A 230,686-nucleotide genomic window follows, 5' to 3' on the forward strand; every position below is an offset into this window, starting at 1 on the left:
ATGATTCCTCCAATAATTTCAAAAGGCAATTTACGGCTTTTGGAAAATCTGGCACCCATAAATATACCAATTAATGACATAAAAAAGGTGGTAACTGCTATTATTGTAGATGCATTAATGGGGGCAGAATTGAGTAAGATGGCAAAACTTACTCCAATAGCAAGTGCATCAATGCTTGTTGCAATGGATAATCCTATGATTACGTTTAATTTTGAGGGACAGAAGTTTCGCTTAGCTTCGTGCTTGCTTCCTTCATAAATCATTTTAAGTCCCAGAAAAAACAGCAACCCAAAAGCAATCCAGTGATCCAGCGATTCAATATGTTCTTTAAAGCTTAAGCCGAGATAGTATCCAATCATGGTCATTCCGCCCTGGAATAGGCCCATAAAGAAAGCAGTGAGCAAAAAATCCCTGAGAATAACTTTACGATGAATTACGCCACAGGACACAGATACAGTAAAACTATCCATGGAAAGTCCCAACGCAATGATTATGAGTGTGACGAGGTTCATTTTTGCAATTAAAATGCAAAAATAAACCATAGTCCGTAATTTCAAAAAAATCAGGCCTTAATTGATTCGAAACCTTCACCAAAGACGCCCATTACTGATCCCTGACTGATGAATGCCGTCGGATCAATCTCTTTTACAATCCTGAATACTTCAAGGGCTTCGGGTTTGCGTACCACAACCATCACTATTTTACGTTCTTCTTTGGAATACCATCCGGTGCCTTCAATTAGCGTAACGCCGCGGTTCATATCGGTATTGATCCGGTCGGCTATCAATTCGTATTTTTTTGAAAAAATCATAAACTGAACGGACTGCTTAACACCGCTGATCACCAGGTCGATAGTGTACGATGCAATGGCCATTGCAGTCAGACCATAAACAATTGTTTCAATCTTTTTAAATACAAAGTAGGATGAACCGATAATGATAACATCACAAAACAGAATAACTTTACCAGGACTTGTGTGTCTGTATTTATTATAGATTGATGCGATGATGTCGGTTCCTCCGGTACTGCCACCTCCCGAGAATACCATTCCGGTTCCTACACCCGAAAGAATACCTCCAATTACACAGGCCATAAATGGTTCCTGCACTGCCGGTTCATGAATATAATGCTGAAACAATGCAAGAAAGCCGGTTAAGACGGCAACACCATAAATGGTTTTTAAACCGTAGCCCGGTCCCAGTATTTTAAAAGCCAGAATAAGTAATAATACATTAACCAAAAGGTATGTCAGAGCAACAGGAATTCCTGTGGAAAAATAAATAATTGTTCCAACACCAGCAATTCCACCACCGGTGATATCAGATGGAATAAGAAAAGCCGTCCATCCTATTGAGAATATAAAAAGACCAAAAGTGATGGATATATATGGCCATAATCTGGTTTGCATTAAACGACTCATAGCTTCAAAAAATTTTTTGCAAAAGTATAACTACGAATCAGAGAAAATACATGAGTTTAATCAGGTTTTTTACAGAATTTTCGGGATGATTACGGGTGTTAATTATCTGTATTTCAGTGCTGTAAAATCAGTGGTTCTATGAATAGTGTTTTTTTTGCTACAACTTTGCCCTCGTAGTAAGTGCTCAGGGTCCATTTCCCGATTTTGTCACTAACCGGTTCCCATATTGTATCACCAAGAAAAAACTCCCAGTCGTTGCCATTTACATAATGTTCTCCGGTAAATGGTGGCCTTGTTTTACCCTTGTCATCTTTAAAGGGCGGATGTTCAATTTTAAATTCAAGTCGAATGCCCTTACCCCGTTTTATTTTGAGCAGGTAACCGAATTCAATATCAATTTCTGCAGGAATACGATCAGTTATTTTGATAATCTTTGGTATGTCTTTCGAATCCCGGTCCCATTTAGAATAAATGCCGTATGTATATATTTCAAAAGAAGGCTTTTGCTTCGGCATGTCAGGAATCAGTTTTTGAGATCGATGCTGTACATTAGCGTCAATTCAAGTGTTTTGTTAAACTGGCTTCCTGGATTAATCCATGGGTTGGTACCAACGGCATCAGTGAGATCAGCAATTGGGAAAATATCGTTTGTAAATCTCAGGTTTACAGCAAACTTCTCGTTTATATGATAGCCAACACCAAGTAAAAAACAAAGTTCTCCGTAATAAAATTCATCCGATTGTATAGGATAGTTTTCTTCATTCAGCTTAACTCCGCCTTCAAGGAAACTGTAATGAAAAAGATAGCCCAGTCCAAATCCACCTTCAAGAAACCAGTTTGTCTGAAGGTTATACTGGAGCAAAACAGGAAGCTGTAGGTAATTGAGGCGGGTGGTTTCACTGATTATACCTTCTTCAGGAACAGGAAGCTTGGCCTTTCCTTTTTGTATGTATCGTAGTTCCCCATGTATGTCTATGTCGTCGGTTATGGGATAGGCTACCCAGCCACCAAATGTTATGCCTGCTTTATTATAGCCACCGAGAAAATCGCCGTCAATCTGACTGGCCAGCACACCACCGATTAAACCACCTTCGAACTTCTGAGCCTGGATTGATGTGGTAATGACAACGGAAAATATGGCAATGAGAATTAATTTATACATGTTGCATCAGTTTTTGTTTTAAAATGTCAATACCGGCGGCTGCCTTACTTTTAATAACCTCAGTTTTATAGAGCAATCCTGCCGGATCCGGATCCATTAAAAACAGCGGTATATCTTTGGGTGCATAATGGATAAGGCCTGCTGCCGGATACACATTCATTGAGGTGCCTATAACAACGAATATATCTGCTTTTTCACAAATGGGGATGGCATCTTCTATCGCAGGAACCGCTTCACCAAAAAACACAATGTGGGGGCGAAGTTGAAAACCCTTTTCACATGAATCGCCCATATGCGTCTCATAATTAGCCGGATTAAGATCGTATATCAAAGATTCATCACCGGTGGAACGCACTTTCATCAGCTCTCCGTGAAGATGAAGTACATCTTTTGATCCCGCCATTTCATGCAAATTATCTACATTCTGCGTTATTATATGAACATTGAAAAAACGTTGAAGATCAGCCAGACCATAATGGGCATTATTGGGTTTTGCGTCAAGCAGCTGCTTTCTTCGCATGTTATAAAAGTCCAGTACAAGTTCAGGATTGCGGTCCCAGCCCTGAGGACTGCAAACTTCCATTACATCGTATTGCTCCCAGAGTCCTCCCATATCCCGAAAGGTTCTTAATCCGCTTTCGGCACTTATACCTGCTCCTGTGAGAACAACGAGATTTTTCATTAGTCTTCAGTTCTGATATAATATTCTTTTTTTAACCAAAAAATTCCTGTACACTTTCTGTTATATATAACAACTGATCGTCCGAAAGTTCAGTATGCATCGGAAGGGAAATAACTTCTTTGCACAATTTTTCACTCACCGGAAATGCGCCTTCATTGTATCGGGGATCTATATAAGCCTTTTGCAGGTGTAGGGGAACCGGGTAGTAAACCATGGCAGGAATCCCTTTATCATTCAGAAAATCCTTTAATGCATCCCGTTTGCCGTTCTTAACACACAAGGTATACTGGTGAAATACATGGGTGGATACAGGTGAACGGTGTGGAGTCTGAAGCTCTTCGATTGCATTAAAGGCATTATCGTAATAGGTTGCAGCTGCATTTCGGCGTGATCCGAAATCATCAAGTTGTTTTAATTTCACATCCAGAATTGATGCCTGAATACCGTCCAGACGACTATTCACTCCAACCATGTCGTGATAATAACGAACCATCATGCCATGGTTTGAGATTGCTCTGATTTTAGCAGCTAACTCATCGTTGTTTGTAAACATTGCACCACCATCGCCATAACAACCCAGGTTTTTTGAAGGGAAAAAAGACGTGCAACCAATATCACCTAATGTACCTGACTGACATACTGAACCATCCTTTCCCAAATAATTTGATCCTATAGACTGACAAGCATCTTCAACAACATACAGATTGTTCAGTTTTGCCAGTTCCAGGATGGCATCCAGATCAGCATTCTGTCCAAACAGATGAACCGGTATGATTGCTCTTGTTTTTGGAGTAATAGCAGCTTTTACGGCCTCTGCAGAAATATTATAGGTGTCAGGTTCAACATCGACCAAAACGGGGGTTAGACCAAGCAATGCGATGATTTCTGCTGAAGCAATAAACGTAAATGTTGGTGCAATCACTTCATCACCGGGTTTGAGATCAAGAGCCATTAGAGCTATTTGCAAAGCATCCGTTCCGTTTCCGCAAGCTATCACATGTTTTACGCCTAAAAATCCGGCCAGATTATCTTCAAACTGTTTAACTGCCGGTCCTTTTACAAAAGCTGTGGAGTCGATAACGTTTTGAATAGCGGCATCAATTTCATCCTTCATGCGCAAATATTGTGACCTCAGGTCAACCATCTCAATTTTATTCATTTGTTTTTTTAATTTCTTACAACTTAATACTAATCACTTGCTAACTCATTTCTCCCTGTGTTCCCTGTATAATTTTGCCAGGGAATCTTTGGCCCTGTATAACTGACTTTTGACTGTTCCCATCGGCAGATTCAGTTTTTCAGCAATTTCTTCATACGATAGTTCATTATAATAACGCAAACGTATCAGCTCCTGCCAGAAGGGTTTCAGCTTTTCTATCAGTCTCTCCAGTTTTTTATACTCCTGCTGACGGATCATATTTTCTTCCGGTCCGGGCTGATCATCCTGTATCACAGATGTGGGTTCAAGGCCATTATCATCATTGTCTTCTATGGAGGTAATCAGTTTTTTTGATCTTCGCATAAAATCAATGGTGTGATTGGTTGCAATACTGAATAACCAGGTGCTGAAAGCATAGTCTTCGGAATACTGATCCAACGATTTAAAAACCTTTCCGAACACTTCTGCTGTAAGATCTTCTGCATCACTGTAGTTGTTCACCATTTTAAGCAAGGTAAAGTAAATGGCATCGTAATAGAAATCCATTAACGAAGAGAAGGCCGTACTATCTCCGTTCAGAGCTTTTTTTATGAGTTCCTGATCCCGTTTTTTCTGTTTGCTGTCCCTGTTTATTTCCATTTAATTCCTTTAGGATTGCGTAAATTCTTAAAACTCAGCCATGCATTGAATATGGGCATAACTATATCGAACATCCAGAAGGTGAAAATAAGGTGTGGCTGTTTAAGTTTTTTAGCTGTAAGGTTAATGATGAGGCCCTGAATAAGGAACCGAAAACCGAAAACCGACAGTATTAACCATGGATAGGGAATTAGGATCAATGCAAAAATCAAAGCGGTGTAAAAAAGAAAACGGGAGCCAATCTCCATTCCAAGGCGCCATTTATCACCGAACCGGTAATATCTGCCTGTGGTTAGATGTCGTCGTTTTTGTATGAACCAGTCTTTCCAGTTATTTTTTGCTTTAGTAAGAACATGCGACTCAGGTGAAATTTCAACGGCACAATTCGTTCTGGTTGCCACTTTGTTTATGAACAGGTCATCATCACCGGACATCAGCTGGATATAGGGTGAAAAACCTTTTTGCTGAAAGAAAAGAGACTTTCTGTAAGACAGATTTCTTCCTACGCCCATATAAGGCCGTTTGGCAAGGGCAGAACCGAGATACTGAATTCCTGTAAAAAGATTATCAAATCTTATCATCCTGTTTATGAATCCCCTGGCTTTCAAAACCGGACTGTATCCAATGACAACATCTATGCCGTCTCTGTAGTTTTGAACCATACGTTTTAACCAGTCTTTGCCTGCCGGTTTACAGTCTGCATCTGTAAACACAAGAATATCATTTTTTGCTGCCTTAATACCAAGAGACAGTGCCATCTTCTTGCCATGTTTAAAAACCGGATCAAAATGAATACGTGTGGTATACAGATTGGAATATTGTTTTTTAAGTTGCTCAAGGACATCCCATGTTTCATCTTCGGAACAGTCATCAACTACCACGACCTGAAAATCAGGATATTCCTGTTCTAATATCGAAGGTAAATACTCCGGAAGGTTAAACTGTTCATTTTTTGCACTTATGATTACAGAAACAGGAGGTAGGGCATTATTCGTTGTAGTGGAAGTGACTTTTGAAAACAGAATCCTGCTGTAATACCAAAAATAGTAGAATAACTGAACTAGAAGTGCGGCTGCAAGTACCAGGGCAATTATCTGGCTTATTACCGGAAGTTGAGTAAAACTCTCAATGATCATCAACGTAGATATTTGAACCAAAAATCATAAAAAATATTCAAACCTACAAATCATTTTATGGATTTGAATTAGCTTTACGTCTAAAATTGTTTTCAGATAAAAACTACCATTTTAATGGGAAAAGATAATCATATTACGGATATACTACACCTTCATTTTATTGTTGTAATTCTTGGATTTACCGGAATACTTGGAAAGCTGATTACACTTTCTGCCATTGAGATGGTTTGGTATCGCATGCTGTTTGCAACTGCAGGATTGTTTATCTGGTTAAAGTGGTCAGGTAAAATGATAGTGCCTCAACGCCGATTTCTTTTAAAATACCTTGCTACAGGTTTTATTGTAGCCCTTCACTGGGTCGCTTTTTTCGGATCCATAAAATCTTCTACGGTGAGTGTGGCTTTGGCTTGTTTTGCCTCCACAACTTTGTTTACCAGTCTGTTGGAACCGGTTTTTAACAAAGCTAAAATCAGTCTGTCTGAACTTTTACTTGGCATGGTGATCATTATAGCCATCATTATTATCTTTAAATTCGAATCCGGTTATAGTCTTGGGATAATTCTGGGATTAATATCAGCCATTACCGGAGCACTTTTCATGGTGCTTAACAAAGGGTATCAGGTGCACCATAAACCGGTAATTATAACCCTGTTTGAAATGGCTGGTGGGTTCATTGCACTCTCATTTTTTCTTCCCTTTTACAATCTTTATTCACCTGTTTCACTTGCATTAAATGTTTCAGATCTGGTATGGCTGCTCATACTGGCCCTGGTGTGTACCGCTTACGCATTCATGGCTTCTATTCATGTGATGCGATCTCTCAGCGCATTTCAGGTTGTGTTAACGATAAATCTTGAACCGGTATACGGGATTTTTCTCGCATATCTTGTGTTCAGGGAATCGGAATTGATGACCCCCGGATTTTACTTTGGAACAGCAATACTTATTGCTGCAGTATTCGCATATTCACTTCTTAAACGAAAGCCCCGAAGTGTTAATTTATGATCGAACAAAATCAGATAACTACTGTTTTACTTATGGTTTAAAAAAATTTTTTAACAGCAAAATCAAATTTAAATGACAGCACTGTTTTATAGCTTTACTGCAAAAAAAAGTTCACAAGTAGCAAAACACATTATCGAGGAATGGGGAAAAGGGCTTGAAGTTGTTGATGTGGATAAGGCCCGTGGCGAAGATCTTGCCAAATATGATGCACTGATACTGGGCGTTCCTACATGGTTCGATGGTGAATTACCCTCCTATTGGGACGAAATGGTTCCTGAAATTGAAAATGCTGATCTGAAAGGTAAAAAAGCAGCGATTTATGGATTGGGAGATCAGAAAGGTTACCCTGAAAATTATGTTGACGGAATAGGGCTGATGGCCGATATTCTTATGGAACAAGGTATTGAAATTGTAGGACATACCTCTGCTGAAGGGTATAAGTTTGAGCGGTCAGTATCGTACCGAAACGGAGAATTTATCGGGTTGGCACTGGATTTTGAAAACCAGGCCGGTTTGTCTGAAGAAAGGATTAAGAATTGGGTAAAACAGTTGAAAAAGGAATTCTAGTTAAACTAGTATAAACCTCGTCTTATTAACTTAATGTAAATTGAAAAATGGAAAAACTCAATGCTTATTCCGACAAGGCTATTGAAATGATCATGGCCTATGCGCCGCAGTTGCTGTTGGCAATTGTGGTTTTAATTATTGGTTTGTGGATCATTAAAGGATTTACAAAGCAACTAAAGCGTATACTGGAAAAAAGAAATGTGGATGAGTCACTGCGTCCGTTTCTTCTCTCACTGATCAGTGCAGTACTGAAAATTCTGCTTGTCATTTCTGTAATGCAGATGGTAGGTGTTGCAATGACATCCTTTGTTGCTATTCTGGCTGCTGCAGGACTGGCTATTGGTATGGCACTCTCAGGTACACTGCAGAATTTTGCCGGTGGTGTCATGATTTTAATTCTTAAGCCGTTTAAGGTTGGTGATTTTATTGAATCATCGGGTCATGGTGGTGTTGTAAAAGAAATACAGATCTTTCACACCATTCTTGAAACACCTGATGGCAGAACAATTATTTTACCGAATGCTCCTGTATCCAACGGTGCGCTGGTAAATAAGACAACCAAACCGGTTCGTCGTGTGGATCTTACATTTGGTATTGGCTATGATGATGATATTGACAAGGCCAGAAAAGTTATTCATGATTATGTTGAATCTGACAGCCGGGTGTTAAAAGATCCTGCTCATCAGATTCTTGTTTCAGAGCTAGCGGACAGCTCGGTGAATTTTGCTGTTCGTCTTTGGGTGAATACCGGAGATTACTGGGCTGTGATGTTTGATACGACAGAAAACATTAAGAAGGCCTTTGACAAAAACAAAATTTCAATTCCTTTTCCCCAGAGAGATGTACATTTATTAAAAAACTAGACAAAGTAATTTAAGTTGAAAAACGTCCTCCAGGGGACGTTTTTTTTATACCTGTTATTTAACTTATTCTGTTAATTTTCTATTTTTGATTCCGTTAAAATTTGAGATATGGAAGCTGAAAAGATCAAGGTGCTTATTAGTACCCTTATTAAATATGCTACAGATTACGGACTGAAACTCATTTATGCGGTAGTGGTCCTTATTATTGGCTGGTGGACGATAAAGTTTGTAATGAAAGCTGTAAAACGGGCTTTTGAACGGAGAAACCTTGATTTGTCGTTACGCGGTTTCCTGACAAGCCTGATCAGTATTACACTGAAAGTGATCCTGTTCATCACCGTGGCCGGCATGCTGGGAATAGAGATGACGTCATTTCTGGCTGTACTCGGAGCAGCAGGACTGGCCATCGGTATGGCACTGAAAGGAACACTATCAAATTTCGCCGGCGGAGTAATGATTCTGATGCTTAAACCATTTAAAGTTGGTGAATACATTACCGGTGGAGGATATTCCGGTACGGTTAGCAGCATTTCTATCTTTAATACCACACTGCTTACTTTCGACAATATTATGGTTACCATACCAAACGGTCAGCTTTCTGAAGCAGCAACCATGAATTATACCCGTATGGATACCCGTAGAATAGATATTGAATTCGGAATCAGCTATTCAGATGATATTGATAAGGCTAAAAAGGTCATCACAGATGTATTAAAAGCTGAAAAACGCATTTTAGATGATCCTGAATTAGTTGTGGCAGTCAGATCGCTCGGAGACAGCAGTGTTAACATCACAACACGATCGTGGGTACGTACAGTAGAGTACTGGCAGGTCTATTTCGATATTGTCGAAAATGTTAAAAAGGCATTGGATAACAACGGAATTACCATTCCGTTTCCTCAGAGGGATGTACATCTGTACAATAAAGGCTAAAACAGTGACTGCCCCGGCAAACAGGCAAACATTCCGTTATTCAACATCCGGGACAGTCACCGGGAATTTATTTTTCGTTTATCTTTAGTTTTCTTGACACTCCCATTACTGTAGTAAGGATAATGAACAGTCCAATGTTACCTGCCAGATATGCATAATCTTTAAGGGACAGCAGAATAAATATAAACAGATAGAACAGAACAAGAATCCCGTTCAGGATCAGAGCCACCCGGGGACTTTTAATAAAACCGCGGGTAAAATACCATACAGATGCAACAATTAAAAAAGCAGATAACAGGTAAGCTCCGTTAAACCCTATTTGTTCACTTAACGCTGTAAGCAGTGAGAAGAACAGGATAAGGGCAAATGCTACGATGATGTAATGAAACAACTGCACCTTATTGTGATAAAACAGTTCCGAAAATATCAGAACCAGAAAAGTCAGGACAATAAAGAGCAAACCATATTTTACGCTGCGTAGAGATTTCTGGTAGTGATCAGCCATCAGTAAGAATTCAACTCCAATTTTTTGTTGATTAACATCATATGCCTTTCCCTTCCAGACCTGCGGAAAAGTACGGTTGAGTTCAGTTACGTTCCAAGCCGCATTAAACCCGTCTTTAGTCACGTCTCTCTCGTAAGGAAGAAAGTCCCCGTTGAATGAAGGATCGGGCCATGAAGAGCGGATGGAGATTTCAGTATTCTTTCCGACCGGTAAAAATGATAGTTCCTCCGATCCGTTAAGTTTAAGATTCATACTGAACGTCAGGTTTTCAAACATTGTATCCAGTGGCATATTGAAGGTTATACCGGATTTAAATATTTCATGATCAGCAACACCCGGCCTGGGTTCCACTTTTTTATCATTTATTTTCAGTTCAAGACTTCCTTTTATTCCCCTGTTATCGCTGATACCAAAAGTAAAATAGGCATCTTTCCATCGGATAAAATAGCCTGGCCAGGCGGAGAGATCCGGTTGGCTGAACTTTCCGTGTATGTTCAGGTCAGAGGCATAAACCACACTTTTATAAATGCTCTTTTTTCGTAATTCCGGTACAACATTACCGTTAATCATTAATTCCTCCGGCATAATGTGCAGGATGCTGTTAACCATGATATTGCCATCCTTGGTTTGTTCATAGGTGTAGACCGGAACATTTAAAACCGGACCTGACACCGTCTGATTGCCCGACCACATCTGCATAATTTCTGTTTTAGCCTGATTTGAAAAGCTGATTCTGTCGCGGATAACATCTTTAACCATCTGTAACGGAATGAGTAACATAAGGGTTATAAAACCCAAAACAGCCATTTTAAAAGAGAATGACTGATACCATTTTGTTTTGTCGTTTTTATCTTCCATAATTTATAATATTTAAAGTACTTTGAAATACAAAGTATAAGTTTAAAAAAAATCAGCTGTTGAACAGTTTCTCCAATGCGGTAATATGCGCATTGAATGCATTTAAGCCATATTCGGTAATCGAGTAGGTGGTGTTGGGTTTTCTTCCGATAAATTTCTTTTTCATCTGTATCATTTCTTCTTTTTCAAGTGCTTTAAGGTGACTGGCAAGGTTACCATCGGTAACATCCAGCAATTCCTTTAACGTGTTGAAATCAACGGTTTCATTTACGGTAAGAACGGACATGATCCCTAATCTTACCCTGCTTTCAAATGCTTTATTTAAACCTTCAATTAAACTTCCCACTACTTATATTTTTTCCACATTACAAATCCGTAAATAATATGCAGAATACCAAAACCAAAAATGGCAAAAACAAAACTATAGCCAATAAAAAACAAGGAAATTATTCCGGTTAACAATTCTGATAACCCCAGGTATTTTATCTCCCCCAGGGTATATTTTGAGGCATTTAAAAGCGCCAGTCCGTAGAAAATAAGTACAGATGAAGACACAAACATGGTTTGGTTGTGATACAACATGGCAAGAATAAACATTCCTCCGGCAATCAGTGGAATAAAAAGGTTAATTAACATGCGTTTTGCTGTTCTGGTCCAGAATGGTTTGTTTTCTTTTCTGGCCTTTCTGTAAGAAAACAACCAGGCTGTAACCAAAGCGAGTATGAGAATAACCAGTGCATCAACCAGAAGATAGTAAAGCTCTGTTCTGTTTGTACCGAAGCGGAAATAATTAAAGGAGTAGTCCAGACCTCTTGCACCCTTATCCATGATAAAAAAGTAGGCAACAGCTGAACCAAGCAATGCATAAAATCCTGCAAAAATTCCAGATAATCCGCTTAAAGTGAGGAAACGCGATGATTCCTCCATCATCTTTCGTATAATCTGAATGTCGTCCTGTTTGTCTTTCATTACATAGTACTTTGAGATGCAAAGTTAATTTATTTTTTAAATTGAAACCACAATTAACAATTTTTAAGTAATCCGGAATATTTAAACAGTGTTGTCCGGCTTAAAAACAACAATTCATAAAGATTCTTCGCTTCATTTTACTACGCTCAGAAATACAGTCTTTTAGTTTTGTACAGGACTGGCGGATGCCTGTCATTCCTTGAGAAGCGAGGAATCTCTGAAGCTTAACCGGAAAAACGAGAGATTTAATCCTTAATAGCGAAGGCAGGAATATTACTTACGCAGTTAAAGACGTTATTTTGAAGCTGTAAAGATTTATTGGAGGCTTTAATCTTTCAAAAGATTTTTACTGTGTTTAAACCCTTTAAGAATGAGTTCATTTAATTCCTCTGTTGTGCTGAAATTATTTCGGTTTCCGCAGAGCCAAAGCTCTGAGAACGGATCGGGGTCAATGATATGGTTCAGTAGCTCCTGTGGTGAAGGCGTTTGATCCAGCGCAGCATAATCTTCGAAGGTATATGAAGTGAAAGCTGTATTGGGGCCGATTCCCATATTGTCAAGAAGGTATCCGTTTTTAAGTTGAGTGGGAAGGGCAGGTTTACCGTTAAAGGTTAAATCTCCCGGTGCAGGATAGGAGATAATCCGGTCTTTGGATCCGTTTAATAATACCGGAACATATGAACTGTAATCTGCTTTTGTTTTATAGATAATTAATGGGATCGGTACGTTCATGATTTGATTTGAAGATTTGTTTGTTTTGCACGATGCAGCAATAAAGGACAACAGAATGATGAAGGCAATACGGCTTGTTTTCATTGTTTTTCGAGATATATTACTTTCCTAAAACAAAAATGGCTGGCTTTTTGTGCATTTCAGGTAGTCTCTTTCTCCATTCTGAAATACGCTTTGTCTGAATATATTCCTCCGGTGCTGAGATATCAACTGCTATACATAGTCTTAAATTCGGCGAACACATTTTCAAAAGATCCTCTGCCAGTTTGATGTTCCGGTAAGGAGCCTCAATAAACACCTGAGACTGATTCTCCTGCATGATTCTGCGTTCCAGTTCTTTTAAGCGGTTCTGTTTATCATTTGGTCTGACCGGCAGATACCCCACAAATGAGAAGTTCTGGCCATTCATGCCTGCAGCCATTACAGCCATAAGGATGGAAGAGGGGCCAACCAACGGAATAACCCGAATGTTTTTTTCATGTGCCAGGGCGACAACATCAGCCCCCGGATCAGCCACACCGGGACAACCCGCATCAGACATCAGTCCAACATCTGTCCCGTTAAGGAGTGGTTTTAAGAGTTTTGAAGCATCCTCGGGCGTTGTGTGTTCGTTTAAGAGGTAAAATGTAAGTTCATCAATATCAATGGATTTGTCCACTGTTTTTAAAAACCGCCGGGCAGTTCGCAGGTCTTCCACAATAAAGTGCTTTAAGGTTTTAATCAGTGCAATATTCTTTGCCGGAAGTACATCTTCCGGAACTGTTTCGCCCATGAGTGTTGGAAGCAAATACAAGTGTGACGCCATCTTTTTTGAACCAAAAATAAAGAATTCATTGCGAATTTACGATTCCAGAGGGTCAGGATTTCTCAAAAGCTTCAAATTATGTATCTTCGGTCTGTCTTATGAAATCCTTCTTGCTAAAAATGGCTCCCATTTGGCGGTTAAAACCGATACGGCTTTTAACCACCCTCACTGGTCAGAAACTGGTGATGCCGTTTTATCATGCTGTGGAAGATAATCCCAGGCCACACCTGATGCATGCGTATAGTGTAAAATCCTCAAAAGAATTTGAAAGTGATCTGGATGCGCTTTTACGACACTTTGAACCTGTTGATACAGATACACTGATCCGTTTGACTGTAAATGGTGAAAAGCCTTCAAAACCCTCATTCTGGCTTTCATTTGACGATGGTCTCAGCAGTTTCTATGCCGTTGCAGCACCGGTTTTAAAACGCAAGGGCATACCTGCTGCCTGTTTTATAAACACTGCGTTTATTGATAACAAAGATTTATTTTACAGATATAAAGCAAGCCTGCTGACAGAATCAGCAGATCAGTTAGATAACCATACCGTAAAAAACATAGCAGAGAAATTAAAGGTTAAGTCAGACAGCAGCGAAATAAAAAACCGTATTCAGCGGATTCGGTATAAGGAAAAAAAACTGCTTGATGAAATCGCCGGAATGATGGGATTTAATTTTGCTGCATTTCTGAATAACGAACAGCCATATCTCACATTTGAGCAGATAAAATCGCTTATCGATGATGGATTTACAATTGGGGCACACAGTGTGGATCATCCCAGGTTTAGCGAAATATCCATGGATGAACAGCTGAAACAGACGGAATTGTCGGTAAGTGAACTGAAAACAAAATTTAATGTTGAACCGGTTTTATTTTCATTTCCTTTCACCGACGATGGAATTACAACCGGTTTTTTCAACCGGATCAAAGAAAATCCCGGGTCACCGGTTCTGACCTTTGGGACAGCCGGTATGAAATGGGATCAGATATCTTCCAACTTACAACGCATTCCTATGGAGTTCAATCATGCCTCAGCGTTGGATATTGTAAGAATGGAATATGTGTACTATGTTTTAAAATCGTTTGCTGGTAAGAACCTTCTTAAAAGGAACTAAACCTTATCCAGAACGCGTTTTAATATATCTCCTACATCTGTAGCAAAGGAATTTAGCTTAGGATTATCAATGGCCTGCATTGTGGCTACCGGATTTATGGCAGCAATCTCTGTCTTTTCATTGTCGAGACGTTGAACAATAAAGTTGCAGGGCAGCATTGTACCGAGCTTGTCATCTTCCTGAAGCGCTTCGTATGCAAACTTCGGATTACAGGCCCCCAAAATTTTATAAGGCCGAAAATAAACATCCAGTTTTTCATGGAATTTCTCCTGCACATCCATCTCGGTCACAATACCAAAACCTTCTGGCTTTAGTTCAGCTTTGAGTTTTTCAATTGTATCCTCAAATGAGTAATCAACGGTTTTTGAATAATAGTATTTCATAATTTTTTTGACTTTAACGTTTAACCAAATCAAATTACAATATGTTCAGGAAGTTAACAACTTGTCAGGTAAATTAACTAACACGAATAACATTTCAGATAAAATGTATCACTTAATATTGATTATTTTGTGATACTTCTGTGATGAACTGTTCCTAACTTTGTTCTGTTTTAGAATAAAAACAATGGATAAAGTACTTATAATTGAGGATGATAAGGATATTTCAGAACTCATCTCAATTCATGTAGGTGATATGAATTTTGAAGTGGACAAGGCCTATGATGGTAAGGATGGTCTTATGAAAGCCCTGAATAATGCCTATAAATGTATTTTGCTGGATATTCGGTTGCCGTTGATGGATGGCTTCGAAGTTTGCAAAAGAATCAGGCAGGAAAAAATCAACACCCCCGTTTTAATGCTGACATCCAAATCGGAAGAGATCGATAAGGTTCTTGGTCTTGAAATTGGTGCAGACGATTACATTACCAAACCTTTTAGCATCAGAGAACTTATTGCACGGATAAAAGCTGTACTGCGACGGATTGAGATGACGCAAAAGGTTTCGGAGGAAAATGACCTGGAGATTAAAAGTGGTAATTTGTATATCAATGAAGCCAAACGGATAGTGGAAATCAACAGTAAAAGGGTGGAGCTCAGTCCCAAGGAATTTGATTTATTACTGTTGCTGGCTTCCAATCCGGGTAAAACCTTTTCAAGGATGACCCTTTTAAACCAGGTTTGGGGCTATGAATTTGAAGGCTTTGAGCATACTGTTAATTCTCACATTAACCGGCTGCGAACTAAAATTGAAGCTAATCTGAACAAACCGGAATACATTTTAACAACCTGGGGCGTGGGCTATAAATTCAGAGAAGACTAATATGACTCAGACAAGAACACAAAATGAGATAAAGCAACCGGGCGTATTCAGCCGTTTATTCTGGCAGTTGTCAGCAATTTTTTTGATTGTGCTGGTATTTTTTGCTGCCATTGTACTTTATATTTCAGTGCAGTCAGCCCGAAGTTATTCAGAAGAGGTAAACCAGAAACTAAACCGGGAACTGGCAACTAATATGCTGGGAGTGATTCAGCCTCTTGTTGCAAAAGACAGTCTGAATAAAGAGGCACTTGGAGACATCATGCATTCCATGATGGTTGTTAATCCAAGTATTGAGGTATATATCTTAAACCCGGATGGAAAGATTCTTAGCTATGTTGCCCCCGATAAAGTTGTAAAACTGGATAATGTTTCCCTGGATCCGGTAAAAAAATTTCTGAAGGACAGTTCAAGGGGTATTATTCTGGGAGATGATCCAAGAAATCCCGGCGAATCCAAAATTTTTTCTGCAACACAGATCATCGAAAATAATGAACTGATCGGTTACATATACATTGTTCTTGCCAGTCAGGAATATGCTTCGGCGTCTCATACCGTAATCGGAAGCTATATCCTGGGGGTATCTATAAGATCGATGGTTGTTATATTGCTGATTGCTGCTGTTACAGGTTTGGTTGGTTTTTGGTTCCTTACAAAAAAACTAAAAAGTATAACCAAAGGCATCCAGGCTTTCAGAGCAGGAGAATATGATGCAAGGATTGATGTAAAAGATAACAGTGAATTGGATCGCATTGGATTGGTTTTCAATGAAATGGCTGATACCATAGAGAAGAATATTGAAGAACTCAAGGGCGTTGATAACCTCCGGAAAGAATTAATCAGCAATGTATCGCATGACTTACGCACTCCCGTGGCCTCCATTCAGGGCTATGCCGAAACCTTGATGCTGAAACAGGGAAAACTAAAACCGGAGGATGAAAGAAAATACCTTGAAACTATTGTGAAAAGCAGTGAAAGGTTAAAAAAACTGGTTTTTGAACTGTTTGAATTATCAAAGCTTGAAACCAATCAGATAAAGCCGGATTTTGAGCCTTTGGTAATCGGTGAACTGGTGTCTGATATTGCCGCAAAATTCCGGATCATTTCACAAAAGAAAGGGGTAAGTATAAATACAATCCTATCCGGCGATTTACCGTTGGTGGAAGCAGATATTTCCCTTCTTGAAAGAGCGCTTCAGAACCTGATTGATAATGCCATTAAGTTTTGTAAAGATGGTGATACGATTAATATAGAAGTTGATATGAAAAGTCAGGAGAAGGTACAGGTCCGAATTTCGGATTCGGGACAGGGGATAAAGCAGGAAGATATTCCACATATTTTTGACAGGTATTATAAAAGTCATGAACATGCGGACAGTACCGGTCTTGGCCTGGCAATTGTGAAAAAGATAATGGAACTGCATCATTCTGATATTAAAGTTGTAAGTCAGTACGGTAAAGGCACAAGCTTTTCATTTAATCTGCCGGTGGCTGAAATGGCGTAAGATACCGCTAATTCAGCCTGTCAGTTTTTTTAAAAACAGATAGCGCCTCAACATCAATTGTGGCAATTCGGGTCCGTTTACCTCTTCAGTTTAAAAACAGGAATCTACCGGGAGATGATATGCAATAATTTATTTCCTTTGTATATTATGCAAAAGACAATACGATTTTACCATATCATTTTAACCATATTATGCTTTTCAGGAATTCAGATTTCGGCTCAGAAACCTGAGTATGATCTGCAGTTTTATGGTTTTGGCGATAACCGTGAATATGACGGATATGAAAATGCCATATCACAAACCATGCTGGGCGAGCGCACCAGCTTTGCCCTGGGGACTACACTTGACGGGATTCACCGGTTCCGTGTTGGTATAGATCACCTCTTTGAATTTGGTAGCGGACTTGATGAACAACTCCCAAAACTAATTGCCTACTATCAGTATGACGATGATAAAAAAACATTTTATTTTGGAGCCTTCCCACGGATGAAGCATATTGATTTCCCTTTGGCATTAATTACCGATACGTTTAATTATTACCGTCCGAATATTGAAGGTTTTTATGCCGATTACCGCTGGAGTTGGGGGCATCAGGGGGGCTTTGTGGACTGGACAAGCCGGCAGACTGATGATCGCAGAGAAACATTTATGGCAGCTTTAAGTGGTGAAATAAGGAGTGGTTCTTTCTTTTTTCAGAACTACATCACGCTTTTTCACTATGCTGGGCGTGGAATAAAACGTGATAATGAGTTTGTTGAAGACAATTTAGCGCTGGCACTGTATGCCGGATCCGATCTTAACAAGGTACTGCCCTTGCAGGCGGGATATGTCAGGGCAGGTATTCTGGAATCAACATACAGAAACAGGGGACAAAGTGATGCTTTTCAGAATGCCTGGAGTTTTATAGCAGAAGTGTATGGTGAAATAAAGTATTTTGCCTTAAGAGTTAATTTTAAACAAGGTGACGGACTCCATATTACAAACGGAGACCGGTATTATGATCTTGAAAATTACCTGAGGACTGATATCATATGGAAATTTCTTCAAAACGATCATGTTGAAGGTCGCTTTAACCTGTCTTTTCATCTGCTCGATTTTTCTGTTCTGGATCAGTCACAACAACTTTCATTGGTTTACAGGTTTGGAAAATAGTTGATGTGCAACCTTTTTTTGTGCGCCTTACTCTATAGTACAAAATCAGAATAAATGAAACAAAGAATATTTATCATATTCGTTATGACCGTTTTAATTGCGGCCTGTACAGAAAGGGAACCTATTGGGAAATGGGATGATATAATAAAACTTTCAACTAAATCTTTGAATTTCAGTTCTAATGGTGATTCTGCTACTATAACCACTGAAGGTACTTGGTGGTGGATAACGGATGTAGCCGTGGATACGGCATGGTTTTATAATTTTGATGTGAATCAGGAATCTTTAACCGAATATGTTATTCAGGACAGTTGCTTTTATCTGGAAAGAAAGGACGCAAAGAATCTCTTTATCAGAATTGATCCAAATCCGACAGATTTAAGCCGAATAATAAGAATAGGACTGGAAGCAGGAGACTATTTTGATGGGATAACAATTACACAGAACGGAAAATAAAACTGAGAACCTATTTGGGTTCCCAGTAACAACGTTTAGGTGATACAATAGCATCATCTGTTTTAAGCTCTTTCATCGCTTTATCCACATCTTTTTTATCCAGACCTGCAGCATCTGCAATTTCTCCAGCTTTTAACGGTTTTCCGGCGGCCTTAAGCACTTCTAAAACTTTTTCTTTGCTCATAATCGTAATCTTAAATTTAAAAACGAAAGATAATTTATAATTCATTTTCTTCAAAATTTCACTTCACCGTTTTATTTAGGCTTTGTAATGTTAAAATCTTTATGTCAGGGGGTGTCTTCGTTTAACGAAGTTTAAAATCAACTTAAATCGGATAAAAAAAATTAATTTTAAGGGTATGTGCGGTTTTAATCTGTTATTCAGGGTGATTATGTAAAATGATAAACGTTTTTCGTTGCATCATGTCACGATTGAAAACATCCAAACAGCGTTACATTTTTCAGGACTCACTTCCCGAAATCATTTCTGTACACCATATATTAAACGTACTACGATTCAACCTTTGGTGTGAATACGGTATAAAAATTCTCCACTATGAAACATTTTGACATTGAAGCATTTAAGAAGATGACTGTTGATGAGGTATATGAAAACCTTGAAGCAAAAGAAAGCGGCCTCACAGATGATCAGGTAAAAGAACGTGCAAAAGAATTTGGCCCAAATGAGTTAAGCGAAAAGAAAGTAAATCCACTGTTAAAATTTCTGGGATATTTTTGGGGACCCATTCCCTGGATGATCGAGGTGGCCGCAATATTATCGGCTGTTATTCATCACTGGGAAGATTTCTGGATCATATTTGTTTTGTTGTTGCTGAACGCTGTAGTTGGGTTCTGGCAGGAGTTTAAAGCAGATGATGCCATCAGTCAGTTGAAGAAAAAACTGGCCCTTAAGGCACGCGTATTCAGAAACGGGAAGTGGGGAGAGGTGGCATCAGCGGAACTTGTGCCAGGTGATATGGTCAGACTCAGACTTGGTGATATTATACCTGCAGATGTAAAACTGGTAAAAGGAGATTATTTAACCATTGACGAATCTGCTTTAACCGGTGAATCATTACCGGTTGAAAAACACAGGAATGATGTGGCCTATTCCGGATCTATTATCCGCCAGGGAGAAATGGACGGTATAGTCGTGGCAACCGGTCAGAATACATATTTCGGGAAAACGGCAAAGCTTGTTGCTGAAGCTAAAACAATCAGTCACTTTCAGAAAGCAGTCATTAAAATCGGCCACTATCTTATTGTTCTGGCAGCCATTATGATTGCCATTATTTTTCTGTTGTCGCTTTACAGGCACGAGGACTTCCTGGATACACTGCAATTTGCGCTGGTTCTGACGATTGCAGCTATTCCGGTAGCTCTTCCTGCTGTTTTATCTGTAACAATGGCTGTTGGAGCTTCAGTTTTAGCTAAAAAGAAAGCTATTGTAAGTAAACTGGTTGCTATTGAGGAGATGGCAGGAATGGATGTCCTTTGTTCAGATAAAACCGGCACCATCACAAAAAACGAGTTGACACTGTCTGAAGTCAGACCCCTGGGAAAATATAAACCGGAGGATGTTTTGCTGTATGGATCACTGGCATCACGAGAGGAGGACAAGGATCCCATTGATACAGCCATTATCAACGATGCAATGGCTGATGATACCGTCAGAAAATTATTTGAAGGCTGCCATGTTATTGATTTTAAGCCTTTTGATCCCGTAATAAAACGGAGTGAAGCAAGTGTGTCTATTCCGGTTAAAGGAAATGTTTCAGTTGCAAAAGGAGCACCTCAGGTCATTCTTAACCTGTTATCAGAAAAATCGGCAAAAACTATATCTGGAGCAGTCAATGATCAAATCGATGAATTTGCTTCAAAAGGATTCAGGGCATTGGGCGTAGCTTTAAAGGAAGAGAAAAGTGACTGGGAATACGTAGGATTGATTCCGCTTTTTGACCCGCCAAGGGAAGATTCTGCTGATACCATTGCCATGGCAGAAAAAATGGGTGTTAGTGTAAAAATGATCACCGGAGATCATCTGGCTATTGCCAGGCAGACCGCCCGCAAGGTTAATCTTGGGGATCATATAAGCGAGGCGACGGAATTTTTGGATAAACCGGATAATGAGGCTATTGGAATCATCGAGAAATCAGATGGATTTGCACAGGTTTTCCCCGAACACAAATACCGGATTGTTGAGTTGTTGCAGCAGCAAAAACATATTGTAGGTATGACTGGTGATGGTGTAAATGATGCTCCGGCGCTTAAAAAGGCAGATGCAGGTTTGGCTGTAGCCGGGGCTACAGATGCTGCAAAATCAGCAGCAGATATTGTCATGACATCACCAGGCCTTTCTGTTTTAATTGATGCCATAAAGGAGAGCAGAAAGATCTTCCAGCGCATGAACAGTTATGCCATATACAGGATTGCAGAAACGATCAGGGTTTTGTTCTTTATCACACTGGCCATCATCGCCTTTAATTTTTATCCAATTACGGCCATAATGATCGTATTACTGGCACTGTTTAATGATGCTCCGATCATGGCTATCGCATACGATAATGTAAGGTACTCCAATGAACCCGAACGTTGGAACATGAGAGTCATTCTGAGTATGGCGACATTTTTGGGTATTATTGGTGTAATCAGCTCCTTCGGTATATTTTATATCGGACAACAGGTTCTCGATCTGACCAAGGATCAGATTCAGACATTTATTTTTCTGAAGCTGGCAATTGCCGGGCACCTGACGATTTTCCTGACCCGGACCAAAGGTCCGTTCTGGTCCATAAAACCGAGTGCAACGATGTTCTGGGCGGCAGTCATTACAAAAATACTCGCCACGTTTGTGGCTGTTTATGGCTGGTTCATTACACCAATATCATGGACACTGGCTCTTTATATCTGGGGTTATGCCATTGCAGCATTTTTAATTACAGACTTTTTGAAAGTAAGAATATACAAGGTACTGGATCATGAAGATATGATCTTTAAGAAATAGCTCAACCATAGAGTCTTGGTTAACATTTGGACAGGTCCCGGCTGACTCATTTTGCCGGGACTTTTTAATTGCCTTTAGCTGTTATTTTTTATAACTTTATCCTACCTTTCATTAATTTATTGAACCATGAAAAAGATTTTATTTGCCATTTGTTTTTTAGGATTAGTTCGTTCATCCGTATATCCACAGGATTATGATAGAATTATATATGTTTGGGATACAATTACATTTGAAAAGCCTTATGAATATTTGGAAGTTGATACATCATCGCAAAATATCTGGCAAATAGGCCAACCTCAGAAATCTATCTTTGAAAGTGCTTATAGTGGGAAAAATGTAATTGTAACTGATACAGTAAAATCTTATCCGGCAAATAACTACTCTTATTTTGACATAAAAATTGGAAGGTTTAATTATCCTGACTACTATCCATATGATTTATTTATTGAATTCAAACAAAAATATGATACAGATACCTTAAAAGATGGGGGGTATATAACAATATCTTATGACAATGGTAAAAGCTGGTTAAATGTTTTTAAGGATACTTCATATTTTTTTAATGAAACACCAAGGAGTCTTTATAATGGATATTATGAGTATATGACAACTAAATTAACAAATGAAGAGATTGGATTCAGTGGAAATTCTCAGAGTTGGCAAAACATAATTTTAGCATGGTATGTACTTCCAGCTGGATTAAAAACTATGAAGTTCGATGCAATGGATACATTAATCATTCGCTTTAATTTTATCAGTGATAGCGTGGATACTGGCAAAGAAGGATGGATGATTGATGATATTAAGTTGTATTCCGTGGATTTAGGTAATAATATTGAGTATAATGATCTGAAAGAAATAATAACAATCTATCCCAATCCATCTTCTGGCATTCTGAATATTCGTCTGAAGGCTGTATACAAAAAGATACAGGTTGATGTTTATGACCTGACAGGAAAAATGGTATTGAACGAAATTTTTAACGATAAATACGAAGTGGCGCTTTCCGTCAATAACTTATTACCGGGGACTTATATCATAAAAGTAAATCCAGACAATGAAATCTCAGCATTAAAATACATTGTGGTGCAATAATTGAACATGATTATGTTATTCAATTTGTTGTTTTAGTTAAATTTGATTGTTGATCCATATTGATTAACTTTCTGAAGTAATTTCTGAAGTATGAGAAGTATATTTCTTTTGGGCTGTTTTTTAGCTTATTCCCTTTTTTTTAATGCACAGTCAGTACCTGTTTTGAATGATGCAAACGGTTTTAGCGATAAAACTATAAAAATATCAGACGATGTAAGCCTTATTCGAATCTCGGATGATGCCTATATCCATGTTTCTTTTTCTAAGGTAGAGGGGTATGGCAGGGTAGGTGCCAATGGATTAGTATTAACCGATAAGGGCAAAGCTTTTCTTTTTGATTCTCCCTGGAACGATGCACAAACAGAAATTCTGCTGAATTACCTGAAAGATTCTTTGCATTTAAAAGTAGTCGGTTTTGTTCCTAATCACTGGCATGAAGACTGTATGGGTGGATTACAGTATATTCAGGATCAGCACATCCTGTCGTATGCCAATGAACAAACCAGGGAGATTTGCCATGAAAAAGGACTTCCAGTTCCTTTGTTTGGATTCAGGGATTCTTTGTTTTTAGAATTCGGGAGCAAAACAATAAAATGTTTTTACCTTGGTGCTGCTCATTCACTTGATAACATTGTGGTCTGGATTCCTTCGGAACAAATTTTATTCCCCGGATGTATTGTTAAAAGTCTAAATTCCCGAAACCTTGGCAATACAGCTGATGGTGACCTGAACGCATATCCTGAAACGATCAGAAAACTTCAGAAGCAGTTTTCCGAGGCAAAAATTGTTATTCCCGGACACGGACAATATGGTGGAATGGAATTGATTAAGCATACCCTGGAACTGGCAAACGAAAAGATGGAATGATGAAATTTTAAATCATTTCTGTAACTTTGGTATATGAAGAAAAAAACACGTTACATATCAAGATTAATAAAACAATCAGTGAATCATATTGACCCAAATGCCGAGGTGATTTTATATGGATCAAGGGCAAGGGGAGACGAGAGGCCTGATTCTGATTGGGATATTTTGGTATTAACAAATTATAATCCTGATGTTTTAGCAGAAAGAAAATTCAGAACAGTTCTTTATGAATTGGAATTAACTACCGGAGAATCTTTTTCACTTTTTGTGTATTCCAAAAGCGATTGGACGAATGTTCAAAATAAAACCCCATTTTTTATGAATGTAAGTCAGGAGGGAATTAATATATGACGGATGAAGAAAGAATCCAGTATGTTAAATACAGAATTTCATCTGCCTGGCAGACTTATGAAGCTGCTAACGTTTTAGCTGAGAAAGGTTTTTGGAATTCCGCTGTAAACAGGTTGTATTATTCTCTTTTTTATGCTGTTAATGCGTTACTTGTTTTACATGAAATTCAAACAAAGTCACATTCGTCTACTAAAAGCCAGTTTTCATTACATTTTGTAAAAACAGGGGTATTTGATAAAAAATATGGTTTGCTTTTGTCTGAACTTTTTGATTGGAGGCAGAAGGGGGATTATGAAAATATTTTTGATTATGATAATGAATCGGTTAAACCTTTGTTTGATCCGGTGAAAGAAATGATAGATTTAATTGAAGCGGAAATAGCCAAATCAATAAAGTGAATCATATTTCTTATAAAAATCTAAATGGCACTCCATCACGCAGCATTTTATATTTCCAATAACGATAATAAGGAGCAGTTGATAGATGATCTGTTTAAAGGACGCATCTTAAAACCCCTTTCAGAATTAAAAGGCGAGCTTTTCTCTGATATTACCCTGAAAAAAATAATTGCTGAGGAAATCAGACACGAACATTTCGGGATCATTCAAAGTCCTAAGAACAGTTTTCAGAAATACTCGGAAGGTGAAAAGAAGAAATTATTGTTGCAGTGGATTATCGATCAGGAGCCGGATTACATCATTGTAGATAATATTTTTGATCATCTGGATGTAGCTTCACAGGAAAGCATTGCAAAAAGGCTTATTGAGTTAAGCCAAAGAGTTGTAGTTATTCAGATCGCCAACCGGAAGGATGATATTTTGTCTTTTATTGGTAAAATATATGTTGATACTGATGGAACTTTTACAAAATACGACAGATCTGTTATTAATAACCCAGACAGTACCATGTATTTTGTGAATGCTGTTCCACAACCAATCCAGACTTATTCGGATTTCGATAATCCCTTGATAGAATTTAAAAACGTCAATGTATCATACGATGGACGCCCAATTGTTAAAGACATAAACTGGCGTATTAACCAGGGAGATTTCTGGCAACTCATGGGGCCTAATGGTTCCGGTAAAAGCACATTGTTATCATTGATTAATGGCCACAATTCCAAAGCATACGGACAGGATATTACCCTGTTTGGTTTGAAAAAGGGGAGTGGCGAAAGCATCTGGGAAATTCGCAAAAAAATCGGATACTTTTCGTCGGATATGGCTCAACAGTTTTCCCGAATGGATTCCGTAGAACACATGATAATTTCAGGTTTTCTGGATTCCATAGGATTATATGTTAAGCCAACAGATATTCAACGGGAAAGAGCTCAGGAATGGATGAACCTGCTAAGAATGGGGCATCTGAAAAAGAGGTATTTTCAGAAACTTTCATTTGGTCAGCAGCGTTTGGTTTTACTGGCCAGAGCCATGGTTAAACATCCGCCTTTACTTATTCTGGATGAACCAACCGTTGGACTGGATGATGAAAACGTTATGTTATTTAATCAACTGATTAATAAAATTGCAGAAGAGACTTCTACGACCATTTTGTTTGTATCACACCGCAAAGAAGCCGGACTGGTGCCAATACAGATTTATGAGTTGTTTCCGGGAGATGAAGGATCGATTGGCAGATCAAGAAAGTAATATCCGTTTCATTCGTTTTAATTACTGATAACCTTATGCAAATCCCATGCGTGAACATGAAGTATTCCTTTATTTGATGGCAGTAAAATATCATCTAGGGAAACGACCATTTTTTCATAATTGTCTGGTATTGCTTCTAATGCAGCGTATTCACGATATGTTGTTTGTTCATTTGCTAAAAGATAGGTACTTTGAATATATAATACTCTGTCACTTTTTTGAGCAACGAAATCAACCTCCTTATCTCGCATTGTTCCTGCATAAATTTCGTATCCTGCCCGTCGAAGTTCAAGGTAAATAAGGTTTTCCAGCATATAACCAGTACCATAGCCAAATCCTGAATATAAATAGTTTTTAAATGATAAATCGTTTATGTAATATTTGCAGTTTCCGGAAATTGTCTCTTTCCCTCTTATGTCATAACGAGATGTGCGATGTATAAGAAAAGTATCTTCAATAAAACTAATGTAATTGGAAATAGTATCGTACGTCGTTTTACGTCCGTTTGTTTTAAAATAGTTTACAATATTTGTTATTGAAATCATGTTTGAAGCATTATTTACCAGATAAACAAAAATATCTTCCAGTAATTTAGGATCTTTGATAGTGTGACGTTGTATAATGTCCCGAAGAAGGACTGTATCCTTAATAGCTGATACATAGTTTCGTTTTGTTTCATTATTAGGTAATACAAAAAGTTCAGGCAATGCTCCACTTTGCAAATATGCAATATAGCTTTGCTTGGTATTTTCTTTTTGAGTAATGCCTGTATATTCTATAAAACTAAAAGGGAGAATTTCAAAATTAACATATCTGCCTGAAAGAAGAGTGGCCAGCTCTCCTGAAAGCATTTTAGAATTAGAGCCACTTATAAATATTTCATAAGTGGCTGCAAAATCTTGTGAATAGGAATTGACAAAATGCTCCCAGCCATTTATATTTTGTATTTCATCTATAAATAACCATATTTTTCCTTCGGGTTTGAGTTTGTTTTTATAAAGGTTTAAAAGTTCTTCCAGATTTTCGTAATCTGTAATAAAGTCAAAATCCGTAAATTCTTTATTGATATAAAATATATTTATGGGATTTACATTATTCTCGATCAATTCGTGTGCTATTTGGCGTAATATGTAGCTTTTCCCTACGCGACGTTGACCAACTAATACTTTAACAAGTTTATTTCCTGTATAATCCAGTATTTTGTCAGTATAATTCGTACGATAAAATCCAAGTTGGGGAACATTTCCGTTCCAGAAATTATATTTCTCCAATGCTGCAAAATAATCTTCCATACTCGAAAATATTTATATAAAGTTATGAATAATCTTCCATACTCGAAAATTTTGCAGTATTGAGCAGGTGAAAAAGTTTCATTAACAAGCACAACTTCCTTCTAAATTCCAAACCTGAACTCTCTGTAAATATCCCAGAATTTTCCGTTGTGTTTTAAGAGAAATATACTTTCAACGTTGAATTCAGCATTAAATATTTGTTTTTCAAATTCGGGCCAGGCTTTGTAAAATTGCGTTGCTTCCAGATCCCTTGTTGCCAGCGTCATGTGAGGTGTAATCTTTTGTGTGACTTCTTTTTGATCAAAGCTGAGTTTTGTAATCAGTTGCTTTTTAAGTCCTGCATGAAGGAGCTGTAGTGGGGCAGGATTTTCCACATCAATATAGATGACCCGAGGTTTAAAGCAGCCAAAATTCTTAAGATGCAGTTTGAATGAAGACTGTTTTGTTGCAAAATTATTCAAAACTTCGTCCAATTCATGTTCAAAGTCTTCATTTCGTTTAAATGGCATTTGCAATGTAATATGAGCCGGGGATTTTAAGGCATGTTTTGCATTAAACCGTTGCTGAATCTCCAGTTTCATATTTTTTACTTTTTCCATAAGAATCTCATCCGGTATGACCGCAATAAAATAAAGGTTCATCAGAATTGTTTTGGGATGTTATATTCAATTTTTTTTATGTTAAAACGGGCATAACAGAAGTCTCCTTCTTCAAGGTTCCACGATACTTCACATGACATCGGTATCAACATACCATTCACTTTCTGATAGTTATTGTAAATCCCTGTCCAGTTATTTAACGTATCGTCTTTGAACCGTTTTGCCTGAAGCTTCGTGATTTCTCCTTTATTATTAATATGAACCCTGGCATCAACATCTATCCCTTCTGAGGAGAATATAATTTTACATTCGGAGTCATTTATTTTTTCCCATGACAGGTTTTTGGAGGGTAGCAATGCTGTTGGAAACCACGGAGCCTCTGCAAGCCAGCGCAGTAGTTCACCCTGATTTATTTTCTCATCTTTCTTATTAATTATTCGTATGGTTTGAAAAAGATGAATTTGAAGATTGCCCTGCTTATTAATAAAAAGGTCGGTGGCGCTCATAAAAGGAACCTTTCCCCGCCAGACAAAACCAGGTGGTTCTATGGTAAAGTATTCCTCACCTTTTATTTTTGACCATTTCTGGTTAGGATTGACCCTGAATTCACCATCATGAATTAACCGGGCTGAGCTGATGTAATTTTGATTTTCAGTCAGTACATGCTTAAAGTAGCGTTGTGCCGGGGCAGGCAGACGATCAAAAAGAACCGGATCAACCGGTTTTGGCTGAAATTTACCGGAAACTGAAAAAAGACGCTTTATATGCCGGCTGAATGAAGAAAATGGATTAAAATGCATAGCCCTGTTATTGAATCGTATAAAGTTAGTATTTAAGCATAGAGTTGCAAAACCTTAAAAAAACTAAAATGTACATCCAATCGTATGGAAATTCTATCTTTATACATCTTATGAATAAAAATTAATCACATGAAAAAACTTGTATTCCTATTTATTTTGTGTTCCGGTCTGATACTTAAAGCTCAAACCGGAGAAAAGAACTTTATTGATCAGAACTATATTGAAGTTACAGGCAAAGCTGAAATTGAAGTCATCCCTGACGAGATTTACCTTAAAATTCTGATCAGTGAAGCTGATAACAAGAGTAAAATTTCGCTTGAAGAGAAGGAGCGAAAAATGTATGACGCACTAAAAAATATCGGTATAGATGTGAAGTCTGATCTTGCGGTGAAAGATTTTGCCAGTAATTTTAATGCCCACTGGTTAAAAAAAGATGAAATCCAGTCCAGCAAGGAGTATCAGTTAATTGTACATGATACTAAAACGCTGAGCCTTGTGTTTATAGAACTGGAAAAACTGGATATTTCCAATATTACCATCGATCACGTGGATCATTCACTAAAGGCTGATTATCAAAAACAGGTTAAGGTTAATGCCATAAAAGCTGCACGGGATAAAGCAGACTATCTTGCTGAGGCTATTGATCAGGGCGCTGGCAAAGCTTTGTTTATCCAGGAACAGAATTTTACATACTACCGGCCAAACACCATGAGCAATAATATAATGGTACGTGGTGTTTCATCCATAAAAAAAGAGGAATTGCCGGAGATAGAATTTGAAAAGATTAAGTTTGAGAGTACCATGTTGGTACGGTTTGCAATTCAAAACCCAAAAAGGGAGGATTGAGTTGTGCATAACCTTAATAAAGGTTAAAAAATGTACTGTCAAACTGTAAACAAAAACTGGTGGTGAGTGTTTCTTTACTGTATTACAAACGTGGAGAAATTAACATCACATATTATTCCGGGATCAAAAAGCTTCACTGAAAACAGGAATGCTTTTGAGTTGCTCATGGATGAGTATCGTGGTCGTCTGGGCGCTATCTTACAACGTGATTCAGAAAAACCGGTTATTCGGCACCGGGAAAGGGGTAAACTGACGGCCAGGGAGCGCATAGATCATCTCATTGATCCGCATACCTCTTTTCTTGAGTTTTCAGCTTTAGCAGCCAACGGACAGTATAGTGATGGTTTCCCATCTGCAGGTATAATTACAGGTATCGGTCTGATCCGGAATATTGAAACCGTCATCATTGCAAATGATGCAACGGTTAAGGGCGGAACCTATGTGAAGGAAACAATTAAGAAGCATATCCGGGCACTGGAAGTTGCGCTTGCCAATCATTTGCCGGCTGTGTTTCTGGTGGATTCCGGTGGTGTCTTTCTGCCCGAGCAGATAAATGTTTTTCCTGATCGCGATCATTTCGGCCGCATTTTTTATTTGCAGTCACAACTTTCTTCAAAACAAATTCCACAGGTCGCCATTGTTATGGGATCCTGTACAGCAGGTGGAGCATATATTCCTGCCATGAGTGATGAATCGATTATCGTGCAGAACCAGGGGACGATTTTTCTGGGAGGGCCACCCTTGGTTAAAGCTGCAACCGGAGAAGATGTTACAGCAGAAGATCTGGGTGGTGGACATGTGCATACTTCAGTTTCCGGCGTGGCGGACCATCTGGCAGAAGATGATCTTGACGCTTTACGTATTTGCAGAGATATTTTTTCAACACTTACTCCACCGCAAAAGCATCAGGTCCGGATGGAAAAGGCCGTTCCACCGGTATATGATCCATATGAACTGTACGGCATCATACCGGCCCGACAAAGCAAACAGATGGAGATGTACGAGGTTATTGCCCGCGTTGTGGATGGAAGTGAGTTTCAGGAATTCAAAGCTAATTATGGTAAAACACTTATTACCGGTTTTGCCCGTATTCATGGTTATACTGTTGGAATAGTTGCTAATAATGGCATTCTTTTCCCTGAATCGGCACTCAAGGGAACACATTTTATTGAATTGTGTAATTACCGTAAGATACCATTATTATTTTTTCAGAATATTACTGGCTTTATGATTGGTAAAGATTACGAGCACAAAGGTATTGCCAAGGAAGGTGCTAAAATGGTTCATGCGGTAGCTACCAGTAATGTGCCGAAAATTACGGTGATTGTCGGTGGTTCTTACGGTGCCGGTAATTATGCTATGGCAGGACGGGCATATGATCCTGATTTCCTGTTTATGTGGCCCAATGCACGCATCGCAGTTATGGGAGGTACGCAGGCTGCCAATGTTCTGAGTACGGTAAAAATCCAGCAAATGCAGGCCACTGGAAATCCTGTCGACATAGATGAACTTGAAAAATTTAAAAAAGAAATAACGGATCGTTACGACGTTGAAAGTTCAGCTTATTTCAGTACTTCTCGCTTGTGGGATGATGGTATTATTGATCCTGCAGATACAAGAGATGTACTGGGAATGGCCATATCTGCAGCATTGTGCAAAAAGGTCGGCGATCCGCAACCCGGTGTATTCCGGTTTTAGAATTGTTTGTTGCTGCGAAACGTTGAGAATTGAACATCGTATCATGCAGTTGGTACCTGTAAGTCTGTGAATAGGGATAAATTTTCTGATTAATATGAGGACATATCAAACGATTGAAGTAGATAAAATTCTGGAAAACCAGGTGGCGCATATCCGGCTTAACAGGATCGATGTACACAATGCTATGAATCTCCAGATGATTACTGAATTGCTGGAATGCTTTTCATGGATTGAAGAGGATCAGAATTTCAGAGGTGTAATTCTATCAGGTAATGGTGGATCTTTTTGTGCCGGTGCTGATATCAACTGGATGAAGGAGTCCGGTTCACAGGATTATGAAACAAGCCTTGCTGACAGTCACCAACTGGCCAGCTTGTTTAATACAATCTATCGGTTCAGAATCCCTGTTATTGCAGTTGTGCATAATAATATTTACGGTGGTGGTATTGGTCTGATGGCCGCCTGTGATGTGGTATATGCTGAAATGGACAGCCAGTTCAGGTTTTCTGAAGTCAGACTGGGCATTACGCCGGCTACGATAATGCCGTATATTTTGAAAAAGATTCCTGTTTCGGTGGCAAAAGCTAAGGTTTATACTGCAGAACGGTTCAATGCATTTGAAGCGTTACGTATTGGTATTGTGGATGAAGTAAAGAAGAAAGGTGAAGGTATTGAGGCTGCAATTACCTTTATGCGTGAAGTTCTTAAAGGTTCACCGGTTGGCGTGAATGTTTCTAAGGAACTGATCAACGATCTTTCTGATGGAGTTCTTGACGATGCCATGATCAATAAAACCTGTGAAATTCTGGTATCAGCCAAGCAGACTGAAGATGCATATGAAGGGATGAAAGCATTTTTTGAAAAGCGCTCACCAAACTGGAAGGGACGCTGATGAACATAAAAAAGTTCCGATGAAAATATTTAACAGGATATTGATTGCAAACCGCGGTGAGATTGTTGCCCGTATTTTGAAAACGGCTCACCAGATGGGAACCGAAGTGGTTGTTCTGTATACCAGCGATGATACGGATCATACTTATATTAAAGCTGCAGATAAAGCTGTTTTACTGAAAGGCAATACACTGGCTGATACTTTCCTGAATAAAGAACGCATTATTGATATTGCCCTTGCAAACAGTGTGGATGCCATTCATCCCGGATATGGATTTCTGTCCGAAAATGCTGATTTTGCACAAATGTGTAAAGCCGTTGGCATAAAATGGATCGGGCCGTCTCCGAATGTAATCAGATTGATGGGGTACAAGCGTAGTGCACGCGAGTTTGCAGAAAAACTTGGTGTACCTGTTTTACACGCCCGTTATGGCTCAGCGGATGAACTCAGGAAATACAGGGACGTGTTGCAATATCCGGTTATGATCAAGGCACAGGCCGGAGGAGGTGGAAAAGGAATGCGGATTGTCCGCAATGCTGAAGATTTTGAAGATGCACTTCATATCACCGGCAGGGAGGCAGGAATGTTTTTTGGTGATGAATCACTATATATTGAAGAGTTTATCGAGGAAGCCCGTCATATTGAAGTGCAGGTTTTTGGTGATAATTTCGGCAATGTGATCCATATGCACGAACGGGAGTGTACGGTACAGCGCCGTCATCAGAAGATAATTGAAGAAGCTCCAGCAGCCGGAATAAGTGATGCCCTTAGGGGCAGTCTGCATCAGAATGCTGTTAAACTTGCAAAAGCAGCAAAATACCGCAATGCCGGTACTGTAGAATTTATTGTGGACAGGAATGAAAATTTTTATTTCCTGGAGATGAATACGCGAATTCAGGTTGAACATCCCGTTACGGAACTTGTTACTAATATAGATGTTGTTAAAGAACAACTATTAATAGCTGCGGGTAATGAGTTTGCGTTCACACAGGACGAAGTAATATGTAGAGGGCATGCTTTGGAATGCCGGTTGTATGCTGAAGATCCTGAAAACGGTTTTATGCCGCAAAACGGAACGCTTACTCTTAATGCAGCTCCAGAATTAAAATCCGTAAGGGTCGATGGCTCCTTTGAAAAAACGGCAGGAATGTCATCTGCGTATGATCCCCTGATTGCAAAGGTGATTACAGGTGGAAATGACCGGTTGGAAGCCATGAAGAATATGATTGGAGCCCTTGAGGATTATAAAATTCAAGGTGTGAAAACCAATAAAGGTTTTCTCACCAATCTTTTAAAATCACCTGTTTTAATCCAAAATAAAATTTATACTCAGTATTGTGATCTGTATGCAGACAGGCACACTGATTTTGTGGTGCTGCCTGATGAACGCTTTGTAATTGCATGGTTTTTTCTGAACTCAGGCATAACAGGCCGTAGTAGTTCTGTCTGGTCAAAACTGGGGAACTGGCGGCATCAGCAAGTGAACAATCTAACTGTTGCGGATAAAACCTATCATGTTTCAGGATATAAGATTAACGATGCTGACTGGCAGCTTACCGTAAATGCTAAGAATTACCGTTGCAGCCAACCCAGGTTTATGGAATATGAATTACAATTTGTTCTTTTGAATGAACCGGTCAAGGTTACATGGTCCCAAAAAACCGACCGCTCATTTTATATTGAAATCGATCATACTATACATCTGGTTCAGCCCAACATAGTGAAACGCAAATTAACAGAGTCAGATGCTCAGCTGAAAGCCAGAAATGTTGTTTCTCCCTTACCTGGCCGTGTTATGCGTGTTTATGTAACACCAGGTGAAAAGGTTGTGAAAGGGAAAGCAATGCTGGTAATTGAATCCATGAAGATAGAAAACAGGATTGTGGCCGATCACGATTCAACTGTTAAAAGTGTTCTTGTAACTGAAGGACAACAACTGAACGGAAATGATCTGGTAATTGAACTGGAGTAGGTCATACCATCCCCAACTTATTGTTTTCTTTTAGCAATTGAATGGATTTTTCGATGCGTTTATTTCTGGTGGCATCTGTTTTGGCTGCTGTGATCCATAGAATGTAATTATGTTTATAGCTTTTGGCAAGCTTATTAAAGTTGGTCCATGCGGGTTCATTTGTCTTAAAAATTTCTTCAATTTGATTTGGAAGTTTGTGTCCGTCTTCTCCGGATACTTCAGCATTGACCCGATTCCATTCCGGTTTTCCTGATAAAGGATTTAAGGGTAACGCCTTTAAGCCGGGTTCAGCCATCAGGTCAAGCTTCATTAATTTCTCAACCCGTTGTATATTGGATGGAGACCACCTTGACCCGGATTTGCGTGGAGTAAATTTTCTGGTGTAAATGTCCTCATTAATTTTATTTACCAGGCTGTCGATCCAGCCGAAACAAAGTGCTTCTTCCACTGCGTCATTATAATTAATACTTGATATGCCTGTGTGTTTTTTGTAAAAAACCATTCTGAAACCCGAACATTTATTGTGGTTAATTTTCAGCCAGTCCCTGAGTTCATTTCTTGTTTTGAACCGGAGGAATATATCAATCGTGTTTTTTAAATCCGGCTCAAGGTGTAAGTCGTTTAGTGCATCCAGTATCTGTTTGCTTAATATTGATTCTGCCATATAAACATTATCCGCCATTACTGGAGTATTGGGAAAATGCGATTCAAATTCCGTTAATTCATGCCTAAAAACTGTAATGTCATGCCAGCGACCAATTATTTTTCCCAGCGATGCAATGCTGTCGTGGTTAATTCCGGGAATGAAAACATGACTATCACTTAACCAGGACAGGGTATAATCAATATCTTTGATAAATCGCCGGATTTTATGTAGCCTGTGCATGCTGTCAGAATCTGCTGCCAGTATTTTAATCTGATCCGTTCTTTCTCGGATACCTCTTAAAAGAATAAGAGCAAGTGCATTAAAATCAGGCTCTTTTATAACTGTGGATATTTTTTGGCAGCATTCCTGAAGATCCTTGATGGAAAGTTTTTCAATTTCATTATGGAGTTCCTGTTCTGCCCGCATTATTTTAGACTGAAAAAAACGGTCAAGCTCTGCAGAGCTACCCGGGTTAAACTTTTTAATCAGTTTGAGATTTATGTTGTGTTCACGAAGAAATCCTGCTGTTTTAAAAAGCGGGATAAGCCTGTTGTATGTTCCATGACTGTCAATTTGAACAGTATTTTCAGTATTGAGAAGTTTTAGGGTTGATTTTATGGACTTAATGGAGAGGCGCAGTTTATGTATGTTTTTATTGTTTTGTTTTTCTTTTAACAATTCAAAATTTCTAAACAAAAGCTCTGTTTGATCATGAAAGAACAATACAAGGGAATTTAAAGCCATGATCCTACGGTTTTAATTATGCGATTAAATTTACAGGTTTTGTTTTTGTAAATCAATAATCTGGAATGAATTCACAGGACTAAAGTCCTTTGTTTTGATTACGGGTTTTACCCAATCATATAATATTTTAACCAGGAAACCGTGCTTCATACATTCAAAGTTTAACCAGATGGTTAATTTTTAACACTATTTATGTAGTAGTTTAAGAATTGTATTTTATATTTGCCATATGGTTTAACCAAATAGTTAAATTAAATGGTTAAAAAAGATCAGAATACGGAAAAGAAAATACTTGATGCCGCTAAAAAGGTATTTGAATGTAAAGGGATGTATGGTGCCCGTATGCAGGAGATAGCCAATGAAGCTGGTATAAACAAAGCGTTATTACATTATTACTTCAGATCGAAGGAAAAGCTTTTTGAAGCAGTTTTTGAGGATGCATTTCAATATTTCTTTCCTAATCTTGTTGAAATTTTTAACTCCGACAAGGGCATTCGTGAAAAATTAGAGTCTGTCATTGATCATTATTTCAATATTATTTCCAGGAATCCGTACCTGCCTATATTTTTAATTACCGAAGTCAACCGTGAACCGGAATGTATGAAAAGCAGGCTGCAGAAAATGGGTCTGGATATTGAACAGTTGCTTGTCATACTAAATGGGTTAAGGGATGATAAGGTTCTGCCTGATGTTGATCCGAGGCAGATTATCGTTAACCTCATTTCGCTAACCATCTTTCCTTACCTGGCAAGACCACTTTTAAAGCCTCTGTTATTTGAAAATAATGCTGACGAAATGAATGCATTTTTGTTAGACCGTAAAAAAATGATATTACAAATGTTACTAAAACAATAGTCATGTTCATAAAAAGGATTTATTTGATCTTTTTGTTTTTGCCCGTGGCCTTATTTGGTCAACAGGTGACATTGCAACAATGTTATCAGGATGGATATTACCATCATCCGTCGTACGATAACATGCGTGTTTTGCTCCGGATCGGTGAACTGGAAGAAGCCAACAGTGGTGTGGATAATCTGCCACAAGCCACACTTAAAGCAAATGTTTCCTGGCAGAGTGATGTCACCAGTGTGAATATTAATCTTCCTGGTTTCACCATGCCTAAGCTGGCACAGGACTGGTACAAGCTTTATATCGATGTGACCCAAACCATCTATGATGGTGGTCTGGCTAAAAGTAAAAAAGCTGTAGCAAATGCAAAGACCGAGGCAGATGTGCAACAGCAGGAAGTCAACCTCTACGCAGTAAAGGGAAATGTAAACCTTGCCTATTTTTCGGCGTTGAATTTACAAAACCAGAAGAAGATCCTGGATCTGAAGATGCAGGTGTTGCATGACCAGAGCAAGGTTGTGGAGTCAGCAGTTAATAACGGAGCAGTTAACAGCAATGAACTGAATAACCTGAAGGCCGAAATGGTTATGCTGAATCAGCAGATTATAGAACTGGAAAGCCTGCATAAAGCCTCATTGGATAATCTGTCGCTTATAACCGGAAAGTCATTCAATGAAAATACAGTATTGGTTTTGCCGGCTGATCCTTTGTATGACAGTGCCTCGGTACCGGTGAACCGTCCGGAGCTTAATTTAATAGAGGCGCAGAAGGAACAATTGGATAATCAGAGCGATCTGCTTCAAAATACGCGCAAACCAAGAATATACGGTTACGGACAGGCCGGGTATGGTCGTCCGGGATTAAATATGTTCAACGATAATTTTGATGATTGGTATATCATAGGCGTTGGCTTGCAGTGGAAGATTTACGACTGGAAAGAAACCAGTCGCAAAAAAGAACAGATTGAACTGCAAAAAGAAATGGCTGATAATCAGAAGGAAAGTTTCCTGTATCAGCTGGATTTACTGACCCGGTCTAAATGGAATGAAATTGAAAAGCTGAACCGGATTATTGCCACGGATGAAGAACTTGTCTCACTGAGAAAAGATGTGGCTGATAATTCGGCATCACAACTTAAAAACGGCGTAATAAAGTCAGCCGATTATATCCGCGATCTGAACAATTATGTTGTAGCAAAGCTAACCAACGAAAATCATCAAATTGCATTGTTGAAAGCCAAATATGAATACATAACATTAACCGGAACTGAAAAAGATAATAATAAAAGTGATGAAAAATAGAATACGCAATTTATTTATGCTGTCATGGATGATAGGATTTTCCATGATACTGGCATCATGTAACGGGGATGCTGACAGAGCTGATGCATACGGTAATTTTGAAGCTGTGGAAACCATCGTTTCATCTAAAAGCACCGGGGAAATAACTGCGATGTATCACGACGAGGGAGAAACCGTTAAGGCCGGAGATCTTTTGTTACAGGTGGATACAACAGACCTTGTGCTACAACGAAAACAACTTTTGGCACAGAAAAACTCCGTTCTGGCCAATCGTGCCCAGGTCAGGGCAAACATGTCTGTACTGGAGGAGAATATTTCAGGTGCAGAAACCGACAGGGAACGGATTGAGAACCTGTTTAAGGATGGGGCAGCTACACAAAAACAAAAAGATGATATTGAAAACAGAATGAATGTACTGTATAAACAACGCGGGGTTTACAAAGCAAATTTAATCTCTATTGATGAACAGGCTGCGGTTTTTGATGCACAGATTAACGTGCTGGATAAGAAGATCAGCGATTGTTCTGTAACCGCACCCGTATCCGGAACTATTCTGGAGCGTTATGTGGAAAAAGGTGAGCTGGCGTCAGCGGGGAAACCACTTTTTAAACTGGCTGATATCTCTGAAATCAACCTTCGTGTGTATGTTTCAGGGCAACAGATGGAAGCCGTAAAGCTGAACAAAAAGGTTAATGTAAAAATTGATGCAGCCGATGGTGGAATGAAAAACTTTGAAGGGACTGTAATCTGGATTTCATCGGATGCGGAGTTTACACCGAAAGTGGTACAAACCAAAAAGGAAAGGGTAAAACAGGTATATGCCACCAAAGTGCGGGTCAAAAACGATGGCTCCATAAAAATAGGTATGCCCGGAGAAATGTATTTTCAGTGAACAGTTAACAATGAATAATGAAAAATTATTCACTGTTCATTATTCATTTTTCATTGTAAAAATATGATTGAAGTTAAGCACATATCAAAATCGTACGGTGATACGGAAGCACTGAAGAATGTGTCGTTAAAGGTACAGACCGGTGAACTGTTTGGCCTTATCGGACCGGATGGTGCAGGAAAGACGACTCTGATGCGTATTTTAATGACTCTGTTGCTCCCGGATAAGGGAGATGCTGAGATGATGTTTCATAATGTTGTTGAAGACCATCATATCATAAGGAATATTGCCGGATATATGCCGGGTCGGTTCTCATTGTACCAGGATCTTACCGTAGAGGAAAACCTGTCGTTTTTTGCCACGGTTTTTGGAACAACAGTTGAGGAAAATTATGATTTGATTAAAGATATATACGTTCAGATTGAACCTTTTAAGACCAGGCGTGCAGGAAAATTATCAGGAGGAATGAAACAGAAACTGGCGCTTTCATGCGCTATGATCCACAAGCCGGAGGTGCTGATTCTGGATGAACCGACGACCGGTGTGGACGCGGTTTCAAGAAAAGAATTCTGGGATATGTTGAAACGACTTAAAAAATCTGGCATCACGATACTTGTTTCCACACCATATATGGATGAAGCCGAACAATGTGACAGGATAGCGCTTATAGACAACGGCATTATTTTGGGAACAGATACTCCGGCCGGACTTAAACAGAGCTTTAATGGCAGGTTATGGCAGTACAGTACACAAAAGTTATATCAGTCTCTTAAACTTATCCGTGAGATAGAGCAGGTTGAATCAGTCCACACATTTGGTCAGTTTCTGCATCTGACAACCGGAGTGCATATGAGTGAAGAAGATCTGACAGCAGCTTTGTCATCCAAAATTAATGATGGCTTTGAGTTAAAAGAGATGGAGCCCGGAATAGAGGATATATTCATGCAAAAAATGGCTGAACATGAATGATGAATATGTGATCGAGGTTAAAAACCTGGTTAAAAAGTTTGGATCATTTGTAGCCAACGATAATCTGACATTTACAGTGAAACAGGGGGAGGTGTTTGGTTTTCTTGGTGCCAATGGTGCAGGTAAAACCACCGCTATTCGTATTCTTTCGGGCCTGTCAAAACCCACATCCGGAGAGGTAATGGTAGCCGGGGTGGATGTAAGCCGTAAACCCGAAAAGGTAAAGCAGAATATTGGTTATATGAGTCAGAAGTTTTCTTTGTATGAAGATATGACTATTCGCGAAAATATACGGTTTTACGCCAGCATATACGGTATTCGGGTCAAAGAACGAAAACAACGGGAGGCGGAGCTGATAAAACGCTTGAACCTGGAGGAAGTGAAGGACCGGAAAATAGCCGACCTGCCATTGGGATGGAAGCAGAAACTCGCTTTTTCACTGGCTATCTTCCATAAACCCAGGGTGGTTTTTCTGGATGAGCCAACCGGAGGAGTTGATCCCGTTACAAGGAGGCAGTTCTGGGAAATGATTTATGAGTCGGCTTCGCGTGGCATAACTGTATTTGTTACTACACATTATATGGATGAAGCGGAGTACTGTGACCGGCTGTCTATAATGGTCGATGGGAAGATAGTGGCTCTGGATACACCACTGAATCTGATGAAGCAATATAGTGCGGCCAATATGGATGAAGTATTTTTAAAACTGGCCCGATTAAGAAAAAACAATGATGAGTAATAATGAACAATGAATAATGAATAATGAATAATGAACAATGAATAATGAACAATGGAGAATGAACAATGAAGAATGAACAATGAATGATGAATAATGAACAATGAATGATGAAGAATTTAGAATTACTGTTGTCCGGTTAAAGCTTCAAAGATTCCTCGTCATTCTGAGCGTAGTAAAATGAAGCGAAGAATCTGTATGTAATATTGATTTTTAGCCGGATAACAATGATTAACAATTAACAAAAAATAATTATTCACTATTCATTATTCATTACAAAAAATCTTAAGTCTTATGTCTTGGTTCTTATATCTTAAGTCTTAAATAGATGAAACGTTTTATAGGATTTGTAAAAAAGGAATTTCTGCATATTTTTCGTGATCCACGAACCATGATCATTCTGTTCGGGATTCCGGTGGTGCAATTGATTCTGTTTGGATTTGTTCTTACAACAGAAATTAAAGATGCGAAAATTGCCGTATTGGATCAGGCTCACGATGAAGTCAGTACGGCGATCACCAATAAAATAGCTTCAAGCGGATTTTTTGCTATTGCGGCAGAACCGGAAAATGACAGCGGTTTTGACGAGTTGTTCAGAAAAGGAATAGTAAAAGCTGTGATTGTATTTGAACCCGATTTTGGGAAAAAAATAGTGCATGACGGCAACGCAGAAATGCAAATCATCTCAGACGCTTCAGAGCCTAATACGGCGACCCTCATCACGAATTATATCACTGCAATTGTTAATGAGTACATGTCATCGGAACTGATGCAGGGAAAATCACTCCCGGGCATTAAATCTGAAGTCCGTATGTTCTACAACGAAGAACTGAGTAGCTCTTATATGTTTGTTCCTGGTATAATTGCTGTGATCCTGATGCTGATATCAGCTATGATGACCTCTGTGACCATAGCACGAGAGAAAGAACTGGGGACCATGGAAATTCTGCTGGCATCACCCCTAAAACCATCACAAATCATTCTGGGGAAAGTAACACCATATCTGATTTTGTCTATTCTGAATGCCGGCATGATATTGTTATTGGGTAACCTGATTTTTGGCGTCCCGATACGAGGTAGTGTACTGTTCATGATGCTGGAAGTTGTATTGTATATTCTTGTGGCGCTCAGCCTTGGAGTGTTAATCTCAACTATTGTGGATAAACAGCTGCTGGCCATGATGTTGTCTGCTTTCGCATTGATGTTGCCAACCATGTTATTATCAGGTTTTATTTTTCCAATAGAAAATATGCCGTTTTTCCTACAGCAGCTCAGTAAAATTTTCCCGCCCCGCTGGTTTATAGAAATTATAAGGGCAGTTATGCTAAAGGATGCAGGTTTGTTGATTGTATGGAAACAGACAGCCATTCTTTTGTTTATGATTGCTGTAATACTTGGGATCAGCGTAAAGAAATTTAAAACACGGTTAGAATAATGCGTACGGTCTTATATATTATTCAGAAGGAGTTTCTTCAGATATTGAGAAACAAATCCATGTTGCCTATCATTTTTATGCTTCCGGTGGTACAGATGATGATCCTTGTGTTTGCGGCAACATTCGAGATGAAGGAGATTAAGTTGCAGATAGTAGACAGGGATAATTCCACGTTATCCCGCGAACTGATTTCTGATTTTTCCGGATCCCCGTTTTTTAAAATTGTGGCGCTTGATCCGGATGTGGAGGACCCGGAAACCATGCTATTAAAAAACCAGGCAAATGCTGTATTAGTGATCCCGAATAATTTTGAAAAGGATTATTATAATTCGATGAACGGCGAGGTACAGTTGCTTGTGGATGCCATTAACGGCACGGCAGCGGAGCTGACATATGCTTACTCCGGAAATATACTGCAACGGTATAATACTAAGATAGCGGCTAAGGTTTTACAGGCTGATGTTCAGCGTACCATGCCCATAACAATCAAACCGCGTTTCTGGTACAATGAGGTCCTGGATTATAAATATTATATGGCACCTGGAATTCTGGTGGTTCTTGTCACCATTATCGGTATGTTTCTGGCCGGGGTTAACCTTGTGCGTGAAAGGGAAATCGGGACCATTGAGCAGATTAATGTCACACCAATAAAAAAATGGCAGTTTCTGGCAGGTAAACTTATACCGTTCTGGATTATCGGTCTCTTTGATCTACTGCTCGGTCTGTTTGTGGCCTGGGTGGCATTCAGAATCCCTATTCGCGGAAGCATACCGGTGTTGTTGCTTTTTGCCAGTGCCTATTTGTTGCTGATTCTATCCCTGGGACTACTGGTCTCAACCATAAGTAAAACACAGCAGCAGGTAGCCTTAATGGGTTTTTTCTTCCTTATTGTCTTCATTCTGATGAGCGGACTCTTTACTCCGGCAGAAAGCATGCCGCACTGGGCACAGGACATCAACTACCTTAATCCCTTGTTCTATTTTGTCAAGATTATGCGGCATGTGGTATTAAAGGGATCCGGCATTATGGATTTGTGGCAGGATCTGGTAATCCTTACCGGATATGGCATTGTAATGTTGTCTGTGGCAGTGAAAAGCTTTAAGAAAACAGCGTAGAATAGATATAAGACGCAAGACGCAAGATATAAGACTCAAAACACAATAAAATGAGGCAAAGTAACTATAGGTTATATTTATTTTTAACCGGATAGCAGTATTTAAAAATTTACCTGGTATCAAATGAAAACTTTAATTATTATCTTTAAGGTTTGAACTTTATTAGTTGTTGAATTGAATTAATTACCTTGTTATGAAAAAGATTTACTTGTTACTTACGCTGATTGTTGTATTTGCGATTCAGATTAATGCTAAAAATTTAAAAGGAAAGATTATTACAGGAAGTGATACATCCACTGTAATGTTTAAAATTCCAAAAGGATTCCTGTCCACTCAAATTAGTTACGAGAAACTACAGAAAAAAGTGAAGTATTTTGATGTTGATGGCACAAAAAAAATACTGAGACCTGAAAATGCTGAGGAATTTAGATTTATGTATAAAGGTAAAGAAATCAGGTTTTTATCAAGGAGAAATAACCTTTATTTGGGTGGTGCTTTCTCGATTCGTCCAAGATTATTTTTAAAGCTGGAAGTTGACGGTAAACTGAAACTGTTTAAATATTATGGATCCCAAAACAGTTCTGGATCATTTGGTGCTTCCTCAGGAGGTATGTACGGAGGTGTATCCATGAACACTGTTGATAATATCTTGCAAAAAGGTGATGGCGATTTGATGCAACCTAACTTTTACAGGTATAAAAAAGAATTGAAGGAGTTTTTAAATGATTGTCCTGAATTGTGTGAGAAAATTGATAATAAAGAACTTAAAAAAAGAGATTTAGAGGAAATTGTAAGATTTTACAATGAAAATTGCAAATAGGAAGTCTGATTATTCTATCATAGAATTCAAGGGCGTAATATGGGGTCTGTCTTAATCTCTTTTAACATGATAGTTGACATTAATTCATAGATCTTGTTGTAAGTAGTTTGTATAAAAATTGTCTTGTTAGTAAACGAAATTTATTCACACTGAAAGAAAGTTTAACAAAAATCTTGATTCTTGTGTCTTGTGTCTAATTCGTAAATCTTCTGATCACATTATCAATATAGGTTCTTGAAACCGGAATACGAATCAGAGGCTCTGTGTCCAGTTCCAGAAAAACACCTTCCTTTTCACGTTTTATAGTGTTAATCAGTTTCATATTAATCAGGTAGGAGCGGTGGCACCTGATGAAAATATCTGCCGGCAGTTCTGTTTCAAGTTTTTTTAATGTATTGCGCAGAAGGTAACTAGTTGGTTTGTTGTGTTCATTGTAATAGACTTTTACATAATTGTCAGCAGATTCAATGTAAAGTAAATCACTTTGTTTTACAGATAATCTGAGTGTTTCGCGTTCATCCATAAAAGAGATAAGGTTGCCCGGGTCCATATTAAAACTGCCACTTTCCAGTTGCTCCAGTTTATGTTTTTTATCGTGCCAGGAAAAATAGAGCCATAGTACAGAATAAGGGAGCAGAAGGACCAGGGCTGTATTTTGTATGGAAAGTTTCAACATATCCATAAAAAAACGGTCGTCATTCAGGATAAGGCTTTCAAACAAAGTGTAAAAAAGAGCCATACAGAAGACTTCAACTGCAACCCAGGCCAGGTAACTCCAAAGTTTTACCGGATGTCTTTTAGCATAGTGATACATGATAATCCGGCTTACGACCACAACCAGTACGCCGGTAAGAATAACAAGACTTGAATAGGCTAGAAGGCCCCATTTACCAATCTTAAACCAGTACTCCACGCCAAAAGGAGCATAAATATTGATAAATACCAGGGCAAATAGAGCGGTGAAAAGGATCAGCTTAACAATATTTTGTTTCAGGACTAAATAACGTGGTATGGGTTGATTTAAATCTGCCATGCTTGTAAATTGATATACAAAAATAGAGAATCCCTGCCGATTATCAATTTTTCTTTATTTTCAGCCTGAAAATTTCACCCCAATATTTCAATTTTCACCCCTGAATATGGCATTCTGCCCCTGCTTTAAGCCAGCTGTAACATTTACTTTCTGATGCCGGAAATCTTATTTTGCTTTGCACAAAAACCAGGAAGTGGACTACAACGAAATGCAACATATGATGCGTTCTGCCCGGATGAGCAATGCAGCGGCAAAGCCCTTCTCCGGATCTTCTCTTTCCATTACAGAACGCGACTTTATATCTGCCCGTCGGGAACTATTCAGTATCGACCAATCTGACAGTTTTTATAACATTTCTGACGGGCAGATCCCTGAAAATGATCATTTTACCTATCCGGTTTTTAAACATAGTGATCGATCCGGTGGTGTTATCGTATTACTGCATGGATTGAATGAACGCGACTGGGATAAGTATCTTTCCTGGGCTTTTGTCCTGGCAGAAAAAACAGGAAAGGATGTAATCCTGTTTCCGATCAGTTTTCATATGGGGCGATCGCCAAAAGAGTGGATCAACCCCAGAAGCCTCATGGAAAAGCTGGAATCCAGAAAGCAGAAGTTCAGTGATGTGAAAATGGCTTCTTTTGCAAACCTGGCATTAAGTGAACGTCTAACCACACATCCTGAGCGGTTTATGTTATCCGGATATCAGAGTGCCATGGACATCATGAAGCTGATAACCGATATAAAATCAGGCAATGATCCATTATTTCATCCTGAAACAAGTATCGATTTCTTTAGTTACAGTATTGGAGCTTTCCTGTCCCAGATTTTATTTCTGACCAATCCGAATGGTATATTCGATGCATCAAAACTGTTTATGTTTTGTGGTGGTTCTGTGTTTAACCGGATGGATGGCGTTTCAAAATATATTATGGACAGTGTGGCATTCGACCGGGTTATAAATTATTACGGAGAAGCCATAGATGAAAACAGAAGTGAAAATAAAACTGTCCGGCAGATTTTAAAGGATACGCAACTGGGTGAAAGCTTTTATAGTATGACCAGTCTGGACAGACTGAACCGGATAAAGAAAGATGTGTTTTCCAGGATAAAGGATCAGATTCAGGTGTTAGGATTGTTAAAGGACAAAGTTATTCCAGCAGATTCAATTAAAAGGACATTGAAGGGATGCAGAGTTTCGTTTCTGAATCCTGATTATCATTATTCGCATGAAAATCCTTTTCCGGTGGTGAATAATGAATTCTCCGGGAGAATAAATAAAACCTTTCATATAATAATGGATCAGGCAGCAGGATTCCTGTCATAAGAAGATTTGATGTCCGGGTATTATAGTATTTAAATCCGTTTAAACGTACCGCCTTGTTTTTTAGACACAAGATTCAAGAACCAATGTGTAAGACTTACTTTGAAATCAGACGTTAATTACTTATTATTTAGGTTGACCTATATCAGGAAAGTTCATTTATAATTCTTCAGTAATTACGGATGGCACTCACTTTGTTGATCTACCTGGAGTTATTAATCTTTGACCCTTATAATCAATTATTTTTAAATCGTGCGTAAGCCGCTGTGAAGGGTGAAGTCCCGACATAAAATGTCGGGATTGATGCGTCCAAAAGTATCAACTGGATGAATCCTAAGCTTGCGAAAGGAGAGGGTTACTGAGTTTATCGAAGTAGGGTGTTAAAAACCCTCATATGATCTTACAACCTTTCAAACTGATCCGGTTTAAATTAATCCCCCGTTTTCTGCATAAAATCAGGAAATCCGCTTCTTGTCCAGCGAATAGGTCTTGCACGCATGGCACGGTTCGGGTCAGATAGTTCATGTCCCTGTATTTCCTTATAATCACGTGCGTGGTAGATCATGACATCGGTCTTTCCGTCTTCGGCAACAGTAAAACAGTTATGTCCGGGACCGTAGCGTTTCAGATCCTCATTGGTAAAAAACACAGGTCCTGGTGACTTATGCCAATTGGATTCTACCAAAAGGTCATCATTTTCATCAATCCATAAAAGACCCATGCAGTAATTATCGTTGGTAGCACTGGCAGAATAGCTGACAAAAATTTTTCCGTTTCTTTTAATCACTGCTGGTCCTTCGTTTACATGGTATTTTACTCTTTCCCAGTCAAACTCCGGTTCGGTAATCACAACTTCAGGACCGGTCAGGGTTGTAGGATTTTTCATTTCTGAAATCAGTAAGCCGGTGTTGTCACCACGCCTCACACTTTGTGCCCATATCAGATAGTTTTTACCTTTATGCTCAAATGTTGTGGCATCCAGTGAAAATGATTCCCTTTCAGTTTTAATCCGGCCTTCTTCCTTCCATTCGCCTGTTGTTGGATCATCTGAAGCATTTGATAACACCCACATTCGTATGTTCCAGATGTTTTCAGCTTCGCCTGCAGCAAAGTAGATATACCATTTCCCATCGATCCGGTGCAGTTCGGGTGCCCAGATATGATGCCCCATTACTCCGGTTTCATGTTTGTGCCAAATCTCTTTTTCTTCGGCAGTTTTAAGTCCGTTTATGGTGCTTGCTTTACGAATGATGATCCGGTCATACTCCGGTACGGTGGCAGTCATAAAATAGGTGCCGTCGTCGGACTTAATGACCCATGGATCTGCCCTTTGTTCAGCAATAGGATTATCATATTTTACACCTTGTGAAAACGTGTGAATTGAAAACAGCACGAACAGGATCAGTGTGCCGGAATACTTAAGGTTATTCATAATTAATCTTTATCTGTTGTTAATATTGTGAGCCAAAATACAAAACTTAAGCCAAATATTATAACACAGAACAGTACTTTAAGCACTTTGAATGATGATCGGTTAAAGCGTGATATTAATTCACATATTTTAAGGCTTGATAAATTTGTTGTAAGTACAAGATATTTAGTTGTTTATGCGTATTTCTGGTGTTGGGTAGATGGTTGCAGTGCATTTCTTCTCTTAGCGCTGCACAACTGCTTTTCTTCACCAAAGTTTTTTACTATATTCGCACTCAATTTTTTTAGAACCGATAAAAGGAGTAGTTACTGACGTATGAGCAGGAAATTTGCTGAATATAAGGGACTTAATTTGTCAGAGGTTAACAGGGAAGTCCTGAAAGAGTGGGATGAAAAAGATATTTTTCATAAAAGTATGTCAACCCGGGAAGGCAGGCCTACCTTTGTTTTTTATGAAGGGCCGCCGTCTGCTAATGGTATGCCGGGCATTCACCACGTTATTTCACGGACCATTAAAGATATATTCTGTCGTTATAAAACACAGCAGGGATTTCTGGTAAAACGTAAGGCTGGTTGGGATACACACGGTCTTCCGGTGGAGTTGAGTGTGGAAAAAAGCCTTGGCATCACCAAAGAAGATATAGGTAAAACCATTACCGTTGAAGAATACAATAATACCTGTCGCAAAGAGGTGATGAAATACACCAACATGTGGGAGGATCTTACCCTTAAAATGGGGTATTGGGTCAATATGGATGATCCGTACATTACTTACGACAACCGTTACATTGAAACATTATGGTGGTTGCTGAAAGAGATGTATAAGAAAGGTCTGCTGTACAAGGGATATACCATTCAGCCCTATTCTCCGGCTGCCGGAACCGGTTTAAGCACACACGAGCTGAACCAGCCGGGATGTTACCGCGATGTGAAGGATACAACCTGTACAGCTCAGTTTAAGGTGACCCGGAATGAAGCATCCGACTTTCTCTTTAAAGATGTGGATGGCGATTTATTTTTCCTGGCATGGACGACTACACCCTGGACGCTTCCGTCGAATACAGCATTGGCTGTCGGACCCAAAATTGAATATGTTAAAGTAAAAACATATAATCCTTACAGCAGTGAACCGATTACGGTAATCCTGGCTAAAGATCTGGTAAAGGCTTATTTCTCACCGGAAGGTGCGGAACTTGATTTTAATGCGTACAAAGAAGGGGATAAGAAGATACCATATGTTATTCTGGATCATTACAAAGGAACAGAACTGACCGGCGTATCTTACGAACAACTTATTCCGTTTGTAAAGCCTGAAAAGGAAGCATTTAAAGTTATTCCGGGCGATTATGTAACCACCGAAGATGGTACAGGTATCGTACACATTGCGCCAACCTTTGGTGCGGATGACGACCGGGTGGCCAAACAGGCCGGTATTCCGCCCCTTATCCTGATAGACAAAGACGGTATGCGTCAGCCTATGGTGGATAAGACCGGTAAATTCTATAAACTGGAAGATCTGGATCCTGCGTTTGTGGATCAATATGTGGATAAAGCCTTCTATGGTGAATATGCCGGTCGGTTCGTGAAAAATGCATACGATGAATCCATTCCTGAAGATGCAGCATCGCTGGATGTGGATCTGGCTGTGATGCTGAAGCTGAATAATAAAGCTTTCAAGATTGAGAAACACGTGCATAATTATCCGCATTGCTGGCGAACCGATAAACCGGTATTGTATTATCCTCTGGATAGCTGGTTTATAAAAACAACGGCAGTTCGTGAGCGGATGATTGAACTGAATAAGACCATCAACTGGAAGCCGGAATCAACCGGGACAGGCCGTTTCGGAAAATGGCTTGAAAACCTGGTAGACTGGAACCTGTCACGTTCGCGTTACTGGGGAACTCCATTGCCGATCTGGCGGACGGAAGATGCTTCGGAAGAGCTGTGTATCGGCTCCGTGGAAGAATTGTACAATGAAATCGAAAAGTCTGTGAAGGCAGGTCTGATGCCGGCCAATCCATTCGCCGGTTTTGAAGTTGGCAATAACGCAAAAGACAATTACGAAAAAATAGATTTGCACCGGCACATTGTGGATGATATTGTACTGGTATCACCTGGCGGAAAGCCAATGCGTCGTGAGTCCGATCTTATCGATGTATGGTTCGATTCAGGTGCCATGCCTTATGCACAGCAGCACTATCCCTTTGAACACAAAGACGAATTCAGTCAGCTTTATCCGGCAGATTTTATTGCCGAAGGTGTGGATCAGACCCGCGGATGGTTTTTTACTCTGCATGCAATAGCTACCATGCTGTTCGATTCAGTGGCTTATAAAAATATCATATCCAATGGACTGGTACTTGACAAAAACGGCAATAAAATGTCGAAACGTCTGGGTAATGGTGTGGATCCGTTTGAAGTTCTCGAAGGACAGGGAGCCGATCCTTTGCGCTGGTATATGGTTACCAACGCACAGCCATGGGACAACCTGAAATTTGATTTAGACGGGGTGGAAGAGGTGAAGCGTAAGTTCTTCGGAACATTGTATAACACCTACTCATTCTTTTCTTTATATGCTAATGTTGATGGTTTTTCGCACCAGGAAGAACTGATTCCTGTAAACGAACGACCTGAAATTGACCGCTGGATCATTTCGCTTTTAAATTCATTGGTCAAAGAAGTTCGTGATCATTATGAAAATTATGAGCCAACCCGTGCCGGACGTGCTATTCAGGAGTTTGTGACTGAAAATCTGAGTAACTGGTATGTGCGTCTGAACCGTAAGCGGTATTGGGGCGGTGATTATGATACCGATAAAGTGGCAGCATATCAGACCCTATTTATGTGTCTGGATACAATAGCAAAAATCTCGGCACCAATAGCACCGTTCTTTATGGACCGCTTATTCCTGGATTTAAATAAGGTAACCGGAATTGACCGGTCGCAATCGGTTCATCTTACAATATTTCCTGATTATAATGAGGCATTGATTGACAAAGCACTGGAAGAACGTATGGCAATTGCACAGACTGTTTCGTCAATGGTTCTTGGTTTAAGGCGTAAAGTGAATATCAAAGTGCGTCAACCTTTGAACAAACTGATGCTTCCTGTATTAGACAGTTCATTTGTGGATCAGTTTGAAAAAATTAAGGATCTTGTACTTAATGAGGTGAATGTAAAGGAAGTTGAATATCTTCATGAAACTGCAGGAATACTGGTAAAAAAGATTAAACCGAATTTTAAAACACTTGGTCCGAAGTACGGAAAACAGATGAAGCAGATTTCTGCCGTTATTAATGCAATGAGCCAGGAAGACATTGCAGAGTTTGAAAAAAATGAGGGGAAACACATTGAAATTGACCGTCAGCCTGTTGAGCTATCCATGGATGATGTTGAAATCCTGAGTGAGGATATACCGGGATGGTTGGTTGCAACAGAAGGAAAATATACCGTTGCTCTTGACGTTACAGTTACAGATGAGCTGAAGCAGGAAGGTATAGCCAGGGAATTTGTGAACCGCATACAGAATATCCGGAAAGAATCCGGTCTTGAGGTGACAGATAAGATCAACCTTTTTATTGGAAGTCATATGGAAATAGATTCAGCGGTTATGGCTCATAAACAATATATTGCCTCCCAGACACTGGCTACCAGTATAGAATTGGTTCCTGTTGAAACCCTTGAAGATGCGCGGGAAGTAGAGATAGATAAAGGAGTGGAGACAGTGATTAAAATTGTGAAACAACTTTGATATTAACAAAATAAATTATACTTTGGTGAAAATTTAATCTTATGGCTGAAAAAACTAGATACTCGGACGAGGAACTTGCTGAATTTAAGCAAATTATCCTTGAAAAACTGGAGAAAGCTAAAAGAGATTATGATCTTTTAAAGGCCAACATTACTCACAGTGATGATAATGATACCCAGGATACTTCTCCAACGTTTAAAGTGCTGGAAGAAGGTGCTGCTGTTTTAAGTAAGGAAGAGTCAGGAAGACTTGCACAGCGCCAGTTGAAATTCATTCAGCATCTTGAAGGTGCATTGGTTAGAATAGAAAATAAAACATATGGAATTTGCCGTGTAACAGGCAAGCTCATACCGAAAGAAAGATTACGTGCTGTTCCGCATGCTACGCTGTCTATCGAAGCCAAACAGGGACAGTAAATACACAATGAAATAGTATTAATTGATTTTTGGAGGGTCATTATGACCCTTCATTTTTGTTAAAAAAGAAACAATGTCAAAAAAAGGGTGGATTTCACTTTCTCTTATTCTGCTTATCCTTATTTTCGATCAGATTATTAAAATCGTCGTTAAAACACAACCGCTGTCCTGGATTCATACTTTACCATTTATTGATTATACCGAAAATAACGGTATGGCTTTTGGAATTGAACTTCCGGGAAAAGGAGGGAAGTATTTTCTTACAATCTTCCGTTTAATTGCCAGTGTGGTGATTGCTGTTTTTCTGGTCAAAATGATAAGAAAAGATGTGAAAACCGGCGTTATTGTTGGTTTTTCCATGATTCTTGCCGGTGCACTGGGAAATATCATTGACAGTGTTTTTTACGGGGTTATTTTTGATTATGCCCCAATACTTCACGGCAGGGTTGTGGATATGTTTCACTTTAATCTGTTTCATTTCTTCTGGCCTAAATGGATTCCTTTTATCGGTGGTAAGTATTTTGAATTTTTTGCACCGATTTTCAATGTGGCGGACTCATCCATTACGATTGGAATTGGATATATGTTAATTTTTCAAAGGCGTTTCTTTAAGGAAAATAAACTTTAATGATCCGTGTATTTCTGCACATACTGCTGCTTTTAATTTTAATTCCGGGATGTAAAAGAAATACATATATCATTCCGCAGGACAAACTTGTGGAGCTTCTTGCCGATATACACTATGCCGAAGGTATTACCAATACCAGTTTAAGACAATTTGCTACCAGTGGTGAACGGAATAAAGCCATAGAGGTTGTTATAGAGGCCAGCGGTATAGAAAGGGCCAGGTTTGATTCAACCATGCACTACTATTCAAAGCATACCCGTCAGTATGAAATTCTTTACGACAAGGTGATACAGGAACTGATGATGCGGGAATCCATGGTTAAGGCAGGACAGTACAATAAAAGTTACCTGTATAAGACCATGAATGTTCTTAAAGAGTTTCCGGAAGATACGATATTAAGAGATTCCTTACTGAAAGAGTTCTGGTGGGGTGATCGCGAGATTACCGTTAGCGAGGTGACAAACTGGAAGGGTGACTATGATAGAGTATATGCCGACTCTGTGCCACACAAGGGGTTCTTGCTTAAAGCTGATATAAGATTATTCCAGAACGATTCTTCACTCAATCCCAGAACCGTTTTTCAGGTGGAATACCTCACCGATTCTGTAATGGGAGATTCCATATTATCGGATACCTGCTTCTTATATAAGGATTCAGTCGTCTCCTGTAATTTATACCTGAATTTATCAGATTCTCTGCCACCTCAAAAGCTAAACATCATGTTTTTGGATCAGGATTCGACAATTGTCCGTAAAAGCGCTATTATAAAGAATATCCGTCTGTACGAGTTAACAGATCCCGATGATCCTGCTAAACAGCTTCCTGATAAATTTTTACCCTAAAGGTTATGGATCTGGAACATCGCATCGTTTCACATATAATATTTACAGGAAAAGAACTTATTAAAAACGGTATAATCACTTACATGCCGGATAAAATCATCAGGGATGTAAAACAGACTGAGCTTAAGCATGCTGAAAGTGCAAGAACTCAGTTCTACAGCGGAATAATAGTGCCTGAAATATACAACAAGCCTTTTGATGCCGTTAAGCTGACGGATATTCTTCATCAGAATGTGGATCCAAACGAATTTGATGTGCTTGATGCATCCGGTTTAGGATATACCAAACTTTTACAGGTAGTACAACAACTTCAGGTAAATTATAATCTTTTTGGTAAGGACTTTCTTAACTTCTGGAACAAGATCTCTGTGAATGCTGCCCTGCGAAACAGTGAGGATTATGCCATTAATCCCGGAAACCGAATCAGAATTGTGAATCTTCGTGGTCTTGATCCTGAAACTTATGCTATATCTGCACATTCCAAAATTGTTCCGATAGAACGAAACCTGCTGCTGTAAAGCTCACTGTTTAAAGACTGCTTATTCCGCGGAGGAAGTTACCTGTTCGGATAATTTTCTCTTTATTCTTAAGTCTTGATTCTTACATCTTATGTCTTAAAAATAAAAATCGGTTGTCCGGATAATTATGGATATCCGCTACTATATACATGCTATCCGGACAACCGTCTGAATTACATTTGTTCCAATGTGTTTTTAATGACCGTAACTGCTTCGTCAATCTGATCTTTGGTTATTATCAGCGGTGGAGCAAAACGTATGATGTGCTCATGTGTTGGTTTGGCAATCAGTCCGTTTTCTTTCAGAGCCAGACAAACGTCCCAGGCTGTTTTACCGTTTGTTGGTTTGATTACGATAGCATTAAGCAAACCTTTTCCTCTTACCAGTTCAATCATCGGAGAATCAATCTTTTTCAGTTCTGCTCTGAAATATGCACCGAGTTTATCTGCATTTTCTGCCAGCTTTTCGTTCTGAATAACTTCGAGCGCGGCGATTGCAACTTTTGCAGCAACCGGGTTACCGCCATAGGTTGAACCATGTTCCCCGGGTTTGATGGTCAGCATGATGTCGTCATCAGCCAGTACACACGATACCGGATAAGTACCACCGGACAGTGCTTTGCCCAGGATAAGAATATCCGGCCTTACACCTTCATGATCGCAGGCAAGCATCTTGCCGGTACGGGCAAGACCTGTCTGAACTTCGTCGGCAATAAAGAGTACATTATTGGCTTTGCAAAGCTCGTAAGCGGTTTTAAGATAGCCTTCATCAGGAACATACACACCTGCTTCACCCTGAATAGGTTCAACCAGAAAGCCAGCTACATTAGGTTGTGATAATGCTTCTTTAAGTGCGTTAATATCATTGTATTTAACTACCTTGAATCCTGGTGTATAAGGTCCGAATCCTTTATAGGAATCAGGATCGGTAGACATGGAAATTATGGTGATCGTCCGGCCATGAAAATTACCTTCACAAACAACGATTACAGCTTCATTTTCCGGAATATTCTTTACATTGTACGCCCATTTCCTGCATAGCTTTAAGGCCGTTTCATCGGCTTCCGCTCCCGAATTCATAGGAAGTACCTTGTCATAACCAAACAGTTTTGTAACATATTCTTCAAACTCACCCAGTACATTATTATAAAATGCCCTGGAAGTTAAGGCCAGTTTTTTTGACTGTTCAATCAGTGCATTTACGATTTTAGGATGACAGTGGCCCTGGTTCACTGCGGAATAAGCAGACAGAAAATCAAAATACCGTTTGCCTTCCACATCCCAGACGTAGACGCCTTCGCCTCTCTCCAACACCACCGGTAGCGGGTGGTAGTTATGTGCGCCATAAGTATCTTCGCGATCGATATAAAACTTTGTATTCATAGTATCTTATTTTCCGGTCAAATTATCATTTTGTACACACAATCTGCATGACAATAATCATACTCTTCTCAGTGTGAAATATCCCTTTTTACATTTGCCCGGAGACGCTTAATGGAAGGGAAGAAAAGAACTTTGCATACTAGTTATACAATTTGTACCTTTGTAGTCTTTGAAAAACGTTTTGTGATATCGGACAGGCTGAGAGACAAAATACTGTGAAGATCATGCTGCTGCATTCGCTGGCAGGTGGATACCATGAATTTATTTTCTAGTGTAAATCTGGTTTGTAGATACAAATCTGCGATCCGGTATGCATTCCATTGACCCAATTTTCAACGGATCAATTCACTTTTAATTTAATATATACATTATGCAAAATTCTACTGGTAGAACTTATTTTTTAATTTTTTTAATTGTATTTACGGCGTTCAGTTCAGCAAGAGCGCAGGAAGAAAAAGAAAACTATGTCAAGTTTGGAGGAGCCTTGCGGTTTAACATTTTCAGTAAAAGCTGGGTGTCAAATCAGACACAACCAGAAGCAACTATTGATACCTGGAGATTAAACGTAAAGGCCAGAACAGCAGGCGTGGATCTGAATTTTGAATACCGCTTTTATCCAACCTTCGGAACCCATTTTCTTAAGCAGGGATGGCTGGGTTACGGTTTTTCTGATGATGTGTACATGCAGCTGGGTGTCACCCAGGTCCCGTTTGGTATTACAACCTATGCGTCTCACTCCTGGTGGTTTCAGGCACCATATTATGTAGGTCTTGAAGATGATTATGATATGGGTGTGAAATTTGATATTTCCGGTATTGAAAATCTGGATCTCACCGTTGGCTATTTTCGCCAGTCAGAACCGGAAGGGCCGGTTTATGGTGGTGATGTAACATTTGGTAACTCAGGAGCCGGAAGATATTCATATGATTTTGTGCCTTCCGAAGGATCATCAAACCGTGAACTGGATCAGTTTAACCTGAGGGCTGCATATCATCTTACCGATGGGCTTGAAATAGGCGTCTCAGGTCAGACAGGCGGTATATACAACAGTGTTTTGAATAAACGCAAAATGTCTACTGCATTTGCAGCTCATGTTGTAGCCAATGCAGGTGGTTTCAATTTTAAGGGCGAATACATTAACTATAACTATAACGCTTTTGCTGATGATGGTTCAGAGCTGGAAACAATTACCATGGGTGCATATGGCTTTCCGTATCAGGTGGCGACCAAAGCCAGTATGTATGTTGCAGGCCTGGCATATTCAATCCCGGTTGAATTTGGTCCAATAAGCAATATTCAGGCGTACGTGGATTATACCTTCGTGGATAAGGCAAATGAAAATTTTACTGATGCACATCACCTGATACCTGGTTTTCTGGTTACAGCCGGAAATATTTATACCTATGTGGATTTTGCCCTTGGAAAAAACCAACCATGGCTGACCTCAAACTTCGGAACCGGATTTGGTGAGGGCCAGACCTACAGCGACGACCCTGCATCAAAATACTATAGCAGTGATCCGGCGATACAGGGAACACCTGTACCAATGGATAAGCTTGATTGGGAACTTCGTTTCAACATTAATATTGGATATTATTTTTAATCTGTTAAAATGATAAAAGTAAAAATAGAAGATCTTTCACTGATTTTCGGTAAACGTAAAAAAGAAGCCTTGGCTTTGCTGAAAAAGGGCGCTTCGAAACCGGAAATCCTTGAAAAAACAGGCTGTACAATGGCCGTAAAAAATGCTAATCTTGAAATCAAGGAAGCAGAGGTATTTGTGATCATGGGCTTATCGGGGAGTGGTAAATCAACACTACTACGTTGCATAAACCGCCTTATTAATCCTACAGCAGGAAATATCTGGGTAAACGATGATAACATCACACGCTTTACAGATAAGGAACTGCTTGATATTCGCAGGAAGGAATTTGCCATGGTGTTTCAACATTTTGGTTTACTGCCGCATCGTACAGTGTTAAGTAATGTGGCTTTCGGACTTGAATTACAGGGAGTAGATAAGCAGGAACGCAATAACAAAGCTTTGGAGACGATTAAACTTGTTGGCCTTGAAGGTTATGAAGACATGAAGGTCAGTGAATTATCGGGTGGTATGCAACAGCGCGTAGGCCTTGCAAGAGGCCTTGCCAATGATCCGGAGGTTCTTTTAATGGATGAGGCGTTTTCTGCACTGGATCCCCTGATCAGAGCTCAGATGCAGGATGAGCTGCTTATTCTGCAGGAGAAAATGAAAAAGACCATCATTTTCATTACACACGACCTTGATGAAGCAATTAAACTGGGAGACCGGATTGCCATTATGAAGGATGGAGAAATTGTTCAGGTAGGTACATCTGAAGAGATTCTGACTGATCCGGCAAACGACTATGTGCGTGATTTCGTTGAAAATGTGGATCGCGGTAAAATTATCACGGCAGGATCTGTTATGTTCCGTAAACCAACGGTTGCCAGTCTACGCAGGGATGGTCCTGAGGTTGTTATTAAAAAGATGCGTGACAAAGGCCTGGAATCTATTCCGGTGGTCAGAACAAACAGAACATTTGTTGGTGTTGTGACCATAAAGGATGCACTCAAATGTAAAAAAGAGGGTTTAAAAACGATTGAATCGGTTGTGAATGCGGATGTGCCATCAGTATATGAGGATGCAACAGTAGAGGATATGCTGCCTCTGGTTACAGAGTCGGTCCACTCCATTCCTGTGGTGGATACAGAGAATCATCTGCTTGGTGTGGTGACCCACACTTCAATTCTGGTTGAAGTAACCGGTAAGGATAAAAAGGAAATAGAGGAAATCATTCAAAACGCAATTGACTTATGATTCATATAGGAGACTACATAGAAAAAGTAATTAACTGGATGACGGAAAACTTCTCGGGACTTTTTGACGGTATTAATTCCGGAATGTCCTCCATCATCAGCGGTATAGAGTCGTTTTGGTTATGGGTGCCTTTCTGGGTGACCATCATCCTGTTTGCAGGATATGCATTCTGGAAAGTGAATAAGGGAACAGGCGCTTTAACATTGCTGGGCTTTCTTCTTATTTACTATATGGGATTCTGGGATGAGACGATGGAGACATTCTCTCTGGTGCTGGCATCTGCCATTGTTGCATTGGTTATAGGGATTCCCCTGGGAATATGGAGTGCAAAAAGTAATACCGCAAACAGTATTATACGGCCGATTCTGGACTTTATGCAGACCATGCCGGCATTTGTATATCTAATACCCGCTGTATTGTTTTTTGGCCTGGGAACCGTACCCGGAGCATTTGCAACCATCATATTTGCAATGCCTCCGGTTGTAAGACTGACCTCGCTCGGTATAAAACAGGTTCCGGGTGACATCGTGGAAGCAACAAGGGCTTTTGGAGCCACATCGGGACAGCTGATGTTTAAGGTTCAGTTGCCATTGGCAATGCCAACCATACTGGCAGGTGTTAATCAAACGATAATGATGGCCCTGTCAATGGTTGTAATTGCCAGTATGATCGGAGCCAAAGGTCTTGGTGAGATTGTATTACAGGGAATCAGCCAGCTAAGAATAGGTCTTGGATTTGAAAGTGGTCTTGCCGTGGTGCTCCTGGCCATCATCCTGGATAGAATTACACAAAATTTTGGAAAACAGAAATAAATTGAAAATTATGAAAACGTTTAAGATTATCAGTGTTTTTGTAGCATCTTTGATGCTCTTTTCGTGCGGAAACAAGAAGAAGGATTCCGCCAGCGAATCAAAAGGAAAAGTTAAAATTGCCATGGTAAACTGGATTGAATGTATCGCAGATACCCACCTGGCAGAAGCTGTACTCGAGGAGAAAGGGTATGACGTTGAAGTGATAACAGCTGATGTAGCACCTGTGTTTGCCGCTGTTGCAAAAGGGGATGCTGACCTTTTTATGGAGGTTTGGCTGCCTTCAACCCATAAACCTTATATGGAGAAATTCGGTGATAAACTGGAAAAAGTCGGTACCATATATGAAGAAGGTAAAGTTGGATTGGTTGTGCCAACATATGTTACCATAAACTCGATTGACGAGTTAAATGCCAACAAAGGAAAATTCGACGGTAAAATTATCGGTATTAATCCCGGAGCTGGTATCATGAAAACAACGGAGAAAGCAATTAATGATTATAACCTTGATTTTGAACTTGTCGCTTCATCAGAAGCAGGTATGCTGGCATCATTGAAAAAGGCATACGATAAAAAGGAATGGATTGCCGTTACAGGTTGGAAACCTCACACAAAATTTGCTAAGTGGGATCTTAAATTTCTGGATGATCCTAAAGGTGTTTACGGACAGGCAGAGACCATTTCTATTTATGCAACAAAGGGATGGTCTGCGAAGCATCCTGAGTTGGCTACTTTTTTCAGTAACTTCAAAATGAACGATGCAAATCTGGGTACATTAATGGTTGCCATGGAAGAAAATCCAGGCAAAGAGGTAGAAGCTGCCAAAGCCTGGTATCACGACCACAAAGAACTAGTGGATGGTTGGTTCAAGGCTAATTAAGAGCATTTGATATTTTCCATATTAGGCATTTGCGGATATACCTGTTTTTTGAAATATATGTAGACAGCTGTGTATTGGTAAATGCCTTTTTATCTCTAAAAAACTGAGATATGGGGTGGAAAAAGTAAATTTTTATTTTTAATATTTGCACTTGTAAAATAACTTACAGGTAAATTGGTGTAATAATCACAAAAACAACATCTTAAATTTAAAAATGGGTAAAGTATTAATTATTGGTGCAGGTGGAGTAGGAACTGTAGTGGCTCACAAGGTTGCTCAGAATCCTGAAGTATTTACGGAGGTAATGCTCGCTTCACGAACCGTTTCTAAATGTGATGCTATTAACGAGGCATGCGGTGGTACATTTAAAACTGCTCAGGTGGACGCTGACAATGTAGGCGAACTGGTAAACCTGATGAATAATTTCAAGCCGGATCTGGTTATTAATGTGGCTTTGCCATACCAGGATCTTCCAATTATGGATGCATGTCTTGAAGCAGGTGTTAACTATCTTGATACAGCCAACTATGAACCCAAGGATGAAGCAAAATTTGAGTATTCATGGCAATGGGCATATCAGGATAAATTTAAGGAAAAAGGTCTGACAGCCATTCTGGGCTGCGGATTTGATCCGGGAGTTACCAGTATTTTTACAGCATATGCTGCCAAACATCATTTCGATACCATTGAATATCTGGATATTGTGGATTGCAATGCAGGTGATCATGGTAAGGCTTTTGCCACCAACTTTAATCCGGAAATCAATATTCGTGAAGTAACCCAGAAAGGAAAATTCTGGAAAGACGGAAAGTGGGTATTGACAGAGCCTCATGAAATTCACCAGCCGGTAAATTATCCCAATATCGGACCTAAGGAGTCTTATCTCATCTATCATGAAGAACTGGAATCGCTCGTAAAAAATTTTCCTACCATAAAACAGGCTAGGTTCTGGATGACTTTTGGACAGGAATATCTGACACATTTACGTGTAATTCAGAATATTGGCATGGCCGGTATTGAACCCATTAAATTTAAAGGGATAGATATTGTTCCTTTGGAGTTTTTAAAAGCGGTTCTTCCTGATCCGGGTGAACTGGGAGAAAACTATACCGGTGAAACATCTATTGGCTGTAGGATAAAAGGTTTGAAAGGTGGAAATGAAAAGACCTATTATGTATATAATAACTGTAGCCACCAGGCCGCTTACGAAGAAACCGGCGCACAGGGAGTAAGCTATACAACCGGCGTACCTGCCATGATAGGAGCTATGATGTTCCTGCAGGGTAAATGGAAAAAACCGGGCGTATTCAATGTTGAGGAATTTGATCCCGATCCGTTTATGGATCAACTTAATAAACAGGGATTGCCCTGGCATGAGTTGCACGATGTTGATTTAGAACTTTAAAATATAATTAATCAGTGGTGCCCTAAACACCACTGATTTTTTCTTATATCCTTTATTATGGCTGACTATTCTTCCATTCCTTCACCGTGTTTTGTACTTGAAGAAACCAGATTCAGGAAAAACCTGCAATTGATTGCGGACATTTCCAAAGCTGCAGATGTGGAGTTTATCCTGGCATTCAAGGCTTTTTCTATGTGGAGCGCTTTTCCAATTGTCAGGGAATATGTAAAAGGTGCTACAGCCAGTTCCGTGTTTGAAGCGCAGCTCTGCTTTGAGGAGATGAAATCATTGGCGCACACCTACTCACCGGTTTATTCCGAAAAGGATATGGATAAAATTCTTGAATACAGCAGTCACATCACATTTAATTCTGTGGAACAGGCTAAACGTTTTATGCCAAAGGTTAACTCTGCCGATCACAAAATATCCTGTGGACTGCGTGTAAACCCTGAATATTCTGAGGTGGAAACAGCGCTTTATAATCCCTGTTCTCCAGGTTCGCGGCTTGGTGTTACAGCAGATCAGTTAAAGAATGGTTTACCGGATGAAATAGAAGGCCTGCATTTTCATGCGCTTTGTGAATCCAATTCATTTGATCTTAAAAACACACTGAATGCGTTGGAGATGCGATTCGGTCATTTGTTTGGCCAAATCAAATGGATCAACATGGGAGGAGGACATCTGGTGTCTCATAAGGATTATGATACCAATCACCTGATAGAAACCCTGAAGGATTTTAACGCCCGTACAGGTTTGAAAGTTATTATGGAACCGGGCAGTGCTTTTGCCTGGGAAACCGGTTTTTTGAAAACCACAGTTGAGGATATCGTTGAAAACAAAGGTATCAAAACCGCCATTATTGATGCCTCTTTTACCTGCCATATGCCGGATTGCCTCGAAATGCCCTATAAACCCAAAATTCGCGGTGCGTATCATGAACCGGTAAAAGGCAAGCCAACTTACAGAATTGGAGGAAACAGCTGCCTTGCCGGCGATTTCATGGGCGACTGGTCATTTGATAAACCATTAACGATAGGGGATACCCTGATTTTTGAGGACATGATTCATTATACGATGGTTAAAACAACCATGTTTAACGGTGTACCACATCCATCCATTGGCATTATTCACAACAACGATAACTTTGAACTGATCCGGACGTTCAACTACCAGGATTTTAAATCCCGTTTATCATAGTTATACCTCAGTTTGCAAGGCGTTGTAAGATGCTTGCTGCCATTCGTGTGTAACGAGTGGTCAGTTAACTTATATTTTTAGAAGGCTGGTTATTTGACCCGCCCTGGTTGATTTCAAATCTGCAAGCTTTGGATTTACTGCTCTCCCTAAACACGCTCTTCGATCGTGCCCAGGGAGGGTGATCAGAAAAGCGATTTTCGTTGGGATGCACTTGAATCATATTTGCTGGTCTATACAGTCCCTCTTTGTCATGTAGTGAAGCGAAATGAGAGAGAGGGTTATCTTGAATTTGACGGTGAAATACTATAGACTGGGGTGAATCACAAATATATGCTGATGAGCCTTGTTGCAAAAGGAGGTGTTAAACAGGGTTGCTATATTCTTAACACATTGATAATCTGTTTTAGTCTGAATGATTTTTCGATGAACGTTTTGAAAAAACTTCATCCGATTTCAGATTATTGTACTCATCAAATACAAAACGTTTGGAAAACATTATACCTAAAAACAGGTTGATGGAGCAGCCGGTAAAAATAGCCAGCATAATCATGATTTGGTATTTTATCGCTACCGCAGGAGAGCTTCCTCCAAGAATCTGACCGGTCATCATACCTGGTAAAGATATTAATCCGATAACGGACATGGTCGCAACCAATGGATTCAAAGCCTGTTTAACAGCTTCAGCTACAAACGGACGAAGGGAGAGCTGAATATTACCTGTATTGGTTAGCAGGAACTGATATAAACCGGCTTTTTCTGAAAGTTCTTTAAAATAGGTTCGTAAACCAACAATATTGTGGCGTAAGGCGTTCCCAATCACCATGCCGGTTATAGGAATAAAATACTGGGCATCAAACACGTAATCCAGTTTAATTACAAAACCCAGGAAAAACGTATCAATAATTATGAGGGAGGTAAGTGCCGAAATGAATAAGGGGACAACAAATCGTTTCCAGTTCAGTGACGCCCTTTTTATGGTGGTGAAAACGCCAACAAATATCATAATAAACACCCATAGTGAATTTAACCAGGCGCTGTTTTTATCGAAAACCCATTCCAGATATACCGCCACAAGCGAAAGTTGTATAACCATTCTTAAAGCGGCAATCAGAGTGCTTTTTACCAGTTTGATCCGGTAATAGAGCAGAAATGCAATAGGGAGAATCAGGATCAGGAATCCGGCAAGTAAGCGAAATATATTGATGTCCATCGCTGATTTCATAAGGCATAGGTTTTATCTGCGGATTTGATCCATAAAGGATGATGCGAGGCTGAAACTACAGTTGTGTCCTTAAGTTTGTTGACTGTATCGATCAGCTGTTGTATAGATGTTTCATCTAATGCTGCCGTTGGTTCATCCATAAGGATAATCGGTTTGCCCAGTGCAAAACAAATGGCAATCACTACGCGTTGCTTTTGTCCGATGCTTATTTTGTTGAAATCTTTATCCAGCATTTCAGGTTCAAGACCAAGCTGATGCATAAAATCTAAAATACTGGTGCGCCGTTCCTCTTCTCCCATCATTTTAACCAGCTCAAACCCATTATCAACCGGCATATTTATATTTTGAGGTATCCATGTAATCAGGTTTCTGATTTGTTTGATATTGGATGCTTCCAGAGATATACCATTAATAATTATTGTACCTGAATCTGGGATAACATATCCCTGTAGAAGTTTCAACAGTGTTGACTTTCCTTTACCTGAAATACCACTGATGCACAAATGTTCGTTTTGCCCGGTTTGGAAGGATAGATCGTTTAAGACTGGTTTCCCGTCAAACTGTACATTTATGTTTTTGCATTCAATCATCCAAATATCTGTTTGGGTATAAAAGAATTAAATTTATTGGTAAGATACCTAAAAAATATATGAAGTTACAGCGGAACGGATGAAAAATGAATAGCTGACAATGAAAAATGAACAGTGAATTCGTAATTGAATCTTGTGTCCTGGTTCTTGTATCTTGATTCTCACTTACGAATGCTTCAGCGCTTCGGCACCACCGGTAATTTCGAGTATTTCGTTGGTGATGGAAGCCTGACGTGCCTTGTTGTAAGTTAATGTAAGATCACGTAGTAAGGTTTGTGCGTTATCGGTAGCCTGTTGCATGGCCTGCATTCTAGCCGCATGTTCTGAAGTAAACGAGTTCAGCAATACCATATAGGCATGCATTTGTAACGCTTTGGGTATAATATCGTAGAGGATGTTTTCTTTGTTGGGCTCGTAGATATAATCGTGGTTAAGTTTATCCCCGTTTATCTCTTCCGGTTCAACCGGTAAAAAGTTTTCAAAGGTTACATCCAGACGACCTGCAGTTACAAATTTGGTGTAAGCAAAAATAATCTGATCGTACTTGCCACTGAGAAAATCAGCCGTCATCGTCTCTGATAAAACTTTTAACGATTCAAATGACAGTTCTTCAAAAAGCTCATCGTGAGATGACACTGCTTTTATGCCTCTGGTTTTAAGTAATTTTGAACCTTGCTTTCCAATAGAAATAAAATCTGTATGGCTGCCTGCAAATTCTGTCCGGACGTGTTCAAGGCTTGCCTTTACCAATCCCGAGTTAAATGCACCGCATAAACCTCTGTTTGAGGTTATAACAACCATAAGTATATTATCTGACTTTGGTTCATGAACGAGATACGGGAATTTTGTTCTGGTTTCTTCATCGCTTAAAAGATGTGCCAGAATCTCTTCTAGTTTGTTTGCGTAGGGACGGGAGCTAAGCAAAACATTCTGTGCTTTTTTCAGTTTGGCGGCAGATACCATTTTCATGGCACTGGTCACCTGCATGGTTGTTTTAACCGTGTTTATCCTTCCCCGTATCTCCTTTAAACCAGCCATGAATTATTTTTTATAGCCCTGTGCAACTTCCTGTGCAACAGTTTCTATGGTTTTAACAATATCATTGTCCTTTTCTGAAGGCCATTCACCACCTGCAATACGGTCGAGAATGTCTTTATGTTCCCTTTCCATTGTATCCAGAAAATCGGCTTCAAGTGCTTTGATATCTTTTACCGGAACATCTTTAAGCAAGGCATTTACACCACAATAAATAATCGCTACCTGCTGCTCAATGCGGAGTGGGTGATACTGAAGCTGTTTCAGAATTTCAACGTTTTTGGCACCTTTATCCAGAATACGCATGGTTGCCGGGTCAAGGTCTGAACCGAATTTTGCAAAAGCTTCCAGCTCCCGGTACTGAGCCTGATCAATTTTCAGTGTACCGGCGATCTTCTTCATTGGTTTGATCTGTGCATTACCACCAACCCTTGACACTGAGATACCAACATTAATGGCAGGACGGATACCTGCATTGAAAAGGTCGGCCTCCAGGAAAATCTGACCATCCGTGATTGAAATCACGTTAGTCGGAATATAACCGGATACGTCGCCGGCCTGAGTTTCAATAATAGGAAGTGCTGTCAGTGATCCACCGCCTTTAACTAATGGCTTTAAGGCTTCAGGCAGGTCATTCATCTGCCTGGCAATGTCATCGGAATCAATGATTTTTGCGGCGCGCTCCAGAAGTCTGGAATGCAGATAAAACACGTCACCCGGATAGGCTTCACGTCCCGGTGGGCGACGGAGCAGGAGGGAGACTTCACGGTATGAAACCGCCTGTTTTGATAGATCATCATAGATAACCAGTGCACTCCGTCCGGTATCCCTGAAAAATTCGCCAATTGTTGCACCGGCAAAAGGTGCATAGTATTGTAGTGCAGCAGAATCTGATGCGGTTGCAGAAACAATAACGGTATAATCAAGTGCTCCGTTTTCTTCCAGTGTTTTGGCAATATTGGCTACAGTAGAACCTTTCTGTCCTACAGCTACATATATACAGTAAACCGGATTACCTTTCTGATAAAACTCTTTCTGGTTGATAATGGTATCGATGGCTACAGCTGTCTTACCGGTCTGACGGTCACCAATAATAAGCTCCCGCTGACCACGGCCTATAGGTGTCATAGCATCTACAGCTTTTATTCCTGTCTGCAAAGGTTCTATTACCGGTTGGCGAAAAATAACGCCCGGTGCTTTACGTTCCAGTGGAAGATTATAAAAAGGACCATCAAGGGCACCTTTACCGTCAATAGGTTCACCCAAAGGATTGACCACACGACCCAACATGGATTCTGTAACATTGATGGAGGCAATTTTACCTGTTCTTTTTACAGTGTCACCTTCCTTAACATGTTCGGCCGAACCAAGAAGTACAACACCTACATTGTCGGATTCAAGGTTCAGTACAATACCCATCATGGAGCCAAAATCAACGAGTTCATTTGCCCCGGCGTTGTTTAACCCGTAAATACGGGCAATTCCATCACCGACCTCTAATACGGTACCGACTTCTTCCAGATCCGATTCATTCGTGAATCCTTCCAGTTGCTTTTTTAGTAATTCAGATATTTCTGATGGTCTGATTTCTGCCATTTCTGCACAATTTTTATCAGCTGTTGATCAGCGACTTTTTAATTTTTGCTAATTTACCCCGAATACTGGCATCCAGCTGAAGATCATCCACACGGAGAATAAAACCTCCTATAAGTTCGGGGTTGATTTTCTCTTCGAATTCCAGTTTGGATCCCATGCTCTTTTCCAGTTTCTGATATAGTTTTTTCTTAAAGGCCGGATCTGTTTCAATTGCTGTAGTAACAGTAGCTTTATGAATTCCCTTGGCCAACCTTACCGATTCGATATAATGGTACACGATGTTCAGTAACATGCTTTCCCTTTCATAATCGAAGACAAGGTCGAGAAAACTAAGTGTTAAAGCGTTCAGTTTGCCTTTAAAGAGTGCATGAATAACGGTTTTTTTCTTGGAAGGGGTAAGGGTGGTATTTTTCAGAAACTTTTTAAAGTCTTCGGATTCCTGAATTACACGAAGCAGTTGCTTCATATCTTCCAGAACCTGGTCTTCCAGTTTTTTTTCGGCGGCCAGTTCCCTCAGGGCTTTACAATACCGTACTCTTACTCTGCTGTTATCCATGCTTAATTAAAATTAGCTTTATCCAGCATCTTGTTGATAATCTCTTCATGTTTCTTTGTGGTATCAATTTCTGATTCCAGAATTTTTGATGCCATATCAATAGAGATGACTGCAAGTTGCTGTTTCAGGCTTTCCACAGCCTTTTGTTTTTCAGCTTCAAAATCTTTTTTCGCTGATTCAACAATTTTTTCTGCTTCTTGTTTTGCTTTTACCTTAGCTTCTCTGATTATTTCTACCTGGGTTGCTTTGCCCTCATCGATGAGTCTGAGTTTTTCACTTTTTGCATCACGTACAATCATTTCCTTATCCTGTTCCAGCGATGCGAGTTCGATACGAGCCTGCTCTGCTGCCTTTAAACTGTCGTTTATATTGGCTTCACGCAGATGAACTGCTTTCAGAATAGGCTTCCATGCGAACTTCCCAAGAAGTGTCATCAACAGAAGGAATACAATGGTAGTCCAAAAAATTAACCCTATGCCAGGTGTTATCAGATCCATGGTTTATGAGTTCAATAGAGCTACAACTACAGCAAATAAGGCAACACCTTCGATCAGGGCCGCAGAAATAATCATCGCTGTCTGGATTTTACCACTGGCTTCCGGCTGGCGTGCAATACCTTCCATTGCGGAAGAACCAATTTTACCAATTCCATAACCGGCTCCTATCGCTGCCAGTCCGGCTCCAATTGCTGCTAAACTAATTCCGTCCATAATAAAAAATTTAAATTTTATACGTTATTTATATTAATGATGTTTTTGTACTGCCATTCCTATGAACAATGCGGATAGCATTGTAAAAATAAAGGCCTGTAAAAATGCAACCAGAATTTCCAGAAGGCTCATAAATAAGCCAAACGGAACAGATACCGATGCAAATCCTGCGGACCTGAAAATAAATATTATCGATATTAAACTTAAAATAATGATATGTCCTGCTGTGATATTCGCAAATAAACGAACCATCAGGGCAAAAGGCTTTGTAAATATACCTATAACTTCAACAATAATCAGGATCGGTAAAACAAATACCGGCACATCAGGTGTCGCAAATATATGTTTCCAGTAATCCTTCGAACCATTTATATTGGTGATGATTAACGTAAACAGTGCCAATGTCATGGTTACAGCAATGTTTCCCGTAACATTTGATGCTCCCGGGAAGATGGGGATTAATCCCAACAAATTGTTTATAAGGATAAAAAAGAAAACGGTTAACAGATAGACGATATATTTATCTGCATCCTTTTTACCCATATTGGGTAATACGATTTCATCGCGTACAAACAGAATGACAGGTTCCATAAATCCTGCAAGACCTCTGGGGGCAGTGTTTGGATTTTTCTTGTAAAACCGTGCTACAGAAATAAAAATCCATAACAGCAACAGGGAACTGATCAGTATGGCAGCCACATTTCTGGTGATAGAAAAATCGAGTGGCTTTTCATCCAGTTCTCCATGATCGGCACGCCCACCATGTAAAACATATATAGTTTCATGATGTAACACATATGTTCTGTCACCTTTAATTACTTCTTCTTCACCGTGATGAAATGCGGAGGACATAAAAATATCCAGATGGCCATTATAAAGAAGGATTACAGGTAAAGGTATTGCAACATCGTGTTCAACACCTTTCTTATCTTTGTAGGAAAGAATATGCCAGCTGTGAGCGTCTTTGATGTGATGCATGATCAGCTCATTGACATTAAATTCAACTTCCTCATCGCCAATAGAAAATTCTTCCTGATCAGAGGCATATATCACGCTTCCGAAAAGCAGTGAAAATAAGATGATAAAAGTGACTTTAAATCTGTTCAATGCTATAAAAGTTTCTAAAAATTGACTGAGCAAAAGTGCTAAAAAATTCAGTTAATAAAAAATTAAAAACATAAATTTTTCAGTAATGCAATTCTCCCTGATTATACCTGGTTTAATTACAGATTATACTTTTGTCATTTAAAACAACGATATTGTCATTTTGTTAAATTAATTATCTTTGAAATGCTAAAAATTTTAACAAAATGAGAAAAGGTCTACTTTGTTTTCTGTTTATTGCATTGTCAATGAGTTTTTTAACTCTGAATGCTCAGGATGAAAAAAAATCAGATTCCAGGGTGAAAACCGGATGGAATTTTGGCGCTCTTCCCGCAGTAACGTATAATACTGATCTTGGGTTTCAGTACGGCGGTCTGGTCAATTTCTTTAACTATGGTGATGGAACAACATATCCGGACTATCTGCATAATATTTACCTCGAAGTTTCCCGTTATACAAAGGGGAGTGGGATTTACAGATTGTCGTACGATTCTGAATACTTAATTCCGGGGATGAGGGTTACCTCCGATCTTGCCTATCTTCCTGATATGGCATTTAATTTCTTTGGGTTTAATGGCTATGAGGCCTTATATAATCAGTCGTGGATTGATGACCAGAGCCCGGATTATAAAACCAGGATGTTCTACAAAATGCAGAATAATACATTCCGGTTTAAAACAGATTTTCAGTTTCCGCTGGCCGGGGAAAAGTTACTGGGACTTGTTGGTTTTAACCTGCAACAATATACAATATCGACGGTGGATATAGACCGGCTGAACAGAGGGAAATCAACAAATTTACTTCCTGATACTGCTACCTTGTACGATCAGTATGTGAATTGGGGTATAATTGGAAGTAATGAGAAAAATGGTGGTTTTATTCCATTATTAAAGGCAGGACTGGTGTATGATACACGGGATAATGAACCGAATCCGATGCATGGAATCTGGACGGAAGCCTTCATCTTCGGAGCGCCAAAATTTTTGGGTGCTGAATCCGGTTTTGTCAAGTTTAATATCACCCACCGGCAATATTTTACGCTTATTGAACGTGATCTGTCACTGGCTTACCGCCTAAGTTACCAGGGAACACTCTCGGGTAAAGTTCCGTTTTACTACCAACCGCAGATAGAAACATCCAAAATGAAAGATCAGGTAGGTCTCGGAGGAAGTAAAACATTACGTGGCATACAGCGTGCCAGGGTTATTGGTGATGGATTTGTTTATGGTAACGTGGAATTGCGATGGAAGCCGGTCCATTTCAACTGGATCAACCAGAAGTTTTACATCGGACTGAATGCCTTTACCGATTTTGGTCAGGTAGTACAGAAAGTAGACGTGAAACGTAATTTTGATACATGGAGTATGCCATTGCCTCAGGGATACTTCGATTTTGGGGCTGAATCATTACACGTGAGTTACGGTCTTGGATTACGAATAGCAATGAACCAGAACTTTGTGATTGCTGTGGATTTTGGTAAGGCCGTAAACAAGCAGGATGGAAATACCGGCTTATATATTGGGCTTGATTACCTGTTTTAAAATATTGTAGCTAAGCACTTCGCTGATTAAATATAAAAACAGAAAAAAGGCTGCCATAGGGCAGCCTTTTTTAATCATTTAATTTCCGGTCTGGACTGAAACAATTTATGAAACAGTTTATCCGTGCCGGATTCAAAGTATGTGTTTTTATTTTCTGATGAGCTGATGATATGTTTTGAGTCTGCTGTATAGCCTTTAATTTCTATAGGATGAGTCAACCCATCGCCTTCGATGGTCATGCTGTAGGTTGGTTGTGTAACCACGGCATTATCATAGAAGTTGCGCGAATTTAAATGTTGAAGTGAATTGAGATAAGTTGCTACGGAGGCAGAATCTGCTTCCTGGCCGTTCATCAACCATAAATTCCCTTGTTTTTCAAGTGTGAATGAGCTATCCATCGGAGCTGTTACCGTTATTTTGTTCCACTCATTCATATTTCCCTTAATTACTACAGGATCGCGCATGAATTTAATATCACGGTCAAACAACATGGATAAATAACCGTCCACAGCATAAATTTCCCTGTTATTTCCTGATCTTACAAAGGAGGTCATTGTTCCCTGCTGTTGCCGGTATTGGTTCTGTCCCTGATTTTTCGGTTGGCTATAACTGAACTTACCGATATAGAGATCAGCCAGTTCCTTACCATTCGTGTCATTAATAATGATGCGGGTTGCCAGGGAATCTGATACTTTGTATTCATTCCATTTATCTTTGCTGTTTGCTACGATACGTTCGGCTTTAACCGTGCTGATCTGATTCAAAATAGCGTTTATGGCATCCGGTGCCACATTGTAGGTAATCCCTTCGCTTTCAAAATTCCATCGATCATCATTTTTTGTAAATGTGACCGGGACTTCCGGCTTATTTTTAGTGTATAAAACAAATGATCCGATATTGTCCTGATCAACAGCAACAATATTACTGTTAAATGAACTGTTTGTTTTGTCCTTACTGTCAAAAACTTCAACCGCTACAACAATTATAAGCAGGATCACAAAAATTCCAAGCAGTTGCTTCAGATTAAATTTACTAAACATAATCTTCCTCCATTCTTTTTATCCGGCGGATCCGGTTACGTTGAGATCTGAAAATACCATAAATCACAATAAGCAGAATCGGGAGCAGGAAGTTCAGCCACTTCAGCAACGACTTCGTGCTGTCTTCAACCTGGTCAAGTAATCTGGCAGTGATGCCTTTTGTGCGCAAATCAATCAGACCTGTATCATCGCTGAGCCAGTCCACCGAATTAACCAGCAGGTTTACATTATCAGCATTGATTTGTCTCTGACGCTGACCATCGCCATTAATCGGAAATTCTCCATCTGTGAAAACAACCATTTTGGAGGCTGTATTTCCCGCGAGTTTTCCAGAAAAAATACCTCCAACCGGTATATTGGACTCCGGAAAATCCTTCTCATTCCATTTTTTCTCAATATTAAAGTATACAGGAGTGGGAACGGCGTTACTCTTGTTTCCGGTCATAACGAGAGGAGTAAAGCTCACCGTCGAATCCCCATTATAATTCAGTGGACTTACAAACTGAAATATTACAGCTTCCAGACCGGATGTGATGGGATTATCCGCAAATTTATTTACGATGGGGAAATACGGAAATTTGATTTGTGAGCTGTAGGTCATAAAACCGTTGTTCTGCTGAACGGAAATATTACCGCAGGTAGCATCCGTAATCATTTCTGCAGGTACCTGAATCCCTTTGCCGGCCAGCCAGGTTTCAAGTCCTGTTGTTTTTGCTTTTCCCATAACAGATTGAAAATCGCCCTCCACACGGTCGAATGCTAAAAGGAGATGCCCCCCGTTTGCAAGATAGTTGTCAAGCATATCCAGCTGTGTTTGTTTGATGGAATCTTCCGGGCGAACCATGACCAGTGTTTTGTAAACGGATAGGTCCGTAGAGTCGGTCATATTAACCGGTTCAATTTTATATAAAACATCCAGTTGTTTTACTGCCTGACTCATAGAGGATATGGATGCTTCACCGTGTCCCTGTAAAAAACCAATAACCGGTTTATCTGTGGCTATAAGCTTTTTGATGGACGTTGAGAGTGAGTATTCCATTGCTGAGCCCGATTGAATAACAGGTATCACTTCTGTTTGATCCTGGTATGATACTACAGCTCCAAGGTAGGCTTTCTTTTGTACAGTCTGGTCTTTTTCTCGTTGCTGGATTAAAATCGGCTGAATGCCCTTCTGCATGGCTTCACGTTCCGTGGCATCATCTTTCCCGGGATTTTTAAATTCGTAGGCAATGTTCCCACCGGAGCGGTTTACATATTCAATCAGCATGTCTTTAAATTCCTTTCTAACCTTTCCAACTTCAGGAGGAAGGTCCTCGGAAAAATATGCAGTAATTGTAATCGGTTCCGGTATCTCCTTTAATATCGTTTTTGTGGCATCACTCAGGGTGTAGCGTTTATCGGCAGTCAGGTCCATTCGGACAAAGAACCGGCTTGCCAGGATGTTTATAAGGATGAGTACACCCAGTATGATCAGCAATGCGTATATCGTTTTACTTTTTTTATTCATGATGCTTCTCTTTTTAATTAGTGCTTCGTTTTGCCAGCATGGATTCAGCTGCTATCAGACCACCGAATATTATCGTAAGGAAATAAACGATATCCTTGGAGTCGATCACACCCCTTGTAATGGATTCATAATGGGTGTTTAAATCCAGATAGTTAAAAATTTCAGCTGTCATGCCGGATGTTGCACGGGTGAGAAAACCAAAAATTATATGAAACAGAATTCCAATAGCCAGTGCAATCAGTATGGCAACTATCTGATTGTTGGTAAGACTGCTTGCAAAGAGGCCGATACTGATATATGAAGCCGACATAAGCAGTAAGCCCAGATAACCGCTCCATACCTCTCCGTGATCAACCTGACCAAGGTTGGCTACAGTGATATAGTAGGGAATAGTGAGCACAAGTGTGATGGCAATGAGTAAAAAAGTAGATAAAAATTTACCAGCCACAACCTGCCAGTCACTGACTGCTTTGGTTAGCAATAACTCTATGGTACCGGTTTTTTGTTCTTCTGCCAGCAAACGCATGGTTAGCATTGGTATAAAAAAGAACAGTGACCAGTAGGCTATATTAAAAAATGCACCCAGACTTGCCTGATTTATAAAAAATACATCAGAACCGCTGATCCAGGTGAAAAAACCTGTAAAACCTAAAAAAAGTATGATCATAATATAGGCCATGAGTGAATCGAAAAACGATCTCAATTCCCTTTTGGCAATGATCCATATCTTGTTCATATCAAAAGTGTTTTTAATTTTTAATTCATGGTTACTTCACGGAAAACATCTTCAAGTTTAGTTTCAATTGGAGTCATTTCAGTAAGAATCCAACCATTTTCCACACATAAATTAAAAATGGCTTTTCTTGAAGACATGTCCGGTTTACTCTGAATTTCAAATGCATGTTCATCATTTGGATAATAATCGCATACCTGAACGGAAGGAAGTTCTTTCAGCGCTTTAAATACCTCGTTTTTCTTACCCTCATCTATGCAGACTTTAATCACTTCATTTCCCTGTGCCTGTTTACGCAGCGACTCAGCAGTTCCGTCCGCAACAATTTTACCGTTGTTGATGATCAGGATTCTGTCGCAGGTGGCTTCTACTTCAGCAAGAATATGAGAACTGAGAATGACAGTTTTTTCTTTCCCGATCTGTCTGATCAGTTCACGGATCTCCACAATCTGGTTCGGGTCGAGGCCTGTGGTTGGCTCATCAAGAATAAGAACATCCGGATCATGAATAAGCGCCTGTGCAAGTCCTACACGTTGACGGTATCCTTTGGAAAGTTCACCAATCTTTTTGTGTTTCTCATGACTCAGGCCACAAACCCGGATCATTTCCCTGACCCGGTCGTTGATACCCGGTTTTTCCACTCCCTGCAGTTCGGCAACAAATTTAAGATAGTCAATAACGCCCATTTCGAGGTAGAGTGGATTATTTTCAGGCAGATAGCCAATCCGTTTCTTTACTTCGTCTGCCTGGTCATTCACTGAATACCCTCCGACTTTAATCGTACCCTGGTTCGGCGTGAGATAACAGGTGATGGCTTTCATCGTTGTGGTTTTACCAGCACCGTTTGGACCAAGAAAACCAAGAACCTCACCTGTGTGAACCTTAAATGAGATGTTGTCAACTGCTTTTTGGCTACCATATACCTTGGTAACATTTTCAACAGTAATGTCCATAATATCTAAAGGTTGTTTAAACAAAATGCGACCGAAATTATTAAAAATTGAAACGTATAATTTTTGGTTTAACTAAAATTAACTACTTTAAGGCAATAAGCCGGTTTTTAAATAATTTTTAGGCCAGCAAGCCTTATTTTAGCAGTTATTTAGATTTATGAAATGCAGATTATGCCATGCAGAGAGTAATAAATACTATGTTCAGGGGGAACGTATTTTTTACCAGTGTGTTAGGTGCAGATCCATCCAGGTCCATCATCAAATGCTTCCATCTGCATCACAGGAAAAGGAAAGATACGGCCTGCACCAAAACTCTTCCTCAGATTCAGGCTATGTAAGTTTCTTACGTCCGTTAATTGATGTTGCTATGAAATACCATAGTAAAAATGATACAGGACTGGATTTTGGTTCAGGACCGGAACCTGTATTGACGGAGTTGCTGCAACATGAAGGCTACGCAGTCGAAGCTTACGATCCCATTTTTAAGAATGATTCTGTATTGCTTACTGAAGAATATGATTTTATTATTTGTTGTGAAGTAGCTGAGCATTTTCATGATCCGGCATCAGAGTTTTTCAAGCTGAGCAAAATGCTCAAAAGGGGTGGATCACTTTTCATTAAAACTCATCTGTTCACCGCAGATGTTGATTTTCCAGCGTGGTGGTATAAAAATGATATAACGCATGTATTTTTTTATACTTCAGAGGCATTGGAGTATATAAAACATACTTACAATTTCAGTGGACTTCAAATGGAAAGTAACGTTATACGGTTCATAAAATAAAGTGGCTGGCTAAAAAGAAATATTAGGTATAAACTTTCCTTACGAATTGTAGCCAGCTTTTTAATAACTACCTCTAAATCCCTTTGCGCCTTCGCCATAGCTTTGGCGAGACGCGGAAAAGGGACCAATGACCTTCCACTTTAGCGGAGTCCCGATAGCTTTAGAGGTAGGAGGGGTAAAATAAAGATTACTTTCAATTTATACGTTTCTAGTATTTTTATTTGTCTTTCTGAACAGACTGCTTAAACGTAAGGCATTCACCCTGAGGCGGGTGTTGGATATCGATTATTTTAATGGTTACAAGAATGTTCATGATGGCCATGTTCGTGGTGGTTATGGTGACTCTCGCATCCAATGCCGGAATCCATCAGGTAACCGGATGTATATGCTTTAATAACTTCATCGGGATTACCATGACATCCGCGAATAACTTCAATACCCGCAGCTGAAAGCTTATTTAAGGCACCATCTCCCATATTGCCGGCAAGCATTTTAGTTACACCCTGCTCTTTCAATAATTCAGTCAGGTTGGATTTACACCCACATCCCTGAGGTGAATCCATCATGGATTTTGCTTCTATTTTACCGTTATTTACAACGTAAACAGTAAAGAATTTACAGTGTCCAAAGTGATCATCCACTTTTTCACCTCTTGTAGGAATAGCTATTTTCATCTCTTTAAACGTTATAATTTTAATTTGTCAATGTTTATTTTATTTGTGTCTACAATAATTAACTGAATATATTGTTTCCGTGCTGCTTCCTGTACATGAACCCCAAAATCACCGGCTATCAGCTTTGATATGCCAAGTGCCTTCAGGTAGTTCACTGCATGTATTCCGGCATCTTCAATGGTCATTTGGTATGGATTTGAAATCAACTCCCGTGTTTTATTCTCACTGTCAATAACCATAAATTTTTTGCATCTTACAAAATGATCACAAACCTTGTTCTCGTCTTTATCTGAAACCGATATTGCTGTTTTCATTTTTACTCAATTGAAAGATTATACACATTGTCTGCATTACAAACCGGACATGATACTGTGGTCAAATTAACTGGCTGATTAAATCTTGATTTACAATCAATACATTCATACCAATGATCAGCAAAAATGGCCTGGCCTCCTTCAATCTTTAGTTGCCGGGCTTCAGTAAAGGCCGTTGCAATTTTTCTGCGCGCACTATCATAGATTCGTGTTAGAGTTGGGCGGGACACTTCCATTAATTCTGATGCATCAGACTGTGTCATCCCTTCATAGTCCAGCAAACGGATGCATTCATATTCTTCATGAAAAAGCTGCACAGGATCCTTTAGAATACCGTAATACCCAAAAGGATTCATTCCTTTTATTCTTGGGGGATTACTGATTTTACGCAACCGTTTTGGTCTGGACATCTAATTTTTTTTGCAAATATAATGAACATATGTTCATAAAACAATAAAATTACCAGTTTTTCTGAGGAATGATTCTTTTTAAAATAACTTGTAGATAACATAAAATTAATATATATTTGTTATTGATTTAATTTTACTTAACCTGAAGTGATATTAAAAAGATTTTATATTACCTTGATTGTGTGGTGCTTTTGCAGTTTGAACTTATTGCACGCACAACAATATCAAAACTCAGTTCGCTTTTCCGGCAATGGCTTTTTATCACCGGGTTCCTTTATGACACCATCCATTGCATGTACTGTTGAATTCTGGGCGTTCAGGGACTCATGGCAGGGTTCAACATCAGAAGTTTTACTTTCAAACTTTGAAAATGGAGGATGGCAGTTTTCGGTTAATCAGACAGCTGTATTTTTAAAAGTTTTTCTTGATAATGTAGAGCAGACCATATCATTTCCTGTTTCCGGTATGTCTGCTGGCTGGCATCATTTTGCCATGACCTTTGACGGAAATTATCTGCGCTTTTATGTTGACGGATATCAACGCGGTTATGTTTTTGATTTTAAATCTGGGATTTCAAATCCATCCCCCGGAACGTGGTTGACCATTGGAGCTGAAGCAGGGGTTAACAGCGCAGAAGGTCAGTGCTTTACAGGTGTTTTGGATGAAGTGCGAATATGGAGTAGGTCTTTGAGTTCATCTGAGCTTCGCGATTGGCTGCATCGCGAGATTACGAAAGAAGTTAATCCGTTGTATATCCAGAACCTGATTTTGTATTATACATTCAATCTTCCTGAAATTTACAGAGATGAATGCAGCATTATTGATTCGGTATCAGGTCAGGATCTTATATATCATCAAAACGAAGCTTCGGAATCAGGTACAGCACCCCTTCTTTTGCCGGATACTGAACAACAAAATCCACGTGCCTTGTGGAGTGCCTTTACACAAGGCACATATTCAGAGCCATCGGGTGGGCTTAATCTTGGCATAAGTGATTACAATGAAATTGATCTTTCTGAATTTGATTTGTTTGGGCACAATGGTAAAACCGGAATCATCAGTACAGGCACAAGTGACGGTGTAGATCTCCAGGCGCAAAGGGTATGGAAGATTGTTACAAATCATGATGATGAACAGCCATCTCTCCGGTTTCAGATTTTTGAAGCCGGTGCCGGCGCTCTTTACTATGATTGTATTCCGGTTAACAACTATAAACTGCTGTATAAAGCTGAAGCTACGGATACTTTTAGAATAATTGAGGTAGCTGATAACATGGAAGGAAACCTGGTATTTTTTAAAAATACGGATGTTAAAAGCGGATACTACAGCATTGGCAGGGATAATGACGTACCAACGGTCAGTTCCGTAGAGGAGGTCTTAAATATTACAACAACTACAGCACAATTCGGGGGCATTGTTGGCTGTGATGGGGGCGCTGAGGTGACAGCTTTTGGAGCATGCTGGAATAGAACCGGAAATGCTACCATAAGCGATAATTATACCATCGATGGAACAGGAACAGGGGAGTTCATTTCAAACCTTGACTCTCTGGAGCCGGGAATTGTTTATTACGTGAGATCGTATGCCACTAATTCTGAAGGAACAGCTTATGGTGATGAATTGGTTTTTCAGACTGATAAGATGTACCAGAGCATCATTTTTCCTGAAATACCCGTAAAAACCTATGGCGCTCCGGATTTTGATCCGTGTGCTTTTGCATCTTCAGGTTTGCCTGTGACCTATACTTCATCAAACAGCAATGTAGCTGACATTATTAGTGGAAAGCTGCATGTGAAAGGTGTCGGTTCTTCGACCATATGGGCATATCAACCCGGTAATGTAAATTACAGTCCGTCGTCATATAAAAAGATGACCCTTACAGTTGAAAAAGCACATCTCTGCGTAGAAGCACAGAATAAAGTCATACTCTACGGTGATTCAATACCCGAACTGACTTATGAAATCAGCGGTTTTGTATTGAATGAAGATACCGGGGTGCTGAATCTTCAACCCGTGATTACTACTGATGCTGAAAGATATTCAAATGCAGGATACTATACCATAAATGTAAGCGGAGGAGATGATGACCATTACACATTTGAATATATAAACGGTTCATTGAATATTGAAAAGGCACTCCTTACAGTTCATGTTTTGGATCAGCATATAACCTATGGTGACACTTTGCCGGAGCCGGATTATGATATATCCGGATTTGTAAATGGAGAAGATTCTACAGTCCTGTCTGAAATGCCTGAACTACGATGTGAAACAGCGGATTTGATTCCAGATGCCGGAACGTATGAAATTGATGCCTATGGCGGAATAGCCAATAATTATAACATAGAGCGCAGGAATGGTGTTTTAAGTGTTGAAAAATCAATCCTGATTGTTGAGGCGGAAAATCGAAGCATTACCTATGGAGATAGCATTCCTGAACTGAATTTTACAATAGCAGGCTATTTGGAGAAAGACAGTTTGTATGTTCCTGAAGTTTCCCCAAAAGCCAAAACGGAAGCTGTGCGATTCAGCAATGCAGGATTGTATCCAATATATGTTAGCGGTGGCGAATCAAAGAATTACCGGTTTGAATATTCCGGTGGAACATTGAAAATAGAAAAAGCAGAACTAATGATTTGTGCTCTGGATACAGTGTGCGCTTTTGGTGAGGCTATGCCAGAATTTTCTTACTATGTGGTTGGACAAATTGCGGCAGATCCAAATCCTGTTTTAATTCAACAACCTCTGTTGACAACTGATGCCATTCAATTTAGTCAGGTGGGAGAATATTATATATTTGTCTCAGAAGGAGAGGCGTTAAACTATAATCTGCAATATCGGAAAGGACAACTTACCATTATGAAGGCAATACCTGAAGTTTTAGAATTACCGGAAACATCTCCGTTAACTGAAGGTGAAGCTTTACTGCATGCAGAACTATGCGGTGGCGTTTCTTCTATTAAGGGAGGATATGAATTTATTGATCCTTCCTATATACCTGATAGTGCCGGTGAATTTGTGGATGTAATATTTATTCCTGATGATACTGTAAACTATGCGTTACTGAATCTGAAAGTGGGGATCATGATCTCGGAAACAACATCCGTAATTTTACCCAAAAATATGGTGCCGTCTATTTACCCCAATCCTGTAAAATCAACGTTTTATTTAAGCGGTATATCTTATGGTGAAAAGCTAAAAATTATGGATTTGAGTGGAACGCTGCGTCAGGAATTTTACTGGTCAGGAAACGCTATTAGTGTTAGTGGGTTTGAGCCGGGCGTGTACTTGGTATTGGCTGGAAATCAAATGATAAAATTTGTCAGGCAATAAGATTCATTTTACCGGCGTTATTAAATATGTCCTTAGTTAAATAGGGTATTTAGCCTGTGACATGACAAAAACACAGATAGGTTAAGATGGAAATTAAGGACAAAACAGAAAATATTTTCCTGCGAATAGTACGTGAAAACCAATATTCAGCTGTTTAAATATTTAGAGTTTAAATTATGTAAATTTGTTAAAAAAGCCTACTTTTATATTCAGAGTATTTACATTTTGTAATTATTCTTTTACTTGTAAATGATGTGTTATGAATTCTAAAGCCAAAACTATTAGATTTTTAGTTGTTTTACTTTTTTTTATATTCATAGGGCTGATATTCAGATTTGCCATCAGACCGTTTTTGTCTACCTGGGGATCTTCTGACGACATAACAGAAATGGCTTTACCTGGAGATTCAATCGTAAGTTCACCCTCTTATATAGCTACCCGTACAATAACAATTGACGCTAAGCCAAGGGAAATATATCCCTGGCTGGTACAGATGGGCAAAAAGAAAGCCGGTATGTACGGTTGGGACTGGTTTAATAACGGATTTAAGCAAAGTTCATACAATATTATTCCGGCTTACCAGAAACTGGAGAAAGGCGACACTATTCGGGTTCGAACCGGGTTAAGAATGGAAATTGCAGATTTTGAAAAGGATACATTTATTGTATGGAAAGGAATAAGCAGTTCTTCTGATGCATCAGTTACCTGGATGCTTTTACCTTCGGGCAAACGGGAGACAAAACTGGTGTGCAGAATGCGGATGAAATATAATTATGCAAATCCGCTTACCATCATTAACTGGGGATATGAAATTGTAGATATGCCGTTAAACCGGGCATCTTTAAAAGGAATTCTTAACCGGTCAGAAGCTTTGGGGCAAATCAATATGTCAACCGAAATTGCGCGGGCGGTCTTATTGCTTTTTCCATTGTTGGCAATGTTTATATTTCTTGCCAGAGTTTTTAGAAAAGAAAAATACTGGGAACCTCTTTATATGGTTGGAATAATGCTGGTTTTCTTTTTATTCCTGCTGTATGTTTCATTACCTTTATGGGTTCTGGTCATTGTTGCATTTATAGTGTTACTGACTCTTATAGGAACAGCAGCTGAGAGCGCTGCTCTTAAACAGCAACAGACCACAGAAAATCAGACAACGTAAAAGACAAAATAAAACAGGATAAAAGTGTGATTATAATAATCACACTTTTTTTTGCTCATTATTTCAGATACATTTGTAATTCTGTGGATATAAATGATATGCTTGAAAAAACCGTTACATTAAAAACCTTGCTTCTGATTAATCCTGTTGCGGGCATAAGCCGGAAGAAAAAAGTTCTTCATCAACTCAGGACAGCATGTAATAATACGGACTATATAATTACGAAATATCCCGGGCATATCAGGGAAATATTTGACGAAAAAAGAAATGAATATGATCTTTTTGTAGCAGTTGGAGGAGATGGTACCTTTAATGAACTCGTCAGTTCAGCTATTCACAGTGACAAACTTGTGGCTGTTTTACCATATGGTTCAGGAAACGGATTTGCTCGTGAGTTCGGTTTTGGTAAAAGTCTTAAAAAATTGCTGAGAACCATTGAAAAAGGCGAATACCTTGAAGTGGATTCGCTTGATGTGAACGGAAGAATATCGGTCAATGTGACCGGTACCGGCTTTGATTCCAAAATTGCTCATGTGTTTCATCGCATGAAAAAGAGAGGGTTCTGGAGCTATTTTTATTCTACTTTAAAAACTATTCTTTTTATTAAATCCATAGATGCAGAGATCATCACTAACAGAAAGAATTGCTCAGGAAGTTATTTACTGATATCTGCCGCAAACAATAAACAATATGGTAATAATGCAATAATCTCTCCCAAAGCCAGTCTGTTTGATGGTAAGTTTGAGTTGCTGTTATTTCGTCCTTTTCCTAAGATTTTATTTCCTTATTTTGCGATCCAGGTTTTCCTGGGATCTTTAAGGCAATCAAAATATGTTGAATACCTTCAGGGGCTTGAATATGCGGAAATCAAAACTGAATTTAATCAGTTTCATATCGATGGAGAGGCAGTAGAAATAGAAAGCCCCGTCCATATTGCGATTAAACCCAGATCGTTAAAAGTATTGAAAACAGACAAGTTCAGATGAATCAGAATTTGTGACTGATCAAATTATTCAAATCTTCTACAAAATCGTATTCCGCATGTTCACCCTCTGTAGATAGTACCAGTTGATTATTTACAAAGTAATTCAGGTGTAAGGTAGAATCTGCACTTTCAAACACGTACCTGTTTTCTGTTGCCGACGGTATTTTAATTTTTCCTTTGTTTCTGGGTATTAAGGTTATTTCAATACGGTGTTCGTCTTTTGTCAGTTCAAGTAAAAGAACTTTGCCCTGATGGTCGAATTTTGTAAACCTGGTTTTCGTATAAAACGAAATGTTCAGCAGCTTTCCCTTGTGATAGAAATAACCAATATTCCCAAGAATTTTAGTGAATCCGAGATTAATTGTTGATGCTGTAACGACAAAATAGGTATCGGGAATGGTAAATGTGTTGCATCCGATATAAAGCCAGCTTTCAGGGTAATATTTACCCCATGTTTTTTCGATAAAACCGGTTCCGTTATCAAAGTTAAAAGTTTGATTATTCATGGTAATGGAACCGTTTATTTTATGCTGCATGGATATAACAGCGTAATAAATATGCTGAAAAGGCAAATAACTGAAGTAGCCCATCAGGTTTCGCCTTAATCCTTTAGAAGGATATCTCATCAGTTCTCCGAAATCAATTCTGCCGGATCCTGTAAACCCTTTTTGATCCACACTAATGTCAATGCCTTTCTCAGAGAAATTATTCCCGCCAAAGCTGAAATCCATATCGTATTTAGATGCAGTGAGTTCTTTCAGATCATAATAAGCAACACATGTTTCTCCGGAAATACCGTTCATAAACTGAACATAGCAACGCTGATTTGAGCCGAGTTCCATAACCGGAATGATAACCATAACCGAGTTTCTATCCTCTGAAACCAGCTTAAATAACCAGTTTTCAAAATATCTGCGATGATTTTTGCAGAATTGAAAAATTTCAGGGTGATATACCTTGGGTAATATTCTTTTGGCTAATTTCATTAAATAGACAATGCTAAAATTCAGGTCCGGCTAATTTAAATATATTTTAAATATAAATTACTACAATTCTATAGCATTTTTATTTTTTTTCAAGAGCATCTACTTCTTTATTTCTGATTCTGAAATTAGGGAGAAAATCCGGAAGATCGCTGGCAATATATGCAATGATTTTTTCCCGCAGATATACCCTGAGGTCCCATGCTGAAGGTGAATCAGAAGCGCTGACAAGAATTCTGAGTTCCATGGTTTTTTCTGTAGCGTCTGTTACCTGGATAACATTGACATTTCCATCCCATTTGTCTGTTTCTTTAAGAAGTTCTGATATTTTATTCCTCAGCTTATCAACGGGAAATCCATAATCCACATATACAAATACAGTTCCAAGAATGTCAGCTTCTGTCCGGGTCCAGTTCTGAAACGGTTTTTCAATGAAATAATTGATGGGGACTATTAAACGCCTTTTATCCCAAATCCTGACAACCACATAGGTCATCGTTATTTCTTCAATCCAGCCCCATTCACCTTCTACTATCACAACATCGTCCAATCTTATGGGTTGTGTTATGGCGATCTGAAAACCTGCCAGTACCAGTGAAATGGATCGTTGTGCCGCGAAACCGACAATAATACCTGCAACACCGGCAGATGCAAGAAGGCTGTAGCCGAACTCCCGGATTTTTTCAATGCTCATAAGGGCAATTGAAACGGCAATTATAACGACAATAAAAATCAGCAGGTTTTCAAAATACCTGAATTGTGTATGTATTTTTCTTGCTTTCAGGTTATCTTTTGTAGATATGTCATACTTGGATAGCACAACAAATTTTATTCCCTTAACGCTGCTTATTACAAGCCAGCTTACAGATATAAGGGTCAAAAAGAACATTATCCTTGATTGATTAAAGGGAAGATCGATATCGTTCCAAAGGGGTTTTGTAAAATATATTCCAATTACAAAACCTAAAAATAATACAGGATCTTTTATGAGCCTGACAATATGTTCCCAATAATCATTTTTGGCTTTTTTTGCTATAACGGATAACCGATTTCTAACCAATAAAGAGACAATTAAACCTATTGCTGCACCGCCAATTGCTATATATAATATGTCTAAATCTGATATTTTCATAAAATCTGCTTTAAATGTAATGGGATTTACCGGCTGATTTTAAGATTAGTTATGAGTTCAATAGTTTTATCCTCTGATATTTGTTTGGTCTCCGATGTTGTTCGTCTCACCCAGCCACTATCTGCATCTGTTTCAAACGTATTATCTGATGATCCCATTAGGTTACAGGATACTTCGGTGTCAGATATTTTTAGTTGAGTTTTCTGATTTTCAATGTAATCAGCACTTTTAATCTTTAAAGTTTCTCCTGTTTCTGTTAGGATATAGTTGGTGGATATCGTCTGTTTTTTTGTGCCAAATTTTTTCGATTTTGTTTGCCAGCTTTCATCAATCCGGACCTTGATTTCAGGATATTCAGGAAACAGATAGTGGGTTATCTCTGAAAAACCCTGCCTGGAAAAAGTGCTTAACAGCGCACCTTTCATGGAATGGCTGATATCCATAGTCCCTATGAATTCTTCCAAACCTTTAATAATTTTTACAGCTCCTTTGGGAGAAATTTCGATTATAATATCCTGATTTATCATTCTTCTGAGCATTGCGGCATCAGCGGTATTGTCTGAGGAGTTGATTCTTGATACAGACTGTTCCCGGGAAAAGAACTCACACACTAAATCAGGAACACTGATATGCAGCAGGTAATCACCATTCTTTGTTTTGTCATAAACTTTTACGTTCAGATCAAATGTAAGGACGATCTTGTTTTTTTCACCAATACCCTGAAAAACATAGGTATTGTCATTTTTAATTTCCAGGTGATATAATACCTCTGTTCCCGGTTTAAATTTGTATTCCAGGTTATACTTCTTAGCAGACAGGGGGCCAGTCAGAAAAAGAAGAATAAACAGTATTATCGGTTTTACCAGGTTATTCATATAAAAAGAAACTGTCTTATATATACAAAGTTCGTTTTATTCCTGATACTTAACAAACGTTTGTAAAAATAAGACAGTTTCCTGTGTATTAAGGCTTGATTAATTCAAGAATTTTGGCTTCAAGTTCATCGCATAGTTCAGGATTATCAGCCAGAACCTGTTTAACTGCTTCACGTCCCTGTCCGAGTTTGGTTTCACCATAACTGAACCATGAACCGCTTTTCTTTATGATCTCTTTTTCAACGGCCAGATCCAGTACTTCACCGTTTTTGGAAATGCCACCACCATACATCATATCAAACTCTGCTTTCCGGAATGGAGGAGCGACTTTATTTTTAACTACTTTAACTCTGATGTGGTTACCTGAAACTTCCTCGCCATCTTTTATTTGTCCTATACGGCGAATATCCAGACGGACCGAAGCGTAAAATTTAAGGGCATTACCGCCGGTTGTTGTTTCCGGGTTCCCAAACATTACACCGATTTTCTCACGCAGCTGGTTGATGAAAACACACACCGTATTCGTTTTATTTATGCTGGCAGTTAGCTTTCTCAATGCCTGAGACATCAACCTGGCCTGAAGTCCCATTTTACTGTCACCCATATCGCCTTCAATTTCGGCTTTGGGCGTCAGTGCTGCAACGGAATCAATTACGATAATGTCGATTGCTGATGAACGAATCAACTGGTCTGCAATTTCGAGGGCCTGTTCACCATTGTCAGGTTGTGAAATCAACAGGTTCTCAATATCCACACCAAGCTTTTCTGCGTAAAACCGGTCAAATGCATGTTCTGCATCAATAAAAGCAGCTATTCCTCCTTTCTTTTGGGCTTCTGCAATGGCATGGATGGCCAGGGTTGTTTTACCTGAAGATTCAGGACCATAAATTTCCACAATTCTTCCTTTAGGGTATCCTCCAACACCCAGTGCAATGTCCAGGCTTAGGGAACCTGATGAAATGCTGGGCACATCCATAATGGCCTGTTCACCCATTTTCATAATCGTACCTTTTCCAAAATCTTTTTCAATTTTGGACATGGTAAGCTGCAATGCTTTTAGTTTTTCCTTATTTGGTTCTGTCATAAAATTATGAGTTTTAATATGCTGATTATCAATTCAGGGCCTGAATGAGCCGAATGGGTGCAAGTTACTATTTTTTTGGTTTTTAAGGAAAGAAATTAAAGGTGTGTAAAGGGTATTTATTAAAGAATTATCAACAAAAAAGGGGATTATGAAATCCCCAGTTCTGCATATATCTGTTCTGTATGTTCTTTCGTTTTTACTTTATCAAAGATTTTAACAATAGTCCCATTTTCATCAATTACATAGGTTTTCCTGAGAACTCCCATGTAGCTTTTGCCATACATTTTTTTCTCTCCCCATGCATTGTATGCCTGTAAAATCTCTTTATCGGTATCGGATATCAGCTGAAACTTAAGATCATACTTTGCAATAAAGTTAAGATGCGATTTTGTGCTGTCCGGACTTACACCGACAACTTCGAAACCTTTACCTGTTAAATCCGCAAGGTTATCGTTAAGATTACAGGCTTCAGCAGTACAACCGGATGTATTGTCCTTAGGGTAAAAATAGAGTATCAGCTTTTTCCCTTTATAATCTGCCAATGTTATTTCATTTCCATCCTGATTAATACCTTTGAATTCAGGAGCTTTCATTCCTTCTTTAAGTTCTGCCATCGTATTGTATTTTTTAGTTTATGTAAATTAAAAACATGATGAGATGAAAAAAGTTTAAAACATTTTGTGATAACCATGACAATAAGGAAGTGTCCCCTTGTGTTCATAGTAGTCCTGATGGTAACCTTCTGCTTCCCAGAATGTTGAGGCTGGTGTTAATTCAGTGGCCACGTTATGTCCTTTGTCTTTCAGCATTTTTATCAGCTTCTCTGCTACTTCTTTTTGTGTTTCATTGGTATAAAATATTTCGGATCGGTATTGTATGCCGATATCCGGTCCCTGACGGTTAACCTGTGTCGGATCATGGGTTTCAAAGAATAGCCTGCACAGTGTTTCAAAATTCGTTTTCTCCGGGTCAAATAAAACCTTAACTGCTTCAGCATGACCGGTGTTGCCGGTACATACCTGCTTATACGTCGGGTTTTCAACATGTCCACCTGTATATCCAACGGTGGTTGCGATTACACCATCAGCTTTCTGAAGGTAATATTCAACTCCCCAAAAACATCCGGCTGCAAAAATTGCGGTTTCCTGTTTCATATTATTTTTTATTATCTGGTATGAATTTTAACGATATTGAATTGACACAATGTCTGGTGTTCTTATCTGTAAATCCCTCACCTGTAAAAACATGACCTAAATGAGCTCCACAGTTGGCACATAAAATTTCAGTTCTTCTGCCATCACGGTCTGTCTGTCTTTTAACAGCTCCCTCAATTTCGTCATCAAAGCTGGGCCATCCGCAACCTGAGTCAAACTTTGCCGCTGACCGGTACAGAGGTGCATCACAACGTTTACAAACATAAGTGCCGGTTTCATAAAAGTCATAAAATTTTCCTGTAAAGGGTCTCTCTGTTCCTTTATGAAGAATAACGTATTCCTCATCCCTCGTAAGGTCGTTAAATGTATTTTCGTTTTTTATCATTTCACCGTATTAAAAAAGTTTACATAGTTACGAAAAAATCTTCAGGCTTCCATCTCACTTTTTCTTTCATTTGATGTTCATCTTCATCTGAACGAACTCCAAGAGCGCAGACCACAGCTGCGGTCAGATTCAGCTCCCCTAATCCAAGAATTTCATCATACTGGTCCGCTTTGAATCCTTCCATTGGACAGGCGTCAATGCCCAGAACTGCAGCTGAAGTTAAAACATTTCCCAATGCGATATAAGCCTGATTCGCTGTCCAGCAATCTAGTGTTCCCTGTCGTTTATTTTTGTCCAGTTTTCTGATAATATTGCGTCGTAATCTTTCAAAAGATTTCTCCGGTTCATTTCTGATTTCTGCATTCAACTGAATAAATTTCTCCACCTCGTTCTCACCAAGGTTGGTTTTTGTTGCAAATACCAGAATATGTGAAGCTTCTGTAACTTTTTCCTGATCGTATGAAGCCGCTTTTAACCTGGTCATGAGTTCCAAATCTTTGACTACGATCAGTTTATAAGGCTGGAAACCATAGGATGAGGCAGAAAGCCTTACCGCCTCAAGTAGCGTTCTGATCCTGGTTTCATCCGGGTTTTCGCCCGACATTTTCTTTACAGCATAACGCCAGTTCAGTTTTTCTATCAGATCCATAACAATGATTTATGTTTTTAAACCATGTTAAACAGCATTTTGTTGCCTGTCTTAACCCAATTTAAGAATGTGAAAACGGGTGTTGAACCCCAAAGATCATATTTGTGGTCTTTTAAATGATTTGAGTTTAAGACCGAATAAAGGCCTGAGCAAATTTACACGCCGGATGAGCAATTCATATGTCAACATGCAACCTGAAAATGTTAAAGCAATGATTAGCAGCAGTTTTATCCAGGTTGGAAAATGTAATGGCAGAATTAGTGAAGAGGCCATAAACAGAAAGAGCATATGAAGAATGTATACAGGATATGCAGCATCACTGAGATATCTGAGGATTTTGCCGGGGTGGTTCAGGTGCTTATATGCAAAACCAAAAACTGAAAAAATCCATAGATTGGATTCTATGCTCATCAGATATGAAGGAGATCTTAAATCATAATAATACCATCGAAGCAAATAAAACAAAAAAGCCAGGCCTAACAGTATCCATCGTATTTTCCTTGTTGTTTCCCAGAAAGCATTTCCTGTTTCAACCAAAATAAAGCCGAAGAAAAAGGCAAGAAACCCCAGAAAATATCCATGTAAGGTTTGTGCATATAATTCAAACAATTCAGGTTGGGCCAGGACAGCTTCCAATGCAAATGGGATCATAATAAGCCCCGGACCAAACGGGTTACCCAATATGCGTTTAACTCTGTTCATAAATCTTCCTTCACTCTTTTTTTTAATAAAGTAGAACAGAGGAGCAAGCAGAATGATATAGATAAAGATATTCAGTAAGAACCATAAATGGGACTGGCTAATGTTGTATGAAAGTTCCTGATTATAATACTGTTGCCAAACAAAAACATGCAGTGGTGTTATGAATACGATACCTGCCAAAAATGGGATTAAAATTCTGATTGTGCGTTCTTTCAGTAAAGCTTTCATATTTCGTTTCCTGATTGCAAAAGCCACACCCATTCCCGAAACAAAAAACAGTAACGGGATTCGCCAGATGTTTAACAGGGTCATCGGTGTCCAGACCGAGGTTAAAGATTCGGAACTTTGCATAAATCCAATCAGTACACCCCATGGCTGAAATACAATTGCGATGTGGTATATCAGTAACAAACCAATGGCTATCACACGCAACCAGTCAATATCGTATCTTCTCTCTGTCATAATTTATTCTGTTTACCGTAACATATCAGCTATTAATGGTCTGGTTTTTTGCAGGTAATTATAATCCAGCTTCAAGCCAAGAGGGCCTAGTTCTTTACCGATATAATCGTAGACTAGTTTAACATCTTCAAATGGTGCAGCAACAACTTCGAGTGCAGTTGAACCGGTATTGTTTTTTATCGTTTTATCTGCACCGTGATCCAAAAGGAGCTGCACAATTTCTGTCCTGCAGAAAAAAGCTGAAACATGTAATGGAGTTGATCCTTCATTGTTTTTCTGGTTCAAATCTGCACCGCCCTGAATAAGCAGTTTTGCAATTTCTTTTTTTCCGAATGTTGCTGCAATGGTTAGTGGTGTTGAACCGTACTGATCCTTTTCATTCAGATCAGATCCTGCGGCTATGTGCTGACGGGTGGCTCCAATATCTCCCATAAATGCAGCTGCATGTATGGTCGTAACCGGTGCAGATGGTCTGGAAGCTGTAGCATCTTTCTTAGTGGGGCTGTAATGGCACGATGCTAATAACAGGGATGCTGCAAGGAGCATCACGACATAGAAAATGTTTGTTGTTTTCATGATAGATTGTTTTAAAAATTCAGTTCAAAGATCCTGAAATCCCTGATGCAGGTATTAATACACATAAACCGAATAATATAAAATAGCGTGCAGAAATATAAATTATGACGCAAGCCTGTAAATAATGTTGCAACAACAAGTGATTCACCATAATCCGTACGCCTGAATCTTAATTTAAATTTGTATTTTGCAACATACTTCAGGCATAGAAATTATAACCCGCCAATGCAGGATTTTACAAACAACGAGTTCCTGAATGATTTAAGGAATATTATATCTGATAATATCCGTAACGAACAGTTCGGGGTAAGTGAGCTTGCTGAAAAGGTTGGCATGAGCAGGTCAAACCTGTTACGAAAAGTCACAAGGCAGGCAGGAATATCTGTCAGTCAGTTTATCAGGGAGGTAAGGCTTGAACATGCCATGGAACTACTTAGGAATTCTGATTCAAACGTGTCTGAAGTTGCCTGGCAGGTTGGTTTTAACAGTACGTCCTATTTTATTAAATGTTTCAGGGAAGCTTATGGTTATCCGCCGGGTGAAACTGCAAAACATATTCCGGTTCGTACTCCGGAAAAAAAAGCAGAACAGCATAACAAGAGAAACAGATATCTGTTGATAGCGCTTCCTGTTTTTCTTTTTACAATCCTTTTGCTGTCTGTTTTTGGGTTGTGGAACCCGGAGGGAAGTGAGCAGCATTCCGATAAATCCATTGCGGTTTTACCCTTTAAAAATGACAGCAACGATTCCACCAATCTCTATATCATTAATGGTTTAATGGAATCTATCCTTAATAATTTGCAGAAGATAGAAGATCTGCGAGTAATTAGCCGGACCTCTGTTGAAAAGTACAGAAACAGCGGTAAAACCATCCCTGAGATAGCAAAAGAACTGAATGTGAAATATTTTGTGGAAGGTAGCGGACAAAAGATTGGAAACCGGATCCTTCTCAATGTACAGTTAATTAATGCCACCCATGATACTCATCTCTGGGCCGAGCAATATGAGAAAAACACGTCTGACATTTTTAAATTGCAACAGGATGTTTCAAAGAATATTGCACAGACCATAAAAGCTATTATTACACCTGAAGAGGAAGAGCGCATTAATAAAGTTCCGACTTCAAACCTTGTTGCATATGACTATTTCCTTAAAGGTCTCGATTATTTTCATCAGGGGAACAGGAATGGATTGATTAAAGCGGTAGAACAGTTCAAAATTGCATTACAGCATGATCCTGAATTTGCAAGAGCTTATGCAGATATTGCCATCTCGTATTATTATATGGATCTTTTACAGGCCGAAAAGCAATTTACCGATTCCGTTAATTTTTATTCGGATAACGCTCTGCTTTATGATCCGGAACTTGCTCAAAGTCTGGTCGCTAAAGCGCTTTGTTATATTTCTTCGGGAGCATTTGTAAAAGCGGAGCCTTATCTTGAAAAAGCACTGGCGTACAATCCAAACTCTGCGTTTGTTATCAATTTTATGTCTGACTTTTACACAACATATATTCCCAATGCAGCCAAATATCTTGAGTATGCGTTAAAGGGAGTGCAACTTGATATTGCATCCAACGATTCAGCTACAGCAAGTTTTATTTATCTGCATTTAAGTAATGCTCTGATTCAGAATGGATTTATAAAGGAAGCTTTGTATTATATCAATACTTCACTACGTTATAATCCTGATAATCTATACTCACAGTATGTAAGAGCTTATATTCTGTTTGCAGAAAATAAAAACCTGGATCAAACGCTGAATTTATTGCTGGAAGTCTATCAGAAGGACACAACACGGATGGATGTGCTCCAGGAGGTAGGAAAGATATATTATTACAAAAAGGATTACGAAACTGCATTACAATATTACCAGTTGTTACTGGATGTTAGATCAATGTATAAAATGGATCTCTTCTGGTACGAAGATCCAAAAATTGCGAAGGTACTGGAGGAAACCGGGAATAAAGCTGAAGCTGATTCGCTGTTTGAAGCATATCATGCCCGTGTGCAGTCAGATCATTCCATATACCGCAATCTTATGGAAGCGTTGTATTATGCTTATCAGAATGATAATGAAAATGTATTCAAATATCTCAGATTATTTTCAGGTCAGGAGAATTACCACTACTGGATAGTGGAGTTTACAGAAATGGATCCACTCTTTGAGAAATTTGCGAGAAAGTCCGAATTTGAGCAGGTGATGGGTGAAATAAAAACCAAGTTCAGAAAAAAACATAAGGAACTGAAGAAAACTTTAATGGATAAAGGATTGATATAATTTTGCGGTCAATTCCCTTTCTTAATGGTAAATCTGAAAATTGTGCCTTTATTCTTTTTGCTCTCAAGCCAAATTCTACCACCAAGAAATTCCACATACGATTTTGAAATTGTCAGACCCAGACCGGTGCCTCCGTATTGTGAACTGGTCGTTGTATCTTCCTGCTGAAACCGTTCAAAAATTTTATCCATAGCTTCTTTTTTTATGCCTACACCACTGTCTTTAACGTAGAATTCAACAAGTTCATCTTTTATGGTGTATCCAAAACTAATTTCACCCTTACTCGTAAATTTCAGTGCATTGTTTAAGAGGTTGGTCAGGATTTGCCGAAGCTTCAGTTCGTCAGATTTTATGACAATATCTTTATTAATATTTTCATGTAAAAGTTTTAACAGAACACCGGAACCGATCAGTTTTGCCTGGTAGACTTCAAGAAGGTCTTCCATCATTTTATTAAGGTTAATGAAGGAATAATTTAGTGTTACCTGGTTGGTTTCAATAAAAGAAATAGAAAGAACATCATTAATTAAATCCAGAAGCTGAAGTGAACTGCTGTAAATAATATCGGTATATTCCCTTACAGTTTCCACAGGAGTATTCTTATCATTAATCAGTTCCGCAAAGCCACAGATGGCATTAATTGGTGTTCTGATTTCATGAGACATGTTTTGCAGGAAGGCTGTTTTAAGCTTATCGTTCTCTTCAGCTTTTTCCTTGGCTTTTATCAGCTCATCTTCGGTCCATAAACGTTGAACCAAAATTGCTGCCTGATTAATAATAGGTTCAAGAAGAGGTTTGTAAGGTGTGAGATCGCGATTCGAAAAAATAATCAGTCCGCCATAATGTATGTTTTTGGAAACAAAGCCCATTGTGTATACATCTTTGACTTTAAGCGTTTTTTCAATGATTTTGCAAATGGGCTTCGGTATCCTTCTGGCACCTAAAGCATATATACCTCCTTCCAGTTTTTCCAGATGACCACTTCTGAAAAGTTTAAGTTCTTCCGGTGTAATTGCTGAGATAGGAGTGATTATATTTAACGGATCAAAACCAATTGCCTTTATAAATTTATCAAATGACATCTCCATTCCTGCATAGGCTTCAATTTTGAATGTCTGACTTTCTTCATAGAGAATTGATGTAAATACGATACCAAATCCCAGTATTTCTCTTATCTTCTCAGGTATGATCCGGTAAATCTCATAACGATCCGTTGTTTGTAAAAGTTTTATTTGTAATTCTGATATTATTTCAGTTGTTCTGGCATTTACAATATAGTCTTCTCCCATATCATTGCAATTCTGATTACAAAAAACGTATGTATATACTTAACAGGTTCTTTATTGAATCTGGACATCAAATACAAGCCCATAACCAATGCTTATAACACTGATAAATGTAAGGTCCAATGTAATGATATTATTTAACAATACTGGCGATTGTCAGCGTAAACCAAAGTGTTAAGTTCATTTTAAAATGAATCTAAAATAGGCCTGTTGGTTTATCTGTTAGGAAATGAATAGTCAAAGTTTGGAGTCAAATGATTAACAATCAGATAACCAGCAGAATACCCGGTATTAGCCCAGGGACTAATACCGGGTATTGATGAGTATTATATTTCTATACATATAGTTTGTGCTTAGAGAAACAGTGAGAAGATATACGCCATCTTCCAGATAAAATTGCAACGTTTTTTGAATTTTTCCTGTCTGAACCAATTTACCGGAAGCTGTGTACACTGCATAATCTGCATTTTCAACGTCCGCCGCGTATTCCAATATAACCTTACCATTGGTCGGATTCGGAAATACAGTGATGGACTGTTGTTGTACCTGCCTGGTTGCCAGATGCAATCCACAATCCGGATATGCAGGATTGGAGTAAATCAACATATCATTCCGCGAGCAGCAGGTAAATTCAGTTGTACAGTTACCTGCAGTAGCTAATGGCATCCAGTAAGAAAGCGGGGCATAAGGATCACCAATTCCCTCTATCCAGATTCTGTTTTCAGAACCATTCATTCCGGTATATCCACTAAGGTAAAGAGTTTTCCGTACGGCGTCATCTGCATATTGTATATAGGTAACAGAATCAACATAAAGATAGGCATGGGTGATGGGAGCAACAATTACTGAGTCGCCCTGATTCAGTGTGAAATCGTAAATCAGGATTTTACCGTTTTCATCGTTGTAGTATACTCTGCCATTCTCCTCCTGGTAATAAATTTCATTGTTATCCGGCTCAGGACTGAACCGCATCGCATAGGGATTAACGGTCAGGTTTGATGCATCAATTATCGTGTTAAACAGCTGATAGATCGTATCCGGATAATTGGTACAGGTTGATACAAAAGTCCATTTTTTATTCATCTCCAAAAGGAAATTATATGGTGGTCGTTCACCACAATCCGGAAATTCCGGGTTTTGGTACAGAACATTATCCTGAAGTTTACAGCAGGCAAGCCTGGTATATGCACCATCGATAAAAAGACTTTTTTTACTTTCAAGTAATCCGCGTACATCTCCAATGCCTTCAATCCATTTGGTTGTAGGTGGAGGCAGTATTGATGTTGCTGATTCAGAAGGATATGGATTGGACAGGTCACTCAGAATCCAGAACCTTCTGCCGGTTATCTCATCTATCCCCTTTTCGTTAACCTCAAAAGGTATGCTATCGTAGCCAAGGTAGACTATTTCACCCTGTTTTGCGGTGAAATCGTACAACAGGCATTCATTACAACCATCAAAAGCCAGATCGGTGGAATCCAGAAGATAAACTTTACCGTTTTCTTCCCTGATATAATGCGGTATGGTATCATTAAAACCGGAATCCGATACAGATACCAGTGTCGTTGTAACTTTGACGTAGCTTATCCCGTTCCAGCAAAAGAAATGTCCTTCACCGGTTTTGATTGTATATTTTAGGGTGTTAAAATATGTGTGCTCAAGTCCCGGAATGAGTTTCATCACATTCCACGACTTTCCAATCTGAACCAGTGGTTTATAATCTTCGTCAAGAATTCGATAGTTTTTCCCGTTTAGATTTACTGTTTCTGTACCAATCACTTTCTGTCCGGCATTTATTCTGATTTCAAACCGGCACATGCAATCACATTGCGCTTCGGCAGTATCAGTTAACTCCATGAAAATGGTATCGTTAGGTTCAGCATTAATTTTAAGCGAAAAATTCGCACAACATTGTTCCGACCAATACAGGTCGAGTATAACTGAATCATTATGGGTATAAGCAATACCCTGGTTAGTATAATCAAAGGATGTTTCAATACATCCAGCTGTAAAGTCCGAATGTTCGGTAAGCTGAACCTGAGCGCATATAAGCGTCAGTTGAAAAAACAGAGCAGCGAGAAGAGAGTATACGTATTTCATGTTAAGAATTTTGGGGTTCTTTAAATTTTCACTTTGATAAAATATCAGCTTGAGAGGTCCATAATCAATAAAAGTATGAAGTTTAAACGTCAGTCGTTTATAATGATTCTATATTCATGAATTTGGTTGCAGGTATTATGTTAAAATTTTTTAATTTCTGATAGAATAACTATTTTAGTTCAGTTTTAATTGTCTGTTGAATGAAATATATATTACTCACTGTTTGTTTGTTGCTATCAATAGAATTGACTGCTTCAGAATCGAACGCCGTATTATTGAATTATTCCACAAAAGTGGAAGTGAAAGGGAGCAGGAAAAAAGTTACAAATCATATTAAAATAATGATTATGAACCGCTCCGGTGATGACTACAGCGTAATCGGCATACCCTATTCAGAAACCAACAGAGCTTCAATTAATTATGCATATCTGAAAGATAGCAATGGAAATGTTCTGAAAAAGTTTTCAAACAAGGATTTTTATGTGCAAAGCGATATTTCTGATTTTTCTTTTTTTGAGGATGACTATCTCAAATTGTGTCCGATAAAGCATAATAATTATCCATATATTATTGAATATGAGTATGAAACGGATAGTAAATCATATGTCTATCTGGAGTGGTGGTCGCCGGTAATGGACGATGAGGTTGCCACATTATCGGCCAGTCTGGATGTATATATCCCGGCGGATTTTCCCGTACATTATAAGGCTCAGCATGTTTCTGACTCACTATTTGAATCGGATGGAAAACAGAAACACTTAAGATGGGAAGCCAGTTATCTGCCGGTCAGTTATGAATACTTTACACCGCATCAGTTCAGTATTTTTCCGAGTGTTCGCATTGTGCCGGATGCCTTTCATTTTGTTGAAGATGGAAAAAGTACCAGTTGGGAAGCCTATGGAGAATGGCAGAGCAGTCTGCTTGATGGATTGAATAAACTCACTTATGAAGAACAGATGAAGATTAAGCGTTTGACAGATAAGTGCAGTAGTGATGAAGAAAAAATAAGAGTTTTATATGCTGATATGCAGAAGACAAAACGTTATGTGAACATCTCTCTGGCTACTGGCGGACTTTTACCAAACAGTGCCTCTTATGTTTGTGAAAACGGTTACGGCGATTGTAAAGCCCTGACCAACTATTTTAAAAGTGCATTGGAATTTGCCGGTATCAAATCCTTTTATACCAAGGTATATGCAGGAAGTAAAGTAAGGCCGGTAGACCTTAACTTTGTAGCCCAGCAGTTTAACCATATTATACTTTTTATTCCAATGCAGCACGATACCGTGTGGCTTGACTGTACCAGTAAGGGGCCCTACAATTATCTTGGTTCATTTACCCAAAACCGCTGGGCATTTGTTGTGGATGGTGAAAACAGCCGTTTTGTTAAAACACCTGCCTTAAAACCTGAAGATGTTCTTGAATCCAGAACCGGTACTGTTGATATATCTTCTACAACTGTTAAAGCAGATTTTACATCTAAATTAAAAGGAAGAATGTTTGAGATGTTTGATAATATGACAACGAATCTTACAGACAAGGATGTTGAAGAGTTGATTTTTGACAACCTTGCAGATGAGGGCTTTATGTTGGAGGACTATAAGCTTGAAAGTCCGGATAAAGAAAAAAAGGAAGTTGTTGTGAAGTATAAGAGTACTTCTAATAAGGCTGTCATTAAGAGCAATAATGAGTTATTGGTCAGACAGTTTAAAATATATGTTCCCGAAATGGAAACTCCGGATAAAAGAAAATATGACCTGCAGATTGATTATCCATACTATAAAATTGATTCAGTTTATTATACTATTCCAAATGGATACAGGCTAGGAATGGAGAATAAGGATTTTCAAATTAAGTCGCCTTTCGGAGAGTTCCTTTATCGTTTTATACCCTCAGGTGACCAGGTACTTGTTATCCGGAATTACAGGTTAAATGCAGGGAATTACCCTGTAGAAAACTATCCTGAATTTTATGCCTTTATGGATTCGATCCAACAGTTTGAAAAGAAGAATTTTTTGGTATTCACACTTAAATAATTATACAATGAAAAAGATTGTCCTGTTAATCGTTTTATCTTCCTGCCTGTTTGGACTTAACGCACAAAAGGTTTTACGTGATGGTGTCAGTATGTCTGAATTAAAAATGACAACATACGATAACGACCCGGATGCTGAGGCTGTAACAATTTTTGATCTTGGGGAGTCTGCGTTTATCCATGAAGACGGTCAGGGGTTTATCATTCGTTTCTCGCGGCAAACCAGAATTAAGATTCTTGATGATGCCGGCCTGGATTATGCAGAGGTGGAAATACTCATATATCGGACACGGGATATTTATGAAACAGTAGAACAGATAAAAGCTGCTTCATTCCGGTTGGATGGAGACCAGCTGGTTAAAACCGAACTGGATAAAAAGGATGTACAGATTGAAAAGGTTAACGAATACTATGTTAAGTACAAATTTGTTATTCCGGACGTCAGAAAAGGATCGGTCATAGAATATTCATATGATATTTATTCACCGCGTATATTTTATTTAAGAGACTGGGAATTTCAGTCTGAGATACCAACCATTTACAGTGAATATGTTACACGGATGATCCCTTTTTATGAATATGTGTATATTTTAAAAGGTGCATCTTCTTTTGATGTGTATGAAAATAAGGTATCTTCTTCAGAACGTTATTTTGCCGGTCTTAAGTTTAAGGATAATATTTTTCGGGTCGGAATGAAAAATGTCCCTGCATTCCGCGATGAATCATTTATTACATCCAAAAATGATTATATTCTATCACTTGATTTTCAGCTGGCCAAAATACATCAGCTACAGGGAGGAACGCAGGATATCATGACCACCTGGGAATCTATGGTAGAGGAGTATGAAAAAAGTCCGAATTTTGGTAAGTTCATTAAGAAATGTGAGAAATCAGCACCAAAAATTCTGGACATGGATAAGGTGCTGGCCATGCCAAATGAAGAAAAGTTTGAGTACATCGTTGATTACGTAAAATCAGGTTACAGCTGGGATGGTTTTACCAGTGACGGGGTTTCAAAATCAGTAAAGGATTTGACTAAGGAAAAAAGAGGAACCATCGCTGAAATAAACCTGTTCCTGACCGGATTGCTCAGGGCTGCCGGATTTGAGGCATATCCGGTTTTATTAAGCACAAGGGAGCATGGTAAAATACAACATAAATACCCGTTTGCAGATTTCTTTAACTATCAGATTGTTTATGTAAAAGATGGCGAACACTCGTACCTGACTGATGGAGCCGATTATCTCTGTGATGACAGGCGGATTCCTGAACGCTGTCTGAACGACAGAGGGTTAATTGTAAAACGTGGACCAGTTGAATGGATCAACCTGAATACAAAAATTGAGTCAGACTACCGCAGAAATATCACACTGAATGTTGAACCTGAAAAGGCAACGGCTGAGATAATGGTTATTGCATCAGAATATGAAGCACTGAATCTGAGAAGAATAATCGGAGGAAACGAAGATAAATTAAAATCGTATTATAAAGATTTACTGGGGGACGAAATTGATTCCGTTGTATTTATAAAAAATGCAAAGGACAGAAACAAGCCTTATCTTGCAGCTTTTAAAAGCGAAATAGAACTTACCCGGCTAAATGATAAACTTTATGTGGCGCCATTTCTATCGTTTGCAGGTTCTGATAATCCCTTTAAACAGAAAGAACGCAAACTGCCGATTGATATGGTGAAAATCAGTAAAAATGAGTTTCATACAACGATGAAAATTCCGGATGGCTATGTTGTCGATTTTAAACCTTTGAATAAAAAGGTGGATAATGATTTGTTTGAGCTTGAATACCGTATTGAGGAAGGTAATAATCAAAACGAACTTATCGTTTTACTGTCTTATAAGTTTAAGGATAAAGAGTATCCTGCACAGGATTATGAAAAGTTAAAGTCATATTATGAGCTTATTCTTGAGAAAGCGAATGAAAATATTGTTTTAAAGAAAGTATGAGTTGAAAAGCCGGTTAAACAAAGCTTAATAAGTCTAATATGCGTTATTAATTCAAAAATATTTTCAATTTTAAAAACATGAAGGCATTTTATATGTTATAGCTACGAGCAAAGCAAAGATTTCCTTTATTTAAATTCTAAGTAGATAGTTTTTGTTGGGTTTTTAACTAACATGTTTTTTTATGAGCACTAAGAGAATTAATTACGCCAATCATATTAAGTCGGATTTTATTGATGATTTACGTACACAGGTTAACGACTATTTTAAAAATAGAAATATATCAAAATATGGCAATACAGGCATTAAGATAAAATCAGCATTAATGCTTGTTTTGTACATTCTGCCTTTCGTTTTAATGATGGCAGGACTGATTACTTCAATACCTGTTATGTTAATCCTTTGGGGGGTAATGGGTGTAGGAATGGCAGGTCTCGGTATGGTTTTAATGCATGATGCCAATCACAGAACCTATTCCAGCAATCAGAGAATCAATGCGTTTTTAGGGAACTCTCTTTATCTGTTGGGTGGCTTCCCGGCTACCTGGAAATTCCAGCATAATACACTGCACCATGGATTTACAAATATTGACGGTTTTGATGAGGATATTCAGACTTCAGGATATCTTCGTTTTTCTCCCAATCAGCCGCATCATAAGTTTCACAGAGTTCAGCACTGGTATGCCTGGTTTTTTTATACACTTATGACGATTTCATGGATCACGATTAAAGATTTCAGGCAACTCTGGAACTGGCGGGATAATCAGCTTTTCATAAAAAGTAACAAACCGTATGCAAAACTTTACAGGGACCTTATTGTTTCAAAATTACTATACTATGGCGTTGTATTCGTACTCCCGGTGATTCTTATGCCTTTTGCATGGTATTGGGTTCTTTCAGGATTTGTGATCATGCATGTGGTAGCCGGTTTTTCATTGACCATCATTTTTCAGACCGCTCATGTAATGCCCACATCTACATTTCCTACACCTGATGTAGGAGGGAACATGGAAAACAGCTGGGCAATCCACCAGTTAATGACCACTACTGATTATGCACCGGACAGTAAGATATTTACATGGTTAATAGGTGGATTGAATTTTCAGGTGGTTCATCACCTTTTTCCTACTGTCAGCCATGTACACTATAAAAACCTGTCAGAAATTGTGAAACGAACAACCCGGAAATATCAGTTACCCTATCACGTTCAGTCCAGCTTTATTAAAGCCGTCTACAGTCATTTTCTTATGCTGAGACGCCTGGGTAAAAATATGTCTGCCTGAACCGGGTGTTATCTACACGATAAGCTGAGGTTCAACATCGTATTCTTCCGGAAACAGTTCGGGATGCTGATTGAGTGCACCCTGGTACATGGTTGCAAATGCACCACTAACCCACATTGAGGCAGGAAATACACCTACAATCAGCAGAATGAATCCAAAAATGACGATAAAAACAGACAGGAATCCCAGTCCAAAAATGCGCCATCCGAATCCTCTGGTCAGTTTCCAGCTGGTTTCAACAGCTTCTATGGCATCCATCTCTTTATCCATCACAAGGTAAGACACAAAAGCCAGACGGCAGGCAACAACAATGCCGGGTACTATTAACAATACAGTAGCCATTCCCACCAACATGGTTTTCAGAAGATTTGCCAATACAACGTTCCAGTACCTGTTGAAGGCTATTACGATATCTCTGATTTCAACTTCACCATCTCTTATAGCCTGAATATAGATATAATCGGAGCTATAGTGAAATAAAGGTCGCAATAGGAAAAAGTAAGCGGTTCCGACTATTACCCCAAAAAACTCAATGATAAATGGGATGTTCCAGTTTCCATGTTTTGCCGTTGCATTAAACGGCCCGTCAATTAGGGCAACTATGATGGCTACCAGAAACAAGGGAAGAAAATACTTCAGCATTTTTTCCCACCCTTTGGATAAACTAAAGGAAACAGACGGATAGTACGATTGATAATCTATAATTTCCATGATTTTTTTATTTCAAACGTAGGGTAATTAACTTTACGTTTTTAACGACCAAAGTAGTGTTTTGTAAAAAAACTACTTTAGTAGTGTACTCAATTGTAATATCTTACATACTTTTAGCTCACCAATGAATTACGGGCTATTGATTATATGGTTATTCTTTGTTTTCTGTGCTGCACTATCAGTTACAGGAGTACTTTTATTATTCCGGCTGAAACAAAAACATAAGGGAACCGACTTCAGGCAGATACATTATGCGATGGTTCTGTTATATACTTTCGGATTTTATGTGTTGTGGGGAAAGTTGTTCATCCGGATCATTCTACCGGAAACAAGCTATGCAAACAACAATGATATGATTCAAAATGTGAATCAGGCCCTGGGAATTCCATTTATGTTTGCCGGTTTTATCTTGCTTGTTTACTGGATATATCATAACTCGGAGATAAAAAGGCTTATAACTAAACTTTTATCAGGAACCATACTGGTTCTGGTTCTAACAGGTATTTATATTTACCTGTATAACTACAACTTCTTTAAAAATACGGTGCAGATAAATCAGATTCTCATCTCACTTTTTTCTTTGTGGGTGGCTTTTTCCGTTTTATTTTATTGTAAGTGCATTGATTTCAGAACGCGAATGATACTGGCTACAGGATTTGGTGTTGTGGCATTGGGTAACCTTGCTCTATTATTTTTTGAGCATGTTCTTTTATTCATCTCCGCATTAAACCTTGTATACTTTCTTGTGATGACCGGATTTACGGTTGCCGTATATTATGGCTTTGTCACAACGGCAGAACCAGAAGTTAATGAAAGTTCTGCAGACCGGATTTATAAAACCTATGGCATAACGCTGCGTGAAAGGGAAGTGATCAGCGAAATACAAAACGGTTTAACCAATCAGCAGATAGCCGATAAATTGTTTGTTACCCTTCAAACAGTAAAGGATCATAATTCAAGGATTTATCTGAAGCTTGGTGTTAAAAACCGGACGCAACTGGTCAAATTGTTTCATGACCAAAAGCGCTGATCCTTTTAACTGTTCAAACCATTCCGTGTTTTAGTTGTTGATAATGACCTGAAACTGTATTTTTGCATCCCGTGAAGAATTTCTGGAACGACATAACAAAACCGGTTTTTGCACTGGCCCCAATGGAAGACGTAACCGATACAGCTTTTCGCGAGCTGGTCATGCGCATTTCTGAACCGGGGAAACTAAACATACTTTTTACAGAATTTACATCTGTTGACGGAATGAACCATCCTGTTGGACGGGAGAGGGTAGCCGAACGACTGGTGGTCACTGAAAGTGAACGGCAGTGGTTGAAAAAAAGTGGCGTAAAACTCGTGGCACAGATTTGGGGCAAGGAACCGGAATTATTTAACCGGGTCACAAAATATATTACCGAGCATTATAACTTTGACGGGATTGATATCAATATGGGGTGTCCTGTAAAAAATGTGGTTAAGAATGGTGCCTGTTCAGCGCTTATTGATCAACCGACAAGAGCTCAGGAGATAGTTTTGGCTGCAAAAGAAGCCACCAATCTTCCGGTGAGCGTGAAAACAAGAACCGGAATCCGGCAGCATGAAACGGAGCGCTGGATCACGCAACTTTGCGAGGTGAATCCGGCAGCCATAACCTTGCATGGCCGCACACAAAAAATGATGTCGGAAAAACCGGCGGACTGGAACGAAGTGGCAAAAGGCGTGGAGGTTAGAAATCAGTTGGCGCCTGAAATTCCTTTCCTGGGAAACGGTGATGTCTGGAGTTACGAACAAGGCGTGGAATTCTGCAAAACATATGGCACTGATGGTATTATGATTGGCCGTGGTATTTTTCAGAATCCGTGGTTTTTCAATCCATCCAAAACTGATATTTCCAAAACTGAAAAACTGGAGGTCTTGCTTAAGCATGTTGACCTGTATGAAGCGGCCTGGCAGGAGAAACGTAACTTTAATATTCTGAAGCGTTTTTTTAAGATTTACGCCAACGGCTTTGAAAATGCTTCTGATTTGCGCGCACAACTGATGGTTTGCAATGAACCGGATGAAGTCAGAAAAATCATTATACCATTTTTGTAATAATTCGAATTATAACAGTGCATATTTTCAAAATAAACACTCTTGTAATACATCTTGTTAATTTAGATCTGTTCCATATAATTGTATGTACATAAATCCTTTATATATACATAATGCAGAAGAAAACTAACAGTTTTATGTGATATATAGTTTCACGGTTTTCCGTGATTTAGTTTTGAGTAATTTGGTTTAAATTTATATTCAATATTCCAAAATAAGCATTAAATCAATCTCTTATGAAATCCTCAAAGGTTTACTTTATTCTCTCGGTTCTCATGCTAATGTCTGTCAATGTTTTTCCTTTTAATTCTATGCCATATGATTCTATTGTTACTTCAAATAAACAATGGAATATATTAGAATACGGGTATGACGGAGAATTTTATAATAAGATGCATATAATGAAATTAGGGCAAGATACCCTTATTGACACGGTTAAGGGTAAAGTGGTATTACTGAGTGAAGATTCACTAGGAACATGGAAACTATTTGGTGTAATATGGGAAATTGACCAGGAAGTTTTTTATAAAGATACTCTTGGGAAGGGAGGTTCTATGTATAATTTTAACGTTGAAATTGGCGATACGGTATCAGAGTTGTCGTATTTATTTAAGTATGAGCAGCCCTCGATTGTAATTTCTGTTGATACAGTTATAATACAAGATATTCCCCGTAAAAGGATTGGAATAGAATATATTTTAGGTCATGAAATAAATGACATTCCTGATAAATATTGGATTGAGGGAATCGGAAGTTTGCATGGATTATTGTATTCATATTATGAAATGGAAGATCCTGGTTTCAGGTTGTTATGTGCCTATAAAAGTGATTTACAAATATATCAGGATACCGTTTATAATACCTGTTATTATCAGGATGATGAAACATCAATAAATGGAAATAGAATTAAAGAAATTAATTTATTTCCAAATCCAACAAACAGAATGATTTATATTGACGTTAATCAATTTGATTATTGTGAAGTTTACAACATGATGGGTGTTCGTTTACTAACAACAAAAGATAAAACCATTGATTTAAAGAATCTTGAGAGCGGGATATACTTTGTGAATATTAAGGATAAAAGCGGACAGCATACAATTAAAAAGGTGCTTCTGGAGAAATAATGAATATAACAAACCGCTAAATGGAATAAATCACTGAATTACCAATCAAATGTCACAAACTAAGTAGTCCCGGAGGGACTTAATATTGGTAAATATTATACCTGCTGTTATTTAAGTCCCTTTGGGGACGTGATAAATAAAGGCTTGTATTAATAATTATTTGTTTTCCTGTACAATACGGATAGCAAATATAAATTCCTTTGTTTTTGTAACATTTTCAGCTTGTGTTCGTAATAAATTATGAACACACTACGATGAAACTACTTACATTTGCCTTACTATTACTGTCAGCATTGACCTATGCTGCACATCCGGTTGATACGACTAAAAGAGTTGAGGCGCTTTTAATTGAAAAGCCTTTAAAAATTGATGCGGTTCTGGATGAGAATTGTTACAAACAAGCCGTGCCTGCAACAGATTTTCTTCAACTCATGCCGTTTAACGGCAAGCCTGCCATGCAACCATCAAAAGTCTGGTTCTTTTACGATCAGACTGCGGTTTACCTTGGAGCCATGTTATACGATTCAGCACCGGACAGTATTTACAATTACGTGACGGAACGCGATAACATTGGTATGTCGGATTATTTTGGTGTATATCTTGATCCGTATAACCAGGGACAACTGGCTTATGGATTTTTTATAAATCCAGCCGGTGTCCAAACAGATATTAAAGCCATTAAAAAAGAACATGACAATGAGGATGGAAGCTGGGATGCCGTATGGGAGAGTAAAACAAGGATTACGGATAAGGGATGGATTGTGGAAATGAAAATACCATATTCGGCTTTACGGTTTCCTGAACATAATACGGCCGACTGGGGGATGAACATGTTCAGGCGAATCCGGCGATTCGACTCCAATAACTCATGGAATTTTGTGGACAGAAATGTCAGTGGGTTTATCCATCAGCAGGGCAGGTTAGGTGGTATAAAAGATATTAAGCCTCCTGTGAGATTATCTTTTTCTCCGTATGCGGCAACCTATCTTGAATTTTCAGGATCAGAAAAACCGCATTTTTTGTACAAAGGTGGCCTTGATCTGAAATATGGCTTAAGTGAAAGCCATACGCTGGATATGATGGTCATTCCGGATTTCGGTCAGGTACAGTCTGATGATCAGGAACTGAATCTGTCCCCGTATGAGTTGTATTTTGATGAACGACGTCAGTTTTTTAACGAAGGAACCGAACTGTTTCAGCGGGCTGATATTTTTTATTCCCGCAGGATAGGAGCAGCTCCTGTTTTTGGTGATAAGGCAGGCGATGCATTAAAAGAAAATGAAGTTGTAAATTCTTTACCCACCGAAACACAACTGGTGAATGCCACGAAAATAACCGGACGTTCGCCCAAAGGTCTGGCAATAGGTGTTCTGAATGCCATGTCGTTGCCATCTGATGCTGAAATCCGGGATACGTTAACAGGAGATACAAGAAAAACCCGAGTTCAGCCTTTCACGAATTACAATGTACTGGTTTTGGATCAGTCGCTAAAAAACAATTCGTATGTCAGTTTTATCAATACCAATGTTTCCATGTGGGGAAATCCGTTTTATGCCAATGTCAGCGGCACACAGTTCCTGATCCGCGACAAAAGTAAAACCTATGCTGTTCAGGGATCAGCAGCGGTAAGCAACCGACTTGAAGATGGAAAAACTCAAACCGGTTTCAAGGCTAAGCTACAGCTTGAGAAAAACAGTGGAAAATGGCAGTATACCCTGTTGCAGAAGGTGATTGATGATACATTTAATCCCAATGATTTGGGCTATCTGCGGCGCAACAATGAAGTGCACACCGAGCTCATGCTACAACGTAACATTATTGAGCCATTCTGGATTTTTCGCGAAATGTTTACCCAAACCTGGTATTTTCATTCCAGAATTTATGACCCTTTTGTGGCCGCAGGAAATGAATGGGGCATTTACAATTCTGAGCAGTTTAAGAATTACTACTACATGGAATGGAATACCGGTTATAATTTTAAGCACAACGATTATTATGAACCCAGGGTTGATGGTCGCTATTTTACCGAAGCGGGACATACCTGGATCAACCTTTTTTTAAGAACAGATAACCGGAAAATATTTACCTTCTGGGGCCATATCGGTAGCAGCAGGTATGTAAAAAGTGATAAAAAAGAGATGGGGTATGATGCGGGTGTCAATATGAAAGCCGGTAAACGGCTGAACCTGGAATATGAGCTGGAGGAGAACAAGATATGGAACGACAGAGGATATGTTGGTCAAAGCGAAGATGAGAGCACTGTCTGGTTCGGGCGGCGGGATGTAGCTGAAATTACAAATACGCTGTCAGCTTCCTATGCGTTTAATAATGAACTGTCCATGCGTTTCAGAGCCCGGCATTACTGGTCATGTGCAAATTATCTCGATTACTATCTGCTCAATACCGACGGTTCTCTGTCCGCCGATCCATCCTATTCCGAAAACGAAGATGTTAATTTTAATGTCTTTAATATAGATATGTCGCTTCGCTGGGTATTTGCCCCCGGAAGTGAAATGTCTCTGGCATGGAAACTGAATTCGCTGGATGTATGTGATGATCTTATGAAAAACTATTTTTCAAATCTTGATCATACGCTGAGCCTTTCTCAAACCAACAGTATCTCACTGAAAGTGCTGTATTATATAGACTACAATACACTGGTTAAAAAGCACTACAACTGAGAATGCAGTGAAGCTTTTATTTCAGAAAGTTTGTTTACCAGTGGTAAAATTGGAGCAATGGCTGTTGTATCACGATAACCAAAGCGGATGTAATGTGATTTATTATCCATTAATATTTCAATCCATGTATCACAACCGTCTGCACAAACATTACAGGAATTAAGATCCAACAATTTAAATTCGTCATAGTTAAGAAGATTTATAAGCTCTTCAAAATCAGCAGAGTCAGTTGTGAAGGATTTAAAAATATCATTATTGTCACACGGATCCTTCCAGCCATAATTTATAATCTCGCTTGTTATAAGCAGGGAATCGGCTCCGGCACACCAGCCACAAAAGGTACCGGTTTTGATTACAATATCGTATTGATTCGGATCAATATAACAATATTCACCTTCAGATGATTTTTCGCATGCCATCAGACTTGCCAGGCAGAGGAGCAGCAAACCATAAATTTTCATAAAGTGTTTTAACGAATGAGGATCATATACCCTTAAACGTTGCATGGAATCTTACCTTATATATCGCTTCAACAAAATAAATACCGGGAAGTGGTCACTGTAGCCGTTCAGATATGCACCGCCTGCATGGGTACGCAGCGGATAACCTTTATACCGCCCTTCCTGTTGTCTCAGAAATTCTTCGTTGTATATGAAGGCTTTCTGAAATTCGAACGAGTTATCTTTGGGTTTATATAATCCCGGAGAGATGATGATCTGATCAAAAAGGTTCCACTGGTCTCTGTAGGCAAGTGAACCAAGGCCTTTATTGAATAATGTCAGCATAGGATTGTATAACTGGCCGTCTTCCAGTTTTTTATTGTCAGTTGTATTCAGGTATTTTTGAACGCTTTCGTTGATAGGATCATCATTCAGGTCACCCATTATGATGATTTTAGCTTCAGGATCATCCTGCATGATGCTGTCAGTAATGTGACGTGTTAAAACGGCAGCACTGTCCCTAAGCGGACGACTGGATAATTCACCACCATAACGTGAAGGCCAGTGGTTCACAATAATATTAATTTTTTCATCCAGCAAAAGACCACTGATCAGCAGTTGGTCACGCGTTCTGAAATTGGGTTTGCTCACCAGGTGGTAAGGATATGGATGGATGTTTGTTGGTATAAAATAACCTGAACGATAGAGTAGAGCAACGTCAATTCCTCGTCTGTCGGGCGAATTGAAATGAATAATTTTCCAGTTTTGTTCACTCAGAGGCTTTGTATTGATCAGATCCTCAAGCACCCGCCGGTTTTCAATTTCACTTACACCCATAATCACAGGATGTCCGTTTTTAACATTGTCACCTATCTTTGAGATGGCATAGGCCATATGCTGTAATTTGTTTTCGTATTTCTGTTGTGTCCACTTCATACCACCTTCAGGCAGAAATTCTTCATCGTTGATGGTGGTGTCATTTTCTGTATCAAACAGGTTTTCAAGGTTATAGAAACCAATGGACACACGTTCAATCTTTTTTTGGGCACTGGCTGACTGAACAGAAAAGAGAAGTCCTGATATCAGGACTGAAGCTAAAAACTTAAACATGACTTTTATTCGTTTTGTGTGCGATAAAAATAATTAATTTCGCATGGATTTTTAAAGAATCAAACAAACAATTTGAAAAAAGGTTGTTATTGTATAATTTCGTTCTCTTCTTTAAGAACACACATTTAATATAAACACAGGTATGAGGTTTTATTTTTTATTTCTTTCGTTACTCACACTGTCGGTATTATCAGCCCAAAACAGGGAAATCTCCGGAAAAGTGATTGACAACGAAAGCAGGCTCCCTATTGCTTATGCTATGATTACCATTGATGGTGTGGGAGATATTGTATCATCTGAGGATGGCACCTGGAAAATGAAAACGGATCAGACAGGACAGTTGATCATTTATGCAGAAGCCAGGGGATATACCAAAAATACATTGGTATTGCCGGCAGATGAGAATTTTTTGTTGATTGAACTCACCAAGGATGAGTTTGCTGATGTAACCAAGATCGATTTGTCGCAGGTCGTTGTAACCGATGACGAGGATGACCTGGATAACCAGCAGTCGGCAACAGGTATGCTGACATCTTCAAAGGATGTTTTTGATAAGGTCAGCTCTTATGAATTCGGAGTGATGCGTTTTAATGAACGCGGTCTGGACTCCAGGTATTATAATCTGTGGTTTAACGGCGCCCCCGTAAACGACATGGAAACCGGGCGAGCCACTTATGGTATATTCGGCGGTCTGAACGATGCTGTACGCAACCAGGAGGTTATTGGAGGTATGGCGAATTCTGATTTTGATTTCGGGCAGCTTGGTGGTTCCGGTTATATCTATACCTCACCTTTTTTGTACCGGACAGGACTTAAAACCACCCTTTCATCAGCCAACAGAAACTATCGTAACAGGGTGATGATGACGTATTCAACAGGCATGTTGAAAGGTAACTGGGCAGTCACAGCATCGCTGTCTAAACGGTGGGCTGAAGAAGGTTATGTCCCCGGAACATTTTATGATGCTTATGCAGGCTTCCTGAGTGTGGGAAAACGTTTTGGAACCAAACATGATTTAACGTTCACAGCCTTTGCCGCACCATCCCGCAGCGGACGTAATTCTGCCATTACAAAAGAAGCCGCTGAACTGACAGGCACAAACTATTATAATCCTTACTGGGGATATCAGAATGGTGAAAAAAGAAATTCCAGGGTGTCGTCTTATTTTGAACCGACAGGCATTCTGAACTACAAATGGCAGATCAGTGATAAAACAAAACTGACAACCGTATTGTCCTATTCGCGGGCAAAAAACGGTTATACCGCACTGAACTGGTTACGGGGTAAGGATCCCAGACCGGATTATTACCGTTATTTCCCAAGTTATTACAAGGATAACGAAATCAACTATAACATAGTACGCTCCTATTGGTTAACACAACCGGACGTTACAGGACAGGTCAACTGGCAAAACCTGTATGATATTAACAGAAGGCCTATGACCGTTACAGGTGTTGATGGTAATCCTGATGCGGAGTTTACAGGACTGGTTTCAAGTTATATTATTGAGAACAGGGTAACAGAAAAAAACAGCGCTTCGGCAAACATGATATTTAACCATGAATTGTCAGAACGTTTGAATCTGAATGCTGGTGCCAGTTACAGATATTATGATGGTCGTCACTACAATGTGGTGGAGGACCTGCTGGGTGGAGAATATTTTTACGATATAGACAAGTTTGCGGAACGTGATTTTCCTGATCCGCAAATTGCGTACAACGACCTGAATAATCCGGGACGTTTACTGAAGGAAGGTGATAAGTATTCACATGATTATGCTGCCAATGTAAGGACCTGGGAAACCTGGGCCGAACTGGCATTTAACACCGTGGATTTTGATGCTTTCCTCTCCGCAAAACTTTCCGGAACAGAATTCTGGCGAACAGGATACACCAAAAAAGGATTATTCCCTGATAATTCTTATGGTGAGAGTGAGCACTCCAGCTTTCTGAATTATGGTATTCATGGCGGATTGGATTATAAGATCAGTGGTCGTCATATATTGAGAGCCAATGCCATGTATATGACACAGGCCCCGTATGTAAGAAATGCTTTTGTTTCACCCAGAACCAGGAATCAGATTGTTGACGGCTTAAAAAGTGAAGTGGTTTATGGTGGTGAAGCATCGTATATCTTCCGCCTGCCCTCACTGACCGGACGTATTACAGGTTACTATAATAAATTTGAAGACAACACAGAGGTCGTATCCTTTTATCATGATGCGTATCAGAACCTGCTGAACTATATTTTAACCGGAATAGATACCCGTCATCGGGGAATGGAATTTGGCTTTGAGTATACCATCATGGATGGATTAAAGACCAGTGCTGTGGTGTCTTTGGGAGAGTATGTATATACCTCCAGACCAACCATTCAGGCCTATGTTGATAACCAGGCTGCGCTGGTGGAAGAGGAGTCCGGTGTAGTTTATGCCAAAGGATTTTATGTTCCCGGGACACCGCAGACCGCAGCTTCATGGGGTATGGATTACCGTGGATCCAAAAACTGGTGGGCAGGTTTCAATGTCAATTATCTGGCAGATCGTTACCTTGATTTTAATCCGGCCAGAAGAACAACAAATGCGGTTCAGGGGCTAAACCTTAATAATGCAGATGACTTTGCACTTTACCATAAGATTATTGATCAGGAGAGAATTAGCGATGCTTACTATACGAATGTATTTGTGGGTAAATCATGGTATCTGGGTAAATATTACCTGATTGCATCACTTAATATCTCAAATGTGTTTAATAATCAGGATATTGTGACCGGAGGTTATGAGCAGTACAGGTTTGACTATACAGGAAAAGATCCGAATAAATATCCGAATAAATACTATTATGCCTACGGGCGTAATTATTTTTTAAATGTCAGCCTGAGCTTTTAAGTAAGATATAAGACAAAAGATTTAAGACATAAGACAAAAGATTTAAGAAGCTGAAAATATAAGAACAATGAAAAACTATAAAACACAAATGAAACAGGTTATCTTCATGACATTGCTGGCTTTACTGTCATGGTCGTGTATTCACGAAAATTTTGATGAGCCACCGGTAGCAAAAGAATATGATTTTGAGGCCAATACAACTATTGCTGAATTAAAGGCAATGTATGATACCGATAAGGATACGAATCAGATTGAAACAGATGTCATCTTAAAGGCAACAGTTATTTCCAGCGACGAATCCGGAAATATATACAAAAAACTTATTCTGCAGGATTCAACCGGTGGAATAGAATTCCAGATAGATCAGTATGATCTTTATGTAGAATATCCGCTGGGTGCAGAGGTGCTTGTAAAGTGTAAAGGATTGTATATTGGTAATTATGCCGGTGTAATCCAGATGGGGAGTTCTGTTGAAACTTCCGGTAACTTTACAAATATTGTAAGAATGCCTCCCGTTATGCTTCCTGATGTATTTTACCTGACCGGTACATATTCCACGCCGGTTCCTGATACCTTAACCTTAAGTCAGTTATCTGATGAGAATGTCAATACTTTAATTGCATTGAAGGATATGCAGTTTATTGATGGTCAGGCAGGAAATGCAACATATGCAAATGCAGGTGATCCAACAACATCAAGAAATCGCAGCGTGGTTGAAAATAAAACCGGCAGTACTATTTTACTGCGAAACAGTGATTTTTCTTCTTTCGCCGGAGATACTTTACCTGAAGGAAGCGGCGTTCTGGTTGCTGTATATGGTGTATTTAATGCAGATCAGCAGTTATTCATCAGAGATACCAAAGATGTGCAGTTTGATCAGCCTCGCTATACCGGATCTACCGGTGGAGGTGAAGAACAGGGAACCGGAACAAAAGATGATCCGTATAATGTGCAGAAAGCCATCAACAATCAGGGTAGTACGGTTTGGGTAGAAGGTTATATCGTTGGGTGTATTAACGATATAAGCCTCAGCACTGCAACATTTACTTCTCCGTTCACTGCATCTACAAATATCTTACTTGCAGATGATCCGGAAGAAACTGATGTCAACAATTGTGTGCCGGTTCAGTTGCCTTTTGGTGATATTCGTACAGCACTGAATCTTGCCGATAATGCTGGAATTCATAAGAAACAAGTGATTGTTAAAGGTGAGTTGACAGCATACTTTGGGATACCTGGCATTAAAAATGTAAACGGTTACTGGATGGACGGTGCCGGTATTGATCCGGATTATGTACCCGCAGGACAAATCTACAGTCAGACATTTTCCGGTAATATAGACGCGTTTACGGCGTTTAATGTATCGGGTTCAGCAGAATGGAATTATGGTACATTTGACGGTGGTTGTGCTGTTGCTAATGCTTATCAGCAGGGAGCTAATGAGGATTGGCTTGTTTCGCCAGCCATTAATACAGCGGGTTATTCCACAGTAAGTATTCAGGTACGTCAGGCTATGAATTATATTAAAACGAATGGATGGGGCGATTGTCAGGTTTTAGTGTCGAATGATTACGATGGGACATCAAGTCCGGATCAGCAGGGAACATGGAATTTGATAGAATTCAATACAAAACCTGCAGGTAACGACTGGAATTTTGTGGATTCGGAGAATGTTGATATTACTTCGTATTCAGGTGGAAATATCTATGTAGCATTAAAATATTTGTCTACTGCTTCTGAAGCTGTGACCTGGGAAGTGAGCACAGTTTCCATAAATGGATCGAATTAACATGCGAAGAATCGTTTTACTGGGGGTATTGCTGGTAGGATTAAGTTGGATTCAGGCACAGATACCCGCCGGATATTATGATGGAACAGAAGGCCTGTACCGTGAGGCCTTACACAGTAAACTGCATCAGATAATTAAAGGAAACAAGGTTTTCACTTATGGTGATGCCCGCTATATTCTGGATGAAACAGACCGGGACCCGAATAAGAGCAGTAATATTATACTGGTTTACGGTGGTTACAGCGTAAGCAGTACCTGGGATTACGGTAAAACATGGAACCGTGAACACGTCTGGGCAAAGTCGCATGGCGATTTTGGTACAGATGATGGTCCCGGATCTGATTTGCATAATCTGAAACCAGCCGATGAGTCGGTTAATGCCGACCGTTCCAATAAGGATTTTGACGAAGGAGGATGGCAGGAGAGTGATTACTCCCCGCCTTCGGGTTATTCCTCGCCTTATAAAACAGGTTGCTATACAGATGATGATTCCTGGGAGCCCCGTGATGAAGTGAAAGGTGATATAGCCAGGATCATTCTGTATATGGATGTACGCTATGATGGCGGAGACGGTTTTCCTGATCTGCAGGTTGTGGATAAAGTGCCATCTATTACTTCTATTACGTTTTATCAGCCTTATCATGGCAAGCTTAGTACCCTGTTAAAATGGAATGAGCAGGACCCTCCGGACGATTTTGAACGCCACAGGAACGACGTGATTTACAGTTACCAGAATAACCGCAATCCGTTCATCGATCATCCTGAATTTGTAAACGCCATTTGGGGCAAAAATGCCGCAATTGATGCAAAAGACAAATCTTCTGACCGTGTATATTATTCCAAAGGAAATGTGGTTTGTGAAAACAACAGCATTGAATCCAAATCGTTACAGGTGTTCAATCCGGCAGGAAAACAGATATATAATTCCAGTGTTGCTGCAGGAAAAAAAGCTGATATACCAACGACCGGATTTCCCGCACTGGTTATCGTAAAACTGGGTGCTAAAGCAACGAAAGTAGTTATTGATTAAAATTATAAATTCAGGGTGCGACTTAATGTTGCACCCTTTTTATTATTTCAAACGGTAAACAATAACCCCTCGTAGCAAAGGAAGAGGAGGGAAATATCTGTTTTTAACGCACCGTCATCAGTCTCGATTCCGATCTGTCACCGGTTTGAATCCGGTAAAAATAAATGCCGGATTTCAACCCTTCATTTTTGAAAATGACTTTGTGGTCTCCTGCCGGATAAAACCCCTCTGTTAACGTTTTTATATTTTTGCCCGATAAATCAAGCACCTCAATTCTGACGTCATTTCCGGTTTCCAGCTGAAAAGGAATCGTTGTACTTTCCCTGAACGGATTTGGATAGTTCTGTTTCAGTGCTTCTGAGTTTACCTCTTCAATCGGTGTTGTAACATCATTTAAAGCTTCCTGTATGGCACTTTTGGTTTGGGTTATGGTGCTGCTGGCACCGGACGTTCCGATATATTTAAATTTGCCGTCAGCGCCGATAACAATAAGACGGTCATACGTGGTTTCCCAGCTTGTGGCCACAGTGCCGCCTTTCAGATACATGGTCATGTCCAGTGAAGTGGAATTTTTAAAATTCTGTACCTGAGATGTGCTCCCATTCCAGGTATCTATACCGATGGCGACAAAATCCGGATTGTCCTTAAATGTTTCAAGAATTTGTGATTTCACCTGGGGTGCCGCACCAATACAATACGGACAGGCATAACCAAACATAAATACAAAAACAACCTTCCCGTTGTAATCCGTTAACATGCCGTTACCACCGGTAAGCTTATCCAGTGTGAAGTTCGGCGCGGTTGATCCGATATCTTTTGCCGGTAGTGCTAAACTAACCCCAAAGATGACTGTAAAAAGTAAAGCGAAACGTTTCATAATGTATCCATTTAAATGTTATATTTTTAATATCCATCTTAATTCAATGCCTTTAAAATCCAGTACTTCGTAACAGATTCCTGCGCTGCATGCAGGCCCGCCACGTCGTTCTCCCGCAAAAAGCTGAAGGGCGTTTCTGCGGTCTGGCCGGTAGGATAGGCTCAGACCCGGGAAAAATTGACTGGTTTCTATTTTTGCTGTGTTGGAAAGGTCTGCAGCAACCGGATCATCCGTAAATTCAAGGACAAATGTTGCAGAAAGCGTGGTTGACAAATTTACCGCCAGACTGCCAAACAGGTTATGGTACTTACTGGCAGCACTGTTTGGGAATTGCCGCTTCAACCATTGCGCTTCCGATTCGAGGGTCAGGCTCCATTCTTTGCCAAGATAATGTGTGTAGTATATTCCTGTGGTATAGCGTTCCGGTTCAAACCTGATTTCATCTCCGGAAAAATCTGCAAATAGTTTCAGTTGGTTCGATCTGCAAATTGTAGCATACCATTCCACAAAATATTCGAAGGAGCTAAAGTTGTCGTAGAGTTTATTGACAGTCCTGGAGTGGTTCACTGTAATTAGCTGCTGGTCGGTCGGTGCAAAAAACAGCTCCACCTGGTAGCCGCTTTCATTATTCAGATCCGGTACATGGGTGCTCCGGTTCAGCAAACGATAAGAATGTTCCTTAACCAATGTTGGCGGATCCGAAAAACCGGAACCGATGAAAAAGTTGTGATAATCCTTCACCTCAGCACTGATACCGAATCCGGGAATGGAATAGGTCACGTTAAAATAAGCGCCGTATCGGCTGTCCATGGATGTGTTAACATACGATTGACCCGAACCAACGGCAGAGGCATATTCCCCGTAATAACTGATATTTTGTACGATGGAACCACCGGTATACAGGCTCAGGAAATTTTGGGTTCTATTATTGAACATGGAATTCATTATGACAGATCCGAAATAAAACGAATTGTAATATCCCTGTGCCTCGCCGGCATTTATATAATTTTCCCTTCGCTTATTGCTGGTAATAGGCAACTGGTTATTCAGCATTTTCCCGGACAGGGCTTTAACTGAAAACCACTGATTGGTATAGCCTGCATAAGCACCCAGAAAATCTTTGTAAAACCCTTGTTTCACCCGGTAAACCTGATCCTCATAAACGGCATTGCTTATTTCATATCCTCTGAAAAGCAGTCCTTTTCCCAATGTTTCGTAAAAGTTGCCCAGCTTTATGTCAAGACCACGCTTTCTGTAGTTCAGTAAAAACTGCGATATCTTTTGGTAATCACCACTTAAGGAGTCAGGCGAGTAAAACTGTTCAATGCGCAGACTGGCTTTTAATGGTTTCCAGCGATACTGAAGGTTAAACTGATCATACAGGGTGTTGAGGTTTTCAGGTTCTGTTCCGGGAATATTGCCATGCTGGTATTCTGCCAAATGATACAGCGACAGCTGCCCAAGGGTTTTCAGGGGAAAAGATAACAGTAATATGGGAATAACGAAGCGGGCCATTTTACAATCGTTTTTCAATTTCTTCCTTTATTTTTTCTTCGTCACCCGGTGTAAATCCTTCGTGGGTGTAAACCAGTTTCCCTTCTGAATCCAGGATGCAGAGTGTCGGCAACACACTTACGTTCAATTCATTTTTCACATCCTCGTCCATGTCATATAATACAGGATATGTAATTTTCAGAGAACTGAGCAATGGTTTTACTTTTGAATGGTTCCTGGGACTGTCCACATTTATTCCGATTACATTCACACCTTTATCTTTATACATTTCATAGATACTGTTGATCTTTGGCATTGCATTCAGACATGGCTTACACCAGGTTGCCCAGAAGTCGATAATGGTTAGTTGTTCACCCTGCAGATCTTCCAGGTTCACCCAGCGGTTGTCCACGGATTTTAATTCTAAATCCATATTCTGAGCGCTCAACCGGTAGGTTATCAGGATGAAAATTAACGGGATGAGTATCTTCATTTGTCTGTAATTTAGATTCTTTTTAAATAATAGACGAACACAAAATCATTTCCTTACAAAAAGGATTGTTTTTTGTAATTTTATTTTTCAGAAATCTCGGAAACTGTACAAAAACACCCTGTAGATCTGAGGTGTATTAAGCTTTGAAATTCAGATTAATATGAAAGTGAGAAAGTTTGGAAGAGGCAAGGAGCTGGAGATGTTTTCTGCTGCCGTGGATACACATCTCGAGCGTCAATTGGCAGCGGGCGGCATAAAAGCAGGATTTCCCTCACCCGCAGAAGATTTTCTGGATATTGCCATTGATCTGAATGTGGAACTGATCAGGAATCCGGTGTCTACTTTTTTCAGTCGGGTAAGCGGAAACTCCATGCAGGATATGGGTATAAATGACGGTGATTTACTGATTGTGGACAAAAGCCTGCAGCCTGAAAACAACAAGGTGGCAGTCTGCTACCTTGATGGCGAGTTTACGCTGAAAAGAATAAAAATTGAAAAAGACTGTTGCTGGCTTATTCCGGCCAATGAAGATTTTAAGCCGATAAAAGTAACCGCTGAAAATGATTTCATCGTCTGGGGTATTGTAACCTATGTCATAAAATCACTGTGATGTTTGCACTGGTTGACTGCAATAATTTCTATGCTTCCTGTGAACGGGTTTTTCGTCCGGATCTGATAGGAAAACCGGTGGTGGTACTCTCCAACAACGATGGTTGTGTGATAGCCCGGAGTGATGAAGCCAAAAAGGCTGGAATACCCATGGGGGCACCCGCATTCAAATATCAGCATATATTCGATGCGCACAAAGTCAATGTGTTCTCTTCAAATTATGCCTTATACGGTGATATGAGCCGACGGGTGATGGCTATCCTGGCAACGTTTACACCCGATGTTGAGGTTTACAGTATTGATGAGGCTTTTTTGAGGTTTAAAGTGGATCGTAATACTGATTTTCCAGCGCTGAGCCGGAAAATTAAGGAGGCCGTGACGAGATCTACCGGAATTCCCATTAGTGTAGGAATGGCTGAAACCAAAACACTGGCCAAGGCAGCCAATAGGATAGCCAAGAAGTTCAGCGAACTGACGGGTGGCATTTACATTATAGATTCTGAAGAAAAGCGACTGAAGGCCATAAAGTGGTTGAAGGTGAAGCATATCTGGGGAATCGGTAAAAGTCATACACAACGACTTAATAAGATGGATGTGAACACAGCGTACGATTTTACGCTGTTGAATGACGGCTGGGTGCGTAAAAACCTCACGGTGGTTGGTTTGCGGCTTAAAAAAGATCTGGAGGGACAGCCTACACTTGATCTGGAACATACCGTAAATAAAAAAAACATTGCTACCACACGATCGTTCGATCAGAATTATACCACATTTGAGCAGTTACGGGAACGGGTCTCTTCTTTTGCGGTCAGTTGTGCCGAAAAACTGAGAAAGCAACACAGTACCTGTACCCGTTTGATGGTATTCCTGGGAACGAACCGGTTCAGAAGTGATTTACCGCAGTATGATCCCAGCGTAATGGTTAAACTCACAAATCCTACCAATTCCGCTATCGAATTATCCAAACAGGCAACGCGGGCTTTACGGATAATGTTTCGTGAAGGCTTTGAATATAAACGGGCTGGTGTGTTGGTGATGGATCTGGTAAAGGATGACACCTGTCAGCTTAATCTGTTTGAACCACCCAATATTAAACACAAACCTCTGATGGAAGCCATCGATAAAATCAACCTGACCATGGGCCAGCAAAAGGTGAAACTTGGAAGTCAGGATCCGGATCGTTTATGGAAGATGCGGCAGGAAAAACTCTCACCGCGCTACACCACTCGTTTGAAAGAGATCATTGTTGTTAAAGCGTAGGATATGATGTGGTTCTGATTCAGGTGAGAGGTCAATCGTGAGACGTTCATCGTCATTCCTCATTCCTATCGTGTTCCTTCGATACATACCGATTAGCATCGGTACACTCAATAACCGGCCATGTTGTGGCAGAGAGTGAATAAATTCCTAATTCATCATTCCTGATTTGTAATTAACAGTGCCAGTGTAAATTAGATCTTTTGATTACAGTGATTGGCATTAAAACACAACGTATTGATTATTAAAAACTTGAACATAAGGACTAAAGTCCTGCAGTATGGACCTGACAAGTAACGCTGGCATTGTGCCACCTCTAATACTAAGGCGACACGCGGTAATGCCGGGGTTACTGGAGACTGCGTACAAAAGGGTTTCAACCCTTTATTTAGTCTTTTACGGGACAACAGTTATTCATAATCAATTTCGTTCCAACGCTACCACTCAGTCCCTTTTGCTTCTCCGTTATAGCTTGGCGGCACGCTGAAAGGGGAAGATCAGGGCGAATTTTCTTCATTTTTCATTGTTCATTCATTTATTGTCATTCCAAATTGAATAAATGGTTACTTCGATACATACCAATTAGCATCGGTACACTCAGTAACCGGCCATATTGTGGCAGAGAGTGAATAAATTCCTAATTCATCATTTTTAATTAATTTAAACCCTTCACGGCCTTTGTTCGTTATCATATCCGATCTTAGTTATATTTGTGGTTTATTTCAGGACGATGTCAGAAAACGAAAATCAATACATTCATATTAAAGGAGCACGGGTTCATAACCTGAAAAACGTAGAGGTTAAAATACCACGACGGAATCTGGTGGTCATCACAGGATTATCCGGGTCGGGTAAGTCATCTCTGGCGTTTGATACCCTGTATGCGGAAGGGCAGCGGCGCTATGTGGAGAGTCTGTCGTCATATGCGAGACAGTTTTTGGGCAGGATGAATAAACCGGAGGTGGATTTCATAAAAGGGATACCGCCGGCTATTGCCATCGAGCAAAAAGTGAATACCCGTAATCCACGTTCAACGGTTGGTACCTCTACCGAGATTTATGATTTTATGAAACTCCTGTTCGCCCGCATTGGTAAAACCTATTCTCCGGTATCAGGATCAGAGGTGAAAAAGGATAATGTGGAAGATGTGGTGGATTATGTGATGACCTTTGAAAAAGGTACACGTTTTGCCGTCTATTCTCCCCTTATCATACCTAAAGGCCGTTCGTATGCCGAGCAGCTCGATATTCTGAACAAGCAGGGATACAGTAGAATTGAGAGGGGTGGAGAACTTTACAGCATTACAGAAGAACTGGAGAGCGAAAACCACAAAAAGATAAAATGTTCCGAATGTCTGATCCTTATTGACCGTATGGCTGTAAGCGATGATCAGGATTCCCTGAGCCGTATCCGGGATTCTGTGGAGACCGCTTTTTTTGAAGGACGTAAAAACTGTATTGTGAAGGTTTACCTGGACGATAAGGTGATTGAAAAGGCATTTTCACATAAGTTTGAAGCCGATGGCATGGAATTTATTGAGCCGACGGAAGAGATGTTCAGCTTTAACAATCCGTTGGGTGCCTGTCCGGAATGTGAAGGTTTCGGTAAAGTTATCGGAATAGACGAGGACCTGGTTATTCCAAATAAGAACCTATCGGTATATGACGATGCGGTGGTATGCTGGAAAGGAGAAAAAATGAGCGAATGGAAGGATGAGCTGGTTTACAACGCATCCAAATTCGATTTTCCGGTACATACACCTGTATTTAAACTTACTGCAGAACAGCGTAAACTGCTGTGGACCGGTAATAAATATTTTCACGGGCTGCACAGGTTCTTCAAATACCTGGAATCGAAACAATATAAAATACAGTACAGGGTAATGCTTGCACGGTATCGCGGTAAAACAACGTGTCCATCCTGTAACGGTACACGACTAAGAACAGAGGCTTCGTATGTTAAGGTTGGTGGATATGCGATGAACGACCTGGTGAATCTGTCCATACGGGATCTTCATGAGGTATTCAACAGTATGGAGATTGATGAGCGGGACCGAAAAGTTGCCAAACGACTGTTACCGGAAATTCAGAATCGTCTGCAGTTTCTGCTGGACGTTGGTCTGGGTTATCTGACCCTAAACCGCCTGTCCAATACCTTATCCGGTGGAGAATCTCAGCGCATTAACCTGGCAACGTCGCTGGGTAGCAGCCTGGTTGGTTCCATGTATATTCTGGATGAACCGTCCATCGGCCTGCATTCACGTGATACCAAACTGTTGATTGGCGTGCTTGAGAAGCTTAAGGAACTTGGAAATACGGTAATTGTTGTGGAACATGATGAAGAGATTATTGAAGCCGCAGATTACATTATTGATATTGGTCCCGATGCCGGACGTTTGGGTGGTAACATCATTTTTCAGGGTGAACCGGAAAAACTGACCGGAGTGGATTCCTATACGGCAAAATATATGACCGGTGCAGAGGCCATACCAGTCCCGGTACACAGAAGGCGGTGGAATAACTTTATTGAAGTAAAAGGGGCTTTGGAGAATAACCTGAATGGTATTGATGTGAAGTTTCCATTGGGGGTAATGACTGTGGTTACCGGTGTGAGTGGTTCAGGGAAATCATCGTTGGTTAAAAACATTTTATATCCTGCGCTGAAAAAACGGTATGGAGGATCTGCAGATAAAACAGGAGAACATGCATCCCTGGAAGGTGATATGCACATGCTAAAGGATATTGAGTTTGTGGATCAGAATCCTATCGGAAAATCATCGCGTTCAAACCCGGTTACCTATCTGAAAGCCTACGATGAGATCAGGGCATTGTATGCTGCACAGAAAGCTTCGAAGGTAAATGGTTTTAAACCCTCTCATTTTTCATTTAATGTAGATGGTGGTCGTTGCGATGAATGTCAGGGTGAAGGTGAGATAACCATTGAAATGCAGTTCATGGCCGATATTAATCTTCCGTGTGAGTCCTGTGGTGGAAAACGTTTTAAAGAGGAGATTCTGGAAGTAAAATACCAGGATCACTCCATATACGATGTACTTGAATTAACAGTAGATGATGCGATTACTTTCTTTCGTTCCGGCAAAGGTTCTACCGAAAAAAAGATCGTAAAGAAACTGTTGCCCCTGCAGGAAGTCGGGCTTGGGTATATCAAACTGGGACAGTCATCAAGTACCTTATCCGGTGGTGAGAGCCAACGGGTTAAACTCGCTTTCTTCTTATCCAAAGAAAAGCCTGAGCCCACCATGTTTGTATTTGATGAACCGACTACAGGCTTGCATTTTCATGATATCAGCAAGTTGCTGGAAGCATTTAATGCCCTGATCAGGAGAGGACATTCGGTCCTGATTATAGAGCACAATATGGAGATTATCAAATGTGCGGATCATATTATTGACCTCGGTCCGGAAGGAGGGGATATGGGAGGCAATCTGGTGGTCTGCGGAACACCGGAAAAAGTAAGTACGGACGAAATCTCATATACGGCAAAATTTCTTGCAAAAAAATTGAATTAACAAGATGCTGAAAAGCAGGAATTTAGTTTTGGGTTAGTAAATATTTTCTGAAAAATTGCAGTATTTTATTTGTGAGTAATATGAATTAATATATCTTTGCACCGCCTAACACAAAAAGGGCATTCCTCTCAAAAGCCTTTGTGGCTAAGGAAAGCAAAAAGTGAAAGGTAAAAAAAATGTGTAGACTCAGTAGCTCAGCTGGTAGAGCACATCCCTTTTAAGGATGGGGTCCTGGGTTCGAGCCCCAGCTGAGTCACAACACTTAAAGAGACATTCAAATTTTGGATGTCTCTTTTTTTATATAACCTTTTCCAAAGTTTCAAACTTTGGAAAAGATTGGAAAAGTTAGAAGGGAAAAAGAATGGTTTTAGTATTATTCTTCCGCCTTCTGCTGATAAAACTTCTGCAACACATAAAACGCCTCTTTCTTAATCCCGTTATCCGAGATTATCCCTTTGCGGTTATAGTAATCCTGAATATTATTGAGAAGGCGTCGGGGAGAGTAGAAGTCCACCAGAATCCATGGACTGGTACCTGAAAATCCATCCACCTTGTCAAACATTTTCAGGGTTTCCTCGTAAAGCCTCGCCTGGTATTCTTCACTCCAGATTTCGGTGCCGTCACTGTGCTTCCCCTGTAATGCACCGGCTCCGAATTCGCTTACAAAAAATGGCTTATCATATGGGATTTCCCAGTTGCGGGTCTTGATATCGTCTATTGAACCGCCATACCAACCCAGGTAACTGTTAAAGCTGATGATGTCGACGTACTTATTCATATTGTCTTCCACCTTACTCAGGTTTTTTGACTGGCCTGTCACTTCCATGGCCATACTAATCAGCCTTGTATCGTCTTTTATGCGGGCAAATTCTGCAAGCCTTGCCAGGAACTGATCGCGTGCATCACTATGCGGTGTTTCATTAGCGATGGACCAGACGGTGATGGCGCAGCGGTTCTTATCACGGTTGATCATGTCATCAAGCTGTGCCTGAGCGTTGGCGTATGTTGCCGGATTTTCCCAGTGTATCGTCCAGTAAACAGGGATCTCCGACCATACCATAAGCCCCATTTTTTCAGCTTCACGAACCATATGTTCATTATGCGGATAATGTGCCAGTCGTACAAAGTTACACCCCAGTTCCTTTGCCCAACCCAACAGCACTTTGGCATCATCCGTTGACCATGCGCGTCCCTGTCTGAAAGGGGCCTCTTCGTGGATACTGATGCCGCGTAAAAATACTTTCTTGCCATTGAGCAGAATCTCTTTACCTTTTGTTTCAATCTGCCTGAATCCGATCTGATCATTGATTTCTTCACCGTTGTAACTAATAACCACGCTATACAGCTTCGGATTTTCCGGACTCCATAATTCCGGCCTGGCAGCAATAGAGAAGGTAGCGAACCCGTTCTCATCCGTTGAATTCGCCAGCGAAATATTCAACTCAGGAATGTTAATCGCGATGCTTTGTCCGGGAGTGGCTTTGTTTAACTTTACCTTAGCTGTAATTCTGTTGTATTTGCCTTTTTCAAGCTGAATAGTGTAATCGCGAATGAAAACCTCAGGAACATCAATCAACATCACTTCCCTGGTCATCCCTCCATAGTTCCACCAGTCCGCATTAATGGTCGGAACACCCTCGGGATGGCGCTCGTTATTAACCCGGACCACAATAAAGTTTTTCCCCTCCTTCACTTTTCCTGAAATGTCAATATTGAAAGGCGTAAACCCTCCAATGTGTTCACCCACTTTCTCGCCATTCAGATAAATTTTGGCATCATAGTTTACCGCACCAAAATATACATAGGTCTTATATCCATCTTTAGGGTGGTAATTGAAATCTTTTTTAAACCATACACTTCCTTCATAAAAAAACAGTTTAGGATCTCTGGTATTCCAGTCCGACGGAATAACCATGAGCGGGGAAGTATCAAAATTGTATTCCACAAGGTCTGTTTTGCTCTGCGCCTTTTTATTCTTAAAAAATCCATTGGGATTTTCATTCAGCCGGTAATCATAGAACCCATTATCGAAGGGATCTACAATGTAGTGCCAGCTTCCATTAAGCGACTGACAGTTCCTTGCATAAACATTCTGGATCAGTTTATCCTGTGATAAAACAGTTAGTGGCATCAAGACGGTCAGAAATAGAATTAATTTTTTCATCTGATATAATTTTTTGTGATTCATGTTCGGACGAACCATTTTTGTGCAATATACAAAAGGTACCGGTATAAATGTCCTCAAATTTACCATTTAAAAAATGTTCTAAACCTATAAACAGCAGATATAGATGTCTGCATTAATCTGCAGGTTTTAGTTATTATAAAAGGAACATACTGCTCATGGATTTATTTCAACAATTTTTATATACCGTGGGCACCGGAATCACAGGCTTTTTTATTATTTCATTACTGGATTTACTTAATGGGTCAATTTGTAAAATTGAATTTTTAGTAGTTGTTAAAATTTGTTATTGACACCGGCTTCTATTTTTTGTAACTTTATAATCAGTTTAAATAAGGATACTGTTATTTGCAATTTACTCCCCGTAATTCTCCTCATTAATAGATGATTAAAAACCTCTGTTAACCGTTAATATGACCGGTATCAATATTTCATGTTTTCGGGTCTCGTCTTTGACGTTGCTTATCTTTATATTTTGTGTTTTCCCTTTTTATGCACAGAATGTACAGTTAGAAGTGTACATGAATCCTAATCCTTCTCCCTTTATTTTAAACTGGAATCAGGAACCTGATCTGCTCCATGTTAGCGCGTATAACAATTCAACTTCTTCCGTAGATGTAAAGCTTTCGGTTGAACTTCAGAACAGTTTTCAGGAAAAAGTGGCCATTACGGATATGGAATCGGCTGAATCAGTTTCACTATTCCCGGGATACAATGAGTTGTCTGTCATGCAGGTTTTACCTGTAGATCAGCTTATGTTTTCGGATGCATATATGCAAGTTCAGAATCGGTTGCATGTACTTCCTGAAGATAATTATCGTCTTTGTATTTCTGTTGTTGATGCCGATGGAACGCCAATATCGGAAACCCCTTTCTGCAGCGATTTTTATATTTCCGGTATAGGTTCAACCTATCTTATTTATCCCAACAATGCCATGTTGTTTGAACCGGATGAACTGGCCAACACTGTATTTCAATGGACGCCTTCGTTTCTGGATCCCTCAAGGGGATATTTTGACTATCAACTGATCATTGTTGAAGTACTCGAAAACCAGTCTCCGGCAGAGGCAATTTATGTAAATGATCCGATAATTGAAGAATGTTATCCTGGAAATACCACCCAGTTTCTCTGGCCGGAAGATATGATTTCGCTGATTCCCGGATTGTATGCCTGGTCGGTGCGCATTGTGGAATATTGTGGTCAGTATATTTTATCAGATTATTCGGAAATCTCAACGTTTACAGTCGGGCATACAATAACCAGAGAAAGAAGAGACTCAACCCGGACAAGGCCTGGTGATGAAGGGGATGATCCAAGGGATGCGCCACCTCCAACAGTATATGGTGAGGAACTTGACAATCACTGTTCGCAGGTGGATACAGTGGTAACAGAGGGTACACCTATCTCGTTGGGTATGATCCTGAAGGATAATTCTAAATTTAATTATCCAAGGGCTGTTCCGTTGCGTGCAGAAGGCATTGATTACGATTTGGTTAAATTCAAATGTTTCGGTTGCAGCAGTGAAGATACATCCGTGACAAATTATGTGGTCAGGGATAATGTACAGAAATTTCAATGGCAGATTGTCAGTGGTCCGGGAACATTAAATAAACCACCGAAAGTTGAAAAAATTGATTCCATTCAACAAAAAATAAATGATTTACAAAATAAACTGAACGGTATAAATGATAGCCTGAAACAGATTCATACCGATACTACAGTAACCATCCCAGACAGGATTGAAGAGCTAAAAAACAAAATCAAAGAATCTGAGCGTATTTTGAAGGAAAAGGATTCTCTATTGGTTGTCAAAAATAAACGACTTGATTCTCTAAACCTGGTAATGAAACTTGCCATTCAGAAGATCAACAGGTTCCAACATAAAATAGACAGTGTAAATGCTGTGATAGAGGAAAATCTTGGTAAAACAGATAGCCTTGAAAACGTATTAAAAGGTGAACCGACAGCAGAAGAAAAAACTCAGCAAGCCGTCGTTGCCGGTATTTTGGAAGAGAAGGAACGTAAAATGCAGGAGTTGGCGGCAAAAGATCAGCAGATTCTGGATGAATCAGAACGTCTGGGAAAAATTTTAGCTGAAGCCTGGGATGAATTAAAAAAATATCGGGATGCTTACAACATACTGAATATTGAAATTGAAGCCGTTTCAGGAAACATTGTCAACCTGGAAACTTTGATGATGCGTGATAAAGACACGCGTGAATTTATGAAAAGACAAAAAGACTGGCGTCAGAAAGCCATTCAGTTTATATGGCAGTATTATGGATCAGCCAATAAGGATAAATATTACGACCAACAGAAAGAAGCAGAGGTAGAGGCAAGGCTCGCACTTGTTGGTTCAGATGCTAATGACAGGAAGCAACATTTTAATGCATTCAGTGATCAGCTGAACCGGTTCAACAATAAACTAACAGGGTTTTGTAAAAACGACAACCAGGCCTGCCAAAATGCATTAAGCATTGTGTTGTCGTCGGGAGAAAGATTTAAATCAACAGTAGATGGTTTAAGTCAGACAAATTACCTGTTTGATTTAAAAACTCAGCGTACCATTGACAGCCTGAGAAGTTACCTTGAAATTCTTGAGGTTAATCTTGTTCCTGTTAAACGGCAGATGGATCAGGCACAGAAAGCATATCAGGAAGCGCTTAGTGCATACAACTCTGCGATGGAGGCTTTACAGAAAGAAAAGAATACGTTGCTTGATGAACTGGCTGAAATTAATGAACGCTTACTTAAGGCTGAGGAAAAGCTGAATAAATTGATTGAAAAACGCATCAATGATCTGGAACGAAACCGCGAAGAATATCTGAACCGGTTGCATAAGTTGAGGCTTGAAAATACCGGTGGATACGAAAAACTGGAAGCATTTGCAGATTCTCTGAACCGGTATATGAATGATACAACCCGATACAGAATAGAGATTGAGCTGTTGAGCAAGGAAATAAAACAACTTGAAGAACAGATAACAGCCATTAAAAAAGCGATTGAAAGGTTTAATCAGTTGCTTGAGGAAGCTGAGAAAAAGACTGAGAAATTAAGGGGAAGAGCCAGGTCCTTAAGGCGTGACAGCACAGATATTCAGCATGAAATTGACAGTCTGAATGATGAATTAAACAAATTAAAAAATCCTCCGGATGGTAAAAACGCTGAAGGGCTCCATGTGTATTATATACCGCCACCATTGGAGGAAATCTTAAAAAATCCGTCAAAATTTGAGGAAAGAAAAGATTCTGTAAAAGCCGCTGAAGCAGCATTGGATAAAGCCTATGCCCAAAAAGCTGCTGTACAGGGTAAGTTGGTTAATCTGATGGATCAGGTAAGTAAAGATTTGATTAAATATAAAGACGTATCAGATCTTATTCCGGGTCTGGAAGATGAAATAAAGAAACTTGATGATGACATAAAAACAGAAAAAACTAAAAAGGCACAGGATTACCTGGATGAACAGCAAAAGGTTCAGGATAAGATAACACATAAAACTGCCAATGTGGATTCCCTGAAAAAGGTGATTGACGGTCTGATTCAGGACAGCACTAAAGTAGCAGATGAAATTAAAGAAGTTAAAGATAAAATTGAGAAGGAGGACTCTCTGCTGACTGCTAAGCGAAATGCTTTGTTGGAAAAAATGACAGAGCTTGAAAACGAAGAAAAAATTCTACGGAATGCTCAAAACACACTTACTACAAGGCAGAACGAACTGGCAGAGGAAAGGATCAGGCTTGATGGTTTACAGGAGGATCTGGCCAGAGCAAGAAATGACCTGACCCGTGCCAATGCTAAGGACGATGAATCGGATGTAAATGAAACGAAAAAGAAAATAGATCAACTAAATGCAGATATTAAACTAAGTAAGGACACTAAAATCCCGGCACAGGAACAAAAAATATCATCTGCTTCATCCAGTTTGGGATCAGCTCAACGCAGGGTGAACACTGTGAAGGAGCAAAAGGATGCGGCCTGGAAAGAATGGAACGACGTAGCAAAAAATCTTGATGGGACACTCAGGGACAGTTTAAATGCTAAAAATGAACGCCTGGAGAAAATCCTTTCTTCCATTGAACGACAGCGGAAACTGAAAAAGAATTCAGAAAAGGAACTGGAAAAAGCCAAAGAAGAACGTGAAAAGAAACAGGGCGAGGTTAACGATAAGATCAATAATGAAGAAGATATCAAATCAAAAGCAAAGTCTCTGGATGAACTAACGAGCAAGCTGAAAGATGCAAAAGATGAAAAAACAAAACTTAGCAATGCCATACAGGAAGCACTAAATCTAAAAGATAAACTGATAAAAGAGTCGAAAGAGGCATTGAAGCAGGCCAAAGAACGGCTTGATAAGAATAAAAAAGATTTACAGGATTATCTGAAGGGAGAATTTGATTCGGTTGATTTTGAAGTAAAACTAAAACTAACCGCAAACGATGAGGTATCAGACGATTGGCGTAAAAATGATAAGGAACCGGCTATTTTATTTAAAACTTTAAAATATCCGTTGGACAGGACGCCGATTCTTGTGGGTGGAAATACAGAAGCCTCAGACGAAAAACCGGATGACAAGGATTTTAAAGCCAGCTGTGTGGCTACACTTTTATTCGATAAAGATGAATCGCCGAAAAAGAAAGATATTTTTCAGATTGATAAAGCAGAACCCAGAACCATTGCATTGATGTATAAGGATGGGGAACCGCTTTGGAAAGAGTGGCCTGTGATACCTGATGATGCACCGTTGTTATCCAGGGACGTTGTACGTATGATTGCAAAATTTGAAAATGATTTTGACTTAATACAATATGGCTGCGAAACTGAGGACAATTGTGACGTATTCCCGCCGGAGGGACCTGAAAAGATACGGGATCTTGGAACGTATTCATGGGCAGCTAAAGAGGTACATAGCAGTCACAGGTATTTCACCGAAATGTTCTGGGAAACGCCTGATGTTGAAAAACCGAAGGATAAGGAAAATTTTGATTTGATCATTGCATATAATCCTTCAGAAGTAGAAACAGACGATGTTGTAAGCAATAAAAAAATTACAGAAGTCAGACCAGGTATAATGATAGAGGTCACCAAAGAACTGACCGGTGTACCTGATACTTCTCTGGAGGTTAAAGCCCGTGTTGTAAAAGGAAACCATAAAGGGCTTAACGATGAGGAAATAGAATTTAAGGCAGTACTGAAAAAAGGTGCATCGGAAAACTATGGTTTTGAAGGTGGAAATACTTCAACAACAGTTACGACAGATCCTGAAGGTTACGCAAAAACACAGTTTAATTTTGGAAATGGTTTTGCTGAATTTGAAATTGAAGTGACATGGAAGCGGGGAGGACAGACTGAGAAATGCATTGCGAAAGCCCCGATAAGCATTGCTATTCAACGCTTTTCTTCCAGTGTGCCTGAGTTTGCATGGGAAGCAACGAAAAAGCTTTTCAAAGATGGAGGATCGGCCGATGATGCCATTAAAGAATTCCCCGAAAAAACAGGTGATGAAGGTGAAAAAGCTTATGCTGCACCTGTTCATGGCATTGCCGGATTACAGGATGCAGAGAAAGATTTTGTTAATGATAAGAATGTAGAATTCTCTGTTTCTCTGGCTAATATTAAAGTTGAGCCGGAACAGGATAAGACCGAATTGTATGGCATTGCCAGAACAACCATTAAAGAATTGCCGGAAGATACCTCTGTCACTCTAACAGCTGAAGTGGAGGATAAGTATAAAGATGTTGGTGATCCGGCAAAAGATGACAAGGATTATTCCACTAAGAAATCGCAGAAATTTAAGATCGGATCAGCTTCCAGCCTGTTTGTTATTGCCATGGATGAACCGTTTAATCCCAATGAACCGGTGAACGGAAGCGGAAAACTGGAAGTAGATATTGGTCAGGGCAACGTGGATATTTTAAGCGCCCTGAAGGAGGTCAGGCTTACTGCAACTGATGTAGAATTGCAAGGGTCAGACGATGACTTTACTGCAGTAGCAGGTAAAGTATCGTGGGGGGCATCGGGTAATCCGATCAAGCGCAGAATACTTGGCTTTGATTTCTCCATTGACTCACTGGTCATTACGGCTACATCCGGTGCCGGTCTGGGCGGCGATGTGAAAAAAGATTCATTGATCAAAAATCCCGTGAAGTTTTATGCCGAAGCAGAACCCAGCGGTGATTTCATGGGAACCATAAGCAATATCCCGTCATTTGAAGTGAAAGGATTTAAGTTGAAAGAAGGTTCATCATTTACCCTCGACTGGCACAGCAATAAGAGTCCCGGAACATTTGCCAAAACCTTTAAAGGAGTTGTGATTCATACAGCTTCACTTGAATTGCCGGAACAGTTCTCTAAAGGGGAGGATAAATCCACGCTCAGTGTATCCGAGTTTTATATTGGAACTGATTTGGCCAAAGGAGGAAATACAGCTATGGGTTTTGGTGGCGAAATCAGTTACGAAGGTACGCTATTAAAAACAGGTTTTGCAGGCTATGATCTGACAGCCAATAAATTTGTGCTTGGATTCGATCATAGTTCACTTGTTAAAGCAGAGATTAACGGGGAACTGGCTTTACCGATTCCGATGGAAGGAAAAATTGAAACATCCATTGGATGGGCTGAGGATAAATTCGCTGCTACCCTGGCCACCGAGAATCCGGTAGCCATTCCGCGCCTTGGTGTAACGATGACCCTGAAAAACGGTTGCGGCCTAAGCTGGGATACAAAGAAAAAAGTTGGTTCATTGCGACTGAACGCCTTTATGGTATCGCAGAAATTCGGTGAAGTTGATCTCTCAGGTTTTGAGATCAATTCAGAGGGCCTGATCAAGGCTGACGAAATAACCATAGAAAAGGCTATAAAATTTGGATCAGGCTTTGACCTGTATGTGGAAAAACTGGGCTTTAAACTGGCCAAAAAAGAATACAGTTTCATGTTTGGTGGAGGGTTCAGTTTTCCGAGAATCGGTATTGATCAGCTAAAAGGTAGTGTTGAATTGGCTCCGGGGCCAACCGTAAGCGTCAATTTCGAGGAAGCTAAGATACATTTCGATAAAGGTCCTGTTTCATTCGACGGTGAGTTCCATTATTCTGCCAGTGAATTTAAAGGTGACTTTACGATTGGTATTAAAAAAGTTATTGAGAATGGTATTGAGGGAATGATTGTGGTTGGAAATACCAAAGATGATAAGGACATTGATTACAGTTACTGGTACACACAACTCACTATTGGAACCAAAATTCAGGTTCCGCAATATGGTTTTTCAGTTCTGAAACTTGGAGGAGGACTGGGATACAACTATAATCCGCCAATCGGAGAGCAGGAAGGATCGCCTTCGCACAATGATGGTTTCTCTTTTAAAGCGATCATGGGACTGGGAAACATTCCGGGCGGTGAAGTCTTTAACAGTAATCTTGAAATGGTGTTGGTTCCGGGTAAATTCTCTTTGTATGGAAAGGTTTGGTTGCTGAGCCAGGAGGATGCCTTGTATGGTGACGGCCAGATGAACCTGATGTGGGATCCGAGAGTACAGGTAGATGGCTATTCACGTATGTTTATAGGCATTCCAAATGCCGAAGGAAAGATATTGTTATTCAATGGTAAAATCAACTTCCTTTTTGCTGCAAATGATCCACATATCTGGAGCGACAAGCTGGAGGGTTCTGTTTTACAGGTTATCAAGGCTGAAGGTTTAATCGACGTTACGAAAGAGCACTTTAAACTTAAAGGTGAGCTCGGTTATGAATTTAATAAAACAATTGATCTTGCCGTTGTTTCAGCCATCGTTGATTTGGCAGTGAAAGCTAACATGGATGTTCTTTATGTGGTTGATACCAAATCGCTTGATGCCAGCGCTGAATTTCACGGACATTGGAATGTGGATCTGGATACACCCATGGGAACGGCTGATATTATTTCCGGTCGTGTGGATTTGGGACTGAGCCTGAAAGCGAATCCTTCTTTCCTTGAAGTAAAAGGTAATGCCGGTTTCAGTTACGATGTTTGGGTGTACGATGGTGATGTGGATGTAGATGTTACTTACAGAGTTAATTTATAGAATATGACAGAAATTAAGTGGCATATCCGACTTTTGATGTTGACCGTTACTGTTTTGTTGACGGGAATGGTGTCTGCACAATCTCCTCCAGTTATATCATTTGTAAATGAAGATGGTATATACCTGAGATGGCAGGGACAACCCTCCGTGGGGCTGGAAGGGTATAATGTTTACCGGCAGTCTGGAAGCAGCACTGAATGGGAGTTACTAACAGAAACACCATTGCAGCTGATAACTGATAATGCAACTATACGTGAAATAGCCGGATTTAAAACCGGTATGTTTCTGCAGCTGTTCGGAATAAATGATATTAACGGCGGTATCACCCAGGAAGCTTATCAGAATCTGCTGTCTGACCCAAAGGCTGTATCATTTATGGAAGTCATGTGCCTGGTTAACCCGAAGCTGGGATATCTCTTGGGTGAAATATACGTGGATTCAACGGTTGTCTCAGGTGAAAGATACAATTACAGGATCACTTCGGTCATCAATGGTTTTGAAAAGGAAATAGGCTTAACACCTGCGATTAACCCTGATAAGTATGATGTTGTACCGGAAGTAAGTGGTCTGGAAGGGAAGGGACTGGACGGTATGAACCGGTTACAGTGGGATCGCAACAGGGAATTGCTTTCTTCAGGGAACCTGGTAACGTACCGGTTGTTCAGATCAGACCAGTTGCTTGGAAGCTATCAACAGGTGAATTTTTATGGCATTTTGCCGGTTCGGGTCAATACAGATGTGGAAGGAATTGTGGCAGAAACGGAGGAGTATCTGGATAAATTCCTCACGTATGGTCAAAGTTACTTTTACTACGTTAAAGGTGTAAATGCATTTGGTATAGAGAGTGAACCCGGAGTAACTGTCCGTGTTACCACCGGCGCAGATGTGTTACCGGATCCGCCACTTAATTTACGGGCCGGTTTAATGGGCATGAACCTGAAGCTGGCATGGGACGGTAGAAAGGATATAACAGGGTATGCCATATACCGATCATTGCAAAAGAAATCTTCATACGAAGCAGTATTTGAATCGCCGGCTGCAGAAAATCCATTCTGGATTGATACGGACATTGATCGGGAAAACACTTATTTCTATTATGTGGTCAGCCTGAATCAGAACAGTAGAAGTGAACCCTCTGATACGCTCGTATTTACGTTTTATGATTTAAGTCCACCTTCAGCACCAATGAATGTTGTGGCTGAATCCGATTCAAACGGAATAACTATTAGATGGACACCGAACAATGAATCTGATATAAAAGGCTATGAGATAGAGCGTGCAGCCGATGATGCATTTACTTCGCGAATGTTACTGAATACATTTGCAATAGCCGATACGTTTTATCTGGATAACGTGTCACAGCTTTCTCAAACAACCTATGGCTATGTGGTTTATGCGGTGGATTCCCTGGATAACCGTTCCTTACCTTCTGAAATGGTGAAAGCACGGATGCCTGATATTGTGGCTCCTCAGGTTCCCATCATAACAGGACTGACCCGAAACGGTAATCAGGTACAATTAAGCTGGACCAAAGCTGTTGAGGATGACCTGGCTACTTATCGAATCTTTATGGCGATGGATGATAATGAGATGGCGCAGGCCGGAGAAACAGTGGAATCCCCATTTAAAACTGAAATACAAAATTCCGGTAAATACAGGTTTGCTGTCAGGGCTGTGGATGAAGCCGGTAACCAAAGTCCGATGTCTGAAGTTTTCACACTGACGTATAATACTGATGAATTTCCGCCGGCACCGGTTGGCTTGAGCGCGGTATTGAATGACGATAATCATGTGATTATATCCTGGCAACGACCTGATTATAAAGATATAAAAGGATTCTACCTTATGCGGACTGATTCTGCAACAGGAAATGTACGGGATATAGGACAACTTTCTGCTGAGAGCATGGAATTTACGGATCGCTCTGTTAAGAAGGGCAATGCATACCGGTACATGCTGAAAACATACAACTCCAGATGGTATTTCAGTACACCGGAATATGTAGAAATTGAAATTGTTAGAGAAGAAGAATGAAAGGCCGTTTTGTCCATAAAATGAACCTTCTGGTTTTGACATTACTGTTAATACCATGGGGGACATTTGCTCAGTTTGAGCTGGACTGGCCTGAAATTCCTACAACATGGAGGGGGTTAAAGGAAAGCGTTGAGATATCGGGAAGCATCAATTCCAGGCTGACCTTCTATTCGGCCAGTCAGAATTTCGCAAGACGTCCCGGATTTAATTTTAACGTGTATGGGAGACCGACATTCAGTGTGAATGGACTATACATCCCAGTAGATTTTTCTCTTGGAACCTATCAGAGCCGTTTGCGGCAGAATTTCAACCGGCTGGGTATCAGTCCTGAATATAAATGGGTAAAGCTGCATTTTGGAAATACAAGTGTTAATTATTCACCGCTGGCCCTCTCAGGGCACCGATTCCTGGGAATGGGAGTAGAACTGACGCCCGGTAAATTAAGATTCGGCTTTAACTGGGGACGGTTTAACCGCAAAATTGATCCTTCGGATTTTCAGGGTAATGCAACAGTTATTCCGCAATATACCCGAAAAGGTTTTGGTATAAAACTGGGGTATGGCACAGACAGGAGTTATGTGGATCTGATCATTTTTAAAGCCAAAGACGATAGCAATTCCATCAACAGGTTGAATCCTGCATTACGAACTACACCAGCTGAAAATGCGGTGGTTGCAGTATCCGTAAAACAAACCTTGACAGAGCGGTTATTATTCCATTTTGATCTTGGGTTCAGTGCCTATACCAATGATATTACAGCCAGTACATATTCGGGCGGGGTTTTTTCCCCGGTAAAAATTCCCGGGCTTTTACTGAAAGAAAGAACAACCACACAGTATCTGATGGCTCTGCAAACCAATATGGCATACAAGCTCAATGATTTTAAATTCAGCATACGAGAAAAAGAAATTGATGTAACTAATGTTTTACTGAAGTTGTCATTCGACCGCATAGAACCGGATTACATGAGCATGGGGACGTACTTTTTCAAAAACGATGTACAACAGTTAAAGTTATCTGCTGCATTTAAAGTGCTGAACCAAAAATTATCGGTCCGCTTTCCCCTTGGATTTGAATGGAACAATGTGCTGAATACCAAACAAACCAATAACCGCCGTATCATAAGCGGACTATATATGAATTATATCCATTCAAAAGATATGATCTTTAACTTTAGTTTTTCAAATTTCAGCACAAAACTTACCCGCGATGTAGCACCAACATTGGATACCTTGCTGGTTAACCAGGTTAACAGACAGCTGGGGTTAAGAACTATGTATAAATTCATGTATAACGAAAAGGAACATACATCTACAGTCATGCTAAATTATATGTCTGGAATGAATATCAATGAGCTGACAAAAACCAAAACACTATCCAGTGTCACATTCTGCCTGTCGGATCAGTTCGATATTGATTGGCAGGAACTAACTTTAAATGCAGGTATTAGCATGAATCGATATGTATTGCCTTTTTTTACTACGACGCGTATAATTCCCGGGATTGGTGCAAGGAGAAATTTCATGAATAATAAGCTGCATGCTGGGTACAATCTTTCACTGGTGCTGACAAGCGTTAAAAATGGAACCGGTAATTTTGGTATCAGCAACAGTGTTTCAGCTTCCATGCAAACATTTAAAAAGCAAAACCTGTCCCTTAACTTTTATTTTCTTCAGAACCTTGGACAAAACCGTTCATTTTCCGAACTGATGGGTGAGTTCAGGTACAGGATTATATTATAAAGAAATACAGTAACATGTTTTAGGGAGGTATATACTTCATACAAGTTCTATCTAATAACCATCGCAGATCGTCGGATCTGTTTTGAAAGTAATAGACTTATTCGAGAAACATCATTTATGCATAAAGCGAAACTCCCACAATTGCTTTTAAATGGATAAGGTTAAATAACCTTTTATAAACCAATAAGGATAAACATTCGCGGTAAACTGTTTGTTTTTTTTTAAGAATGTCGGGTCAGACGACTTTACGGCAACATATCACGCATTACCCCATACCCTTACAAATATATCCTTCATGAGCGATAAAAAGCAGACGACACAGATCAGTACGGAAGAACCGGATAAACTCAGAGGTAAATCCTTTTCTGGTGAAGAACCCGGCGGCAAGGCTTTATGGCTGGCTGCGTTAACCGTACTTGGCGTTGTCTTTGGTGATATTGGTACGAGTCCCTTGTATGCGCTTCAGAAATGTTTTAGTGGCCATGGTTCCGTTGCATACGCACCTGAAAATATTCTTGGATTGTTATCGCTTATTTTCTGGTCGCTGGTTATTATTATTACAGTGAAATATATTGCCTATGTCATGCGGGCTTCCAACGAACGGGAAGGCGGTATTCTGGCTCTGATGGCTCTGATTGAACCAGCGCATCCCAAAGACAGAAGAAAGAGAACCTGGCTGATTGTATTGGGTGTTTTTGGTGCCGCACTTTTGTATGGTGACGGTATGATAACTCCGGCTATATCTGTATTGTCAGCGGTGGAAGGTTTAAAAGTGATCAATCCGGGTTTTGAATCGTATGTAATTCCGGTAGCCGTTATTATCCTCGTTTTGTTGTTCCTTTTTCAGAAGCAGGGAACAGCAAAGGTAGGATCTCTGTTTGGACCGGTCATGATGATTTGGTTCCTTGTCTTGCTGGGATCCGGTATCGTAGGGATGACAAAAGACTTTTCTGTGATCAGAGCTCTTAATCCGGTTTACGCAGTACGCTTTTTTCTTACTGCAGGTTCTGAGAGTTTTCTGGTATTAGGTGCCATTTTCCTGGTGGTTACAGGAGGGGAAGCGCTTTATGCTGACATCGGGCATTTTGGCAAGAAGCCAATCCGGCTCGGGTGGTTTCTACTGGTTATGCCTGCTTTGGTCATTAATTATTTCGGCCAGGGTGCTGTGTTGCTGAATAATCCGGATCTGGCCGGGAAGCAGGTATTTTACTATATGTTACCTGACTGGTCCATTTATCCGATGGTTATCCTGTCAACCATAGCCACAGTCATTGCATCACAGGCTATTATATCGGCATCTTTTTCACTGACACGACAGGCAGTTATATTGGGATATCTGCCACAGTTAAAACTGCTTCAGACCTCATCAAAACAATCCGGTCAGATATATATCCCGGGTATAAATTTTATGCTGATGATTGCAGCAATAGGTCTTGTTATCGGATTCCGTAAATCTGTTAATCTGGCTGGTGCCTATGGTGTAGCCGTCAGCATGACAATGCTGATAACGACGATTCTGATGTTCAAGGTTGCCACTGAAAAGTGGAAGTGGTCACTGGCTTATGTAATTCCTGTTACCCTGTTTTTTATATTGATCGATATATCATTTTTAACCTCTAATATGTTTAAAATTGCCAGAGGAGGATATTTCCCTATCATTATAGGGATAACAGTATTCACGCTTATGATGGTTTGGCATACAGGAACAGCCAGGATGGTTCCGGTAGGAGGAAAGAAGCAACGTTCACTTAAAACATTTATTGAGAATATTAAACGAAACAAACCAGACCGATTTCCCGGTACTGCTGTTTTCATGACCAGTGAAATAGAACAGGTTTCACTGCTTATGATGCGTTACCTGGAATTTTTTAAAGTGTTGAATGAAAAGGTCATTCTTCTGAATCCTGAAATTATGGATGAACCCAAGGTGCCTCCTGAGAAAAGGGTGGAAGTTGAGGATCTTGGTAGTGGCATTACAAAACTGGTGGTACATTTTGGATTTATGGAAAACCCGAATATTCCGAATATCTTGAAAAACCTTGAAATTTCAGGAAAAAAGATAGAACTGGATCAGATTGTTTATTACATTGAGTATCCTCGTATGGAATACGGTGGTAAATGGAACCGCAAGAAATTTATCGCAAAACTGTACTCATATATGGCCAGAAATGCAGCTAATCCGGTCTCGTTTTTTAAAATTCCCTACAACCAGGTACTTGAAGTCGGCGTAAGGGTATACATTAAGTAAACCTGAGTGAGAATATATGATTTGGATCAGGACAGAGGTATATTGAACCTAAATTCAGATCCTTCGCCAACGGTACTTTTCATATGTATACTGCCATCATGCAACGCTATAAACTCTTTGCACAACATGAGTCCAAGTCCGGTACCTTTTTCGTTCTTTGTTCCTTCAGTGCTCTCAATTTCCTGACTGTTAAATATCCGGGTCAGTTTTTCCGGTTCAATACCCGTTCCGTTATCTTTAACATATACGATGACCTGCCTTTCTTTGCGTTCAGCCTTAATATTTACAACACCGTTTTTCCCGGTAAACTTTAATGCATTGTTCAGCAGATTTATCAATACAATCTGCAACAGATTTTTATCTGCATTAATAATCATACGTTCTTCAGGTTCTACATAAACGCTGATATTCTTATATGCTGCATGGTTTTCAGACATGTTTTTTACTTCCTTCATCAACAATGTTAAATCAAATTCTTCTCTGAAAAGCTTTATCCTTTTTTGTTGTGAACGCGACCAGTTAAGTAGGTTTGATACCAGCTGAAACGCACTTTCCGATGTTTGCTGTATTATCTGCCCAGTGATTTTCGCCCGTTCTGGTCTGTTGTTGTTGAGATTTTGCATTAAAAGTTCACTGGAACCAATCAGAACATTAAAGGGACTTATTAGATCGTGGGAAATGATGGAAAATATTTTATCCTTTGTCTGATTCGATTTAAGAAGTTCTGAGCTTAAGCGGCTGATTTTTTTACTTCTCATGTAAAGGATTATGGAGAGTACAACCAGAATTATTATGAAAAGAGCCGCATAAATCTGTATCTTTTTCTTCATTTTTATATTTTCCTTTGCCGCATTTAGCTGTTCAGTAATCATGAACCGGTCCTTGATGTCTTTCAGATTCGTAAACTGAAGGGCATTAAATACAGAATCATATACTTCAACATAATTCTGGTAATTCTGTGCTGATTCACGATACTTTTTTTGTTGTTCAAAATAATTGCCCCGGGCTTTATAAACGTTGAGAATGTCTTTGGCAATTTTTGACTTTCGCGCATTTTTCAATGCGTCATTCAAATATCTTTCTCCTTCTTTTGTTTTTCCTTCCAGAGCCATTGTCTTAGCCATTCCTAACTGGCTGTCTATCTCACCCGAAAGGTTTTGTCTGGATTTGCAAAGTTCAAGTGCCTGACTAAAATAGCTGCCGGCCGAATCAGCAAGCTCCTTTTTTAAAAACACATTGCCCATGCCCTGCATGGAGTAGGCCATAAAGTTGACATTGTTAATTGCCTGATTCTTTTGCAGAGCATACCGGTAATATGATAGTGCCTCATCTGTTTTATCCATGAGAAACAAAGTGTGTGCAAGTTCCAGATATGCCGATGCAATTCCAACAGAATCCTTTAGTTCTCTGCGTAAACTGATAGCTTTGTTGAAATAACCAAGTGCCGTTGTATAGTCTTCCTTCATGCGGTTCAGCTCACCCATATTGATATAACTGTATGCCATTCCCCGCTTGTTTTTAAGATTCTGGAAAAGCAGCATTGACTTTTCTGTGTATTCAAATGCATACGGAACATTGCCTATGGAATAAAAGGCATCACCCAGGTTGTTGTATAAAAAAGCTATTTCAACAGAATCCTTTACTTCAAGACAATAGGGTAAACCTAAATCGTAATATGATATAGCCTTTTGAACGTCGAATTTATAGTGCTGGTAAATGACGCCTACATAGTTATAAAGTTTGCCTAACTCTTTTTTGTAACCGTATTTTTGGGCAATTTCAATTCCCTGATTTCCATATTCTATGGCTTTGTCCGTATCTTTCTCCCGGTTTTGCCAGCAAAGTTTCGAATAGGTGAGAACCTTTTCATAATTTGTCGAGACACGTGGTTTGCCATCCGTACCAGAATTGATTGTCTGTCCACTAAGATTAAGTGTCATCAGTAGTAAAAGTAGAACTTCAACAAAATAAATTCGTAAACAGGACATAAAGAGAATAAATTTGGGATAAAGATAAAGAATTAGACGAAACAAAGTATATGTAGTTAAAAAACGGTGGGAAGTAATTATTTTACAGACCAAACATGAAAATGTTATCAGATACGGTTTAATGTTTTAACAGGGGTACCGTTTTCAGTTTTTAACTTACACGCACATGGTCATTCCAACATATTATACAATACACTGGTGCCTGTGAAATATATTTATTATTTTTAAGATCGAATTTTAAACCTGTTTGTAATGCTCTGGAATTTGTAATCGGGTTCTAAGATTTTGTAAATTCATTTAACCGGAATTTTTAATATGAAAAAGTTATTGTTTGTTATCTTTCTTCTGATTTTTTATTCTCAGGTCAGAGGTTCAGAATGGTATCTGAAACCTAACCTCCGGTATCACACACCATTAACCTATCAATCTATGCCCGGATATTTCTCGGCACAGGTATTTGTACCCGTTTATACCTTGGCTACACCGTGGACAGTTGTAGACATCAACCGGAAGTTTTCACTGGCGCACGGCTTAAGTTACGGAATGTCTGTCGGGTGCTTTTTCAATGATCTTTTAGGAATTGAAATGATGTATGATCGTTTTGGAATATCAGAGACGTACCAGTCTGATTATCCTGATATTGAAGAACCATATATTGTCGGAAAATCTGACTGGAAGTTTACTTCAAACAAACTTATAACTTCTGTGGTGTTCAGAAGGAGCTATGGTTTAAAGCATGAGTTTCTGGCCAGGGCAGGCGTTCTAATTGGAATAAACTCAATATACAAAAAGATTTATGGCAGAGGTGTTTCAAATGCTTATGATGTTAACGGAGGCATCGGTTATGGCTATAACCTGGGATTTGAATACAGGTATGAGTTACTGGACAGAATTGCAGTATTTGCAGAACTGGGTATTGAAAACCAGTTTTACAGTCCTACCTCAGCCTCACTTAGTCAGGCCAGCTATCAATTGGCCATGGTTGATATTATTGAATACCAAAAAGAATATTACCGATACAATGATCCGGTATATTATGACGTGTATTACCAGTTGAAAGAACATGTCAAATTAAACAGCTTATATGTTGGTTTCGGACTTGTATTTAAGCTAAGCGAACTCTGAAAAGTCTAAGTTTTTCCATTAATAATTTACAGCATGTTAAAAAAATGCATAATGTCAAGGCCTTTACATATCATTCTTCTGGTAATTTTATTTTCGTTTAAGTTGCATTCGCAAATTTATTTTGAAGGCTACACCGGATATTCATTTGATACAAATCCGGTTAAGGTACCTAACTATTACAGTATTAACGATTATGAACAGGCGTTTTATGACGTGACAACTTACAGTACAGGTGTCAATTTTGGAATAGGGGTGGGATATACTGTAAATGATAATATTTCTTTTGTCGTTGGAGTAAAAACCATTCAACAGAAGAACAGTTATGCCAATAATGACTGGCTCGCATTAATAGAGAATAAAGAGAAATATATACTATCGGGTTTGTATGGAACTCTTGAAACACAAAACCAATCTCTTGAAATAATGCCACAGATAGTATACAGGTTTAACGGATCAAAATTTGTACCGTATTTTAAGGCCGGGATGGAGATAGTGAATTTAAAATCGAATGTAATACATACTGAAACTGATTTGAGCTCACACGATTTTAAGGAAGTTGAATGGGAAAAGTCAGGAAAGTGGAACGCCGGATTAATTGTTAATTTTGGTATTGAATATATAGTTAACAAACATTTTTCGATCTATTCAGAGTTAATGTTTGTAAATACAGAGTATGTCTTTAGAAATTCTGAGCTGAAAAGATATGAAATAGAAAATGAGGATTTCCTGAGATTGGTTGAAGAAACAGATATAGAATTGTCGGAAGAAGAAGGCAGAACGGATTTTAGTCACATTGGTCTGAACGTAGGGGTCAGATATTATCTGAAATAGATAGATTTTGGCAGCAGTTTATTTAAGCCTTTTGTCCTTTGATTTTATAAGTTGAAACTAATTCTCAGCTTTTTAATTTTGTCCAATACCGCCTGTTCCTCATTCTGTTTTATATATTTGCAGGTATGAAACCTTACTATTTAGTACTGCTTGCTATCATTTTATTTGCTATTCCTCTATTTTCTCAGGTCGATCATTATGAAACAATTATAAAAGCTGAAGATAACTGGCATTATTTTATTGGAAACTCAGAACCGGATGCAAGCTGGAATACAGCCGGATTTGATGCTTCTGGATGGACACAGGGAAATGGTGGTATCGGATATGGAGACGGGGATGACCAAACGGTAATCCCGGCTGTGGTATCACTGTATATGCGTAGAATGTTTAATGTTGATGATAATTCCATTATTGAGACAGCAGTATTAAATATAGATTATGATGATGCTTTTGTGGCTTATCTGAATGGAACAGAAATCGCCCGTTCAGGTATTGATGGTCTTCCACCGGCATATAACCAGACAGGTATCAGTCATGAGGCTCTGATGAAAGATGGTAATCTTCCGGAAGAATTTGTGATTGATCCGGATCTTATCAAATCTGTGATAACAAATGGAAACAATGTACTGGCCATTCAGGTTCATAATACCTCTTCTGCGTCTTCAGATATGTCGGCTATTCCTTTTCTTTCAGTCGGTGTGAATGTATCGTTCAGAACCTGGACAGAAACACCGGAATGGTTTACTGAACCTACTGTATTTACCTCGTCGGACTTACCCGTTGTGGTTATTGATACTGAAGACGGGATAACAATTCCGGATGAACCCAAAATAAGCGCCAACATGAAAATTATCCGTCATGCTGATGGTTCGCGTAACAATGTAAGTGATACAGGAACGGATTATGAGGGATATGTGGGTATTGAAATCCGTGGTGCCGCTTCTTCCGGTTATCCCCAAAAACCGTATGGCATTGAAACCCGCCTTGGTGATGGTTCAAACAATAATGTAAAGATTTTTGGAATGCCAAAGGAGAATGACTGGATTATGCTGGCAAACTATAACGACAAAGTCTTCATGCGGAATACACTTGCGTTTAAACTGTTTAATGAAATGGGGCATTATGCACCCCGCACACAGTTCTGTGAACTATCACTGAACGGTAAGTATGAGGGCATTTACATCTTTACTGAACGCATAAAGCGTGATGATGGCCGGGTGGACATTGCCAGGCTGGATGAGGATGATAATGCCGGCGACAGCATCACAGGGGGATATATTTTTAAGATAGATTACTTCTCGGATCTGGACAGTTGGGCGGGTGATTATGCTCCTGTAGGCAATGAAGGTGCTACTGTGCATTATGTTTATCATGATCCGGAATACGATGAAATTACAGCAGAACAGAAAGCCTATATTCATGCTTACATCAGTTCAATGGAATCTGTTTTATACGGTAATGATTTTGCTGATCCTCGGACAGGATATTCGGATTATCTGGATGTCAATTCCTTCATTGATTATTTTATCATGGGAGAACTCACCAGGAATGTGGATGCCTATAAAAAAAGCAAGTATTATTATAAAGATAAAGACAGCAAGGATGGCCTGATCCATTCCGGACCGGTGTGGGATTACGACTGGGCCTGGAAAAACCTGATTGATGGCTGTACCATGTTTAATGCAACGGATGGATCAGGATGGGCGTATAAGATTGGCAGCATCTGTCACCCCAGACCAACACCTGCCGGCTGGATAGAACGATTGATGCAGGATCCCTTATTTGAACAGGAAGCCGCTAACCGCTATTGGTATCTCCGGCAAAATATTCTGAGCATAGATTATTTGTACCACTACATCGATTCAGTTGCATTGGTTTTAAATGAGGCGCAGCAAAGGCATTACAATCGCTGGCCAATACTTGGTATTAATGTGGGAGCACCTGAACAGGATGAACAACCAACGACATTTGCCGGTGAAATTGTCAAATTTAAAAACTGGATTGCTACCCGTATTGCATGGCTGGATAATAACATGCCGGAAGCAACCAATACTTTAAATGAGGGGCTTGTTGTAAATGATTTCGTTATACGTGTTTTTCCCAACCCTGCTACGGATTGGATCTATGTGGAATCGGATAAAGCCATTCAAAAGATTGAGATTTGTAGCATGAATGGTGCAGTTATAGGAGCATTTTCTGTAAGTAATCCTTATTCTGTAAAATGTAACTTAGAAGGTTATTCGACAGGGATATATTTAATTAGAATGGTAACAGAAGAATCCGGAATTTTATATAAAAAGTTTATTATTAGTTAATTTGATGATGCAAGATTTTTACTAAATTCGTATCGTGTTACCTGATGAGCTACATTAAAATATGGGTTTATCGCATGTTGTTAAAATTTGTTTGAATTGTTGAATGTTAAAATATCTAACTATGAAAAATTATCTGGTATTGATTTTTATGGTGTGGTTATCTGTAGTTTATGCACAGGATATAACGGATAAATCCTTATATGTTTATTATCCATTTAATGGTAATGGGCTTGACCAAAGCGGGCATGGGAATAATGCTAAAGTTGAAGGTGCTCAGTTGGCTACAGACAGATTCGGCAATAAAAACTCATGTTATCAATTAATAGGGGATGGTGACAATATTTCATTTGGAAATTCTATTAATTTATGGGAAGCTGATTGGACGTATTCCATTTGGATCAAACTGGACGTATTACCAACTGTTGTAGATGATGCTTTTTTATTGAGCTATAAATCAATAGGGTATGGGGAGGATGTGCATTTGTATGTAGATAATTTGGACAATAAAGTTAAAGCGTTTTTAAATGATGGTAATGAGAAAGTTTCAACAAATGCAATTATCGAAAAAGACAAATGGTATCAAATAATTATTACTTATTCACAATCACTGTTATCTATTTATATCAATGGAGAGTTTAAAGTTGCATCATCTTCCGGTTTCTCCGATTCATATGAAAATTCAGATTTAATGATATCAAGTATTTACAATGATGATGCTTTAAAAGGAAGAATTTTTGGTTCGGTTGACGATGTAAGGCTGTATAACAGGGTTTTAAGCCAGGATGAAGTTGATAGTTTATATGTGTTGGAATCGACAGAAAATACACCAACAAATACAAGCAATTTGAAAGGAAATAATATTCTTAGTATATCCCCGAATCCGGCATATGACCGGGTTTATGTGGAATCGGATCAGACCATACAACAGGTAGAAATTTGTACGCTGAATGGTCAGATAATATCATCATTTCCGGTCACCAATCCGCATTCGGTAAAATGTGATTTAAATAGTTTTTCGTCAGGCATGTATGTGCTGAAAATAGCCACAACAGAAAACCGGGTTAGTTACAGAAGGGTAGTGGTTACTAAATAGTATATTTTATTACTCTTTATTTTTATGTAAGTTTTTATAGATTGATTTTTAAGAATATAATCAAGTTTAAACGGTAACGTATCAAAGGATAATTTTATTAAATCAGGCCCTCATTCATATCTGCAATTTTTGTTGTGAAGCATTCAAAATGTAACAGTTATGTATCAATAGTTATTATTCTTTTTCATAATTTTAGTTCTGATATTTAACTGTTGGTTTTAATGCTGACTTTTATGAAAAGCTTTGATAAAATCATCCTTTTTGCGTTGGTGTTATCTCTTTATTGCTGTGAAAAGGTTGGACCCATCGCCGATACCACTCCTACAAAATATTATTCAGGGCCTGTTTTGCTGGATATTGATAGAATAATTTCTGATTTACCGGATGATTTAATTTTAACCATACCAACATACGACAATAGTAATCAGGTTGTACATCCTGATATTTTAATTGATACGTTTAGTATTTACATGGTTTTAACGCCGTATCCCAATGGCAATGACAAATTTGAAAATCCTTGTTTATATACGAGCGATGACGGTATAAATTTTATTCCCTACGCTAAAAATCCCATTGTTGACAAACCACCTTACGATCATAATTGTGATCCGGATATTTTTACAGATGCATCAGGAAACCTGTGCATTTATTATATTGAAACCCTGAAACCGGAATACAATAATTTGGTTCTTCTTTTTAAAAAGCGAAATCACGATGATTTTATAAAAAAGGTTTTAATTAAGTATGATTTCAGAGCAAGGGAGTCATTTATTGTTTCTCCAGCGTTTATAAGAGATCTTTATCAGGATACGTATCATTTATTTTATGTGAACCTTAGTGCTAAACCAATATTTAAAATAGAGTATCTGACTTCTGATTCCTTGCATCAATGGAATAAAAATGATCCGGTAACGGTAAATATGGCTTATCCTGATAACTTCAGACCCTGGCATATTGACATTACCAGTGACCAGGGCAAATATTATCTTTTTATAAACGGGATATTTGGTGAGCGAAACAACAATGATTTAGTTGTTTATTTAGCTGAAAGTTCAGATTTAGAGAATTGGAATATTATGGGACAGGTTCTGAACAGTAAAAAAATTCCAGACAATGATATGAATTACGTATATCGGTCAACAGGAATTATCAGGAATGATGTTATGGTAATTTGGTACTCCTATGTGACGAAACATAATATATGGAAAATGGGATTGAAAAAGTTAAGACTGCAGGATATCAAATAATTAATTCATTTTGTCTAATATTCTTTCACTATCCACAGGAAACCTTTGCGTAATTTATCTATAATTTCAAAATTCTGATATCCAGTTGTCTAAGCCGGGTGAGTCAGGGATATTATTCCCACTGCTTCCACAGAACCATCTCTCCAGGAACGACATTATCTTAGAAAATTACCGTTCAATTAAAACCAGGTCGCTATAGTTGAATGGCTGATCAGAGATAAAAGGGAAAGGCAGAATGCAGTCGGTCTATAATATCATTATCATTCCATTAATGTGATATATCATATTACTTAGTGTGTTAATCATTACTAAAAGTAATTAACTCCATGATCTAAACACATTAAATAATTGTATTGATAAGAAAATGATATCATGAAAATAGCAATTACAGGATCAACAGGTCAGTTGGGACGGAAAGTTATCAACCAACTAAAAAAAAGAATAGATACGGAGAATATTGTGGCTCTTGCCAGAAATACCGAAAAAGCCTCTGATCTGGGCGTACAGGTCCGTTTGTTTGATTACGACAAGCCGGATATTTTGAAAGCAGCATTAAATGATATAGATACACTTCTGATGATATCTGCCAGCGAGATAGGTAAAAGGGTCAAACAACACACTAATGTGTTAAAAGCGGCTAAAGAAGCAGGAATTAAGTGGATTGTATATACCAGTCTTTTAAGGGCTGATACATCAGGGATTAATCTCGCCGGAGAGCATGTAGCAACAGAAAAAGCAATCATGGAATCCGGGATTGATTATACCATTTTACGTCATGGCTGGTACACCGAGAATTATACAGGGGCACTTGGCAATGCCCTCGCTTCCGGTACTTTAATTGGCAGTGCAGGAGATGGTAAAATATCATCCGCTACACGTGAGGATTTTGCTGAAGCTGCCGCGTTGGTTATGTTAGATGAAAAGAATAAAGGCAGAGTATTTGAATTTGCAGGTGATGAGGCATATACGCTCTCAGATCTGGCAGCTGAAGTATCCGGTCAGACAGGGAGAGAAATTCCTTACAGTAATTTACCTGAAGATGAATATGCACAGGTGCTGAATCAGTCCGGTATTCCGCAGGGTATTTCCGACGCCATTGCCAACTGGGATACCAGTGCATCTCAGGGTGACCTGTATGATGACACGCATCAGCTGTCTACTGTATTAGGCAGACCGACCACTTCTTTGTCGCAGGCTGTTAATGATGCTCTCGAAGAAAATAAATAATATAAACAGGTAAGAATAAAAATTCTTTTCCTAAGCGGAAAAGGATTTTTTTATGTTGAATTTAAAATTATAACTTACTGATAATAAATTATATACGTGTTATTCTGATCCGTTTGTTGAATTGATTTACACCGGTCTGTAAATATTCACCGTATTAACGAAATAACCGATAGTATTTAAACTATTTTCTGATCCGGACCGGTTTTATAAGGTTAAACAGATCGGGTGTTGTAGAATTCAATTGTTTACCTTTCTTCAACCTTCCTCAACAATTCATCTTCCAGCTATGTTATATCATGTAACTTTAATGCATAATTCCCGTAACTTTACATGTAATCATCACAAACACAAATAACATGAGAAAACTAATCACATTTCTTTTTCTGCTATCCGTTTATGGTATGGCTCAGGCACAAATCAGTGCAAGTTTAATGCAACATCCTGATGTCTCAGACAATCAGGTTTGTTTTGTTTATGGAGATGATGTCTGGATCGCACCAAAGACAGGCGGTACAGCTACGCGTCTGAGTTCTCCCGAAGGTGCAGAGAGCTATCCCCGTTTTTCACCCGATGGTAGTATGATTGCCTATACAGCTAATTATCAGGGAAACAGCGATGTCTATGTCATTCCGGTTAAAGGTGGAATACCCAATCGTTTGACTTATCATGGTATGGCAGATGTTGTGCTGGGCTGGACACCGGACGGAAAATCTGTTTTGTTTGCTTCTTCACGTGAGAGCGGCAGACAAAGATATGCACAATTTTACACCATCCCTGTTGCCGGTGGATCGCCAATAAAACTGCCCGTTCCTTATGGATTCTATGCTTCGTTTTCACCGGATGGAAAGAAAATAGCGTTTACAGATATTTCACGCGTGAACCGAAACTGGAAACGTTATCGTGGAGGTATGGCACCAGACATTACTGTATTTGATCTTAGCACTTATGCTTCTGAAAATATAACAAATAATGACGCAAACGATGAATTGCCCATGTGGGTAGGTAATGCCATTTATTATATGTCAGATGCAGGGCCAAACAAAAAGAATAATATCTGGAAATACGATCTGGCCTCAAAAAAGAATACACAGATGACACATTTTAAAGATTATGACATCACTTTTCCGGGTAACAGCAATTCCGACATTATTTTTGAAGCCGGAGGGCAGCTCTATCTTTATAATATGGCATCAGAAAAAACCAATGAACTAAAAATAAACCTGGTTTCTGATCAGCGGGAATTGATATCACAACTCAAAAAAGTGGATAAATATACGCAGTCCGCGACTGTATCTCCCGATGGAAACAGGGTAATTGTACAGGCCAGGGGAGAATTATTCGACCTGCCTGCTACGGAGGGCTTCGTATCCGACCTGACGCAAACACCGGGAGCAGCCGAACGTAATCCTTCATGGTCGCCGGATGGAAAAACACTGGCCTACTGGAGTGATGCTTCAGGTGAATATCAGCTGGTATTACGTGATATGACCGGAAATAATGAAGCCAAAACAGTAACCAGTTTCTCAAATGGTTTCCGGTATGATATTTTCTGGTCACCCGACAGTAAAAAGCTGGCGTTTATAGACCAGGCCATGAACATATGTTACTACGATGTTGAATCTGGTAAGGTAGTAAAATTTGATAGAGGTAAATACATGTATGAAGGAGGTTTGCGCAGCTTCAGGGTCTCGTGGTCACCCGACAGCAAATTGATGACCTATTCACATAGCGTGAATAACCGCTTACTTACGGCTGTTTTTCTGTATGATACCGAAAACAGTAAGCTTACTCAACTGACCTCAGGTTATTATGCTGATGCCAATCCGGTATTTAGTGCTGATGGCAAGTATTTGTTTTACAGTACCAACCGTTCATTTGATCCGGTCTATTCCGATTTGGATAATACCTTCATCTATCCAAATTCGACTCAGGTGGTTGTTGGTACATTAACAGCCGATGGGGAATCAATTCTGGCTCCTAAAAATGATGAAACCAAAATAGAAGAGAAGAAAAAGGAAAGTGAAGAGAAAGCGGATAAATCTAAAAAGGACAAAAAAGGTGAAAAGGAAGAGGCAAAAGAAGACAAACCTGAACCAGTAAAAATAGATACCGAAGGTTTCGAAGATCGTGTCGAGGTTCTGGATATTAAACCGGGAAACATAGGAAATTTGTCTGCTGTGGATGGTAAACTTATTTATGTACGATATCCTAATGCCGGAGCTCCTGAAGGCGAAAAACCACAGCTGAAGTATTACGACATCAAGGAACGGGAAGTTAAAACTATAGCTCCACAGGTATCTCAATACAGCTTAACGGCAGATGGTAAAAAAATGCTGGTTTCGCAGAATGGAAAAATGGCCGTTATTAATGTTGGTCCTGATCAGAAGATTGAAAAGACTGTACCGACCCAGGATATGGCCATGGAAGTAGTACCTAAAGAAGAGTGGAGACAGATATTTACGGATGTTTGGCGCATTGAACGTGATTTCTTTTATGATCCGAACATGCATGGGGTGGATTGGAATGCCATGAAAAGCCGGTATGGGCAGTTGATTGAGCAGGCCAATTCCAGGAATGATGTTAACATCATAATCGGAGATCTGATTGCAGAACTCAATGCATCACATACATATAATGGGGGTGGTGATATAGAAAGAGCATCTCAGATGAACGTTGGTTATCTTGGGGCTGATCTGAAAGTTGAAAACGGTGCATTTCGCATTAAGAAGATCATAACCGGTGCGCCATGGGATATTGAGGTCCGTTCTCCTCTGGATCAACCTGGTGTAAAAGTTAATGAGGGCGATTATATTCTGGCAGTAAATGGTCAGAAAACAGATGTCAATAAACCAATATCGGCAGCATTTCAGGGCATGGCTGGTTCAACCGTTCAACTTACTGTTAACAGTGAACCAAATATGAAAGATGCGAAAAAAGTGCTGGTGAAACTGTTAAGTGATGAAACACGTTTGCGTCATCTGGCATGGATTGAGAGTAACCGCGAAAAAGTAGATAAAGCAACGGATGGTAAAATCGGGTATGTTTATGTACGCAGCACTGGTGTGGATGGACAAAATGAGCTGATTCGTCAGTATTACGGACAAATAGCAAAAGAAGGCTTTATTATTGATGAACGTTTCAATAGTGGAGGCCAGATCCCGGATCGTTTTGTTGAACTGCTGAACCGTAAACCCCTTGCATTTTTTGCTGTAAGAGATGGTAAAGACTGGCAGTGGCCACCTGCCGCCAATTTCGGACCCAAAGTGATGCTGATTAATGGCTTCAGCGGTTCCGGTGGGGATGCCTTCCCTGATTATTTCCGAAAAAGTGGTTTAGGTCCGGTTATCGGAACAAGAACATGGGGTGGTTTAATCGGTATCAGTGGTGCACCTGCCTTAATCGATAACGGAAGCATTACCGTACCAACATTCCGTATGTATGATCCGGATGGTAAATGGTTTAAAGAGGGGCATGGTGTTGATCCGGACATAAAAGTACCACAGGATTATCAGAAACTGGCAAAAGGTGACGATGAACAACTCGATGTTGCCATTAAGGAAGTGATGAAGCGGCTCAACAGCACTGATAATTTTAAAGCACCGGAACGACCGGCATACGAAAAAAGATAAATTCAACTTTTTATATAATTTAAAAAGCAGGACGAGCAAGGTCCTGCTTTTTTTATACAAGACTCTTTGCATATAAGTATCAGAATTATTTTTCAGTCGTTACATATTTTTGGTCCTGTAATTGATATCGTCTGAATAAGTGATTTCCACAAGACACTGAATTTATGTTGTGGTTCTCGATGTTTGACCAGCTTTTATCTTAATCATACAGCGTTGAAAGGTCTGATCACCTTGGTTCAGACTAAAAAGTGAATATTTTAAAACACCTTCAACCTGTAAATTCACACCTTCATCTTATCATATCACACTTCCGGCATCTTAAGTTTTACGCCTCTTTTCGGGCGATATACTTTTGTTTCATGAAATCACAACACTTAAAATTTAAAAACATGAAAACAAAAGGAACAGTATTAATAATGCTTATCGTATTATCATTAAGTTGTTTTGCTCAGGAATCGGAAAAAAGATTTGGTATTGAACTGAACAGTGGCGCATCTGTGTCCATCAAAAAAACGGATGATGTAACATTCAATCCGGGATTTGGTTTTGAGGGAATACTGCATTACAGGTTTTTGTCTCATCTGGGTGTTTATGCAGGATGGGGATGGAACCGTTTTGGCTCAGAAATGTCATTTGCAGGAAACGATGTGTGCTTTGAAGAAACGGGATATGTGATGGGGCTGAACTTTAAACATCCATTGGGAAAGTCAAAGATGGATTATTATTTACGGGCTGGTGCTCTGTATAATCATATTGAAACTGAGAATAACGCCGGGGATATTATTAATGACACCAAACATGGATGGGGTTATCAGTTGGCTGGTGGCATAGCCATTCCTTTTGGAAACAACTGGAGTTTTACACCCGGACTTAAATTTAACTCTCTCGTAAGAGATACGGAGTTTGAGGGCGATCCCAAAACACTTTTTTATCAATATGTTTCAGTTCGGGTTGGTGTAATTAAACAGTTTTAATTTTTGAAGTGTGAGGACAGTTTGATATAACCGGCAAATTGTCCTCTCATATTTATTCACGGATTAACCAATAAAAGTACAGTTATGAAAAAATATAGTTTTATTTCGATTATATGCATTATTCTGCTCATCTCTTGTGAGAAGGAGACTAATATACGATTTGGATTTGATTCCCGCATTGACAAGTCATCAGAAGGTTTGGTAATAGCCGACATTTCTGACGGTGTTGATCATATTATGCTTAAAGGTATTTTAAATCTTTCAGAAGGAGAAGCTGAAGTTACGCTTTTAAACAGTTATGGAGACATCGTTTATTCATCCATCATAAAGGCACCGGAACAATGGTCGGTGGAAGAAGCTTTTGCTGCCCGACCAGGGTACTGGAAGCTGAAGTATAAAAGCCATAATGGGATTGGTGAAATAGATTTACACTTGTGGAAATACTGAATTAGGATAAAAATTATTCAGGGGCAGTTTAATTTATCATAGCATTATATTCTGCAATACATTTTATACTTTTGAAAATAACGCACAGTTGAAAAGACTCACATGCTTTTTAAACAGGTAAACAGTATATTCCCCTTTAAGCGCCTTTTAAAGTTCTTATTAGGCATTGCTGTTGTCATTCAGCTTATTGTGATTCTGTATAATCATATGAGTGGTTATTTTATTCTGGATGGTTATTGGCATTTTGTCCGAAGACTTTTGAGAGGAACGTCGTTAAGTCTGCTTGCCGGTTTCTTAATTGCATATCCCGATCTATTCGTGATTGAATACCTGAACAGAGTCGCGCCATGGGGAAAGAATATATTTAAACGGATTCCATTGCAGTTGATACTGTCGTTATGTACCTCGGCGGTTGTAGCAATATCGGTGACTTTGTTTGCACACTGGATTAAGCCTTACACTGATCATGCAATTGTAAGTATTGTTTTTACTAATATACTGATCTACGCCGTGGTCAATATTGTTGTTATGGCAATTTTTGAAGGATGGATACTGTATATTGAACGAACGAAGGCAAAACAAATGGCAGACAACCTGCAGACCGAGCTTTCCCAGATTAAATTCGAAGTGTTGAAAAGCCAGATTAATCCACATTTTATGTTTAACAGTCTGAATGTACTATCAGGATTAATGAACAGGGATGTGACAAAAGCACAGCAGTTTATTGATGAATTCTCTATGATTTATCGTTATGTACTGGAGACTATTGAACAGCCGGTTGCTACATTAGGGAAAGAACTCGAGTTTATGCGATCTTATCTTTTTTTACAACAAATCAGGTATGGAGAGAATTTAACCTATTCTGTAGATATAAGTGCCGGACTTATGGACTTGTTTCTTCCACCCCTTTCGCTACAGGTTGTTTTGGAAAATGCCATGAAACATAACATTATTAATGAATCAAAACCGCTACATATTGAAATAACAGATGATGCCTTAACCTTGATAGTAAAAAATAATTTGCAACCAAAGATTTCGAAAGGTGTTTCAACCGGACTGGGTTTAAAAAATCTGGTAAAACGGTATGCCTTAATCAGTAATCTTGAACCTGAATTTAAATTGGATAGTAACCACTATATTGCCAGACTACCATTAATAAAAACTGAACTCCATGAAGGTACTTATCATTGAAGATGAACATTTCGCAGCCGAAAAACTGGAACAAATGGTATTGGAAATTAATCCATCCATAAGTGTTGCTGCAAAAACAGGTTCTATAAAAGAGTCCGTCAAATGGTTAATGAATAATTCTGTTGATCTCATTTTTCTGGACATCCAGCTATCCGATGGTATCAGCTTCAGTATATTTGAGCAGGTAATGATAAATACGCCGGTAATTTTTACAACGGCTTATGATCAGTATGCCATTAAAGCATTTCAACTCAACAGTATTGCTTACCTTCTAAAACCGATAAGGAGAATTGAATTAGAGGAGAGTCTGCAAAAATATCAAACACTGAAATCTGCTTTCTCCATCGATTTTGAAACGTTGCTGGCAAATATTCAAGGCAGGGAGCCAGATTACAAAAAGCGGTTTCTTATCCAGCTTGGTGAAAAAATACGAAAAGTTGAAATAGGAGAGATTGCCTATTTTTTTGTGCTTGAGAAAGCGGTTTATCTGAGAACTTTTCAGGGTAAATCCTATCCTGTCGATTATACATTGGATAAACTGGAAAGTCTGATTAATCCTGAGAAATTTTTCAGAATTAACCGAAAGTATATTGTCAGTATAGAATCGATAAATAATATGGTAGCTTATTCCAGATCGCGTGTTAAACTGGAATTGATCCCGGTAGCCGATGATGAACGGGATACAATTGTCAGTATTGATCGTTCCGGGGATTTTAAAAAATGGCTGAATGCATGAACGGTTGTAAAATGAATGCTTTTATCAGGAAAAATCAATCTGTTTCTGAAACTAATTTCACTGTGTAAGGCATCAACTAATTCTTAAACCAGATGAAATGAAATAGTAAGAAAAGTGTAAAAAATCTTTTATTCATATCAGCTTTCTTATTTAGCACGTTCATACTTCAATTAAACACCTTCATAACCTTTTTTTTCATGAATACTTTCTGTACGTATAATTTTATACAAGTGATTTAAAGGAATAACCATTCATTTTTTAAAACAACATGAAAGCACTTAAAAATAAACTAATTTGGATTAGCATATTAAGTGGTATAACCGGTTTACAAGCTCAGATATCAGGTTTTATTCAGGGAGATGAGAACTATACGCTTACATTGGCTTTTCACAATACGGATACTTTGGTGGTTGTGACTCCACAGGATTATCTGGTTTCTGATCAGGACAAAACAGATATAGAAAGCTATGTTTTCTGGGAACAGTATCAGAAAAGGCCTGTTTATATATACAAGTCCGAAAATGAGTTACAGCCGGATGATTTCAAGAGACATCTGCAGTTTTACGGACCATTCTGTGAGTTTAAAGATCCTGATATTCGTACTATTCCATTTAAACCGATCCCTGGTGGATTTGCCTTTAATGACGAAACTTTTAGCAGACCAAACGATTCATTCTTTTATCTGAACGATGACGCTACACGTCTGTTTACCTGTCGCAATTCAACTGAGGTTCCTCACCAGTATGCGAATCTGGCTGCAGGCTATTTCCCCCTTTATATTTTCAGAGGAACAGAATTGTATTTTAGTGGATATGGAGAATCTGTTTCGGGAAAATCGAGAATAAATGATATCATGAAAATGAGACAGTCTTACTTTCGTATAATTCAGACAAAGTATTTCAGTTTTGGATTGGCTAACGATATCTGCTCTGATTCGCTGATAGATATGAATATTGAAAATGCGGATCAATTTCTTGAAAATTTATGCAGAATTCTAAAAACAGATACAAGCCTTCAGGAGAGGATAAAGACCTACATTTACAGGAATATGACTGATCTGCAGAACTTTTTATCTATTTCACCTCATATGACTGTTTATGGGAAATCAATTGGAGAAATCAATCATCTTTCAACTTTTGATATGGCAGTATTTCAACATGAAACGGCACATACTATAATAGGAAAGAAAATAGGATTCCAGTCCAATAGTTTCTTTTCTGAAGGTTTTGCTGTGTATACCGGTTATTGTTTGGAAAATGATGGGTACGAAAACGATGTGGCATCGGCCAAAGAACATCTTGATTTGCTTACAGTTGAAAATATTACAGGTCCTGATCACCGGTTTTATGCCTTGCCCGGAATGTACCAGATATCCGGTGTTTTTACACGGTATACTATTGAAAAAACAGGAATAGATTTGTTTAAGGAAATTTATGCCTCTGAAAATATTGAAAAAGCTTTTGATCAACATGGATATCCTCTGTCATCGCTGATCTCAGAATTTCAAGATTATATTGAGAATTTAAGGTAGTTTCTTTATAATTTGATTTTGAAGTTACAACCTATCTTTTACTGCTTTTGTTTGAAAATGAGCTTTATAGCATCCCGAAATAAATTAGATCCCTTTTGGAAGTTTTAATTTCCGCTCTGTTTTTTATAACTTTACTGAACCTGAACGTTAAGTTTAATTCGATTTGGACAGGTTTTTATAAATGACACTTCATTTATTAACCTTAGTTTATCCCACAGGCTATTCGCCTGAAATAAAACGTTTTAATACTATCTGGTTCATTTGTATTTAACAGTTGATCTAAGTTGTTTCAGTGGTCACCTGTAAAGCAGTGTGATAAACATGATGTAAAATCAAAAACGATGTATATGATAAGCCAGGGGTTAAGCTTAAATATGGTCGTGATGTGTTTTAGTCGTTTTCCTTTTTAGGTTGGATAATTTTGGGGACCCGGATACCGAGTTTGATGAGAGCATAGGGGTTCAAAATTTCTTTAAGGATAAAGACGGATGATCGTAATATTCTGATAATTAGTTTAATTCAATTAATACGATAGAGATATTTATTAATAATGTTAGTTTAAATAATAAAAAAGCAATAATATGAATCTTACATTTAGTTTAAAAAAAGCACCGAATGTAACTTTTCGGTTTTTATTTCTTGTAGCAACTGTTGCATTTGTTTCGGCATGTACAAAAACAGATCCGGCTAATATTGATAGTGGCAATTGTAAAAGTCGAACGGGTAATTTAATGACAGCGGATGTCAATGGTGTTCATATTTGTACGGATATAGGCGCGGCATTATTGTTTAAGGATGATGATAACAGATTAAATATGAATGGATTATTTTCAGAAAGTAATCCTGCGGCATCCATTGATCTTGAAGTGCTGAATGCACAGAAAGGAACCGTTGATCTTTCTCAGGCGCAATACAGTACGGATGATGAATCGGAATACTACATTGTTGACAGCGAATCAGGGGAAGGTTCAGGTCAGTTACAAATTTCTGCACTTACAGAAACAGAAGTGAAAGGGAGTTTTGAATTCACAGCAATTGGAATTAACAGTAATACGGATGAACCTAATGGTGATGTTGTAAAGGTTGAAAACGGTACATTTGAGTTCCAGTATTATACAAATTAATCATTTTGAAATTCTGGATAACAACAAAAGCCTGTTGGTAATTATTCCATTAGCACCATTCTTGCAGAAGAATAAAGAACATTTCTGATTTTTAACTTGTTGTAATTAAAAACAATAGCTGTGAAAAGACGTGAATTTGTAAAAACAACTGCAGCAGCCATGGCCGGAATGTCATTGGTTGGACTGGGAACAACTGCTTTTGTAAAAAACGGGATTCCATACCGAACACTAGGAAAAACCGGTCTGAGTGTTTCACTGATTGGAGTAGGGGGACATCATATTGGTGATCGCTTCATTACTGATGAAACATCGGTTAAGCTTATCCGTGAAGCTTTAGATAATGGGGTTAATTTCCTTGATAATGCCTGGCATTACAATAATGGTAGAAGCGAGGAATTGATGGGGAAAGCTCTTTTGGACGGATACAGGGAAAAGGCAATTCTGATGACAAAGCATCATGGACGTGACCCTGAAACGGCCAGGGAACATCTGGAAACAAGTCTGAAAAGGTTACAAACGGAGTACCTTGATCTATGGCAGTTTCATGAAATAGAAAGCATGGATTCAGTTGAGAAAATCTATTCCTCAGGTGTGCTTGACTTTGTTCAGAAAAAGAAAGATGAAGGCGTTATCCGGCATATTGGATTTACCGGGCATTCCAGACCTGAAATTCACCGTGCAATGTTAGAGAAAGGATTTGAATGGGAAACTGTGCAAATGCCTGTAAATGTGCTGGATCATCATTATCTGAGCTTTACAAAAGAGATAATACCTTTGTTGCAGGAGAAAAATATTGGTATAATAGGTATGAAATCAGTTGCTTCCGGTTCCATAGTCAAAGAAGGCATTGCGAGCATTGAGGAGTGTTTACGGTTTAGCATGACCATTCCTGTTTCCACACTTGTTTCAGGAATGAATAACTTGAAACATCTCAGGCATAACATGGAAATAGCCCGTAATTTTAAACCCATGACCGAAGAAGAGATAAGTACTTTACTTGATAAAACCTTCGAACATGCTCAGGGAGGTAAACACGAATGGTATAAGGATAAAGTTTAGATTTATAAGTGATAGTGAAAAAAAAACAGCTCCCGTCGGGAGCTGTTTTTTTTGTTATTAATCTAATGCTATCTGTTTAAAACCATTTTCTGTACAGCACTGAAAGTCCCGGCACTGATCCGGTAAAAATACAGGCCTTCAGTCAGATCTTCAGCGTTGAATGGAATCGCATAAGAACCGGCATCCTGTCTGTTATTCACCAGTTGTTCTATCATACGTCCGTTAATATCATAAACCTCCAGTTTAACATGACCGGCTGTTGGCAAATCATATTTTATGAAAGTCAGATTACTGAAAGGATTCGGATAGTTTTGGTAAAGCATGAATGTTGATGGTGAGCCTGAATTTACATCATCAAGTCCCACATTCATCTCAACATGTAAAGTAAACGTCTGGGTAACGCTTCCTCCGTTTCCATCTGTAACTTCTACAACAACGGTATGTTCACCTATATCACCGGATGAAGGTGTTCCTGATATCATGCCCATGGCATCTACACTGAGGAATGTTGGGGCAGTAGTCAGATTATATGATAATTCATCCCCATTTTTATCGGATGCAACAACCTGGTACTCATATTTGTGTGTTATGACGGCCGAAGTATCCGGTTCAGATGTTATCTCAGGTGCATAGTTGTATCCAAAAATAAATTCATCTGCGCCAATATCCGGAAATGTTGCATCACGCATCTCTCCATCTATATCGGTTGTTACTTCAGTCAATGGTGTAGCTACACTGTCTATCTCTTCAGCGGTTACATGTAAATCAGTTGCAGATACGAATTGCGGATCAACTGAAATTGAATTTGCATCTTTACTGCTTGCAGCCTGAAAATCGGCCAGTGTTGCTTTGTTTGCACCCCAATATCCTACATTTGTTCCATTTGTAAAGATATCATTGTAATCACTTACTCCAATTGATGCCGCCGAAATGACATAATATGCATATCCGACGTTGCTGTTTACCAAAATGTTGTTAACGATGTTATTGTTACCACCCGCGTTGATGTAGAATGCAGTAGAATTTGCATTACCGCCGGTCAGATTAACACTGTTATTGTAAAAATTCTGATTACTGCTGGAATACAGATAAGCACTGTAGTTATTGTTTGATGTCACAAAATTATTGGCAACCAGACCGGGAACAGATTCCAGATCACTGCCTCCGTTACAGCTATACAAATTCAGGCCATAGCTGTTTGAATAAATTTTGTTTTTAAGCACTTCGATTTCACCGTTACACGTGTGCAAATACATTCCGTTTCCCGATGGTGCATTGACCATGTTATCCATAATTGAAATGTCATCTTCATACTGAACCTGAACAGCATAGTTGCGTTGATTCTGGAATTCATTATTGGATATAACAGCATTCATACTTCGGTAATTTCCATTTATTCCGGAAGTATAAATTCCAAATCCACCACCGTTAAAAACATTTCCATCAATAAGTCTGGATTTATAAAGCACTGTTTGTCCCGAAATTAATGCAGCATAAGTGCTTGAGTTTTGAGATCCGGTAAGTTTACAATTCTCCAGTTTAAAATGGTTAACACCTCCGGTAAGTGCTATATTTCTGCTATATGCTGAATTATCTGTATTTCCTGCGAATCCAAGATCGCGGAAATGAATAAAATCGGCACCATGTAAATGTAAAATATAATTGTCATTAGCATCGGTGGCATAATAGTAAAGCGTTACGTTATCTCTGTTTCCTGTTTCTGACTGTAGGATGACCGGTGCTTCCATGCCTGTTCCGGGGAAAGAGTATAACGTTTCCCTAATGTTATAATTTCCGTTTCTGAAATCAAGGAAGACTGTATCGGAGACACCCTTTACCTGCAGATCTGAAACAGCATCGGTCAGCGTTGCATAATCAGGGGTGCTACCGCCAACAGTATAATGGCCTGCCATTGGAGTCGTAGTTGCAGCATCCGGAGTAAACTCATCCGCACCAATATCAGGCGTAGATCCGTCTCTGCTTTCACCATCGAAATCCTGAGTTACTTCACTGAGGTTTATTCCCTTGCCATCCAGCCATGGCGACATGGTGTGTAAATCACTGCTTGAATTGTAGCCCGGATAAACTGAAACTGAATGAACATCCTTACCACTGTTAGACTGGAAATCTGCCAAATCATAAACGCCGTCTGTTCCCCATTCAACCAGGTAGTTGCCATTGCTGAAGTAGTTATTATAGTCCATTTCATTGACGGCTGATGCTGTCTGTATCTGAGCAGCAACGCCATAACCCATATGAACAAAACTATTGTTAACAATATTATTACCGCTTCCGCTGTAGATATAAAAACCTACAGTATTGGCATTACCGGATGTCATATTAATACTGTTATGATAGAAATTCTGGAAACTGCAATTATAGAGATAAGCACCGTAATTATTTGTTGCATTAATCATGTTATTTGCAATAAGTCCCGGTCCGGTTTCCAAATCATTTCCACCGGCACAACTATATAAATTCATGCCATAACCTGACGACTGAATTTCGTTTCTCAATACCCTGATCTCTCCCTGGCAGGTATGCAGATAAACGCCGTTTCCTGAAGGTGCACTGACCATGTTATCGGTAACCATTACATCATCTTCATACTGTATCTGAAGAGCATAATTTCTCTGATCATTGAACTCATTATTCGTTATAACCGCATTCATACTCCGGAAATTATTATTGATACCTGATGAGTAAATGCCAAAACCACCGCCGTTAAACGCATTGCCTTCAATGAGCCTGGAAGTATAAAGAACCGACTGTGCAGATATTAAAGCTGCATATGTGCTGGAATTCTGGGATCCGTTCAGCACACAATCTTCAACCTTAAAATGGTTGACTCCTCCGGTAAGCGCTATATTTCTGCTGTATGCAGAATTATCGGTATTCCCGGAGAAACCAATATGCCGGAAATGGATATAGTCTGCACCATGTACATGAATTACATAATTGTCGTTGGCATCTGTGGCGTAATAATAAAGGGTCACATTTTCTCTGTTGCCGGATTCTGCCTGAAGAATTACAGGAGCTTCCGTACCGGTTCCTGGTATCGAATAAAATGTTTGGCGCACATTGTAGTTCCCGTTTCTGAAATCCAGAAAAACGGAATCAGACACACCTTTAATAAGCAAATCTGAAACGGCATCAGCCAACGTTGCATAGTCAGGATTGCTTCCACCCACCGTATAATGACCAGCCATGGGTGTTGTATTGGCTGCATCCGGTGTAAACTCATCAGCTCCGATATCCGGTGTTGATCCGTCCCTGTTTTCACCATCGAAATCCTGGGTTACATCACTGACATATGTCCCCTTTCCATCCAGCCATGGTGACATGGAATGTAAGTCGGTGTTTGATGAATACCCCGGATAAACTGAAACAGAATGGGCATCTTTGCTACTGTTTGACTGGAATTCTGCCAGATCATAAACACCACTGGTTCCCCATTCCACCAGATAATTCCCGTTACTGAAATAGTTGTTATAATCCAGTTCATTAAGGGCTGATGCTGATTGAATCTGTGCAGCAACACCATATCCCATATGCACAAAACTGTTATTGACAACGTTGTTATTACCTCCACTGTAAATATAGAAACCCACCGTGTTCGTATTTGAGGAGGTCATGTTTACACTGTTGTGATAAAAATTCTGATTACTGTTGTTATAGCTATAAAGACCATAGTTATTTGAGGAATAGACCATGTTATTTGCGATGAGGCCGGGTCCGTTTGCAAGATTGCTTCCTCCCGTACAGCTGTAAATGTTTAAGCCATAACTGGAGGTTTGTACCATGTTTCGCAATACCCTTATTTCACCATTACATGTATGCAGGTAAATTCCGTTTCCGGATGGTGCACTGACCATATTATCGGTAACATTGATATCATCTTCATACTGAACCTGTAACGCATAATTTCGCTGATCGTTAAATTCATTATTTTTAATTACGGCATTCATGCTCCGGGTATTGCTGTTAATACCGGATGTATAAATACCAAAGCCACCACCGTTAAAAATATTGCCTTCAATAAGCCTTGAATTGTAAAGTGCCGTCTGACCCGATAACAAGGCTGCATATGTACTGGAGTTTTGAGATCCGTTAAGTTTACAACCTTCCATCTTAAAATGGTTCACACCGCCGGTAAGAGCAATATTTCTGCTGTATGCGGAATTATCAGTGTTCCCTGAAAACCCCAGATTTCGGAAATGAATAAAGTCAGCTCCATGCAGATGTAGAATATAATTGTCATTGGCATCTGTTGCATAGTTGTACAGGATGACATTATCGTGGTTACCTGATTCTGACTGCATAACGACAGGTGCATCCATACTGCTGCCAGGGATGGTATAAATGGTCTGTCGTATACTGTAATTTCCATTTCTGAAATCCAGAAATACGGAATCTGAAACACCCTTTACGAGCAGATCTGACAATGCATCGGCAAGTGTTGCGTAATCAGGACTGCTTCCTCCAACAGTATAGTGACCGGCCAGCGGAGTGGTATTGGCTGCATCGGGTGTAAATTCATCAGCACCAATGTCAGGCGTGGAACCATCACGGTTCTCACCATCATAATCCTGTGCCACATCGCCAAGGAAGGTTCCCTTACCGTCCAGCCAGGGAGTCATTGTATGTAAATCACTGTTTGAAGTATAACCGGGATATACCGATACAGAATGTACATCTTTTCCGCTGGCTGACTGGAAATCAGCAAGGTTATAAATGCCGTCGGTTCCCCATTCCACAAGATAATTGCCGTTGCTGAAATAGTTATTATAATCCAGTTCATTCACCGATGAAGCAGATTGAACCTGCGCAGCCACACCATATCCCATGTGTGCAAAACTGTTATTAACTACATTGTTGTTGCCACCACTATAGATGTAAAATCCTACGGTATTTGCATTTCCGGAGGTCATGTTAATACTGTTGTGGTAGAAGTTCTGGTAATTACTGTTATAGATATATGCTCCGTAATTATTGGATGCAGTAATCATATTATTGGCAATTAGACCAGGGTCAGTAACTAAATTACTACCACCGGTACAGCTGTAAATATTCAGACCATAATCCTTACAGTTTATAATATTTCTGAGGATCTTCTGCTCACCCTGACAGGTTTGCAAATAAAACCCATTGTCACCTGCTATGACTTCGTTGTCAGTGAGTTGAATATTATTTTGATACTGAGCATATACAGAATAATAACCGACACTGTTAAAAGTGGAATTCTGAATGATATTGGATCCACTTAAATTACTTCCATTAAACCCTTGCAGATATACGCCAATAGATCCTTCGTTGAAGGTACAATTATCGAAAAGCAGATTTGTGATAACTGTATTATTTGCGGTAACAAGATACTGACTGCCTGAAGATGTCGCAGACGCATTCCCGTTTAACACCACATTGCTCATTGTTATATGATGAGACGCATTCAGAATTTCCACGACACGTGCATAAGCAGCACCAAAAGCCGAAAGGGTAAGGTTGTTAACCGTAATATATGATGAGGCGTCCATTCGTACAACATAGTTGTCCCCGGATCCGGTAGCCGTATATGAAAGTATGACATCACCTGCATTACCTGACTGAGCCTGAAAGGTTATGGTATTTGAAGCACTTGCTCCGGATATAGCCGGTATCACAACCTGTTCGCTGTAATTTCCGGTTAAAACTTCAAAAGTTACGGCACTGCTGACACCATCGTTGGTCAGCGCACTAACGGCTGCTGAAAAAGTTGAATAATCACCACCGGAGCCAATTGTATAGGTTCCGGAAAGCTGAGCTGATAGTTTACTCGTTGAAAAAAGCAGAAAAAAGATTAGTACTAATTGGATACGAAACATGACATGTCCTCCTGTTTTTTTTTATTTGTTTCAAGGGAAAATTATTAAATGATTTGTTCCTGTAGATGAAGTATAGGCAACAATTCAGCGTTTATAAACAAAGCAGTCAGACTGCCAGGCAGAATTGTAGAAATGAATTTCATAAGGTCACAAAAAAACACATTTATAAAGTATGTTAATACATTCTGTTCTAAGCACAGTTATTAGAGGAATGATTAGCTTTATGTGGAATCATAAAACACATCAATTAGGGTCCAATATGGGTAAAATTAAATCCTTTTGCCACCCAAATATATGACAATTTTTAGTGACAATTGCAATTTTTTAAACGAAAAAAATAATATATAAAATATTGAATATGAGTTGTTTAATACGGAAATATTTCCGTATTTGAAAAATGTGACAAATTAAAATCTAAACATGCATAAATGGGTGAGAGAACAGGCTGTATATTACTTAGTTATAATAAGTTTTTTTGTGAAGGTTTTATCACCTGTAACGACAGTGCAGATATAAATTCCGGGTTGCTTTTTGTCATCAGACCAGGTAAAGATATGCTTGCCATTAACCACAGGTCCCTGATATATACTTTTTACACATGTGCCCTTCAGGTCGAAAATATTAATCTTTATGTGTTCAGTCTCCTTGGCATAATAGGCTATTTTAACCTGTCCGGTTTGTACATTGGATATACATGCCAGCTTATCAGGATTTTCAATGTCCGGATTCTGAACTGAAGTTATAAGACCGCCTGTTTCAAGTTTAATACAATCATACATTACGCCGCCCCGGTTTCCAACATTACTCATTTTGAGCCGGATAGTATTGGATCCGGTATGGAGGTTAGAGGCAGGAAATGTGAGTGTTCTTACTGTATGTTTGCCACCCAGCACAGCACTTCTGTAAATGCTGGCATCGTTGCTGAAGGTCCAGGTTTCTTTTCTTGAACCGTTTATATATACATCAATTTCCGGATTATTGGCCGCACCTGCAACTGAAGCTGTCAGGTAGGCTGTGCCACTGTAAGTACGATCCAGATTGAATTTAATATCCCAGTTTCCCTCTTTTGTTTGTGCATAATACCAGTTTTTATCCGGTGTGCTTGAACCAATTGTATATGTCAGGTTTGCCGGTGGCAATTCATATAAACCATACTGACGGATTGTATCACTGTATTTATAGCCGTCAGAAAGGCGATCGTTTTCTCCGATAGTCCATAAAAGATTTTCACGTTTTTCTGTATCCCAATCCAGTTCGCCAAGATTTACGGTTGATCCTGATAACCTTACTTTCCAAAGATAGTATTCATCGGTCACATCGCCCAATGTTGCATAAGCATAAACCGAATATTCACCGGACCGTACATTTTTAATACTGAAGTTTCCGCTTGCATCAGTTTTATCCCAGAACATATAGTCCATGCCCTGTTCATATATGTCTGATCCGGGTTGTGCCAGAACCACCTGAATACCTTTCGCTGAAACTCCCCAGGGCACTTTAATGCGTCCATTCACTGTGCAGCGATTCAGGGGATACAGATCATTTTCCAACCATGAAAATGGCCATTGGGCTTTCTGAACTGCGACCTGTGATCTGGCATCAGCCACCATCCCTTCGTGAGAGTCACCTGAATTGAGATAAATAAAAAACGGACCATATATTTTTTCATCTCCTGTTTCATAGGTCTGCGCTGAAGCACCAAAGTGTTCCCCCTGCAACATTTGTAATACCAGGGGTGTTTTTGTGGTTGTATGTACGGTGAGTTCCTGCTTCATCGGTCCACCGTTCATATATTCTGTACTCACAGGAATAGCCCAGAGGCCATAGGCATCTGACATGATGCCGTGTACACTGTCACGCACAATGTAATTTGCCCAGTTATACTTTGTGTAGATTGAACCGTCGGGAAGGGGGTAGGTTGCATCCATTATAGCATTTCCATCAACTGCTTTCATCACATCTACAGATGGCAAATATCCCTGCATGGAATCATCCACATAACCATAATCAAACTGGTTGGGATCAACCCTGTAAACCACGCGCATTTCCCTTAATCTGGTAGTCTTTGATGTTCCTCTGACAATGACATAAGAATATAAACCGTTAACACCTGATTTTAGAATAAATCCCTGTTCAACCTTAATGTTTCCGGTCGTATTGGAATAGACAACTTCGGCATAATCATCCGTTTGTTTCTGAATGCGAATACCATCGGGATTAAGCTCATAATAGGCATCCTGATCATTATAGCTGAAATAAAACTTTCCACCGTTTGAAACAAACTCATGACCATTTAATGTTATGCTGCTTACCTGTCCTTTGCTGTTAATTGAAAGCGATACAGTACCATTTGACATGGTAGCTGTACGACTGCTTTCACTGATGGTGGCAGTTACGGTAGGCTGAGCTGAAATCAGTGATAACCTGAAAAATAATAAAATAAACGGAATAAATATTTTCTGATGCATTGAATGTGTGACGTTTAATTCTTTAATGTTGATTTACATAGCCATGATAAATCCTCCGGATCATTAACCATATCGGAGGAGAATATCCGGCTTAATGTGTATTTTTTAGCTTCTTTTTTGCTTAGTTCATGACTCCATGAGACCCTGCTATTCATGCGAGAACCAGATCCGGAATTATTGTACTCTGCATAGTACGTCGTTGTGAGGTTTCCCTTATTAGACCATTCTTTCCATCCTTCAGGAGCGATATGTTTCCCCAAATTACAATGCATGAAAACTACCTTGGCATATGGACGCCAAGGCCGGCCAAGGTATGCCTTTGATACATTTGGTTCGGCGGTGAGCGAGCAGTTCAAAAAGACATAACCGAAAGGTCTGCTTTTAGGTGTACTTGCAGCTGTGATATATGAATTCGTTAAATTATGAATGGTGCAATAATTGAACACCGCTGTGGCAGCACCAAAAATAAAATCTGTAGTGCCTTCAATATAGCAGGAATCGTAATATTGTTTGCTGTTTTGACCCGCTGCGTATAAAGTGTCCTGATTTCCTTTGATGCGGCAGTTTTTGAATGTACAACGATTGCCTTCCACATGAAGGGCCACCGCCTGTCCCACACGTCCTGCTGAATTGATAATCGTAAGGTTTTCGGCATAAAAATCATCCGCTTCTACCAGAAGGGTATAAGTCATGAAGGTACTGTTTCTGCCTCTGTCTATTTTACTAAAGTAGTCCCCGTAGGTAATAATCGTGTTTTCAGCACTTTCACCGATCAGAGAGAGTTTATTATTCCATGATGGAATGCGGACCTTTTCGTGATAGGTACCATTTTTAACAAAGATTGTAATGCGTTGGGGTGGAAATGCCTTGGTGGCATCAATTGCTTCCTGGATAGTTGTAAAATCGCCGGAACCATCCTGCGCCACCACCATTTCGTACTTGTCAGCAGCGGCAGAATTTGCCAGAACCAAAACTAATCCCACGAGTGTTGCATATAACGTATTTCTCCTGAACATGGCAAGTTTGTTAGCAACTGCGAAGATAAGGGTAAGATGAGGATATTCAAAAACGCGGCGATTATTTAGAAACACTTTTAGTATGTTTTTAAGGTTTGAACAGACAAATTTTCTATCTTTAAACTCTGTTTGGATCAACTACGATTACGAAAAACTAATATTAACTTTAAAATTTAACAGATGAAAAAGATCTTATTTATTGCCGTTGCAGTATTCTCATTTGCTGTATTAAATGCACAGACATCAAAAAAAGAAACCATTGCCAAACTTTTTTCAGGCGTGATGGTGATGGCTGATGCCAATTTGGATGATCAGTTGCCTATTGAAAGCATAAATGATTTGGCGGCTCAGAAAGCTGTTAAAACCGCGGATATTACAAAAGAATCTCTGCCTGAATTATTAAAAGAAGCGAAAGACTATACTTCAGTTTTTATCACTGTCGGTAATCATACTATTGTTAAAATAACCGATCTTGATGACTGTCAGGCTTCGGGTGCATGGGGAACCTGTATGCCAAAAGGAGAGGGATATGTTCAAAAAGGTGATTTACAACCTAAAAGTGGATATATCAATTTTATAATCGGTGTTCCTGATGGTCAGAGCAGGAAAATCTTTATGTTTAAATAAATGAAACTTCAGCAGGATACTGCATTGTGATGCAGTGCAGTGATCCATGTTGACGTATTAAAGGGGAACAATCCACAGGTATTATGGTATGTTCAGGAAAGGCTTCCTGCAAAGCTTTCCTGGCTTCTGTATCTGTGGATTGATTATATACAGGCATGAGTACACTGGTATTAACGATTAAAAAATTTGCATAAGTTGCTGGTAATCTGTGACCATCTTCAGAATCAAATACCGGTGTTGCCATCGGAAGCGGAATAAGCCTATACGGTTTACCATTCGTTTGCCGGAAGGATTGCAATTGGGCCTTCATGCCGGCAAGTGCCTCAAAATGTTCGTCTGAGGGATCGGAACACTCTATGTAGGCTATGGTATCCGGCGCACAAAATCTGGCCAGAGTATCTATATGGCTGTCTGTATCATCTCCCCGAAGCCAGCCATAATTGAGCCATAAAACACGCTCTGCTCCCAGTGAATTTTTCAGATATTCTTCTATTTTTTCCTTCGGATACGTTGCATTTCTTGTTTTAGCCAGTAAACATTCTGATGTGGTCAGGATCGTACCTTTTCCATCAGATTCTATGCTGCCTCCTTCCAGGATGAAGTGATTATGATCCTCATAGGTTCCATTTGCAAAGACATGTCCTTCAAAAACAGTTTGATTGATCAGATTATCATCGGTAGCATTAAATTTATCCCCCCAGCCGTTGAACCCGAAATCGAGGAACACCGGGGTGTCGTTTTCCAGAACAGTGATAAAGGCATGATCACGGGCCCAGGTGTCATTGAGCTCCGCCCTGACGAAAATGAGTTGGTTCGGATCGCAATGAGAAAGGAACGATGCTGTTTTTACCGGATCACGACAAACTACGAGAAGTTTAACGTGATCACTAATAACTTTTGCTACATTCTGATAACATTTTGTGACATCTTTCAGCATGTAATTCCAGTCTGTTTTTTCATCCGGCCATGTAAGCTGCACAGCTCCGGTCGGGTGCCATTCCGGTGGAATGAATCGTTTGATACGCTTGTCATTCATGCAACAAAAATAGAGATAAACACAATACCAAATCTATTGTTATAACATAAATATAAAAGACAGGATGAAGAAATTATCTTGATTTTTATCACATACTCGGAAAAAGCATATTGATTAACTTTGCATTCTTTCAAAAAAAAAACGATAACGATGAAAATATGTGTAATTGGAACCGGAGGCGTAGGTGGCTATTTTGGCGGGCGACTGGCTGAAGCAGGTTATGATGTAACCTTTATAGCGCGTGGTGAACATCTGCAAGCCATTCAGAACGACGGCCTTGAAGTTAAGAGTGTCAACGGGGATTTCAAAATCCACCCGGCAAAGGCAACAGATGACCCGGATACAACGTTTGATCTGATTATCATTGCAGTAAAGGTATGGCAGATATATGCCCTTGAGCCGATGATAAAAAAAATAACCACGACAGATTCGATTCTGTTACCCATTGAAAACGGCATTGATGCCCCTTCAATTTTACAGCAATGGATGAGTCCTTCCCAGGTTCTCGGAGGACTTTGCAGAATATTCAGCTGGATAGATTCTCCTGGTGTCATCAGGCATGATGCCTATGACCCTTCAATTACGTTTGGAGAGCTCGATAACAGGGTTACATACCGTGTGAAAGAAATAGCAGCCATATTTGAAAAAAGTAAAATTAAATTCCACATTGCCGAAGATATTGATCTTGAAATGTGGCGTAAGTTTTTATTTATTACTTCAACAAGCGCTTTGGGCGCTCTTACGCGTGTTCCATTCGGTGTTTTTATGAAACTACCGGAAACCAGGCAACTCCTGAAAGATATACTCAGCGAAATGATTGATGTCGGTTTGGCAAAAGGGGTAAAGGTTACAAAATCAATGGTGGAAGAGACTATGGCTTTTGCTGATAAAATGCCTTCGGATGCAACAACTTCGCTGCAACGTGATATCATGGAAGGGAAGCCATCGGAACTGGAGGCACAGATGGGAACAGTAGTAAGGCTTGCCGATAAATTACATGTTAAAGTGGATCATTGCCGGTTGGTGCTGAATGCTTTATTACCCCAGGAGAAAGTGGCCCGCGGGGAATTTTATTTAAGTTAGTAGAGACAGGATTCATGGCGATTGAAGTTATAGATAAAAAAATGGCAGCCAGGCAGCTGCCATTTTCTGTACTGAATAATAATTAATCCCCGAAAATAATAGAATTATATGCATCTGTATCAAGAACCTGAGGCTCATAAACCACGCCCCATCGGTTTAAATTTCTTACAAAAGCTCTAAGGTGATTTTCCGAACCCATCAGCAGATTTGAATATACTGTAATGATTGGATCCTTATCCGTTAGTGCCAGCTCTTTTTCCAGGTCTGCAATATCAACTTCCTCTATCAAGGCTCCGACTTTCAAAGCCTCAATTTCAGATATACTTCCTTTATCAACCAAGGTATCATATAAGGCCTGTAAATCTCCATTTACAAATACACCAAGCGGATTATCATTAACCACATCCTCAATACCATAGTAGTCCAGTAAGGTCAGGACGGCTTCGGTATGGCGTTGTTCACTGTTGGATATATTGTTAAATACCCGGAATCCCCATTTATCATAAAGAGTAATGTAAACATCATGAGCAAGCTTCTCTTCTTCGCGCATGAATAACAGATTGTTTATTTCAGCGGTGTCCGCTGCTACAACTGCAGAATCAGCAATTAATGAGTCCAGATAGGCATCCAGTAAATAGCTTTTATAATCTTCAGCTTCCACATCGCCCGGTATTTCAGCCTGTGTACATCCAAAAGCTACAAACACCATTATAAGCTGAAATAATACTACCTTTTTCATAATTAAATCAATTTTAGTGTGACATATTTGCCTTATAACCGAACGGGTTCTTAAAAACCCTACCATAAAAATTAAAAAATATAGATATTTAGATGTGATTTGAGGTAAACATGAATTAAATTATTACATAAGTCATTAAATATTAGAAAATAACCAGATATCTTAGCGCAAAACTTAATATTTTCCTGCCATGGATCTGGAGAGGTATTTTGAAACGTTCAGAAAAAATATTATCGGAGTTGATGCAAATTTTGTAACGCCATTTGGTGAAAAGAAGATTATATATGCGGATTGGGTCGCCAGTGGAAGACTTTATAAACCTATTGAAGAAAAACTTTGTCATGATTTCGGACCTTTTGTTGCAAACACACACTCCGAAACCAGTGAGACAGGTATTTTAATGACCAAGGCATATCGCTTATCGCATCAGATGATTAAAAAATATGTCAATGCTAATGAAAACGATGTAATCATAACTGCAGGATTTGGAATGACGGCCGTCATCAATAAATTTCAAAGGATACTGGGACTAAAATACTGTTCCCTGAACAGCGGTAAAAAATGCATTAAAGAACGTGAACGCCCTGTGGTCTTTATTACTCATATGGAACATCACTCTAATCATACATCCTGGTATGAAACGAATGCGGATGTGGTTATAATTGAGCCGGACGAAAACCTGCTGATCAGTACGGATAATCTGAGAGCTAAACTTGAGGAGTACAAAGACCGTGAATTTAAGATTGGATCGTTTACTGCATGTTCAAATGTGACAGGAATTCATACACCTTATTATGAAATGGCAGCTATAATGCATGAATACGGAGGTGTCTGTTTCATCGATTTTGCGGCTTCAGCTCCATATGATCCGATAGATATGCATCCGTCTGATCCAATGCAGAAACTTGATGCCATCATGTTTTCACCGCACAAATTTCTTGGTGGTCCCGGTTCATCCGGTGTGCTTATTTTCGATAAATCCATGTATAAAAACGAAGTTCCGGATAATCCGGGTGGAGGCACCGTTGACTGGACCAATCCATGGGGTAAATATAAATACGTGGATGATATTGAAGCCCGTGAAGATGGTGGCACTCCGGGATTCTTGCAGTCCATAAGAACAGCGCTCTGCTTTGAACTGAAGGAGAGGATGGATCCTGATAAAATGATGAAAAGGGAGGAAGAACTGCTTCAAATGGCATTCGCGGGACTGGATAAAATTAAAGGTGTTCACATTCTTGCTGATAATGAGCGTAAAAGGTTAGGAATTATTTCGTTTTTTATGGAAAATATTCATTATAACCTTGGCGTTAAGCTTCTCAATGATTTGTATGGTATTCAGGTGCGTGGTGGTTGTGCCTGTGCGGGTACCTATGGCCATCTGCTTCTGGAGGTTTCGCATGAACGTTCTGATTTAATTACAGAGAAAATCAACCAGGGAGACCTGACAGAAAAACCAGGTTGGATTCGATGGTCACTTCATCCGACAATGAAAACAGACGAAGTGGATCTGTTTATTGAAGCTGTCCAATTTATTTCTGAGCATGCCAAGGAACTGGAACAGGACTATACATATGTGCCCCGCAAAAATGTATTTTATCACAAAAATGAACCGGATTCAGATATAAAAGTTGAAGAGTGGTTTAAGATTTGATTTATTTAATACTACGATCTAATGAATCCCGGGTGCATCTCAGTATCACTAAACTAATTAACTTTTCGTAAATTGCTGATTTAATAGGTTATCTGTCTGATATGAAGCGGAGTTCTTTAGTAATAGCGGGATTGATATTTGTTTTCTCCGCTTTTTCAGCGAAGGTGACAAGGGAATTGGCTTCAAAAATAGCTGTAAGCTATCTTTCAGGTTTGGGAAACAAACATTTCGTGTTTAAAGATATCACTGAAATCAACAATGAAAATTATCCAACTCAGTATATTATTAATCTGTCTCCTGAAGGATGGGTCATCATTGCCGCAGATGACAACATAAAACCTGTTATAGCATATTCGAAGAAAGGAAACTTTACACTGGATAGTAATATATCTGAGGACGTAAAAAGGTGGATAAATGGATATAGTGATCAGATATCATCGGTTATAAATGACAATCTTAAAAGCAAGAGTTCGGAGTGGGATAAATTACAACATGATGGACAAGGATCGCTAACATCAGGACAAAATTCAGTTGCCCCTATTCTCGACATAGAATGGGATCAGGTAGCTGGTTGGAATAATTTATGTCCGGTAGATGACGATGGTCCTGGAGGACATACCCGGATTGGTTGTGTTGCTTTAGCCATGGCTCAGGCTATGTATAATGTAAAGCTGGAAGCTCCATTATCTGGTGCACATCGCTATGTTCACGATATTTATGGAGCAATCTCTATTGTTTTTGAATCTAAAGAACCCTTTGATTGGGGCGCAATGGCAAAGAATAAGCCAAATATTGAAAACCAACGCTTGCTGTATTATTGTGCCGTAGCGATAAGCACTGATTTTGGTGCAAAAGGTTCAGCTGCATCTCCGGTTAATATTATTGGTGCTCTGAAAGAGTACTTTGGATATTCAGCTGACCTAAAATATTATGAACGCTATGATTTTGAAGATCAAGACTGGAAAAATCTTATAAAGTCAGATCTGGATAAAGGAAATGTGCTGGTTTATTCTGGGACAGATGAAATCGGCCATAGTTTCAATATAGATGGATACGATAATAACGACTATTTTCATGTTAACTGGGGTTGGAATGGGAAATATAACGGGTATTATTCAATAGATAATTTAAATCCGTCAGGCTACCGTTTTGACAATAATCAAAGTGTTATAGTCGGTATTGCTGATACATATTTTGGTCCCACCGATATTACGTTATCATCCGAAGAAGTCTATGAAAAAATACCGGCTGGGAGTTTTGTTGGTAAGGTTGAGGTTAAAGATAATTCAGCAGTTGACACTTTTATATATCAGCTTGATGGAGGTCTCGACTTTCTGTCAGGAGTAAAAGAAACAGCTTTTTATATCGAAAATGACAGCTTAAAAACAAAATATATTTTTGATGCATCAATTAAAAATGAATATGTTCTTAATATTCATGTAAAGGATCAACAGGGATACAATTTTTCAAAAGCATTTATAATTGATATCATAACAAAGAATTCAACATCAGTAAGCAAACAAATGATTAATTCAGATCGATTTAATGTTTATTTCAATAAAAAATTAAATGGGTTAGTGCTCAGGTCCATTGTAAAGAATTGCAAAATTGATTTTGAATTATTTGATATGAATGGTACAAAGGTGATGGATGAACAAATAACAGAAAAAAACACAATAATAAATGTTGATCATTTAAGCAAAGGAATATACCTCGTTCATTTATCAATTGGGGATAATTCTTTCTATAAGAAAATATTGATAAATTAGTAAGTGATAGGTATTCAGTTCTAAATGATTTCATTAAAGCCGAAGCATTCAGGACAGTTTTAGATTGTGAACGCAGAAAGGATACTAAAAATGATAAGAAAGAAAAAAGTAGTTACCATAACAGGTTTTATCATTTTTTTAGTAATGAATTCATTTGGACAAACGACAAGTGATCCAGAAATACTAATTGATTATCAAAGACTTGATAGTTCATATGTTCAGATTCTGGATACTGCAACCGGTTATTGGAATATATATAAAAAGAAAGAATTCATTTATGAAAAGGATAGTGGAATTATATATTTTATCGGATCTACATGGAATAGTTATGATAGATCATGGGTGAGAGATATTAAAATTGTATACACGCAGGATGAAAATGGGAATTTATCGCATATAGTTGAATATAAACGCTGGGAAACTGCCCACAAATGGTTAGAAAACCAAAAGGTAGATTATATTTATGATGTTAATAATAAACTATCAGAAAAAATAACTTATAAGTGGTTAAATAATTATGTTTTAAGTGAATGGCGTTTGTATGGAAAACAAGTTTTTTTATATGAAAATACACAGCTTGCAGCAGAATATGTAAATATTTGGGATGCGACTGATAGCACCTGGCAACCTTCACACAAAACCGAATATACTCTTAATGATGAAGGCAATTTAATAAATGAGAAAAGTTTTACATGGAATGAAAATTTAAATAATTGGTTTACACTTCCTTCGGAAGAGTACTATTATGATTCTTTAGGATATACTCTTCTTTACAAACGGGGGACAGGGGTATTTTCGGTAGAAGGAGATTTTTCTTATGACATAAATGGCAATTTATTGGAATATTCAGAATGGTCTAAAAGCAATGAAATAGATTGGCGCTTATTACGTCTGATAAATTTTACCTACAATACAATGTATTCAATTCATAAATTATTATTGCCGCCAGGATACTTGGAGATGTATGAAATGAATACGCATTATAAATTTACCAATAAACTGACTGAAATATTGATTTTAGACTATACGTATAATGGTTATTCAACTAAAGAAACTTTTTTTTATTCGGAGAATAATGCAACATCTATTCGATATTCCGGAAATACAAAATACAGGATCTTTCCAAATCCGGCCAAAGACTATGTTGAAATTGAAAAGAACTGTAATGATGATGTATCGTTAGAAATATATGATATGCAGGGGAGAATTATATTAACAAAAGCAGTTTGTCATTCTGAGAAACTATCTCTAAAGTACCTCCCGGCAGGCATATATATTTATAATTTTATTTCGGATGGCGAAAAACAATGTGGTAAATTGATAAAAGAATAATAGTTATTGAACAGGTGTTTAAAAATATTGAATTCATAATATCCTGAAGCTAATGCTTCATTTATTTTCACAGTATAAGGGTTAATTATTCCGGTCTGAATATATTTATGTCCCTACTGCTAGGTTTTATCATTCAATAATTACCGTTTACCGCTTATTTTTGCTTTTTTTGCATAAATTTTCAGATATGGAATCAACACGACAGGAAAAGATTGCAAAACTTTTGCAGAAGGATTTGGGAGAGATATTCCAGAGAGAGACACAACTGCATGCACCGGGTAAACTCATTACCGTAACTATTGTAAGGGTATCACCGGATTTGGGTATAGCTAAGGTTTATCTCAGCATTTTCCCTTCTTCAGATGCAGCCTCTGTTGTTGAAACAATTAACATCCATAAAGGGCATTACAGAAACCTTTTGGCTAAAAAAGTAAGACATCAACTAAGGGTAATTCCTGACCTGCAGTTTTACATGGATGATTCTGAAGATTATGTAAGAAATATTGATTCACTGTTAAACGAATAAGCATGCAGTACGATCCTATCAAACGTTCGCTTGGAAATGTCTTTAATAAAACCCCGTTTTTACGAAAACTCTTTTACAGGTTACTGGATATTCTTTTGTTACGGACCTGGCATGTAAAAAAGGAGTTATGTTTGTGGAAGAAAAATTATCCGGGTGAGGCCATGTTATTGGATGCCGGATCAGGATTTGGCCAGTACACTTACTATCTTTCAGGGGTGAACCCAAAATGGAACGTATTGGGTGTAGATGTAAAACAGGAACAAATTGATGACTGCAACCGGTTTTTTAAGCAAATTAACCGCTCAGAAAGGGTGAAATTTGAATATGCTGACCTGACTCAATTCAGTAAACCTGAAACCTTTGATTTTATTCTTTCCGTGGACGTGATGGAGCATATTCTGGAGGATGTTGAGGTGTTCAGGAATTTTCATGCGGCCATGAAAAAAGGTGGGATGTTGTTGATAAGTACTCCATCTGATCAGGGAGGAAGCGATACACATCATGATCACGATCACGATGAAGTGTCCGGGTTTATCGACGAACATGTGCGCGACGGATATGGTATCACAGAGATAGAAGAAAAATTAAAATCGGCTGGATTTTCTAAAGTTGATGCCCGCTACAGTTATGGAAAACCCGGTTCTTTGTCATGGAAAATTTCAATGAAATATCCAATCAAACTGCTGAATGTGAGTAAAATATTCTTTATTGTTATTCCGTTCTATTATCTCATATTGTATCCGTTTGCATTGATATTGAATTACGCTGACGTTAAAACAAACCATAAAACAGGAACTGGGCTGATTGTGAAAGCCTGGAAGTAATGCGACTGGCACTCCAAATAGCACGCCGGTATTTATTTGCAAAAAAATCACATACCGTTATTAATGTCATTTCGATGATATCAGTAGCCGGTGTAACTATCGGAACCATGGCCCTTATTGTGGTTCTTTCTGTTTTTAATGGTTTCGAGGATCTTATCGGAAAAACTTACAGTGCTTTTAACCCGGATGTCAAAGTTCAACCGGCTGCAGGAAAGGTGTTTAATTATAATGCCCATATAGATTCTGTTCTTGTGAATTCCGGTGCAGAATGGTGGTCTAGAGTAATAGAAGATCAGGCATTCGTGTCGTACGATGATAAGCAGAGTCCGGTTATTATAAAAGGCGTAGATGAAAATTTTTCCAGGGTCTCCGGTCTGGATACCATGTTGGTAGAAGGGGCTTTTACACTTTGGAACGGGGAAAAGCCTACGGCAATAGTCGGATACGGACTGGCAAGGACCCTGAGAATAGGTCTGAAGTTTGTTGCTCCGATTGTGATCCATGCGCCAAAGCGTGAGAGTCAGGTCTCAATGATTAATCCTGAAAGTAATTTTATAAGCGACTACCTTTATCCAAGCGGTTTTTTTGTAGTGTATCAACCAGAATATGATATGAATTATATCCTATTGCCAATTGAAGAAGCACAAAAGCTATTTGATTATACCAATCAACTTACCCAGTTAGAGATAAAGGTTTCTGAGAAAAAAGATGTGAGCGATGTACAGTCATATCTGAAAAAGCATTTAGGTTCTGATTTTAAAGTGTTGAACCGTTTTCAGCAGCAGGAAGGATTCTATAATATGATGAACATTGAAAAATGGATTGGGTACCTTATACTTATGTTTATTCTGTTTATTGCTACATTCAATCTCATTGGATCGCTTTCAATGTTAATGATGGATAAAAAGGATGACATTGACACACTAAGAAATCTGGGGGCCAACAGCAGGTTGATCCGGATGATTTTTGTTTTTGAAGGTTGGATAATATCTCTGGTAGGAACGATTGTTGGTGTGATACTCGGTGGCGTATTGGTCTGGCTACAGATGCAGTATGGTTTACTAAAACTGGCTAACGGTGGAAATTCAATTGTTGATGCCTATCCGGTCAGTGTTCTGATTAGTGATTTTGTAATTGTTTTTGTATCAGTTATCACACTAGGATTTCTTGCCTCCTGGTATCCTGTAAGGCGCATTACATCGCAGATTTTAGGTTGAACCGATGTATTAAAACATAATTATAGCCTTTTAAAGATTTTCATAAATTCAGCACACCGTAAATCAAACTTTAATTCAGGTTGTTTTTAAACAATACATATTACTTTTGTAATCCATTACATAAACTATGATTTATCCGGCAACACTAGAAGATAAAATTGGTTTTGACAGGATCCGCAGGATGCTGAAGGCTGAGTGTATGACTACACTTGGAGAACAGCTTGTAGATGATGTATCATACCTGACAGAAATAGAAACTATCCGGTTTAATCTTGGACTGACCTGGGAATTTGTGATCATCAGAAGGGAAGAGGATAGTTTTGAGATTGGCTTTTTCACCGATCTGCGGGAACCCCTGAAGTCTGCCCGGCCACAGGGAACATGGCTCAGTGAAAAAGTACTGCATGAACTCAGAAAAACACTTGAAACTTTAAGTCATATTTCCGGTTTCTTCAAAGGAGATCGCAAAGAGAAATATCCGTACCTATCTGCTGTGGCTTCAGAAGTATTGCAGTTTCCCGATGTGATCCAAAAAATAAAGCGGGTATTTGATGATGAAGGCCGGATGAAGGACAATGCATCACCCGAACTGTTAAAAATAAGACAGACCTTACGGCAGGAACAACAAACCCTTTCAAGAAGAATACAGCGTGTTCTGGTTAAAGCTAAAACAGACGGTCTTATTGATAGTGATGTGTCACCTTCGGTTCGCGACGGAAGACTTGTAATACCGGTAGAAGCCAGGAATAAAAGAAAGATCGGTGGAATCATTCATGACGAATCAGCCACGGGAAAAACTGCATTTATTGAACCGGCAGAAGTAGTGGAAGCCAATAACCGTATACGGGAGCTTGAAATTGAAGAAAGGCGCGAAATCGTAAAAATACTCATTGAACTAACGGCTCATATCCGACCGCATTTTGATGAAATCGGGGAGTCGTTTCATTTTTTGGGACTAATTGACTTCTTAAGGTCCAAATCAATTCTGACAGGACAGCTGAACGCCATCCTGCCGGTTGTTAAAGATCAGCAGGCATTTGACTGGAAGGAGGCTGTTCATCCATTATTGTATCTTTCATTTAAACGGGAAGGAAAGCAGGTTGTACCGCTTTCTCTGAGATTGAATTCAGCCAACAGGATACTTCTGATTTCCGGACCGAACGCTGGTGGTAAATCGGTGTGTTTGAAAACAGTTGGTCTGATCCAGTATATGTTGCAGTGCGGTATCCCGGTTCCGGTACACGAAAGTTCTGAAATGGGTATTTTTGAAGATATCTTTATTGATATAGGGGATGAGCAGTCCCTGGATAATGATCTGAGTACCTACAGTTCTCATCTTTTGAACATGAAGCATTTTCTGAAAAATGCAGGACCAGGAAGTCTTTTACTTGTTGATGAGTTCGGAACCGGAACGGAACCACAGATCGGTGGCGCCATCGCTGAATCCATTTTGCAACATATTAATAACACAGGTGCATATGGTGTTTTAACGACACACTATTCAAACCTGAAACATTATGCATCCCAGACCCAGGGAATCATAAACGGTGCCATGATGTTCGATCAGCAGCATTTACAGCCCTTGTTTCAGCTGCAGGTGGGGAAGCCCGGGAGTTCTTATGCCATTGAAATGGCACGAAAAATAGGAATTCCGGAATCGGTGATTGAACTGGCATCAGAGAAAGTGGGGCAGGAAACAATGGATTTTGATAAACACCTTCGGGAGATCCTACGGGATAAAACATATTGGGAGAGGAAAAGGGATAATATCAGAAAGAAAAATAAACAGGTAGAAGATCTGGAAAACACCTATAAGGAACAGCTTCAGAAAATAAAAGGTGAACGTTCAAAAATTCTCGACGAAGCAAAAAGGGAAGCTGCCCGGTTAATGGATAATGCCAATGCAACGATTGAAAATACCATACGCAAAATAAGAGAGTCTGAGGCCGATAAACTGAAAACAAAAGATGCCCGCCATGAATTTGAGGAACAGAAAGAACAAATTTCAGGAAATGCGTCGGATGATTCAGTAATAAAGGAAATGGAAAAGCTATTGAGGAGGCAGGAGCGAAAAATGAATAAAAAGCCCTCTCCTAAAGCGGAAAAGAAAAAACAGGGACCTGAAAAAGAAAAAATTAATAAAGGCGATACGGTACGGATTATTTCAAGAAACACGTTTGCTGAGGTATTGGATATTAAGGGTACGCAGGTTGATCTGGCATTGGGGCACCTTAGGATCACGGTTAAATTAAATGAGCTTGAAAAAGTAAGCAACCGCGAGGCTAAACGCAGTAAAAAAGATAATTATAAGACATCTGAAACTTTCCGAAATACAGATATTCAGAATCGTAAACTGAACTTCAGAAGTGATATTGATGTACGGGGTATGCGTGGAGAAGAAGCGGTGAGAGCTGTGATGAATTTTGTGGACGATGCCGTTATGGTAGGTGCCACGCATTTAAGGATACTGCACGGAACAGGAACCGGGGCTTTACGCCAGATGATTCGTGAATACCTGAACACTGTTGAATTTGTGGATAGTGCCCGGGATGAACATGTGCAGCTTGGTGGTGTTGGGATTACTTTAGTGGACCTTAGTTATTAATGAACAATACATAATTATGCGTCGCGTTTTACACTTCACGGCTCATTAATAAAGACTAATGGCTCACTATTTTACATATAAACCCGTCACCCGTAATTCGTAACCTGTAACCCATAACCCGTCACCTGTAACCTAAAACAAAAAGGCACAGGATGAATGCCGGATAAATATTCACCCCGTGACCTTATGGAATCAATTGAATGAAGTTATGCCAATAGTTTTTCAAAATGATCCTTAAACGATTTTAAGGCTCTGTTTAATTGCTAACCGGTATTATCTTACCACTGTAGGTTTTATTGTTGTTGGTAATTCTGTAAAACAGAACAGAACGGTTAAAACCATCAGTACTTATTATACCTTTATCAGTTACCGTTTTAAAAACCAGCCTGCCGCCGGTATCAAATAATGAGACCGAAGTATTGGTATTATTATTGAACCCCGTTATGTGTAAATTGCTTCCATTTATCCAGACAACAGGTTTTACCTCGTTTGAAGGATTAAATCCTGATGTTCCTCCAACAGTATAGGCCGTGTCGGTAAATTGTGTACCTTTTAATTCCATCGTCGATGCTTTGGTTTTACCTTCGCTGTCAGCCAGATAAATATTGGTCCATCCGGGTCTTTCAGGCGCCTGGCTTCTCCAGATCATGTCTGACCATTCATTATCGTTTTTACGTACAAAATTATCCGTGATAAACTGGTAATACGATATTACCGGACCGCAAAACAGTGTTGGCTTATATTCATTGGCCGGAGCCGGAGCAATGAAAACGCCCATATTAAATCTTCCTACACCGGTATGCAATACTTTTCCTACCATATTCCCCAATTCATCCGTCGGTTGTGTGTGAACATCTGCAACGGTAAAATCCTCCTGGGAAGCTTCGTCCACGTTCCAGAATAAATTCAACATCCAGCCATCATATGTGGGAGGTTCGCCGCAAACACCATACTGTACAACTCTGAGCGCCTGTTGCAGAAATTGTACCTGCTCTTCTGAAAAGGCTTCTCCATTAACTTCCTTCAGGGATATATTAAGGAGCTCATCGGCCACTGTCGCGAAGCCCGTCCAGAAGGTTTCATACTTATCTGTGCCTAAACGATCGGCACTCAGAAAAAGAGCAGCGTCGTATGCAAATTGTTTCAGAGATAAATAAAAAGCCGGATAGGGTTCGATATAACCATATGGATATGAACATGTAATTCCACCGGTGTATGACTGCTTGGCATATAAAATGTTGTCGTGTCTGAGCTGCGACCATGAAGCCAGCTGACTGTTAAGTTTCTCATGTTGCCAAGCTACCGTCTTCATAAAGAACGGTGTATAATCGTTGTTTTCAGCCACACTCAGGTCCTTTATTGACTTGAGCCAGATGTTATATAAAGATTCACTCCAGTAAGTATCATCGTAGGCATCAAAAAGATACCGCATGGCGTCAATGGCTGATCCGTAGGGATATTTGTCAAGATTACTCCCCAGAAGATGTATCGCGTTGTTGTTACCAAGGCAAAAAGATACGTCAAGCGGATCGGGCATCATACGTAAAACCTTCTGGTTGTTATATACGATACGGTCATACGTTACATTATGCAGAACATAGGAGTCAATCACAAAACGCTGCCCGAATAATTTATAAGACACCGGTAATTTTGCCGTTTCTGAGGTAAACGGATTTGTCATAATTATATCCGAAAGAATTTTTTGTCCGTACTGCTCTTCGGAAAGGAGTTTTTGCTGAAGTGATTTAAGAGTGGCATCATCCGCCAGATCTGAAACAGATGTAATGCTCAGTTCATCCATTACGTTTTTAAACTCCAGTGGTGTAAGGTTATCCGATTCTCCGACAAAATATTTTATAATATCATCAATTTCATTTAGTTGCTCGTCGGCACCGGATTTGTACAAAACTTCATTAACCATTGCTGACAGCAAAGCCATTCGCTGAACATCCGTACTGTCCATGGTAAAATCCTGGGGAGGTAAAGTCAGGAAAATATTGATGAAACTCAACCACATCATACTTCTGAAATAATCTTCCTGACCATCGGTGTAATGTCCACGGGGTATAAACTGACTGAAGTCAATATTCCGGCTGTTATAGGTAAACAGTGGTGTGGACTTAAAGCCTGCTTCAAAAATATATCTTTTAATAATATGAAACTCATTTTCTGAACAGTATGTTGGTGTAACTACAAGATTACTGTCCAGCAACACTCTGGCCATCAGAATATATAATTCTGCATCACCAACCGTATGTTTCAGTTCGGGATCTGCATTGTACGCTGGTGCATCTGAGAGAAACTGTTCATACATTTTTCGCAGTGCTTCTTTCAGTTTAGGTTCAAGATAATTGATCTCCATATCCTGAAGCATGTTATCATAGGAATTGTGCAGAGCGTGTAGCAAAACATCGCTTGTTATAAATACCGGAAGATCGTTATGATATACCTGATCCAGTCCGGCTAAAACAGAATTATATGATAAACGTTCTGTCACAACAAAATGATTCTTTTTTAATAATTCTAGCTCACTGCCAGTCAGATTAAATTTTTGAACGACCGAATCAAAATAACAGGAGGTGGCAATGTCAAAGGGTCCGATGTCGGAAGAGTAAAATTCTCCGTTTTGGGGATACAGTTCAAATAATGCTTCTTTTGAAAGGTTTTTATGTTGTTCACGATAGGCATGATAGGTGTAAGGGTCAAATACCTGGGCGCTTAAAATACCACTCAGAAGCAAAGATGCAAGTAACGTAAAGATTGATTTCATCTGCATGAAGTTTAATGTGTTATAAAGTTATGAATTTATCTCACAGTCATTACATTAACATAGAGTTATATTTCATGCAAATGGTTGTACGGCTGTAAAGAAATTTGTTTGGATTAATCGAATTATTTCAATAACTATGCACAGCTAATCCTGAATTAAATTTCTTACACGACTGAAAATTTTCTTTCAAACCATGATTGTCCTCATTCACCTACAAAAAATGGATGTTGGCTGAAATTTATTGGTTGCAGTGTTAATTATTTCGCTCTTTTGTTCATGTAAAAACCGACGATACAAAAAATATGTTAAAAACTATAAATACTATGGAAACTATTAGGGTATAATTTGTTTCCTGGGTTTATTTTAGTTTATCTTTGCCAAAAATTTGACATATGAACGAAGACGAGTTGAATATAATACTTGATAAAGTGAAGGATCTTTTCATGCGTTACGGTATTAAAAGTGTAACCATGGATGATGTTTCGCGTGAATTAGGTATTTCTAAAAAAACCCTTTATCAGTATGTTACCAACAAGGAGGATTTGGTTGAAAAGGTTTTACAGTACCTGCACAATCAGATGGATAAGCAGGATGAATTGTGTGACCCGACTGACAAAAATGCCATTGAAATACTTATGATGGTTAATGACAAGGTAAATTACATGATGAAGAATCATAATCCTTCCATGCAATATGATCTGAAAAAGTATTATCCTGAAATCTTCAGAAAATTTTATGAAATTCAGAAGGAAGAAATATACAAATCTATCATATCGAATATTAATAAAGGCAAAGGCGAAGGTTTATACCGGGATAAGGTTAATCCGGTACTGGTTGCCAAATTGTATTTGAGTCGGGTTATAACAATAACCGACAGAGAAATCTTTACCGAAGATGAAATCCGCAGTCCCGGTTTTTTTCTTTCTATCATGGAGTTGCATATCAGAAGTCTTGCAACTACGAAGGGGCTGGAAGTTTTAGAAGAGAAATTAAAAGCATATAACAACTAAAAATCCGATTTAACAAGATGAGTACACTTAAACTATTAATTGCATTAAGTCTGTTGCCCGTTCTGGGGCTTTCCGCTCAGGATAGAATGGACTTATCGCTGGACGAGGCTAAGTCTTATGCACTGGAACACAATAAAACGGTTCAGAATGCGGAACTGGATAAGGAACTGGCTAAAAAATCCGTATGGGAAGCCATTTCTTCCGGATTACCGCAGGTAAGTGCATCATTCGATTACACCAACTTTTTTAATTATGAATTTGCTTTCACTTTTGGAGGTAGTACGACATCGCCGGAAGTATTACAAAGCATACGTGAACAAGCACAAACAAATTATCCTGATGCAAACTTTTCAACGATTGATGCCAATAATTATATTACGCAGCAGATTCAAAGCATGGCGAATTCTACGATTTCAATGAAAAATCAGGCCAGTGCAAAGTTACAGGTAAGTCAGCTGATATTCAGTGGACAGTTTCTGGTTGGTGTTCAGTCTGCCAAACTGGCAAAGGAACTCATGGAAAAAAGTTATAATAAAACCGAGAGTGATGTCACGAATCTGATAATAAGTTCTTATTACAATACGCTGATAACACAGGAATCAATTCGTATTTTGAAGGAAAATATTGGCAACATGGATAAGATAGTCAGTCAGACACAGGCCATGGTTGATGCCGGAATGGCTGAACAGATTGATGCAGATCAGTTGAAAATAACAAGTGTTCAGTTAAAGAATTCCTTAAAGACCATGGAACGTAACCTGGAGATGAATTACAACATGTTGCGATTTCAGTTGGGGGTTGAACCGGGAACACCATTGAACCTTACAACAACACTGGATGATGCCATCAATGGAGAGGAAGTTGTGAAAGCAACACTTTCGCCCTTTGTAATTGAAAATAATATTGATTACCAGTTGTTTAAAGGTCAGGAAGATGTTCAGGAGAAACAGGTAATGTTGCAGAAAAGTGCTTATCTGCCAACCGTTTCAGCATTTTACACCTACAATGCAAAAATAATCACAACAGATTTCGATATAAACCCGCCTCATACCATTGGATTTAGTCTGAATCTGCCACTGTTTACTTCCTGGAACCGTCAGACAAAGGTGCAGAAAGCTGAAATACAGTTGGATAAGGTAAGAAACAGTAAAGCAATGCTGGAAGATCAGTTGAACATGCAATCCGAACAGCTGAAATATAATCTTAAGACTGCTATTGAAAATTATAATCTGCAAAAGGAGAATGTTGAAGTGGCCAAACGTGTTTACGATACATACAATCGTAAATATAATGAGGGTGTCATTTCCAGTCTGGAACTCACACAATCCAACTCAACCTATCTTGAGGCTGAAAGTAATTATATCCAGTCTGTGATGTCGATGTTACAGGCAAAACTGGCTCTGGATAAACTCAATAATAATTTGTAAAACATAAAAATCAGATATAAAATGAAAAAGCTACTTTATTTACTGCTTCTTAGCGGTGTTTTTGTGACATCGGCATGTAAACCCGGTGAAAAGAAAGAGGAGAAATCTGAAGGAAACACAGAGATAAAAAAGAATGATGACAATGCAGAGGTTGTTGCTCCAAAGGATAAGACCTATAATGTAAGGGTAATGAAACTTGCTGTTGATACACTTGATAAAACGATTGATTACACCGCTACACTCGCAGCATTCGAGGAAGTGCATTTTGCTTCAGCATCGCCAGGCAGAATTCAAAAAATTTATGTGGAAGTTGGTGATCATGTTAAAAAAGGTGATCTGATTGCTGAGATGGATAAAACGCAATTGATGCAGGCCAGAATTCAGCTTGAAAATGCCAAAGTCAATTATGAGCGTTTAAAAGCGTTGAAAGAAACGAACAGTGTGAGCGAACAGCAATTTGATCAGGTGAAAACACAGTATGATGTTACCAAATCAAATGTTGAATTTCTGGAAGAAAATACCCGGTTGGTATCACCGATTAACGGTGTGGTTACCGGAAAGTATTTTGAAAACGGAGAGATGTATTCAGGAGCTCCGAATACCCAGGCCGGTAAAGCTGCTATTGTTTCTCTGATGCAGATTGATCCGTTGAAAGCTATTGTTAATGTATCAGAGACATACTTTCCTGATATTTATGAAGGTATGAATGCTGATGTCAGACTTGACATCTATCCTGAGAAGAAGTTTGCAGGACAGGTATTCAGAATTTATCCTACTCTCGATCCGATGTCAAGAACGTTTAAAGTAGAGATTAAGCTTAATAATAAAGGAGAAAAACTTCGTCCGGGAATGTTTTCCAGAGTCAGCCTTGATCTGGGAACATACAACACAATTGTGGTACCATCAATAGCTGTGTTGCAACAGGAAGGAACCAATGACAAGTATGTTTTTATTGCAGATAAAGGTGTGGCACATAAAATTAAAGTAAAAACAGGAAAACGCTTTAATGATAAAATTGAAGTGATAGCCGACGAAATTATGCCTGGCGTTCAACTGATCGTGTCAGGGCAGGGAAACCTTATGGACAAGTACAAAGTAAATATCGTTGACTAATAAAACCGAATAAAGAAATTTATCATGAGTATATATTCTAGTGCAGTTAAAAGGCCGATCACTACATTACTGATATTTGTAGGTGTGATCATCTTTGGCCTCTATTCGCTGGTCAAGCTGCCGGTGGATTTTTATCCGGAGATGGAGTTTCCCGCCATAACGGTCTTTACGACCTACAGCGGTGCAAATGCTGCGGATATTGAGACAAATATTACCAAACCCATCGAGGATGCTTTGAGTTCAATCAGCGATATTAAGGAAATTACGTCAACATCAAGGGATAATATGTCCGTTGTAATGGTTGAGTTTGAATTCGGCAAGAACCTTGATGAAGCTGCAAATGACATCCGTAACTCTTTGTCGTTTATAGAGCGTTTTCTGCCCGAGGACGCAGAAGACCCAACGATTTATAAGTTTAATACGGCGATGATGCCGATCCTTTTCTATTCTGTTACTGCCGATGAAAGCTTTGATGGACTGGAGAAGATCATGGATGAAAAAGTAATCAATCCCTTAAACAGGATTGACGGAATTGGTAACGTTGGTCTGGCCGGCTTACCGGGTCGTGAAATCACGGTCGAGGTCGATCCGCACAAACTGGATGCATACAACCTCTCTGTTGAACAGATTGGTAATATGCTTCGGATGGAAAACGTTAACACTCCGGCCGGTAATATTGAGATGGGGGAGATCGACTATCCCATCCGTGTTGAAGGTGAGTTTGAACGAAGTGAGGATATCAGAAACATCGTTATCGGAAATGTTAACGGTCAGTCCATATATTTAAAGGATGTAGCCGCTGTACGTGACTCATCCAAGGATATCAATGCATCTGAAACCGTTAACGGGCACAAGGCAGCACGTATGTTTGTAATGAAACAGAGTGGAGCCAACACTGTAAATATTGCGACCCAGGTTAAAGCGCAGATAGAAGAGGCAAAACAGAATTTACCTCCGGATGTGAAAATTGAAACAATATTTGATTCATCGGAATTTATATCCGATTCAATATCCAATCTTTCGGAAACTTTCATGTATGCCCTGCTTTTCGTGGTACTGGTTGTTCTTTTCTTCCTGGGAAGATGGCGGGCAACATTTATTGTGGTCCTAACAATACCGATATCTCTTATTGTTGCATTTATTTACCTGGCAAATACGGGTAACTCAATCAACATAATTTCCCTTTCTTCACTGTCCATAGCCATAGGTATGGTTGTGGATGATGCGATTGTTGTACTTGAAAACATAACCAAGCATATTGAACGTGGTGCAACGCCAAGAGAGGCCGCTATCTATGCAACAAATGAAGTTTGGCTTGCGGTAATCGTGACTACACTGACTGTTGTGGCGGTGTTCTTCCCGTTGACCATGTTGGGAGGATTAACAGGAACGTTCTTCCGCCAGTTGGGATGGATAGTAACCATCACGGTTGTAACCTCTACCATTGCAGCAATCTCATTAACGCCAATGTTATCGTCCAAATTACTGCGTTTGCGTTCAGAGGAACAGAAAAAGAAAAAGCGGACCTTGCATCAGCGGTTTATTGAGCCTTTCCTTGACTGGATGGATAACTTTTATGAAAAGACATTGAAGTGGGCCATTCATCACAAGTTACTGGTGGTCATTCTTTCCGTGGTCATTCTTATTAGTTCAGTATTACTTGTATTCCAGGTTGGTGGCGAGTTTTTACCGGAAACAGATAATAGCAGCATTACCATAGAAGCCCATATGCAGGTTGGAACGCGTACAGATGAAGCTGTAAAGCTGGGTGAGAAAATTGATAGTTATCTGTCAGACACATTCCCTGAAATTCAGCTGATATCAAGATCAAATGGTTCTGATGCTTCAGCCGGATTACAGGCGTTGTTTCAGACTACCGGAAGTAATATCATTAACTACAATCTGCGTCTTGTTAAACCCGAAGAAAGAAACCGGTCTGTATTTGACATTGCAGAAATTATACGTCAGTATCTGGGCACTCTGCCCGGCCTTGTCGAGTATTCTGTTTCAACAAGCAATAATATGTCATTCGGAGGCAACAACAATGTTGAAGTGGGAGTTTATGGTTATGACATGGATAAAACCACTGCTTTTGCCAAAAAGATTCAGGATAAAATTGAACAGATTCCCGGTGCACGTGAAGTGCAGATCAGCAGGGATGATTTCAAACCTGAACTTCAGGTTCATCTTGACAGGGATAAAATGGCACAGCATGGTTTAACCACTGCAACTGTATCTGCTGCCTTAAGGAACAGGATTGAGGGATTGACAGCAACAAGATTCAGAGAATTTGGTGACGAATATGATGTGATTGTTAAGTTCAAGGAAGAGTACAGAAATTCACTTTCTGATGTGAAAAACATATCCATTACAACGCCGACCGGAAAATCTGTTCGACTGGAAGAGATTGCCAGTATTAAAGAGGAACTGACACCTCCGAATATCGAGCATAAAAGAAAAGAACGTATCGTTACGGTCTCAGCCATTCCTTATAAAACATCGTTGGGTGCATTGGCAAACTCTATCAAGGAGGTACTCAAGACAGTTGATACTCCACAGGGAGTTATGGTAGAAGTTGGTGGTGCATATGAAGACCAGGAAGAATCATTCAGTGATCTGCTTCTTCTGATGTTACTGAGTTTAGCATTGGTTTATATTGTGATGGCCAGTCAGTTTGAATCGTTTAAACTGCCTGTAATCATTATGATTTCCATACCGTTTTCATTCTCCGGTGTATTTCTGATATTGTTTCTGACCCATACAAACTTAAGTGTAATCGCCTTGCTTGGTGCTGTGCTCTTAATTGGTATTGTGGTTAAGAACGCCATCGTGCTCGTCGACTTTATTGATCTGATGAGGGATCGCGGATATGAATTATACGAAGCTATCGTCATTTCCGGAAAGTCAAGGTTGCGTCCGGTATTGATGACCGCGTTAACAACAATACTCGGTATGACCCCAATGGCACTAAGCCGTGGTGAGGGATCTGAAATATGGAGCCCGATGGGTATTTCGGTTATCGGTGGCCTGGTGTTTTCAACCATAATTACGATGATCATGGTCCCTGTAATGTATGCTCTGTTTTCTAAACGCGGTGAACGCGACCGGTTGAAGAAGGTACGGGAGCGTTATAAATTCATGGAAACACCTATTAAAAGTTCAAATTAAAACACAATAAAATGGACAAACCAGCTTTAAAAGCCGTTTTTATAACTTTCAACCAGGCATTGACGGAAAAAGTGGAATATATGCTTGACAGAATGGGAATAAGAGGTTATACCCAATGGGAAAATGTTATGGGGAGAGGTTCTGTAGATGGAAACCCACATATGGGAACCCATACATGGCCTGAAATAAACAGTTCAGTACTGACAATTGTCGACGAAAGTAAAGTGAGCAGTCTTTTGGATAATGTTGTCAGACTGGATAATGTGAATAAGGATGTGGGTATTCGTGCATTCGTCTGGGATATAACCCATACAGTATAACCAAAAACCGATAAAATACGTATAAGTAGAACCAGAATAAGCAGCTGTATTCGTGCAGCTGCTTTTTTATGGTACCCCTGTTTTTCAATCCTCAATTGAAAAAATAGCAGCAAAGTCAAATTTATACTAGTGTACGTTGGTTTTATTATAATATTTTGTTTGATCTCACTCTATTTTTGTTCCGGTAAAATGATACTGGAAAAAGGATATGGATAAATCATACACCATATAGTTTAATACAGAAAACTGACATTTTTTTGGATTATTAATAGGTACAGAATAATACAAAAAAGCTTTGGACTTGAGCCCCGGATCTCCTTCCGGGGCTTTTTTATTTGCTTGTGTAAATTTCCGCTTAGGTTGTTGAGATTATAAAAAACCAGTAAAACTGAAAATTTTTTCATCCTCAGGCAACCATTTTTCATTTCAGGACCTCTTAGATATAAACATGGATTAATTTTAACAATATGAGAAAATACAATGTCTTAAGCCTGTTTGTAGTATTAATATTTGCTTTTAATGCCTGCGATGATATGACCGGGGATGGTTTAATGGATGATAAAACAGGCTCTGAATCTGCATATCTTGCTGATGGTATTTCCGGAGGAACTGTTTCTGATGGTTCCGGTAATGGTGATTCATCTCAGGTTGATATTGCTGCCGGCCAGATTACAGCAGGTGAATGGAACGATCTTTCGAACTGGACTTTTTGGGTCAACCTGGGACAGAATGAGGACTATAAAGGAATGCCGGAATACTGGGAATACAACATCAGTACCAGGATCAGTTCAGAAATAAAAACGGCATCCGGTAATCCGGTCATTAATGAAACGGTTCAGCTTTTAGATGAAAATGATAATGTGATTTGGCAAACTAAAACTGATAACCTGGGAATGGCAGAACTTTGGCCCGGCCTTTCGGAATCTGCTGCAGCAATAACAGAAATGAAGATTAAAGTTGCCGGCACTACCATTAATCATATTATAAAGTATTCTGAAGGTATAAATGAGATCGTGCTGAACAATTATCCCAACACAATTACGGGATCAAAAATTGATATCGCCTTTGTTGTTGATGCAACAGGTTCAATGTCTGATGAACTTGAATACCTTAAAGTTGAACTTGTAGATGTAATCGATAGTGTCCGGGAGACAAATGCTGATGCAGTCATTAATACAGGGAGTGTATTTTATCGTGACGAAGGAGATGAATATATTACCAGACAAAGTCCGTTTACTACGGATGTTTTAACAACAGTCAATTTCATTAAAGCACAGTCCGCCGATGGTGGAGGAGATTATCCTGAGGCTGTTCATTCAGCACTGGATAAAGCTGTCCGCAACCTACAGTGGTCTTCAGGTGTGAAATCAAGATTGCTTTTCCTGCTGCTTGATGCTCCTCCGCATCATGAATCAAATGTGATGAGAGAAATGAATGAACTGGTTATTGCTGCTGCGGCTAAAGGGATAAAAATAATACCCATAACGGCAAGTGGTATTGATAAAGAGACGGAGTTTCTGATGCGTTATATGGCTATTGCTACTAATGGTACTTACGTATTTATAACAAACGACAGCGGTATTGGTGGGGAGCATCTGGAAGCTACGGTTGGTGAATACGAGGTTGAATATCTCAATCATCTTATGGTAAGATTAATAAATAAATACTTGGAATAATATTACTTCGTTCAATTCAGTTAAGTGTTTCTGCACTTAAAAATCTGTTTTTTGTTTGAATATTTTAATGAAGCGCGAACCGGTAGGATGACGGGGAGCGCTTCTTTTTTGAATTAATTCTGCTTATTACTCACTTCTAAGATGAACTGTTCATTTCATTCAGTTCATAAAATAAACACTGTTCATTGCTGGGTACTTGGCCCGATATGATCTTTTATTACCTGGTCACCGCATTGCATATTCAGGGGGTATTTTCCGAATTCTTTCCTAGCTTTGGTTTAGCAGTTAAACAATAATGTCTTTTATAAGTATTTGATTATGTGTGTGTAATAAATATGATATGAAATTCTTAAAACTATCAGTTTAATTTCAGGAAGATGTGCATTCATTCAATTTAAAAGAAAAATTTGTTTATAAATGTTAATTTGTTAAATTTATACAAATTTCACCTGTATTGATGATGATTTTGTGCTGTAGGCAACAGATGAATGTTATTGTTTGATTTAGAATAGTTTATAACATATTAGGTAGAGAATTGATTATTTCTGATTGGTTAAATTTTAAAATATTTAAGCAGTTTATTATAAACACACAAAATTAATGATATGTATAAATATGCTTACTTTCTGTTTGTCCTGGTGCTTTTAATAAGTTGCGGGAATCCAAATTCGCGTGAGCAAAATATTGGTGAACTGGTTATTAACAGTGATCTCAGCATTACATTGGATACGGTATTAAATAACCTGCTGGAACCTGAAGATATTTATGTTTCAGGGCACTCAATATTTTATTCTGTTAAGAATAGTGATGAAAAAGAAGAAAACGAAGCTTACAAAATCATGGCTTTTGATGAAGGAACGAAGGAATCAAGACTCGTGTACAGTTCTGCGTTTAAACCATTTGGACTGATTGTAAACGACAGTTGCATGTTCATCTCCGCGATAGAGTCAGAAGGAGTCCCTGATAATGCGAAATTGTTCAGGTATTGCTTTGCTGATAAAAGCCTGAGTCTTATTACGGATAGCCTGGCTGAGCCTTTTGATATTGATACTGACAAGGATGGAAATATTTATGTAGGTGCAATCATAAAGGATAACGAACGTAATCCGCTGATAAAATACAAGGCTCCCGATTATCTTGAGTATGACCGTGAACTTGACGGACACGGGGAAGTGCTGAGCTTTGATTATGGCAACGATTTTATTTGGTTTTCTAATGCCGGAGGAATTGCTAAAACACAGGAGCGCAGTACATGGTCGGTAAGCTTTATTAATGGTGTTACCGGATTGCTGGTTACAGAGAATTTTATCTATTACACCAAATACGATTATAACTTACTTGGAAGAATCAATATGTTTACAGGTGAAAACGAAGTATTGCTGGAAAATATTCTTCGTCCCTATAAAATGACTTACAGCGAAATTAATAATGCTTTATACTTCATAGTTAACGATAACAGCAAGGACCACACATCGAAATTATTGAAACTGGTGGTCGGTGACGACCTTGCAAAACTGTAAGTTTTTAAATAATGTTTCCTGTTTGAATAATCAGGTTTTCAAAGAATTAATGTTTGAAATTAAGGCAATCATAAAAATATTCATTTAATCCGTTAATTATTAACTTAATAAACCAAATGATGAAACGTACTTTACTTATAATGGTAGTCAGCATGATTGTAAGCATAATGCATGCTGAAATAGCTACCATAAAAGACATAAAGGAGAATCCTTCCAAATATAAAGGTGAAGTGGTTACCATAAAGGGACTTGTTACACGTTGGGTTCCCGGTAAGGAAAATACTACCTCACACTACCTTGTTGAGGGAGACTATGGATTTACCATTCAAATCAATACCGCACAGGTATCCCCTGAAACGAATTACAAATACGAAATTACAGGTATCGTTTATATAGAACCGGATACAGGTGAGCCGTTTATCAGTGAACAGGGCAGAACCAACCTGACCTTACCTGCTGCTGCAACTGTTCCTGATGAGAAGTCCGGTGGAAATACGCTTATGATCATTCTGATTGTTGGAGTGATCATTATTATTGCCTTAATTCTCGTCCTCTTATTCCGGAAACCGGGTGGTTCCAAAGCCAAAGGAGAACCTGCTGATATAGATGAAGATTTTCAGACAATCAAACTATCAGCTGCCGGTGATCCTAAAACGTTAAAGTTTATACCGGGCGAATTGAAAATAATATCGGGAACCGATGAAGGTAAAGTGTTTAAAATAGCAGGCTATCCTACACCGGAAGGCAATATTGTAACCATTGGACGGGAAGATATAAAAGGAGAACGGGGATATGCCCATATCAGACTGATGGAAAAAACCATTTCAAGAAAGCAGGCTGAATTAATTGAATCAAATAATACGTTAAAGGTTAAAAATATAAGTAAGACAAATTTGACAATTGTTGATGGAGTGCAGTTACAGCCGGATGAGGAGGTTGAAATTAAACCAAATTCAACCATTAAAACCGGCGAAGTGGAATTTCAATATATTTTATAACTGTTTGAATGTATAATATTGAATTTTCTACATATACTTTCCATGGTCGCAGAGAGTATAATCAGGATTTTATAGCTGCTGAAAGGCTGAATGATCAAACCTGGATTTTTGCTGTGGCTGATGGAATGGGTGGTGCCAACGGGGGTGAATTAGCCAGTTCTGTGGCAGTTAATGCCTTAATTAATCATTTTGATGATAAAAACATCATACTGGATGAAACAAATCTGAAGGATCATCTGGATAAGGCAATTGAAAAGGCTCATGTTGCTATTAATGATGAGATTTCCCGTGACCGTAATCTAAATGGCATGGGAACAACCATTGTTTGTCTTCTGGTTCACAACAACAACTATGTATGGGCATCTATAGGTGACAGCAGAATCTATTATTTTAATGGCAGCGAGAATAAACAACTGACAACAGATCACTCTTATGTTCAGGATTATATGAATGCCAAAGGTGAAAAGTTGCCTAAGGGAATTCTGGATAACTATTCACATATTCTGACAAAGTGTATTGATGGAGGCATGGAAAAGCCGGACTTATTTCCTGTAGGGGCAAACTGCCTGAAATTAAATGAGGGCGAAGGTTTTTTATTGTGCTCAGACGGGTTGCTGACAGACAGGATAAACACCAATGTTAACCTGTTTAAAAACTTTATAATGGGAAGAAAGAACCTGGATGAGTCTGCGAAAAGTCTGGTAGCATATGCCTATGAAATGGGGAGCGATGACAATATTTCGGTGGTTTTGGTCAGAGTTGGTGTAAAGAATATAAAGGAATTGAAACTAAGAGAATTCAGTTTGCCTGCAGATGAATCTGCAGCTAACAGGAATGGCCTGTTAAAACGGATTTTCAACAAGAAGAATAGCTAATGACTGAAGAAACTAAACGGTGTCCGTTTTGTGATGAGCTGATACGAAAGAACGCTATCAAGTGTCGGCATTGTGGTAGCATTATTTCTTCGGATACACTATCTTTTGTCGCAGATAGTCAACCGGATACGCTTGTAAAACAGGTGCTTGGAGAAACATATGAAATTAGTGGTGTTGTCGGATCAGGTGGAATGGCTGTTGTTTTTAAAGCTAACCAAAAAAACCTCCAACGTCCTGTTGCATTAAAAGTTATACATCAGAATTTAATCCATGAAAAGGAATTTGTTGACCGGTTTTTAAGGGAAGCAAGGGTTGGTGCATCCTTAAATCATGATAACATCGTTAAAATTTATGATGTCGGCTCAATCGGTACGGTTCATTATATGGCGATGGAATACCTTGAGGGTGAAACATTAAGGGATATCATTCGAAAAGGTGGAAAGCTTTCTGTTGCTCAAACCATACGGTATATAGTTCCGCTGGCCGAAGCATTGGGATATTTGCACAGTAAAAATCTGGTTCACCGTGACATTAAAACCGCAAACGTTATTGTCACCAAACAAAAGCCCGTATTAACAGATTTCGGAATCGTTTTTGTTCGTGGGGAAACACGTTTAAGTCAGGCGGGAACAGTTGTTGGGACACCTGAATATATGAGTCCTGAACAGGCAACCGGTAAGGTGGAAGTGGATCACAGGGCGGATATTTACAGCCTGGGGGTAATGATTTATGAATGTTTGACGGGGAAGGTGCCATTTCATAGTTCTAATCCCCTGACGACAGTTCATAGTTTGCTGAATGAGCGTCCAAAGGAACCCAAATACCATGAGAAAAGTATTCCAATGTGGCTTAACCGCCTAATACTGGATTGTTTAATCAAAGATCCTGATGAACGTATTCAGGATTGCTCAGTCTTGGTTGAGGCGCTTAAAAACAAAGACTATAAAGGAAATCCGGCCGGTTCTAAGAAGAAACAAAAAGGAAAGAAAGAAACTCACCCTGAGAATTTTGCTACACTTAAAATAGCCGGGGACGAAAGTCAGGTGATAAGCGGTGGTGAGTATAAAGATGATTTCTCGCACAGGAAAAGAAGAAAATGGGTTTTGCCGGTTTCTGTTGTGGTTGCGGTTTTAATCGGGGCTGCAGCATATTTGTATTTTGCCGGAATACCCGGAGTTCTGCCTGAATCAGTGAGTACATCAAAAAAAAACGAAACCAAAACTCCTGAAAAGGAACTGATCGCAAAGGCTCTGGATGAAAAGGAAAAGCAGACCGAAGTATCAGCTGCCAATGTAATACCTGCTTCAACAGCAGAACAACCTGTTGTACAGAATTCAGATCCTGCTGGTACAGATAAAACTGCAGAGCAAGGTAAAGACAATATACCGGCTCTGAGTGCTGAGGAAATTAAGAAAATTAAAGATGAAGAAGCTGCTAAGATAAGAAATGAACTGGCGGAGAAGGCAAGACAAGACGAAGAAGCGAACCGTTTAAAACTAGCGGCAGAAGAGAAAGCCAGACAGGAAGCTGCTGAAACAGAGCGGCAGAAAAGCGAAGCGGATGCCAGACGGAAAGCAGAACAAAGAACTATATTGAGCAACGATCAGCTTTCTATGCTCAATAATATGGGAATACCGCTAGTGTTGATAAAGGGACCCAACGGGAATTATTATGTGGGCAAATATGAAGTTACCCAGAAGCTTTGGCAAAGCATTATGGGAAATAATCCAAGCGTAAACAAAGGACAGGATAACCCGGTGGAAAATGTCAGCAAGTTCGATATTCTGAACTTTCTGACGAAATTAAAATTACAGACTTCTATGGATTTTCGGCTGCCTACAGTCGATGAGTGGAGTTTTGCGGCAAGAGCCAATGGTTCATTTAAGTACAGTGGCAGCAATACACTCGGAGATTTTGGATGGTATGAAGGAAATACCAATATGGCATCTACCAAGCCTGTTGGTCAGAAAAATCCGAATGCTTTTGGTCTGTACGATATGTCGGGAAACGTAGCAGAGATGTGCGCGGATGGCAGTGTAAAAGGCGGAAGTTATGTGAGTCCGTCTAACCAGTGTGAATTAAACTATGCCGAGAGTTGGGATCCTGATAAAAAAGACTGGACAACAGGTTTCCGCGTTTTATTAAGGTATGAACGGAAATAAAAAATTAATAACAATGAGAATTTATACAATTAGTTTATTCCTTTTTATTCTTAGTGGATTGCAGTTTGTGTCAGCACAGGAAACAGGGACATTAATAATTGACAGCGACTCAAGTTATTTGCCGGTAATAATAAACGGCAGGGAAACAGGATTGTTTACTCCGTATAATGAGGAAATGGAAACGGGAGAATATGCGATTGAAATAAAGTTCTCTCCGCTTTTTTCATTCCGAGATACCGTTGTGGTAACAGCAAATCAGGTGACAAGAGTATTCGAAAATAAGCCACAGACATCAGGAAACCTTTTGATTAGCAGCATGCCAACTGAATCATCAGTGTATATCGGAGAAAAGTTGCTGGGTAAAACACCATTGGCTTTAAAGGATATTTCACCGGGAGATTACAGATTTGTGGTAAAAAAAGAAAATTATAACGATGCTGTTGTAAATGTCAGTGTCGGGAATAGCGAACTCGCTAAAGCTTTTGCTGAATTGACAGCCGGTTACGGAACCATTAGTATCCTGGCAAATCCGGAAGCGGACATATATATTGATGATAATTTTGAGGGCACAAAAATGTACAACGGACGCTTGTCCACCGGATCACATGTTATTGAAGTGCGTAAGGAAAGTTTTGACCCGCAGGTTAAAGTTATTGAGGTAGAGGAAGGAAAAGCTTATCGTGAGTTTTTTCAGCTGCAACAGGTATTCGGAAAGATTTCAATAACTACAAATCCTTCACTGGCTGAAGTTTATCTGGATGGAAAGATGGTCGGTTTTTCATCCATGATACTGGATTCAGTTGGGGTTGGAGACCATACTCTTAGACTGGTAAAGGATGGCTATCTGACGCTTGAAAAAAATATTGAGGTAGTAAAGAATAAAACAAATTATATTGGGGAGGAATTAAAAAGTGGTTTTATTGTTGTAACGGAACCGGCAAAAGCAAAAATTTACCTGGATGGAGAATATGTGGGATTGAGTCCTAAGTTTCTTGTAGATATGGACCCCGGAAAACATGAAATTCAAATTGAAAAAGAAGAATATCCCGTTATCCGAAAAGAGGTAGTATTTAAAAAGAATACTGCAGACAGCATTAATGTGGTTCTGGAACAGGGGTTTCTTGTCTCTTCAAATCCTGAAGACGCCAAAGTGTATATGGATGGTGCTCTTTCAGGAAGCACACCACTTTTGTTAAAAGGACTGGAAGGAAAGCATCAGTTCATTATTAAAAAGGACGATTTTGCCGATGAAACATTTGACATTGATTTTGCAGCAACAGATACACTGAATTATCATGTTGATTTAATGCCTGGATGTAAGGTAAATATTTTAACAAACTCGGCGGATGCTGAAATATGGATTGGAGATGAAATGGTGGGTAACGGAAGCGTGTCACTTCCTCTGGCACAGGGAGAACACAAGCTTGCGTTTAAAAACAGTAAATACTTTAATGATTTTGAAAAAGTAATTACCGTGAAAGAAAACGGTCAGGTTGAACAGATCGATCTGCCCTCAAAAATGTGTAGCATTACCGTTATATCAAAACCCAAGAAAGGAACCGTTTTGCTCGACAGTACCTTGAAGTTCAACTCCAACGAGAAGACTGTATTAATGGGCGGAGCATATGACCTAAAGCTTAAGGCAAAGGGCTTTAAAACAATTGAGGATAAAATTACGGTGGAAAAAGCGGATCAGAAATTTGAATACCTGATGGAACCTTTGCATTACAGAAGCAAGGGAACGGCTGTATTGCTTACGATGATCTGGCCTGGTGCCGGGAGATCTTATTTAACCCGTGGGGAATCGTCAGCAATAGGAGGATTTCTGTTTTATGGTTTGGGTGCCGGATCCTATTTTACAAATGAGAAATCCATGGATCTGTCGGATGAAGCTGCAGAAGCCATGCTTCAAAATGATTATGCGGAACATGACAGGTTGATGCAGGAATCGGATGATTATAAATTATACTCCGATATCATGTTATATACGGCAGTTGGCGTATGGGGCATAAATATGATTCGTACCCTGGCAACACCATCAGAGAAGAAAAGATACGAAAAGCTGAAGATGACCGGGTATTATAATCCAAGGAATCAAACGACTAATATTGGATTAGTTTATAAATTCTAAGTTAAACATATAGAGATAAAAGTCCGCTTTAAACTGAAGCGGACTTTTTGTTTTTAGCCACCTTTGCTACCCCGAGATTCGTCATTGTTTGTTAATAAATTCAATTTTGTAGCTCTGTTATTAAGATTGCTTTTTGTATTTTTGCGGCACAAAGCAGAAACAGGAACATCATGATACTCTTTTTTCAGTCTCCCGACAAAAAAATCATTGCTACAGAAGTTAGTAATCCCCTCTCAGCGGAAAATATCAGTAAATTGTCATGGCTCTATTCAGGAGCCGTTTTTGTTGATACTGATGCCATGAACGGATGGTATGTAGGACCACGTAAAGAGATGATTACACCGTGGAGTACCAATGCGGTTGAAATAACCCAAAACATGGGCATTGAAGGCATTGGTCGGATTGAGGAATACTTTCCGGTAAGCAGTGAGGATGCAGAACACGATCCGATGTTGCAGCGTATGTATAACGGGTTGAACCAAACCATTTTTACCATCAGTAAAAAGCCTGATCCCATTGTGTATATCGAGGATATTACCTCATACAACGAGCAGGAAGGATTGGCTTTGAGTGCAGACGAAATAGAGTATCTGGAAGATGTAAGTAAAAATATCGGACGAAAACTGACGGACAGTGAAGTCTTCGGATTTTCGCAGGTAAACTCGGAACACTGCCGTCATAAAATATTTAACGGAACCTTTATTATTGATGGAAAGGAAATGGATAGCTCCCTGTTTCAGCTGATAAAGAGAACATCAAAGGAGAATCCTAATTTTATCATTTCAGCATATAAAGATAATGTAGCTTTTCTGGAAGGGCCTGTTATCGAGCAGTTTGCACCGGAATCGCAGGATAAGCCTGACTTTTTTGCCGTAAAGGATTATGAAAGTGTTATTTCCATAAAGGCTGAAACACATAACTTCCCTACTACAGTTGAACCATTCAACGGCGCATCAACGGGGTCTGGAGGTGAGATCCGGGACCGTTTAGGTGGCGGAATCGGTAGTTTGCCAATAGCTGGTACTGCGGTTTATATGACTTCTTATGCCAGAACCGAAGAAGGCCGGAACTGGGAAGATGCCACAGAGCCCAGACCCTGGCTCTATCAAACGCCGGAGCAAATTCTGATCAAGGCATCCAACGGTGCATCAGATTTTGGTAATAAGTTCGGGCAACCACTGATCTGTGGTTCATTGCTCACCTTTGAACACTTCGAAAACGCCAAAAAGTTTGGTTACGATAAAGTCATCATGCTGGCTGGTGGTGTTGGCTATGCTAAAAAAGCCGATGCGTTGAAAGGGCATCCGAAAAAGGGCGATAAAGTGGTATTGCTGGGCGGCGACAACTATCGTATCGGTATGGGAGGAGGTGCTGTATCTTCTGTTGATACAGGCCATTATGCCAATGCGGTTGAGCTGAACGCGGTGCAACGGGCTAACCCTGAAATGCAGAAACGTGCTGCCAATGTGATCCGTGCCTTATGTGAGGATGAAAAAAATCCGATCGTTTCAATTCACGATCACGGTGCCGGCGGACACCTGAACAGCCTCTCGGAATTACTGGAGGAAACAGGTGGTGTAATTAATATGGATAAACTACCTGTTGGTGATCCAACCCTGTCTGCCAAGGAAATAATTGGAAACGAGTCGCAGGAACGTATGGGAATGATCCTAAATACCGAAAACATTGATTACGTCTATAAAATTGCGGAACGTGAACGCTCACCGATGTACGTTGTTGGTGAGGCAACCGGCGATCACATGTTTATATTCAAACAGGCCGATGGTATAAAACCAATTGATATTCAGCTGGAATATATGTTTGGTAAACCACCTCGCACTTACATGAAAGATGTGACTGTTGACGAGACCTACAATGATGTAAAATACAATATTAAGGACTTACACGAATATCTTGAGCAGGTGCTGCAGCTGGAAGGCGTGGCCTGCAAAGACTGGCTAACCAATAAAGTTGACCGGTCGGTAACCGGAAAAGTTGCCAAACAGCAGACTGCCGGTGAAATTCAGTTGCCATTGAACGATCTGGGTGTTGTCGCTCTGGACTACAAGGGTAAATCAGGAATCGCATCTTCGATAGGGCATGCGCCTCAAGCTGCAATGATAGATCCTGCTGCCGGTTCTGTACTGGCTGTAGCTGAATCGTTGACCAACATTGTTTGGGCTCCGTTAAAAGATCATCTGAAGAGTGTAAGCCTGAGTGCCAACTGGATGTGGCCCTGTAAGAATGAGGGAGAAGATGCCCGCTTATATAAGGCAGTAGAAGCTATCAGCGACTTTTGTGTGGATTTGGGCATCAATGTCCCAACCGGTAAAGATTCCATGTCGATGACCCAAAAATACGGGGACGAAAAAGTATTGTCACCGGGAACGGTTATTATTTCAGCAGGAGGAGAGGTCAGCGATGTGAAAAAGGTTGTGAGTCCTGTCATCAGCAACGATCCTGAAAAGCCGGTGTATTACATAGACTTTTCGTTTGATAAATTTAAGCTGGGTGGATCTGCTTTTGCTCAGGCTTTGAACCGTATCGGAAAAGAAGTTCCGACGGTAAAGGACAGCGATTATTTTATTAAAGCATTTAATGCAGTTCAAAAACTGGTGGAAGAGGAGTTGATCGTTGCGGGACACGATATTTCTGCCGGTGGTATGATAACAGCCTTACTCGAAATGTGTTTTGCCAACACAGAAGGTGGCCTTGAAGTCAGCCTGGATGAGATAGATGAGGATGATCTGATAAAAATATTATTTGCAGAGAACCCCGGAATTCTGGTTCAGGTTACAGATAAAAACAAAGTAGATGACATTTTAAATGAAGCCGGCATTGCGTTTACTGAAATTGCTAAACCAACAGATGAACGTCATGTTCTGGTTGAGAAAGATGGAGAAATCTATCAGTTTGGCATTGATTATATGCGTGATATCTGGTATAAATCATCCTACCTGTTGGATCGCAAACAGAGTGGCGATAAGTGTGCTGCAGATCGTTTTAACAATTACAAGACGCAGCCGCTTGAAATTAATTTTGATGCATCATTTACTGGTAAATTTGAAAGCATTGGTGTTGATCCGAACCGGCGCAACCGGTCTGGTGTTAAAGCTGCTATTATCAGGGAAAAAGGTGTCAACGGTGACCGTGAAATGGCCTATTCCATGTATCTGGCAGGCTTTGATGTGAAAGATGTGCATATGACAGACCTCATCACGGGAAGGGAAACACTGGAAGATGTGAACTTCATTGTTTTTGTCGGCGGATTCTCAAACTCAGATGTGTTAGGATCAGCCAAAGGATGGGCCGGCGCTTTCCTTTATAATCCAAAAGCCAAGGAAGCACTGGATAAATTCTACGCACGCAAGGATACACTTAGTCTCGGAATCTGTAATGGCTGTCAGCTAATGATGGAGCTTGGATTAGTTTATCCTGATCATGATGTGAAACCTAAAATGGAACACAACATATCGCATAAATTTGAGAGTTCCTTCCTGACCATGAAGATAGAAAACAATGAGTCGGTGATGCTGAAAACATTGGCCGGAAGTCAGCTTGGTGTTTGGGTCGCACACGGTGAAGGTAAGTTTGCCATGCCAAAACCAGAGAATGCTTATAACATTGCAGGTAAATATTTATACAATGATTATCCGGGTAATCCAAACGGTTCTGATTTTGCCACAGCAGCAGTTTGTTCTGACAATGGCCGTCACCTGGCCATGATGCCACATCTGGAACGCGCCATCTTCCCGTGGCAGTGGGCGCATTATCCTGCTGACCGAAAAGGCGATGCATACACACCCTGGCTCGAAGCGTTTGTGAACGCCAGAAAGTGGGTGGAAGAACAGAATTAACAAGGGCTTCACTTAAAGCGAAACCCTCGCTAAAGATATAAAAAAGCGATCCAACCGGGTCGCTTTTTTATTGTCCGATACGAATGTGTCGATATTGTAGAGACGCGATTAATCGCGTCTCTACAATATTTTTCTTATTGTTGAAAATCCATTAATCGCACTTTCACTTCGCGAGATATCATTTGCTGCACTCACCCCTGGCCCCTAAAGGGGAAATCCTGAATTCAACGTTAGCTTGGCTCAAAGTCACTCGCTCACTTAGCGAAGGTTGGACTCCCATCGGAGTCCTATGTTTGTAGCAACGACGAATGCTACAAACATGTGACCCCATCCGGGGTCATACCTGATGAGATTTGAATAAAGCGATCTGAAATGTAGATTTAATCTCAAAAGCACAACTTATAATGTAGTTTTTGTAAGAAAAATCGGGAGATCCCTTTAGGGAACCAAAGGGTATGGGGTGGATAAATGAGCACGATTTCAAATCAGCTGATGTGTAGATATAGCCCGGTACGGGCGACAATATGGTAGAAAAGAATTCCCGGCCCAAACGGAGCTCCGGCGGAGCGAAAGAATCCTGAATTAATGAAGGCTTATCTTAAGCAAAAAGGAGGTGGATTCAGCCCGCAGGTCTGGAGACGGTTGTTTTTTCTTTCGCCCTTATGGGGCTCCAATTAAATATCCGGTCTAAACGTTCTTAAATGTAGTTTTTGTAAGAAAAATCGGGAGATCCCTTTAGGGAACCAAAGGGTATGGGGTGGATAAATGAGCACGATTTCAAATCAGCTGATGTGTAGATATAGCCCGGTACGGGCGACAGTATGGTAGAAAAAGAATTCCCAATCTAAACGGAGCTCCGGCGGAGCGACAGAATTTGGGTTTAACGAGAGTTTCACTATGAGTGAGGCCCTCGCTGGAAATATTAAAACGATCTTTTAGGGGCGTTTGTTTCATTGTCCGGTTTGACAGTATCTCATTGTAGAGACGCGATTAATCGCGTCTCTACAATGAGAATAAAGATATATTGAATTGTTATCAATTTTAAATTTATTACTTTTGCACATCTTGAAAACAAGGACAAAAAAGAACTATGAATATTTCGTATAACTGGCTTAAAAGCTACATCAACACAGATTTAGACGTTCACAAATTATCCCGTATTTTAACCGATATCGGACTGGAGGTAGGTAGTGTGGAAGAGGTGGAATCTGTGAAGGGTGGACTGAAAGGTATTGTGGTTGGTGAGGTACTGACCTGTGAAAAACATCCCAATGCCGATAAATTAAGCCGTACTGCAGTGAATGTTGGTACAGGTGAGCCTTTACCCATTGTATGTGGTGCACCGAATGTGGCTGCCGGGCAGAAGGTGATTGTTGCAACGGTTGGTACAACCCTTTTTATGGGTGATGACAGTTTTACGATTAAGAAAGCAAAAATACGGGGTGAGGTATCTGAAGGGATGATCTGTGCAGAGGATGAAGTCGGTTTGGGCAGTTCTCACGACGGCATCATGGTACTGGATCCCGAAGCGGTTCCGGGAACTTTGGCCAGCGATTACTTCAAGGTGGAATCAGACTATATGATTGAGGTTGATCTGACGCCAAACCGTATAGATGCCGGTTCGCACATTGGTGTGGCGCGTGACCTGGCTGCCTATCTGCAACAGGAAAGCAAAGATATTAAAGTCAACTGGCCATCTGTGGATGGATTTAAGGTCGACAATACAAATTATACACTGGATGTTAGCGTTGCGAATCATGAAGCGTGTCCTCGATACAGTGGCGTAACTATTTCGGGTCTCACCGTTAAAGAATCTCCGGACTGGTTAAAGAAACGCCTCGTTTCTATCGGCATGAACCCGATCAACAATGTGGTTGATGTGACCAACTTTGTATTGCATGAACTGGGACAACCTTTACATGCCTTTGACGGGGATAAAATTGCGGGTAATAAAATAGTGGTCAGAACACTTGCAGACGGTACAAAATTTACAACACTCGATGAACTGGATCGTGAGATGAGTGATCAGGACCTGATGATCTGTAATGAAACGGAGGGAATGTGTATCGGTGGTGTATTTGGTGGTCTGGATTCAGGTGTAACCGAAAGCACAACTAAAATATTTCTTGAAAGTGCCTACTTTAATCCGGTTTGGGTGCGTAAGACCGCACGTCGACATCAGATTAGTACCGACAGTTCTTTCCGTTTTGAGCGGGGAATTGATCCGGCCGGAACAGTGTATGCACTGAAACGGGCTGCCATGCTGATAAAGGAAGTGGCCGGTGGTGAGATCAGTTCTGAGGTCGTGGATATCTATCCTGAACCGGTAAAACCTTTTGAGGTGGAATTTTCGGTGTCCAGGACACAAAAAATCATAGATAAAAATCTGACTAAAGAGATTATTCTGAATATCCTCAATAGTCTTGAAATAAAGGTAGCAGAAGACAAAGGTGATATTCTGAAACTTGAAGTGCCGACCTATCGGGTGGATGTTCAGAGGGAAGCTGATGTGATGGAGGATATCCTCAGGATCTATGGCTATAACAAGGTTGAATTATCCGATACGGTACACTCAACCATTTCATATGCCAAAAAGCCTGATGATCATCGGGTGAAAAACATGGTAGGTGATTTACTTTCAGCCCAGGGTTTTTACGAAATTATGAATAATTCGCTTACCAAAGCGTCTTATTATGAAGGTCTGGAAACCTTTAAGCCGGAGCATCTTGTTGAGATACTGAATCCTTTGAGCATAGATTTGAATGCCATGAGACAGACACTCTTATTTGGTGTGCTTGAATCTGTGGTATATAATCAGAACAGAAGAAACAGTGATCTGAAACTGTATGAATTCGGAAACTGCTATTATTTTGATAAAAAAGAAGATTTAAAGGATGGCGTTGCTTTGGCAGCATATTCCGAGGTACAGCATCTGGCGCTTGCTATTACGGGTTTCGGATCAAGAGAAACATGGAATCAGGCTCAGAAAGAAATGGATTTCTACGACCTGAAAGCGTATGTGCTTAATGCATTGAAAAAATTGGGTATTCATTCCGGTTCATTGATTGGAGGCGAGGTGGAAGACGATGATTTGCTTGATTATGGCATGACATATCTGACCCGGAAAGGCGATACGCTGGTGTATTTTGGTAAGGTGGCCAAAAAATTACAGAAACAGTTTGACATTGATAATGAAGTTTACTATGCCGACTTCAACTGGGACGTGGTTCTGAAAGAAATAAAGGAGGTAACCACAGCTTATAAAGAGATCAGTAAATACCAGGAAGTACGACGTGATCTGGCGCTGTTACTGGATAAAACTACACGGTTTGAGGAAGTTGAAAAGATAGCCTATAAAACAGAGTCAAATTTGTTAAAGGAAGTGTCCCTGTTCGATGTATATGAAGGAAAGAATTTGCCAAACGGTAAAAAATCGTACGCGGTAAGTTTTATTCTTCAGGATGAGAACAAAACATTGAAAGATAAAGATATAGATAAAATTATGCACCGTCTGATAAAAGCCTACGAACATCAGCTGGATGCACAGTTACGATAATTTTCAAACGATCAGAGTAAAAAGATGGAGAACGTTCAGGTTCAGTTAAAGAAAGCTGTAACAGAAGCACTGGCAACATTATATCAGTTGGAACAGGAGGTTGAATCCGTTCAATTTCAGCAGACCCGGAAAGATTTTGAAGGTGATTTAACACTGGTTGTTTTTCCCTATTTAAAAGCATCAAAAAAGAAACCACAGGATACTGCAGAAGAAATAGGGTCTTACCTTAAAGAACAAGGTTTTATTTCAGATTTCAATGTGGTGAATGGTTTTTTGAACCTGTTGCTTGGGGAAGAAAAGCTGATTGAACAATTGAATACCATTGCAGCTACTGAGAACTATGGTCTTAAAGCAGTAAATGAAGATTCTCCGCTGGTGATGATTGAATATTCATCGCCAAATACCAATAAGCCGCTTCACCTGGGACATATCCGCAATAATCTGTTGGGATTTTCATTGGCTAAAGTCATGGAAGCCAATGGTAATAAAGTGGTTAAAACCAATATTGTTAACGACAGGGGTATTCACATTTGTAAATCCATGCTGGCCTGGCAAAAATGGGGTGAAGGTGAAACACCGGAATCAACGGGTATGAAAGGCGACCATCTGATTGGTAAATACTATGTGAAGTTCGATCAGGAATATAAAAAGGAACTGGCAGAGCTGCAGGCTCAGGGCAAGACAAAAGAAGAAGCGGAGAAAGCTTCGGTGTTGATGTCTGAAGCCCGTGAGATGCTGCGGAAGTGGGAAGCAAAAGACGACGAAGTATATACGCTTTGGGAAACCATGAACAGTTGGGTTTATGCCGGTTTTGATGAAACCTATAAGGCGCTGGGTGTGGCTTTTGATAAAATTTACTACGAGTCGGATACCTACCTTGAAGGCAAAGAGAAAGTATTGGAAGGCCTTGAAAAAGGTGTATTTTACCGCCGGGATGACGGCTCCGTATGGGCAGATCTTACGAAAGACGGACTGGATGAAAAAATACTTCTGAGAAGCGATGGCACCTCAGTCTATATGACCCAGGATATCGGAACGGCAAAACTGCGCTATGAGGACTTCGACATCGACAAGATGATTTACGTGGTAGGTAATGAACAGAATTACCATTTCCAGGTCTTATCTATTTTGTTGGACAAGCTGGGTTTTGAATGGGGTAAGGATTTGGTTCATTTCTCTTACGGCATGGTGGAACTGCCTGAAGGAAAAATGAAATCCCGTGAAGGTACAGTGGTTGATGCGGATGATCTGATTAAGGATATGACCAATACAGCCAGGGAAGTTTCTCTCGAACTGGGAAAACTGGAAGGTTTTTCTGATGAGGAAGCAGCAAACATTTTTCGAATTGTTGCATTGGGAGCTCTGAAATACTTTATTTTAAAAGTTGATCCGCGCAAAAACATGACCTTTAATCCAAAGGAATCCATTGATTTTAATGGGAATACAGGCCCGTTCATACAATATACCTATGCCAGGATTCAGTCTGTATTACGTAAAGCAGCAGATACCGGAATTACAGTTACCGGTAAAGCAGATCCGGATATTGAAATGAATGAAAAAGAGAGCATCGTAATCAAGCGCTTATCCAATTTTCCACAGGTGGTGAAAAGTGCCGGAGATAATTACAGTCCTGCGTTAATTGCCAATTATGCGTATGAGCTGGTTAAAGAATACAACCAGTTTTATCACGACTGTACCATTCTGGGTGAAGACGATGAAAAGAAAAAGCAGCTTCGCCTACTGATTTCAAAAACAACAGGCGAAACGGTTGAAACGGCGTTAAGTCTGCTTGGAATTGAAGTACCTGAACGAATGTAAACGGCGTATAATGAAACATGAAGGCTTATGATTGAAAAAAAGGTTTCTGATAAACTTCATATTCAAAAGTATCATGTTTCAGAGTTGGCTGAATTTGTCTCAGGAGAATTTTATATCGATCTGAACGTTAAGCCAATTTCACCGCAACGTGTACAATCTTATATTCATAATCCCAGGTCCGTTAAAGATCATATTTCTTTATATCTTTTAATTTCTGAAAAGCGACTCATTGCATTTAGGACCGTTTTTGCGGATCAGATGGTTCTGGGAAAAAAGCTTTACAACTTTGGCTGGTGCAGCGGAAACTGGGTGGATCCGGATGAAAGAAGAAATGGATATTCTGATCTGCTGCTTCGGGAAATGTATGAAGATTGGGAAGGCCGGCTGATGTATACCAATTATGCTGATGCCGCTCACAGATTATTCAATAAAACGGGTCAGTTTAAGTTATTAAGTCAAAGAACCGGAGCTCGTTTTTACGGTAATATTGATGTAAAAACATTCACCAGCGGAAGAGAAGAATATAAGCTTGTCCATGCTTTTTCATTTCTTATTGATCCATTTATTACGTCCTATGCAAAAATAAAAGCACGATTGTTTTCCAAATATGACCTGAGTGCTTATTCGGTTTATCAGGATTCTTCACCAACTATATCATTTCTCAATAACTGTATGGATACCATTTCACCCTTAAAAAGAGCGGTGAAGGAATTTAAGTGGATTTTTAATTATCCATGGGTATCAACGGATAAATCAGATAGAATCAATTATCCGTTTACATCCTGTCTTGATTCTTTTGAATACCTTTTCGTCACATTGGTTCACAAGGTATCAGGAGAAGAAACCAGATTAATTCTTTCCCGTCAAAAGGGCAATTTGAAATTTTTATACCGATTTGGGAGTGTGGCTCCGGATGCCATGGCAGAGTTTCTGATGAATTATTGTGCTGAACACAAAATCAAAACATTAACGGTTCTGGATTCGGAATTGGCAGAAAAACTTAAATCTTTGAAATCTCCTTTTATAAAGCACCGTCTGTTTAGTATGAATATATATGCTTCATTTACGGATAATGAAAATGCCGGATTAACGTTTCAGGATGGTGATGGCGACGTGGTATTTACCTGAACCTATAACGAACAGTCGTGACGGTAATAGCGCGGTGATTTGACAAAACCCAGTTCTTTCATAACGTCTTTCTTTTTCTCTTCCGGTGTGTGATAAATGGTCTCACAGCGATCCGAGCAACATCCGTCGTGTTTGGTTTTGCATTCCTCGCATTGAATAAACAGAAGGTTACAATGTGAATTTTTACAATTGGTATGGGTATCGCAGGGTTTGCCACACTGATGGCAATGCGCGATGATCTCATCTGAAATCCGTTCTCCAAGTCGCTTGTCGAATACAAAGTTTTTGCCTTTGAATTTGTTCTCCAGGTTGTTGTGATTCACCTGTCGGGTGTATTCAATGACACCACCATACAATTGATTGACATGTTTAAATCCGTGATGTTTCAGGTAGGCACTGGTCTTTTCACACCGTACACCACCGGTACAGTAAAGAAGTACAGGTTTGTCCTCATTACCTTTCAGCATGCTCAGCACTTCCGGTAACTCATCACGGAACGTTTCAGCCTGTGGTAACTTTGCACCCTGAAAATGACCGATTTCACTCTCGTAGTAATTGCGCATATCCACGACCAAAGCACCTTCTTCAATCTTCCGGTTCCACTCTTCAGCAGTCAGGTGTTTTCCAACGTTGGTCACGTCATAATCTTCCGGTTTCAGACCATCAGCTACGATTTGTCGTCTGACTTTGACCGATAATTTAATAAACGATTTGCCATCATCTTCAATCGCAAACTTAAAAGGAACATCCCTGAATTCCGGGATGGTGTAGAGGTGTGACTTAAAGGCTTCAAAATTATGTTCCGGTATATTCATCTGTGCATTGATCCCTTCTTTTGCTACATATATACGACCCAGACAACCAAGTTCATTCCATGTTTTAAACAGGAGGTTACGCATCTCCATGGGATCTTCCAGAATAACATAACGGTAAAACGAAATGGTTGTACGTTTGAATGTTTCGCTGTTCAGACGTTTAAGCAACTGTTCACGCCCGAGTTTATTGATGAGTTTTAATTTGCCTCCGTACGGATCCATAATCAGAAAATTTGTCTGCAAAAATAATTGATTAATTTATTTAGAACAAATTAAAATAATAGCATAGATATTCACCGGGTGATTATTTAAATATCGTTATTATTCACCCGGTGAATAATACAGAATATTGTTACTGAACCTGAATATTCATAACTTTATTACCCGGTTTTTTAAATGTACAAGTATGAAAAAGCTGTTTCTTCCTCTGTTTGTCCTGACGTGGGTTTTGGTCTTATCAGGCATAATTCTGTTCCAGACAAAGGAATCAGATTCAGAGATAATGGAAATTGTTTTTATTGTTGTGTTGGTTGCGTTTTTCATTTCCGGCATTGTGTTGAGTTACGGCAGGATTAAAGGCATAAAAGACGGATATACGCCTGAGGATGAAATGGCAAGGAAAATAGCGCATAAAGTAGCTGCCATTTCCTATTTTACATCGTTGATTTTCTGGTTGGGAATGGTGATTCTCCATCACTATGTTGAGATCAGTACTAAAAATTTGCTGGCATCCGGATTGATTGGAATGGCTTTAATATTCCTGATTTTGTGGATTGTGTTTACGGTTCGGGGTTTACCCGATGAAAAAGAGAAAAAGCGAGAGTGAAGAGTAGTGATAAAGATTAATCCACAATATTTTCAGTATTTGTTACTAATTCTCTTAAGGATTTGATTAAATCTTCCCTTATTTTGACAATATCTTTCAGCAATTCTTTATTTTTAATTTTCATTTGGTCAGAATCTTCTTTCTGTGCATTATGATATAATCCTATAAAATGACCTCTTAGTTTGAAAAGGTTGCTTTTTATCTCACTGCTTAGAAAAATGCCATATCCTTTTGTGTAAAATATTTTTGTAACCTGTTTAAAAAAATATTCCGCATTTTTTCTTTTAAAATACATAATCTTATTTCCTTCACTATCAGTTTCGCCTCTTTCCAGAATGTTCCGGGCATTATCATTTTCTGAGAAGTATATGATTAAAGCCCAAACAGCTTTATAAGCCTTTAAAGAATCTCTGTATTTTTGCTGCTTCTCTAAAAACTTTAATTCGGTTAGTTTTTGTTTTCTCCAAATTTTATGACCTATGATGTATCCTGTTATAGCCACTAGTATAATTACAATGGGATCAAGAATCACATCAAGCCATTTAAGTAAACATTCTGTATTCATTAGTTAATTGTATTTTGTACGGTTTCCATCATTTTATCATAAATATTTCCAACTAAGTTAAGAATTTGGTTCGTGATTAAAATATCACTATCCAAATCAATGAGATTTTTTATTTTTTCATTAAACACGATTTGATTATGCATAAATCTTTTACGCCATTCAGTCAAACCATCTCCAATCAATTCTTCTCCTGGAATTTCAATTTTGAACTTGTTTTTGATGAAATTAAGGTATTCCCAATGTTTAACATATTCATGACCTTCATGCATTGTAGGTTCAAGTTCTGATGAAAATTTCGAATAAACTGTCTTCTCAAAAAGATAAATCTTTTCGAAGATCTGTTTTCTACCCAAATCATATGCTTCTAACTCTTTAACAAGCCGGTCACGTTCAATAGGTACATGATTATCAAAATACTTCAGAAGGTTTTCCAAACGCCTGTCTTTTAAAAATCTTCTGAACTCACCATAACGTTTTATTGGTAACATATCAGTAACTATATACTCATTAAAAAGTGTTTCTGACATTGGATACATTATATCAAGGACATTGTTTTCTTTTATGTCAAATCCAACTTTTGATAAATCACCATCATTTATGGCAATACCTTCAGGCAATAATTCTTTTACCATAATCCAAAGCACCCTGTCAGTGAATTGCTGATGGAGAATGGATTTCTCAGATTTATAAATGTCTTTAATTTGATAATGTAGTTGCTTTGCTTCATCAGATTCTTCATCAATTGTTTTTTGTTTTGCTTTTAAATTACTGACTATTTCCTGTGGTTGTAATTTAATTTTGTCAGCGTAAAATCTGGGTTTATCATAAAAAGTTTGAGAGAGTTCATTTAACATCCTCTTTATGGCAAACGAAACATTATCCGATGATTTAAGATCATAGCCCTGATTCTGCAAAGCCTTTATAACTGGCGGGTTAAAAAATCCCCTGGGAAGGAAAGGTGTGCCATCCTCATAGTTCTTTTCATGTGTCTTTTTGTCGAGTTGAATCATGTAGGCATAATCATCCAGAAAATCATCGACATTAAACCTTCTGTTTTTAAATTGTTCAAGTTCTTCATTCAGCCATTTTATTTTTTGTCTGTAGTACTTTATAAAAAAATCAGAAGTGACCTGACATTTAAGTACATTTATTTTATAAAGGAATGGATGTTTTTTGCTTGAAATAAAAAGCTTATGCGATTTGAAAAATTCATCAATATTAAATTTGTTCGATCTGAAATATGCAATACTTTTTTGTAAAAAATCATACTCCTGATCATTCAGCTTTAACTTATGCATTTCGCCACTTTTATCTTTATGATCGTAGGGAGGGGACATAAACACGATATCTCTGGCAAGTTGCTGAGCCATATCACCAATCTTAATCTTTTCTGCCCGGTCAATTAACCTGTTTGATTCTTTAAGCATCTTTTTAAGGAATTCCTTGGTTTGTTTCCGGTTACTTTTCCATTTATAACCTAGCAGATAATACCTGACAGAATCAGGTAAATCATTAAATGAAATTCTTTTTTTTAAAAGAATTTCATTTAATATTTTCTTTCTTTTAAGCAGTTCCTTGTTATCTCCCTGATCTCTTTTCTTTTCCAAAGTGAAGTCGCCTACCGGTTTAATATTGCCTGATTGTACATCTGCAATAAATGTATTTATCTTGTTGAGATGCTCCTGAATGAAATCACCAGGAGACGTTTTTAAAAATCCTTTACGATAAAGATACCCGTATAGAAAAATATTAGGCAGTTCATATGTACTCAGAATTGCTGTTGGTTTAGGATTATTTTTTCCCGGCAAAGGCCAGTTATTATATTTTTTACCGATTGAAATACCTATTCTGTTACCAACCAATCTGTATTTCGGATAAAAGGGATCAAAGTCATCAACTGAAATATTATGTTGTGTCCAGTAATCAGGGATCTTTTCTGCTGAATAATTTTCAAGTTCCCCAAATGTCCGTATTTCCTTTAAGATTTTTCTTTCCCTTTCAACAAGTATGTTTTTTTGATATTCGTCTTTTACCCATCTGCCAATCTGAATATGGAAGTGAATATCATTTAAAAGTTTAGATTCATCAAAATACCGCAACGCAAAGTAGGGGAAACGGTCACCATGCCTTTTCATTATTGGCTGTTGTCCTTCATCAGGTTCAGTACCGGCTTCATCAGTCTTTGCAATAAAAAGTTTTTGGTCTTCTTCTCCTAAAATGCTGAAAAGTTCCTGTGGACATCTGGAAAGCTCATTTAAAATATCCAGTTTAAAATCTGAACTTTCGAGTTTGGGATACGGTAACCTGCAGCAATGTTCAGTAAATGTTTCCAGGGTTGCCCTGAATTTATGGTCCCTGCTGTCTTTAAAACCTTTGATTCCTGCTAGAAACTGAAATGCATATTTTTTCTCCAAAAAGAAACAGGTAAAAAAACATAATCCCTTGAGTGTGAATTTTTCATTATCAGAATTTAGTTTGTACCAACCCTTTTCATCATTTTTTAATATAAAAAAATCCTCTGACGTAAAGAAACCACTCATTCTGTTTTCCGCTTTAGTAATGGCTAGGTCAAAATACGGTTTTAAATCAATGGCGCTGTAAGCTTCTAAAAAAGGATAGTGACTACATGAATTCCTTAAATCGGTTAGTGTTTTAACAGCAGCCTTTAATTTTTCCGGCAGGTCTTTATATAATTCTTTATCTTCTATGTTCTTCCCCTGCCTTAAAAAAGGGAAATGTTTTACCAAAAGCTGGTTTCTGTATGCCAGTTCATCCGGTTTGTTTTTTCCGAATTTTTGATTCAGAATTTTTATATCGGTTAAATTTTCTTCCAGAACTGCATCGTTTGAACCTGTTAGTTCCAGACTTATATCCGATAAAATCAAATAGACACTGTGCTTTGCCATATTCAGGTAATGGGCAAAATAAAACGGATGTGTTAATAATGTAATGTTCTCTTTTTGGGGTTGGTCGGGGTGTGTCATGGTACAAATAATTTAGTTTATATCAAAAATACACATATTCCTTAAGTATATAAATAACAGGCTGCTAATATTTCAATTACAAAAATGGTCCAATGCAGTAGAATCCGGGTTGTTTCGCGTCAGTTTTTTTAATGTAAAAAACGCTCTGTCGCTTTATTGAAAAGCAACAGAGCGTTTTATGTTGTTTTTACCTTTCAAAAATAAGGCATCTACAACGGCACGTACAGCAATAAGAGGTGTTGAAGAGTTGTTTTCACCTTTCAAAAATAAGGCATCTACAACGATTGGTGCGGATGAAATTGGAACATGCCTGTTGTTTTCACCTTTCAAAAATAAGGCATCTACAACGTACTTGCTGCAAGAGAATATGCTCTTGGTGTTGTTTTCACCTTTCAAAAATAAGGCATCTACAACACACCGGATCAATATAAACTATTCAATACAGTTGTTTTCACCTATCAAATATAAGGCATCTACAACCTGCAATGCCAGATTATGTTCTGATATTTAGTTGTTTTCACCTTTCAAATATAAGGCACTTACAACTTAATACAGCGTTTTCAATACCATATCATTGTTGTTTTCACCTTTCAAATATAAGGCACTTACAACATTACTAATCCAGTTGTTTTTGTTGCTCCAGTTGTTTTCACCTTTCAGATATAAGGCATCTACAACTTTTGTTTGTATTGTACGACAATGGCCTTAGTTGTTTTCACCTTTCAAATACAAGGCACTTACAACTTCGGAACAAAACAATAAAATTTAAAGATAGTTGTTTTCACCTATTAAATATAAGGCATCTATAACCTGGAGAGTATTTCTCTTGGAGGTCTTGGAGTTGTTTTACCTATTAAATATAAGGCATCTACAACAAAACAGGACAAGAAGCTTTAGATAGCCTTGTTGTTTTTACCTATCAAATATAAGGCAAGTACAACAAGTGCCCACTGAAGTAACATTGAAATACAGTTGCTTTCACCTTTTAAATATAAGGCATGTACAACGACTTTAGCGAAGTGAAGCACGAGCGAGCGTGTTGTTTTCACCTTTCAAATATAAGGCATTCAAAACGTGCATTCATTATCACACGCTGTTAGGCAGTTGTTTTTACTTTTTAAGCATTAAGCATCTACAACTCCGTCCGTTTGCGGCATTGCTTCTAACGGTTTTCAAAATTACAGTAATTGAGCGAATTTAAAAATCCATTTTATATCATCAAAAGGTCATACGTTGAATCTAACCTATTAAATATGACTCATCCCAGACGTAATAAACAGATAGAATTGTAATAGCCCGGTAAGGATGACAGGTTTCTGCAAAATAAATCAAATTCTTTTTCTTATGATTAGTGTATGTAAACTCTTTCGGGACCTACGGCCCTCATTTTCCATTTTGATTGTGTTACTACCATACTACCGCCTCTACGAGGCTTAAATTTATGTAGAAATCTTTTAGACAAAGCACCGGCGGTGCGCAAGTATGGTAATAGAATGATAACATAAAATTTTTGGAGCCCGATAAGGGTGAAAGAAATATCCGAATCAGAATCAGTATATTAGATGACCATTAGCTTCATGCTTGAATTTAAATCCCCCGTCCGTTATACAACGGACACCCCCTTTTCTGAAAGGGGGACAGCTCTGATTCCTGTATCTTTTTAAAATATCCCCGTTAAGGCGTATTTAGAAGTGTTGCAATAAATGATGGAGTAGAAGTGATACCCGACACGGTTGGTTTCAATCTTTCTTTCCAGGTTTAAAACCGGACTGCCGGGTTTTATTTTCAGAAAGTTACTGATGTTATTGTCAGCAATTATCGCTTTCAGGTTTTGTTCACCGCCCTTAATTTCTACCTGATAGTTGGATCGCAGCACATCAAATAAGGACCGGTCTTCAAGCTTTAAAGTCGTAAACCTTGGCATATTGATGTTTGGCATATAGCTGATATCATAAAAAATAGGATCATTATTTAAAAACCGCAGGCGTTCAAAATAAATACACCCCAACGCTTTAATATCATCATCAACAGGAAAAATGAAATCTTCCGGCCAGGGGCGGATTTCCGGTTTTACAATAATTTTTGTTTTCAAATTCTGATCACCAACAGCCGAGGTGGTACTTTGTATGGAGAGAATGCCGATATTTTTCGGCAAGGCATTTACAATACTTCCCTTTCCTTTCTGCTTCTTAATGTATCCGTCACTGACCAGGGCTGTTAAAGCCTGACGAACTGTGGGTCTGGTGATATTATGTATGCGGCACAGGTCATTTTCTGATGGCAACAGGCTACCCTCCGGATACATTCCGTTAATAATGTTCCGTCTCAGAATTTCATAAAGCCTTCTGTATTGCGGTAAATTCTGTTCCATTTTTGCCTGTTTTAGTGTGATTCAAAATCCAGCTTTCAAAAGTATGTAAAAAAAATTGTTTGGCCAACTTGTAAATACAAGTTTATTGTTATAAGTTTGTGGTGATTTTTGAATAATTCTCTGTTAATGGTTTATTCATAAAGATTTCAGAATGATTACATGTGTGTTAACATGTAAATATAAGTTGATAAAAAATTGAAATAATATCATATGGCACAAGCTGTTATCATGCCCAAACAGGGGCAATCTGTAGAGGTCTGCATCATTTCTGACTGGTTCAAAAATGTTGGGGACACAGTATCCAGGGGAGACGTTTTATTTTCGTATGAAACCGACAAGGCCTCGTTTGAGGAAGAAGCACCCTGTGATGGTGTTTTACTGGCACGTTTTTATGAAGCCGGCGACGAAGTTCCGGTTTTACTGAATGTATGTGTAATCGGTTCTGAAGGTGAAGATGTCTCTGAGTTTAAACCGGAAGGTGGTGCCGAAGCGGAACCGGAAACTGAGGTTGCGGCTGTGCCTGAAAAGGAAGAAAAAGCGGCACCGGTAGAAAAGAAGGCTGAAGCTCCGGTTCAACCGAAAGAGAGTTCTGAATTTACCGGTGTTTCACCAAGGGCTAAAAACCTGGCGAAGAAAGAGGGGCTTGATCCGAAATCGCTTGAAGGAACAGGACCTGAAGGCCGTGTCATTGAACGTGACGTGAAAGATGCCATGAGTTCAAGACCAAAAGCTACACCACTGGCGAAAAAGATGATGAGCAGCGAAGGCCTATCCGCATCGGCAGGTTCAGGTTTGGGGGGACGCATTACCAGTAAAGATCTGGCTGCGGCACCGAATATTGTATATGGTGAAGATTATGAGATAAAGCCATTGACTCAGATTCGCAAGCTGATTGCCAAAGCGATGCATGCGTCGCTGCAGAATTCAGCTCAGCTGACGCACCATTTAAGTGCGGATGCACGCAGAATGCTGGAACTGCGCAAAAAAGTAAAAGCTGCTATGGCAGACGGTTATGATACCAACATCACACTTAACGATATGGTATGCTATGCCGTTGTTAAAGCACTGAAGAAATTTCCTCAGGCCAATTCACACTTCCTGGGTGAAGAGATGCGCTTATTTAAAAAGGTTCATCTTGGTTTAGCGGTTGATACAGAACGTGGACTGATGGTTCCGGCCATCAAAAATGCGGATGATTTATCCATAAAGGGACTTTCCAATCAAATGGGCACTGTAGCTGCAGCATGTCGTAAGGGCGCCATTGATCCTTCGTTGCTGGCTTCTGAAGCTGCATCATTTACCGTTTCCAATCTGGGGAACTATGGTGTGGAGATCTTTACTCCGGTCATCAATCTGCCACAGTCTGCCATCCTTGGTGTCAACACAATTCTACCACGTCCGAAAGATCTGGGAGACGGCATGTACGGATTTGTGCCTCACATCGGTCTGAGTTTAACGTATGACCATCGTGCACTGGATGGAGGAGAAGCAACCCGCTTCCTGAAGCAGATCGCAATTGAGATTGAAAATTTAGAATTTGAACTATAATAATTCAATTAGGAATTTCGAATTAGGAATTACGAATTGAACAACTGTCACGAAATAATAAAAACAAACAGATATGCCTAAAGCACAGTTTATCGACCCAAAAGCGGTCCGGAAATCAGGAGAACTGACATTTAAGCCAATTCCCGTTAACCAGTATAACAAGACTGTTGAAGAAGAAAAAGCTAATTTTACAAACGAGGAGTTAAAGTCCATTTACCACGATATGGTAGTGATCAGGGAATTTGAAACCATGCTGAACCTGATAAAAACCACAGGTGAATACAGTGGTATCCCTTATAACCATCCGGGGCCTGCCCACCTTTCTATCGGTCAGGAAGCAGCTGCCGTTGGTATGGCCTACACCCTTGGTGTGGATGACTTTATTTTCGGATCACACCGTAGCCATGGCGAGATTTTAGCCAAAGGTTTAAGTGCTATTCGTCAACTGAGTGACAAGGAGCTGATGGAGATCATGGAAAACTTCTTTGATGGTGCCATTCTTAACATTGTTAAAAAAGATTTTTCGGGTGATACCAAAGCACTGGCACGCCGCTTTTTGATTTACGGTACACTGGCTGAGATCTTTGCACGTGAGACCGGTTTTAACAAAGGTTTGGGTGGTAGTATGCACGCGTTCTTTACACCCTTTGGTGTATATCCGAATAACGCCATCGTAGGTGGTAGTGGTGATATTGCTGTTGGTGCTGCTTTATACAAAAAGGTAAACCGTAAAAAAGGGATCGTTGTTGCCAATATCGGTGACGCCTCTATGGCAACCGGTCCGGTTTGGGAAGGCCTTTCATTCGCATCCATGGATCAGTTTACCCAGTTGTGGGAAGGTGATATGAAAGGTGGACTACCGGTCATCATCAACATCATGAACAATCAGTATGGTATGGGTGGTCAGACCAGCGGTGAAACCATGGGATATGACATTGCAGCCCGTATCGGTGCCGGTGTAAACCGCGACCAGATGCATGCAGAACGTATTGATGGTTACAATCCTTTAGCTGTGATTGATGCTTATCGTCGCAAACGTGAGATTCTGGATGAGAAAAGAGGTCCGGTATTACTCGATACACTGACCTACCGTTACAGCGGACATTCACCTTCGGATGCATCTTCATACCGTTCAAAAGAAGAAGTAGAGGCATGGGAATCGCAGGATTGTATTGCATCGTACGGAAAAGATCTGATTAAAGCCAAAGTAGCTGCACAGAATGATCTGGATGCTGTTTGGGAAGATATAAAATCTGAATTACAGGCTATGCTGAAACTGTCTATCGACGATGAAGTATCGCCACGCATGGACATGGAAAAATATCCGGAACTGATTGGTAATATGATGTTCTCTGACGAGTCAGTGGATAAAATGGAAGACCGCGAACCGGAAGTTAACCATCCGTTGGCAGAAAACCCACGCGTAAAACAGATTGAACGCAAAGAGCGCTATGCCTTCGATAAGGATGGTAAGCCGTTCTCTAAAATGAAACAATACCAGTTACGTGATGGCTTGTTTGAAGCCATTGCCGACCGTTTTTATAAAGATCCGACCCTGATTGCTTATGGTGAAGAAAACCGTGACTGGGGTGGTGCATTTGCCGTTTACCGCGGCCTTACTGAGGCTCTGCCTTACAACCGCCTCTTCAACTCACCGATTTCTGAAGCATCTATCGTTGGAACTGCCATCGGTTATGCCATGTGTGGTGGCCGTGTGATGCCGGAAATTATGTATTGCGACTTTCTTGGACGTAGTGGTGACGAGGTATTTAACCAGTTACCGAAATGGCAGGCCATGAGTGGTAACCTCATTAAAATGCCGGTTGTTATTCGTGTTTCGGTAGGATCCAAATATGGCGCACAGCATTCACAGGACTGGACATCGCTGGTGGCCCATATACCCGGTCTTAAAGTGGCTTTCCCTGCTACACCGTATGATTCCAAAGGATTGATGAACGCCTCTTTACAGGGAACCGATCCTGTGGTATTCTTCGAAAGTCAGCGTATTTACGATATTGGTGAACAGTTCCACAAGGAAGGTGTTCCTGAAGGGTATTATGAAATTCCGTTTGGTGAACCGGATGTAAAACGTGAAGGTTCTGATATTACCATTTTGTCGGTTGGTGCCACCTTATACCGTGTACTGGAAGCTGCTGATAAACTGGAAGCTGAATATGGCATGAAAGCAGAGGTGATTGATGCCCGCTCTTTGGTGCCGTTTAATTATGAACCGGTGATTGAATCCGTTAAAAAGACTGGCCGTGTGATTGTAACAGGCGATGCGACTGCCCGTGGATCTTTCCTGAACGATTTTGCGCATAACATTGCCGAACTGGCTTTCGATTACCTCGATGCACCTCCGGTAGTGGTTGGGTCACGTAACTGGATCACACCAGCTTATGAGCTGGAAGAGTATTTCTTCCCACAGCCGGACTGGTACCTGGATGCCATTCACGAAAAAATTGTTCCGCTGAAAGGACATACCGTGAAAAGCAACTTTACCAAAGCCGAGCAGATCAGAAGAAACAAACTGGGAATTTAATCATCAGTACAATATGACAAAAAATCCAATGATAATAAACAGCGAACTGGACATCCTGAATGTAAACGGGCATGTCCATTCGCCATACTCATTCTGTTCCTTCGATTCCATTGAGCAGATGTTCAAAATGGCCAGGGAAGAGGATGTACATGTACTTGGTATCAACGACTTTTTTACCATGGACGGTTACCCTGAATTCAGCAGGCTAAGTAAACAATATAAAGTTTATCCTCAGTTTAACGTGGAGTTTATCGGCTTGCTGAGCGACCTTCAGGCAAAAGGCATTCGTATAAATGACCCGAATAATCCGGGACGAATATATTTTAGCGGGAAAGGCCTGAGTTATCCATTAGTGATCAACGATGAAAATAAAGCATTTATTGACGGACTGATCAGTGAAAGCCAGCGCCAGATAAAGGAGATGACACAAAAGGCGAGTGCGTTGGTTGACGCCATCGATCCGGAACTGGAATTCACATACGAGTCGGTAAAAGCTGCATACGCTGAAGAGCTGGTCCGTGAGCGACATATCGCTAAGGCCATCCGCATTGCTGTATTTGAAAAATATGTAGAAGAAGCCGATCGTAATGCATTTTTTGAAAAGCTGTATGACGGAAAGGCGGTAAAAGCCAATCTGAATGATATTGCTTCCGTGGAAAATGAATTGCGTGGCAATCTTCTGAAGAGCGGCGGAAAAGCTTTTGTGGAAGAAGACCCGGCGGCATTTCCACCATTGAAACGCATTATTCAGTTTATCATAAATGCCGGTGGTATTCCATGTTATCCGGTTCTTCTGGACGATAAAAAAGGGAATATTCTGACGGAATTTGAATCGCACTGGGAAGCCATGGATACCATTCTGCAGGAACTGAATGTGCATGCCGTTGAATTAATTCCGTCCAGAAACTCAGTGGAAAAACTGAGGGAATTTGTAGCGTACTTCAGGGCGAAAGGATATGCAGTATTTTTAGGATCAGAGCACAATACACCCGGTGTATTTCCGGTGGAAGTTAAGATTGAAGGTACACTGGAATTGCCGGATGATCTGAAGCATGTATCATACGAAGGTGCCTGTCTGATTGCAGCTCATCAGCATCTCCATGCCAACGATCAGGCCGGTTATGTGGATGAGGAAGGCAATGCAGATAAACAAAACATGGAGAGCTACATCAAAATGGGCGATGAAGTGATCAAATCATTTATTAAATAACAGGGACGAGACAGATATGGAACAACACGTTAAAGATCTGATTGAAATATCGCAGTTTTACGGGAAAAACAGTGAGATGGTGATTGCCGGTGGTGGGAATACCTCGGTAAAGACAGACGATAAAATCTGGGTGAAAGCCAGCGGAAGTGCCCTGAGTACCATAACCGAGGAAGGATTTGCGGTTCTTGATCGCGCTAAACTGAAGCTGATTGCACAAAACAGTTACAGCAGCGATCCGTTTGAAAGAGAACAGCAGATTAAAGACGATTTGTATGCAGCCACAATCACCAAAGAGCGTCGCCCTTCCGTTGAGACATCACTGCACGACCTGATGAATTACAGCTTTGTGATCCACCTGCATCCTACATATTTGAATGGTTTGTTGTGCAGTCAGAATGCTGAACAGGTTATAAATGAACTGTTTGGTGACTCTGCCATTTATATTCCATATACCGATCCTGGCTATATTTTATTTAAGGAAGTGGAGAGCCAGGTTGAGAAATATGTGAAAGAAAAAGGGGTTGATCCGAAAGTTATTTTCCTTCAGAACCACGGTGTTTTTGTTGCTGCAGATACAACGGATGAAGTCAAATCCATTTACGATGATATTTTCAGTAAAGTAAAAGCACAGATCAAAGAAGCACTACCGGAAGAAGTTTTGCCGGTAAAAGAGGGAGTCTCTGAATTTATTCCGGCTTTGCGTATGCTGGTTTCCGATGACAAAGTTAAAACCTTAAAAGTACGCCGAAATAAACTGACGGAACACTTTGCATCAAACGCTGAAAACTTTGATAAAATCAGCAAGCCGTTTACACCGGATATCATTGTCTATTGCAAATCCAACTACATTTACCTTGAGAATACAGAATCAGCAGCAGCGCTGATTGCTGAGTTTCAGCAGAAATATGAGGTGTTTCAGAAAGAGCAGACGCATGAACCTAAAGTCGTTGTAATTAAGGACTATGGCATTGCAGCCATTGCTGAAACAGCTGCGCAGACCAACATTATTCTGGATGTGTTTGAGGATATGCTGAAAATTGGCTGGATTTCTGAATCTTTTGGAGGTCCGCACGCCATGACCGCCGAACAGATACAGTTTATCGATACCTGGGAGGTAGAGAATTACCGCCGTAAGGTGGCTGCAGGTTCAGCAAAAACGGGACGGGTAGAAAATAAAACGATCATTGTAACCGGAGCTGCACAGGGCTTTGGAGAAGGCATTGCCAGGGAACTGATCCTTGAAGGCGCCAATATTGTGGTGGCTGACATTAATCCCGAAGTGGGACAAAAGACTGCAGCAGCTTTCAATGAAATCGCTTCAAAGAACCGCGCCATTTTTGTTCAGACGGATGTGTCCAATATGGACAGTCTGAATAACCTGATGGACACAACCGTTGCAGAGTTTGGGGGACTGGATGCATTTATCAGTAATGCCGGTATCTTACATGCAGGCGGACTGGATGAAATGGATCCTGCCACATTCGATCTGGTAACGAAAATCAATTACAACGCCTATTTCTACTGCACTAAAGTTGCTTCAGCAGTCATGAAGCTTCAGAATGCATATAAACCGGGATATTACACCGATATCATCCAGATTAACTCAAAATCAGGGCTGAAAGGCAGTAAAAAGAATTTTGCCTATGCCGGTGGAAAATTTGGTGGCATTGGGCTGACACAGTCCTTTGCATTGGAACTCGCACCTGACAAAATTAAAGTTAACTCGGTATGTCCGGGTAACTTTTATGAAGGTCCGCTGTGGTCCGATCCTGAAAACGGCTTGTTTGTGCAGTATCTGAACGCTGGCAAGGTTCCCGGTGCCAAAACCATTGATGATGTGAAAGCATTCTATCTGGCTCAGGTGCCACTCGGAAAAGGCTGTTCACCTAAAGATGTGGTAAAAGCAGTGCTATATGCCATCGATCAGGAAAACGAAACAGGACAGGCTATACCGGTAAGCGGTGGCCAGGAAATGTTGCGGTAAAATATTAATAAATAGTTTGGCGTAGGCTTTTGTCTGCGTCATTTGCTAATATATTCAGATCGACGTAGTCTGGAGACTACGCCTAACTATCAGAACAATATAAAAGTATAGACGTTAGTCTATAAAACACGAAACAATGAAAACAAAAGCAGTAAGATTATACGGTAAAAAAGATTTAAGACTCGAAGAGTTTGAATTACCGGCTATAAGCGATGATGAAATTCTGGCAAAGGTGGTCAGCGACAGCATTTGCATGTCGTCTTACAAGGCGGCAACCCAGGGAACAGATCATAAGCGTATTCCTGACAATGTAGCTGATAATCCAATCATTATTGGTCACGAGTTTGCCGGTGAACTGGTTGAAATCGGTAAAAACTGGCAGCATAAATTCAAGGCAGGTCAGAAGTTTTCCATCCAACCTGCGATTTATTATCCCGAAGGACCTGTAGGTATTTTAAGTGCACCAGGCTACTCTTATCCTTACTGTGGTGGTGATGCCACCTATGTGATCATTCCGAAAGATGTACTGGTTCAGGATTGCCTTCTGGCGTATGACGGTCCCGGTTATTATCCGGCGTCACTGGCTGAACCATTATCGTGTGTAATTGGTGCCATGCATGCCAACTACCATACAACGCCCGGTTCATACGAACATAAAATGGAAATTGTGGATGGTGGAAAAATGGCCATCTTGGCGGGTGTAGGTCCGATGGGACTCGCCGCCATCAATTATGTGATAAATCGTAAGGATCGCAAACCATCTTTGATGGTGGTAACCGATATTGACCAGTCACGTCTGGACAGGGCTGCCTCAATCTTTCCTCCTGAAACTGCAAAACTGAACGGCATAGAACTGATTTATCTGAATACGGGTAATGTGGCTGATCCGGTAAAAGCATTGCGCGATCAGACAGGTGGAACAGGTTACGACGATGTATTTGTATTTGCGCCGGTTCCACCGGTGATAGAACAGGGAGATGCCATTTTGGGACAGGATGGATGCCTGAACTTTTTTGCCGGGCCATCTGATCCGAACTTTAAAGCAAGCTTTAACTTTTATAACGTCCATTATGCATCCACACATGTGGTTGGAACCAGTGGCGGAAATAACGACGACATGGTGGAATCGCTGGAAATGTTCGCACAGGGACTGGATCCTGCCGGTCTGGTCACCCATATCGGCGGACTGAATGCGGTGCCTGAAACCACATTGGATCTTCCTCATATTCCGGGTGGTAAAAAACTGATTTATACCCATCTGGATATGCCGTTAACTGCGATTTCGGATTTTGCTGAAAAAGGAAAAACAGATCCGTTGTTTGCAAAACTCGATGAAATCTGTAAGGCTCATAACGGCCTCTGGAGTGTGGAAGCAGAAACTTATTTGTTACAAAATACCTTTGCCTGACAAGCATGAAAAAAGTGGCCATCATAACCGGAGCATCCAGAGGAATTGGAAGGCATATTGCGCTTGCCCTTGCTCAGGATGGGTATAATCTGGCACTGGTGGCACGTTCTCATGAAAGTCTGGCAAACATATCTGAAGAACTCAAAAATTCAGATGTAGAAATTTTACCGGTGGCAGTTGATCTGGAAGACGACACTGCCCCGGAATATATTATGACGCAAACCATCAGCCATTTTGGCCGTTTAGATGTGCTGGTTAACAATGCCGGTATAGCTTTGAACCGGCCATTTGCGGAGAGTTCGGTTGAAGATTGGCGCACTATTTTTAACGTCAATGTTAAGGCTTCTTATTTTCTCTGTCAAAAGGCTGTGCCTTACCTGAAAGAAGCATCCCGTCCGGTAATTATCAATATAGGATCGGTGGTTGATCATAAAGGCTATCATAATCAGAGTTTATATGCCTCATCCAAACATGCCGTGGCGGGTTATACCAGTGCGTTAGCCAAAGAGGTTCAGGAACTGGGAATCCGTGTTCATCTGATATCACCCGGAGGTGTAAATACAGAAATGGTCTCAAAAGTCCGACCGGACATCAATACAGAAGACCTGATTCAACCGGAAGAAATTGCAGACCTGGTTGTGTTTTTATGCAACTATAAAGGCAAAGGAACGATTGATCGGATCGGGATACGCCGCTTTAATTCGCTGGCCTTTGATTAATTAATCTAACTTATTCAATTACAAGTTTGGAATTACCTTTTACTTTGTAATTTTTTGTATCAATATAGGTGCAATAAAAGAAGATATTCCAGGATTTCAATATATCCTTTTCATATTCTCCCAGTTTAAGACCTTTGTCAACTTCTATTTTTACTATGTGACTCTCTTTAAATCTATTATCAACGGTATCAATTAAAAAACCGTATGATAGAACTGAATCTTTTCCCAAAGAATAAACCTGTCCTCTTAAAAGGACAATGTGATCTTTAATCTCTGCATCATATGTTTGAACTACGGGATAAAGATTTTCATTTATAGTTTTATCTTTACAATTGTAGAAAATAAAAACTATTATTATCAGAACTAGAAGTTTTGCTTTCATAGATTAAAACAATATACCAGTATTTAAGGATACCTGTGATTCACTAAAATAATCTGTAGAACGAGTTAAATTATTAGAAAAGTTCAATCGAAATTCAACAAACCATGATGCTTTATTTCTGTAATCGCGAATAATTCCACCGCCAATATTAAACCCTTTCAAAAGACTTTGTGTCATTTGTTCAGCAGGTATGTCAATTAAAACTGAATTTCCATTTGTGACATATTTAAAGACCACACCATTTTTTTCATTGACCACTGTTAATGATGGACCAATAATGATAAATGGATTTATGCGTTTTGTTAAAAATGTATATTTAAAATTTAATGGAATATTCAGGTGCGATGCATTATACAGTAAATCATGTTTATAATTATAATACTCAAACTGATAATAAATGCCTATACATTGGTAGTTAATTTCTGGTGCAAAAGAATAGTTGCTTCCTTTGATTGGAATATCAGTGAATACACCAAGAAGAGTATTCCAGTTCAATTGTTTATCTGTAATTGAAAATAAATTATTACTCTTAGGTTCATTAAGACTTGTTAAATGTATCCCCGTTTTAATTCCCCAGCGTATCCTCGTTAAATGAGATGAATTGCATTTATTCAGATTCTCAGCTAAACGCTTAATTCTGTATTTATTTGGAGTTAAATACTCTATGTCCGAATTTACTTCGGGACAATAATTTACATAATCATAAAACACCTTTTTAATACTGTCTGTATTGTTTGAGATTATTATTAAATCTGTAGTATCATTTTTAAACAAATAATAATGTTGATTTCTGTCAGGTGATCTCAAATAATATATGGTAAGGTAGTTTCCTGCCAATTTTTCTAAAAAGAACCTTTGTTTTTTATTGTGATAATTAACATCAAATGCTTTATAAACTTTACCATTGTTCGTACAATATTCAATTACTTCATTTGGTGAGAATTTTTGCATCACTTTATCTTTAAGCATTACTTTGCAGCAAAGAGCATTACTTGTTTCACTTTCA

At 39.4% G+C, this 230,686-nt stretch carries 177 protein-coding genes and 1 tRNA gene (2 of these 178 only partly in view); 108 read left to right on the top strand and 70 right to left on the bottom strand.

Going from position 1 to position 230,686, the window contains the following annotated elements; all coding sequences use genetic code 11:
• The 8 genes from ACE1EF_RS00565 to ACE1EF_RS00600 form a co-directional block, all read right to left on the bottom strand.
• Positions 1 to 542, bottom strand: the 5' portion of a protein-coding gene (locus ACE1EF_RS00565; RefSeq protein ID WP_375718647.1) for a manganese efflux pump MntP. Its footprint begins 52 nt before the window's first position; only the first 542 of its 594 coding nucleotides appear in the window; the start codon lies at positions 540 to 542; its stop codon lies beyond the left edge, outside the window.
• Positions 543 to 562: 20 nt separating this feature from the next.
• The gene (locus ACE1EF_RS00570; RefSeq protein WP_375718648.1) at positions 563 to 1,420 is read right to left on the bottom strand and encodes a YitT family protein; all 858 of its coding nucleotides are present in this window, start codon (positions 1,418 to 1,420) and stop codon (positions 563 to 565) included.
• Positions 1,421 to 1,533: 113 nt separating this feature from the next.
• On the bottom strand, positions 1,534 to 1,935 hold the full coding sequence (locus ACE1EF_RS00575; RefSeq protein ID WP_375718649.1) for a DUF3859 domain-containing protein: 402 nt from the start codon (positions 1,933 to 1,935) through the stop codon (positions 1,534 to 1,536).
• A gap of 8 nt (positions 1,936 to 1,943) precedes the next feature.
• Positions 1,944 to 2,582 (bottom strand): porin family protein, encoded by a 639-nt coding sequence (locus ACE1EF_RS00580; protein WP_375718650.1) that lies wholly within the window; start codon positions 2,580 to 2,582, stop codon positions 1,944 to 1,946.
• Positions 2,575 to 3,264, bottom strand: a complete 690-nt coding sequence (locus ACE1EF_RS00585; RefSeq protein ID WP_375718651.1) for an SIR2 family NAD-dependent protein deacylase — start codon at positions 3,262 to 3,264, stop codon at positions 2,575 to 2,577. Before ACE1EF_RS00585 ends, ACE1EF_RS00580 begins: the two co-directional genes overlap by 8 nt.
• A 31-nt stretch (positions 3,265 to 3,295) precedes the next feature.
• A complete protein-coding gene (locus tag ACE1EF_RS00590; RefSeq protein WP_375718652.1) occupies positions 3,296 to 4,423 on the bottom strand; it encodes a DegT/DnrJ/EryC1/StrS family aminotransferase in 1,128 nt (375 codons plus the stop codon).
• A 45-nt stretch (positions 4,424 to 4,468) separates the two neighbouring features.
• Positions 4,469 to 5,062 (bottom strand): RNA polymerase sigma factor, encoded by a 594-nt coding sequence (locus tag ACE1EF_RS00595; RefSeq protein WP_375718653.1) that lies wholly within the window; start codon positions 5,060 to 5,062, stop codon positions 4,469 to 4,471.
• On the bottom strand, positions 5,053 to 6,198 hold the full coding sequence (locus tag ACE1EF_RS00600; protein WP_375718654.1) for a glycosyltransferase: 1,146 nt from the start codon (positions 6,196 to 6,198) through the stop codon (positions 5,053 to 5,055). Before ACE1EF_RS00600 ends, ACE1EF_RS00595 begins: the two co-directional genes overlap by 10 nt.
• Before the next feature lie 114 nt (positions 6,199 to 6,312).
• Between ACE1EF_RS00600 and ACE1EF_RS00605 the strand changes: the two genes are divergently transcribed.
• The 4 genes from ACE1EF_RS00605 to ACE1EF_RS00620 all read left to right on the top strand — a co-directional run bounded on the left by ACE1EF_RS00605 (position 6,313) and on the right by ACE1EF_RS00620 (position 9,566).
• On the top strand, positions 6,313 to 7,203 hold the full coding sequence (locus tag ACE1EF_RS00605; protein WP_375718655.1) for a DMT family transporter: 891 nt from the start codon (positions 6,313 to 6,315) through the stop codon (positions 7,201 to 7,203).
• Positions 7,204 to 7,275: 72 nt separating this feature from the next.
• Entirely contained in the window at positions 7,276 to 7,770 is a 495-nt protein-coding gene (locus ACE1EF_RS00610) for a flavodoxin (protein WP_375718656.1), read from the top strand.
• A gap of 47 nt (positions 7,771 to 7,817) precedes the next feature.
• Positions 7,818 to 8,633 (top strand): mechanosensitive ion channel family protein, encoded by an 816-nt coding sequence (locus tag ACE1EF_RS00615; RefSeq protein ID WP_375718657.1) that lies wholly within the window; start codon positions 7,818 to 7,820, stop codon positions 8,631 to 8,633.
• A gap of 108 nt (positions 8,634 to 8,741) precedes the next feature.
• Complete coding sequence (locus ACE1EF_RS00620; RefSeq protein WP_375718658.1) at positions 8,742 to 9,566, top strand: mechanosensitive ion channel family protein; 825 nt, start codon at positions 8,742 to 8,744, stop codon at positions 9,564 to 9,566.
• 67 nt (positions 9,567 to 9,633) lie between these two features.
• On the opposite strand, the gene creD is transcribed toward ACE1EF_RS00620, so the two are convergent.
• The 5 genes from creD to ACE1EF_RS00645 all read right to left on the bottom strand — a co-directional run bounded on the left by creD (position 9,634) and on the right by ACE1EF_RS00645 (position 13,435).
• A complete protein-coding gene (gene creD, locus ACE1EF_RS00625) occupies positions 9,634 to 10,929 on the bottom strand; it encodes a cell envelope integrity protein CreD (protein ID WP_375718659.1) in 1,296 nt (431 codons plus the stop codon).
• Between the two features lie 52 nt (positions 10,930 to 10,981).
• Positions 10,982 to 11,275, bottom strand: coding sequence for a winged helix-turn-helix domain-containing protein (locus ACE1EF_RS00630; protein WP_375718660.1), 294 nt, complete (start codon positions 11,273 to 11,275; stop codon positions 10,982 to 10,984).
• Positions 11,275 to 11,898: a hypothetical protein gene (locus ACE1EF_RS00635; protein WP_375718661.1), complete on the bottom strand. Its 624-nt coding sequence runs from the start codon at positions 11,896 to 11,898 to the stop codon at positions 11,275 to 11,277. The genes ACE1EF_RS00630 and ACE1EF_RS00635 overlap by 1 nt, the downstream gene beginning before the upstream one ends.
• Before the next feature lie 327 nt (positions 11,899 to 12,225).
• Positions 12,226 to 12,630, bottom strand: coding sequence for a hypothetical protein (locus ACE1EF_RS00640; RefSeq protein WP_375718662.1), 405 nt, complete (start codon positions 12,628 to 12,630; stop codon positions 12,226 to 12,228).
• A 100-nt stretch (positions 12,631 to 12,730) separates the two neighbouring features.
• Positions 12,731 to 13,435, bottom strand: coding sequence for an SAM-dependent methyltransferase (locus ACE1EF_RS00645; RefSeq protein WP_375718663.1), 705 nt, complete (start codon positions 13,433 to 13,435; stop codon positions 12,731 to 12,733).
• Positions 13,436 to 13,554: 119 nt separating this feature from the next.
• On the opposite strand from ACE1EF_RS00645, the gene ACE1EF_RS00650 reads away from it, so the two are divergent.
• Complete coding sequence (locus ACE1EF_RS00650) at positions 13,555 to 14,550, top strand: polysaccharide deacetylase family protein (protein ID WP_375718664.1); 996 nt, start codon at positions 13,555 to 13,557, stop codon at positions 14,548 to 14,550.
• Here ACE1EF_RS00650 and ACE1EF_RS00655 read toward each other — a convergent pair.
• Positions 14,547 to 14,933, bottom strand: a complete 387-nt coding sequence (locus tag ACE1EF_RS00655) for a DUF302 domain-containing protein (RefSeq protein ID WP_375718665.1) — start codon at positions 14,931 to 14,933, stop codon at positions 14,547 to 14,549. The two genes, ACE1EF_RS00650 and ACE1EF_RS00655, sit on opposite strands and share 4 nt — an antisense overlap.
• A 184-nt stretch (positions 14,934 to 15,117) precedes the next feature.
• Between ACE1EF_RS00655 and ACE1EF_RS00660 the strand changes: the two genes are divergently transcribed.
• The 4 genes from ACE1EF_RS00660 to ACE1EF_RS00675 all read left to right on the top strand — a co-directional run bounded on the left by ACE1EF_RS00660 (position 15,118) and on the right by ACE1EF_RS00675 (position 18,922).
• Positions 15,118 to 15,813, top strand: coding sequence for a response regulator transcription factor (locus ACE1EF_RS00660; RefSeq protein WP_375718666.1), 696 nt, complete (start codon positions 15,118 to 15,120; stop codon positions 15,811 to 15,813).
• A 1-nt stretch (position 15,814) separates the two neighbouring features.
• Positions 15,815 to 17,314 carry a sensor histidine kinase gene (locus ACE1EF_RS00665; RefSeq protein WP_375718667.1) on the top strand — a complete coding sequence of 500 codons (1,500 nt, stop codon included), beginning with the start codon at positions 15,815 to 15,817 and terminating at the stop codon, positions 17,312 to 17,314.
• A gap of 147 nt (positions 17,315 to 17,461) precedes the next feature.
• Complete coding sequence (locus tag ACE1EF_RS00670; protein WP_375718668.1) at positions 17,462 to 18,466, top strand: hypothetical protein; 1,005 nt, start codon at positions 17,462 to 17,464, stop codon at positions 18,464 to 18,466.
• Between the two features lie 54 nt (positions 18,467 to 18,520).
• Positions 18,521 to 18,922 carry a hypothetical protein gene (locus ACE1EF_RS00675; RefSeq protein ID WP_375718669.1) on the top strand — a complete coding sequence of 134 codons (402 nt, stop codon included), beginning with the start codon at positions 18,521 to 18,523 and terminating at the stop codon, positions 18,920 to 18,922.
• Between the two features lie 10 nt (positions 18,923 to 18,932).
• Here ACE1EF_RS00675 and ACE1EF_RS00680 read toward each other — a convergent pair whose 3' ends face one another.
• Positions 18,933 to 19,106, bottom strand: coding sequence for a hypothetical protein (locus tag ACE1EF_RS00680; RefSeq protein ID WP_375718670.1), 174 nt, complete (start codon positions 19,104 to 19,106; stop codon positions 18,933 to 18,935).
• A gap of 372 nt (positions 19,107 to 19,478) precedes the next feature.
• Between ACE1EF_RS00680 and ACE1EF_RS00685 the strand changes: the two genes are divergently transcribed.
• The 6 genes from ACE1EF_RS00685 to ACE1EF_RS00710 all read left to right on the top strand — a co-directional run bounded on the left by ACE1EF_RS00685 (position 19,479) and on the right by ACE1EF_RS00710 (position 25,888).
• Positions 19,479 to 21,926 carry a plasma-membrane proton-efflux P-type ATPase gene (locus ACE1EF_RS00685; RefSeq protein ID WP_375718671.1) on the top strand — a complete coding sequence of 816 codons (2,448 nt, stop codon included), beginning with the start codon at positions 19,479 to 19,481 and terminating at the stop codon, positions 21,924 to 21,926.
• Between the two features lie 126 nt (positions 21,927 to 22,052).
• Positions 22,053 to 23,021, top strand: a complete 969-nt coding sequence (locus tag ACE1EF_RS00690) for a T9SS type A sorting domain-containing protein (RefSeq protein ID WP_375718672.1) — start codon at positions 22,053 to 22,055, stop codon at positions 23,019 to 23,021.
• Between the two features lie 90 nt (positions 23,022 to 23,111).
• A complete protein-coding gene (gene bla, locus ACE1EF_RS00695) occupies positions 23,112 to 23,888 on the top strand; it encodes a subclass B1 metallo-beta-lactamase (protein ID WP_375718673.1) in 777 nt (258 codons plus the stop codon).
• Between the two features lie 33 nt (positions 23,889 to 23,921).
• Complete coding sequence (locus ACE1EF_RS00700; protein ID WP_375718674.1) at positions 23,922 to 24,239, top strand: nucleotidyltransferase domain-containing protein; 318 nt, start codon at positions 23,922 to 23,924, stop codon at positions 24,237 to 24,239.
• Positions 24,236 to 24,637: a HEPN domain-containing protein gene (locus tag ACE1EF_RS00705; protein ID WP_375718675.1), complete on the top strand. Its 402-nt coding sequence runs from the start codon at positions 24,236 to 24,238 to the stop codon at positions 24,635 to 24,637. Before ACE1EF_RS00700 ends, ACE1EF_RS00705 begins: the two co-directional genes overlap by 4 nt.
• 24 nt (positions 24,638 to 24,661) lie before the next feature.
• Positions 24,662 to 25,888, top strand: a complete 1,227-nt coding sequence (locus tag ACE1EF_RS00710) for an ATP-binding cassette domain-containing protein (RefSeq protein ID WP_375718676.1) — start codon at positions 24,662 to 24,664, stop codon at positions 25,886 to 25,888.
• A gap of 17 nt (positions 25,889 to 25,905) precedes the next feature.
• Here the strand turns inward: ACE1EF_RS00710 and ACE1EF_RS00715 are convergent, their stop codons facing one another.
• The 3 genes from ACE1EF_RS00715 to ACE1EF_RS00725 all read right to left on the bottom strand — a co-directional run bounded on the left by ACE1EF_RS00715 (position 25,906) and on the right by ACE1EF_RS00725 (position 28,579).
• Positions 25,906 to 27,180 carry an ATP-binding protein gene (locus tag ACE1EF_RS00715; RefSeq protein ID WP_375718677.1) on the bottom strand — a complete coding sequence of 425 codons (1,275 nt, stop codon included), beginning with the start codon at positions 27,178 to 27,180 and terminating at the stop codon, positions 25,906 to 25,908.
• 101 nt (positions 27,181 to 27,281) lie between these two features.
• Positions 27,282 to 27,821: a 2'-5' RNA ligase family protein gene (locus tag ACE1EF_RS00720; protein ID WP_375718678.1), complete on the bottom strand. Its 540-nt coding sequence runs from the start codon at positions 27,819 to 27,821 to the stop codon at positions 27,282 to 27,284.
• Positions 27,821 to 28,579, bottom strand: a complete 759-nt coding sequence (locus ACE1EF_RS00725; RefSeq protein WP_375718679.1) for a DUF6920 family protein — start codon at positions 28,577 to 28,579, stop codon at positions 27,821 to 27,823. Before ACE1EF_RS00725 ends, ACE1EF_RS00720 begins: the two co-directional genes overlap by 1 nt.
• A gap of 129 nt (positions 28,580 to 28,708) precedes the next feature.
• Here ACE1EF_RS00725 and ACE1EF_RS00730 point away from each other — a divergent pair, with 129 nt between their 5' ends.
• From ACE1EF_RS00730 to ACE1EF_RS00745, 4 genes are all read left to right on the top strand, one after another.
• Complete coding sequence (locus tag ACE1EF_RS00730) at positions 28,709 to 29,425, top strand: SIMPL domain-containing protein (RefSeq protein WP_375718680.1); 717 nt, start codon at positions 28,709 to 28,711, stop codon at positions 29,423 to 29,425.
• Between the two features lie 90 nt (positions 29,426 to 29,515).
• Positions 29,516 to 31,123: a carboxyl transferase domain-containing protein gene (locus tag ACE1EF_RS00735; RefSeq protein WP_375718681.1), complete on the top strand. Its 1,608-nt coding sequence runs from the start codon at positions 29,516 to 29,518 to the stop codon at positions 31,121 to 31,123.
• Positions 31,124 to 31,217: 94 nt separating this feature from the next.
• Positions 31,218 to 32,015, top strand: a complete 798-nt coding sequence (locus ACE1EF_RS00740) for an enoyl-CoA hydratase-related protein (protein ID WP_375718682.1) — start codon at positions 31,218 to 31,220, stop codon at positions 32,013 to 32,015.
• Between the two features lie 19 nt (positions 32,016 to 32,034).
• Complete coding sequence (locus tag ACE1EF_RS00745; protein ID WP_375718683.1) at positions 32,035 to 33,987, top strand: acetyl/propionyl/methylcrotonyl-CoA carboxylase subunit alpha; 1,953 nt, start codon at positions 32,035 to 32,037, stop codon at positions 33,985 to 33,987.
• Between the two features lies 1 nt (position 33,988).
• On the opposite strand, the gene ACE1EF_RS00750 is transcribed toward ACE1EF_RS00745, so the two are convergent.
• Positions 33,989 to 35,377 (bottom strand): YdeI/OmpD-associated family protein, encoded by a 1,389-nt coding sequence (locus ACE1EF_RS00750; protein ID WP_375718684.1) that lies wholly within the window; start codon positions 35,375 to 35,377, stop codon positions 33,989 to 33,991.
• 255 nt (positions 35,378 to 35,632) lie between these two features.
• Here ACE1EF_RS00750 and ACE1EF_RS00755 point away from each other — a divergent pair, with 255 nt between their 5' ends.
• The 8 genes from ACE1EF_RS00755 (at position 35,633) to ACE1EF_RS00790 (ending at position 43,494) form a co-directional block, all read left to right on the top strand.
• Positions 35,633 to 36,232 (top strand): TetR/AcrR family transcriptional regulator, encoded by a 600-nt coding sequence (locus tag ACE1EF_RS00755; RefSeq protein ID WP_375718685.1) that lies wholly within the window; start codon positions 35,633 to 35,635, stop codon positions 36,230 to 36,232.
• A gap of 2 nt (positions 36,233 to 36,234) precedes the next feature.
• A complete protein-coding gene (locus ACE1EF_RS00760; RefSeq protein WP_375718686.1) occupies positions 36,235 to 37,527 on the top strand; it encodes a TolC family protein in 1,293 nt (430 codons plus the stop codon).
• On the top strand, positions 37,517 to 38,419 hold the full coding sequence (locus ACE1EF_RS00765; RefSeq protein ID WP_375718687.1) for an HlyD family secretion protein: 903 nt from the start codon (positions 37,517 to 37,519) through the stop codon (positions 38,417 to 38,419). Before ACE1EF_RS00760 ends, ACE1EF_RS00765 begins: the two co-directional genes overlap by 11 nt.
• Before the next feature lie 63 nt (positions 38,420 to 38,482).
• A complete protein-coding gene (locus ACE1EF_RS00770) occupies positions 38,483 to 39,388 on the top strand; it encodes an ABC transporter ATP-binding protein (protein ID WP_375718688.1) in 906 nt (301 codons plus the stop codon).
• Entirely contained in the window at positions 39,381 to 40,127 is a 747-nt protein-coding gene (locus ACE1EF_RS00775; protein ID WP_375718689.1) for an ABC transporter ATP-binding protein, read from the top strand. Before ACE1EF_RS00770 ends, ACE1EF_RS00775 begins: the two co-directional genes overlap by 8 nt.
• Positions 40,128 to 40,452: 325 nt before the next feature.
• Positions 40,453 to 41,559 (top strand): ABC transporter permease, encoded by a 1,107-nt coding sequence (locus tag ACE1EF_RS00780; RefSeq protein WP_375718690.1) that lies wholly within the window; start codon positions 40,453 to 40,455, stop codon positions 41,557 to 41,559.
• On the top strand, positions 41,559 to 42,674 hold the full coding sequence (locus tag ACE1EF_RS00785) for an ABC transporter permease (RefSeq protein ID WP_375718691.1): 1,116 nt from the start codon (positions 41,559 to 41,561) through the stop codon (positions 42,672 to 42,674). Before ACE1EF_RS00780 ends, ACE1EF_RS00785 begins: the two co-directional genes overlap by 1 nt.
• Positions 42,675 to 42,867: 193 nt before the next feature.
• Complete coding sequence (locus ACE1EF_RS00790; protein WP_375718692.1) at positions 42,868 to 43,494, top strand: hypothetical protein; 627 nt, start codon at positions 42,868 to 42,870, stop codon at positions 43,492 to 43,494.
• Positions 43,495 to 43,687: 193 nt separating this feature from the next.
• On the opposite strand, the gene ACE1EF_RS00795 is transcribed toward ACE1EF_RS00790, so the two are convergent.
• On the bottom strand, positions 43,688 to 44,527 hold the full coding sequence (locus tag ACE1EF_RS00795) for a LytR/AlgR family response regulator transcription factor (RefSeq protein ID WP_375718693.1): 840 nt from the start codon (positions 44,525 to 44,527) through the stop codon (positions 43,688 to 43,690).
• Positions 44,528 to 44,720: 193 nt separating this feature from the next.
• Between ACE1EF_RS00795 and ACE1EF_RS00800 the strand changes: the two genes are divergently transcribed.
• The gene (locus ACE1EF_RS00800) at positions 44,721 to 45,854 is read left to right on the top strand and encodes a DUF6051 family protein (RefSeq protein WP_375718694.1); all 1,134 of its coding nucleotides are present in this window, start codon (positions 44,721 to 44,723) and stop codon (positions 45,852 to 45,854) included.
• A gap of 427 nt (positions 45,855 to 46,281) precedes the next feature.
• Here ACE1EF_RS00800 and ACE1EF_RS00805 read toward each other — a convergent pair whose 3' ends face one another.
• Positions 46,282 to 47,283 carry a glycoside hydrolase family 43 protein gene (locus tag ACE1EF_RS00805; protein WP_375718695.1) on the bottom strand — a complete coding sequence of 334 codons (1,002 nt, stop codon included), beginning with the start codon at positions 47,281 to 47,283 and terminating at the stop codon, positions 46,282 to 46,284.
• 315 nt (positions 47,284 to 47,598) lie between these two features.
• Here ACE1EF_RS00805 and ileS point away from each other — a divergent pair, with 315 nt between their 5' ends.
• From ileS to ACE1EF_RS00830, 5 genes are all read left to right on the top strand, one after another.
• On the top strand, positions 47,599 to 51,036 hold the full coding sequence (ileS, locus tag ACE1EF_RS00810; protein WP_375718696.1) for an isoleucine--tRNA ligase: 3,438 nt from the start codon (positions 47,599 to 47,601) through the stop codon (positions 51,034 to 51,036).
• A 41-nt stretch (positions 51,037 to 51,077) separates the two neighbouring features.
• Positions 51,078 to 51,452: a TraR/DksA family transcriptional regulator gene (locus ACE1EF_RS00815; protein WP_375718697.1), complete on the top strand. Its 375-nt coding sequence runs from the start codon at positions 51,078 to 51,080 to the stop codon at positions 51,450 to 51,452.
• Between the two features lie 73 nt (positions 51,453 to 51,525).
• Positions 51,526 to 52,080, top strand: coding sequence for a signal peptidase II (locus ACE1EF_RS00820; RefSeq protein WP_375718698.1), 555 nt, complete (start codon positions 51,526 to 51,528; stop codon positions 52,078 to 52,080).
• Positions 52,080 to 52,922, top strand: a complete 843-nt coding sequence (locus tag ACE1EF_RS00825) for a DUF4296 domain-containing protein (protein ID WP_375718699.1) — start codon at positions 52,080 to 52,082, stop codon at positions 52,920 to 52,922. Before ACE1EF_RS00820 ends, ACE1EF_RS00825 begins: the two co-directional genes overlap by 1 nt.
• 5 nt (positions 52,923 to 52,927) lie before the next feature.
• Complete coding sequence (locus tag ACE1EF_RS00830) at positions 52,928 to 53,440, top strand: hypothetical protein (RefSeq protein WP_375718700.1); 513 nt, start codon at positions 52,928 to 52,930, stop codon at positions 53,438 to 53,440.
• Positions 53,441 to 53,613: 173 nt separating this feature from the next.
• On the opposite strand, the gene rocD is transcribed toward ACE1EF_RS00830, so the two are convergent.
• Positions 53,614 to 54,822 (bottom strand): ornithine--oxo-acid transaminase, encoded by a 1,209-nt coding sequence (rocD, locus tag ACE1EF_RS00835; protein WP_375718701.1) that lies wholly within the window; start codon positions 54,820 to 54,822, stop codon positions 53,614 to 53,616.
• 370 nt (positions 54,823 to 55,192) lie between these two features.
• Between rocD and ACE1EF_RS00840 the strand changes: the two genes are divergently transcribed.
• The 6 genes from ACE1EF_RS00840 (at position 55,193) to nspC (ending at position 61,952) form a co-directional block, all read left to right on the top strand.
• Complete coding sequence (locus ACE1EF_RS00840) at positions 55,193 to 56,425, top strand: hypothetical protein (RefSeq protein WP_375718702.1); 1,233 nt, start codon at positions 55,193 to 55,195, stop codon at positions 56,423 to 56,425.
• A 9-nt stretch (positions 56,426 to 56,434) separates the two neighbouring features.
• Positions 56,435 to 57,661, top strand: coding sequence for a quaternary amine ABC transporter ATP-binding protein (locus tag ACE1EF_RS00845; RefSeq protein ID WP_375718703.1), 1,227 nt, complete (start codon positions 56,435 to 56,437; stop codon positions 57,659 to 57,661).
• The gene (locus ACE1EF_RS00850) at positions 57,658 to 58,473 is read left to right on the top strand and encodes an ABC transporter permease (RefSeq protein ID WP_375718704.1); all 816 of its coding nucleotides are present in this window, start codon (positions 57,658 to 57,660) and stop codon (positions 58,471 to 58,473) included. The genes ACE1EF_RS00845 and ACE1EF_RS00850 overlap by 4 nt, the downstream gene beginning before the upstream one ends.
• A gap of 10 nt (positions 58,474 to 58,483) precedes the next feature.
• Complete coding sequence (locus ACE1EF_RS00855) at positions 58,484 to 59,350, top strand: glycine betaine ABC transporter substrate-binding protein (RefSeq protein WP_375718705.1); 867 nt, start codon at positions 58,484 to 58,486, stop codon at positions 59,348 to 59,350.
• 214 nt (positions 59,351 to 59,564) lie between these two features.
• Entirely contained in the window at positions 59,565 to 60,755 is a 1,191-nt protein-coding gene (locus tag ACE1EF_RS00860; RefSeq protein WP_375718706.1) for a saccharopine dehydrogenase family protein, read from the top strand.
• 57 nt (positions 60,756 to 60,812) lie between these two features.
• Positions 60,813 to 61,952 carry a carboxynorspermidine decarboxylase gene (nspC, locus tag ACE1EF_RS00865; protein ID WP_375718707.1) on the top strand — a complete coding sequence of 380 codons (1,140 nt, stop codon included), beginning with the start codon at positions 60,813 to 60,815 and terminating at the stop codon, positions 61,950 to 61,952.
• A 403-nt stretch (positions 61,953 to 62,355) separates the two neighbouring features.
• On the opposite strand, the gene ACE1EF_RS00870 is transcribed toward nspC, so the two are convergent.
• From ACE1EF_RS00870 to atpB, 8 genes are all read right to left on the bottom strand, one after another.
• The gene (locus tag ACE1EF_RS00870) at positions 62,356 to 63,174 is read right to left on the bottom strand and encodes an ABC transporter permease (protein WP_375718708.1); all 819 of its coding nucleotides are present in this window, start codon (positions 63,172 to 63,174) and stop codon (positions 62,356 to 62,358) included.
• On the bottom strand, positions 63,171 to 63,764 hold the full coding sequence (locus ACE1EF_RS00875; RefSeq protein ID WP_375718709.1) for an ABC transporter ATP-binding protein: 594 nt from the start codon (positions 63,762 to 63,764) through the stop codon (positions 63,171 to 63,173). The genes ACE1EF_RS00870 and ACE1EF_RS00875 overlap by 4 nt, the downstream gene beginning before the upstream one ends.
• Positions 63,765 to 63,929: 165 nt before the next feature.
• Positions 63,930 to 64,802, bottom strand: a complete 873-nt coding sequence (gene atpG / locus ACE1EF_RS00880) for an ATP synthase F1 subunit gamma (RefSeq protein WP_375718710.1) — start codon at positions 64,800 to 64,802, stop codon at positions 63,930 to 63,932.
• A 3-nt stretch (positions 64,803 to 64,805) separates the two neighbouring features.
• Positions 64,806 to 66,395, bottom strand: a complete 1,590-nt coding sequence (gene atpA, locus ACE1EF_RS00885; protein ID WP_375718711.1) for a F0F1 ATP synthase subunit alpha — start codon at positions 66,393 to 66,395, stop codon at positions 64,806 to 64,808.
• A gap of 16 nt (positions 66,396 to 66,411) precedes the next feature.
• Positions 66,412 to 66,951, bottom strand: coding sequence for an ATP synthase F1 subunit delta (atpH, locus tag ACE1EF_RS00890; protein ID WP_375718712.1), 540 nt, complete (start codon positions 66,949 to 66,951; stop codon positions 66,412 to 66,414).
• Between the two features lie 2 nt (positions 66,952 to 66,953).
• Positions 66,954 to 67,448: a F0F1 ATP synthase subunit B gene (atpF, locus tag ACE1EF_RS00895; protein ID WP_375718713.1), complete on the bottom strand. Its 495-nt coding sequence runs from the start codon at positions 67,446 to 67,448 to the stop codon at positions 66,954 to 66,956.
• Positions 67,449 to 67,451: 3 nt separating this feature from the next.
• Positions 67,452 to 67,661 (bottom strand): ATP synthase F0 subunit C, encoded by a 210-nt coding sequence (atpE, locus tag ACE1EF_RS00900; protein ID WP_375718714.1) that lies wholly within the window; start codon positions 67,659 to 67,661, stop codon positions 67,452 to 67,454.
• 33 nt (positions 67,662 to 67,694) lie between these two features.
• A complete protein-coding gene (atpB, locus tag ACE1EF_RS00905; RefSeq protein WP_375718715.1) occupies positions 67,695 to 68,768 on the bottom strand; it encodes a F0F1 ATP synthase subunit A in 1,074 nt (357 codons plus the stop codon).
• A gap of 203 nt (positions 68,769 to 68,971) precedes the next feature.
• On the opposite strand from atpB, the gene omp85 reads away from it, so the two are divergent.
• Positions 68,972 to 70,306 carry an Omp85 family outer membrane protein gene (omp85, locus tag ACE1EF_RS00910; RefSeq protein WP_375718716.1) on the top strand — a complete coding sequence of 445 codons (1,335 nt, stop codon included), beginning with the start codon at positions 68,972 to 68,974 and terminating at the stop codon, positions 70,304 to 70,306.
• A gap of 74 nt (positions 70,307 to 70,380) precedes the next feature.
• Here the strand turns inward: omp85 and ACE1EF_RS00915 are convergent, their stop codons facing one another.
• The 4 genes from ACE1EF_RS00915 to ACE1EF_RS00930 are packed head-to-tail and all read right to left on the bottom strand — an operon-like array spanning position 70,381 to position 74,539.
• On the bottom strand, positions 70,381 to 71,346 hold the full coding sequence (locus tag ACE1EF_RS00915) for a DUF4340 domain-containing protein (protein WP_375718717.1): 966 nt from the start codon (positions 71,344 to 71,346) through the stop codon (positions 70,381 to 70,383).
• The gene (locus ACE1EF_RS00920) at positions 71,339 to 72,853 is read right to left on the bottom strand and encodes a GldG family protein (protein ID WP_375718718.1); all 1,515 of its coding nucleotides are present in this window, start codon (positions 72,851 to 72,853) and stop codon (positions 71,339 to 71,341) included. Before ACE1EF_RS00920 ends, ACE1EF_RS00915 begins: the two co-directional genes overlap by 8 nt.
• Before the next feature lie 13 nt (positions 72,854 to 72,866).
• Complete coding sequence (locus ACE1EF_RS00925) at positions 72,867 to 73,589, bottom strand: ABC transporter permease (protein ID WP_375718719.1); 723 nt, start codon at positions 73,587 to 73,589, stop codon at positions 72,867 to 72,869.
• 20 nt (positions 73,590 to 73,609) lie between these two features.
• Positions 73,610 to 74,539 carry an ATP-binding cassette domain-containing protein gene (locus ACE1EF_RS00930; protein ID WP_375718720.1) on the bottom strand — a complete coding sequence of 310 codons (930 nt, stop codon included), beginning with the start codon at positions 74,537 to 74,539 and terminating at the stop codon, positions 73,610 to 73,612.
• A 157-nt stretch (positions 74,540 to 74,696) separates the two neighbouring features.
• Here ACE1EF_RS00930 and ACE1EF_RS00935 point away from each other — a divergent pair, with 157 nt between their 5' ends.
• The gene (locus ACE1EF_RS00935; RefSeq protein WP_375718721.1) at positions 74,697 to 75,323 is read left to right on the top strand and encodes a class I SAM-dependent methyltransferase; all 627 of its coding nucleotides are present in this window, start codon (positions 74,697 to 74,699) and stop codon (positions 75,321 to 75,323) included.
• Between the two features lie 290 nt (positions 75,324 to 75,613).
• Here the strand turns inward: ACE1EF_RS00935 and ACE1EF_RS00940 are convergent, their stop codons facing one another.
• Genes ACE1EF_RS00940 through ACE1EF_RS00950 form a run of 3 tightly spaced genes read right to left on the bottom strand, consistent with a single transcriptional unit; the run spans position 75,614 to position 76,721 of the window.
• Positions 75,614 to 75,997: a NifB/NifX family molybdenum-iron cluster-binding protein gene (locus tag ACE1EF_RS00940; protein ID WP_375718722.1), complete on the bottom strand. Its 384-nt coding sequence runs from the start codon at positions 75,995 to 75,997 to the stop codon at positions 75,614 to 75,616.
• Positions 75,998 to 76,008: 11 nt separating this feature from the next.
• Positions 76,009 to 76,311 carry a NifB/NifX family molybdenum-iron cluster-binding protein gene (locus ACE1EF_RS00945; protein WP_375718723.1) on the bottom strand — a complete coding sequence of 101 codons (303 nt, stop codon included), beginning with the start codon at positions 76,309 to 76,311 and terminating at the stop codon, positions 76,009 to 76,011.
• 2 nt (positions 76,312 to 76,313) lie between these two features.
• Positions 76,314 to 76,721 carry a DUF134 domain-containing protein gene (locus tag ACE1EF_RS00950; RefSeq protein WP_375718724.1) on the bottom strand — a complete coding sequence of 136 codons (408 nt, stop codon included), beginning with the start codon at positions 76,719 to 76,721 and terminating at the stop codon, positions 76,314 to 76,316.
• 276 nt (positions 76,722 to 76,997) lie between these two features.
• Between ACE1EF_RS00950 and ACE1EF_RS00955 the strand changes: the two genes are divergently transcribed.
• The 3 genes from ACE1EF_RS00955 to ACE1EF_RS00965 all read left to right on the top strand — a co-directional run bounded on the left by ACE1EF_RS00955 (position 76,998) and on the right by ACE1EF_RS00965 (position 82,199).
• Complete coding sequence (locus ACE1EF_RS00955; RefSeq protein ID WP_375718725.1) at positions 76,998 to 80,054, top strand: MBG domain-containing protein; 3,057 nt, start codon at positions 76,998 to 77,000, stop codon at positions 80,052 to 80,054.
• Positions 80,055 to 80,313: 259 nt separating this feature from the next.
• On the top strand, positions 80,314 to 81,213 hold the full coding sequence (locus ACE1EF_RS00960) for a hypothetical protein (RefSeq protein ID WP_375718726.1): 900 nt from the start codon (positions 80,314 to 80,316) through the stop codon (positions 81,211 to 81,213).
• Positions 81,214 to 81,311: 98 nt separating this feature from the next.
• Positions 81,312 to 82,199 carry a diacylglycerol/lipid kinase family protein gene (locus tag ACE1EF_RS00965; RefSeq protein WP_375718727.1) on the top strand — a complete coding sequence of 296 codons (888 nt, stop codon included), beginning with the start codon at positions 81,312 to 81,314 and terminating at the stop codon, positions 82,197 to 82,199.
• 1 nt (position 82,200) lies between these two features.
• Here ACE1EF_RS00965 and ACE1EF_RS00970 read toward each other — a convergent pair whose 3' ends face one another.
• The 10 genes from ACE1EF_RS00970 to ACE1EF_RS01015 form a co-directional block, all read right to left on the bottom strand.
• Positions 82,201 to 83,184: a tocopherol cyclase family protein gene (locus tag ACE1EF_RS00970; protein ID WP_375718728.1), complete on the bottom strand. Its 984-nt coding sequence runs from the start codon at positions 83,182 to 83,184 to the stop codon at positions 82,201 to 82,203.
• 79 nt (positions 83,185 to 83,263) lie between these two features.
• The gene (locus tag ACE1EF_RS00975; RefSeq protein ID WP_375718729.1) at positions 83,264 to 84,313 is read right to left on the bottom strand and encodes a mechanosensitive ion channel family protein; all 1,050 of its coding nucleotides are present in this window, start codon (positions 84,311 to 84,313) and stop codon (positions 83,264 to 83,266) included.
• Positions 84,314 to 84,339: 26 nt separating this feature from the next.
• Positions 84,340 to 85,188, bottom strand: a complete 849-nt coding sequence (locus tag ACE1EF_RS00980; protein WP_375718730.1) for a DUF6263 family protein — start codon at positions 85,186 to 85,188, stop codon at positions 84,340 to 84,342.
• Positions 85,189 to 85,276: 88 nt separating this feature from the next.
• Complete coding sequence (gene recA, locus ACE1EF_RS00985; RefSeq protein WP_375718731.1) at positions 85,277 to 86,272, bottom strand: recombinase RecA; 996 nt, start codon at positions 86,270 to 86,272, stop codon at positions 85,277 to 85,279.
• A gap of 146 nt (positions 86,273 to 86,418) precedes the next feature.
• Positions 86,419 to 86,886, bottom strand: a complete 468-nt coding sequence (gene bcp / locus ACE1EF_RS00990) for a thioredoxin-dependent thiol peroxidase (RefSeq protein WP_375718732.1) — start codon at positions 86,884 to 86,886, stop codon at positions 86,419 to 86,421.
• A gap of 54 nt (positions 86,887 to 86,940) precedes the next feature.
• Positions 86,941 to 87,426 carry a peptide-methionine (S)-S-oxide reductase MsrA gene (gene msrA, locus ACE1EF_RS00995; protein WP_375718733.1) on the bottom strand — a complete coding sequence of 162 codons (486 nt, stop codon included), beginning with the start codon at positions 87,424 to 87,426 and terminating at the stop codon, positions 86,941 to 86,943.
• Between the two features lies 1 nt (position 87,427).
• Positions 87,428 to 87,811, bottom strand: coding sequence for a methionine-R-sulfoxide reductase (locus ACE1EF_RS01000; protein WP_375718734.1), 384 nt, complete (start codon positions 87,809 to 87,811; stop codon positions 87,428 to 87,430).
• Positions 87,812 to 87,830: 19 nt separating this feature from the next.
• On the bottom strand, positions 87,831 to 88,460 hold the full coding sequence (locus ACE1EF_RS01005; protein WP_375718735.1) for an NAD(P)H-dependent oxidoreductase: 630 nt from the start codon (positions 88,458 to 88,460) through the stop codon (positions 87,831 to 87,833).
• Between the two features lie 96 nt (positions 88,461 to 88,556).
• Positions 88,557 to 89,624: an acyltransferase family protein gene (locus tag ACE1EF_RS01010; RefSeq protein ID WP_375718736.1), complete on the bottom strand. Its 1,068-nt coding sequence runs from the start codon at positions 89,622 to 89,624 to the stop codon at positions 88,557 to 88,559.
• Positions 89,625 to 89,636: 12 nt separating this feature from the next.
• Complete coding sequence (locus tag ACE1EF_RS01015) at positions 89,637 to 90,200, bottom strand: ankyrin repeat domain-containing protein (protein ID WP_375718737.1); 564 nt, start codon at positions 90,198 to 90,200, stop codon at positions 89,637 to 89,639.
• 225 nt (positions 90,201 to 90,425) lie between these two features.
• On the opposite strand from ACE1EF_RS01015, the gene ACE1EF_RS01020 reads away from it, so the two are divergent.
• Positions 90,426 to 92,480, top strand: a complete 2,055-nt coding sequence (locus ACE1EF_RS01020) for a helix-turn-helix domain-containing protein (protein WP_375718738.1) — start codon at positions 90,426 to 90,428, stop codon at positions 92,478 to 92,480.
• Positions 92,481 to 92,488: 8 nt separating this feature from the next.
• On the opposite strand, the gene ACE1EF_RS01025 is transcribed toward ACE1EF_RS01020, so the two are convergent.
• Entirely contained in the window at positions 92,489 to 93,769 is a 1,281-nt protein-coding gene (locus tag ACE1EF_RS01025; RefSeq protein ID WP_375718739.1) for a sensor histidine kinase, read from the bottom strand.
• Positions 93,770 to 94,069: 300 nt separating this feature from the next.
• Positions 94,070 to 95,866, bottom strand: a complete 1,797-nt coding sequence (locus ACE1EF_RS01030) for a T9SS type A sorting domain-containing protein (protein WP_375718740.1) — start codon at positions 95,864 to 95,866, stop codon at positions 94,070 to 94,072.
• Positions 95,867 to 96,066: 200 nt separating this feature from the next.
• Here ACE1EF_RS01030 and ACE1EF_RS01035 point away from each other — a divergent pair, with 200 nt between their 5' ends.
• From ACE1EF_RS01035 to ACE1EF_RS01045, 3 genes are all read left to right on the top strand, one after another.
• The gene (locus ACE1EF_RS01035) at positions 96,067 to 97,902 is read left to right on the top strand and encodes a DUF3857 domain-containing protein (protein ID WP_375718741.1); all 1,836 of its coding nucleotides are present in this window, start codon (positions 96,067 to 96,069) and stop codon (positions 97,900 to 97,902) included.
• Between the two features lie 7 nt (positions 97,903 to 97,909).
• Positions 97,910 to 99,862, top strand: a complete 1,953-nt coding sequence (locus tag ACE1EF_RS01040) for a hypothetical protein (RefSeq protein WP_375718742.1) — start codon at positions 97,910 to 97,912, stop codon at positions 99,860 to 99,862.
• Positions 99,863 to 100,043: 181 nt separating this feature from the next.
• The gene (locus ACE1EF_RS01045) at positions 100,044 to 101,141 is read left to right on the top strand and encodes a fatty acid desaturase family protein (protein WP_375718743.1); all 1,098 of its coding nucleotides are present in this window, start codon (positions 100,044 to 100,046) and stop codon (positions 101,139 to 101,141) included.
• Between the two features lie 12 nt (positions 101,142 to 101,153).
• Here ACE1EF_RS01045 and ACE1EF_RS01050 read toward each other — a convergent pair whose 3' ends face one another.
• The gene (locus tag ACE1EF_RS01050) at positions 101,154 to 101,852 is read right to left on the bottom strand and encodes a hypothetical protein (RefSeq protein WP_375718744.1); all 699 of its coding nucleotides are present in this window, start codon (positions 101,850 to 101,852) and stop codon (positions 101,154 to 101,156) included.
• A 124-nt stretch (positions 101,853 to 101,976) separates the two neighbouring features.
• Between ACE1EF_RS01050 and ACE1EF_RS01055 the strand changes: the two genes are divergently transcribed.
• The 4 genes from ACE1EF_RS01055 (at position 101,977) to ACE1EF_RS01070 (ending at position 107,745) form a co-directional block, all read left to right on the top strand.
• On the top strand, positions 101,977 to 102,882 hold the full coding sequence (locus ACE1EF_RS01055; RefSeq protein ID WP_375718745.1) for a helix-turn-helix transcriptional regulator: 906 nt from the start codon (positions 101,977 to 101,979) through the stop codon (positions 102,880 to 102,882).
• A gap of 71 nt (positions 102,883 to 102,953) precedes the next feature.
• Positions 102,954 to 103,937, top strand: a complete 984-nt coding sequence (locus ACE1EF_RS01060) for a tRNA dihydrouridine synthase (RefSeq protein ID WP_375718746.1) — start codon at positions 102,954 to 102,956, stop codon at positions 103,935 to 103,937.
• Between the two features lie 236 nt (positions 103,938 to 104,173).
• Positions 104,174 to 105,064, top strand: a complete 891-nt coding sequence (locus ACE1EF_RS01065) for a T9SS type A sorting domain-containing protein (RefSeq protein WP_375718747.1) — start codon at positions 104,174 to 104,176, stop codon at positions 105,062 to 105,064.
• Between the two features lie 254 nt (positions 105,065 to 105,318).
• On the top strand, positions 105,319 to 107,745 hold the full coding sequence (locus ACE1EF_RS01070; RefSeq protein WP_375718748.1) for a DUF5916 domain-containing protein: 2,427 nt from the start codon (positions 105,319 to 105,321) through the stop codon (positions 107,743 to 107,745).
• Here the strand turns inward: ACE1EF_RS01070 and ACE1EF_RS01075 are convergent.
• Both ACE1EF_RS01075 and ACE1EF_RS01080 read right to left on the bottom strand, forming a co-directional pair.
• Positions 107,736 to 108,251: a hypothetical protein gene (locus tag ACE1EF_RS01075; protein ID WP_375718749.1), complete on the bottom strand. Its 516-nt coding sequence runs from the start codon at positions 108,249 to 108,251 to the stop codon at positions 107,736 to 107,738. The genes ACE1EF_RS01070 and ACE1EF_RS01075 overlap by 10 nt on opposite strands.
• 6 nt (positions 108,252 to 108,257) lie before the next feature.
• Positions 108,258 to 109,295: an endonuclease/exonuclease/phosphatase family protein gene (locus tag ACE1EF_RS01080; RefSeq protein ID WP_375718750.1), complete on the bottom strand. Its 1,038-nt coding sequence runs from the start codon at positions 109,293 to 109,295 to the stop codon at positions 108,258 to 108,260.
• Positions 109,296 to 109,437: 142 nt separating this feature from the next.
• Here ACE1EF_RS01080 and ACE1EF_RS01085 point away from each other — a divergent pair, with 142 nt between their 5' ends.
• From ACE1EF_RS01085 to ACE1EF_RS01095, 3 genes are all read left to right on the top strand, one after another.
• Positions 109,438 to 112,182 carry a hypothetical protein gene (locus tag ACE1EF_RS01085; RefSeq protein ID WP_375718751.1) on the top strand — a complete coding sequence of 915 codons (2,745 nt, stop codon included), beginning with the start codon at positions 109,438 to 109,440 and terminating at the stop codon, positions 112,180 to 112,182.
• Positions 112,183 to 112,249: 67 nt separating this feature from the next.
• Entirely contained in the window at positions 112,250 to 113,971 is a 1,722-nt protein-coding gene (locus ACE1EF_RS01090; protein ID WP_375718752.1) for a DUF5689 domain-containing protein, read from the top strand.
• A 1-nt stretch (position 113,972) separates the two neighbouring features.
• Positions 113,973 to 115,001, top strand: coding sequence for an endonuclease I family protein (locus ACE1EF_RS01095; RefSeq protein ID WP_375718753.1), 1,029 nt, complete (start codon positions 113,973 to 113,975; stop codon positions 114,999 to 115,001).
• 103 nt (positions 115,002 to 115,104) lie between these two features.
• On the opposite strand, the gene ACE1EF_RS01100 is transcribed toward ACE1EF_RS01095, so the two are convergent.
• From ACE1EF_RS01100 to ACE1EF_RS01110, 3 genes are read right to left on the bottom strand one after another with little or no spacing between them, the layout of a single operon-like run.
• Positions 115,105 to 115,878, bottom strand: coding sequence for a T9SS type A sorting domain-containing protein (locus tag ACE1EF_RS01100; protein ID WP_375718754.1), 774 nt, complete (start codon positions 115,876 to 115,878; stop codon positions 115,105 to 115,107).
• An 18-nt stretch (positions 115,879 to 115,896) separates the two neighbouring features.
• On the bottom strand, positions 115,897 to 117,393 hold the full coding sequence (locus tag ACE1EF_RS01105) for a DUF6029 family protein (RefSeq protein WP_375718755.1): 1,497 nt from the start codon (positions 117,391 to 117,393) through the stop codon (positions 115,897 to 115,899).
• A gap of 1 nt (position 117,394) precedes the next feature.
• A complete protein-coding gene (locus ACE1EF_RS01110) occupies positions 117,395 to 117,865 on the bottom strand; it encodes a TlpA disulfide reductase family protein (RefSeq protein WP_375718756.1) in 471 nt (156 codons plus the stop codon).
• A gap of 160 nt (positions 117,866 to 118,025) precedes the next feature.
• Here ACE1EF_RS01110 and ACE1EF_RS01115 point away from each other — a divergent pair, with 160 nt between their 5' ends.
• The 4 genes from ACE1EF_RS01115 to ACE1EF_RS01130 all read left to right on the top strand — a co-directional run bounded on the left by ACE1EF_RS01115 (position 118,026) and on the right by ACE1EF_RS01130 (position 123,516).
• Positions 118,026 to 118,475: a LexA family protein gene (locus ACE1EF_RS01115; RefSeq protein ID WP_375718757.1), complete on the top strand. Its 450-nt coding sequence runs from the start codon at positions 118,026 to 118,028 to the stop codon at positions 118,473 to 118,475.
• Positions 118,475 to 119,734 carry a Y-family DNA polymerase gene (locus tag ACE1EF_RS01120; protein WP_375718758.1) on the top strand — a complete coding sequence of 420 codons (1,260 nt, stop codon included), beginning with the start codon at positions 118,475 to 118,477 and terminating at the stop codon, positions 119,732 to 119,734. The genes ACE1EF_RS01115 and ACE1EF_RS01120 overlap by 1 nt, the downstream gene beginning before the upstream one ends.
• Before the next feature lie 727 nt (positions 119,735 to 120,461).
• A complete protein-coding gene (gene uvrA, locus ACE1EF_RS01125; RefSeq protein ID WP_375718759.1) occupies positions 120,462 to 123,260 on the top strand; it encodes an excinuclease ABC subunit UvrA in 2,799 nt (932 codons plus the stop codon).
• A 183-nt stretch (positions 123,261 to 123,443) separates the two neighbouring features.
• Positions 123,444 to 123,516 (top strand) — tRNA-Lys (locus ACE1EF_RS01130).
• A 117-nt stretch (positions 123,517 to 123,633) separates the two neighbouring features.
• Here the strand turns inward: ACE1EF_RS01130 and ACE1EF_RS01135 are convergent.
• The gene (locus ACE1EF_RS01135; protein ID WP_375718760.1) at positions 123,634 to 125,424 is read right to left on the bottom strand and encodes a glycoside hydrolase family 2 protein; all 1,791 of its coding nucleotides are present in this window, start codon (positions 125,422 to 125,424) and stop codon (positions 123,634 to 123,636) included.
• Between the two features lie 542 nt (positions 125,425 to 125,966).
• On the opposite strand from ACE1EF_RS01135, the gene ACE1EF_RS01140 reads away from it, so the two are divergent.
• From ACE1EF_RS01140 to ACE1EF_RS01155, 4 genes are all read left to right on the top strand, one after another.
• On the top strand, positions 125,967 to 133,499 hold the full coding sequence (locus ACE1EF_RS01140; protein ID WP_375718761.1) for a hypothetical protein: 7,533 nt from the start codon (positions 125,967 to 125,969) through the stop codon (positions 133,497 to 133,499).
• A 3-nt stretch (positions 133,500 to 133,502) separates the two neighbouring features.
• A complete protein-coding gene (locus ACE1EF_RS01145) occupies positions 133,503 to 135,533 on the top strand; it encodes a hypothetical protein (RefSeq protein WP_375718762.1) in 2,031 nt (676 codons plus the stop codon).
• Positions 135,534 to 135,568: 35 nt separating this feature from the next.
• The gene (locus ACE1EF_RS01150; RefSeq protein WP_375718763.1) at positions 135,569 to 137,275 is read left to right on the top strand and encodes a hypothetical protein; all 1,707 of its coding nucleotides are present in this window, start codon (positions 135,569 to 135,571) and stop codon (positions 137,273 to 137,275) included.
• A 295-nt stretch (positions 137,276 to 137,570) separates the two neighbouring features.
• A complete protein-coding gene (locus ACE1EF_RS01155) occupies positions 137,571 to 139,523 on the top strand; it encodes a potassium transporter Kup (protein WP_375718764.1) in 1,953 nt (650 codons plus the stop codon).
• Positions 139,524 to 139,549: 26 nt separating this feature from the next.
• On the opposite strand, the gene ACE1EF_RS01160 is transcribed toward ACE1EF_RS01155, so the two are convergent.
• Positions 139,550 to 141,463 (bottom strand): tetratricopeptide repeat-containing sensor histidine kinase, encoded by a 1,914-nt coding sequence (locus ACE1EF_RS01160; protein ID WP_375718765.1) that lies wholly within the window; start codon positions 141,461 to 141,463, stop codon positions 139,550 to 139,552.
• Between the two features lie 363 nt (positions 141,464 to 141,826).
• On the opposite strand from ACE1EF_RS01160, the gene ACE1EF_RS01165 reads away from it, so the two are divergent.
• The 14 genes from ACE1EF_RS01165 to ACE1EF_RS01230 all read left to right on the top strand — a co-directional run bounded on the left by ACE1EF_RS01165 (position 141,827) and on the right by ACE1EF_RS01230 (position 160,040).
• Complete coding sequence (locus ACE1EF_RS01165; protein ID WP_375718766.1) at positions 141,827 to 142,636, top strand: hypothetical protein; 810 nt, start codon at positions 141,827 to 141,829, stop codon at positions 142,634 to 142,636.
• 51 nt (positions 142,637 to 142,687) lie between these two features.
• Positions 142,688 to 143,467: an outer membrane beta-barrel protein gene (locus tag ACE1EF_RS01170; protein ID WP_375718767.1), complete on the top strand. Its 780-nt coding sequence runs from the start codon at positions 142,688 to 142,690 to the stop codon at positions 143,465 to 143,467.
• Between the two features lie 125 nt (positions 143,468 to 143,592).
• Complete coding sequence (locus ACE1EF_RS01175) at positions 143,593 to 145,782, top strand: CotH kinase family protein (protein ID WP_375718768.1); 2,190 nt, start codon at positions 143,593 to 143,595, stop codon at positions 145,780 to 145,782.
• 121 nt (positions 145,783 to 145,903) lie between these two features.
• Entirely contained in the window at positions 145,904 to 146,875 is a 972-nt protein-coding gene (locus ACE1EF_RS01180; RefSeq protein ID WP_375718769.1) for a LamG-like jellyroll fold domain-containing protein, read from the top strand.
• Between the two features lie 233 nt (positions 146,876 to 147,108).
• Positions 147,109 to 148,122, top strand: a complete 1,014-nt coding sequence (locus ACE1EF_RS01185) for a glycoside hydrolase family protein (protein WP_375718770.1) — start codon at positions 147,109 to 147,111, stop codon at positions 148,120 to 148,122.
• Positions 148,123 to 148,494: 372 nt separating this feature from the next.
• Positions 148,495 to 149,349, top strand: coding sequence for an SDR family oxidoreductase (locus ACE1EF_RS01190; protein ID WP_375718771.1), 855 nt, complete (start codon positions 148,495 to 148,497; stop codon positions 149,347 to 149,349).
• A 356-nt stretch (positions 149,350 to 149,705) separates the two neighbouring features.
• Positions 149,706 to 152,978: a S41 family peptidase gene (locus ACE1EF_RS01195; RefSeq protein ID WP_375718772.1), complete on the top strand. Its 3,273-nt coding sequence runs from the start codon at positions 149,706 to 149,708 to the stop codon at positions 152,976 to 152,978.
• Positions 152,979 to 153,367: 389 nt separating this feature from the next.
• Positions 153,368 to 153,952, top strand: a complete 585-nt coding sequence (locus ACE1EF_RS01200) for an outer membrane beta-barrel protein (protein ID WP_375718773.1) — start codon at positions 153,368 to 153,370, stop codon at positions 153,950 to 153,952.
• Positions 153,953 to 154,036: 84 nt separating this feature from the next.
• Positions 154,037 to 154,399 carry a hypothetical protein gene (locus ACE1EF_RS01205; RefSeq protein WP_375718774.1) on the top strand — a complete coding sequence of 121 codons (363 nt, stop codon included), beginning with the start codon at positions 154,037 to 154,039 and terminating at the stop codon, positions 154,397 to 154,399.
• Between the two features lie 102 nt (positions 154,400 to 154,501).
• A complete protein-coding gene (locus ACE1EF_RS01210) occupies positions 154,502 to 155,590 on the top strand; it encodes a sensor histidine kinase (RefSeq protein ID WP_375718775.1) in 1,089 nt (362 codons plus the stop codon).
• Entirely contained in the window at positions 155,571 to 156,326 is a 756-nt protein-coding gene (locus tag ACE1EF_RS01215) for a LytR/AlgR family response regulator transcription factor (protein ID WP_375718776.1), read from the top strand. The genes ACE1EF_RS01210 and ACE1EF_RS01215 overlap by 20 nt, the downstream gene beginning before the upstream one ends.
• 268 nt (positions 156,327 to 156,594) lie before the next feature.
• Positions 156,595 to 157,857 (top strand): hypothetical protein, encoded by a 1,263-nt coding sequence (locus ACE1EF_RS01220; protein WP_375718777.1) that lies wholly within the window; start codon positions 156,595 to 156,597, stop codon positions 157,855 to 157,857.
• A 581-nt stretch (positions 157,858 to 158,438) separates the two neighbouring features.
• Positions 158,439 to 158,981, top strand: coding sequence for a DUF6252 domain-containing protein (locus ACE1EF_RS01225; RefSeq protein WP_375718778.1), 543 nt, complete (start codon positions 158,439 to 158,441; stop codon positions 158,979 to 158,981).
• A gap of 120 nt (positions 158,982 to 159,101) precedes the next feature.
• A complete protein-coding gene (locus tag ACE1EF_RS01230; protein WP_375718779.1) occupies positions 159,102 to 160,040 on the top strand; it encodes an aldo/keto reductase in 939 nt (312 codons plus the stop codon).
• Between the two features lie 68 nt (positions 160,041 to 160,108).
• Here ACE1EF_RS01230 and ACE1EF_RS01235 read toward each other — a convergent pair whose 3' ends face one another.
• From ACE1EF_RS01235 to ACE1EF_RS01245, 3 genes are all read right to left on the bottom strand, one after another.
• Entirely contained in the window at positions 160,109 to 165,901 is a 5,793-nt protein-coding gene (locus ACE1EF_RS01235; RefSeq protein ID WP_375718780.1) for a right-handed parallel beta-helix repeat-containing protein, read from the bottom strand.
• Positions 165,902 to 166,353: 452 nt separating this feature from the next.
• The gene (locus ACE1EF_RS01240; protein WP_375718781.1) at positions 166,354 to 168,369 is read right to left on the bottom strand and encodes a polysaccharide lyase family protein; all 2,016 of its coding nucleotides are present in this window, start codon (positions 168,367 to 168,369) and stop codon (positions 166,354 to 166,356) included.
• Between the two features lie 14 nt (positions 168,370 to 168,383).
• A complete protein-coding gene (locus ACE1EF_RS01245) occupies positions 168,384 to 169,385 on the bottom strand; it encodes a pectinesterase family protein (protein ID WP_375718782.1) in 1,002 nt (333 codons plus the stop codon).
• A 180-nt stretch (positions 169,386 to 169,565) separates the two neighbouring features.
• Between ACE1EF_RS01245 and ACE1EF_RS01250 the strand changes: the two genes are divergently transcribed.
• Positions 169,566 to 170,012, top strand: a complete 447-nt coding sequence (locus ACE1EF_RS01250; protein WP_375718783.1) for a hypothetical protein — start codon at positions 169,566 to 169,568, stop codon at positions 170,010 to 170,012.
• Here the strand turns inward: ACE1EF_RS01250 and ACE1EF_RS01255 are convergent.
• Positions 170,005 to 171,048 (bottom strand): agmatine deiminase family protein, encoded by a 1,044-nt coding sequence (locus ACE1EF_RS01255; protein WP_375718784.1) that lies wholly within the window; start codon positions 171,046 to 171,048, stop codon positions 170,005 to 170,007. The two genes, ACE1EF_RS01250 and ACE1EF_RS01255, sit on opposite strands and share 8 nt — an antisense overlap.
• 150 nt (positions 171,049 to 171,198) lie before the next feature.
• Here ACE1EF_RS01255 and ACE1EF_RS01260 point away from each other — a divergent pair, with 150 nt between their 5' ends.
• On the top strand, positions 171,199 to 172,131 hold the full coding sequence (locus tag ACE1EF_RS01260; RefSeq protein WP_375718785.1) for a ketopantoate reductase family protein: 933 nt from the start codon (positions 171,199 to 171,201) through the stop codon (positions 172,129 to 172,131).
• A gap of 82 nt (positions 172,132 to 172,213) precedes the next feature.
• Here ACE1EF_RS01260 and ACE1EF_RS01265 read toward each other — a convergent pair whose 3' ends face one another.
• Positions 172,214 to 172,870 carry a DUF2202 domain-containing protein gene (locus ACE1EF_RS01265; RefSeq protein ID WP_375718786.1) on the bottom strand — a complete coding sequence of 219 codons (657 nt, stop codon included), beginning with the start codon at positions 172,868 to 172,870 and terminating at the stop codon, positions 172,214 to 172,216.
• Positions 172,871 to 173,060: 190 nt separating this feature from the next.
• On the opposite strand from ACE1EF_RS01265, the gene ACE1EF_RS01270 reads away from it, so the two are divergent.
• The 7 genes from ACE1EF_RS01270 (at position 173,061) to ACE1EF_RS01300 (ending at position 182,797) form a co-directional block, all read left to right on the top strand.
• The gene (locus ACE1EF_RS01270) at positions 173,061 to 174,524 is read left to right on the top strand and encodes an aminotransferase class V-fold PLP-dependent enzyme (RefSeq protein WP_375718787.1); all 1,464 of its coding nucleotides are present in this window, start codon (positions 173,061 to 173,063) and stop codon (positions 174,522 to 174,524) included.
• A gap of 101 nt (positions 174,525 to 174,625) precedes the next feature.
• Positions 174,626 to 176,293: a thiol protease/hemagglutinin PrtT gene (locus tag ACE1EF_RS01275; RefSeq protein ID WP_375718788.1), complete on the top strand. Its 1,668-nt coding sequence runs from the start codon at positions 174,626 to 174,628 to the stop codon at positions 176,291 to 176,293.
• Between the two features lie 90 nt (positions 176,294 to 176,383).
• Positions 176,384 to 177,625, top strand: coding sequence for a T9SS type A sorting domain-containing protein (locus ACE1EF_RS01280; protein WP_375718789.1), 1,242 nt, complete (start codon positions 176,384 to 176,386; stop codon positions 177,623 to 177,625).
• A 187-nt stretch (positions 177,626 to 177,812) separates the two neighbouring features.
• Entirely contained in the window at positions 177,813 to 178,151 is a 339-nt protein-coding gene (gene rbfA / locus ACE1EF_RS01285) for a 30S ribosome-binding factor RbfA (RefSeq protein ID WP_375718790.1), read from the top strand.
• 2 nt (positions 178,152 to 178,153) lie between these two features.
• On the top strand, positions 178,154 to 178,975 hold the full coding sequence (locus ACE1EF_RS01290; protein ID WP_375718791.1) for a class I SAM-dependent methyltransferase: 822 nt from the start codon (positions 178,154 to 178,156) through the stop codon (positions 178,973 to 178,975).
• A 74-nt stretch (positions 178,976 to 179,049) separates the two neighbouring features.
• Entirely contained in the window at positions 179,050 to 180,192 is a 1,143-nt protein-coding gene (locus ACE1EF_RS01295) for an ABC transporter permease (RefSeq protein WP_375718792.1), read from the top strand.
• Positions 180,193 to 180,319: 127 nt separating this feature from the next.
• Positions 180,320 to 182,797: an endonuclease MutS2 gene (locus tag ACE1EF_RS01300; protein WP_375718793.1), complete on the top strand. Its 2,478-nt coding sequence runs from the start codon at positions 180,320 to 180,322 to the stop codon at positions 182,795 to 182,797.
• A gap of 256 nt (positions 182,798 to 183,053) precedes the next feature.
• Here the strand turns inward: ACE1EF_RS01300 and ACE1EF_RS01305 are convergent, their stop codons facing one another.
• Complete coding sequence (locus tag ACE1EF_RS01305; RefSeq protein ID WP_375718794.1) at positions 183,054 to 185,567, bottom strand: DUF3160 domain-containing protein; 2,514 nt, start codon at positions 185,565 to 185,567, stop codon at positions 183,054 to 183,056.
• 392 nt (positions 185,568 to 185,959) lie between these two features.
• Here ACE1EF_RS01305 and ACE1EF_RS01310 point away from each other — a divergent pair, with 392 nt between their 5' ends.
• The 15 genes from ACE1EF_RS01310 (at position 185,960) to ACE1EF_RS01380 (ending at position 212,326) form a co-directional block, all read left to right on the top strand.
• Complete coding sequence (locus tag ACE1EF_RS01310; protein WP_375718795.1) at positions 185,960 to 186,577, top strand: TetR/AcrR family transcriptional regulator; 618 nt, start codon at positions 185,960 to 185,962, stop codon at positions 186,575 to 186,577.
• Between the two features lie 17 nt (positions 186,578 to 186,594).
• Positions 186,595 to 188,004, top strand: coding sequence for a TolC family protein (locus ACE1EF_RS01315; protein WP_375718796.1), 1,410 nt, complete (start codon positions 186,595 to 186,597; stop codon positions 188,002 to 188,004).
• A gap of 21 nt (positions 188,005 to 188,025) precedes the next feature.
• Positions 188,026 to 189,117: an efflux RND transporter periplasmic adaptor subunit gene (locus ACE1EF_RS01320; RefSeq protein ID WP_375718797.1), complete on the top strand. Its 1,092-nt coding sequence runs from the start codon at positions 188,026 to 188,028 to the stop codon at positions 189,115 to 189,117.
• 24 nt (positions 189,118 to 189,141) lie between these two features.
• The gene (locus ACE1EF_RS01325; RefSeq protein WP_375718798.1) at positions 189,142 to 192,285 is read left to right on the top strand and encodes an efflux RND transporter permease subunit; all 3,144 of its coding nucleotides are present in this window, start codon (positions 189,142 to 189,144) and stop codon (positions 192,283 to 192,285) included.
• An 11-nt stretch (positions 192,286 to 192,296) separates the two neighbouring features.
• Complete coding sequence (locus tag ACE1EF_RS01330; RefSeq protein WP_375718799.1) at positions 192,297 to 192,605, top strand: PG0541 family transporter-associated protein; 309 nt, start codon at positions 192,297 to 192,299, stop codon at positions 192,603 to 192,605.
• Between the two features lie 467 nt (positions 192,606 to 193,072).
• On the top strand, positions 193,073 to 194,281 hold the full coding sequence (locus ACE1EF_RS01335; RefSeq protein ID WP_375718800.1) for a VWA domain-containing protein: 1,209 nt from the start codon (positions 193,073 to 193,075) through the stop codon (positions 194,279 to 194,281).
• 605 nt (positions 194,282 to 194,886) lie between these two features.
• A complete protein-coding gene (locus tag ACE1EF_RS01340; RefSeq protein WP_375718801.1) occupies positions 194,887 to 195,801 on the top strand; it encodes a hypothetical protein in 915 nt (304 codons plus the stop codon).
• Positions 195,802 to 195,917: 116 nt separating this feature from the next.
• The gene (locus ACE1EF_RS01345; RefSeq protein ID WP_375718802.1) at positions 195,918 to 196,799 is read left to right on the top strand and encodes an FHA domain-containing protein; all 882 of its coding nucleotides are present in this window, start codon (positions 195,918 to 195,920) and stop codon (positions 196,797 to 196,799) included.
• 8 nt (positions 196,800 to 196,807) lie between these two features.
• A complete protein-coding gene (locus ACE1EF_RS01350; RefSeq protein WP_375718803.1) occupies positions 196,808 to 197,674 on the top strand; it encodes a PP2C family protein-serine/threonine phosphatase in 867 nt (288 codons plus the stop codon).
• On the top strand, positions 197,674 to 199,836 hold the full coding sequence (locus tag ACE1EF_RS01355) for a protein kinase domain-containing protein (RefSeq protein ID WP_375718804.1): 2,163 nt from the start codon (positions 197,674 to 197,676) through the stop codon (positions 199,834 to 199,836). Before ACE1EF_RS01350 ends, ACE1EF_RS01355 begins: the two co-directional genes overlap by 1 nt.
• Positions 199,837 to 199,849: 13 nt before the next feature.
• On the top strand, positions 199,850 to 201,967 hold the full coding sequence (locus tag ACE1EF_RS01360) for a PEGA domain-containing protein (RefSeq protein WP_375718805.1): 2,118 nt from the start codon (positions 199,850 to 199,852) through the stop codon (positions 201,965 to 201,967).
• 170 nt (positions 201,968 to 202,137) lie between these two features.
• The gene (gene purL, locus ACE1EF_RS01365; protein ID WP_375718806.1) at positions 202,138 to 205,824 is read left to right on the top strand and encodes a phosphoribosylformylglycinamidine synthase; all 3,687 of its coding nucleotides are present in this window, start codon (positions 202,138 to 202,140) and stop codon (positions 205,822 to 205,824) included.
• A gap of 1,090 nt (positions 205,825 to 206,914) precedes the next feature.
• Entirely contained in the window at positions 206,915 to 209,380 is a 2,466-nt protein-coding gene (gene pheT, locus ACE1EF_RS01370) for a phenylalanine--tRNA ligase subunit beta (RefSeq protein ID WP_375718807.1), read from the top strand.
• 24 nt (positions 209,381 to 209,404) lie between these two features.
• Entirely contained in the window at positions 209,405 to 211,198 is a 1,794-nt protein-coding gene (gene argS, locus ACE1EF_RS01375; protein WP_375718808.1) for an arginine--tRNA ligase, read from the top strand.
• Positions 211,199 to 211,225: 27 nt separating this feature from the next.
• Positions 211,226 to 212,326, top strand: coding sequence for a hypothetical protein (locus tag ACE1EF_RS01380; RefSeq protein WP_375718809.1), 1,101 nt, complete (start codon positions 211,226 to 211,228; stop codon positions 212,324 to 212,326).
• A 2-nt stretch (positions 212,327 to 212,328) separates the two neighbouring features.
• Here ACE1EF_RS01380 and trhO read toward each other — a convergent pair whose 3' ends face one another.
• On the bottom strand, positions 212,329 to 213,363 hold the full coding sequence (trhO, locus tag ACE1EF_RS01385) for an oxygen-dependent tRNA uridine(34) hydroxylase TrhO (protein ID WP_375718810.1): 1,035 nt from the start codon (positions 213,361 to 213,363) through the stop codon (positions 212,329 to 212,331).
• Positions 213,364 to 213,547: 184 nt separating this feature from the next.
• Here trhO and ACE1EF_RS01390 point away from each other — a divergent pair, with 184 nt between their 5' ends.
• Positions 213,548 to 213,967, top strand: a complete 420-nt coding sequence (locus ACE1EF_RS01390; protein WP_375718811.1) for a hypothetical protein — start codon at positions 213,548 to 213,550, stop codon at positions 213,965 to 213,967.
• A 16-nt stretch (positions 213,968 to 213,983) separates the two neighbouring features.
• Here the strand turns inward: ACE1EF_RS01390 and csx28 are convergent, their stop codons facing one another.
• The 4 genes from csx28 to ACE1EF_RS01410 all read right to left on the bottom strand — a co-directional run bounded on the left by csx28 (position 213,984) and on the right by ACE1EF_RS01410 (position 219,887).
• Positions 213,984 to 214,532, bottom strand: a complete 549-nt coding sequence (gene csx28 / locus ACE1EF_RS01395; protein WP_375718812.1) for a type VI-B CRISPR accessory protein Csx28 — start codon at positions 214,530 to 214,532, stop codon at positions 213,984 to 213,986.
• On the bottom strand, positions 214,532 to 217,516 hold the full coding sequence (cas13b, locus tag ACE1EF_RS01400) for a type VI-B CRISPR-associated RNA-guided ribonuclease Cas13b (RefSeq protein WP_375718813.1): 2,985 nt from the start codon (positions 217,514 to 217,516) through the stop codon (positions 214,532 to 214,534). Before cas13b ends, csx28 begins: the two co-directional genes overlap by 1 nt.
• Before the next feature lie 153 nt (positions 217,517 to 217,669).
• Positions 217,670 to 217,912: a hypothetical protein gene (locus ACE1EF_RS01405; RefSeq protein ID WP_375718814.1), complete on the bottom strand. Its 243-nt coding sequence runs from the start codon at positions 217,910 to 217,912 to the stop codon at positions 217,670 to 217,672.
• Positions 217,913 to 219,176: 1,264 nt separating this feature from the next.
• Positions 219,177 to 219,887, bottom strand: coding sequence for a GntR family transcriptional regulator (locus ACE1EF_RS01410; protein ID WP_375718815.1), 711 nt, complete (start codon positions 219,885 to 219,887; stop codon positions 219,177 to 219,179).
• A gap of 210 nt (positions 219,888 to 220,097) precedes the next feature.
• Here ACE1EF_RS01410 and ACE1EF_RS01415 point away from each other — a divergent pair, with 210 nt between their 5' ends.
• From ACE1EF_RS01415 to ACE1EF_RS01440, 6 genes are all read left to right on the top strand, one after another.
• On the top strand, positions 220,098 to 221,435 hold the full coding sequence (locus ACE1EF_RS01415) for a dihydrolipoamide acetyltransferase family protein (protein WP_375718816.1): 1,338 nt from the start codon (positions 220,098 to 220,100) through the stop codon (positions 221,433 to 221,435).
• A 73-nt stretch (positions 221,436 to 221,508) separates the two neighbouring features.
• Positions 221,509 to 223,977 carry an alpha-ketoacid dehydrogenase subunit alpha/beta gene (locus tag ACE1EF_RS01420; protein WP_375718817.1) on the top strand — a complete coding sequence of 823 codons (2,469 nt, stop codon included), beginning with the start codon at positions 221,509 to 221,511 and terminating at the stop codon, positions 223,975 to 223,977.
• Between the two features lie 13 nt (positions 223,978 to 223,990).
• Positions 223,991 to 225,187 carry a PHP domain-containing protein gene (locus ACE1EF_RS01425; protein ID WP_375718818.1) on the top strand — a complete coding sequence of 399 codons (1,197 nt, stop codon included), beginning with the start codon at positions 223,991 to 223,993 and terminating at the stop codon, positions 225,185 to 225,187.
• Positions 225,188 to 225,203: 16 nt separating this feature from the next.
• Positions 225,204 to 227,171 carry an SDR family NAD(P)-dependent oxidoreductase gene (locus ACE1EF_RS01430; RefSeq protein WP_375718819.1) on the top strand — a complete coding sequence of 656 codons (1,968 nt, stop codon included), beginning with the start codon at positions 225,204 to 225,206 and terminating at the stop codon, positions 227,169 to 227,171.
• A gap of 136 nt (positions 227,172 to 227,307) precedes the next feature.
• Positions 227,308 to 228,579, top strand: a complete 1,272-nt coding sequence (locus tag ACE1EF_RS01435; RefSeq protein WP_375718820.1) for a zinc-binding dehydrogenase — start codon at positions 227,308 to 227,310, stop codon at positions 228,577 to 228,579.
• A 5-nt stretch (positions 228,580 to 228,584) separates the two neighbouring features.
• On the top strand, positions 228,585 to 229,298 hold the full coding sequence (locus ACE1EF_RS01440) for an SDR family NAD(P)-dependent oxidoreductase (protein ID WP_375718821.1): 714 nt from the start codon (positions 228,585 to 228,587) through the stop codon (positions 229,296 to 229,298).
• 10 nt (positions 229,299 to 229,308) lie between these two features.
• Here ACE1EF_RS01440 and ACE1EF_RS01445 read toward each other — a convergent pair whose 3' ends face one another.
• On the bottom strand, positions 229,309 to 229,680 hold the full coding sequence (locus ACE1EF_RS01445; RefSeq protein WP_375718822.1) for a hypothetical protein: 372 nt from the start codon (positions 229,678 to 229,680) through the stop codon (positions 229,309 to 229,311).
• 3 nt (positions 229,681 to 229,683) lie between these two features.
• On the bottom strand, positions 229,684 to 230,686 hold the 3' portion of the coding sequence (locus ACE1EF_RS01450) for a porin family protein (RefSeq protein ID WP_375718823.1). 122 nt of this gene lie beyond the right edge of the window; 1,003 of the gene's 1,125 nt are visible here — the last part of the coding sequence; its start codon lies beyond the right edge, outside the window; it ends in the stop codon at positions 229,684 to 229,686.

It is taken from the genome of Quyinboa sediminis, assembly GCF_042219855.1.
Lineage (GTDB): Bacteria > Bacteroidota > Bacteroidia > Bacteroidales > UBA5342 > JBHJHP01.

Coding starts and splice junctions, on each gene's coding strand:
- ACE1EF_RS00570 (WP_375718648.1), bottom strand. CDS start 1,420: ATGAGTCGTTTAATGCAAACCAGATTATGGCCATATATATCCATCACT.
- ACE1EF_RS00575 (WP_375718649.1), bottom strand. CDS start 1,935: ATGCCGAAGCAAAAGCCTTCTTTTGAAATATATACATACGGCATTTAT.
- ACE1EF_RS00580 (WP_375718650.1), bottom strand. CDS start 2,582: ATGTATAAATTAATTCTCATTGCCATATTTTCCGTTGTCATTACCACA.
- ACE1EF_RS00585 (WP_375718651.1), bottom strand. CDS start 3,264: ATGAAAAATCTCGTTGTTCTCACAGGAGCAGGTATAAGTGCCGAAAGC.
- ACE1EF_RS00590 (WP_375718652.1), bottom strand. CDS start 4,423: ATGAATAAAATTGAGATGGTTGACCTGAGGTCACAATATTTGCGCATG.
- ACE1EF_RS00595 (WP_375718653.1), bottom strand. CDS start 5,062: ATGGAAATAAACAGGGACAGCAAACAGAAAAAACGGGATCAGGAACTC.
- ACE1EF_RS00600 (WP_375718654.1), bottom strand. CDS start 6,198: ATGATCATTGAGAGTTTTACTCAACTTCCGGTAATAAGCCAGATAATT.
- ACE1EF_RS00605 (WP_375718655.1), top strand. CDS start 6,313: ATGGGAAAAGATAATCATATTACGGATATACTACACCTTCATTTTATT.
- ACE1EF_RS00610 (WP_375718656.1), top strand. CDS start 7,276: ATGACAGCACTGTTTTATAGCTTTACTGCAAAAAAAAGTTCACAAGTA.
- ACE1EF_RS00615 (WP_375718657.1), top strand. CDS start 7,818: ATGGAAAAACTCAATGCTTATTCCGACAAGGCTATTGAAATGATCATG.
- ACE1EF_RS00620 (WP_375718658.1), top strand. CDS start 8,742: ATGGAAGCTGAAAAGATCAAGGTGCTTATTAGTACCCTTATTAAATAT.
- creD (WP_375718659.1), bottom strand. CDS start 10,929: ATGGAAGATAAAAACGACAAAACAAAATGGTATCAGTCATTCTCTTTT.
- ACE1EF_RS00635 (WP_375718661.1), bottom strand. CDS start 11,898: ATGAAAGACAAACAGGACGACATTCAGATTATACGAAAGATGATGGAG.
- ACE1EF_RS00640 (WP_375718662.1), bottom strand. CDS start 12,630: ATGAACGTACCGATCCCATTAATTATCTATAAAACAAAAGCAGATTAC.
- ACE1EF_RS00645 (WP_375718663.1), bottom strand. CDS start 13,435: ATGGCGTCACACTTGTATTTGCTTCCAACACTCATGGGCGAAACAGTT.
- ACE1EF_RS00650 (WP_375718664.1), top strand. CDS start 13,555: ATGGCTCCCATTTGGCGGTTAAAACCGATACGGCTTTTAACCACCCTC.
- ACE1EF_RS00655 (WP_375718665.1), bottom strand. CDS start 14,933: ATGAAATACTATTATTCAAAAACCGTTGATTACTCATTTGAGGATACA.
- ACE1EF_RS00660 (WP_375718666.1), top strand. CDS start 15,118: ATGGATAAAGTACTTATAATTGAGGATGATAAGGATATTTCAGAACTC.
- ACE1EF_RS00665 (WP_375718667.1), top strand. CDS start 15,815: ATGACTCAGACAAGAACACAAAATGAGATAAAGCAACCGGGCGTATTC.
- ACE1EF_RS00670 (WP_375718668.1), top strand. CDS start 17,462: ATGCAAAAGACAATACGATTTTACCATATCATTTTAACCATATTATGC.
- ACE1EF_RS00675 (WP_375718669.1), top strand. CDS start 18,521: ATGAAACAAAGAATATTTATCATATTCGTTATGACCGTTTTAATTGCG.
- ACE1EF_RS00680 (WP_375718670.1), bottom strand. CDS start 19,106: ATGAGCAAAGAAAAAGTTTTAGAAGTGCTTAAGGCCGCCGGAAAACCG.
- ACE1EF_RS00685 (WP_375718671.1), top strand. CDS start 19,479: ATGAAACATTTTGACATTGAAGCATTTAAGAAGATGACTGTTGATGAG.
- ACE1EF_RS00690 (WP_375718672.1), top strand. CDS start 22,053: ATGAAAAAGATTTTATTTGCCATTTGTTTTTTAGGATTAGTTCGTTCA.
- bla (WP_375718673.1), top strand. CDS start 23,112: ATGAGAAGTATATTTCTTTTGGGCTGTTTTTTAGCTTATTCCCTTTTT.
- ACE1EF_RS00700 (WP_375718674.1), top strand. CDS start 23,922: ATGAAGAAAAAAACACGTTACATATCAAGATTAATAAAACAATCAGTG.
- ACE1EF_RS00705 (WP_375718675.1), top strand. CDS start 24,236: ATGACGGATGAAGAAAGAATCCAGTATGTTAAATACAGAATTTCATCT.
- ACE1EF_RS00710 (WP_375718676.1), top strand. CDS start 24,662: ATGGCACTCCATCACGCAGCATTTTATATTTCCAATAACGATAATAAG.
- ACE1EF_RS00715 (WP_375718677.1), bottom strand. CDS start 27,180: ATGGAAGATTATTTTGCAGCATTGGAGAAATATAATTTCTGGAACGGA.
- ACE1EF_RS00720 (WP_375718678.1), bottom strand. CDS start 27,821: ATGAACCTTTATTTTATTGCGGTCATACCGGATGAGATTCTTATGGAA.
- ACE1EF_RS00725 (WP_375718679.1), bottom strand. CDS start 28,579: ATGCATTTTAATCCATTTTCTTCATTCAGCCGGCATATAAAGCGTCTT.
- ACE1EF_RS00730 (WP_375718680.1), top strand. CDS start 28,709: ATGAAAAAACTTGTATTCCTATTTATTTTGTGTTCCGGTCTGATACTT.
- ACE1EF_RS00740 (WP_375718682.1), top strand. CDS start 31,218: ATGAGGACATATCAAACGATTGAAGTAGATAAAATTCTGGAAAACCAG.
- ACE1EF_RS00745 (WP_375718683.1), top strand. CDS start 32,035: ATGAAAATATTTAACAGGATATTGATTGCAAACCGCGGTGAGATTGTT.
- ACE1EF_RS00750 (WP_375718684.1), bottom strand. CDS start 35,377: ATGGCTTTAAATTCCCTTGTATTGTTCTTTCATGATCAAACAGAGCTT.
- ACE1EF_RS00755 (WP_375718685.1), top strand. CDS start 35,633: ATGGTTAAAAAAGATCAGAATACGGAAAAGAAAATACTTGATGCCGCT.
- ACE1EF_RS00760 (WP_375718686.1), top strand. CDS start 36,235: ATGTTCATAAAAAGGATTTATTTGATCTTTTTGTTTTTGCCCGTGGCC.
- ACE1EF_RS00765 (WP_375718687.1), top strand. CDS start 37,517: ATGAAAAATAGAATACGCAATTTATTTATGCTGTCATGGATGATAGGA.
- ACE1EF_RS00770 (WP_375718688.1), top strand. CDS start 38,483: ATGATTGAAGTTAAGCACATATCAAAATCGTACGGTGATACGGAAGCA.
- ACE1EF_RS00775 (WP_375718689.1), top strand. CDS start 39,381: ATGAATGATGAATATGTGATCGAGGTTAAAAACCTGGTTAAAAAGTTT.
- ACE1EF_RS00780 (WP_375718690.1), top strand. CDS start 40,453: ATGAAACGTTTTATAGGATTTGTAAAAAAGGAATTTCTGCATATTTTT.
- ACE1EF_RS00785 (WP_375718691.1), top strand. CDS start 41,559: ATGCGTACGGTCTTATATATTATTCAGAAGGAGTTTCTTCAGATATTG.
- ACE1EF_RS00790 (WP_375718692.1), top strand. CDS start 42,868: ATGAAAAAGATTTACTTGTTACTTACGCTGATTGTTGTATTTGCGATT.
- ACE1EF_RS00795 (WP_375718693.1), bottom strand. CDS start 44,527: ATGGCAGATTTAAATCAACCCATACCACGTTATTTAGTCCTGAAACAA.
- ACE1EF_RS00805 (WP_375718695.1), bottom strand. CDS start 47,283: ATGAATAACCTTAAGTATTCCGGCACACTGATCCTGTTCGTGCTGTTT.
- ileS (WP_375718696.1), top strand. CDS start 47,599: ATGAGCAGGAAATTTGCTGAATATAAGGGACTTAATTTGTCAGAGGTT.
- ACE1EF_RS00815 (WP_375718697.1), top strand. CDS start 51,078: ATGGCTGAAAAAACTAGATACTCGGACGAGGAACTTGCTGAATTTAAG.
- ACE1EF_RS00820 (WP_375718698.1), top strand. CDS start 51,526: ATGTCAAAAAAAGGGTGGATTTCACTTTCTCTTATTCTGCTTATCCTT.
- ACE1EF_RS00825 (WP_375718699.1), top strand. CDS start 52,080: ATGATCCGTGTATTTCTGCACATACTGCTGCTTTTAATTTTAATTCCG.
- ACE1EF_RS00830 (WP_375718700.1), top strand. CDS start 52,928: ATGGATCTGGAACATCGCATCGTTTCACATATAATATTTACAGGAAAA.
- rocD (WP_375718701.1), bottom strand. CDS start 54,822: ATGAATACAAAGTTTTATATCGATCGCGAAGATACTTATGGCGCACAT.
- ACE1EF_RS00840 (WP_375718702.1), top strand. CDS start 55,193: ATGCAAAATTCTACTGGTAGAACTTATTTTTTAATTTTTTTAATTGTA.
- ACE1EF_RS00845 (WP_375718703.1), top strand. CDS start 56,435: ATGATAAAAGTAAAAATAGAAGATCTTTCACTGATTTTCGGTAAACGT.
- ACE1EF_RS00850 (WP_375718704.1), top strand. CDS start 57,658: ATGATTCATATAGGAGACTACATAGAAAAAGTAATTAACTGGATGACG.
- ACE1EF_RS00855 (WP_375718705.1), top strand. CDS start 58,484: ATGAAAACGTTTAAGATTATCAGTGTTTTTGTAGCATCTTTGATGCTC.
- ACE1EF_RS00860 (WP_375718706.1), top strand. CDS start 59,565: ATGGGTAAAGTATTAATTATTGGTGCAGGTGGAGTAGGAACTGTAGTG.
- nspC (WP_375718707.1), top strand. CDS start 60,813: ATGGCTGACTATTCTTCCATTCCTTCACCGTGTTTTGTACTTGAAGAA.
- ACE1EF_RS00870 (WP_375718708.1), bottom strand. CDS start 63,174: ATGAAATCAGCGATGGACATCAATATATTTCGCTTACTTGCCGGATTC.
- ACE1EF_RS00875 (WP_375718709.1), bottom strand. CDS start 63,764: ATGATTGAATGCAAAAACATAAATGTACAGTTTGACGGGAAACCAGTC.
- atpG (WP_375718710.1), bottom strand. CDS start 64,802: ATGGCTGGTTTAAAGGAGATACGGGGAAGGATAAACACGGTTAAAACA.
- atpA (WP_375718711.1), bottom strand. CDS start 66,395: ATGGCAGAAATCAGACCATCAGAAATATCTGAATTACTAAAAAAGCAA.
- atpH (WP_375718712.1), bottom strand. CDS start 66,951: ATGGATAACAGCAGAGTAAGAGTACGGTATTGTAAAGCCCTGAGGGAA.
- atpF (WP_375718713.1), bottom strand. CDS start 67,448: ATGGATCTGATAACACCTGGCATAGGGTTAATTTTTTGGACTACCATT.
- atpE (WP_375718714.1), bottom strand. CDS start 67,661: ATGGACGGAATTAGTTTAGCAGCAATTGGAGCCGGACTGGCAGCGATA.
- omp85 (WP_375718716.1), top strand. CDS start 68,972: ATGAGAAAAGGTCTACTTTGTTTTCTGTTTATTGCATTGTCAATGAGT.
- ACE1EF_RS00915 (WP_375718717.1), bottom strand. CDS start 71,346: ATGTTTAGTAAATTTAATCTGAAGCAACTGCTTGGAATTTTTGTGATC.
- ACE1EF_RS00920 (WP_375718718.1), bottom strand. CDS start 72,853: ATGAATAAAAAAAGTAAAACGATATACGCATTGCTGATCATACTGGGT.
- ACE1EF_RS00925 (WP_375718719.1), bottom strand. CDS start 73,589: ATGAACAAGATATGGATCATTGCCAAAAGGGAATTGAGATCGTTTTTC.
- ACE1EF_RS00930 (WP_375718720.1), bottom strand. CDS start 74,539: ATGGACATTACTGTTGAAAATGTTACCAAGGTATATGGTAGCCAAAAA.
- ACE1EF_RS00935 (WP_375718721.1), top strand. CDS start 74,697: ATGAAATGCAGATTATGCCATGCAGAGAGTAATAAATACTATGTTCAG.
- ACE1EF_RS00940 (WP_375718722.1), bottom strand. CDS start 75,997: ATGAAAATAGCTATTCCTACAAGAGGTGAAAAAGTGGATGATCACTTT.
- ACE1EF_RS00945 (WP_375718723.1), bottom strand. CDS start 76,311: ATGAAAACAGCAATATCGGTTTCAGATAAAGACGAGAACAAGGTTTGT.
- ACE1EF_RS00950 (WP_375718724.1), bottom strand. CDS start 76,721: ATGTCCAGACCAAAACGGTTGCGTAAAATCAGTAATCCCCCAAGAATA.
- ACE1EF_RS00955 (WP_375718725.1), top strand. CDS start 76,998: ATGACACCATCCATTGCATGTACTGTTGAATTCTGGGCGTTCAGGGAC.
- ACE1EF_RS00960 (WP_375718726.1), top strand. CDS start 80,314: ATGAATTCTAAAGCCAAAACTATTAGATTTTTAGTTGTTTTACTTTTT.
- ACE1EF_RS00965 (WP_375718727.1), top strand. CDS start 81,312: ATGCTTGAAAAAACCGTTACATTAAAAACCTTGCTTCTGATTAATCCT.
- ACE1EF_RS00970 (WP_375718728.1), bottom strand. CDS start 83,184: ATGAAATTAGCCAAAAGAATATTACCCAAGGTATATCACCCTGAAATT.
- ACE1EF_RS00975 (WP_375718729.1), bottom strand. CDS start 84,313: ATGAAAATATCAGATTTAGACATATTATATATAGCAATTGGCGGTGCA.
- ACE1EF_RS00980 (WP_375718730.1), bottom strand. CDS start 85,188: ATGAATAACCTGGTAAAACCGATAATACTGTTTATTCTTCTTTTTCTG.
- recA (WP_375718731.1), bottom strand. CDS start 86,272: ATGACAGAACCAAATAAGGAAAAACTAAAAGCATTGCAGCTTACCATG.
- bcp (WP_375718732.1), bottom strand. CDS start 86,886: ATGGCAGAACTTAAAGAAGGAATGAAAGCTCCTGAATTCAAAGGTATT.
- msrA (WP_375718733.1), bottom strand. CDS start 87,426: ATGAAACAGGAAACCGCAATTTTTGCAGCCGGATGTTTTTGGGGAGTT.
- ACE1EF_RS01000 (WP_375718734.1), bottom strand. CDS start 87,811: ATGATAAAAAACGAAAATACATTTAACGACCTTACGAGGGATGAGGAA.
- ACE1EF_RS01005 (WP_375718735.1), bottom strand. CDS start 88,460: ATGGATCTGATAGAAAAACTGAACTGGCGTTATGCTGTAAAGAAAATG.
- ACE1EF_RS01010 (WP_375718736.1), bottom strand. CDS start 89,624: ATGACAGAGAGAAGATACGATATTGACTGGTTGCGTGTGATAGCCATT.
- ACE1EF_RS01015 (WP_375718737.1), bottom strand. CDS start 90,200: ATGAAAACAACAAACATTTTCTATGTCGTGATGCTCCTTGCAGCATCC.
- ACE1EF_RS01020 (WP_375718738.1), top strand. CDS start 90,426: ATGCAGGATTTTACAAACAACGAGTTCCTGAATGATTTAAGGAATATT.
- ACE1EF_RS01025 (WP_375718739.1), bottom strand. CDS start 93,769: ATGGGAGAAGACTATATTGTAAATGCCAGAACAACTGAAATAATATCA.
- ACE1EF_RS01030 (WP_375718740.1), bottom strand. CDS start 95,866: ATGAAATACGTATACTCTCTTCTCGCTGCTCTGTTTTTTCAACTGACG.
- ACE1EF_RS01035 (WP_375718741.1), top strand. CDS start 96,067: ATGAAATATATATTACTCACTGTTTGTTTGTTGCTATCAATAGAATTG.
- ACE1EF_RS01040 (WP_375718742.1), top strand. CDS start 97,910: ATGAAAAAGATTGTCCTGTTAATCGTTTTATCTTCCTGCCTGTTTGGA.
- ACE1EF_RS01045 (WP_375718743.1), top strand. CDS start 100,044: ATGAGCACTAAGAGAATTAATTACGCCAATCATATTAAGTCGGATTTT.
- ACE1EF_RS01050 (WP_375718744.1), bottom strand. CDS start 101,852: ATGGAAATTATAGATTATCAATCGTACTATCCGTCTGTTTCCTTTAGT.
- ACE1EF_RS01055 (WP_375718745.1), top strand. CDS start 101,977: ATGAATTACGGGCTATTGATTATATGGTTATTCTTTGTTTTCTGTGCT.
- ACE1EF_RS01065 (WP_375718747.1), top strand. CDS start 104,174: ATGAAATCCTCAAAGGTTTACTTTATTCTCTCGGTTCTCATGCTAATG.
- ACE1EF_RS01070 (WP_375718748.1), top strand. CDS start 105,319: ATGAAACTACTTACATTTGCCTTACTATTACTGTCAGCATTGACCTAT.
- ACE1EF_RS01075 (WP_375718749.1), bottom strand. CDS start 108,251: ATGCAACGTTTAAGGGTATATGATCCTCATTCGTTAAAACACTTTATG.
- ACE1EF_RS01080 (WP_375718750.1), bottom strand. CDS start 109,295: ATGTTTAAGTTTTTAGCTTCAGTCCTGATATCAGGACTTCTCTTTTCT.
- ACE1EF_RS01085 (WP_375718751.1), top strand. CDS start 109,438: ATGAGGTTTTATTTTTTATTTCTTTCGTTACTCACACTGTCGGTATTA.
- ACE1EF_RS01090 (WP_375718752.1), top strand. CDS start 112,250: ATGAAAAACTATAAAACACAAATGAAACAGGTTATCTTCATGACATTG.
- ACE1EF_RS01095 (WP_375718753.1), top strand. CDS start 113,973: ATGCGAAGAATCGTTTTACTGGGGGTATTGCTGGTAGGATTAAGTTGG.
- ACE1EF_RS01100 (WP_375718754.1), bottom strand. CDS start 115,878: ATGAAACGTTTCGCTTTACTTTTTACAGTCATCTTTGGGGTTAGTTTA.
- ACE1EF_RS01105 (WP_375718755.1), bottom strand. CDS start 117,393: ATGGCCCGCTTCGTTATTCCCATATTACTGTTATCTTTTCCCCTGAAA.
- ACE1EF_RS01110 (WP_375718756.1), bottom strand. CDS start 117,865: ATGAAGATACTCATCCCGTTAATTTTCATCCTGATAACCTACCGGTTG.
- ACE1EF_RS01115 (WP_375718757.1), top strand. CDS start 118,026: ATGAAAGTGAGAAAGTTTGGAAGAGGCAAGGAGCTGGAGATGTTTTCT.
- ACE1EF_RS01120 (WP_375718758.1), top strand. CDS start 118,475: ATGTTTGCACTGGTTGACTGCAATAATTTCTATGCTTCCTGTGAACGG.
- uvrA (WP_375718759.1), top strand. CDS start 120,462: ATGTCAGAAAACGAAAATCAATACATTCATATTAAAGGAGCACGGGTT.
- ACE1EF_RS01135 (WP_375718760.1), bottom strand. CDS start 125,424: ATGAAAAAATTAATTCTATTTCTGACCGTCTTGATGCCACTAACTGTT.
- ACE1EF_RS01140 (WP_375718761.1), top strand. CDS start 125,967: ATGAATCCTAATCCTTCTCCCTTTATTTTAAACTGGAATCAGGAACCT.
- ACE1EF_RS01145 (WP_375718762.1), top strand. CDS start 133,503: ATGACAGAAATTAAGTGGCATATCCGACTTTTGATGTTGACCGTTACT.
- ACE1EF_RS01155 (WP_375718764.1), top strand. CDS start 137,571: ATGAGCGATAAAAAGCAGACGACACAGATCAGTACGGAAGAACCGGAT.
- ACE1EF_RS01160 (WP_375718765.1), bottom strand. CDS start 141,463: ATGACACTTAATCTTAGTGGACAGACAATCAATTCTGGTACGGATGGC.
- ACE1EF_RS01165 (WP_375718766.1), top strand. CDS start 141,827: ATGAAAAAGTTATTGTTTGTTATCTTTCTTCTGATTTTTTATTCTCAG.
- ACE1EF_RS01170 (WP_375718767.1), top strand. CDS start 142,688: ATGTCAAGGCCTTTACATATCATTCTTCTGGTAATTTTATTTTCGTTT.
- ACE1EF_RS01175 (WP_375718768.1), top strand. CDS start 143,593: ATGAAACCTTACTATTTAGTACTGCTTGCTATCATTTTATTTGCTATT.
- ACE1EF_RS01180 (WP_375718769.1), top strand. CDS start 145,904: ATGAAAAATTATCTGGTATTGATTTTTATGGTGTGGTTATCTGTAGTT.
- ACE1EF_RS01185 (WP_375718770.1), top strand. CDS start 147,109: ATGAAAAGCTTTGATAAAATCATCCTTTTTGCGTTGGTGTTATCTCTT.
- ACE1EF_RS01190 (WP_375718771.1), top strand. CDS start 148,495: ATGAAAATAGCAATTACAGGATCAACAGGTCAGTTGGGACGGAAAGTT.
- ACE1EF_RS01195 (WP_375718772.1), top strand. CDS start 149,706: ATGAGAAAACTAATCACATTTCTTTTTCTGCTATCCGTTTATGGTATG.
- ACE1EF_RS01200 (WP_375718773.1), top strand. CDS start 153,368: ATGAAAACAAAAGGAACAGTATTAATAATGCTTATCGTATTATCATTA.
- ACE1EF_RS01205 (WP_375718774.1), top strand. CDS start 154,037: ATGAAAAAATATAGTTTTATTTCGATTATATGCATTATTCTGCTCATC.
- ACE1EF_RS01210 (WP_375718775.1), top strand. CDS start 154,502: ATGCTTTTTAAACAGGTAAACAGTATATTCCCCTTTAAGCGCCTTTTA.
- ACE1EF_RS01215 (WP_375718776.1), top strand. CDS start 155,571: ATGAAGGTACTTATCATTGAAGATGAACATTTCGCAGCCGAAAAACTG.
- ACE1EF_RS01220 (WP_375718777.1), top strand. CDS start 156,595: ATGAAAGCACTTAAAAATAAACTAATTTGGATTAGCATATTAAGTGGT.
- ACE1EF_RS01225 (WP_375718778.1), top strand. CDS start 158,439: ATGAATCTTACATTTAGTTTAAAAAAAGCACCGAATGTAACTTTTCGG.
- ACE1EF_RS01235 (WP_375718780.1), bottom strand. CDS start 165,901: ATGTTTCGTATCCAATTAGTACTAATCTTTTTTCTGCTTTTTTCAACG.
- ACE1EF_RS01240 (WP_375718781.1), bottom strand. CDS start 168,369: ATGCATCAGAAAATATTTATTCCGTTTATTTTATTATTTTTCAGGTTA.
- ACE1EF_RS01245 (WP_375718782.1), bottom strand. CDS start 169,385: ATGTTCAGGAGAAATACGTTATATGCAACACTCGTGGGATTAGTTTTG.
- ACE1EF_RS01250 (WP_375718783.1), top strand. CDS start 169,566: ATGAAAAAGATCTTATTTATTGCCGTTGCAGTATTCTCATTTGCTGTA.
- ACE1EF_RS01255 (WP_375718784.1), bottom strand. CDS start 171,048: ATGAATGACAAGCGTATCAAACGATTCATTCCACCGGAATGGCACCCG.
- ACE1EF_RS01260 (WP_375718785.1), top strand. CDS start 171,199: ATGAAAATATGTGTAATTGGAACCGGAGGCGTAGGTGGCTATTTTGGC.
- ACE1EF_RS01265 (WP_375718786.1), bottom strand. CDS start 172,870: ATGAAAAAGGTAGTATTATTTCAGCTTATAATGGTGTTTGTAGCTTTT.
- ACE1EF_RS01270 (WP_375718787.1), top strand. CDS start 173,061: ATGGATCTGGAGAGGTATTTTGAAACGTTCAGAAAAAATATTATCGGA.
- ACE1EF_RS01275 (WP_375718788.1), top strand. CDS start 174,626: ATGAAGCGGAGTTCTTTAGTAATAGCGGGATTGATATTTGTTTTCTCC.
- ACE1EF_RS01280 (WP_375718789.1), top strand. CDS start 176,384: ATGATAAGAAAGAAAAAAGTAGTTACCATAACAGGTTTTATCATTTTT.
- rbfA (WP_375718790.1), top strand. CDS start 177,813: ATGGAATCAACACGACAGGAAAAGATTGCAAAACTTTTGCAGAAGGAT.
- ACE1EF_RS01290 (WP_375718791.1), top strand. CDS start 178,154: ATGCAGTACGATCCTATCAAACGTTCGCTTGGAAATGTCTTTAATAAA.
- ACE1EF_RS01295 (WP_375718792.1), top strand. CDS start 179,050: ATGATATCAGTAGCCGGTGTAACTATCGGAACCATGGCCCTTATTGTG.
- ACE1EF_RS01300 (WP_375718793.1), top strand. CDS start 180,320: ATGATTTATCCGGCAACACTAGAAGATAAAATTGGTTTTGACAGGATC.
- ACE1EF_RS01305 (WP_375718794.1), bottom strand. CDS start 185,567: ATGAAATCAATCTTTACGTTACTTGCATCTTTGCTTCTGAGTGGTATT.
- ACE1EF_RS01310 (WP_375718795.1), top strand. CDS start 185,960: ATGAACGAAGACGAGTTGAATATAATACTTGATAAAGTGAAGGATCTT.
- ACE1EF_RS01315 (WP_375718796.1), top strand. CDS start 186,595: ATGAGTACACTTAAACTATTAATTGCATTAAGTCTGTTGCCCGTTCTG.
- ACE1EF_RS01320 (WP_375718797.1), top strand. CDS start 188,026: ATGAAAAAGCTACTTTATTTACTGCTTCTTAGCGGTGTTTTTGTGACA.
- ACE1EF_RS01325 (WP_375718798.1), top strand. CDS start 189,142: ATGAGTATATATTCTAGTGCAGTTAAAAGGCCGATCACTACATTACTG.
- ACE1EF_RS01330 (WP_375718799.1), top strand. CDS start 192,297: ATGGACAAACCAGCTTTAAAAGCCGTTTTTATAACTTTCAACCAGGCA.
- ACE1EF_RS01335 (WP_375718800.1), top strand. CDS start 193,073: ATGAGAAAATACAATGTCTTAAGCCTGTTTGTAGTATTAATATTTGCT.
- ACE1EF_RS01340 (WP_375718801.1), top strand. CDS start 194,887: ATGTATAAATATGCTTACTTTCTGTTTGTCCTGGTGCTTTTAATAAGT.
- ACE1EF_RS01345 (WP_375718802.1), top strand. CDS start 195,918: ATGATGAAACGTACTTTACTTATAATGGTAGTCAGCATGATTGTAAGC.
- ACE1EF_RS01350 (WP_375718803.1), top strand. CDS start 196,808: ATGTATAATATTGAATTTTCTACATATACTTTCCATGGTCGCAGAGAG.
- ACE1EF_RS01355 (WP_375718804.1), top strand. CDS start 197,674: ATGACTGAAGAAACTAAACGGTGTCCGTTTTGTGATGAGCTGATACGA.
- ACE1EF_RS01360 (WP_375718805.1), top strand. CDS start 199,850: ATGAGAATTTATACAATTAGTTTATTCCTTTTTATTCTTAGTGGATTG.
- purL (WP_375718806.1), top strand. CDS start 202,138: ATGATACTCTTTTTTCAGTCTCCCGACAAAAAAATCATTGCTACAGAA.
- pheT (WP_375718807.1), top strand. CDS start 206,915: ATGAATATTTCGTATAACTGGCTTAAAAGCTACATCAACACAGATTTA.
- argS (WP_375718808.1), top strand. CDS start 209,405: ATGGAGAACGTTCAGGTTCAGTTAAAGAAAGCTGTAACAGAAGCACTG.
- ACE1EF_RS01380 (WP_375718809.1), top strand. CDS start 211,226: ATGATTGAAAAAAAGGTTTCTGATAAACTTCATATTCAAAAGTATCAT.
- trhO (WP_375718810.1), bottom strand. CDS start 213,363: ATGGATCCGTACGGAGGCAAATTAAAACTCATCAATAAACTCGGGCGT.
- ACE1EF_RS01390 (WP_375718811.1), top strand. CDS start 213,548: ATGAAAAAGCTGTTTCTTCCTCTGTTTGTCCTGACGTGGGTTTTGGTC.
- csx28 (WP_375718812.1), bottom strand. CDS start 214,532: ATGAATACAGAATGTTTACTTAAATGGCTTGATGTGATTCTTGATCCC.
- cas13b (WP_375718813.1), bottom strand. CDS start 217,516: ATGACACACCCCGACCAACCCCAAAAAGAGAACATTACATTATTAACA.
- ACE1EF_RS01410 (WP_375718815.1), bottom strand. CDS start 219,887: ATGGAACAGAATTTACCGCAATACAGAAGGCTTTATGAAATTCTGAGA.
- ACE1EF_RS01415 (WP_375718816.1), top strand. CDS start 220,098: ATGGCACAAGCTGTTATCATGCCCAAACAGGGGCAATCTGTAGAGGTC.
- ACE1EF_RS01420 (WP_375718817.1), top strand. CDS start 221,509: ATGCCTAAAGCACAGTTTATCGACCCAAAAGCGGTCCGGAAATCAGGA.
- ACE1EF_RS01425 (WP_375718818.1), top strand. CDS start 223,991: ATGACAAAAAATCCAATGATAATAAACAGCGAACTGGACATCCTGAAT.
- ACE1EF_RS01430 (WP_375718819.1), top strand. CDS start 225,204: ATGGAACAACACGTTAAAGATCTGATTGAAATATCGCAGTTTTACGGG.
- ACE1EF_RS01435 (WP_375718820.1), top strand. CDS start 227,308: ATGAAAACAAAAGCAGTAAGATTATACGGTAAAAAAGATTTAAGACTC.
- ACE1EF_RS01440 (WP_375718821.1), top strand. CDS start 228,585: ATGAAAAAAGTGGCCATCATAACCGGAGCATCCAGAGGAATTGGAAGG.
- ACE1EF_RS01445 (WP_375718822.1), bottom strand. CDS start 229,680: ATGAAAGCAAAACTTCTAGTTCTGATAATAATAGTTTTTATTTTCTAC.